Here is a 230,686-nt window from a genome sequence, read left to right as displayed (position 1 = left end):
CATGCCCGGCTGGGTGCCAGTCTTTCGTCGCGATAACGTGTTCAAAGTGAGGCAAAAGCCGGTTTATCACAGGGACAATTACATCACCTTCTGGCACAGCCAATGCCCCACCCGGCGCAAAATCATTTTGCACATCAACTAAAATCAGCGTCTTGCTCATCATGTGTCCTTATTTGATAAAGATGTACGTTATTTCTGTTTCACCACCGGATAGTCGCTGGCCAAGAGCTCCTGCACAAACGCAGAGCCATTACCACTGTGCGTTATCCATACTTTCTCTTTCGCACGAGTCATCGCGACGTAAAACAGGCGACGCTCTTCTGCATAAGGGAAGCTATCATCAGACTGGGTCAGTGCGCCGTCGAGATGTAAACTTTTCACTCTGGCCGGGAACTGTCCCTCATCAACCGCCAACACAATCACATAGTCAGCCTCTTTGCCTTTACTGGCGTGGCAAGTCATAAACTCAATGCGCAGCGACAGGTAATGGTTTTGCCAGTCACGTAATAATTCTGGTTTGTGGTAGTGATTGCGGCCAAGCAGCAGGACCGTTTTCATGCAGCTCGCTTGGCGGTTAAGTTGATCGAGCACTTTTTCGACGTGATTGCTTGGCGCCACATACACCGCTTTCTGTTTTTGGGTTTTGAAACTGTTGAGCTCTTTCGGCAGTTGACTGGGGTTTTCCTGCACAAACCGGTTGGCAACGCTGCCAATTTGGTCATTAAATCGATAAGTGGTATCGAGATGATGGATCGTCGAATGTGGGAAACGCGCAGAAAACCCCGTCGTCAGATTGACATCAGAACCGGCAAACTGATAAATCGACTGCCAGTCATCACCAACGGCGAACAAGTTGGTAGCATCCGGTTTCTGCTCACAAAGAGACTGAATCAGTTCTAAACGCTGCGGCGAAATATCCTGATACTCATCAATCATGATGAACTTCCACGGACTATTGAACTTGCCTTTTCGGACGTAATCCGTTGCGCGGCTGATCATGATATTGAAATCGATCTGATTGCTTTCTTTAAGCATTTGCTGCCAGGCCTGATAACAAGGCCAGGTCAGCGACAGTTCGCTGTTCAGCCGTGCGTAATCGGGATGCTCAACCAACCGTTGCAATATCTCTTTCTTACCGATACTGAGCTGCGCCAACTGATCCAACTGTTTTTCCAGCCACGCAATCAGTTTCGGGTTCTCGACATGGCTGCCCAGTTCATCGTCGCCAGCCAGATAAGCAATCGGCCATTTCGCCAGATGCTTCTGCCAGCGTTTGAAGTTGGTTGGCGTCATCCAGTGGCGTTTGAGCCAATCGATGCACCACGCCTTTTTGAGCTTATCGTCCAGTGCAATCGGTGAAATCACCACGCTTTGCTCTTCCACCTGATTAAGAATATACAATCCCAATTGATGGAAAGTGTTAACACGTGCCTTTTCAGCCGCCAAGCCAATCTTATCGCTCAGGCGCTGCTCCATTTCTTTTGCAGCATCGCGGCCAAACGCCACCAATAAAATGTCTTCCGCATTGGCCAGATGGCTTTGCAGCAAATACGCAACCCTTGCCGTCAAGACACTGGTTTTTCCTGAGCCGGCACCAGCCAACACCAAGTTGTGATCGTCATTGAGCAATACAGCTTGTTGCTGCGACACATTGAGCGGTGACGATTCCAGTTTTGAGAACAGCACTTCCCAGTTCAGCCGTTCGTTTTCAATCCAGCGGTGGTTACGCTCTAACAGCGATTCACTGGTATCAAGCAGCCAGGGCGAGAGATGTTCAATATGCTCCGGCAGGCGTTTGTGCGCCTCTTCGAGAGTCATGCCCATGGTTGCAAGATCGTCAAAAACAGACGTCACCCAATTGTCGACCAAAGAATGGGGGAGAAATGACGGTAAACGTTGCAAATGAATCAGTTCATTTTGCCATTTCGGTAAGTAGTGACTGAGCTGCTCGCATTGACGGTTATGCCATTGCTGATAAATAGCAACCAGCTTATGCGCAAACTGGCGACATTCCGGCCAAGGTAATCCCTGTACCAACCAAGAGCGTTGCACACCGAGCTCTTCGTGGGCGTAGAATTGAAGCGCGCCCCAAACGAGCCCGCGATGAATTTTAATCTGCCCATTCCAGACGTTAAACGGAATACGTTCTTCACTGAGGTGCGACGAGAGCACAACCAGCTCATCTTCAAGCTCAACTTGATGATATTCGTTAGATATAAAAAATTGTGCAGTCTTTTTCGCACTTAGCTGCATTGATTATCACTCGCCGATTTCGTTGCGGACAATAATAACCTAAACGACCATTGCTATGAAAAATTAATGTCAATTGTTTGATTAGACAACAACCACAACCTGCGATTAAACAAGATGTTAAACCTGATTTTCTGAAGGAATCAGGATAGAAAAAAGCCCACCAATGGGTGGGCTTTGTCTATCAGTTATTATCTTGCTTGATAATATCGTGCAGCAGATTCGTTATCTGTGTACCTGAAGAGCTATCACTGATGCCAAATTCGGTCGCTCCATTATTCAACACAATCGATTGAGTATAGTTATTACCTTCAATTTTAAGCTCAAGCTCAGTTCCGTCGACTTTTACCTCAATGTGTGACAACAGATCTTCCATCGAACTGTAAGGCGTCTCGTCCAGCATCTGTGACAAGTCAATTTTATCGCCAGAATGGAAGTCAGTAATCACGTCCATATGGGTCTTAAATTGATCTTCAGCTTTGGCAGCACCTTCACCACCGAAGACAAACAGATCATCACCATCACCACCCGTCAGAATGTCGTTGCCATATCCGCCGATGAGAATGTCATTCCCCGCACCACCGTTTAGTGTGTCATCACCACCTTGGCCATAGAGGATATCGTTACCATCGCCGCCATTTAGGATATCGTCACCACCACGACTATCACCGGCGACGTTAAACAGTTCATGGTTGTCTTTGATGAACTCATAGATATCAATCTGAGACGGTGTAGAACCATCACGCAACTCAAGGAATGTCACCAGAGCGTCATAACCCGCACCATCGGCTAAGTCGGAAGGTTTATCTGGGTTACCATCTTGCCCCCATGGTAACTCGTCAGTATTAATTGAGTCGCCAAACAGGATATCGTTACCTTCGTTACCGTTGACCGTATCGTTGCCCATCTCCGCAATATCAGTGATGGTTTTACCACCTTGCAGAGCAGCCTGAAGATCCTCGGCTGAATTTACAATTTGGACTTCGCCAGCTTGAGCATAATATGGGCTGTAGGTATCTATTGCCCCTATTTCTACCCATGCTTTACTGCTGCCCCAATTACCATAGGTATCGCCATCACCTTCAAAGTTGAATTCGAAGTAGTAAGTTCCAGCGTTGGATACATTAATACTGATAGTTTCAGAATTGCCAGTCGACCCACTCGCTGCGAGCGTTCCATCAGAATTGTATAATTCCCAGAAAAAATCACCTTTAGATATACGAACATCAAACTTAATTGTTGAATTATCATCAACTATTGAGGTCATCTCAGAAACGTACTTGGTCGCTGATCTGTCGTAGACCCATTTAGCGTCGGGGTCGGTCATCACCAATTTATCGTCTGCATAGTACACGCTGCCGGAACCATCAGTCTGCACTACTTGAGCGTGAGTTCCATCAGCAAAATGCAACACTTCGTTGACCACATAAACTCCGTTAACTACTTGCATTGAAGTTTCTGACGTATTATCAAAGAACTTCAAAGTATCTTGCGAAATATTATCACCAATGCCGATAGCCATGACTGTCGACTTGCTACTCAACTCTGCGAATTCATCCAAAGCGCTTTGTAGGGTACTGCTATTAGGCTCACCATCGGTCAGGAAGAAAGTCAGATTCTGGCCGTCATTGCTTAAGCTATCGAACCAATCATTCGCAGCTTTCATCGCAACATAATAATCCGTACCGCCATCCGCATTAAGTTGAGTCGTAATCTGATCGATGAGGTCAGTGTAACCCTGTGTGTTCGGTTGCAAGTCACTGACTTCAAATGACACATCAATATAGTAATCAAAACCAATAAGCTTAAGGTTGATTGTTCCATCGTGTTGACTGATCTGTTCAACCAGATTCACCAACGCTTCTTTAACGACATCAACACGTGATTTACTGTAATACCCACCATCGATCGAGTCATCCATACTGCCCGATGTATCGATGACCAGCGCTATGTTGTAATCCACACCAGGCTGAACACTGACAACATAACCGCCAATATCGCCCATCAGGACATCGTCGCCTTTGCCACCATTTACAGTGTTATCACCGTTAGGTGAGCTATCCGGCAGGCCAACGGTACCAATGTCTGTTGAAGCATATTTAGGCAGATCCGCAGCTTGGCCGTTGCTATCGACTTCCTGAGCACCAACCGTAACTGAAAGATCTGGAGAAGTACCCGCAGGAGCCTCTACGACTAGCGTGACTTTACCATCAGAATCCAATGCGTTTGCCGGAATACTCCAGCGACCGTTACCAAGGTCCTCACCAATAGACAACGTCACGCCATCAGGCACACCGGATACAATAACCTCCGTGAACACTTCGCTGCCATCAGCATCGTTAAGATCAACATCGATGTTCAATTCAAGAAAATCAGTAACTTTAGTCAGAGTACCATCATGAATTTCGTACTTGCCATCGTTGAGGTACAGAGTTTCGATGCTGTAAAAATCGTGATACGCATCGTTACCTTTATACTTAAAGGTAAAATCTGCCTGTGGTGCTAGCGGGTTGTCGCCTTGGGCAATAAAGACAAGATCCGACAATGAAGCATTCAAATAAGCCGTATCGTTTCCTTCACCGCCATAGTATGTTGTTGTGGCTTCTATCGAAGTAGAAATCAACACATCATCACCACTGCCACGCTCATCACCGTACATCACTAAGTTAGTAACGTTGCCACCAATCAAAATATCCGAACCTTCATGACCGAAAATCTGTTGGGTTGAGTCGTCTCCAATCAGGATATCGTTGCTTGATGTACCAGTCGTTCCCGCATCTGGGTTATTCGCGATAATGCTTTCAATGTAATCCGACACGTAATGGTCACTATTGCTGAGCGACGCTGTAACCGATAGGCCATCAGAAATAGGCGCAACGTGCACAGTTACGGTAGCAGTATCCGTCAACCCATCACTATCCTTAACGGTATAAGTAAACGTGGCGTCGCCATCGAAACCTGGCGCAGGCTTAAAGCTAATAGAGCCATCATCATTCAATGTCACAGTGCCCGTCGATGGAGAATCGACCGACGTGATTTCCAATGTGTCACCGTCAGGGTCAGAATCGTTTGCCAACAAGACTGAAGGATCGATAGTCAGACTTCCGTCTTGGATCATACATAACTCATCACCCAATACTGGTGCATCAAGCAGTGAAGAGAAGTCACCGACCAAAGCGCCATCTTCATACTGTCCAATCGCAACATCCAGAGCAGCATTGCCACCTTGATCCCAGTACACAATTTCAACGTTATGGTAACCATCAGAACTCAATGTAAAAGTGTCATGAACACGCTCAGTCGTAGACTGAATGCCGTCGTACTGAGCAACCACTTGACCATCGACTTTAATAAAGTAACCGTCGTCCGCATTCACTTTCAGTGAATAAGTCCCTGCAGCCAAGTAAACCGCACCAGTCAGCAACATCACGCCATCGGTGGTGTTGCTCGGTACGGCCCCCTTCATCGAGCTCGCGTCAGAACCTAAGAAATCTTGCAGCTGCGAATTGGACGTTAACCCACCATTCTGATTCCCGTTGCTTAACTGGTAATCAATGTTAGACACATCAAACGTCACGTCCGGTTGATTTTTAGCGATAAGAGCCAGAGCATCTGCAACCGAATCCATGTTACCCAAACCACCAGTCCGCTCGTCGTACGCATAATATTTACCCGAGAAGCAGTGGTTACTGGTTGATGTATCGTCTTGGGCTATAGGGGACGCATCGTTATCCACGATGGTCGCTGTGCCTTCTACACCGCCAACCGTCAACGTGAACGTTTCATTCGCTTCGTCGATCGTGTCATCGATGGTCGCAACCGTCGCCGTGAACTCCGTCACGCCCGCTGGTACCGTGATCAGGCCTGTATCCGCATCGTAAGTCACGCCATTGCTGAACGTCACGTTCGATAGGTCTGTGTCGTAGTCGTCGCTGCCCGCTGTGCCGTTCGACAAGCTGAAGCTGTAAGTTTGCGCCGACGTACTTTCGTTGCTTAGGCTCACGGTGAACACCGCGCCTTCGCCTTCATCTACCGCCTCGCCTGACGCGTCGACCGCCGTGCTCACACTGCTGATCGTCGGTGCCGCATCGTTATCCACGATGGTCGCTGTGCCTTCTACACCGCCAACCGTCAACGTGAACGTTTCATTCGCTTCGTCGATCGTGTCATCGATGGTCGCAACCGTCGCCGTGAACTCCGTCACGCCCGCTGGTACCGTGATCAGGCCTGTATCCGCATCGTAAGTCACGCCATTGCTGAACGTCACGTTCGATAGGTCTGTGTCGTAGTCGTCGCTGCCCGCTGTGCCGTTCGACAAGCTGAAGCTGTAAGTTTGCGCCGACGTACTTTCGTTGCTTAGGCTCACGGTGAACACCGCGCCTTCGCCTTCATCTACCGCCTCGCCTGACGCGTCGACCGCCGTGCTCACACTGCTGATCGTCGGTGCCGCATCGTTATCCACGATGGTCGCTGTGCCTTCTACACCGCCAACCGTCAACGTGAACGTTTCATTCGCTTCGTCGATCGTGTCATCGATGGTCGCAACCGTCGCCGTGAACTCCGTCACGCCCGCTGGTACCGTGATCAGGCCTGTATCCGCATCGTAAGTCACGCCATTGCTGAACGTCACGTTCGATAGGTCTGTGTCGTAGTCGTCGCTGCCCGCTGTGCCGTTCGACAAGCTGAAGCTGTAAGTTTGCGCCGACGTACTTTCGTTGCTTAGGCTCACGGTGAACACCGCGCCTTCGCCTTCATCTACCGCACTACTTGAAATAGAAGAAATTGTCGAGGTATCGCTAGTTTCAATCGATTCCGCCCCCGTAGACACAACCAACAAACTCGACAGCGCCAAACTTTGGGTTTGTGAAAGGCCTAGACTCTCGAATCCTGTGGTATCGAAGTCTGTCGTGGCGATGGTTTCTGAGCCGATACGCTCGATGGTTGCCGCTTCGGCGAGCGCAGAGCCTTGGGCTCCGCCGGCCGCTGGAGCTTCGGCGTCATCGACTTGAGTCGGGTCCTGGCCTTCTTCTAATGCAGCAAAAATGCGCGCTACATCATCGGTGATGTCTTGCGGAGTATTATTTGCATCAACGAGTTGTGCCTTGAGTTCTGCATCATCCGTGATGTTATCGCCTCTTTGGACAATAACGGTCCCGTGAGGCAGTTTTTCACCAATTGTCGCGGTACGAATGTTACCGTTGGTGTCGATCACGATCATTTGATTTGCAGACAGGATTCCACTAGACACAAGAAGGTTTAAACCCATAAAAAACCTCAGAAACTTTTGAAGTGAATTACCGCATGCCGTTCAAGCATTGGCGATAGTTATTATTCGAATAAAATTGGCTCGACGATAACACTAAACCTTAGTTAAACAAAGGTTAAAACGTTATACGGTTAACGTTTTTTTGACGGATTCGATGGTTTCTCAAAGTTAATACATGGAATCAAGATCACTTAATAAAAATCACGCCATTAGCTTTATTTTCCTCTCTCTAAAGCGTAAAATTCGCGCTTTATTAATAAGTTAACAATTAACTCAGACCGACACCCTTAACAAGTTGGTCAATTTGAGTCATGGTCCGTCACATTTTTGACACGCAAACCCATTCATCTCATTAATGAGATGAACTTTGCTTTAGACTCTGCGCTCATTCGTTTTCCATCCGATATGGGAGTTTGATTTTGAAAGGGTTTTCCTTAAAGACTTTAGTCTGCGCACTTGCGTTTACCAGCCCCGCATTTGCTCAAACGTTGGAGCAGGCGGTATCACTGACACTGGCCTCCAATCCTGAGTTAAAAAGTGCGTTTAACCAGTACAAAAGCCGTGTATCTGAATCGAATGCGGCTTCCGGAGCGTATCTTCCACGTATTGATTTAGATGCGGGTATTGGCTACGAAGGTATTAACCCTGCAGAATCAAGTAGCAGTTCCGACACTGATATGACGCGAAAAGACGTCACGCTGACGTTTAATCAATTGATTTGGGACGGTTCTGCGACACTTAACGATATGGATCGCACCGCAGCGGAAGCCGAAGCAGATCGCTATCAACTTCTTGCTGACGCATCGGATAAAGCACTGGAAGTTGCCAAAATCTACCTCGAAGCAACAAAAGCATACGAAGTGCTGGTTTTGTCAGAAAACAATCTGGCGACCCATAAAGAAATCTACCGCGACATTAAAAAGCGCGCAGAATCCGGCATCGGTTCAACCGCGGACGTCACACAAGTTGAAGCTCGTATAGCAAAAGCGCACGGCAACCTTCTGGCAGCACAGAATAATTTGTTTGATGCTTACGTTCAGTTTCGTCGCCTTGTCGGTCAAGAGCCATTGGGTCTTATTTTCCCTCGCGCTGACAGTACTGCCCTTCCATTAACCGTCGAGCAAGCTCTTGAACAGGCTCAGAAGTCACATCCCGTGATTAAAGTCGCGCAAACCGATGTGGATGCAGCAAGGTTCCAATACAAACAATCCAAAGCTCCGAACTATCCCACCATTTCGTTTGAAGCTTCTCAAACTTGGCTGAATGATGCAGGGGGTTACGAAGGCAGCAGCGATGAGACCACAGCCATGATCCGTCTTCGTTACAATCTATACAACGGCGGCGCAGACAGCGACAAAACTGAAGGCGCAGCTTACCAGCTTAACCGCGCAAAAGATCTTCGAGAGAATACCTTCCGCACGGTCGAAGAAGGATTGCGTTTATCCTGGAATGCACTGGATCTCACGCTGCAACAAAAAGAGTTTTTGTCTGATCACGTAGATTCAGCCTCTAAAACTGTGATTGCTTATCGTAAACAATATTTGATCGGTCAGCGAACGCTTCTGGATCTGTTGAACACAGAAAACGAGTTGTTTGAAGCCCGTAAAGATTATCTCGATGCGAAATATTCAGAGCAATACGCCAAATACCGTTTAATGAACGCGACAGGCAACCTCCTTAGCGCCTTGCGCGTTGATGTACCAGAAGAGTGGATGACGAAGGTAGAGTACTAAATATGAAGATTCGCACTTTATTGCTGGCTGTAGTAGCCGTGGCGTTGTCCCGCCCGCTATTTGCAAATGAAGAGCCTAGTGCAGACGTTTACGACTACATCACCACACCCGTCGCAAACCAAGTGGACGATTTGTTGGATGATGACAACGATGGTGTCATCAATGCACGAGATAAGTGCCCAGACACACCTTCCGCGTCCAAAATTGATAACGATGGCTGCGGTGAGTCGATCAAATCCTCACATTTGCAACAACTGCATATTTTGTTTGCCAATGATTCAAGTGATATTCCACCTGTTTTTCTGAATCAAATTCGTCAGATGGCCGACTTTTTAAGGCTCTACTCAGAGACTTCAATTGAATTACAAGGTTACGCCAGTAAAGTAGGTAAACCAGAGTACAATCTGGCGTTATCTAAACAACGTTCTGAAGCGGTGCGTTTGCAATTGGTTCGGTTTGGTGTCACGCCTAAGCGAATCCGCATTGTCGGCTTTGGTGACACCGTACTTGCAGTGGAAGGCGAAGATCAAGTGAGTCATGCCCGCAACCGTCGCGTCACAGCCAGTGTCGTTGGATTTAAAGGTGAAGTGGTTAAAGAATGGACCGTATTCACGACTCTGCCGAAATAACGCTTGAGTAAGACGAAAGATTGCTTCTTTATGAAAGTCCCGATTTGTCGGGACTTTGCTGTTTTCGAAACGGCATTCTTCATTTAAGTCATGAACTATCTGCGCAATGTATTAAAAATACCTATATAAGATAGTCAGTTATAAAATTAATCGACATAATTGCACCATTATCAGTCCAATTGTGTATAAGTTTCACTTTCCATACCTTATGGATTTCACCGCAGGATCGCACCATGAGTCAACGCAGTTATCACCAGCTCTCGCCCGGCGAACTTGAATTTGTCGACGACCAGACCGCCGCGCTGCTGCTCAACACCCCGAGCAGTGCCCGCATTATGTTGTGGGTGATGGTGCTGTTTTTTATCCTGGCGGGCGCGTGGGCTTCGTGGGCTCAAATCGACAAAGTGACCGTCGGTCAGGGCAAAGTGGTGCCCTCGTCGCAGATTCAGGTGGTGCAGAACCTCGAAGGCGGGTTGGTGAAACAGATTCTGGTGCGCGAGGGGGAGCAGGTGAAAAAAGGTCAACAACTGCTGCTGATTGACGACACCCGCTTTCGCTCTGATTACCGCGAGCGTGAACAGCAGGTGGCCAACCTGACCGCCAGCGTGTTGCAGCTCTCAGCCTCGATTGCCAGTGTGGTGGTCAATGAAGAGTTCACTGAAGCCGAGTGGGAAAAGAGCGTGCGCATCGATTACACCAAGCTGGCGTTTCCGCCAGCGCTGGTTGAGTCGCAGCCAGACCTGGTGGAGCGTCAGCGCGCGCAGTACCGTCAGGATTTGGATAACCTGCGCAACCAGCTGTCGGTGATTTCCCAACAGGTGAAGCAGAAGCAGCAGGATTTGGTGGAGATTCAGGCCCGGGTGGTGAACCTGCGCCAGAGCTACAGCTACGCCAACAAGGAGCTGGAAATCACCAAGCCGCTGGCGGATGAAGGCGTGGTGCCGCGCATTGAGCTGCTCAAACTGCAGCGTCAGGTCAACGACACCCGCCGCGACCTCACTTCCAGTGAGCTCAAAGTGCCGGTGCTGAAATCCGCGCTGCGCGAATCGATGCTGAGCCGCATTGATGCGGCGCTCAAGTTCCGCTCCCAGCAGCAGGATGCGCTCAATCAGACTCAGGACAAGCTCTCTGCGATGACCGAATCCACCGTGGGACTGGAAGACCGGGTCAACCGCACCGTGGTGGTCTCCCCGGTGACCGGCACCATCAAAACCCTGTACGTCAACACCGTCGGCGGCGTGATTCAGCCGGGGATGGACATCGTGGAAATCGTGCCGACCGAAGATACCTTGTTGGTGGAAGCGCAAATCGCGCCGCAGGACATCGCCTTTCTGCGTCCTGACCTGCCGGCGATTGTCAAATTCAGCGCGTACGATTTCACCAAATACGGCGGGCTGGAAGGCACGCTGGAGCACATCAGCGCCGACACCTCACAAGATGAGGACGGCAACAGTTTTTATCTGGTGCGGGTGCGCACCAAAGAGACGTCCCTCGGTCATGATGCCAGCCTGCCGATTATTCCCGGCATGACCGCTTCGGTGGACATCATCACCGGCAAACGGACCGTGCTGGACTACTTACTTAAGCCCATCCTCAGCGCCAAAGACAACGCGCTGCGGGAATGATGGAGAAGCGGCAAGCTCATGAGACGGATGACCGGACGTGACCCGACATAGCGTAAAGCGCGGGCTGATACTGCTGGCCGTGCTGACGGTGTCGTCGCTCGCCGGAGCCCTCAATACCCAGGAGCAGCAGTGGGTGGATGCAGTGAGCGCCACCTACGGACCGCGTGCGGGCAAACGGGTCGCCACCTGGCGCAGCGAGATGGCGCGTTATCGCTCGCTGCCGGAGCGTGAGCAGCTCACCGAGGTCAACCGCTTCTTCAACCAGCTCTATTTCGTCAACGACGATGTGCTGTGGGGCAAAACCGATTACTGGGCGACGCCGCTGGAGTTTCTCGGCAGCAACGCCGGCGACTGTGAAGACTTCACCATCGCCAAATATTTTTCACTGCTGGAGCTTGGGGTCTCGGACAAGAAGCTGCGTCTGGTGTACGTCAAAGCCATTGAGCTGAATCAGTTTCACATGGTGCTGGCCTACTACGACACCCCGAGCGCCCAGCCGTTAATCCTGGACAACATCAACCCGCAAATCAAACCGGCGTCGCAGCGTCGGGACCTGCTGCCTATCTACAGCTTTAACGGTCAGCATCTGTGGTTGATGAAATCCAAAAACGGTGAGCTCGCGGGGAACGCTTCACGGCTCAGCCTGTGGAATGACTTACGTTCACGCGAGCGCTCGCTGAACCTGAATAAACCGTTGGTCAATTACGATGAGTAGGTAAGATGACACTATACAAACAACTGGTCGCCGGCATGGTCACGGTACTGATTCTGTTGATGATTTGCGTATTCATCATCGAATTTAAGACCACCCGCAACAACTTAGAGCAGCAACAGCGCTCAGAGGTGAGCAACACCATCAACACGGTGGGGCTGGCGCTGGCGCCGTATCTGGAGAACAAGGACACCGTGGCGGCCGAGTCGGTCATCAACGCGCTGTTTGACGGCAGCACCTATTCGGTGGTGCGCCTGCGGTTTCTGGACGACGACGCGGAGATTGTGCGCGCCTACCCCATCAAGCCGAGTCAGGTGCCGCAGTGGTTCACCAACCTCAACCTGTTTGAGCCCATCCATGACCGCCGCGTGGTGACCAGCGGCTGGCTGCAACTGGCGGAAGTGGAAATCGTCAGCCACCCGGGTGAGGCGTACGCGCAGCTGTGGCAGGCGCTCATCCGTCTGTGTCTGGCGTTCGGCTCGATTACGCTGGTAGGCCTGATGGCGATTGCGCTTATCGTGCGCCACGCGCTCAAGCCGCTGCAGATGATAGTGCAGAAGATGGCACAGATTGCCCGTAACCAGTTCGGCGACCCGTTGCCGCTGCCCGACACGCGCGATTTGACCGCGGTGGTCGAGGGCATCAACAGCATGTCGGCGCAGGTGGAGAAATACTTCAAAGCGCAGGCTCAGGAAGCGCAGATGCTGCGTGAGCGCGCCTACATCGACCCGGTGTCGCAACTGGGCAACCGCGCGTACTACATGAACCAGCTCAATGGCTGGCTGAGCGAGAACGCCGTGGGCGGCGTGGCCATTTTGCAGGCGCAGTTCATCAAAGAGCTCTACGAAGAGAAAGGCTACGAAGCGGGCGACGGCATGGTGCGCGATTTGGCCGCGCAGCTCAAAGCCACCGTCACCACGCCAAACGCCACCATTGCGCGCATCTCCACCGATGAATTCGGTTTGATTTTGCCCAATCTGGATGAGAGCGAGCTGCGTCTGGTGGCCGATGGCCTCATCAACGCCATTCAGGTGGTCAACCCTGACCCGACCGGCATGGCCGCGGCGGATGCGTCGCTGGGTGTGGTGCACAACAAAGAGAGCAAAACCTCAACCGAGATGCTCTCACTGCTGGATAACGCGGTGGCCACGTCCAAAGCCAATCCGGAGCTGAAGTACGGCTTTGTCACCAGTGCCACCCATCAGGTGGTGATGGGCAAACAGCAATGGAAAGCGCTGGTTGAAGAAGCGATTCATCACGACTGGGTCACCTTCCGCTTCCAGGCCGCCAACCACAGCGACGGCCAGACGTTCCACCGTGAAGTGTTCTCGGCGATTGAAAAAGACAACGTGCGCTACAGCGCCAACCAATACCTGTTTGCCTTAGAGCAGCTGCACGCCAGCCACCTGTTTGACCAGTACGTGTTGCAGGCGATGGTGGAGAAACTCGACGCCGGCGAGCTGACCGACACCCTCGCCATCAATATCGCGCAAAGCAGCATCGAGCAGCCGAGCTTCATTCGCTGGGTCACTCAGCTGCTCGCGCGCCACAAAACCGTGTGCGACAAACTGCATTTTGAAATTCCCGAGAGCTGCTTTGTCAACGCGCCCCATCACACCGCCCTGTTCTGTCATGCGGTGCGCAGCGCGGGCGCCGGCTTTGGGGTCGACAACTACGGCCGTAACTTCCAGTCGCTCGATTACATCAACGAGTTCCGTCCGGATTACGTCAAACTCGACTACCTCTTCACTCATCACCTGGATGACGAGAAACAGAAATTTACCCTCACCTCCATTTCGCGCACCGCGCACGATTTGGGCGTCACCACCATTGCGTCACGGGTCGAGACCCAAGTGCAGCTCGATTTTCTGTCGGAGCATTTTATCGATGTGTTCCAAGGTTTTATTGTGGATAGATAAGGATGCGCGGAATGCAAGACACGCTGCTCAATGCCCTGATATACGTCAGCCGTTATTACGGCCTCGCCAATTCGCCGGAGGCGCTGGTCAACGGCCTGCCGCTCTCCGACGGTAAGCTGACGCCCTTCTTATTCCCGCGCGCTGCCGAGCGGGCGGGTCTGGTCGCCAAAGAGAACCGCTCAGCGCTCCAGGCCATTCCGCATCTGGTGTTTCCGGTGGTGCTGCTGCTCAAAAGCGGCGAAGCGTGCGTGCTGAGCAGCATCAACGAAGAGAAGCAGGAAGCGGAAATCGTCACCGCCGAATCGGGCATGGTACCGGTCGCCTACCCGCTGGCAGAGCTCACCGAGCGCTACATCGGCCGCTACTTCATGGTCAAAAAGCAGTTTCGCTTTGATGAACGCTCACCGGAAGTGCTCAAGACCCGCCACGGTCACTGGTTCTGGGGCACCATCTGGCAGTCAAAACGCATCTACCGCGACGTTCTGGTGGCCTCAGTTCTGATTAACCTGTTTGCCATCGCCGCGCCGATGTTCACCCGTCTGGTGTACGACAAAGTGGTACCCAACCTCGCGTTTGAGACCCTGTGGGTGCTGGCCAGCGGCGTGTTCATCATCTTCTTGTTTGATTTGACCCTCAAGCTGCTGCGCAACTACTTCATCGACGTGGCGGGGAAAAAGTCCGACATTCTGATTTCCTCTAAACTGTTTGCCAAAGTGATGGGCATTCGTATGGAGTCGCGCCCGCCGTCGGTCGGCGCCTTTGCGCGTCACCTGCAGGAGTTTGAGTCAATTCGCGAGTTCTTTACCTCAGCGACCATCGCCTCTCTGATTGACCTGCCGTTTGCGCTGCTGTTTCTGACCCTGATTTGGCTGATGGCTGGCAATCTGGTGCTGGTGCCGGTCGCCGGCGTGGTGATTCTGATTGTCTACTCGCTGCTGATTCAGGCACCGCTGCGCCGCGCGATTGAAGAAGGCTCGCGCCTCGCCTCGCAAAAGTACGCCAACCTGATTGAGAGCCTGGCGGGGCTTGAAACCCTCAAACTGTTCGGCGCGCAGAGCCAGTTTCAGTACCGCTGGGAAGAAGCGGTGGCGCACATGGCCAACTGGAACATCAAAAGCCGCCGCATCACCGACGGGATTCAGAACACCGCCGGCTTTGTCCAGCAATCGTCGAACGTCGGCATGATTATTCTCGGTGTCTACCTGATTGCCGAAGGCGACCTCACCATGGGCGGGCTGATTGCTGCCACCATGCTGAGCGGGCGCGCGATTGGGCCGCTGGTGCAGCTGTCACTGCTCTCCACCCGCTACAATCAGGCCAAATCGTCGCTGACCATCATTGAGCAGGTGATGGTGATGCCGGACGAACAGGAAGAAGGCAAACGCTACATTCACCGCCCGATGATTCAGGGCAAGATTGAGCTCGATAAAGTGACCTTCCACTACCCGAACTCGCCGGTGGCCTCGATTCGCGACCTCAGCCTGACCATCAATCCGGGCGAGAAAGTCGCCATCATTGGTCGCATCGGCTCGGGCAAAACCACCTTAGAGCGCCTCATCATGGGCCTCTATCAGCCCACCGAAGGTCACGTGCGCATTGACGATACCGACATTCAGCAGCTGCACCACATTGATGTGCGGCGCAACATCGGCTGCGTGCCGCAAGAAAGCGTGCTGTTTTACGGCACCATTCGCGACAACATCACCCTCGGGCGCCCGCTGGCTGACGACCGCGACGTGATGGACGCCGCCAACCGCGCCGGCGTGACCGTGTTTACCCAACAAGATCCGGCAGGACTGGAGCGTCAGGTCGGCGAAGGCGGCCTGCTGCTCTCCGGCGGCCAGCGTCAGGCGGTCGCCATTGCCCGCGCCCTGCTCGGCCGCCCGCCCGTGCTGCTGATGGATGAACCCACCAGCGCGATGGACAACCGCTCTGAGCTGCAAATCAAACATCAGCTCAGTCAGCTCACCCCGAGTGAGACACTGGTGCTCATCACCCACAAAACCACCATGCTGGATGTGGTCGACCGGGTGATTGTGATGGAGAAGGGCTGCATCATCGCCGACGGCCCGAAAGAGATGGTGCTCAATGACCTGCGTCACGGCAAAGTGAGAGTGGTGCAGTAAACATTTCACCTCTTAATGAAAGCGACAGGGTCAAAACTGTCGCTTTCTTTTTGCCATGTGAAAACGTCTTACTATATGGAAAATAAAATATTTTTATTCTCGATCAGATTCTGACACCCAGCTTCTGCTAAAATCACATTTTTCCGTCTGGCGTAAACGAACCACTGTGCAGCTACCCAATCAAATTCGGCTCTACTGGGCCAATAAAACCATTAATTATTGTGTACTGATCCTGATTACCTTGCTTGGTGTGGTGATCCCAGCCTGGCATTACAATCTCAACACCTGGGTCACACCGCTTATTCTGGGGGTGATCGCTGCCGCCCTCGCCGAGCGAGACGACAGCTTTACTGGTCGTCTTAAGGCGATCACACTGACGTTTATCTGTTTTGCGGTCGCCGCCTTTTCGATTGAAATTCTGTTCCGCACCCCACTGCTGTTCGCGATTGGTCTGTTTATCTCGACCTTTGGTTTTATCATGCTCGGTGCGATGGGTTCGCGCTACGCCAGTATTGCTTTTGGCTCCTTGCTGATCGCCATTTACACGATGTTGGGTGCCCACCAAAGCACCAACATCTGGTTCCAACCGCTGCTGCTGCTGACGGGCAGTGCTTGGTATTATCTGGTTTCGATGATCTGGCATGCGTTCTGGCCAATGCAGCCAGTACAACAAGATCTCGCTAATGTCTTCGTACAATTAGCCAACTACTTTGATGCAAAATCCAAGCTGTTTCACCCGGTATCTAACTTGGTTCCGCAGCCGCATCGTATTACCGAAGCCAACCTGAATGCGGCCACCGTTAATGCATTAAACCAAGCCAAAGCGACGTTTCTCACCCGTTCGAAACGCGGTCATGTCGACAGTGCCAGTGACCGCTTTCTGAAAATCTATTTTCTGGCTCAGGATATTCATGAGCGAGCCAGTTCCACGCACTATCGCTATCAGGATCTGGCCGACAATTTTGGTCGCACCGATGTCCTGTTCCGTTTTAAGCATCTCTTGGAAACTCAGGCCAAAGCGTGCCGCGAAATCGCTCATTCGATACGTATTGGCCGCAGCTACCAACATGGCAGCGAATCGGTATTGGCGCTGGATGAACTGCAACTTTCTCTGACTCATTTACAGGAACAAAAACGGCCGGAATGGAAGATGTTGCTCGCCCAGCTCGGCTATCTGTTCAATAACCTCGCCACTGTGGAAAAGCAGCTCAGCAACGTTTCCAACCCGGATGTTTCCAAACCGGAAGAAGATGTGCTGGATGATACCGAAGCCCACACGCTCAAAACCATGTGGCTGCGCATTAAAGCCAACCTGAACAGAGATTCCTTGCTGTTCCGCCATGCGGTACGCATGTCGATTGCACTGACGCTGGGTTACGGCATTTTGCAGGGACTTGGACTGGAACGTGGCTACTGGATTCTGCTCACCACCCTGTTTGTTTGTCAGCCCAACTATGCGGCGACGCGTCAAAAGCTCACATCCCGGATTATCGGCACGTTGGCTGGTTTGCTGATTGGTGTGCCACTGCTGACATTCTTCCCTTCTCAGGAAAGCCAGTTGGTGTTGATCGTCTTTTCCGGCGTGATGTTCTTTGCCTTCCGACTCAACAACTACGGCTACGCGACTGGCTTTATCACGCTGCTGGTACTGTTCTGCTTCAACCAATTGGGTGAAGGGTTTGCAGTAGTCTTGCCGCGCCTGGCCGATACTCTGATTGGCTGCGCATTAGCGGTTGGCGCGGTTATCTTTATCCTGCCGGACTGGCAATCTAAACGACTGCACAAAGTGATGGCCGATGCGATTGACGCCAATAAACAGTATCTGGGGCAGATCATCGGCCAGTATCGGATTGGTAAAAAAGATAACCTGACTTACCGTATCGCCCGTCGTAACGCGCACAATCAGGATGCCGCGTTGGCTGCGGCGGTTAGTAACATGCTGGCAGAGCCGGGAAAATATCGCACCGCAACAGATGAGAGTTTCCGTTTTCTGACGCTGAACCACGCGCTGCTGAGCTACATTTCTGCATTGGGTGCCCATCGAACTCGCATTGATGATGAAATCGTCCATCAACTCGTGCTCGATTCTCACCGCGTTATCCACCAGCATCTGGACGTTTTGTATCAACAGCTCTTTACTCACTGCGGTGATTGCGATACCAGCACCATTGATGATTCCGGACTGGAAAAGAGGCTGGCAGAGTGGCGGGAAGAAGATGACAGCTCCGCCCGTATGGTGCTCCAACAACTGCATCTTATCTATCGAATGCTGCCGGAATTGCATTCGCTGGCCAGCAAGTTTGCGGTTAGAGTTGGTTAAATATGCAACAAGTTTAAAGGGAGCCAAATTGGCTCTCTTTAACGTTTTGTTGGATAAACCCTGACAATGTTCGGACAAAAAAACATCGTTCAAATACTATTTTTGTACTCAGAAAAATCTTACAGAGTAAGACGGCCATGGGATATGAATACGAAGGATTGTTTCCGAAGAGTCGCAGTAGTCAGAGCGTGAGTATGAATACCATCCAGTTTGAACAGTTGAAATCACAGTTAAAGTTAATGACGCCGCAACAGCTGAAATCGTTGCAGGGCGAAATTCGTCATTCGTTGGAACAAGAACAAACCAGCTTGTTGACCGACGAAGAGATGGATGTCATTGCGAGCTTGTTTTCCTGAGCAACTTGCACTTTCGAATATCCGAACTTAAGCTTTTAATAGTCTAGAGGAAAGCCAATGCCTGTTTCAGCCGTACAACCGGGATATTCGATCATCCAACAGTCATCCAAAATGGCTGAGGATGCTGCGCGCGAAATTCAGCAAAACAAAGCTTACAATCCTGTCGACATCACCGATAAAGCCATGGAGTTCAATAAAGTTGAGCTCGATAAACCCCGCCGTAACGATCCCGTTGATCCGCTCATCAAACTGAATCAGTCCCAGCAATACGGCCGTATTGGCACCAACGTTTTGCAGCGCGATCAGGATATGATCGGCAGTCTGCTTGATATCAGCGTCTGACTCCCACAGTCTCCCATTTTCTCTCTCCCGTTTTGTGCAAATTGTCAGTGTGTGTGTCGAAACATTGAGTTTGCGCCGCTCATCGGTACAATGCACCCAAATTTTTGAATCAGTATCGCTATGCCAAAACTAAATCTGCAGCGTCGTGAAGGTGCCAGTGCTCTACAGCAAGCATTAACGACCGAACAGTTCACTTCTGCACTAGAACCCAAGCACACGCTTCCCACGACCAAACTGACCTCTAGCCCCGCGCTCACCGAGAAGCATGTTCAGCAACGTTGGGAGAAGCTGGCATTAAGCAGTGCGCAAGACGCGTTGTTTGATCCGGTCACTGAACAGCAGATGATGGCATACGAAAAAAATATCGAGTATTTCATCGGTACCGTGAAAGTACCGGTTGGCGTAGCCGGGCCACTTCGTATCAATGGGCTGCATGCCAATGGTGATTACCTTATTCCATTGGCGACCACCGAAGCAGCACTGGTGGCCTCTTATCATCGTGGAAGCCGCCTGATCACCGCCGCTGGCGGAGCCAGTGCAATGCTGCTCAATGAAGGCGTGAGCCGAACTCCGGTATTTGCCTTTTATAATCTGGCGCAAGCCGGACAATTTGTCGCTTGGGTGACCACGCAATACGATATTTTTAAGTCGATCGCCCAATCCACCACGGCACACGGCAAATTGCATGACATCAACGTGACTCTGGAAGGCAATCATGTCTATCTGGTGTTTGAGTATCTGACCGGAGATGCGTCAGGGCAAAACATGGTGACGATTGCCACCAACGCCGTGTTTGAATTCATCATGCAGCATTCGCCGATTGAACCAGAGTACGCATTTCTGGACGGAAACCTGTCCGGTGACAAAAAGGCCAACAGCCACGTACTGCGCAGTGTGCGCGGAAAAAAAGTCACCGCTGAAATCCATCTGACCGCAGCGCTGGTGAAAAAGTATCTGCACACCACTCCGGAAAAGATGGTCCAGTTTGGGCACATGACCACACTCGGGGGCGCGTTGAGCGGTAGCATCGGTGTCAATGCGCATTACGCCAATGCGCTGGCAGCACTCTACGTCGCTTGTGGTCAGGATGCGGCTTGTGTGGCGGAATCCGCCGTGGGTATTACCCGCATGGAAGTGAACAAGCACGGCGGCCTTTATGCGAGCGTCACCCTGCCGAATCTGATGGTCGGTACGGTAGGCGGCGGTACGGGTTTACCGAGCCAAAAAGCCTGTCTCGATATTCTTGGTTTAGCTGGCAATGGCCATGCCCGAGCCTTGGCGGAAGTTGCGGCCGGACTATGTCTGGCTGGTGAACTGTCCATCGTTGGCGCATTCAGCGCAGGTCATTTCTCGCGTGCGCACCACAAACTGGCTCGTGGCTAACCAAATCACTTCCTAATAAAAAAGCCTTCTGTATCAGAAGGCTTTTTTGTCATACATGACTTAATGCGACATCGCGCTGGGATACGCTCACCCCTTTGATCTGCGCGTAAACCGCCATACCCGGTTGTAGTGCGAGATCCTGCAACGCCCATTCGGTGATAGTCGCCCACAAGAAGCAATCCGGAGCCAGTTCCAGCTTCAGAGCAATACTTTTCTTGTGTTCACCTTGTTGATGGTGCTCAATATTCGCAATACGCGCAGCAAGAATATTCCGAATGGAGGTCTTGCCGGGTTTATCGAGTGTCACTGAGACATCGTTGGCTCGAATCTGCAAGCGAATCGGCGCATTCAGCTCTCCATCCACCTGCTGCACCCAAAGACCCACTTGCGGAGCCAGCATAATCTGGGTTAAGCCAAATTGGGGATGATGCTGGGCAATGTTGCCGGAGAAGAGCGTGCTCTGATCGCTGAACGATTGCCACGGACGCATGCTGTGCGATGACCAGACTTGTTCAATCGGCCCCGAAGCCACCACACTGCCCTGCTCTAGCACCACCAGATGTTCGGCCAGACGCAGAATCTCATTCATACTGTGCGTAACATACAGGATCGGAATTTCCACTTGCTGCGCCAACTGCTCAAGAAACGGCATCACTTCACGTTTACGCGGCATATCCAGTGAAGCCAGCGGTTCATCCATAAGCAGCAAATCGGGTTTAGACAGTAGCGCCCGTCCAATCGCCACGCGCTGTTTCTCGCCGCCTGACAACGCGCTTGGATAACGATCTAACAAAGGGTCCAGTGCCAGTAGGGAAACAACCGAAGCAAAATAGTTGGCATCTTTCTCGCGCACGCCGTAATTCAGATTACCGCGCACCGTGTAGTGTGGAAATAATCTGGCTTCCTGAAACACATAGCCAATCCGGCGCTTTTCTATCGGCAGATTGATGCCTCGTTCGCGGCTGAACAACACACGTTCCTGAATCGTTATCTCGCCGCTGTCTGGCGAAATTAACCCGCTGATAACGTTAATCAACGAGGTTTTGCCTGCGCCAGAACGGCCAAAGATGGCGGTAATCCCCTTGCCTGGTAGCGTCAGCGACACATCGAGCTTGGTTGAGCCTAAGGTTTTCGTAAACTGCACTCGCAACGCGCTCATCGGCTGACCCCCAGTTTACGTTTCATTCTTCGGCTGACCCACTCAGAGATAAAGAGTGAAAGCAGTGCAATCACAATGGAAATAATGCACAGCCTGGCAGCTTCCATCTCTGCACCCGGCGTTTCCAGAAAGTTATACATCGCCAACGGAATAGTTTGCGTCTCACCGGGGATATTCGAGACAAAACTGATGGTCGCACCAAACTCACCAAGGCTGCGGGCAAATGAAAGCATTACCCCCGTAATTATGCCCGGCAACGTCAGCGGTAACGTAATGGTCGCAAACACTTTAAGCGGCGATGCGCCTAGCGTGCGGGCCGCCTGCTCAAGCTTAGGATCCACGCTTTCCAGGCTGAGCCGGATGGAACGAACCATCAACGGTAAAGCAATCACCACACACGCTAGTACGGCACCACGCCAGCTAAAGCTGAACGAGATACCAAACCAGGCATCCAGCCACTGGCCAATAACGCCCTGCTTGCCCATGGAAATCAGCAGCAGATAACCCACTACCACCGGCGGCAGCACCAATGGCAGGTGTACCAAGCTATCAAGCGCACTTTTGCCCACGAACTCTTTGCGTGCCAGCAACCAACCAATACCCAAGCCGATTGGCAGCAACCACAATACGGCATATCCAGCCACTTTGAGGCTGAGCAGGAGTGCCGTTAATTCGTAGTCGGTTAGCAGCGTGATATTACTCAGCAAATTTCTCAGTTCCCATATCCGTGCGGAAGCCGTAATGCTCCATCACCGCTTTAGCTTTATCAGACTCCAGAAATTCGACAAACGCACGGCTGGCGTCTTTGTCAGTAATTTGCACCAGCGGATAGTGAATCGCGCTGTGCAGCGCGGGATCAAACGTCGACACGATTGCCACGTTGTCGGTCAGAATCGCATCGGTTTTATACACCATCCCCAGCGGTGCTTCACCTCGCTCAACCAAGGCCAAAGCCAGACGTACGTTGTTGGTCTGCGCCAGTTTCGGTTGTACGGTTTCCCACACGCCCAAGTTGGTCAGCGCTTCTTTGGAGTACATACCAACAGGCACAGCATCAGTATTACCGACTGCCATGCGAGAGTCTTTCAACACGCTTTGCCACTCTTGCTTGTTGGCAACATCAAACGGTTTTTGTTCTGACTTCGCCGGTTTGATCAGCACCAGCTGGTTTCCTGCCAAAAGAGTGACATTGTCACGCTTAACAATTTTCTTTTCGATCAGATGTGAAACCCATTTTTCATTCGCGGACAGGAAAACATCGGCCGGTGCACCACGTTCAATCTGACGTGCCAATGAAGAAGAGCCGCCGTAAACAGGTACCACGTCGACATCGTGATCCGCGTCATACGCAGAAATAAGGTCATTGACCGCGTTGGTCATAGAAGACGCTGCGTAGATGTTAACGGTATCTTTTGCCCAAACAGGTGTGCTGGCCAATACAGCACTGAGCAAAAACGCGATTTTTTTTATTTGAGTGTTCATGATAAGAGTCCATTGAGTTCTGGCCATAATAAAGCAAGATTCAGATGCTGCTCGATAGCATCAGCAATACGATCGATCGCCTGCTCTTTTGCTGCAACATGATCATGCACTTGAATTGCGTCTGCGCCGGCCCACTGACAAATCAATTCGGCAGCAGAAAAGGTATCAAATATACCGTGTAAATAGGTGCCAAGTATTTGATTGCAGTCACTGACTAGGCCATCTTGCTCACCATGGGTAAGTTCAATCACCCGTGTGCAGTTTGACGCTGGCGAAGACACACTGCGGCCGACGTGAATTTCGTAGCCGGAGACGGGTGTAGACTTACCGTTAAGATGTAAAGTTCCTTTGACGTTGGTGAGCTGCTTCTCGCCCGTCAGTGTCGTTTCCATGGCGAGCAAACCCAGACCTTCGCTGCTGCCGGGCTGACCTTCGACACCTTCGGGATCATGTACCCATTCGCCCAACATCTGATAGCCACCACAAATTCCCATCACTTTGCCACCTAAACGCAAATGACGCTGAATATCTTTGTCCCAGCCTTGCCGCTTCAGATACTCCAGATCAGCGCGAGTCGATTTGCTGCCAGGCAGAATGATGAGGTCGGCACGGTCTAAACGTTCACCCTTACCCACATAACGCAGGTTAATATCTGGATTGAGTCGCAACGCATCAAAATCGGTATGGTTGCTGATGCGGGTAAACACTGGCACCACAACATTGAGTTTGACCTGCTGGCCGACAACCTGATTGGCCGTGATTGCGTCTTCCGCTTCCAGATCAAAGCCGTGCAGATACGGCAGGACACCAATCACCGGCTTGCCCGTTTTTTCTTCCAGCCAGTCGAGACCGGATTGCAACAAACGAATGTCGCCACGAAAGCGGTTGATCACAAAACCTTTGACCCGGTTTTGCTCAGATTCAGACAATAGTGCCAACGTGCCAAACAGATGCGCAAACACGCCACCACGGTCAATGTCGGCCACAATAATAACGGGCACATCCGCTTCTTCGGCAAACCCCATATTGGCAATGTCATTTTCGCGCAGATTGATTTCTGCCGGGCTGCCTGCCCCTTCAATCATGATGCTTTCGTATTCACTTTGCAGACGAGAGAAGGAATCTAACACCGTATGCATCGCCACTTTTTTGTAATCATGGTAGCCGTTGGCCTCCATGTTGCTCAGTGCGCGCCCCTGTAGGATCACCTGCGCTCCGGTATCCGAGTTCGGTTTCAGCAACACCGGATTCATGTGCACGCTCGGCTCAATTCCACAAGCAAGGGCCTGAACTGCCTGTGCGCGGCCAATTTCACCACCGTCCGGCGTCACCGCGCTGTTGAGCGCCATATTTTGCGGCTTGAAGGGGGCAACACGAATCCCTTTTCGGGCCAACACCCGGCAGAGACCTGCCACCAGAACACTTTTTCCGGCATCGGACGTGGTGCCCTGCACCATCAGAGCGTTTAATGACGATTTCATAATTCTACTTATTGTGAAGTTTGTCTCATTGTATACCTGATCTGCTTAAAAAACAGAAGCCTGTAAAATGAACCGAAGATTAATAAGCAACTCAGTCAATATTCAAGCTAAGCATGATGAAATAGCCTCACTGAACAAAAACACCCAAATAAAAAAGGAAATCATCATGAAAACATCAACGGCTTTTATTGCAGTTTCAACGCTGATCCTTGCTCCGACTCTGGCCTTTGCCGGCGAAAAGCACCATGAGCGTAACCAAATTCAGTTTAACGGCCCGGTTGAGGTTTCTTCGGTCCAGTCACTGCTGGATGACAGCACCCTGTTCGGCGATAAAGATGTGGTGGTTGAAGGCCATCTGCTGCGTCAGGTTCGCAAAGATACCTTTGTGTTCTCGGACGGAAAAACCGAGATTCAGGTTGAATTAGACGATGACATTCAGCTCAATGCTCCACTGGATCCGCAAACCAAAGTCCGTCTGTACGGTGAGTTTGAAAACGGTCGCACACCCGAAATCGAAGTCGACCATATTCAACTGCTTTAGTTGTCAGTGGTAAAAAGTATGTCCTAATGCCCACTTTCACGATTCAAGTGAGTGTGTGATGCGCTATTAGATTGAATTATTTAGTGAAATGGCCTGTAATTTGCAGGCCATTATTCTATATTCGAATTCTATTTTAATTAGGACGAACACCAATGCTTAAAAAAACTTGTCTGGCAGGCCTTGTGGCGATTGCCAGTGTCCTTCCGGCGACAGCGTCAGCAAACAATTTTAATTACAACTTTTTAGAGGTGAGAACCGCGCTGAGTCCTGAATCGTTCGGCGGAGAATTCAGCACGTTTTTTACTGAGAACTCACACTTCGTCGGCCGTGCCGATTCGCGCTTTGAAGGTGACTGGGATTTAGCGGGCGGTATCGGCTTTAATGGCCCTATCAACCAGTTTGCCGATATCTATGGCCAGATGTTGCTTCACAGCATTCGTGGTAACAGCGATGAAGACCATAAAACCGAAACCAATATGGAAATCAACATCGGCACACGTATCTGGCTGACCAGCCAAATTGAGGGTCACGCTCGTATCGGCCGCAACGATGACAACTCCGTATTCATTGCCGGCCTTCGTTTCCACTCCACACAACAAATGGTACTCAATGCAGAAGTGCGCAACGCTGGCGTTTGGGGACCACAAATCAGTATGGGTGTTCGCTTCCAATATTAAGTAAACGATGACAATGGGTGTCGCCTTTTCCTACATTCTGAATAATGAGAAAGGCGCCCCATGTAATATAATCTACAAGTTAACGCGATTCTTTGGCAGCGGCTGATCACCGAGTAGATTAAGACAGACCCCATATGGCAGCATCGAACTCTAAAGACCCATCCGATTTAATCAAATACCTCAAGCCCGGGATGAAAATCTCGGCGACGATCCAATTCGGCCCTGATGATAACTACGCATTCTCGACCTCCTTGGTTGGTTTCAAGGCGGAACAGTGTCTGATTCTCGATATGCCTATCAAGGCCCAAGAAGCGTTAGTGATGCGTAAACTGGTCAATGTTCAGATTGTGGTACGTGGAATGAGCGATACCGAACTCGGTCATGTGATTGCGTTCAACACTTCTGTCATTCAGGTGATCTCTTCACCATGTGCGCTGATTTTCATTCGGCCACCGAAGCATTTTTTCACCAAAACCATTCGCGAACATGAACGCTACAAGATTTCGATTCCGGTGGCGCTGACTGAGAAATCTGAGCAGCTTGAGCGCAGTTTCAACGGCACTCTGGTCGATTTTTCTATTTCAGGATGCGGAGTCTTTGTCTCTGGAGAGAATGAGCTGACGGTAAACAACACGATTCGAATCAGCAGTGAGCTTGATGCCCTGTTACCAGACGATCTCGCCTGCCACATCGCCAATATTCGCCGCCAGAGCAAAGGCCATATGATTGGAGTTCAGTTTAACAATCCACTGACGATGTCGGACGAACTGAAGATGGTTCTCTTCGACCAAACCTTCAAATCCGGCATACTTTAGAACGCTTACACAGACCACTCGGTATGGTCTTGTTTAAAGTTCACCAATGCTTTGTGCAGCGTATCTTCTTTGATCGGCTTGACGATCACGTATTCTGCACCGGCAGACATAAACGCTTGCTGAGTTTCCACCACGCCATCTGCGGTACAGGCGTAAACTGGTATTTCTAAGCCCATTTCTTGTTTGATGATGCGCGTGGCATCCACACCGTCGAGATACGGGAGTTGGTTGTCCATCAGAATCAGATCGTAACGCTGCTCTTTGACCTTTTCTATCGCCTGCAATCCATCCGTGACCCAGTCGACGACCATGCCATATTTTTTGCAGAAGGCTTGTGCGATAAACGCGTTGGTATGGTTGTCTTCAACCAGCAGAACATGAATGCTGCCATCGAACAGCTCGTAACGTGATGCGGCTTCTTTACGCTCAATCGACTGTTTTTCAGAGGTAACACGTTCCATCGGCAATTCGATATTAAAACGCGTGCCTACACCAAACGTCGAGCTGACCTGCACCGTGCCGCCAAGCATTTCAATCAGGCTGTGCACAATGGCCAGCCCCAATCCACTGCCGCCATATTCGCGGGTATTGGTCGATTCTGCCTGAACAAACGGCTCAAAGATGATATTCAAATCGGCATCACGAATGCCAATACCTGTGTCCATGACCGAAATGGACAGGTGAGTGTCGCCCGCCTCTTGCAACAGATTCAGCTGAATGCTGATGGCGCCCTGATGGGTAAACTTCACGGCGTTATTGAGCAGATTAAACAGAATCTGATTCAGCCGAACCTGATCCGCATTTACAATCATTGTTTGGTCGATATTGCTGTCAATCGAGAGATCCAAGCCTTTCTCACGACACAATGGACGATAAATTCGTTCAATGGCCGACACCACATCGACCAACGGGAAATGGGTCTTCTGAATCCGGAATTTACCCTGCTCTATCTTTGAGAAATCCAGAATGTCATTCAGCACTGCCAGCAGATGTTCACCACTGCTGCACAAAACATTAACCTGCTCGGCCTGCTCTTTTTCCTTCACTGTACGCTTAAGGAGTTGAGACACACCCAGAATCCCATTCAGTGGCGTTCTCAGCTCATGGCTCATTTTCGCGAGGAAATCCGCTCTGACGCGTGCCGACTCTTCCGCTTCTCTGCGTGCAATACGGCTCTGCTTTTCCGCTTCCGCAATCGAAGTGACATCCTGGCCCTGAGTAATAATCGATTCGATACGGTTCTCCACCACAATCGGCGACAGGTTCCACAGGAACACTTTGTCGTCAACTTCGGTGTTCACTTCTTTGAGAATCTCGCCTTTTGCCGCCAGTTTGATCTGCGGGATCAACTGACGTTTCAGCACAGAGAACAGCGAGTGATATTCCGCATTATTGCGCAGAAAATGCTTCTGAGCCGACGGGTTCATACGAATCAGCTCACCGTCTGCCGTCCAGAGAATGGTTGGCGACAAAGCGAAGTTAAACAGATCCTCAAATTGCTTTTCCTGCGCAGACAGGCGTTGGAATGTGTGTTCCAGCGTGCGGCCGAAGTGATCAAATTCGTAAATTTTTGAGCCTGGGAAGAAGTCATCCAGTCCACGCTCCGCCACTTTATGGGTGTAGGTCATCAACCCTTCAATTTCCGACTCAATACGTCGCTGCAACCACCAACGCGTCAGTATGGAGACACCCACCATCGCCACCAGCGCAAAAACCATCCAGAAATAGTAATTGTCACGTAGGCTCAACGCATTCTCGTTACTCTGCACTGAGTAAACACTGAGATACGTCGGCACCCCTTCCACTTCCAGAACCGTTTTCGCCACCATATTTTTGTCGTACAGCATGTCGCTCATACCGTCCTGCAACACATCGAACGCTGTATAGGATTCGTCTCCATTCAGAGTCGACGCCAAAACTTCTGAACCAACGGTCAAAATCAGGTTCTGCGAGTTACTGCTGTCACGAATGGTCTCGATTAACGCAAAGTTGTTGTTGAGTACAATACTGACGTAGAGAAAACCGATGACTTCGCCGGTTGCGGTATCCACAATCGGTGAGCGGCGAACAAGCAGGTAGGCCGTGCCTAACTCTGAAGGCGTTTGGATTAGGTGCCAGTTACTGCTGATTGACACTTTTCGGATGATGGCATTGAGCTCTTTCGACTGAACCCCATAAAACTGAGAGTTGCCGTCTTCCCATACCATCTCTTTGAGGTCGGTAATGAAACGAATATCCGGCGTATTGTTGAGTTCAAGCTGGTCAACACTGAGAAAGTACTGATCCAGTGCGTCATTAGTATCGCCGTGCAGAGCCTGAATCAAACTGGCATTTTTTGCGCTACTGTCCTGATGAATCTGCAGCGTGGCCAATCGGTAATTGAACAGGTTCTGAATCAGGCTGGAGGTTTGAGTTGAAGTGCGGGCCACTTCCTGTGAGATCAAACGACTGCTGATTTGATAGCTTTGAAACAGTACCGTCAACGTCAGCGCACCAAGCACCGTCACAATCGCTCGGCTGATGAACGTTGCGATTTTTCTTTTCTGTTTGACTGTGCTTGATCTGATGCCCACTCAGTGTTCCTTTGCTACCGATTAACGATCGGAATAACGAAATGCCCGTTGCTTAAATACATCGATTTTCTGCGAACTATCTTCTTTGGTGACAATCTCAAAGTCGCCGGAATAGACCACTGGCACCGCCTCGCCTTCAAGGTCGCGTTTGATGGCTTCTGCCATTGCAATGCCCGTATCGTCGTTGATGCGCATCACGGTCACATCCAGATGCCCTTCATTCAGCGCTTCAAGTTCTGCCGAACCACCGCCCCAGCCGTTCACCTGAATGTCTTCACGATTCTGCTCTTGCAACGCTTGCGCAGCACCCAGTGCCACGTCCGTTGAACAGGCATAAATAAATTTGATGTCCGGATCGTTTTTCAGAATGTTAAGCGTTGCTTCGTAACCACTCTCCTGAGTAGCTTTGGTGTAGTAAGAAGAGGCCAGCTGATAATCACCAGTGCCTTCCATCTGCTGAATAAAAGTGTCGCCACGTGCGTCGCTGACGTAGCCTTCAGAGAAATACAGCACGGAATATTTGCTGCCTTTAGGCACGTGTTCGCGGTAATACTGCGCCAGTTGCTGCGCGCCGGTTTCGTGGTCAAAGCCCACATACATCATCGGCTGACGGCTATCCCAGTCTCTGACCGGAGTAGTGATATTCTGAAGAATCAATTTGGTTGGCGAGGAACTGAGAACATGCTCGATAAACTTGCGGGGACGGGTGGTATCGAGAGTAAAGATCAGATAATCGGTGTTGTTCTTCAGCGCTTCCATCAAAGAAAGGCTTTGCTGACGCATATCCAGATTAGGCCGCGTAAAAACCTGATTGATTTGGTACTCAATCCCCAGCTCTTCCAGACGCATCTCAAACGCCTTAATGTTGCGAATCCAGTAATCTGAAATCTGCTGCCCCGGATAGACGACCGAAATGGTCACAGGCTTGCTTTGTTTGACATTCAGCCTTGCCGGCGATTGTCTGACCGCATTAGAAAGCGACTCCGTCAACGTCTTTTGTTGCGGATTTGCATTCAGAAACTCTTGATAATGCCAGTAACCATTCAGTACTTGAGACGAATACGCAAAGGCTAAAGGAGCAAAACAGAGGCAAACTATAAGTAGTAGTGTTTTTTTCATTTGAGTACCAAACGCAACGTTTGTGATTAGGATACGACTTTCTGGCCCGATGCTCTGCCCTATCAACTGAAAGTTTTCCTTATTCATCAAAGAATAAGGAAAACTAAGCAGCTACGATTATTAAGCATACGGCGTACAAATAAAAGCGCAGACATGCAAAAATCTGTCAACATGTCTGCAACTGCTGAAATAAACCGCAACCCGCCGGCGTTAGAAAGTGAAAGCCAGGTTGGCAGAAAGCCCATATTGATAGTTACCCGCATAATTGGCGGCCAGGTCCACACTGACTAAATCGCCGGGGCTGATCCCCAGCCCGGCCGTGATCGAGTTATCTAACGTGCTTTCCAAATCAATCTCATAACCCGCTCGCAGTTGCGCCCATCCCCACGCGTTGCCTTCCACACCAAATCGCAGGAACTGCGTATCATCATCCACGCCTTTAAAGCGTTTTTGTTTAGTCAAATCCCAGTCGATCGCCAGTGCAAGGAAGTCAGTAACATACCCGCCAGAGACTGTCACCTGCGGATCAAGCGTATAACTGCTCTGGTCATCGTAAGTTTTAATTTCCTGAGAAATCAGGTCTTTTGCTGCAATACCAGCCCTGAAGTTATCTTTTAACCACACGGCACCAATATCGAGGTTGAAGGCATTCTTGGAAGTTTTGCTCTGATCGTAGTCGCTCAGGTCAAAGTCTTTTACCGTCACCACCTCTTTGTATGTTCGCAGTTCCTGAATTTTGGGCGTAATCCCAATCGCTATCTGTTGACCTTGTAGCGTAAACAGCTTCGCGACGGCCACACCATATTCCGAATAGCCAAAGGCCAGCATGTTAACGTACGAATTCTGATAACGGGTTTCGACATCGGATGCCGTATTGCCGGTGTTGGCGGCAATACTGGAATCCGCCAGAATTTCCGCATAGCCACGGGCAAAAAAGTTCAGCGACACCGCATTCATGGGCAGCGCGACAGCAATGCCTGCTCCACCGGAAACCGCAAAAGGTTTGTCATCCGCTAAATCATCAAGATAGCCGTTAAGCTGATCAATATTCTCCTGTGTCGCCGCGCCGACGCCTGCCGCTTCAAATTGATCAATGGAGCTTTGCAGATCATCAATGGTCGAAAGCGACTCATCCGAATCACGGATGTTCGCTCCCAGTGCAGGAACCAGCAGCCCGACCGAGTCCCGGTCACGATACACCGCTGTCAGCGCCGGATTGTAGAAAGGCGCCAGTAAATAGTCTGAAGTTGTTACGCCGGTATTGCCCATCGCGTTACCACGAGCATCCGCAACGCCATTGGCAGCGTAAGCAGACAAAGGACAGATACCAAACATGATCACTGCTGAAAGATATTTATAATGATGCATTTCCTTATTCACCTCTATGAGTCAGGCTCATAAACAAGGTTAATACAGAAATTCAGATTTCACCGATTAATGGCAGGCATTCGCGGTCGTAAACGATGCCTGATTCACAATCGTTAGATAAGAGAGGTTTGTCCGCACACCAGACGCTCTTTGTCGGCTTTGGACAGTTGTTTGATGCGGTATTCCAGTTTGAGGGCGTCGCCTTTGCTCGGGCCGATTTCCTGTTGCCACGCCAGAGAAAGAGGGCCTTTTCCGCGCAAGGCTTTAGCACCCTGACCTTTCTGGTGCTGGGTAAAGCGCCGTTCAACATCGGTAGTGATGCCACAATACAGCGCGTTACCTGACGTCCGAACCAGATAAACCCACCAGTTCGGACTGACAATTTCCGAGTTCATTCGAACCCGATTACAGCTTTTGTTCGATAAGAGCGCGCAGTTCTGCGACCTCTTCACGCAGCGCCGCCACTTCCTGCTCTAACGCTTCAAGCTGAGAGTTTGAAGGTTCGTGCTCAGAGAAGCTCGCCAAGCTGTCAAAATCAACGTCGCCAGAAAACAGATGCTGATAACGCGATTCACGTTTGCTCGGTTCACGCGGCAGTTTCACCACCAGAGAGCGGTTCGCCAGATCTTCCAGTACCGCTTCGGTTTCTTTAACATCGCTAAAGTTACACAGGCGGTTGGTACGAGTTCTCAACTCGCCCGGCGTTTGCGCGCCGCGCAGCAGCAGGCAGCATACAATGCCAAGCTCTTTGTCGTTCAGTTTAAGATCACCGAATTCAGTGTTACAGAAGCGATGCTGATATTTCGATGCACGGCTATTAAAACCACTTTCATCACTCACCAAACGGCGGGCAATCAGGCCTTCTACGGCATCCTGCACATCCGCTTCAGATAGCGACAGCACCGGTTCACGGTTACTTTTCTGGTTACAAGCGGTCGTCAGGCTGTTGAGCGTCAGCGGATAGTGATCCGGAGTGGTAACTTCTTTTTCAATCAGGCAGCCAATAACGCGGGCCTCTAGCGGAGAAAGTTCGTAATTCATTGTCGTTTCCTTCTTTTATCGAGGCTGGCCTCGTGCTCCCATTCTTAATGTTCTGAAGTCAGTGAAAAGCGCACAATCCTGCCGTTTTCATCAATCATGACAACTTTAGAACGGTTTAATTCAATTTCTAGTAATTCAAGGCTTTGCCGTTCGCTGATGTAAGCTTGTCGAAGCTTGGGGCGAAGATCGGGCTCGGCTGGCAATGCTTCTTTCTTAGGAACAATAATTTCTGAGGGTTGCATGGTCGAATCATTGTTTCGTCATTAATTGGCCTCATGATATAGCGCAATTTCAGGCAAGTACAATCTCTGCGAATACCGAGTGACTATTTATTGGTCAAGGTGTTGTTAGGTTTGATCTAAAGGCTGTTATGAGCCTTGATGTTGTGTTTTAATCATTGACAGTTGCATTCATTCTAGGAAAAGGGACCTATGAACAGCGTATTTGAAATCGTGAGTCTGGCTCGCCGTAAAAACAAACTAAAACGTGAACTTTTAGACAACGAGAAAAAAGTTCGTGATAACCGTAAGCGTGTTGATCTGCTGGAAAACCTGGTGGATTACATCAAACCTGATATGACTCAGGAAGAAATCATCGCTATCGTGAAAAACATGAAAGCGGACTACGAAGATCGTGTTGATGACCACATCATCAAGAGCGCAGAAATTTCAAAAGAGCGCCGTGAAATCAGCCGCCGCATTCGCGAACTGACTGAACAAGACAAACTGATGCACCAAGGCAAAAAATAAGCCTGACGCTTGAGTTTAAAACCCGCCCAATGGCGGGTTTTTTATTCCCGCCATACCTAGCAAAGTCTAGTATTTTCAAGGCCTCCAGACATACTCAATCACGCTTATATGTATCGATGTATAGTCTATGTGGTCAATTTGTGGATCATTTTCCGGCCACTTTAAAGGCTGTTTAAGGGGTTGAATCTGACTGCGTCTTGCAGGTAATCCGGCGCGAAATGCGCGTAGGTCATCGTTTGCTGAATCGTCGCGTGGCCGAGTATTTTTTGCAGCGTGAGGATGTTGCCGCCATTCATCATAAAGTGGCTGGCGAACGTGTGGCGAAGGACGTGGGCGGCCTGCCCTTTGGGCAAATCGAAATTGCACTGTTTGAGCTGCACATAGAACTCGGCATAACAATCTTTGAACAATCGGCCAGACTTGCCCGTGACGATTTCATCTTGCAGTTCCTGGCTGATCGGCACCGTGCGGTCTTTCCCGTTCTTGGTATCGAGAAAGGTCACTTTGCAATGGCTGACCGTGCTGCCCTTTAGCTCTTCTGCTTCACCCCATCGTGCACCTGTGGCCAAACAGAGCTTGGCAACCTTGTAGCTATCCCCAGAAAGCACGCTGAGTAAGTGATTCATTTCATCAACCGAGAGAAACGCCATTTCGCGTGTTTTGGGGACTTTCAGTTTAAAGCCAGAAACCGGATGCGGGTTGTGGAACTCCTTCACCGCGATGAGCGCGGTAAACACATTGCTCAAACAGTTCATCTTGCGGTTAAAGGTAGTCATCGCCCTGCCCTTGTTGAGCTGAGCCATTCGGTAATCTGCGAGCAGTTTGTGGGTGATCTGGTGCGCTTTAGGAAAGCCGAGTTCCTTGTCGACCAATTTCACTTCCTTAAGGTAGGCTTCGGCGGTTTTCTTCGATTGCCCTTCGTACTTCCACCACAGTTCAATCAACTCACTCAGAGAGCGGCGATCGGCGGGCTTTTCTAGCCACTCTTTATCATGGGCCGTCGCCAGCACATGCTTTTCATATTGGGTAGCTTCGAACTTGGTATCGAACTGGCGGCGATAGCGCTTACCGTTCCGGCCTTGCGGCCGCAGGTCAACCAACCACTTTTTACCCTCTTTCTTAATGCTCATAATCTGCTCACTCAACAACATGAGCAGAAATGATAAATCACAACTGTACATAAACACAGTATTTGATTCACACAGAAATGCACATTGATGCGTAATTGTGGTGATAAAACCCAAACCGATCACACCAAAAGACACAGTCGTTTGATACTGTGGATGCGTTTCATTTGTCAGTTGTGAGTACATAAAGCCACCAAAGCATATGTCCCCTTTGGGATGGTGTTTTAGATAGATTCTGTCTGTACTTTATTCTGAACTTATACCTATTAGGTCTAGTTAAAAGGGACTGTTAAACGTTTTGAAGGAGTTATGGTGGTTGTAAGTAAGAGTGAACATACATTAGAGTTAGTTCAAGACCTGTTGGATGACTTAGAGCTTGGGCGTTCTTCCGTCGAAAAAATTATCCTAAAAGCGTCTCGGTTAGCAAGAATCGTTGGCGCTGAAGAAGTTAAAGAATGGTTGCGCTTTGAGCTGGGTGGCTTCTATTCAGATAATTCCATCTCACTTAAATACATGACATTAACTGGGCGTTGGACAAATCGTGATGAAAATAAGGGATATTGGATGCCCCTTGCTCAGATTGAAGCTCGCATTGAAGCCGATAAAGCTAAGTTATCAGTCATGAGAACACCGGACTCTTCAGGTGACCACAATTACGCTGTTCACCATGCAACTAGAGCAATGAATGAGACAACAAATAATATTTCAAAGTTCAGTGGAATTCGCAGCAAAGTCATAGCATTACTACACAAATTTATAACCGACGTATACTACGAGAAAGTATTTGATAATTTATCTGAATCAATCTTTGAGGGCTACAAACGAGAGGTTGACCACTTAATTTCAGAAAACTGTGGTGATGTACTTGAACAGATTCCAACTGTTATGGAAAGACTTAGTTCCGGTAATGCCGAGGCGATTAGTCATGCACTTACCACTTGTCGACGCGTAATCGAATCTTTCGCTGATTCAATTTTTCCGGCTTCTGATGAAACTATGAACATTGGTGGCAATGAGTTAAAACTAGACGCAAGTAAGCATCAAAATAGAATCAATGCTTACATTCACCAAAGGTGTGAAAGTAAATCGCGTAAACAACGTTTTCGCCAAAACTTAGCTAATTTGTTCGATAGAGTCTCAACGGGGGTTCACAAGGATGTTACCCCAGAAGAAGCAAAAGCACTTTTCCTTAATACTTACCTGTTTCTGGGAGAGGTGCTGCACCTCGAGGAGAACAAAAACGTTTAACAAACTGTTTAAGAGTGATTCGCAACGTGTGGCATTTTCACTATGCGTTGCGACTAGTGTTTAAGGTGGTATGTGGCAGCTTTTGTATTGCGTTGCTCACACCTTAACAGGGCGTTATAAATACGTGATTATTGGTGTATACCTTGGAACTAATAGAATTTTTATGAGTAAAGAAAATATAGAGAGACACAATCAAATTTGTTTGATGTCAGAGGTTTTAATTGATTTTAATCATAAGAAAGTATGTAACCTTTATCAATTCTTAAGCCCTATGGTTGGTTACAGAGCAACAATATTGCTACTCTGCTTGGAACAAAAGAGAGCCGTTACCACAGAAGAAGTAAAGTTTATCGGTGAAATTCTTAGTTCATTAAGTAATAAAAGATCATTTAATGTGCCGCTTTTAGTCGAGCATCCTCTTAGTTTTACTCTCGTATCACAACTAAATTCATACGAAACTAGACTAGGGAATACATACTTTATTAGTGCAACCCCGCAAAGTAAGTGGAACAAGAATTTACTAGGCGATACACGTAAGTCATATGAAATAGACCTTCTACTAGAACTATACTTTATGTCTGGGGACAGTAAGAACATCATAGCGAAAGCTGCTTTAGAATATGATGGTCCTTATCATCTGCAGGAAACAAATGTGCGTAAGGATAAGTTCAGGGATTCCCAGATACAGGCTGATGATATTCCAGTATTTAGGTTGCCGAGCCAGAATACGCATTTCACACCCCAGCAAGGCCGAGATGAATTTAGGGCGCGTCTGGATATTTATAAGGAAAATGTAAATGACTTTATTCAGAAGCGTATTTTTGACTATGAATCTCATATACTAAATGACAGAAATTATTCTGTGACTAACGAGAAAAATACTATATCTCTAGGGTCAGGAACGAATCACAAGTATTTATAACAAAGCATTTAAGAGTGATTCGCAACGCTTGGCAGTTTCGCTTCGCTCAAGTATGCCGCTCACACCTTAATGCTGCGTTAGAAATTATCGGATAACTATGGACGAATATCTAAAAATTGGGGCAACTATCATTGCTGCTCTTGGCGGAAGTGGTGCCATTATTCTTGGGTTGGCAAACTACTTAGGTAAAATTTGGGCAAACCGGCTAATGGTAAAGGAAAAAGCCGAACATGATCGAGAGCTGGAGAAGCTGAGAACTGGGTTACATCAGGAAAGCCAGCAAAATTTAGCTAAACTCAATAGTGAGATTGAAGTCTATAAGCAAACCCAACTCAGAGAGCACAATGATAAATTGTTGATCTATAGAGCTACAATTGACTTGGTGGCTACAATGCTGGCTAAAGTGGAAATGATCGTTCTTAGAAACAAGCAGCAGCTAACAGCACAAGAAAGAGAGCAATTCGAGGCAGAGCGCCTCAAGATTTATGGGTATCTAGCAATGATAGCGCCGCAAGAGGTGATGGATGCAAATGATGTGTTCATAGATCAGTTATTAGCCGTTGTATTTGATGGTAAATATGTGAGTTGGGAAGTTATTAGATCTAAGGCTCTCAATTTAACCAACGCAATGCGCAAAGACATTGGTATCGACAAGTCTGAAGTGTCATATAACGGTGAAAGATAATTCTAACAATCTGTCCAAGAGTGATTCGCAACGCGTGGAATTTTTACTATGCGTTGCGTTTAGTGTTTAAGGTGGTATGCCGCAGCATCGGTATTACGTGCCTCACACCCTAATTGAGCGTTATATTGGCAATTGAGTTTGGAGCTTTAAATGAGTGATGTATTAGGTTCAATCGGTCAGGCTATCAATCTGGCAAAACGTTTACGTGAAATCAGTAAAAATATCGAAGATGCAGAATTTAAGAATTTGTTGGCAGATTTGAACTTGGAGCTGGCAGATACAAAATTAGCACTTGCAGATGTCATGGAACAAAACTCGACGCTAAAACTTGAAGTTAACGAACTTAAAAACTCCCAGGGTAATAATTTAAGTCAGTTAGAGTTCAGAGATTTTGCGTACTATGGTGCAAATAACGATGGTCCTTTCTGTTCGGCTTGTTACGAAACTAAAAATAAACAAGTCACGTTAAGCAAAGTATCAGGGACATTCAGTACTTTTGGTCATCATAAATGTCCATCCTGTAAACAGTATTATGGTGGCTAAACCAATATAACAAACAGTCAAACCCACCCCATCAAAAAAGCCACCTATCAAGGTGGCTTCTTTTTTAAAAAATCTTCTTAAACACTGGCGCGATGGCTTTGCCGATAATCTTAAAGTTGCGCCCGTTCTTGTGGTTGATCTCGAATGACTCGTAGGTCGGGTTGTCTGAAATCACCTGGTAAATCCCTTTCGGAATGTTCCACTTCAAACGTTTTACGTAAACCGCATCGTCGATGCGAATCACGTATACCCCATCCGTGACCGGGTGTTGTAGTTCGCGGGTATCAACCAGCAGCCTGTCTTTGTGGCTGAGGGTGGGTTCCATTGAGTTGCCGTCAACGTAGATGATGGCTGCGCAGTTCGGCGCAAGGCCAAACTCAGCCAGCAGGCTTTTGGGAATGATGAGCTTGTCTATCTGGTACTCGCTGTGCACCAGTGAGCCCGCCCCTGCTGCTGCGTGAACGTCAAACACGGGCAATTCGCACCAGTCTCTGACTTCCGCCAGTGGCACGATTTTAGAAACATTACTTGGTTCTGGAGCATCCTCTTTTGTAGGTGCTTCCAGTGCCATCAGCGCTTTTGCTTCGTCTGGGTCCGTGATGTATCTCTCAATTAACTGCTTTTTTACGTCAGCATGGAAATTAGAGATATGGTATTCAAACGCCCGTCCCTGCCCTGACGCCTTTCTTCTTAACCATTTGTTTCTTTTAGATTTTTGGCTAATACCCTCTAGGGTATTAGGCGTACCGTCGAGCTCAACTAGCTCATTACTGGTATACCATTCGCGCATAAGTACCTTATTTAGCCCTTGATCTATACCTTAATTGATCATTTAATTGAGCAAAATTAACCAAACACAAGTAAGCACAACTGCACACGATGAAGTTTTGAAGGCATCTACGTGAGCATTTATGCACAGTTATGTATGGAAGATACCATGACCCCGCTGATTAAACTAGATATGCCGTACCTGCCAATCGAAGAGTATGCGCGACGTCAACATATTGATTTGGTTGAGTCGGAGCAACTGATTGAGGCTGGAAAGCTGCCCATGAAGGCCGCGACACGCTGCGAGAAGAAGCGCTTCGTCAATATGGTCACCCTTTCACGCATGCGTTTGTGTAAAGAGTTTAAAGACCAACCTGACCTATTGGAGAAGCTAAATATGCACGTTTCAATTCAACCCGATTCCCCGATCCTCCCTACCTGTGAACTGGCCCGCCGTTGGGGTGTGTCTGAAAACTCGATTCGCAACATGATTCGCGAGGGAAAGCTGCCTGTGATTGAGCGCGATGGCGCCAAGGGCAAGCACTACGTCAACATGGGCGCGCTGTGGCAACACGCCATTGAAGATTCTGAAAAGCCTGAAAACGACCACTTTTATCATTCGTTTTAAGTGAGCAGCCATTGCGGCTGTGAGCTCATTTCACTTGCGACAAGGTGAGTATCAAATATGGACATGAACACTTCAATGTACGTTTTCCTTGAGGGCAAACAAAAGGCATTTGATGAAGCGTGCTGCGCGTTCCGGGCGGCCAACAAGGTGTCGGCTATTGCTGCCGCCGTTGGCTTAGATGCATCGGTGCTGCGCAATAAGCTCAACCCAGAGCAGCCACATGTTCTGACGTGCGCCGAGCTGGTTGCTATCACCAAAGCCAGTGGCGACTACACCATCATCAATTCTCTTTTGCTTGGCCTTGGTGTGGTGACCGCACAACTGCCACAAGAAGAGAAAGCCGAAACCTTCCTCAAGCGGGTGCTGGAACATTCGATGCTGTCGGGCGACCTGTCGCGCATGGCGTTAGACCACGGCGGCGACACCCGCCTACCCCGCACAACCCGACACAAAATTATCTCTAAGGCACAGGCCAGCATCGGCAACCTGATGCTTTTAATTTCTGATCTTGAAAACCGCACCTCTGGGGCGACGCCGTTCTTTGCGATGAGCGTGGATTTTATCACCCAAGGCGCGCCAATTCCGGGCCTGTCCTAAGGAGCCAAGATGAATCAGCTAGCCAGAAACGCACACACCCAACACACGCCGCCAGCGCAAGAGAGCATCGCCGCGTGCAAATCGCTGTTTAACGGCGCCGCCACCCGCTGCCAGTTGAAGAAGATGTTCAACGAACTGCCAGAGAAAAGCCGTGGCTTGGTGCTGATCGCCGGCGGCCTGCCCGCGCGCGATTACAACCGAGAATTCGAATCGTTCGATGACCTGGAACTGCAAAAAATCCGCACCGGAATGCAGTACCTGAAAAACCTGACGGTCACGTTCGACAGCAAGGTCGGCGATGTTCGCCGCCTCAAGCACTACCAGTTCAGCAACACCCATTAACCTAGCCAACCTTTGCCCCCGTGGTATTCCTCTCGGAATGGGGGCCTTTTTCGTCTCAGCGTAGGAGCAAAGATGATGAATGACCCAGTTACCAAAGCCGCGTTTGAACGCGCGATTCTCGCCACTATCACCAGCCTGTATGAGCTGGCCATCGACAGCGCCGATGTGATGAGCGTGCGTATCGAATATTCCTCAAGCATGAAGATGCTGAACGTGGTGATCTTCTCCGCCACCACAACCGACCACGCCCACAGCATTGTGCTGCTCGATAGCAAACAAGCCCTGAAAGACCTGCTGGACATCGAAGATGACTTGATTGAGCGCATCGCTGCGCGCCGCGATGAGTTGGAGAAGGGGGAAGAAGCATGAGCACGCTGACAATTCACGAACTCAAAATTAGCGCCGAGAATTTCACGGAAGTGCTGGCCGGACGCAAAACGCATGAAGTTCGATTCAACGACAGAAATTATCAAATTGGTGACTGTTTAAACCTTCGCGAAATCGATGAGAGCGGCCATTACACCGGGCAAGAAATGAATACTCAAATCAGCCATGTACTTCACGGTGATCAGTATGGTTTGGCTGAAGGATGGTGTGTTCTCTCGCTAAAGAATACCACTCACAACAAAGCCCAAAAGTTGATTGAGTACCTGCGTGATCGCTTGGAAGAAACTTGTGACTGCATTGAAGCGGGTTATGGCATCGCACGTTCTTCCGGCCATTCCACGTCAGATGCGGCAATGACAGTAGAGGGCGGCCGAGTGTTTATTGAAGAGGCTAACCAGTTTCTGAATACCTTCGCGGAGAGTCAGCCATGCAATACGCCGCAGTAATGCTGTGTTCCGATGGCGGAGTGATCCGCCACGAACAAACTCAGGAAGTCGCCAACATTCTGATTGGCGATTTCGATTCGATGCAAGAAGCCATGAACCAAGCCTGCCGTGATCTTGATTGCAGTGTGATGCATCCACGCGAGAAGGGAATAATCAGCAAAGGACGAGGTAAAGGCGGTTATCTGTTAGTTACTACGCAAGAGTTGGAGGAAGTATGAGTGAACCAATCATCACATTGGAACGTTTGATTCAACATTTTGAAAGCATCTGTAAAAGCAAGTTTTCTAGCTTGGACACTGCTAGAGAGTTGGCTGCGGGCGAATTCCCCAACAGACCGCTGACTGAATGGCGCTATTTGGGATGTTTGAGAGCCACTGCTTTATCTAATGGCTCTCTGTCTGATGCAACTAGATTATTTCGTCTTCATCGAACGACTCAATCTCAGGCTCATAACCGTAGATTGCAACGTATGGCGAAACAGGAGGATGTCCGGCTAAAAGGTTAACGAGTCCCCACTCCTCCAGTTCTTCGTCCAGGTCATCTAATGCTTCCTGTCCGAAAACTGTAATCGAGCGGTATTGGCTCTTAGCTTTATCCGAAAGCAAAGCAACTTTTAACTCAGGCAACAGTTCATTCGATTCATAACCTTCGACAAACGAAACGATTGAATCGTCAAAATCTAGCTTTAGTTCAGGTTTAAATAGTTTTGTTTTCATAAGCCAACTCTTTGTTGATTAGTGCGAAATTGAGCTTAACACATTGGAAAACCTAAAAGTACCCGCTGAAATCGACCTTTACGAATTCCCATGGCAAGCCCCTTTAACGGAAGTTGAAGCGGGCTGCTTTGGTGATCGCCGATTCAATGAAGTGATTCAGCCAGAAAGCCTGAGTGTGCTTGAACGTAAATTGTTTGAAGCCAACCCGGACGACTTTGCCTGGGCGCAATCGCGCATCCAAGACTTGCCCGATTACCTAACCAAATACTTCGTCACGCGCTACATCAGCGTGTTTGAAAAACTCGGCCGTAAAGAGGCCAACATTTACCTGCGTGAGCGTATGGCACCCGCAACAGAACGCGCGCAAAAGGTCTTGGAAAAATACAGCAAACTGCCAACCACACAAAAAGTGGCGATGTTCTCTAAAGAATTCGAAAGCGGCGATAACGCATTCGCCTCCGTGTACTTTACAGAGCACAGCCTGCCTGAAGACTTTCAGCGTCCTCAGCTCTCTTTTGACTTCGACCAAGCCGAAAAACATACCAAGCCAGAGAAGAACCGCAGCGTTGCCGAACTCGAACCCGACGAACTCAGAGACATGGCATTCAAACTGTCGCAAATCGCCTCTGCCCGTCACCAACGCTTTGCGGCTTCTGCCATCAAAGAAGTGAAAGCAGATCTGGCGAAGCGCGAGGTCAAAGCCTCTGAATCAAAAATCGGCGAGATTGCGGTGGTGAACACCTATCACAAGCTGGCAGCTTTCGTGAATGAGTTCGGCATCAAAGCGCCCCGCAAGCGCAAGAAGCAAACCGAACTGACGGCCCTGAACGACATCTCAAGAATGCTCGATGAAAAATGGTGGCGCGGCCGACTGGTGCACATTCGCAAAATCATGCGCGAACATCTGGCGATCGCCATGGGGCAAGTGAGCTACAAAGCCTCGCCTTATGCCTCTTGGGATTGTGTCCGTGAGCATCAGGAGCAGCAGAAAGCCAACTATGAATATATTAAGCAGAGAAAACTGATCGATGAGATTACGGGCGAAGAAGCCGATTTGTGGGACATGGCGAAAAAGAGCCTGTCTAATCCGGCGATCCGCCGCCATGAGCTGATGGTGCGCTGCAGTGGCTGCGAAGACATCGGCAATGAGCTTGAGCTGCAAGGTTTGTTTCTCACGCTCACTTCGCCGTCCAAGTACCACAACAGCTACAAGAAAGGCGGCTTTATCGACCACTGGAACGGCGCCAGCCCGCGCGATACGCAAGCCTACCTTAACAATGTGTGGCAGCGTATTCGCGCCAAGCTGGGCCGTGACGAAATTCGCTGGTTCGGGGTTCGCGTTGCCGAGCCGCATCACGATGGCACGCCGCACTGGCATTTGCTGATCTGGGTGAAGCCGGAAGATGTCGCGCAAGTGCGTGACGTGTTTATTTCCTACGCCGTCGAAGAAGACAAAGAAGAGCTGTATCCGCAGTTCGACCGCAACCCGAAACGCGCCGAGAAGAAGCAGGCCTTTCACGGGCCGTTCAATTACAAACCGCGCTGCGACTTTGGTTACATCGATCCGGCCAAAGGCACGGCAACCGGCTACATCGCCAAATACATTTCCAAGAACATCGACGGCTTTGCCATGGACGATGAGATTTCCGACGAAACAGGTAAGCCCGTGAAAGACATGGCCAAGAATGTGAGTGCCTGGAAAAGCCGCTGGGCTATCCGCCAGTTTCAGTTTTTTGGTGGCGCTCCGGTCACGACTTACCGCGAGCTGCGCCGCTTTGCCAACAACGACAAAGCCAGCTTTAACCAGTACCTCACTCAACTGAACTATGAAGAGCTGCTGACCATTTATGAAGAGTTGGACATTCGCGAAGGCCGCAAGCTGATCGGCCCGCCTATTCCGGCAGAGCTGATTCGTCGCCATAAGAAGTTCGACAGCAAGTATCTGTTTGTGCTGCTCACGCAGGTTTATCAGGCCGATCTGGAACACGAAAACGGCACCGTCACGGAAGTGATGAAAGCCGCCGACCGTGGCCAGTGGCGTGATTACATCATGGGTCAGGGTGGCCCGTTCGTGAAACGCGCTGACCTGCTGATCACCAACGTTTATGAAGAGCTGCCGTTTGCTTCTCCGCACGGTGAAACCGTTCGCAAGTTGGATGGGTTTGACGCATCAGGCGTGTTCATCAAAACACGCCTCAGAGTCTGGACGATTAAACAGAAACCCAAGGTTAGCGATGATGCGGAAGCGATCGCCCAAGGGAGCGCAGCGACCGTCATTGGCGGCCCCGCCGCCTCTCGGAGTTCTGTCAATAACTGTACGGAGCCCCGCGAGGATCAGGTCAGCGATCAGCTCACCAGGTTGTTAGCACCAGAGCGAAGAAAGGCGAATAAACCGCCAAATATTGATGAAGCGGCACTGGCCGCACTCAGAAAAGGCAGTTCAATTCGCATCGATGATGAACGAAGTATCCAAATCCGCCCTGCGGAGGTAGACGAGTACGGCGAAAAACGCCCGGCTCAGCTGGTCGAAGTCAGCCGCGTGCCTGCCGATGATTTGTCGTGGATGAATTTTGAAGGTTGGGACGAAGTGTTAGCCCAACCAGAAACCGAAGAGTATCAACAACCGGACCTGTCGTTCTTCCCTGAGTTGGAAGATGACTGGCCGTTAGCGTGAGGAGATCCCATGTTAATCACCTGCCCTATTTGTGGAAGCAAAGCACGTATTGCAACGTCCAAAGCGATGAGTAACGAAACGCGCGAAGCCTATTGCCAATGTCTGAACCTAAACTGCGGCCGAGCGTTTACCACGCTGACCACGGTTAACCGCATTATTGAACCGACTGGCGCCAAGCCAGACCCGGAACTGCAGCCGGAGCTGTGTAAGGGAGATGTGGATCAGATGGACATCTTCAGTGCCTTTGAGCAAATCCAATAAACCAGAAGTCTAGACTGCATGAAAATTAATGTCATTCCATCACAGCGTCTGAACGCACTATTGGATGTTCTTCCTATGCGCGAAATTCCAGAGCAAACCAGAGCGGCATTGAGGCTGGTCTTTGAGTCTGGTTATTCATATGAGCTCGCGTCCCTTAGAACGGGCGTATCGAGCAAGCGCATTTCTCTGGCTGCTCGCAAATTAGACCAAATAGATAGGATACTTCTCAAAGCATATAGGTTGTCATGATGAATATAGATTCAATCGAATTGCACATTTGCAAAAATGCCCTAGTCGACGCGATTCAAACGAAGGAAAATCAGATATTCTTGTCTGCGTCGACAGATGAGAGCGAGAGGATTCGAGAGCGTATCATTGAGTTGGCGAGCTCGTACGGGCTGACTCTGTCTGGCAACCCGCTTATATTGCCCAATGGTACAACGCTGACGTTCTTACTCCCTAACAGCCAAACATCTGCAGGCTATTCAGGAAATGTTTATGTGTTCAACTGCTTTGATGACACTAACTTTTCCTATATAAATGAATTAGTTTCGTCATGGACAATGCTCAAGAAACATCGAGCTATATTTTTATCCATTGGCTAATCACCCAATATTTTTTACTTCTCATTTCGGGACTATCGATGGTCAATATTCAAATCTTGAGACGCGAAGCACTTAGGCTTCGTACTGCAATGGATTCCTGTGACAAAGATTCCTCTACGATATTGACTAATACCTTTCCCATCATGAACTGTAAATTCGCCTCACTGTTGCTCGCTTTTCACTACTTTCAACGTCTAAACAACATAGAAATAACCTGCGTAACTGGTTATGGCGAGAATATGGTTTCACACGTTTGGTTGGAGATAGAAGAACATGTAGTTGATATTACTGGTGATCAGTTCAACTTGATTGATCATGTTCAACTCAATGAAAAGATACTCAAGTACAGACCTTTCTCCAAAATCCACGTAACCAAAGTTACTCAGAGTTACTTACCCATAGTGTTCAAAAGAACGGAGAGAATAGGTTTAGACAAAGATTTTTCGGATTTCAAAGCGAGCTTTATCGACAAAATGAGGTCTTCTTACTCTACCCTAATCGTGTAAAGATCTTCTTTTCAAAAAAAACGATCAAAAACGCACGTTTGCGATCCCGGCACTTCTCTAAATCCCCAATCTAAAACAGCCCTGAGTTCAGTTCCCATCAGGGCTGTGGTGCAATAACCCTACCTAATTATTTTGCGTCTCTGATTGCGCAAAATTGCAGTGCTGAATTTTGGTGCGGAGGGAGGGGTGAGTCCGAATTAGGCCTGAGCGCCCTTCCCCGCCATCATTTTTCCAGCCTGCTGCCTTCTTTGATTTATTTGAGATGAAGTGAGAGCTTTCATGTGGGAACGACAGTACGAGCGCGGGCGATGGAACGGGCATCAGCTCAACATCCTGGCGACGGCCATTGATGGCGGCCAACGCCTGCACGTCAGTGAAATTCCCTACGCCGAACTGCCCAACATCCGTGTGATGGGCAGTAAATCCCGCACCATCAAACTCGATGTCGTCTTTGTCGGCGCCGACTCGCTGGCCGATGCCAACGCGTTCATTGCTAACCTTGAGTCTTCCCCTGCCGGAGAGCTGGAACACCCTTGGCTGGGCGAACTAACGCTGGTATTCGACACCTTTTCGCAAAGCATCAGCACCAAGCGTGGCGTGGTCACACTCAGCCTGAGCTTTGTCCGTGCCGGCACGCAGCCGACCATCAACACATCAGCGACCGTCCGCGTGAAGCAACAGGCCAGCGCGGTGGAAAGTGTCTCAGCGCAGTCGTTCGCCCGTGATGTGAAAAACCTCAGTGTGGCCGACATCAACCAGACACAGAACGATTTCACTCAGTCACTCAACGTCTTGGTGGACATCACCCACCGCCTGAACCTCGCCGATGACAAGCTGCAAAGCATCAACTCAGCCATCAACGAAGCGTTTGGTGCCATCAGCAGCATCAGCAGTGCGCCGGATAAGTTCGCTACGCTGCTGAGCACCGCCGTTGATCGCGTCGCCGAGGGCGTTCAGTCTGAGCCAGACTCCGACAGTGAGGCCGTCGACAATGCGCGCACCGCGCAGCAACTGATGTTGGGTCAGGTTAAAGAGGACGCCGTTACCCCTCATCACAACATTCAGATGGTGACCGGAGCCGTGAAGGTCAGCCAAGATGTTACCCGTCTGGAGAAGCTGGACCAGTTTGACATCACCGCCGTGAGCACACAGCCAGCCATCATTCAAAGCGACCTCGTGGCGCTGCTTGACGGGATTGATGCGCGCGTGCGTGAAACGACAAGCGTCTCAACGGTTGAGAGCTTAGACATCTTCAATGCATTGGAGGCGCTGAAAGGCGGCATTCAGACGCAGCATGACAAAGTCATCAAAGGCACCGCGGCGCACCGTGTGATTGAGCAGCCGCGCAGCAAACCGGCCCTGACCATCGCGCACGACCAGTACACGGCAGAACCGATCGTTACCGCGATGAATGCGTTGCAGCACCCTCTGTTTCTGCGTGGTGACATTGCAGTGAGGAACCCGCAATGAGCCAGCTTACGATGCACATCAATGGCGCGCAGACCGCGTTTTACTCAGCCGAACTCAGCTACTCTCTCGAGCAGCTCGCGCACACCTTTCGCTGCAAAGTGCCGGTGATGGCCATTAACCAGCCGCTGCCGGTGAGCTTCTACCTCGGCGGCCAGCTCATCCTGAAAGGACAAATTGACCAGGTTGAGTCCGCCACCGATTCAGGCAGCCGCTCAGTCACCATTACGGGCCGCTCCGTCAGTGCCAACATGATTGACTCGCGCATCACCATGGATGCGCTTTACGACCAGCCGATGGATAAATTACTGCGCCGTCTGGCCGCACCGTTTGGCTTGCGGGTAGAGAGTCTGGTCTCCGCGTTGAAGGCCGTACCGGAGTTTCAGATCAACGCAGAGTCGCCGGTGGAAAACATCGCGCAGCTGATTCGAGAGCAAGGCTTGGCGCTGATTGAACGCAATGGCGTGCTGACGATTGAAAACACCGCGCACAGCATCATTCAGGGCATCGGGCTTGAAGTCGGCAACAACATCGAACGCCTTGAGATTGCCCGTCAGTTCCATACCCGCTTTCACCGCACCGAAGTTCAGGGCGCGTGGGACGATGCCAGCGCGGTGGTCACCGCGGCCGACATCGATGCTTCGCGCACGCGGGTGATTATCTGCGATCAGTTACAGTCCGCCGATGCGTGTTTGTCCCGCGCCCGGTATGAGCACAACCTGGCGATCGCGCAGAGTCTGACGGCCTCAACAAGCATTGCCGGACTGTTCCCGGCGCTCGCCATCGACGGACTCAACCGGGTCATCCGGGTTATCGACCAGACGCAGCAGTTCAGTGAAATGCTGGTCATCAAAGCGTTGAGCCTGTCCGTCTCGGAAAGCGCACAAACCACCTCGATGACACTGTTCCGGCCATTCAGGGAGCAAAGCGATGTCTGACACACTGCTGGCCCGTTTGATGAGCCGGATTAAGAATCTGGTTGGCACCGGCACGGTCACGGGAGCGGAGACGCAGTGGCTGCAGATTAAGACCGCCACGGGGCGCACGAACGATCGCATTCGCCGCGTGCACAACTACGGCTTTATGAGCCGTCCGTTGGTGGGCGCCAAAACCTACAACCTGTTTATTGGAGGCGTCACCGCGCGCGGTATCACAGTGAATGTGGAAGACGAACGTTACCAGATGGCACTGCAGCCGGGTGAGGTCGCCATGCTCGATGACAAAGGCAATCTAGTTCACTTCACCGCAGACGGTATCAAGGTGAACACTAAGGCAAAACTGGATATCACGGCCGCAGGCGATGTCAGCGTTACAGCGCCCAAAGTGGATGTCACCGCGCCCCAAGTTTCGTTCTCCGGCAATGTGGACATCGGTGGCAACCTCAACGTCGCGGGCAACGTTGGCGGCAGCTCCGGCAAGTTTGCGGGCGTCACGGTGGAAACCCACACTCACGACTACGTGGACGACAACAACCAACGCACTTCTGACGGGCCAAACCAATCATGAACTATTTCCGTTTAAACGCAGTCACGGCGCCGATGCACTCCGAGGAAGGCATGACACACGCCGTCTGGCAGAGCATTTACAACCACAGCGAGTCGACACAGAACGACCGCGCGCGAATGGCCGAAGACGAACGCGGCGGCAACTGGAGCGACGAACTGCTGACCATCGTAGGCTCACGCGACTGGACGCTGCGCCGGGACAAACTCACCCCGCAGACGCTCGTCATGGCCAAACGCTTTTATGAAGAAGCGTTAGCCTGGCTCATCACCGAGGGCCACGCCAAAGCCGTGACGGTTTCCGTATGGGAAGCGAAACCCAATCAGATGGGGCGTGATGTGATCATTACCCTCACCGATGACACCACGTTTAAGGTCACACTATGAGTACACAACGCAGCCTGCAGACACTTATCGATCGCGCCAAATCGACACTGATGGCGAAAACCGGGCAGAACACACCAGCGATCGATGCCATCGCGTGCGCGATTGCGGGCGTGAGTTACGGTCAGTACGGCTATCAGGATTTGCTGTTTCGCCAGCTTCACCCGGAAACCTGCTCCGAAGCCTGGCTTTATCTGCATGCCAATCGTCATGACACGCCGCGCCTGCTGCCCACGTTTGCATCAGGCACCGTCCGGTTTACTCAGCTCGGTGGCGTGGTGGTCATCCCCAAAGCAACTTTGCTGACCGATGCCGCCGGCAATGAATACGAAACCACCAAAGAGCAATACAGTGACGTGCCGGTCAGCGTGATTGCCCGCGTGTCGGGCAGTGCCAGCAATCTGCCAGCCGGAAACATTCTGACCCTGTCCGAAGGCTTAGGTGGTATCGACCCGACTCAGGTTCAGAGCCTTGGCATTGAAGGCGGCGCCGACATTGAAACACTGGAACACTGGCGCGCCCGAGTGATTGTGGCCTACGAGAAAAACGACCTGATCGGCAAAGCGGAGGATTATGAAGCCTGGGCAACATCTGCGCATGCCGATGTCGACTTTGCCTGGGCGCTGGATAACACCCCGGAGCGCGGCATGGTGGAAGTGTATATCGGTCGCCGCACCGCTGACCCGACACTGAGCAGCGAAGTGATCAGTCTGGTTCAGCAAACCTTCGAAGCGCATCGTCTGGCAGGTTGTCATCCCATCGCCTTACTGCCTGAGCATGTTCTGCTGAACATTGAGATTCAGGGCATCCAAGATCCATCAATTCGTGATGATGTCGTCACTGCGCTGCAGAGCCTGGTGCAAAGCAAAATGGGCAAAATCAACGCCGCGATGGGCAATCCGGAATCCGTCACGCCGACGGAAATTGTGCTAACGGTGTCGAGTGTCACCACCAACTTCATTGTGAAATCGCCAACCGATGAAGTGATGATTCAGAGCCATCAGATTCATGTATTAGGAGACGTGACATGGACACCTCCAGCGTAATTATCGATTACAGTGCGGAAGACTTTGCGCAGGCCATCCGCGCCCTGTTGCCCAAAGGGCAATACTGGCAGGAAGCCGACAACCCGGAGCTGACCAGCCTCATTGAGGCGATGGCCACCGACTTCAAAGCCACGCACGATGACATTGAATTGTCTCTGCTGACTGACTTTCAGGAAGCGCTGTTCGGCTGGAAAATCAGCGACTATCAGGCGCTGCTGTACACCCAGGCAGGTGATGATGCCGGAACCGTCTCTGATGACCGGACCACGCCGAATCTGATTTATGTCGCGCTGCAGGAAGACGCCCGAATCTCATGCGCGCAGGCCTGGGCCGCGTTTGAGGAAAAGCGCCTGCCGCACACTGAAATTACCTGGATGTATCACTCCCGGCTTGATGTCCATCATCAGCTTGCTAACTGCCGGCATATCCGCAATCAACACACTTACGAGATCACCCAATGAGCTTACTCATCACCCATGCCGGGATTGCCGCCGCGATTCGTGCCGGTGATCTGGGCATTGAATACAAAATCACTCACATCAGCATCGGCTCGGCCGGCTATGTTCCGAATCCGGAGCAAACCGCACTCGTTGCTGAAATCCAGAAAAAGGCGCTGACGCGCGGTGCGTTGGTAGCACAAGGCCAACTGCATTTTGAAACGGTCTGGGATGGCGAAGAAGAGTTTGAAGGCAAAGAGCTGGGTTACTGGCTGGAAGACGGGACGCTGTTTGCGGTCGACAGTCGCGATGGTGAGGTCATCACCTACAAACGCAAAAACACCGTCGTCACTGAAGCCTGTGAACTGAATCTGGCAGCGTCCACGATTGAGAACATCACGGTGGAAATGCTCGGCTCACCTTACGCCACGGAACAAGTGGCCGGTATTGCCAAAATCGTGAGTAATGGCCAGGTGGACAGTGAAAATGATGACAACGCCATTCTCACTGTGACAAAAGCGCTTCGTCTGATGGCACGCCGTATTTCGAGCGCGACCACAGGTACAAGAACTGATGTTGCCGCTAGTGAAAAGGTGGTTGGGGTTCTGAGTCAAGCCTTGGCAGACATTATGGATGATACCCGATGGACCAATGCTCGTGATTGGACGGCAGAAACTGTCTCTCAGGCAGAAGCTGAAGAAGGTACATCAAGCACGCCGAGAAAGTGGACATCAGAGAGAGTGCATCAAGCATTTAACCAGTATGGTGTCGGTGGTGGCGCACCATCAATATCAGATGCAAATCAGCAGCTTGTGGGTAGAGTGAATACCTTGGTTAGTCCTTGGAGTAACTCTCCCGTTCAAGGCAATGCAGCTCTGATGTGTTTTGGTGAAAGCGCCGGAGTTAACCTGCAAATTCATGCATTGCATGGAAGTGGGATCATGCATTGTCGGTTCAGGACCGGTTCCGCGGGGACAACACCATGGTTTATGGTCTGGGATGACAGAAAAAAAGCATCAATCAGTGACGCCAGAAATGGAACAAAAAACTTATACCCGGATACCTCCGTCTTAAATTCCTTTCTGAAAGAGACCACCATCGGGTCCAGCGATCAGTCATGGGGTGATTATACCAGTAGCCGGCTTTCGGGTGTTACGTACACAAACAACACAACCAGGCCCATCATGGTCAGCATTACATCAAATGAAGACGCCGCGACAAGTGGAATGATAAAGGTTGACGGATTGGCGATCGCTGTATTCGGTGACAGCGCAGGTGATGTGGCCACAACGTCTTTCATTGTTCCTTCGGGCTCAACTTATTCAGTGGTTTTCAATGCTAATGCAACCACAATCTGGAGCGAACTAAGATGATTTACTTTACCGACAATACGAAGGACGTTTACGCTTTTTATAAAGAAGACCTGGAGCATGATGAACAGGTAAAAAGTCGTATCGCTGAATTAGAAGCCGAGAAACTTAACCCGCCGGAACAAGATGAGGCTGGCAATTCGCAAGATTATGATGCACTCATAAATCAGCTTCGTTCTACCATTCGCATTGGTGGCGAATTAACGCCGATTTCAGAACAAGAGGCTCAACAACTAGTGGCGCCCAGTCCTGAAGAAATGGACGACCAAAAAACTAAAGCGGAGCATACTTGGGTTCAGTCAGAGCTGGAATCTGTCCAGATTGAACTCATGTATCACTGGACAGATGACGAACGAGCCAGTTTTACCCTGGAAGTCTGGAAGCAATACACTCGTGACTTACGCAACTACACCACAACCGACGATAGTGGCATCATTTCAGTTGTGGGTGATACACGTCCGTCAAGGCCGCATTAGGTCTCTTTCTTATCCAAACGTCATTATACCAAACCCGGCCTCAGCGCCGGGTTTTCTACATCCCCCATCTAGAAACCGCTTCAATATCAGTCAGTAATTCCGGGCGATACACTGGCCTTTGTTCATTCAACGAAGGTTAAACCATGAAAGCACTGGCAACCCAACTCATCAAAAAACACGAAGGGCTGCGGCTGAAACCCTATCGCTGCAGCAATCAAAAACTCACCATCGGCTACGGCCGCAACCTGCAGGATAACGGCATCAGCCAACAAGAAGCGGAAGCCCTGCTTCAACATGACCTCGATGCTGCGGTGAAAGACGCAGAAACGCTGCCGTATTTCGCGTCGCTTAACGAAACGCGTCAGGCGGTCATCGTCGACATGATTTTCAATCTTGGCCTGCCCCGTTTTGGCATGTTCAAGAAAATGATCGCTGCCATCGAGCAGCAACTCTGGCATGTGGCCGCCAACGAAATGCTGAATAGCCGCTGGGCGCGTCAGGTTGGCAAACGGGCGAAGACACTCAGCGAAATGATGCGCACCGGCGCGCCACTGCAATAAGGAGAACACCATGAACTTTTTAACCAGTATCCTCGGCAAAACACTATGGGAAGTTCTGAAAGGTCTGTTTTTTCAGGTTGCCTGGAAAGTCATTCTGGAACGCTTTGCGAGCCGCCTGGTAATTTGGGGATTAGAGAAAATCAAAAGCCTGTCCACCAATGATGTCACGCAGGAAACCGTGAACGACATCATCCTGTCGCTGAAAGGCAAAAAACTCAAAGAGGTCGAGCAATGGGAATGACGTTGGACCCGAGCTGGGTGAATGCCGTACTCGCCTTTGGCACATTCGTGACGCTGATCCTGAGTTTACTGATTGGTTACCTGTTCCGATTGTCCAAAGAGCTGGGCGAATACAAAACCCATGTTGCTGAAACCTACGCAACGAAGGACGATGTCAAAGAACTCGGAGATCGGATTGAACGCAGCATGGTGAAAGAGTTCGACCGGATTCATTCCCTATTGCAAGGGAGAGAGGTCGCATAGTCCGCGGGAGCCACAAGGTTCCCGTTCCGCACTATTGAATAGATAGCTTATCTAAAAAGTAACTAACCTTTCATTGTGAACCTGAGAATCGGTAATCTAAGCATTAGGTGTTCAGATAAACTGACTAAGAACAATGGAGAAATTCATTTAATATTGGCGTCTTTACGTCGGTTCTCTATCTCTTTCTCAACTCTCATTTTTTGGATATTAAACAAACTATTAGGGAGGGTAAACGAGTAAGAAAAAGCCACAAAAGAAAGAAACAAAATAACCTGTTCAACAAAAGATTTAATCTTACCCAAATAAGGCAAGAGCATTGTTCCATATGGCAAATCCTTTATTATTTCTATTGTCTGAGGCACAGAGAAAAGTTTATATGAGAAGATAGCAAATAAAGTGACAAGATATACGTGTAACAAGTTTTTTGTACTACTTAGTTTTCGAAATGTATTTTTTGTTGCACTTTCAGCAACACGCCATGAGCCATTAGGCAAAGAGCTAGGGTCGCCAATTAAGGCAATGACCCCTACCAGAAAACCAGCCAAAATAGAATATATATTAACTAAAACATCTAGAGCTTTATCTGTCAGTATTGGCTGAAAAAGAACAGCAAAAAAACCACTACTAACGATAGTCAGCAGTAAGTAGATTGTTTTTCTCCTGTACTTTTCCAAATTACTCATTGTTCTAGAATACCTTCACGTTCATAGTTTTCCAGTGCTTCAACTAATCTAAGCCACATTTGCTCTCTATCTACGGACTTTCCATGTCGCTTAACTTTTACTGTATGTTTTAAAACAGTGTCTTCATTAGTGAGTTTAGTTCCACTCTTCGTTGTGATCACGTAACCACCAACATCTGTAGAAGCAAGTAGCTTTGCCGTGTCCTTAGCGTGTCCGTGACCGATGTCAGCAGCGTCACCTGTCGTTCGACCATCATGCGAAATCACAACTCGAACATTAAGTCCCTCTTTTTCTAAAATTTCAGTCTCCGTATCATCATCTCGCAAAACATCAAAAACGCCTTTAACCATACGCGTAATTTTTTGCAGTTTCCCAGAGACCTTTTCCTTGGGATTAACGCGCTTAATGTACTCCAAAGTCGACAGATATGACACAGCATTAACCACGATATTACTAACACCTTCGTCTTCTATTGTTTTAATAGTGTCAATATCAGCCACTTGTTGTATTTCCATTACGTCGGCCTCATGATTAAACCCGCCTTTCGTCAGCAGCAACGCGAGGAAAGTATTGATAGATGTAGCCCTAAACGTTGTCGCTGGACTCATAATCAAATGATTGCCAAAAAGGCAAACAAATCCTTCTCCATCGAGAAATTCTTGGTCAACTGGCGCATCATAAGTACTAGCTTCAAGTTCGGCACTAGTAATTGAAGGTCTGTCAATCGTATTAGCCGCAGCGCCTTCCTCATACAGTCCAACCGAGAAAAGTGTACAATCTTTATCCCCGTGGCTTAGTTTTGCTCTACGGCTAGATAGCTTCATGCCAACTACTGAACGATCATCTCCTAGGTAGAACGTACGTGCTTGTGTCGAATTCAGTTTTGCCCAAGCAGAGTTTGCCATAAGCTCAAGAGAATTCTTCACACTGATCCCATCAACTTTTTCAAATTCACAGCGAAAATAATAAACGGTTCTATTTTTTGGCTTTTCTTTTTTAACAACCATATCAGCTCACTTAATAAAGTACATGTATATGCAATTCCGGTAGCTCGTACCGACTATTTCATAGAGAAGTACACTTTTCCGTCGCAATTTGTAGCGCCTTTAACCAAACACCTCTACATCAGCTCAGCTGACGGTATTGGAGTAACTTAAACTCATAAAAACCTGACGCATATCAGGCCATCTTTATAATCAAGCATTCGCTAAAATATATCAACAAATGGCGAAAGAAACGCATCTAGTTATGTATGGTTACGCACATTTGTGTGTGTTAAAGCATTGACACCCTACCCTCGCCGCCCTTACCCTATCGCTGTACTGGCAAAATCCAGTACCGGGATTAGGACCCCGCTTAGAACCATCGGCACATAAGTGCCAGCGTATGCTGGTTTTTTTATGTGTGGCTTCGGCACACCTGTACATGGTGAATTTGTTGTGATTATGCGCAAATACACCTCATCAATGGTGGGCTGGGCGGGGCAGCCTTCGGGCTGGCCGTGTCGATGGTGCGGTAGTCCTAACCCTGTTCAGTCCATCACCCGAAGATTAGGACCTTTGAGTGGTGGTAAACAAAGTTAACCATCGGAGGTCGCTATGACCCATCTATCTATTCTTTCCAAAGATATCCGCATTTTAGACGGCTTGTATTCTCTGAATGACCTGCATAAAGCAAGCGGAAACAAAGCCAAACACGCCCCTTTTCGATTCATGCGTAATGAACAAACCGTTGAACTAATCGCTGAAATAGAGCGATCACCAGATCTGGTGATCGGTTGCAAAGTGTTACGAGGTGGGAAACTCCAAGGAACTTGGGTATGCAAAGAACTGGTCTACGCCTACGCGATGTGGATTAGCGCCAGGTTTCACCTGCAAGTCATCCGCGCGTTCGACGCACTCACAAGCCAACCGCAAATTACACCATCCGGTGTCACTCTTACCGCCAAACAAGCCCGATTCTTACAATGTGCCTTTTCGCAGTTTGACGAACTCAAAGCGCGCCACGGGGAAAGCCACCGCCAGTATCAAACCATGCAGCAGCAAATCAACATGATGCGTTCGTTTTGCGATCACATGGAAAGCGAGCTTAAAGCGTTTCGCTCGCAGGTAGACGCAGAAATTGATGCGATTAACCACATCAACTTATACAAAGGAATGGTGTTGGAATATCAAGGCGCCGACGAACTAAAGCGCTTCATTGAACAAAAACATTGATGAAAACTGGTTTGAGCCTAGGCAGCATGAGGTTGCTCTAGGCTCTGGTGGGCATGAATAAACTCACATTTGGACATATCCGAGTTAGGGCGTCGGCATTATCAGGAGAATTTCGGATAAAGATTTCTATGGGGTAACGCCTGCCTAACAGGCGTAAAATGCTTGGCTATAATTAGCGACGAAGGAGCGTAAGCCAAGCTTTTTACGTCCTTTGTTGAGGCGCTTGTTAGGCCTTATTGATAATCCCAAAACTTATAGTTTAATGATTTTTCAAGTAACTCTATTTTATTTTTTATCTGAGCTGCACCAGAGTCGGTAATCACACCTTTTTTATGCATTTTCGATACATTTTCTTTAACTTTTCTTCGTTCGCTAAATCGTTGCCGGTTTAGCTCTATGCCTTGTGTAAAGCTCTTAGCTATGAACTTTAAGACCCCTTCATATTCTATACAGAACTCTACATAAGGCTTAACGGAATCTGTTACGTCTAGCCACTGACTATTTTGATCGGCGATTTTATCGAAATCACATGGCTTTATAATAGTATTATTTGGAATCCCAGTATTTTTAATTTTGCTATCAAGATAAACTTTACGTGCTAATTCGGAACAGTATGAGAATTTCTTTGCCGGTTTCTTTTTTGGCAAAATTATATATGGTTGCTCAATATAATAAGCGCATGTCTTGCTGAGCAACTCACTGTCTTTCTCTTGTAGTCCTTTAAATCTAATAATCCGCCAACCTTCTTGAACATCATTCAAAACTTCAGGTATTAATTTAAGAGAAACACCGATATTGGGCATTGCATCTATACATATAAAGTCGGCTAGAACGATTACAACATGACTAGATCGAGCTTTTGAGTAAACTGTTTTTTGTAATTTCGCCAATACCTTTGAGGAGTTTGAAGTACCAGTTACAAGAATAATATCTCCTGTTTTCAGTTCATCCTTAAAATTCTGAAGCTTTTCAGTAAAATCATTTTCTTCGCCTCGAGTTAACTTGCGATATATTGGTAAGTGCTCTTTCTTGATACCTGCATTTGTTCCCAGCATATCTAGTAGTTCATCAGGCATGCTTTTAAATTGTTCGATAACTTTGGCACCAGAACCTTCCGTGCCCATAGTTTGAAACACATTGGCAGTAGCTTGCATTCTTATTTGATGCTTTAATTCTTCCACTTAAATTTTCCTTGTCCGCCTATGCTAGAGTAAACGAGGCCTAACGCCGCGTTAAGTGGTGAGCAACGCTACCACCCAACCTAAACCATTGTGCCGTAAACACTAAAACTGAAGCAAACTAAAAATGCCAAGCGTTGGGAATCCGTCTTAAACGCTTTGTTAGGCAGCTTTGTATGCAGACTTCAACACTTCTTTTTGTTCTGGTGTCAACCTATCTTTAATTACACTTGATTTACCTGCTATTTCTTTCTTTAAGTAACGTTTTACTGTTTCGAGCAAGCCAAAAAGCTGCATATAGTCAAATGTTGACCAGAGTTCTGTCCAACTATGAGCAGTAGTATTTAGGTTAATTTCCTCTGAATCCTCAGTTAACATGAATCTCAAAGTATGCTTACTTAGTTCATACTCTGAGTGTGCATAGTGTTTATTTCGGAGATCGATTACATACTTATGAAAATCTAATTGCTCTTTATTAGTAAATATTTTTGTAGCATCTAGATTTGTTCGTCTCTGTGACGCATTAAAAGCTTTAGCATACGTAACAATTGCACCTGATAAAAGCAGCTCTAAGCTCATAACTAGCTTACTGTTAACTAACATCAATGTAGAGTATGTTCCAAGTTCTCTCTTAATATCCCAGAGTGAATCTCTCATGACTTGAAAGGGATCTCTTGACGTATTGTACTCCTCGATAAGAGGAGCAAACGAGTTTTCAATGTCCTTTAGTTCTTCCAACTGCTCATTAGAAAACTCTAGGTTAGGAAGTGACTTCTGTTCATAACTAGAATCATATAAGCCCAAAAGAGCCTGCGAAATAGACCTCATTTCATGATTAATTTCTATATAGCATTCTAAGACCTTTATCATTTTTTTTAACGACATATCTGAGTCAAATGCTGCTTCTTCAGTAGGTATTATCTTCACTATAATCCTCGTAAAAGTATCTGATGCCTAACATTTTATTATTGCGCATGCGCGTTTATCTCATTAGACCAGTAAAAACGCGCACAGTTAACTACTTGTATGTAATGAACTTATCAGCAATTTGCTAAATTCACCATCTGGAAAAACGCGCATGCGCGTTTCCCCAAACCTATTATCTAACCCATAGGTTTTATAATTGCATGATTTTAAGAATATTCATGCATATCGGAATGTGAAAACGCGCACGAAGTTGAGATAAAAATCATCATAATTTCTATATAACTGTATGCCTGCCCAGCTTTTAGGCATTGCAAAGAGAATGGCAACATTTGAGTTAAATGGATGAAAATTTGTAGGCGAGAAAGTATGCGTTTGACTGCGCCACAAACAACGCGTTAACTCTTTTGGGGCAAAGATGAATTACGTCGTTTATCTGCGAGCCAACGCAGAATACATTGGCCCAGAGATTAGCCGAAGGCTTCAGCTATCTTGCCCCAAACTCACATACTCATTCAGTTTCAACACTTCACTCCCCACAAACCCGTTCAATTCGGCCAGTGAATCAATCAGCGGCAACAACTCATTTTTGTGGAATAGCCAGTCCACTTTGTTGAGATCGAGTGAGGTAATACTCTCGCGGCGGATGCTCATCAGCTCAATCGGCACGCGGTGCAGGGCCAACACATCGTTCATGGTCTGGTTCTTCACGTCTTTGAACGAGTCTTTCGCTTCCACCTGGCCGATGGGTTTGAGTTCCGGCGCTTTGGTGTCTTTCCCCTTGGCATTTACAAACAGGTTTTTGAACGCCATCCCTTCTTTGGCCTGCAGCTTGTTGCGAATGTCGTTTTCCGTCTCTTTGGTCATGCCCGGCTCGTTCATATACAGCAGGTAACCTGCGTGCGAACCGTTGCGGTAATACTGGCGGCGGAACAGCGTGGCATCGTCGTTGAGCCAGATAGAGGTCAGCCCGCTGACGTGTTGCGGCAGGCCGTACAGCTCCTGCGCCACATCGTATTCAGCCAGGTGAAAAATCTGCCCGTCGCGGTAATCAATCCGCCCTTCATTGCTGTAGGCGCGGGGCTTGTAGGTGTAACCCAAATCACCGCGGCGGCGCATGTAGAGCGCCGGAAGGTGTCTGATGTGAACCACCTGCCCGAACAGGTTGCGTACCACCTGAAAGTAGCCATTGCCAAAGGTGAGGTAGTCCTGAATAAACCGCTTAAGGTCGCGGCGCGGCAGCACATCGCTCACCGTAACGGCGTAGGTAAGCGTATTGCGTTTAAACTCAATCGCGCTCGAGTGCATCGGGTTAACGCGCAGCGCTTTGGCCAGCGTATCGAGTGCGATCGGCGGCTCGTACAAATCATCAATCAGTGCCACTTCAAGGTAGCTGAGAATATCGCTATTCATCACACTGACCGGGTTAGAAAATTCAATCTCAATCACGTTCTGTCTCCTAGAAGAACGACACCGTGGTGTCATCCTCGCTGTGAATATCAATCGGCTCCCAGTGCATCACATGCATCGAAGCCCAGGCCAGGTCAGCGTGCGAGCCCACCTTGCTGCGGGTAGAAATAAAGGTCACCTGATTGCTGGCTTTGGTGGTCTGCTGTCGGATCATCAGAAAGGAATGCACCAGGTCATCCCATTCCCCGTCGAACTGCAGACGCCCGTCGTTGATGATTTCGCGCGCCTTGTACACCATCATCCGTTTCACTTCCGGCGAATAGTCCAGCTCAATCAGGCTCGGGTAGAACTTGCGCACCAGCTCGGCCACGGCCGACCCGACGCCGCTGACATCAATCGCCAGATGCACCACGTTATATTTCTCGGTCATGGCTTTAATCGCGAGCGCCTGCTGCTCGTAGCTGGAGCCTTTCAGGCGCGCCCGTTCAATCAGCCGGAACACGCCGCCTTTGCGTTTGGGTTTAAGTGCAACCACCAATCCGGCATCGTCGGAGCCTTCGCCCTGACCGCCGCCGCGCGGGTCATAGCCCACCAACACTTCGGCGTTGCCCGCTGGCCTAGCCTTGTTGTGGTCCACGTCCTTCCACAGCGATGAATCGGTTTTACACGCCAGCAGCGCTTTGAGCGCAAAGATGGACGCCGAATCATCCAGAAACACGCAGCGCAGCAGGTTGTCGAATACGGTTTTGTCCGGGTACTTACGGCGCAGTTTCTCCATGTTGAAGAACGTGGCGCCTTTCTCAATCGCGTCATCAATGGTGATGATCTGACGGAAAATGCCATCGACGCCCAGTGAACCGTTTTTGAGCGCCGCATGGCTGATGTCAATGCCTTGCTCTTTCTTGCCCTGCCACTTCGGATACGCTTCATGCGCCACGGTCGACGGCGTCGACAGATACGTGGTGCGGTACTTGTCGTGAATCGACATCCCGCCCGCGTAATCGTCCAGCTCTCCGAATTTGGGGATCCAGAACACTTCATCGAAATAGACATGGCCGTTAAAGCCCTGCGATGTGCGGGCGTTGGTGGAGAGGAAGTAAAACGTCGCGCCATTGGAAAGTTGCAGCTCATCTTTGCCTTTGAGCTCCACATCGCCAATTTCCAGCGCGAAACGGCGGATGTAGTTTTTGAAGATTTCGGACTGCTTGCGCGAGGCCGACAAAAACACCTGGTTGTCACCGTTCAGTACCGCATCCTCAAACGCTTCATAGGCGAAGTAATACGTCAGGCCAATCTGGCGCGATTTGAGGTAGAAGCGGAACTCGTTCAGCTCCGGATTGCACTTGTGGGCGTGAATGTCTTTCTGGTACTCGAAAAACGTCTTTTCACGAAACTCATTCAGCACCGTTTGAGTGATGTGCGAAACATCGTTCTTCACTTTGTTCGGCTTGCGGCCACGCTTATTGCCTTCGCTGTGACTGCTTGCAGGCCGATGCGGCCGGCTTTCGGCTTCATCGCGTTTGCGCTTCTGGGCCAGCAGCATTTCCAGCTCTTTGAGCTGCTCATCGTGCTTTTGGTCAAGCCACAACAGATAGGCGATCCGCTGGCGCAGCATCAGCTCTACGGGCGCATCGTCCCGCATCGCTTTCCAGTCAAATTTCGAAATCCATTGCTGGACGGTTCGCACCGCAACGCCCACCGCCTGCGCAACTTCGGCAGGTTTGTACTGACGCAGATACAGCCCAAGCGCTTTGGTTTGGTCTGCGGTGTACATCGGTGAGGATTGCTCAATAGCCAGATTCGTTTTCATGCTGGCAGTGTGCAACAGAGCCCGCCGCGACTCAGCAGAGAGACTTTCTATATCGGGTATCTAGAATCGCCGTGAATACAAAAAGTTAAGGCCATTGGTTAGATTGGAATCATCGAATTCAGGAGCATTCAGGCATGTTTCAGTCACAACCCATTTGTATTTTGCAGGCAGGCACGACCGTCGACGGACGTGTGATTGGGCAGAACATCATTGATGAAATCGCAGAGAGCTATAACCCCGAGGTCTATACCGCGCGGATCAATGAAGAACACTTCGTCCTTGGCAAAAAATTCGGTTCGGTGCAGTCGGTGGAAAAGCGTGGCGACAAACTGTTTGCGGTGCTGAAACCCAACTCACTCTTATTGAGTGCGGTAGAACAGGGGCAACTGCTGCATACCTCGTGCGAACTGATTGAAAAATTTGCTGACACTGATAAGGCCTATCTGACGGGTCTGGCACTGACCGACAAACCTGCGTCACTCGGCACCACGCAAATCCATTTGTCCAGTCAGTCCGATGGCAAGAAGTACGTGCAGACGCATTTCCCCATCAAACCAGAACACTTTTCACATCAGAGCACCGACGACGAACTCTCGATGTTTCAAAAATTCAAAAGCTGGCTCAAAGGCGAAAACGCGCCCGAGCAGCTCTCTCACACTGAGGAAGAAGACGACATGAACAAAGAAACCGAAGAGCTGCTGCAGCAACAAATTGAACAGAACACCAAGCTGAGCGATCAGCTCGGCCAACTGGTGCAGACACTCAGCGCCAAAGAGCAGCCCGCAGAGCCGGAAGTTAAAGACGAGCCGCAGAAAAGCGAGCTGGAAGAGAAAGTCGAAATGCTCTCCTCCCAGCTTGGTGAACTGACCACCAAACTGAGCAGCATCACGGATGAGCAGGCGCGCACACTGGCGGGTCAGGATGCGGAACCCGAGCCGTATCTGTAAGCGCCGGCTTTAGTCTCTCACCCCATTTGTATAGGTAAACACATGCAAGAGCATACCAAAAAGAAACTGAGCGCCTACGTTCAGGCGGTCGCGCAGCAAAACGGCGTCGAGAACGCCACCGAGATGTTCAACGTCTCGCCGAACGGAACTCAGCGCATCATCGCGGCCATTCGTGAAAGTAACTGGTTCCTGAGCCGAATCAACATCATCACCGTGAAAAACCAGATTGGTGAAGCCATTGGTCTGGGTGTGAGCGGCATGATTGCCAGCCGCACCGACACCTCCGGCGACGGCGAGCGCAAACCGAAAGACTACCACGGCATGAGAGCCATGCCTTACGCCTGTGTACAGACCAACTTCGACACGGCGATCCGTTATGCCAAGCTTGATGCCTGGGCGCACATGAAGAGCTTCAACCAGATTGTGTCCAAACACACCCGCGAGCAGATCGATGCCAACAAAATCACCGTCGGCTGGTTTGGTAAAACCGCGGCCGCGAATACGGATGCCGCCGCCAACCCGAACGGCGAAGACGTCAACAAAGGCTGGTTCCAGGCAATGCGTGAGCACAACGCCGAACGTTTAATCACCGAAGGCGTAGAAGGCTCCGGCGTTATCCAAATTGGTGAAGGCGGCGACTTTGCCAACCTCGATCTGGCGGTGCTGAACCTGAAAAACCTGCTGCACCCGGCATGCGAAAACGACTCTGACCTGATTGCCATCATCGGCTCTGATCTGCTGGCCTATGAAAAGGCCAAGTTCTACGACGCGCACGGCAATACGCCGACAGAAAAGAGCAAGATTCAGGAACGTCAGGTCATCGGCACCTATGGCGGCCTGCCTGCGGTGTCGGTTCCGGGCTTCCCGTCAACGGGCATCATGGTGACCAGCTACGACAACCTGTCTATCTACATTCAGGAAGACTCGGTTCGCCGCACGGTTGGTAAGAAAAACGACGCCAAAGACCAGATGGAAAACTTTGAGTCGATGAACATGGCCTACGTCATCGAGCAGCTTGAAAAAGTGGCGGCGGTCGAGTTCGGCAACGTCAAACTCAAGATTAACGGGGCGTGGGTATAACCGCGCCAGACTGACCCCCTCCAATGCAGGCTCTGTCACGTTATCAATCTGGCTCCTACACAGATTGTTATTCGTGCACTGCTGCCTGCATTCCCTCAAAGGTGATGTATGGAATTTATCGGCAATAAAAGCGACGTGTATGCCTCCGAGCTGCCCGCCACGGATAACTTTCCTGCGCTCAAAATTTCAGAGTTTCAGTCTCTGTTTCATTTCCTCAGCAATGAGACAGAGGCAGGCATTCTGCAACAGGCGAAGGTCTCGCGCATTAAGGTGCACCGCGAGCTGGTCAATACCATCGCGCAGTACGAGAGCCTTGCCGCGCTCTCAAAGGACAAGTTCGGCGATGAGGAATCCGGTACCACGCTCTACACCCAGGCGGTGTTTGCGCTGACGGCCAGCGAACTGATTGGCATCCGCCTCAGCTCCGATGCCACCGCCGAAGCGGCAGAGCGTCAGGAAGCGCTGAGCAGCAAGAAATACCATTGTGAGGTGCAATACCGCCAGGCGGTGGATCTGCTGCTTCACGGGCGGGAAACCTACTGTTTTGAGGTGGTGTGATGAAAGCGCTGCAAAGTTTAACGGACCTGTTCAGAGAGCACGTGGCGGATGCCAATAACTTCACCGTCTGGGCCGAAGACGGCGCGCTGTTCTGTACTCAGGGCGACAGCGTCGACGGGTTTGAACTCGAGTACACCGCCATCGTGTTTATGCAGGATGTCAGAGTGCAGCCGCACATTCTGATGATGCACTTAGTCTCCTGGATGAATACGCACGACCCGTACCGGATGGAAAAAGGATTGCCGTTTCCGACCTTCGCCACCGAGCTGCTGGATAACGGCCGCTGCGACATCAAAATCAAAATTGACCTGCGGGAAGCCTTCTCACTGCAAGCCCACCCGCAAGGAAACTGGCAACAGCACGGCGAGCGTTTTGAATGCGTGGGCGATTTTGCTGCCCGTGTCGACGAAGACGACCTGAACGAACTGGTGCTGTTTGTCGGCCATCTGGATGATTTGCCATGAACGAGCTCACGCTGAAAACACCGGAGCAGCTTACTCAGGTGGTTGAGCGTCTGGTGCTGACCGCCACTGACAAACTGGATTTGAACCGGCGCATGGCCAACCGCGCGCGCCAGTTCTTCCGGGCTCAAATCCGGGCGCAGCGGGACATTGAGAATAACCCGTACCAGAGCCGCACAGGGCGCAAAAAAGTGAGCCTGCGGGACGGGACATCGTTACGCCATACCGTCAACAACAAGAACATGTTGATGGGCCTGTCGAAATCCCTGCGCACGCAGGCCGATGAACACCATTTTGAAGTGGGTCTGGCGGGCGTCGCCGGACGCATCGGCCAGGAACACAATCAGGGCAGCCAGCTCTCGTTTACCACCCGCGTGAATGGCTTCTTCGACAGCAAGACCGGACGCTGGCAAGGCGGGCGGCGGGTCAAACAGAACTATCAGATGCCCCGGCGTACCTTCATCGGCTGGACGCCAGAGATCGAGCGCGAGCTGCTCGCCATGGCGGCCGAGCACTTTACAACTGACGTGGAAAGTTAAATGCAAACCATCAAAGTCAAACCACAAAAAGGGTTACTGGTTCGTGACCCGGAAACCCGCGAGCCGTTAAAGGCCGCAGGCGAAGAGAAGCCGCGTAACCCTTACTGGCTGCGTCGCATTAAAGACCAATCCGTCGTGCTCGTCACCACGAAAACGGCAACGAATAAGGAGAACGGCCAATGAGCATCAGCTTCTCAGAAGTTCCGGCCAGCGCTTATGTGCCCGGCATGTATGTCGAAATCGACAACAGCCTGGCCAACAGCGCGGAAGACCAGCAATTGTGCCTGGTGATCGGCAATGCGGTTGCGGGCGCACCGGTGGCGCCCAACACCGTTGTGCTGTGTATGGACGAAACCAAGGCGCAGGCGCAGTTCGGCGCCTCCGACATCGTCGACATGGTGACCTATTTTCGCAAGCAGGATGAAAGCATGCCCGTCTACGCCATCAGCGTGGACGCGGCCGATACTATGTCAGCACTGGCAGCCCTCGGCGATGTGCAGTACCACCACATCCTGTGCTCGCTCAATGATGACACCACCATCCGCGATTTGGGCGAGTTTCTGGAAAAGCGTTATCAGGCACTACAACAGATCCCCGGCGTGGCTTACATCCCGAAAAAAGGCACCCATGCGGAGCTGATTACCTTTGCCAATAAAAGCAACTGCCCGCTGATCAGCTTTATGCCGGTGAACGCGCTCGGTAACTCCGCCGATGAAGCCCTGACGGATGCGGCGGCGATCGGTGCCTGGGCGGGACAAATTGCGCCGTCACTGGCAAACGACCCGTGCCGCCCGCTGCAAACGCTCAAGATGAGCGGCGTCTACTCCATTGCGGACACCGAGTTTGACTGGGCCGAGCGTAACCTGCTGCTCCACGAAGGAATGGGCACGTACGTCGTCACCTCCACCAAAGAAGTGCAGGTGGAGCGTGCGGTCACCGCTTACACCGAAAACGCGTCGGGGATTGCCGATAACAGCTACCTCGACATCATGACGCCAGCCACGGCGATGTATTTTCGTCAGAAACAACGCTCACGCATCTTAAGCAAATACGCCCGTTTCAAAGTGGCCAAAGACGGCACCCGCTTTGCGCCGGGACAGGCAATTGTCACGCCCAGCATGTTCAAAACCGAGCTGCTGGCGCTGTACAAAGAGCTGGAATACAACGGCATCGTGCAGGACTTCGACGGCTACAAGAAGTCGCTCATTGTTGAGCTCGATGACACCAACAAGCAGCGGATCAACTATCAGGACTCACCGCAGTTCGTGAACGGATTGATCATCGTTGCCGGCAAAATTCAATTCAGGAAGTAAGCCATGGGAACCACAATCACCAGCCGCGCCGTACTGAACGCCGGCTCTCTGGGTCGCCTGCCCATTAAAGAAGGCGCAGAAATCGGGTTTGGTAACCTCAAGCGTGAAGCGGTCATGGGCGATGACGGCGTGCTGGGACACAGTGAAGTGTACGACGGCGCGCCCTACATCAAAGCCACCATCGTGCACGCCAAAGCCACCGATGAAGACGCCATCAAGGCGTTCGTGGATGAGAACATCACCCTTGAGCTCAACAGCGGCAAAGTCTACACCCTCACGGATGCCTGGGCGGTGGATCCGCTCACGCTGAACGTCAAAGACGGCCAGCTGGAAGTGCTGTTCAACGGCTATGAGCTCATCTCACAATAAGGAGCGTGACATGCTATCGATTTTGTTAAAACGTCAGGCTCAGCAACAAAAGGCGGCTCAGGCCAAGCCGATGCCAGCCGCGCCGACGGGAAAAACCGCCCGCCCGACGCTGGCCGACAAACCGTGGGAAGAAACGCAGGCCATGCTCAAACAAGATTTGGCGTTCCTGCGCACTCTGGCCGGCTCTCAGGAAAAAGACCCGTACAAAGCTGAACTGGTGAAGAAATACCAGCCGCTGGTTGAAAAGCTTCTCGCCACTCACACCGACCTCGGCAATCTCGATGTGGTGTGGTGGTTCTATCAGTGGCAGGTCGATTTAGGCCAACTGACGACGGTACACGACAGCTTCCGGGCGGCCATCGACATGGGGCTGGAAACGCCGGACAGCTGGAAGTCAAACGGCCAGACCGCGTTCTGCGACATCGTGTTTCAGTACTCGCACAGTGCCTCGAAAGAGAAGCTGGCGTTTAACCGCGACTACCTGCTTCAGGCTGTTACCGATTTACAGGCCGGAAACCTCGCCACCAACGCGCCGCTCAAGGTGAAGATGTTCCGCCTGGCAGGCGACTGGTATGACGCAGATGGCGACACCGAGAAAGCGTACGCGCTGTTTGATGCGGTGATGAAACTCGATCCGAACAAAGGCGGTCGCAAGACCCGACTCAACGAACTGAAGGAAGAACTCGGTTATGGCAACTCCGATTAACAATCAGGCTGAAGTGAAAACGGCCACGCTGGCCACCCCTATCGTGAAAGATGGCGTGGAAATCAACACGGTGGAGATCCGTAAACCGCATTCGGGCAACCTGCGCGGACTCAGCCTGATTGATGTGTGTGAGATGAAATTTGATGCCGGTGAAATCCTGCTGCCGCGCATTTCGTCTCTGACTGAGCGCGATTTGCTGAACTTGCCACCGGAGAACTGGGCGCCACTTTTGACCACCATCGCCTCTTTTTTCGTGAATACGGAACTCTGATAAACCGGGTTGAGGACTACTACGCCGACATCGCCATGGTATTTCACTGGCCGCCGAGCGAAATAGACGCCCTCAGCTACGACGATTTATTACTGTTCCGCGAGCTGGCACGGCAACGAACCGAAACACAAGAGAGCGACTAGCTCTCTTTTTTGTATGAAGGACATCCGAATGAAGATGAACCTCTCCGTGGTGATGGGACTGAAAGACAAAGTGTCCGCGCCACTCAAAGGCATGGCGAGTGATTCCGACCACTACGCCAACGCCATCAAAAAGATTCAGAAAGCGCAGGCGGATGATACCGCCGCGATCGGCATGATTGGCTCATTTAAAAACACCAAAAAAGCGATGAGCCAGAATACGCTTGCGATGGCAGCGGCCAGTGAGAAACTTCGGGAGCTGCAAGCCAGCGCAGCCGCGGCGGGTAAACCGACCGCTGCCCTCACCGAGAAAATTGCCAAACAGCAGCAGCGAGTCGATAAGCTCACTCAGCAGCAGGACCAGTACAAAACACACCTGGTCAAACTGGGTGGCGAGCTGAAAAAGACAGGCGTCAAAGTGCATGACCTCAATGGCGAGAACAAGCGCCTTGAGAAAAGCTACAAAAAGCACGGCGCGGAAATCATCAAACTGAGTAAGAAATACGCCATCCTGCGCGGCGCGATGGCTCCACTGCAAAAGCTCAATGGCGCCATTCGCCTGCCGAATGTGGCCGGAGCGGCACTCGGCAAAGGTGCCGCCCTGCTCGGAGGTTTCAGCCTGGCCGGACTGGCAGCCGAGGTAAACAGCAGCGCGGCAGAGATGGACAAACTTGCCAAGAAATCCGCCAACCTCAATCTGCCGATCAGCGAACTGCAGGCCATGCAATCGCAGGCCGAACACGCGGGCGTGAGCGCCGATGCGCTGTCGGCGTCGATGACCCGCTTTACCCGTCGTCTGGGTGTTCTTCAAACCACCGGAGCGGGCGCACTGGGCAGTTACCTGAAAAAGAGTAAGAACGCCGCGTTCCGCGATTTGCAGGGCGCGAAAGATACCCAGGAAGCCTACCAGATGCTGCTAGAGTCTTTCTCCAAACTGAAAACCGCGCAGGAGCAGATGGCGTTTGCGGATGCCGCCTTTGGTGACAGCGGGCGGGAAATGCTCATCATGCTGCGCGAAGGCACGCAGGGGCTGACTGCTGCGCGTCAGGAGTTCAACGATTTGGGTGGCGGCGCTACTGCAGAAGATGCCGCGAAAGCCGAAGCGTACAACGACGCAGTGCAGCGCATCTCTGAAAGCCTGCGCTCGATTAAGTTTGCCGCGTTGGCACCGATTATGGAAAAAGCCACCAGGCTGTTTACCGAGTTCTCAGAAAAATTCAAAAACACCCAATGGCGCACCGAGTTTATGGACAAAGTGATTCAGACCGTCAACGGGCTGTATCAGGCGCTGGAGTTCTTAGGTAAAGGGCTGATTTTTGTTGCGCAGAACTTCAAAGGCATTATCACCATTTTGGCGATCGCCAAAGTGGCGCTGATTGGCCTCAATGCGGTGATCATGGCCAACCCGATTGGCATGATGGTCACGGCGATTGGCGCCGCGATTATTGCCATTACCTACCTGGTGGATAAGTTTATCGGTTTAGACAAAGTGATTAACTGGGTGAAAGAGCAATTCATCGGACTGTGGGACGGAGTTAAGAAACTCATCAACATGCTGCCGGACTCTCTCATTCCTGACGGCTGGAAAACAGGTTTGGACGCTGCCGGCACAGAAGTCGATAACCTGGCGAACAAACTCGACAGCATCAAAGACAAAAACGCCACTCTGGGAATTGTTACCAACGAAACCCGCAACCAAACAGAGCGCACCAAAGCCTATGCTGACTATCAAAGCGGCGGCTTGCCTGCTCACAAACCTTATAACCCCTATCAGCCAATCAAGAGCCAGACGTTGAACAGCCGATCGGAAGTCGCACTGACAATTAAGTCAGACAAACCGGTGACGGTGGACAAGGCAAAGAGCGACAAAGGAACCGATCTGAATCTGGATGTCGGAAACTTAGGCTGGAGCTATTAGAACCACACCCGAGGACAAAATGTGGTCATTGATTTTATACAAGCATTATAAATCAATTAGTTAAGTAACATACCAGCCCGCCCAATGGCGGGTTTTTTATTCCCGCCATACCTAGCAAACCCAGATTTCACAGCATTTAATCTTAGTTCTCAAGCTGGCGGCAAGACGCTTCCGTTTCTGCCCTCTTTCTTGATGCTCATAATCAGCTCACTTAACGACATGAGCAGGAATAATAAAACATAACTGTGCATAAACACAGTATTCAACTCACACAGAAATGCACATTGATGCATAATTATGGTGATAAAACCCAAACCGATCACACCAAAAGACACGGTTGTTTGATACTGTTGATGCGTTTCATTTGTCAGTTGTGAACACCTGTTTGCCATGGTGTATTAGATAGACTTTGTCTGTATTTTATTGTGGACTTATACAGACAAAGTCTAGTTAAAAGAGACTGTTAACTGTTTTATTTTATTTAGGAGTCAATGGTTTGTTTGAAACCCAAGATATTATTGTTTTAAAACAAAACACTACAGAGTTTGTGCAAGAGCATTCACTTACGATGCATTATGAAGCAGGAAATCAAGGTTGGTATGTATCAGCAGGACGACCAGGTTACCCGAATGATGGCTCTGAACTAGGTACAAACGAGGCTTTCACTTGCCTTTTTGGTGATCTATTTGAGGTCAGATTACTTGACGCAAATTATACAAGTGCTCGCATATTACTGACAAAATTGCCAGTATTGAAAGAAGCTGAAAGCATTTTTAATCAGTCACATATTTTTAAAGGCACTAACCCTAATTTTACTGAACAAGAAGTAACGATACTCAAGGATCAAATGGATCTCATGAAAAGTCGTATAGAAGACCTTGTAAAGTTGACGGAAATACAACAAGCATATTTAGAAAAGTCATTTGAGATGTTAAATGAAAAACTGGAACAAGGTAGTAAAGAAGGGTGGCGTCAAGCAGCTTACGGTGTAGTTACTAGTGTAGCGTGTACCTTTGCACCGGATATTGAGTCAGCGAAGAACTTATTCGATGTGTTTGGAACTTACATTACATCTGCGTCAAATTTCCTGCTATCAAACAGTTAACAAGCAATTTAATAGGGAGTTATACGAGCAGGAGGCGAAATGGAACGCGGTATAATAATTACTCCAAATTATTCAATTTTGAATAATGGGCATGGATTACAAATGAATGGCTCTGTCGAGCCGATAAATCTCAGAAACTACCTTCTTTTTTGGGACAAGATAGATTATCCAACAAACAATATGATTCATATTGGTGGTGGCCATGATGTTGACTTCCTCATTCAGGAAGGGATTGCTAAATCTACAGCGGTACAATTTCGTGAGTTACGAGGTGTTCAAAATGGATTTTTACCACTAGCAACTCAAATGGCAGCTTACGAAGAAAACAACGAAGTTGAAAATGAAGAGTGGAGTATTGCCCAGCCAACGGCTCAATTAATTGTTCCTCAGCAATATGCAAAAACACAGGGGTGTTTAGAATTTGAATTGTATAATGCTATCCAAATTCCAACAGGTGATGTCCCTCTTCCAGAAGTTATTGATTTTAAGAATAAAAGGTTACCAGAGCTTTTAGCGTTACGTGATGCCATGGATTCAATTGTAGATACTGTAGTTGCAAGCCAAGACATACCTAAACGAAAGAACAAAGCAATTAATAAACTTCATCGCGATTTAAATGATTTCAATCGCGTTATGAAAGAAACTGGCTTTAAAAGAGTTAAGCGTTCCTTAACGGCAATAGCTACTGACCCATGGTTTGGAGTAAGTAATGCAATGATGTTAGGTAATGGTTATTTGCCAGAAAATTATCAACCATACATGCAAGGGCTTAATGTGGCAGCTCTAGGGGCATGTGCACTGAAATTTAGCTATCGCGAATTGGGCGTTGGACGTAACATACCCGTTGAGTACAAACATTTTGCATATCTTTCAAGCATCCAGAAAGAGCTCGTATAACAAACATTTAAACCAATCCCCCACCCCATAAGAAAAGCCACCTATCAGGTGGCTTCATTTTAAAAAATCTTCTTAAACACTGGCGCGATGGCTTTGCCGATAATCTTAAAGTTGCGCCCGTTCTTGTGGTTGATCTCGAATGATACGTAGGTCGGGTTGTCTGAAATCACTTGGCCAATTCCTTTCGGAGTGTCCACTGCAAACGTTCTACGGACACACATCGTCAGTGTTGCCTGCTTCATCTCCCTACCCGATTGCCTACTATTTGCGCCAACAGAATTAGGTAATGACAAAAGTGTGATTAACATTAAACGTTTGCGTAATCGCTAACCTTCACCGAACTCGTTTTTGAGGGTTTTATCACAATAACCCTGTTGTTATAGTGACCACAGATAAAACAACCGAACCATTCGAGGCATGGAGCATCCTCACTTATCTCACGACGAGAAGATTGGTACCGACACTGACACTGTTCGGCAAAATTTAAAGAGGGTCAAAAAATGGACATGAACATGGTTGAAATCATGGGTTATGCGGCATCAATCGGCGTAGCGATTTCGCTAACAATGAAAGACATCGTGAAACTCCGCGTTCTAAACTTTATCGGCTGTGCACTGTTTGTTGTGTACGGTTTGATGATTAACGCATGGCCAGTGGTTGCCACAAACGCGTTCATCGCCTGCGTTAACGTATACTTCCTGTTCAAGATGCAGCAGGAAAAGAAGGCTGATAAAGCCGAAGGTGTGCAAAGCGCCGCCTGAAAAGAATAAAAAAGACGTGTAAAAAAAGCCCGGGTTGTCACCCGGGCTTTTGCTTTTCCCCGATAACCGCTGCTCCCCTACGAAGAAACGGTTACATGCATGATTACTCTTCGTTATGCAGCTCTGCCCATGCCTGAGCACATTTCACTGCACGCTTCCAACCTTTGTAACGACGTTGACGTTTCTCTTCGTCGTGGTGAGGTTCAAAGCTGCGGTCGATTTCTGCTTTGTCTTTCAGCTCTTCCAGGTCGTCCCAGAAACCCACTGCCAGACCAGCCAGGTAGGCTGCGCCCAGTGCTGTGACTTCAGTAACTTTCGGACGGTGAACTTCGGTGTCCAGAACATCAGACTGGAACTGCATCAGGAAGTTGTTGGCAACCGCGCCGCCATCCACGCGCAGAGCCGACAGGCGAATGCCTGAGTCTGCCTGCATCGCATCCAGTACGTCACGAGTCTGGTAAGCGATACTTTCCAGCGTTGCACGGATGATGTGGTTAGAGTTCACGCCACGAGTCAGGCCAACGATGGTGCCACGAGCGTAAGCATCCCAGTATGGCGCGCCAAGGCCAGTAAACGCCGGAACCACGTACACACCGTTTGAGGTATCCACTTTAGTTGCGAAGTATTCTGAGTCGTGCGCGTCAGAGATCAGTTTCAGCTCATCACGCAGCCACTGAATAGAAGCGCCGCCCATGAATACTGCACCTTCCAGTGCGTACGCAGGTTCGCCTTTCGGACCACAAGCCAGAGTCGTCAGCAGACCATTTCTTGAGGTCACTTTTTCCTGACCGGTGTTCATCAGCAGGAAGCAGCCTGTGCCGTACGTGTTTTTCGCCTGACCAGCTTTAACACACATTTGGCCGTACAGCGCCGCTTGTTGGTCACCCGCAATACCTGCGATTGGAATACGCGTACCGCCTTTACCACCAATGTTGGTTTGGCCGTACACTTCTGAAGAGCGTTTCACTTCTGGCATCATTGCCAGAGGAATGTTGAACTCTTTCAGGATCTTTTCATCCCATTGCAGGGTATTGATGTTAAACAGCATGGTACGTGATGCGTTGGTGTAGTCGGTCACGTGTACGCGACCTTGAGTCATTTTCCACACCAGCCATGTATCAACGGTACCGAACAGCAGTTTGCCCGATTCGGCCGCTTCACGTGCGCCTTCTACATTATCCAGAATCCATTTGATTTTGGTGCCTGAGAAGTATGGGTCCAGAACCAGACCGGTATTTTCGCGAATGTACGCTTCCAATCCGTCACGAGATTTCAGCTCTTCACAGATTTCAGCCGTACGGCGACATTGCCATACGATGGCGTTGTAAACCGGTTTGCCTGTTTCTTTATCCCAAACGATGGTGGTTTCACGTTGGTTGGTAATACCAATCGCCGCCACTTCATCGCTGCGGATGCCCGCTTTGCCCAGTGCTTCAACCAGCGTTGAACTCTGAGTTGCATAGATTTCCATTGGATCATGCTCAACCCAACCCGCTTCTGGGTAGATTTGAGTGAATTCACGCTGAGAAACGCTCACAATATTTGCATCGTGGTCCAGTACAACAGCTCGCGAGCTGGTGGTGCCCTGATCTAATGCAACCACATATTTCTGCTCAGTCATGGTTTATTCCTTATAGTTTCACATTCTTGCTAGCTTCGAATTACTTTAATTTTAGACGTGTGCCTGTTCACTTTCTTCCACGTCATCACATTGGTTCGGGATGGTACATCCGGTGCCGACTGTTGGTAGGTAAACAGCGATAAATTTCGGATATGCCCACGCACCAAAACAAGCACCAGCAATTGGGCCAATGATTGGTACGATAAAATATGGAATGTCTTTAGCGCCAGTCAGCGCGTAGTCCCAACCAGCCAGGTAAGCGAACAGCTTAGGACCGAAGTCACGTGCCGGGTTCATGGCAAAACCTGTTAGTGGACCAAGCGAGCCGCCGATCACTGCGATCAGAATACCGATCAGTAGCGGGTTCATGGCATTACGGTGTGCGCCGTTGTTTTCGTCGCCCAGCGCCAGAATGGCAAACATCAGCACAGCAGTAATGGTAAATTCTACCGCCACAGCACCACCAAACGACAATGATGCATTCGGATAAGTAGAGAAAATACCCGCTGTTGCCAACGCTTCTTGGCTGCTACGTACAAAATTGTGCGCGATTTCGTAATCGGTAAAAAGGTTACTGTACAAGCTGTAAACCAAAGCTGCCGAGCAGAATGCACCTAGCATTTGCGCCACAATATAAGGAACCACTTTCGCTTTATCAAAACCATGGAAAGCGGCCAGTGCGATCGTTACCGCGGGGTTGATGTGTGCGCCAGAGACACCAGCAGTACAGTAGATGGCGATGGCAACGCCCATGCCCCACATGATACTGATTTCCCATTGACCAAATTGTGCGCCTGTCAGCACAAGTGCTGCCACACAACCCACACCGAAGAAAATCAGCAGTCCGGTGCCGATAAACTCCGCGATACACTCTCCTAAAAGAGTATGTTGTTTTGTTCGAGTCATAAGTAAGAGTCCTGTTTATTGTTATGTACACAATGTTTGTGTAGGGCGAATCTGGCACAGAAAACTGCTCTCGAAAATCGAATATGGAAATTTATGAGCGTTCGAGCACAAAATTGTTAACGTCAAACTCGTTTTTTGTTAATTGGCGCATCATTTTGATCATTTCATCAGTAGGTTCACTTTTCACCTTACCTTTATCTAATTGAGCAAACACTAAATAAACAGAGAGTTACTGATTAAATAAGGCGTTGTACGTTTTTTATTACCGAACTTACCCATTCAACAACGAACACATCTGACCAGCTCGTTAGCTCATTTATCCTTATTTTCATCCACTTATATGTAACATTTCTGTGCATCAAGCTGTTAAAAACCCGCAACATTGTTGGTTAATTTCTCCACAACCCTACTAAACAACCACCAAATATATCAATTTAGCGCTCGTTCGCGCTTTTGTGAGCAACATACCGAACACAAATGATAAAAAATGACACACTAAGTGTAAGTTTATTCAAGTTGCATAAGGTAAAGGTCATGACGGCTTATCAACGAATGGAAACCGACGTCGTAATCATTGGCGGCGGTGCTACCGGAACCGGGATTATGCGGGATTGCGCATTGCGAGGCATCGCCTGCATCCTGTTGGAAAAAGATGACATTGCCTCTGGCACCACAGGTCGAAATCACGGCCTTCTGCATTCTGGCGCGCGCTATGCGGTGACCGACGCTGAGTCGGCGAAAGAGTGCATTCAGGAAAACCAAACGCTCAAACGTATTGCCCGCCATTGTGTGGAGGCAACTGACGGTCTGTTCATTACCCTCCCTGAAGACGAACTCAGCTTTCAAGACACTTTTATTCAGGCATGTGGCCATGCAGGCATCGAAACCACCCGTTTAACACCTAAAGAGGCGCTGGCTCTGGAGCCGAACGTTAACCCTGCGCTGATTGGCGCGGTCAAAGTGCCAGACGGCACGCTGGACCCATTTCGCTTGTGTGCCTCTAACGTGCTGGATGCAAAAGAACATGGCGCGCGCATGTTTAACCGTACCATCGTCACCAGTTTGATTCGTCAGGGCGATACCGTGCTGGGCGTGCGCTGCCTGCAATTGGGCACCAACCAACAGTTTGAAATCTTTGCTAAAGAGGTGATCAACGCAGCGGGCATCTGGGGACAACATATCTGCGAATATGCCGATCTCAACATCAAGATGTTCCCAGCCAAAGGTTCACTGCTGATCCTCGATTACCGCATCAATAATCTGGTGATTAACCGCTGCCGTAAACCATCGGATGCGGACATTCTGGTTCCGGGCGACACCATTTCGCTCATCGGCACCACCTCCGAGCACATCGACTACGACCAGATCGATAATCTGCATGTGACCGAGCGCGAAGTGGATGTACTGTTGGCCGAAGGCGCGAAACTCGCTCCAATCATGGCCAATACCCGCGTGCTGCGCGCCTATGCGGGCGTACGTCCTCTTGTGGCGGTGGACGACGACGGCAGCGGCCGCAATATCAGCCGTGGCATCGTGTTACTGGATCACCAACAGCGTGACGGCCTGAAAGGCCTTACCACCATTACTGGCGGCAAACTGATGACCTATCGTCTGATGGCCGAATGGGCGACCAATTTGGTGGCCGAGAAACTGGGTAATACCGCCGCGTGTGAAACACATACCCGCCCGCTGCCGGGCTCAAACGAAACACCAAAAACGGTTAAGAAAACGGCCAGCATTGCCAAGCCAGTTTATGAATCGGCGATCTACCGTCATGGCGAACGCGCAAAACAGTTCTTGTCCGATGATGCCAAGAGCCAAGCGATTATTTGTGAATGCGAAATGGTCACCGCTGGCGAAATCGAATACGCCATTAAGCAGCTCGACGTCAATAATCTGGTCGATTTACGCCGCCGCACTCGCTTAGGTATGGGCCCTTGTCAGGGCGAACTGTGCAGCTACCGCGCGGCCAGCCTGTTTTCCGAATATGGTCAGGTCGACGGCTGTCAATCAAGCGGCTTGCTGGTCGATTTTCTGGAAGAGCGCTGGAAAGGCATTAAACCGATCTTCTGGGGTGATGCACTGCGCGAAGCGGAATTCAGTTATTGGATCTACGAAGGTCTGCTCGGTGCCAGCGACCTTCCCCATCACTCTCAGCCAGAACAACAAGAACAACAGGAGGCGGGTTTATGATGCACTATGATGTGGCGGTTATCGGTGGCGGAATTGCTGGCTACACCGCCGCCATTCGCAGCCTACAAGCCGGTAAAAAGACCGTGTTAATCAGTCAGGGCCAAAGCGCGCTGCATTTCTCATCCGGCTCCATTGATGTACTGGCTAAATTACCAGACGGCAGCCCGGTAACGCATCCGTTTGATGCGCTCGAAGCATTAAAACAGCAAGCGCCGTTGCACCCTTACAATGCGGTGGGCCGCACCACGTTGCAAAAAAGTCTGGATTGGTTTCGTCATACTTTAGCGGCCGCCAATGTGCCGCTGCAGCATCAGGATGATTTAGCGAACCACGGACGTATTACCCCGCTGGGCACACTGAAAGCAACCTGGCTTTCGCAACCGTTCGTTTATCAACACCGTAGCGAGGTGCCATTTGAGCGCATCGTGGTGGTTTCAATAGACGGCTATCGCGATTTCCAACCGCAAATGCTGAAAGATAACCTCAGCCAACACCCTGATTTTCATGCTGTGCCGATTCATACGGTGACGTTGTCGATTCCGGGTTTTGAAGGCTATCGCCGCAACCCGAACGAGCTGCGCTCTATCGATATTGCGCGCCTGCTCAAACAGAAAGCCGCGTGGACCACGCTGTGTGACGGGCTAATGCGTGTCGCCAATCGTGATGACTTGGTGATCATGCCCGCGATTATGGGCAACGGTGACGGTGACGGCCTGACGCTGCTCACCAAGCTGCGCGCTACGACGCAACTTCGCTTTCATGAAGTGCCGACTATGCCGCCTTCTCTGCTCGGAATCCGTATCGAAGAAGCGTTGAGCCGCACCTTTATTCAGTTGGGTGGTATTCACCTCAAAGGCGACAAAGTGGTTAATGGCCATTTTGAACGCGGCCGTCTGGTGAGCCTGCAAACACAAAACCTGCGCGATATGCCCATCAGCGCTGAACACTACATCATGGCAACCGGCAGTTATTTCAGTCAGGGGTTGCATGCTGAGCAACACACCATCACCGAACCTGTGTTTGGGCTGCAAGTGACACACAAACCCGCGCGGGCGGATTGGCGTAATCCCGCCTTTTTCGCTGACCGTTCACACCCATTTATGGCTTTCGGTGTGGAAACCAACGCTCAGCTCAATCCCACACGCAACGGGGAAGCAGTGCGAAATCTCTACTGCTGTGGTTCGATGTTGGCAGGCTACGATCCGGTTTTTGAAGGCTGCGGCGGTGGCGTTGCGATTGGTACGGCCTATCACGCCATCATGCAATGTATGAATCCGCAAGTGCCCGTTTCTCACCCTAAACCATCTGATCAGGAGGTGCTCGCATGAACGCGCCATTTTCAAAAGCTGCTCCTCTGAACACCAGCTTTGACCAATGTATTAAGTGCACGGTGTGTACCGTCTACTGCCCGGTCGCCAAAGCCAACCCGGATTACCCGGGGCCGAAACAGTGCGGCCCGGACGGTGAGCGTTTACGCATCAAAAGCCCGGAATACTACGATGAAGCACTGAAATACTGCACCAACTGCAAACGCTGTGAGACGGCCTGTCCTTCTGGGGTGAAAATCGGCGATATTATCGCGGTGGCACGAGGTAAACACGGCAAGAAACCGCTCAATCCGAAACTAATGCGCGACTACGTACTCAGCCACACCGATCTGTTCGGTTCGCTGGCGACACCCTTTGCGCCAGTGGTGAACTTCGCAACATCGATGCCGATCGTGAAAAAGATCATGCACAAAACCATCGGCGTGCATGACCACAAAGCCCTGCCAAAATATTCGCACGGCACGTTTCGCCGCTGGTTCAAACAAAACTGCACCAGCCAGCCATTGTATCAGCGTCAGGTCACGTATTTTCATGGCTGCTACGTGAACTACAACCACCCGCAATTGGGCAAAGACTTAGTCAAAGTTCTGAATGCGATGAACATTGGCGTGCGCCTGCTGGACAACGAAAAATGCTGCGGCGTACCGCTGATTGCCAACGGTTTTCACGATAAGGCGCGCAAAAATGCGCTATTGAATGTGAAGAACATGGAAGCTGCGGTGAACGATTACCACACCAAGGTGATTTCCACCTCGTCCACCTGCTCGTTTACTTTGCAGCAAGAGTACCCACATGTGCTGGGTGTCGATAACAGCAAAGTCTCTAACGAGATTGAATACGTGACCCGATTCCTGCTCAAAGAGTTCATGAACGGTAACGCGCCCAAAATGAAACCCGTCAATCTGAAGGTGGTTTACCACACTCCTTGCCACTTGGAACGCAGCGGTAACGTAATGTTTACCATTGAACTGCTGCGCATGATCCCTGGGCTGGAACTGATTGTACTCGACAGTGAATGTTGTGGATTAGCCGGTACTTATGGCTTCAAAGCAGAGAACTACGACGTTTCAATGAAAATCGGCTCGCACCTGTTTGATTCGATTAAAGCCTCCGACGCAGATTTTGCCATTACCGACTGCGAAACCTGTAAATGGCAGATTGAAGAAAACACCGCGCTGGAGACCATTCACCCTATCAGCTTGCTGGCTCAGGCATTGGTCTAAAACAGAAAAGCGGGCTGAGCCCGCTTTTTCCTTACTGCTTATCGCACCGTTAAATCCGATAACCGATACCAACCAGATTGTTGTTTGCCGCTATTTGCCAGATTCAGTTGCGCTTTGCCATAGCGATCCACCAACGCCAGCTCCACAAAGTAATGGCCAGCAGGTAATCGCTTCGGCAGGGTAAAACTGCTCATGGTCGAATGCTCACCCGGCAGCCATTGCAGCACATCGTTATCCGAAATCGCCAAAAACGCCGATTCGTCAGCATCGTTGATCAAACGATACGCCAGATAGTAGTGATGGTATGGCGGCGCGTTACCCTCATTGACGAATAACGTTTGAATCGTCAGAGTTGAACCGGCTGAGAGCTGCGCCTGATGCTCAAGTGTATCCACTCGCAGGCGATAGCCAATTTTACTCAGCGCATCATCCAGAAGATCCCGATATTGGTTCGGCACGGGTTGAGATTTTAGGTTTAACGTTGAGGCATGCTGGGCTACCGCCCAATCCAGACTGGCTTTGACCTGCTCGCGGGTATAGTTTTGCGTACTCAGCCATTCAGCCATATTGCCGCAGGTTTCCAGACTGACTGGCGCGGACTGCCATGCCTGATTAAAGAGCGCATAAGTTTGCTGAGCCATTTTGAGGCGATAAGGATAATCATCGACCATGTGACTCCAACTGTCGGAGAAATGGTGCCAGTCACCCCAGCAATCGGCGCGCCATCCTGCCCCTTTCTCCACTGCATAAGCCAGACTGTTTTCGCCGCTGATCAGCATCACTTTCGGCGTTTGTGCAAACGCAGCAAAATGCAAATCGACCAGTTTGTTCAGTTCGTCATCGCTGTAGCGCTGATGCAACGGTTCCAGCGTAGCAAAATTGCTGTTGTGCCACTCGCCCCAAGAGCCCACCATCCCAATATCGATATGGCTCAGACTCGGATTGCCATCGTAGCGCTGCCCGAGTGCATTGAGCAGTTTTTCAACATAATAGAGGTACAGATTGTCGTCCAGATCCGGCACAAAGGTTTTGCCATCTTGCGTCCAGACTCCACGGATGCCTTTATTGATCAACCAAGTGGGAATTTTACTGCCACTCCACGGCTCATCGGCCGTCATAAAGCGTAGTGCGACCATTTTAGCTGGCTGCTGCGCCTGATTAAGAGCCAGAAGACGGTCGATGGTATCAAACGCGTACTCGCCTTCTTTCGGTTCCAGATCGCTCCAGTAAAAACGGTAGTAATCCACACCTGACGCCGGATATTGATCGCTGGTCAGCGAAACGCCCCAACTGTTGTGAAAGGTTTCGACACCGACACCGGGATTCGAAATCGGCCCACTGAGCGCGGCAGGATGCACAGTGACCATCAGCTCATTGCGTGAATCCGATGTGGACGAAGAGGGCGTTTTCTTTTCCGCCTGACAGGCAGAGAGTGGCAACATCAGCAGCAAAATCCATCCGATGTGACACAGTAAGCCGCGGGAAGAACGCTTCGTGAGTGAGCTCATTGCATCAGCCCTTTAAACCAATCCCAGATACCGAGTGAGTAGTTGGGGAAAATATCGATACCCATCGCGGACTTAAGCAGATACAGCGCCAGAAATGACAAGCCCAACAGCGCGAGCAGACCCACTAATATCGCTGAGGTGACAATAAAGTTGGCCAGCTTCGATTCAGACGCCCGCAATTGAGTTCGGCGATCGCGTCCCATGAGTAAAACCAGATAGTAACGCTTACCAAACCAAGGCAGGCTTTTGCGTACATCAACCGGATGACGATTACCCAACCCAACGCTTTTTATCGCATGCTCAATGGCCTGCTTCTGTTTGTCGGTTAACTCCTGCGCGACTTCCTGATCGAGCGCGTAGTAAAACTGAGTCACCGCCTTATGTTCATTTGCCGCTGTCACACTGTCCGTCCTACAACTTTTTGGTAAACCTGCATGGTTTGCTGGGCGATTTTCTGCCAGTCATACTTTGCCAAGTATTCAGAATAGTCAACGTGCGTTTCTTCAGGCAGCGCCGCCAGCTTGTGACTGAGTGCCGAGACGTCACCCACCGGGAAATAGCAATTGGCATCCAGAGCCACTTCGCTGTTGGCGGGAATATCACTGACAATAGCTGGCAACGAGAACGACATTGCTTCGAGCAGCGCGATCGGCAGTCCTTCATGATAGGAAGGCATGACAAATAATCTGGCTTGCGAGAACACGGCTTTGAGCTCATCGCCTTTCAAAAAGCCTGTCAGGATAACGCCTGGTGTGGTGCGCGCTTTCTCTTTGAGCGCCGCGCTGTATGGCGTTTCATGGTCCGTATCGCCCACCAATACCAGCGGCATGCTCAACTCAGAATCGCGGTATGCATCAATCAGATCGTGAAAACCTTTCTCTTCCACAAAACGTCCCACCGCAACCATGTAGTTCTGTGGCGTCAACTGATACTGGCTCAAGGTTGATCTGATGATATCTGCGCTTAAAGGCACAGGCGCCAGAACACCGTTGTAAATCAAATTGGCATCAAAACGCTGATATTTTTGCTGCAGAATGCGGTTGATCACCTCTGAAATGACAATCACTTCATTGGCCCACTTCGCGGCAAATTTCTCGCCCAACATCAGCACTTTTTTAGCAAAACCGCCCCATTTCTGACGATCGTAGTCCGGCCCGTGGTGGGTAAACACCACTTTCTTACCCAGCAGACGCAGCAGCGGCACGACCAACCCCGGGCCAATCGCATGCACGTGAACCACATCGGAACCATCAAACAGGGTCGAGAAAGCGGCCAGAGTTGAATGCACTATAGCCTCAAGTGACTTTTTCTTCGGCGCCCAAATGGCTTTGGTCTGCACGCCTTCATAAGAAGAGCGTTGGTAAGGCACGTAAGGCGAACGCGCAATCACACACACCTCGGCGCCGAACTGTTTAACCAGTTGCGGATAAAGATGCTGACAATGGGTTTCAACGCCCCCCAGCACATCGGGAATGCCCCGCGTGCCCAATACGGTAATTTTCATGTTAAGCCACCTCACTGACGAGTTGCTGATACAAATCTAATAAACGTTGTTCGTGAGTGGTCAGCGAGTATTTATTCAGCAGTCGTTGACGTGCATGAAGTCCCATCTCAACAGCCGCCTCTTTTTGTGTGGCGAACTCGTCCATTACACTCGCCAGAGAATCCGGGTTACCTGCCTCAAACAAGCGGCCTTCCACGCCGTCCCGCACCTGTTCCGGAATGCCGCCGATATTGGCCCCGATGACAGGTTTACCATACGCCATTGCCTCCAGTACCGACATCGAGCAGTTTTCATAACACTCCGAGGGCACAATGACCGCGCTGGCCTGCTTGATCAGTGCGTGCAGGGCATCTCCGCTTTGAAAACCCAGGAAATCAATGTCGCTGTGTTCCGCTTTTAATGGCTCATACAACGGGCCGTCCCCTACCACTTTCAGTGGCATTCGTTTCTGCGACCGTTGATAAGCAGAGGCGAGTGTCGCCACACCTTTTTCCTGACTCAAACGACCAAGATAGAGAAAATAGCCATCATCGCGGCAACCCGTCGCATCGACGTGTTCATCAATCCCATTGACGATCACATCAATGCGGTTGTTCGGCAGTTTCTGACGAATGATATTGGCCAGAAATTCACTCGGCGACACAATCACATCCAGCGCTTGGTAGTTACCGGCCAGTGACTGATACACCGCCTCCAGCGACAATAACGCGCTCTTAAACAGTGAACCTTGCTGACAGCGGTAGCGACACGCATTCCACACCGAGCCATGCAGACACGCTTCGCAGGTATGACCGTCGCGGTACATGGTGTAACTCGGGCAGGCAATTTTGGTATCGTGCGCGGTGAGCACCGTTTTGCAGCCAAGAGACTTGGCGACTTTGATGATCGATGGCGTCAGCTGATGATAAATGTTGTGGAAATGCACCACATCCGGCCGCTCCTGTTCAATCAGGATGCGGATTTTCCGGCATGCTTCGCGATTGTGAATGAAATCCAGAGCCGTGCGTACGCTGCTCATCAAACCTTGACCGTCGTAATAATCAACGTTCGATACGAAAAAATCCTGATACGCTGAGGCGAAATTCTTCTCATGCTGCATTGAGAAATCGACGATCACCGCTCCGGATTTCATCAGCATTTCGCGTTCCTGAAAAAAGACCGTTTCCGCGCCGCCTTTCATGAAGAAGAATTTATTGACCAACAACACTTTCATCACTCTTCTCCTCGAATGACGCGATTCTCCGGCGCTGTCGCCGGATCTTTTAACGCCGTGCCCAAACCACGAATCAGGCCAGCAGAAAATACGCTCAGGTTAATCACACTTTGCGCCGCGTCGCGCAGCGAGCGGTTTTTTACCACTTTCAGCGTAAAGAAGGCAGCCAGTGGCAGTAGTGCTAGGCCAAACCAACTCCACGGTAAAAACAGCAGCGCAAACGCCACGCCGAGCAGATAGAGCGCAAAGATCAGTTCGTTTTTCACGGTGCTGACGGCTTGAGCAAAATGCGGTTTACCCCACGATGTTTTGAGCAATTCGCCGGAAGCACACAGGTAGCGGCTCCGCCAGCGATGACGCAACAAGGCAAACGTCGACATCACATACGAGGTGTGATGGAAATACGGCACATCAAGCCTGCGCAGTTTGAAACCCGCTTGGTGCAGGCGCATCCCCAGTTCCGCTTCTTCATAAGCGTGCAGGTTGCGATTGGTCAGATAACCGATGTGGTCAATCGCCGACTTGCGGTACAAACCACCGCCCGCCAGATGATGACAATCACCCAACGGATAAATCTGATGCAGACGTTGTTTACGTGACTTAAATTCGTAGCTCACCGCGTCGTCCATCTCCACCATTCCGGCCACGCCAGCGTAGTCTTGATGGGTATGTAAAAACTCAATCCCTTTCTCAATAAAGCCAGGCGCCAGCTGCATGTCACCATCCAACAGCAGCAAAAACTCCCCCTGCGCGTGCAGATAACCAAGCTGGTGCCCGACTCCACAACAGCGCTCCTCTCCATGGACCAACGACACCACCACCGCCCCAAGTTCTAGGGCTATTTTCTGGGTGTTGTCACTCGACAGGCTGTCGGCGACCAAAATTTCATGCGGATAGGCATGGAGGTTGTCACGAATACTATGAATGGTCTTCGCAATTCCCTCTTCTTCATTGTAAGTCTTGATAATGACGGAGACGGTAGGCATTTCACTCATAAGAACGCTCTCCCAGTGTGAGTACAGATTTGCGGATCACCAGCGCTGCACCCAGAGAAAAGAAAAACATAAACTGCATCATCGGCACCAACATCAGAATCTGGCTGTAAGGAATGCTCATCAGCCCCGCCAGACCAAACGCGATATACGCAGGCTGGTAGGCCACCAGTCGAATGTCAGCCACATCCATGTCGGATGCGTGCAGGCGAGGTTGGGGAATCGCTACCCAAATCACCATACACACCACCAACAGATACAAGAACGTGCCGATCAGGCCAATTTCCCACAACAACATGCTCATAGAGGTCGAATCCAGCAGCACATTAAACACATCGTTGAGGAAACCGGGGGCGACCGAACTGCCATGGTTGGTGGCATTCAGGCCATAACCAAATAACATGCTGGGCAGCCCGTACAAGCCGCTGTTTTTCAGCCAGAAAAATACGGTGGTCATGCGGCCAAGTTCGCCATTTTCCATGATGAAGTTGGGGTCAAAAATGTATTCCATCGATTCGATGAAAATTTCAAACGCGCCTTTGTTGGGATCAGTACCGAACGCAGACGAATAGGATGAAGCCAGCGCAAAGACGGCGAGCAGCAGCAAAGCCACCGAACCGCCAATCATGATCAGAATAATCTTGGCGTTGTAACGTTTCATCCCGTGCATAAAGCTCGGCACAAACCAGACAAACGCCAGCAAAATGGGCGCGATCAGGATAACGAATTTCACCTCGCCCAGAATGCACATGATGAAAGCAGCAATCACATGAAACGCGGTATTGGTTTTGCTCGCCACGCCGTGACGATACTCCGACACTTTCAGCAGCATAATGAGCAAGCAGAACAGACCCAGCGCTGCGGTATTACCACCGCCCATCGGGTCACCACCAAACGTGCCGACCACCGAGTCCCACATCTCAAACTCGCCTTTTATCGCCACGCGTTTGGGAACCACAACCAGCAGTTGATACAGCATCACGGGAAATTGAGCGTAGAAGATCCAGTACATAGCGCGAGTCAAACGATAGATCTGCGACTCACGGCAGAAGCCGAGCAACAGACAAAACAGCACCAGCGCAATCGCCAGTTCGTTTTTCAAACCGACAATGGTGACCACCACACCGTTTTGCAGCAGCGTTGAGACTGTCGCCATCGCAAAGAAGGCGACAAAGACCACGGCAATCACCCGTTCGCGGTTATCGAGTCCGAATGGCGCGTAGCGGGTTTGCAGCAGCATCAGGAGCAACATTGCACACGCCAGGACAAACGGTAGCCAGAGCACGGCGCCCACCCCGGTGAAATACTGCACCATGCCGCAGACAACCAACGTCATCCACAAATAAACCTGCATGTAGAGACCGTTATTGAGCATGGGTCTCCCCCACTGATTCGCGCATCAGGCGAGCTCGCTGATTCACTTTGAGGTAGATAAAGCCGTAACGCAGCGCCGACAATACCGCAAAGGCCAGCACTGACATGCCGTAGTCTGGGTAGAAATAAGGCAGCACAACAAACGCCAGTATCACGGCTGCCAACTGCTCGATCTGAATGCGCAAAAAGTAGCGCGGTGAACCAAACACCAGCTCAATCACCGTCAGCGGACACACCGCTAACGCCGGAAACAAATATGGCAGCATGTAGCGTGACGTGGGAACCGACTCAACCCATTCGCGGCTGACCCAGTGCTGGGCATAGGCAAATTCCATCACCAGCGGATAGAAGATGAACACGCCCGCAGTTGCGACTAGGCCAAGCACAAACAGCAATTTACGGACTTTGACAAATTCCGGGTAGTTAAAGCGCTGATGGCGAAAATCAATCGACCACTTTGAGAAAATCGAATTGCGAACCGCATTGCCGACAATCACGACAGGAGCCAGACAAAAGCGGCTGACGACCGCAAAGTAGCCCGCCGTAACGGACGAAAACCAAAAGTTGATCAGCACCATCGGCAGGTTGTTGTTGGCCATCGCCAACACTTCAGCGCTGCCCACTTTGGAAATATGGTGATGGTTGGCGCGATAAAAATGGCGGAGATTTGTCCATGAAACATGACTCCAGCGCAATTGTTTGAGCGGGGTCGAATAACACAGCCAAAGGATGATTAACCCAAATGCAGTCGTCGCCCACGCCCAGTAGAACCACAGCGCGGAGTGAGACAGCGCAATCATGGAAATCACCACCACCGACATCGAAATGCGTTGCAAAGCCAGCAGCGCCATTTTCTCATCGCGCATCAGCAAGTTTTCCGACACCAACACCCAAGCGTGCACCACCGTCAGCAGATAAAACAGGCCAAACGGCTTATCGAACAGCACCACAACGGCCGCCGTAAAAGGTAACGCCACAATCAGGCTTTGCAGCAGGCAAAACACGATGTTCTGCACCAGCCAATCATCCGCCTGTTTCGGTAACAACAGTTGAGAGGCGAACGTGCACACCTGCGCTCCAATCAGAACAATACTGTAGGTAAGCGCGTAAACACCGACCTCGCCCATGCCGTAGCGATGAGAGATCAGCCACAGCGATACGGCGCCAATCACCTGCGACAGGACTGACGAACCGGCAATGGTTGAGATGCTTCTGAGCAGGCTCATGGGCTTACTCCACCGCAGCGAACGTCGTGAAACTTCCTTGCGTGATAAAGCGTTTGCTCTCCTCGCTTTGCAGATTTTCCGCATTCACCTGGTTCAGCACGCCGCCCACCACGTGAATGTTGTCACCATGCAGCTTACGCAAATCGTTCACCATCTCCGGTGCCTGACGTTGCTCAGCACACACCACCACCAGCACCGTATCCAGAGCTTGCGCAGCCAACTGGCTGTCTTTGCTGTCGCTCAGCGAAGGCAGATTGACGATCACGCAATCGTAGCGTTCTTTCAAAATGTGCATCAGTTCGGCATAACGTTCATTGGCAAACAGCACCAGTGGTGACGGCTGCCATACGCCGCGCGGCAAAAAGTCGCATTGAGTGGTCAGAGGCTGAATCAGAGTATCCAGTGACTGCTCCGTTTCGATCCACTGCGCCACACCGTTAGGTTCAGGTTGTGGGTGGTCAATCACGCTGAATGACAGCGCACCGCTACCACGATAATCAAGATCCACCAGCAACGTGCGTTCGTTCTGACTCCAGGCTTTAGCCAGCAGTTGTGCCAGCAATGAGGCTCCTTCCTGCACTGTGGTTGCCATTACACCCACCACACGCGCCTGTGGCGCCGCCAGCCGCACCGCCGTTTTCAGCCCGAGAATGGTTTCCATCGCATAAGGATTGGATTCGATCAGGCTGACTAACTGCTCGCGCGGCTCTTCGCCTTCAAAGCGTGGAATATCCGCCAGTGGCTTCAGCCCCAGTTTGGATTGCATCTGGCTCAACATGTAAATTTTACGATCCAATGCGGCGCGAATGATCAGATAGAGAATGCACAGCGCGGGCGTCAGAATCGCCACCATTGCCAGCAGCAAGGCTTTGTTTGGTTTTTGCGGGCGCTCAGCTGCCGCAGCCGGGTCATACAACACCGCATCGGCTTCACGATATTGCGACGTCAGGCTTTGCTCTTTGCTGCGCAGGAATAGCTGACGATACAAATCTTCTGTTTTATCCAGATCAGTTTTCAGACTTTCGTAGTGGTCACGTTTCGCCACCAACGTTTTGAAATCGTCTTTTTGAACTTTCGCCAGGGCTTTGTAACGGTTCTCTTTCGCGAGATCTGTCTGGTACTGCTTGAGCAGACCTTCTTTCAGCTCCTGCAGTAATGATCGGGTTTGCGCTTCAATCGCATGAATCTGCGCTTTGGCTTCCAATACCTTGTTGTGTTTTGGCCCGTAACGCAGTTCGAGATCCGCCAGATTGCGTTTGGCCTGAATCAGCGCAATACGCAGATCCTGCATTTGTGGATGTGCAGACACTTCCGGCATCGACGCAATATCTTCAATCGGCGCGTTCAGGTTGCGGGCAACGATTTCGTACTGCGCCTGCGACGCTAAACGGCGCTCTTTGGCATCCGCCAGTTTGTTGGTAACAATGCCCAGCTCTTCAGTTTCATAGCCATCAATCCCACGGAATGTCAGCAGTCCCTCTTTATCCAGAAACTGCTCCATTTCCTGCTTCTTCGCCGCAATCTGTTGACGCAGATCTTTCATCTGCTCTTCGTTCCAACGCTGTGCAGCTTCGGTTTTCTCGACTTTCTTATCTACGGTGTAGTCGATGAAAGCTTGCGAGACGCCATTCGCCACTCTTGCCGCTTCCTGAGGATCTTTGGATTCAAAAGAGACATACACCAACTGAGTCTGACGCACTTCGGTAAACGTGATGTTCTGACGCAGCATCTTGAGTGCTTTTTCCATGCGCTCCTGTTCAGACAGCGTCCACTCCGGATGGGATTCGCTCAGCGGCTTATCGCCGTTATAACGCGCATCTTCATCCAGTTTGAGAGTTTTGATCGCACGCTCAAGGATCACACGCGACTGCATGAGGTTGTATTGAGTGTCGTAGTAGCGACCGCGCGTTGAATCATAGCCGTCAACCTGTTGAATCGGGGTCGCATTGTCTTCTTGCGCTTTGATCAGCACCGCAGCCGTTGAGACGTATTTCGAACTGATCGACATGACCAGCGGCACACAAGCTCCGGTGACCAGAACCGTCGCCAGAACCACTTTCCATCCATGTTTTTTAAGCGATTTCACCAGCGGCGCAAAATCAATGCTGCTTTCCATTTTCGTGCCGCTTTCTACCATTCTTACTGACATATTAGAAAAAACTCTGTTCGACGATGATGGTGTCACCGGGTTGGATAAGATGCGTTAATTCAACTTTTTTGAGCAGTTCATTGGTTGCTGAAACGCGAATATTGATGTCTTTACGATCGGCGCGATCAGTAAAGCCGCCCGCGAGCGCCACCGCTTGCTCAACCGTTAAATGAGGCTGATATTCGTAACCATTCGGTTGCTGAACTTCACCCGTGACGTAAATTTTGCGAAATTCCGCCAGATTTACGGTCACCATCGGGTTAAGCAGGTAGTCGCCGCGCAAACGGGTTTCGATTTCCGTTTCGACTTCGGTCGGTGTTCTGCCAGCCAACTTGACTTCACCGATATAAGGGAAGTTCACTACACCCGCTTTGGCGATTTTCAGCTTCATCGACATATCCGGTTCGCCGTGAACGATGATGTCGATCATGTCACCGGTTCCCAGGTGATAATCTTCCACCTGCTGCGACTGAGTGTCACCGCCTGGCGCAGTGGGTTGTGGCGAATCAGCCGCCGATACCGGCATCGCCACCAGCCAAATAAAGCTCAACCATGCAATAATTAACGCGCGCATCTAAATCTGTACCTTTAATAACAACTGAATCAAGGATTGTTCGTAACCCAAATAGCGAGTGAACGTCTCCCCTGGTTGGTTTCCATACCGAATGACATCATCGGTGTTGGATGTCATGTCGCTCCACTGATAATTCAACTCAACGCGAATTGAAGGGCGGAAATCGTAACCGAAGGCAACCTTGGCCACCTGCGTTTTGTCATAGCGATCATTGTTTGGGATACGGTAATCATCGGTTTGATAGCCGTAATCCAGCGTGGTAGAGAAACGATCCACCCACCAATAATGTGTCCACGCGAGGCCATATTTACCTTCCAGGACATAGCCCCCTTCTTGTTCGGGATCCTTCACTTTTTGCCAGGTGTAGAGTGTAAACTCGGAATGCTTGACTGGCTTCCAGTTTGCTTCGAGATCCCAGTTAAAGCCCTTAAAATCCTCGGCATTCTCATCATTGGGAAACTCTTTGTACAACAAAGCGACATTCCCCTCGACGGTCGTTTTTCCCGTACGCTCACTTTTTAAACCGAACAGCAAATAATATTCATTGCTACGCTTATTTTCCGCTTCATCGTAGTAACGACGGTTGGTAATGAAACTATAGCGAAAACGGCTCTTGCTGCTGTACTGGTCAAATAAATCAACCACTAAACTGTCTTCCCGCCACTCTTGCTCCAGCAGGTATTCATAAAACGACGCCGATGCTTGTTCGAACGCATCAGTATCACGAAAGCGCAAAGTTTTGCTCTGTAGCATCACTTCCAACTTGCCGCGACCTTCCGGCGCGCCGTAGCTGTAGCGCAAACTGGTATCAAGCAACGAGTTCTTCAAGCCACCTTCGCTAAAGCCAAACTGCTTGAATTCGGCGTCATCAAAGCCTTCCGACATATCCTGACCACGTTTTTCCTGACCAAAGGTTTGCGAAAGGTTAAAAGTCAGGCCATGCATGCGTCCAAACCGCCACGCGGTATCCAGCATCATAAAATGGCGGTCGTAGTCGTCAGCGGACGAATCTTCGTAGCGTCGATATTCGCCGCTGTACATCAGCACATAACGGTCTTCGCCCCGCTCCCCGATGGCCTTCAGTGTCGGAGTCAGCGTCCAGAAATTGGAATCGATGGCCGCGTCTGAGTCACGTTGATAGGTCACGTTGTCATCGTGACCGTAGTCCACGCCGAGCTGGCTTTGAAAATCGATTCCCGCGATACCAATATGCGACTTCGGGGTTAATTCTGCGTGTGCCGCCGGAGCCAGCACCGCGATGATTAATGCACTAGTAAGCTGTCTCACTCACAAAGCCTTTGAAAACGGTCAGAAAAATAATTTTGATATCGAGCCACAAACTCCAATTCTGCATGTACTGGATGTCGTAACGAATGCGTTTGTCCATTTTGTCGACGGTCTCCGTTTCACCGCGATAACCGTTGATCTGCGCCCATCCGGTAATTCCAGGTTTAATTTTATGGCGAATCATGTAGTTATCGACAAGTTTACGGTATTGCTCGTTATGTGCGACGGCATGCGGACGTGGGCCAACAATGGACATTGAACCTTGCAATACATTGATAAACTGCGGCAGTTCATCCAGCGACGTACGGCGAATAAAGGCGCCGAACTTGGTCACGCGCGGATCATTTTTCGTCGCCTGCGTGACTACCGCGTCGTTTTCCATCACTTTCATCGAACGAAACTTCCACACTTTGATTTTTTTGCCGCCCAAACCATAACGGTCTTGCTTAAACAGCACCGGGCCTGGCGAGCTCAATTTGACCCCGATGGCCACCGCCAGCAGCACGGGTGAGATCAACAGCGCAATCATAGAGCCGATAATGATGTCTTCGACGCGTTTAACGAACTTGCCCACGCCATCAAACGGCGAACTGAAAATACTGAAGGTTTGCACACCGCCCACTTCTTTCAACTGGGAAACGCTGAGGTTGTAGGTGTAGAGATCAGGGACCAGAAAGGTATCGACCGTGCTGTCTGACAATTCATCCAGATAGTGGCGAATACGATCGCGCGCCACCATTGGCAAGGCGATATAGACTTCATCAATGCCATCCTCTTTCGCCAGTTGGATTAACGGCTCCACTTTGCCTTTCATTGGTGAGCGGATCGGATAAGGGAAGCGGTTTTCATCGCGATCATCGTAAAACGCGATGTCGAGATCTTGCGGACGGTGCGCACGCATCAGCGCTTGCTCAATCGTGAGGCCACCGGGCGTTAAGCCGATGATCGCCACCCTGCGTTTTTTGTTCATCGCTTTACGCACGCCACGCACTGCCGCAATGGTTGCGCAGCGCACACTGAACATCAGAGCTAACAAAATCACATACCATTGCAAAAACACCGCATTGTTCAAATTGGTGATGGTATAACCTTCTAAGTTTTTGAAGGTAAATTTCACCAGTTGCATCGCTAACGCCGCAACGACCAGCGTGTACAACAGGCGAATGAAGGAGCGGCGAATACGGCTAAAAGTGGCATGCGAATAGAGACGCAGGTATTCACCTGCCAAAAGAAACAGAACCGAAAACAGAAAAGCGGCCGTGGCGTCGATCGCGGTCTCTTTGGCGCCAATCCAACGAATAAGCACGGTCAAACTGAGATTGATGATCAGGAAATCGACGATTTTAAGTAATGTGGCGTAACCGTCGTCCGCCAATTGCAACGCTTTTCTAGAAGTCATGGATGGATCGCCTAGTCAGAGAAAATACTGCAAGCACAATCAGTAAGTTGCAGTTAAGCATAACTATAGTTGATATGTGACTGTCGTGCTCCTGCAACAAATCCTGGCGTCCATCCTCAAATCACGTTGAATAGGTTAGAAGATTCTTTGAAAGAGAAATGTCAATTTTTCGTCAGGAAACGTGTCAAAAACACTACTACTGATAACCTCAATAGTAGTGTTTTGATCTCGCGCAATTTAGTCTTCGTCAATGTCCACTAAACGCGTACTGCCGCCATGAATTTTTTCTCGCTGGCGTTGCACCAGCGCGTAAAATCCGGGAATTAAGAAGGTGCCTGCGAGTAACACACACAGCAAACCGCCCACCAGCGAAATCCCCAGCGAGTTTTGACTCACATGCCCTGCCCCCGAGGCAAAAATCAGCGGGAAGATACCCAGAATGAATGACCATGACGTCATGTTCACCGCACGAAAACGCAGCTTACCACCATCGATCGCCGCCTGATCAATCGGCAGGTTCTTCTCCTCGCGCTCCATCTTGGCAAACTCCACAATCAGAATCGCGTTCTTCGCCGCCAGCGCGATGAGCAGCACCAGACCAATCTGTGCGTACAGGTTGAGTGCCGTTCCGGTGATGGTCAGCGCCATATAGGAACCGAGTGTGGCGACCGGCACCACCAGAATGATCGCCAGCGGAATACTCCAGCTCTCATATTGCGCCACCATGAACAGGTAGATAAAGATCAGCGCCAGCGCAAAGGCGTAAATGGCCTGATTACCAGCCAGAATTTCCTGATACGCCATTCCCGTCCATTCATATTGGTAGCCTTGCGGTAAGACCTGAGCGGCGACCCGTTCCATCGCAGCCAACGCATCACCACTGGAATAACCCGGAGCAGGCTGACCTTGAATGATGGCACTGCGGTACATGTTGTAGCGCCACGCCACATCCGGCTCAAACACTTCGCTGTAGCTGACCAGGGTGCTGAGCGGAATCATATCTCCGCTCACCGAGCGCACATGAAAATGCTTCAGGTCTGCCATCGAATTACGATGTTCGCTGTCGGCTTGCATGGTCACTCGAAAGTTTTTGCCAAACATAGTGAAGTCATTGACGTACATCGAACCCAGGTTGCCTTGCAGCGTCTGGAAGATATCAGACAGTGAAATTCCCAGTTGCTTGGCTTTCTCGCGATCGATATCCACGTAATAGTGCGGCACGTTGGCGCGGAAGGTACTGAACGCATAGGCAATCTCAGGTTGCTGCATCGCAGTGCGGATGACGTCATCCATCACCATCGCCAAATCAGTGCGGCTGCGGCCGAGTGCGTCTTCCAGCACAAATTCAAAACCTGAAGCGGCACCCATACCCGGTACGGCCGGCGGACCCATCGCAAACACGATCGCCTGCGGCAGCGTTTGTGCAGCGCGGCCATTGATGCGCATTGCAATCGCATTGGCAGAGTGATCGCCCGCCAGTGCACGTCGCGTTTCCCAATCATGCAGTTTAATAAACAATGAAGCGCCGTTTGAAGCCGCCGCCCCCGTCATAAACGAGTAACCATTGGCAACCGTGACACCATCAACGCCCGGCTCTTTCTCCACCATCGCCACCAGTTGCGCGGTGGTTTCTTCAGTACGCGACAGCGACGCCGAGTCCGGTAGCTGAACGTTCACCAGCAGAATGCCTTTGTCTTCCTGCGGCACAAAGGCCGTCGACGTGTTGTTCGCCATCCAACTGACGGCACTGACTGCCAACACAAAGAACATCACCAGCATCAGACTTTTCTTAACCAGAATTCCGGCAATCTGACCGTAGCGATGGGTGACTTTTTCCAGTCCACGGTTAAAGGCTTTAAACCAACGAGCCGTATTGTCACCGCCCTGTTTCAACACCAGTGAACACAGCGCCGGCGAAAGCGTTAAGGCATTGACAGACGAGATCACCACTGAAATACAAATGGTCAGCGCGAACTGTCGATACATGATGCCGGTGATGCCCGGCAACATCGCGACAGGCAGGAATACCGCCAACAGCACCAGCGTTGAGGTAATGATGGGCCCCGTGACTTCTTTCATCGCCATCAACGTTGCTTTACGCGGGCTGAGCGTCGGATCCTTCGCCATGGTGGTATCGACGTTCTCGATCACCAGAATCGCGTCATCCACCACGATACCAATCGCCAGAATCAGGCCAAACAGCGTCACCGTGTTGATGGTAAAACCGGTCATCAGCATCACGGCAAACGTACCAATCAGCGACACCGGAATCGCCACCACAGGAATCAGCGTCGAGCGGAAACTGCCCAGGAACAGATACGTCACAGCAATCACCAGCAGAATCGCTTCCACCAGCGTTTTCACCACACCTTTGATCGATTCGGCAACAAACAGTGTCGTGTCATAGCTGGTCTCGTAAACCATACCCTGCGGGAAGTTGGTGCTGAGATTGTCCAGCATATCCATCACCGCCTGACCGCTCTCGAGCGCATTCGCATCCGATTGCAGCGACAGAGCCACAATTGAGGCGTCGCGGCCACGGAATTTGCCGTTCCCATCGTAGAACTTTTTACCCAGCTCCAGACGTGCCACGTCTTTCAGGTAGACACTGGAACCGTCGTTATTGGCACGCAGTACCACGTTCTCAAATTCTTGAACGGATTCGAGCCGGCCTTTGGTCACCAGGTTAAACTGTACGTCCTGAGCCGCGTGGTATGGCGCAGCACCAATACGGCCAGCCGCCACCTGCACGTTCTGTTCAGCCAGCGCGGCATATATATCCGTGGTGGTCAGTTTCAGGCTGGCCATCTTCTTCGGATCCAGCCACACACGCATCGCATATTCACCGCCACCAATCACGTTCACTTCACTGATGCCTTTAACGCGCGCCAGCTGATCTTTGACGTTTAGGTTGATGTAGTTGGTCAGGAACTGATCGTCATAGCGCCCGTCCGGCGAATAGAAATTGAGCACCATCAGAATATCCGGCGAACGCTTTTTCACCGTCACCCCAACCATGCGAACTTCTTGCGGCAGCTTGGATTCAATCTGCGCCACGCGGTTTTGTACGTTGACCTGTGCCATATCCGGATCGGTGCCGACATCAAATGTCACCGTCAGGTTGTAAGAACCGTCATTGGCACTTTTCGACGACATGTAGATCATGTTTTCAACGCCGTTGACCGAAGTTTCTATCGGATCCGCAACCGCTTGTTCGACAACCTCAGCGCTTGCGCCGGTATAAAAGGCGGTCACACTCACCGAAGGCGGGCTGATTTTGGGATATTCCGCCACCGGCAGGACAGACAACGCGATGGCGCCCGCCAGTGTCAGAATGATGGAGATCACCAGCGCGAATTTGGGGCGCTGAATAAAGAAACGACTGAGCATAACGTCCCCTTACTCTTGTGTGGCGGCTTGCGGGCGCACGGTCAGACCATTGCGCACGCGTTGCAGACCTTGCGTAATGATCACATCCTCGGTACTCAGCCCTTCCAGAATGACCACTCCCTGCGGCAGTTGCGTGCCCAGTTCGACATTACGGCGTTCGGCAATATCACCGTCGGTCAGCACCATCACATAGTGACCTTCCAGATCCATCTGCACCGCTTTACGTGGCACGACCACCACATCGCTTGCTTGTTTACTGCGTAGCATCACTTTGACATGCTGACCGGGTAACAGACGATGCTCCGGGTTCGGCACCAGTGCGCGCATCGCAATTGTCCCGGTGTTGACGTCAATGCGGTTACTGAGAAAATCGAGCTTGCCCAGTTGCGGGTACGCCTCGCCATTTTCGAGAATAATTTGTACTTCAACCCCGTTCGCTTCGCTGCTGCCATCACCTTTGACTTTGTCGATATCAAACGTCAGGCGTTCACGTTCGCTGACGCTGAAACGGGTATGAATTGGATCGAGGCTGACCAGCGTTGTCAGCACGCCGGTCGACGGTGACAACAAATCCCCCTGACTGACCTTACTGCTGCTGATACGGCCGGTAAATGGCGCGCGAATTTCGGTATAGGAGAGACTGACCTGAGCCAGATTCAGCTGTGCCTTTGCGGCTTCCACCGCCGCTTCTGCGCCAAGCAGATTGGCGTTCAACGTATCAAATTCGGATTGAGAAATGCTGCCACGCGGCAACAGCGTTTGTGCACGTTTGAAATCCATATCGGCCTTTTTTAACCCGGCCTGAGCCTGCGCCAAGGAGGCTTTGGCACTGGCGACCTGAGCCAAAAATGAAGAGGGTTCGATGCTGTACAGCAACTGACCTTGTTGGACAATCTGGCCTTCTGCAAAGTGGCGCGCTTGCAAATAACCGGTTACCTGAGCGGTGATGGCAGTATCTTCCATCGCTTCAGCGCGGCCTATGTAGGTGGTACTCGGCTGATAGGCCAATACTTCCACAGGCTTGGTCACCACCAATGGCGAATTCGCCTGAGCAGCTTTGGGGTTCGAATCCTGACAACCGGCCAAAAGGATAACCGCCGTCATGGCAGTAAAGAGTGTGCGTTTTTTCATGACAAACCATTTCATCGATCTTGATGGGTGCAATCTATGGAATCGCTTGTGAAGAAATGTCCGAGAATTATCAGGGAAGTCAGGGCAATTGTATCAGTCTGTAAGTTCTGCAAACGGTGTGTAAAAGACAATAAAAAGGAGCGATGTACGCTCCTTTTTTAATAACCTGCTTGTATTATTCCGCTGCGTTGTGACGTTTGCAGTGCTCAATTGCATTTTCAAGCAGTTGCAATGCGGTGTGGTTACTGGCTGGCAAGGCAGCGTCGCTGGTCGCCATAGGTGTGACACGCTCACCCCACTTGATGTGGCCTGCACCCCAGGTTAAACCCGCGCCGAACGCCGCCAGCAGCAAGTTGTCGCCCGGTTTCACTTTGCCTTGTTCCAACGCTTCACACAGCGCGATAGGCACTGTCGCAGCAGAGGTATTGCCGTAATTCTGAATATTCACAAACGCTTTGCTTTGATCGATACCTGACAGGTCGCACAGCGTTTGAATAATGCGAATGTTGGCCTGATGCGGGATCACCACATCAATGTCATCTTTGCTCAGGCCACTACGCGCCAGTACCTGCTGCGCTGCTGCGCCCATGCCTTTCACTGCGCGTTTAAAGATCTCTTTGCCGACAAAATCAAACGACCAGTAACCGTTCTCTTCATCAAAACGATCCATCGCGGTACCAAATTTCGGCACCGCCAGAATATCGCGTCCAGCCGCATCACAGCCGATTTGCGCATCCTGCAGCCCCACCTGAGCTTCCGTGCGGCTCAATACTGCGGCACCTGCGCCATCACCGAACAGCACAGCGGTATCGCGTTTCGTCCAGTCAAGGTAGAACGAAAGGCGCTCAGCACCGATTACCAGCGCGTGGCGGTAGTTGCTTGCCTGAATCAGGCGGGTCGCGGTTTCCAGACCGTAAACAAAGCCGGTACAGGCGGCATTGAGGTCAAACGCCGCAGCCGCCGTAATCCCTAAGTTCTGCTGAACTTTAGAGGCAATGTTTGGAATCAGGGAATCGGGTGAACAGGTGGCCACAATGATGAGGTCGATGTCATTGGCGTCAAGGCCAGCACAAGCCAGCGCATGTTTTGCAGCCACGGTAGCAAGATCAGAGGTGTTGACGTGACTGATACGGCGATTTTCAATCCCGGTACGGGTGCGAATCCACTCGTCATTGGTGTCAAGAAACGTACCCAGATCGTCATTGGAGAGCGTCGCTGGTGGCAGGCATTTGCCCCAACCAGTAATTTCGGCATAAAACTTGGTCATTGTAATCCTGTTTTTTTGTTGTCGTTATCTATTGTAATCGCGCAACCTGCCCCCACATTTCACTGTAGAGAGAGCGATAATAAGCAGGCGAACTGCGACCTTTACAGCATCACGCGGTGCGGAAACCGACAGTTCAACGAACGTTTATATTACGCAATGGCCGAAATTATACGCTGATTTGTCCCTTAACGTTAAGGGGTATGCCCCACAACTTGCCTATGCACATCCGCACAGCGTAAGAAAGTGAGCCTAACCCAGCGCCAGATTGAGAGAAAGTGATGACCACATTTAATACCCGCTGCCCGTCATGCCACGGGCTAAACCGTGTACCGACCGAACGAATCTCCGAAAGTCCGAACTGCGGTAAATGCCAGACATCTCTTTTAGACGGAGCACCGATAGAAGGAACGGACGCGAACTTTGAGGCATTGTTGCAAAGCACTCAACCGGTAGTGGTCGATTTCTGGGCCCCGTGGTGTAACCCTTGCGTCGGCTTTGCGCCTATTTTCAGTGATGTGGCTGAAGAGCGTAAAGGCCAGGTTCGCTTCGTGAAAATCGATACCGAAAGTCAGCAGAATCTGGCAGCAAAATTTCAGATTCGCAGCATTCCAACCATTATGGTGTTCAAAAACGGTCAAAGAGTGGATGTGATCAATGGCGCGCTGCCAAAATCCCAGTTCGATCAATGGCTCAACCAAGCGTTAAATAAGTAAGCCTGTCATAAAAACAGACAATAAAGTTGGCATTATTTGCTGAATTATGCCAACTTAACCCCTCATTTCACTGCTTAGCCGATTGATAAATTTTGTTAATCGTCAAGACCATAATTTTTCGTTTTACCTTTCCATTCTTTAGTTCCATATTCGCGGCGAATTTCCCCCTGTTCTGCATCTAATTTCGAGGCTACGCCGTGAGTACGTCCGCTGTTCCTGCGCAACGCATTTCAGTGCCAGTTATTGCTTTGGCGCTGTACGCGATCGCGTCTGGCTATCTGATGAGCCTGATCCCGCTCATGCTTTCTCATTATGGACTAGAAGAATCGTTGGCCAGTTGGCTGGCGAGTGTGTTCTATGCAGGTTTACTGCTGGGCGCGATGATCATGGAACCGTTCGTTAACCGTCTGGGTCACCGGATGGCATTTATTTGGTGTTTAGCCATTCTGCTACTGTCGATTATTGCGCTGCCATCATTGCCTTACGCCTCGGCGTGGCTGATCACGCGCTTTATTGCGGGTGTTGCTGTTGCGGGCGTTTTTGTGGTGGTGGAATCTTGGCTGCTGCATGGCGATGAAACCGGCCGGGCGAAACGTCTGGGCATTTACATGGCGTCACTGTACGGCGGCACTGCTGTCGGTCAACTGGGCATTGGCGTGCTCGGTGTTTCAGGTGGCGTACCATTTATTGCCATCACTACCCTACTGCTACTGGCTTCTATTGTGCTGATTTACGGCGAATCGGATCAGCCGCCATCGCAACACTCTGAAAGTTTGTCGTGGAAGCAGATGGCCAAACTGAGCCATGCGGCCATTATCGGTTGCTTGGTATCTGGCCTGACGCTGGGCGCGATTTACGGCCTGATGCCAGTAGAACTTTCGACTCGCGGTATCAGCAATACCCATATCGGCACCTTGATGGCGTTGGTTATTCTGGGCGCGATGGCGGTACAACCTATGGTGCCTTGGCTGTCTAAATTTATGGGGCGTAAGCTGCTGATGGCGATGTTCTGCTTGATTGGCGCAGGCGCAACCGCGATGCCGCTGATTTACTCCGGCATTAACATGCTGGCAGCGGGCCTGTTTGTGCTTGGCATGGCGACATTCGCCATTTACCCTATTGCGATTAACCTTGGCTGCGACAAACTGGACGCAAGTTACATTGTGTCTGCCACGCAAGTCATGCTGTTCAGTTACAGCATCGGTTCCGTCGCAGGCCCGGTTCTGGCTGACTGGTTTATGCAAGGCACGCAAGGCCTGTTGGGCTACCTGTTTGTGACGCTGCTGGCGACGTGTATCTACATGTTGCTGTCGAGCGTAAAAACCAAACGCGAATGGGTGGCGGGCGAATAACGCCAACGCATCGAATACGGAAAAGGCAAGCTTCGGCTTGCCTTTATTCATTTCAGCTGTTGACGCTGATGACGATTGGACTGGTTCGCCGGAGGCTTGGCCGGAATCGGGCGGCGTTCATGCAGCAAGTGACGAATCGCCAGAATCGGATGATGCAGTAACATCCGCGGGCCAGCATAACGCATCACCAGACGCATCTGCTCTTTGGGCTCGGGTTTATAGCAATGAATCGGACAGCGGTTGCAGGTTGGCTTGTGCTGACCATAGGGGCAGCGATCCAGGCGCACTTCAGCGTAATTTTGTAGCGCGCGACACGCTTCGCAGAGTCCATCCTCGCCTTTGATGTCACTTGGATGATGCGCTTTGCAGTATATCTGCAGCATGCCGTGCACCGTTTTAAACTCTGTCAGCAATGCGTTGGTTAGTAGCGATGACAATGCCATTTACCCACCTTTTAAACCGATAGAAAACCTCGCGCGCAGCTGTTGAGCTTAAGGCTGAAAACAAGTAAGCTCCGCACCTCGCAACCTTGACTCCCAGAGCCAGAGATGAACCGTAAAAAGAGAATCAACCAAATTTTAAAAACGAAGCTGAAAAAGCAAAACGCTAAGCTGCACAACAGCAACAAGCCTCGTTATATTTCCAAAGCTGAACGCGCCAAGATGGAAGCGGAACAAGCGGCCGCAGAAGCAAGCACAGATGAGAGTGTCACTCCGTCAGAGGAGTAACGCTCCTTCAATCGTGACGTAGCGATTGGCGGCGTCAACCAAACTTTTCGCCGTCAATCCAGGCACACCATACACTTCAACCTGCTTGCCGTATTTATCCTGAATGCGCTTGGCCAGAATATCGAAATCCCCGTCACCAGACACCAGCACCACCGTATCCACTTCCGGCGCCAGCTCGATGGCATCTAAAGTAATGCCCACATCCCAGTCGCCTTTAGCACTGCCATCGGAACGTTGAATGTAGGGTTTCAGCATCACTTCAAAGCCGATACCACGCAAAATGTGGTGGAACTGACGCTGACGGCTGTCGTTGGACGCAATCGCATACGCATTGGCTTTAACGACCCGGCGATCTTTGGTCACCTGCTGCCAGAAATGGTTATAGTTAAAATGTTGCTGATAGCGTTCTTTGCAGGTGTAGTACACGTTCTGAACGTCCACCAAAATGGCGATAGTTTCCATAATCTTCGTCTGTGTTGCTCGGGATTGTGAACTCTGGCTCCAATGGAATCGTAAGAGTAACAATGCCTCGATGTCTTTAGGGCTTGGAGTGTGCGACCTTACCACACTATGAGCCTCAAAAGCGAAAGACGGCGCAAAATCAAAAACGATGACAACGTCATGGCCAAGGAATCTGAGCACAGAGCCACAGGAGGGCGTATGAGAAGGATTTTACTGGCACTCTGCCTAAGCTGCCTGCCGCTGATTGCGTCAGCGTATCCGCTCTATGCCCACTCTTGGTCACATCGCAGCGTGCTCTACTTTGCCCCGACTCAGGATGAGTATGTGCGTCAGTTTTTATTGGAAACCCTGATGCATGAGTGCGAGCTGGATGAGCGTGACGTTGTCACCATTATCATTACCGAAGATGGCTACAGTTACCCTGCCTGGCTCAAAGATGAATTCGATCTGCGTGACGTATTGATGGCCTATGGCGTGCCTGCGGGCAGCCACACTGCGGTGCTGGTCGGCAAAGATGGTGAAGAAAAGCTGCGGTGGGGTAAAACCACCGACTGGATAAAAGTGAAAGACACCATCGATGCCATGCCGATGCGCCAGCATGAGATGCAGCGGCAAATCAGCCGCTGCCAAATCTGATCACGCGTTAAACCATTTGAGCTTGTTGTGCAGGCTGGTCACACTACCTACCACAATCAGCGCCGGGCTCTCTGCCTGCTGTGCCAGTTGAGGCAGCGTAGCCAGTTCTCCAGTCAGGACACGTTGCTGGGTTGTAGTGCCACGTTCAATGATGGCACAAGCCGTTTCACCGCTTAGCCCTGCGTTAAGCAGCTTTTCAGTAATGTGCGGGCTCTGTTTCAAACCCATGTAAAACACCAAGGTTTGGTTGCTTTGCGCCAGACATTGCCAATTGATGGGTTGACCATCTTTCTGCAAATGACCGGTAATGAACTGCACACTTTGCGCGTGATCGCGATGCGTCAGCGGAATACCTGCGTAGGCCGTCGCCCCTGCCGCCGCGGTAATACCCGGTACCACTTCATACGCAATCTTGTTTTCAGCCAATACTTCGAGCTCTTCGCCGCCACGGCCAAAGATAAATGAATCGCCGCCTTTCAGACGCACCACATGCTTTCCTTCGCGCGCTTTGTCGACCAGAATCTGGTTGATTTGATCCTGCGGCACGCAGTGAAAATCGAGCTGCTTGCCCACATAAATGCGTTCTGCGTTTGGCGGGGCTAAATCCAGAATCGCTTGTGAAACCAAACGGTCATACACCAGCACTTGCGCCTGCTGAATCACGCGCAAACCTTTTACCGTCAGCAGATCCGGATCGCCCGGTCCGGCGCCGACCAAAGAAACAAAGCTAGAGTGTTGAGAAGTGGGATAAGTAGTCATAGCAACGCCAATCCATTCAAATTTGAGTATAAAAAGTCACCCTTTACGCCATCGGCCGCTGAATGATGACTTGTTATCGTCAAACCTAATTTGTTCTTTGCTCGCTGCGGGTTTACAGCAAGTGAGAAAAAGGCTCCGCTTTTGCGCGGAGCCTCAGCTCGATTATTTTGTGTTCAACGCAGGCTGTACGTCAACGCGTTGCTCAGCATCCAGTGCAGGTGCTGTTTTTGCGTGAGTCAGGTATAGCGGAAGTGCAGTAAACACCAGACCGCCAACGATGTTACCCAGAATGGTTGGGATCAGGTTGAAGTTCAACCAAGTCGCGATACCAAAATCAGCGCCCAGCATCATGCCCAGAGGGAACAGGAACATATTCACCACCGCGTGTTCAAACACCAACGCGAAGAAGATGAAGATTGGCAGCCACATCGCGGCAATTTTTCCTGCGACACTGCGTGCGGTCATGTTACCAATAACACCCAGACACACCATCAGGTTACACAGAATACCGCGTACAAAACAGGTGATCCAACCGTCTGCGCCCAGATTTTCAAACCCGACCGTACGAGCAGTGGCCACTTTAATGAAAGTTTGACCGACGGCGTTAGGTTCTACACTGAAGTTCATGGTCAGAGAGAGCGCAATCAAAGCCGCTACAATCAGCGAACCGATCAGGTTACCCAACCCCACCAGACCCCAGCAGCGCAGCACGCGTCCCCAAGTTACGCCCGGACGGTTGTCCAGTTTCGCCAGCGGCGCCAGGCCAAATACGCCGGTCACCAAGTCATAACCCATCAGGCTCAGAATACAAAAGCCCACCGGGAAGACCAGCGCGCCCACCAGGCCAATGCCCGTTTGCGTGATGGCAGTAATCGCTACCACAACCGCCAATGAGAGAATGATCCCTGCCATCGTACCGCGCAAAATCAAGTCGCGAGTTGACGTTTTGATTTTCGCTTCGCCAACGTCAACCATGGTTTGAACAAATTCGACTGGTTTTAATGCAGACATAAGTGTGTCCCTATCTAAAAGTGAAATTTAAAAGTGAAGATTGAATAGAGAAAGGCATCGAAAACATCACTATGAACGGGGATTGATGCGTTAAGAAACCTTTGTCTATTGAATCTGCATCCCTCCTCCGCAGAGGAGGGATTGCCTGATTACGCGGCGATTTCAACGTTACCGTTCACCACTTGGGCGCGGTACGCTTTTACACTAAAACGCTCATCTTCCAGACACAGGCCCGTGCTCAGATTAAAGCGCTGCTTCTTCAGCGGGCTTGCCACCCACAGCTCGCCTTGATGTTCACAAATCAAGCCGCGAGACAGCACATTGGACTGAAAGTACGGGTCGGTATTGCTGATCGCCAGCACCTCTTCGGCATTAGTCGGACGAAAGACCGCAACCTGCTCGCCATTCACCAGCGCACAAACGCCGGTGCCTGGAATGATGTCGTTGATGTGACAGATTTTTTCAAAAGACATAATCCACCTTCCCTTATGCTTCAGTCGCCGCGACGTGCAGAATGTCGCCTTTGGCTTGCGGATGTTTTTCAGTAAATGTCGCCGGACGATGCTGCGCACGCTCTGGTACAAACACCACGTTGTCATCACGCAGGTCTGAGTTGATAAAGTGCGCGAAGCGGGTCAATTGCGATTCATCATTGATCGTCGCAGTCCACTCACATTCATACTCGGCGACCAGTTTGGCAACGTCGGCTTCAAGCTGGTCGTTGATGCCCAGTTTGTCGTCTACAATCACTTCGCGCAGGTAGTCTACGCCACCGTCCAGATTGTCCATCCAGACTGAGGTGCGTTGCAGCGGCGCCGCTGTGCGAATGTAGAACATCATGAAACGGTCGATATATTTGATCAGTGTTTCACGGTCAAGATCACTTGCCAGCAAATCTGCGTGACGTGGTTTCATGCCGCCGTTACCACACACGTACATGTTCCAGCCAGCGTCAGTGGCGATGATGCCCAGATCTTTGCCCTGCGCTTCCGCACACTCACGCGTACAACCCGACACACCAAACTTCATCTTGTGCGGTGTACGAATGCCTTTGTAACGATTTTCAATAAATGAACCTAAACCGACAGAGTCTTGCACGCCGTAACGACACCAAGTCGAACCGACACAAGTTTTCGCCATGCGCAGTGCTTTGGCATAGGCTTGCCCGGTTTCAAATCCGGCTTCAATCAGTTTGCGCCAGATGGCTGGCAGGTCATCTTTCTGCGCACCGAACAGGCCGATACGCTGCGCGCCGGTCACTTTGGTGTACAGGTTATACTCTTCCGCCACAGCCGCGAGTGCGCCCAAGGCTTGCGGCGTCACTTCCCCCCCGCCATACGAGGGATGACCGAGTAAGTGCCGTCTTTTTGAATGTTGCCAAGGAAGTTGTCGTTGGTGTCGTGCAGCTTCACCAGTTGTGGTTTCAGAATGTGCTCGCCCCAGCAAGAGGCCAGAATTGAACCCACCAGCGGTTTACACACTTCACAGCCGTAACCTTGGCCGTGCTTTTCCAGCAGCTCATCGAAGGTTTTGATCTCTTCGATGCGAATCAGGTGGAACAGCTCTTGGCGCGAATAAGCAAAGTGGCCACACACATCGTTTTTCACTTCAATGCCTGATTTCGCCAGTTCCGCATTCAGTACCGACGTCACCAGTGGAATACAGCCACCACAACCGGTGCCAGCACCTGTCGCCGCTTTAACTTCCGCCAGGGTATGACACCCATTGGCCACCGCTTGCGCGATTTTGCCTTTGGTGACATCGAAACAAGAGCAGATCACCGCACTTTCCGGCAGCGCGTCGGCGCCCAGAGCCGGTTTCTCTGCGCCGGCATGCGCGGGCAGAATCAGTGTATCCGGATGTTTTGGCAGCTCAATTTCGTTGAGCATCAGTTGCAGCAAGTCACCGTAGTCAGAGGTGTCGCCCACCAACACAGCACCCAGCAGCTTTTTGCCGTCCTCAGACACGATGATGCGCTTGTACACTTCCTCTTCTTCGTTCTGGTAAACGTAGCTTTTACAATTTGGTGTGCGCCCGTTGGCATCGCCGATTGAGCCCACTTTCACGCCTAACAATTTCAGTTTGGCACTCATGTCTGCGCCTTCAAAACGGCTGTCGTTGCCGACGATGTGATCCACCGCGACGGTCGCCATTTTGTAACCCGGTGCGACAAGACCGAAGAATTTCTCGTTCCACGACGCACATTCGCCGATGGCGTAGATATCCGGATCCGAGGTTTGGCAATGATCGTTGATGGCGATACCACCGCGCGGCGCGATGTCCAGCCCCATTTGACGCGCCAACTTGTCTTGCGGACGAATACCGGTTGAGAACACGATGAAATCTACTTCCAGCTCAGAGCCGTCGGCAAACTTCATGGTGTTGCGCGCCGTGGTGCCTTGCGCCACGATTTCTTGCGTGTTTTTGCTGGTGTGAACCTGCACGCCCATGCGCTCAATTTTGTTACGCAGTTGCAGGCCGCCTTGCAGGTCCAGCTGCTCAGCCATCAACACAGGCGCAAATTCAATCACGTGGGTTTGCACGCCGAGCGCTTTCAGAGCGCCAGCCGCTTCAAGGCCAAGCAGACCACCGCCGACCACCACGCCGCTCTTGCTCTTCTTCGCACACGCTTCGATTTCTTTGAGATCTTCAATGGTACGGTAAACGAAACAGTCTTTGCCTTCGTTACCTTTGATTGGTGGTACGAACGGATAAGAACCTGTCGCCAGAATCAGTTTGTCGTATTGGACTTCACGACCCGCACTGGAGTAGACCGTGCGCTGCTCGCGGTTGATGTTGATCGCACGTTCACCAATGTGGACTTTGATGCCATGCTTTTCGTAGAAACCCGTTTTAACCAGCGACAGTTCTTCCGCGGTATGGTGGGAAAAATAGGAGGAAAGGTGCACACGGTCATAAGCGACGCGCGGCTCCTCACAGAAAACGGTGACGTCGAGTTCAGACGCATCCATCTTCTCCACGAGATCTTCGATATAGCGATGGCCGACCATGCCGTTACCGATGATCACTAGCTTCAACTTGCTCATACGGATTCCTAGATAATTGTCATATTTCGTTAAGCAAGATTGTTAATTATGAAAGAAAATGAATTCATGATGTAAATCAATTACAAAATCAAACTACCCTAAAGGGGTAGAAACACCATTAACAACCGATTAACAGCCTACCCATGGCGTGGAATGTAGGAAACCTCCGACAAATTGGCGGGTTCGACCTTAAATATTTACCAAAGTGAAAGTATCAGACAAAAAAATAGGCTACCCGAAGGTAGCCCATCACTCCCTGAACCCGGAGTGGCCAATCATGGCTTAGTTTTGTTTCCAACCGGAATCATGATGTGAGCATATGGGGTATCTTTCCACATCACGTAAGGGCCGCCGTTATAAGGGTCAGTACTGATCCCCTCCAGCAGTGCCCGAGGCACCACAATCATAATGTGCGGACCTTCTTCGACCCAGACTCCGCCGTCGTTAGGGTCGGTTGCTGCCGGGCTCTCATTGCTGACCAGCGCATCGCCTTGCAGCATGTATGAGAAGCCTACTTTATCGGTTTCAAACGGTTTGCCTTCCGCGGCTGCCTGAAGTAATGCCGTCCAAACCGGGTCATTACACATGGGATGCGCATCACCTTCCATCACAGGAATGCCGGGCATACAATGCCAGTGGCTACTGCCTTTGCGCAGCACCGTGCCGTCTGTGTCCATAATCGTTGCCGTTGAACTCAGATCGGTGTGCGCCGCGCTTTCCGCACGCATCACTTTTTCTTCTTCCATAGAAGCGGTGGCGAATGTCGCAACCACTGCCAGAGCACAAGCCGATAAACAAATTAGTCTCATCGGATTTCCCCCTCACTCGCTTTACATCTGTAAACATAAGCACTATTGATAAATCTATTGGTGAGAATTTGATGAGATTTCGATGGGATGCGAATGACGTTTTGCGCCGGAGGATCGGCGAATGGCGTATGAGCGAACAAAAAGCCGCGAGCCGGAACTTAATGTGTTGCACTCATTATTGAGTTCGCAACATCCTGACGTGGTTTGCCTGCACGGATTAATGGGCGTGGGCAAAAGCGCTCTTCTGGAAGACTTTGCCCGCCTCAACGACAAACGCTGCTGCAAAATTGATTGTCGTACTGACGGCAATGCCCATCGCGACAAATTCCGCAAAAGTCTGAAAAAGAGGATTCAAACTGCGGCGGCTGACACCGTGCTGCTGCTTGATCATCTGGACTGTCAGCCAGAGCTTGAAGCCTGGCTACGGTGTGAATTCCTCCCCCGAACACCACACAACACTAAGATAGTGTTTGCCCGTCGTCAGCCCCCTCATTTAAGCTGGATGACCAACAAATCGCCGCACCTGCGTTTTCGCGCGATTAAACTTGCCACACTGTCCGCTGACCACGCCTTGGCTTACTTATCATTCCTCGGTGTAGAAGAGTGTGCTGCAAGAACCATCAACAGTTTCGCTCTGGGCCATCCGACGTTGCTCAATATTCTCAGCGCCGATACCCGCGTCTTGAATGTCGAGCGCTATCCGTCCACTGAGTTGATCCATACGCTGATGCGTTATTTTTTTGCCTCCCCCGAACCGCCCGGCCTGTTAGGTGCATTGGAATGTTTGTCTTTCTTGTCACGCGCTAACGAACCCGCTTTGGCTTATCTGGCGCAACAGGACGATTGCAGCCAACTCTATCAAACCCTTTGCCACCACTGGAGTACGGAAACTCATCACGATGGCATCAGCTTAATTCCGGTACTGGGCAATATCATCAACCGCCAGCTGCAAGCGCGCGATCCGGAACGGTTTCAAACCTTATTGCATCTGAGTCAGCAATGGCAGCAACTGGATTGCCACTGGTTTGACAGCGGCGCGCGGCAGTTGAAAGTCAATCAGCACCCCATCGACCTCACCCCGTTAGAATTTGGCGTATTGAGCATTTTGTTTCACCACCAAGGCGCAGCCGTCAGCCGAAAACTGCTGCTGGAGCACGTATGGGGTATCCATTTTGAAGGCTCCAGCAATGTGGTTGACACTATTATTGTCTCCCTGCGTCGCAAACTTTGTGGTTATGCGCACTGCATCGAGACCGTTCGCGGCGTCGGTTATCGCCTTTCTGTTTAGTGCCCGCCAGACACTTTGCGAAAAGTGTTCACCATCTTCCAACCCCACACTACCCGTGCTTTTCAGCAAACAAATTTATTTTCTATTTGAGATCAATAAATTAATGCTGATTAACTCTGCCTGCATTTTTTCACTTAATCCGTGAAACGCGAAAAAGTGTAACACCTGTCACACTTTCCTCTTTTCTGACACAGTCACTGAGTTGCGTAACACTATCAACCTAACATGTTGTTTTATATTGTATTTATATGTTTCACGAAAGTCATAGCTGAGATTCAATGTGTTACACCACTTGTAACGGTGAACACATGCCGAAGTCGCAATGTGTCTATTTTTTAATGAGTTAGCGACAGGAGCACTTCTTGCTGTATTTCCCGCATCCGACTTATCGGCAGGAGTGTTTCAAAAGCAATCAGCAGTCAGGCATTTGAATCGGATCAGACGTTATATCACCTGTCTCTAAGCCGTGTAACAAAAAGCGCGACTTGCTCAACGTCGCTGACTCTTTAGGAGATAAAGTCATGAAAAGTATGAATATTAAAGCTCTTTTTCTTGCAGCAGCGCTGGCTGTTTCAAGCATAGGTGTTAGCTTTGCAGCCACTTCAAATAATGCAAACCAAACACCAGCCGGAGCCAATACCATTATCACTATGCCGTCTACCTCTTACAGACCATGTGATGATCCTGATACCTGCCGTGATCTTGGATAATGGTTTGCGAATATTCTGTGGCTGTATTCCCCACGAATTTGCAAATATCATTAATTAGCGATCACTAATTAACAGCTTCAGCTGTTCCAATCCTGTGTGCTATGTTGGTCAACACCTTCATGACACGCAGGATTATTTTTTTCCTCCACGTTTTTTCTCGAAAAATATTTTTATCATCTCTCCATTCAACTTATTTCAACGCCGATTTTTCGGACTTTTAAAATCGCACTCCATTAAATCAGCTGACATTCATTATGCATGTGTTCACCTGTAAACCAGCTGAACAGGATGATTAACACTTTTTAAATCAATGAAAAATATAAATAAATTTCCAAACACAATACAAAGTGTTTAATTCAGTGTTCAATATTTTTCCATCAAAACCGTAAACTCAATAAATATCAATCGCTTGCAGTTCGGTTTATTTCTTGCTTTATGCCACACCAAGCAAACGAGAGTACTAAAACTCCCATTGTGATTTGATTCAGCAAATCCTGATTATCTTCGATAACAGGTAAAGGTCCGGATCTTTAACTTTAAAAAGGAGTGATTAAGATGGACTTTAGTAAATTTAAACTCGCGATACGCACGCTGTGTTTGGGGGTGATTCTTGGCTTCTTCACTACGCCTGTATTCGCGGTTCACGACGAAGATGTTTTCGAATTGGATGGTAACGCTGTAGATGCAGCGGGCACCGCCGGCGATGACTGGAGCAACATCTACAACGATACCGATTCAGCCAATGTGACAACCGGTATTATTGCCGACCCTTCTCCAAAATCGATATTTACCGGTGGTCGAAAAGACATTCAAGATGTGCCCCAATGGAGCCACAAAGACGGTTCTGTACCGGATAAAGATGATCTGACCAATGCATACGCCGCTGCCTATGGTGTCGATAATGGCGCGGGTGGCGAAGATCTCATCATCTACTTTGGTGCTGACCGTTTTTCCAATGTCGGTGATGCCTTCATGGGCTTCTGGTTCTTCCAGGATGAAGTGGTTGCACAAAGTGACGGTTCCTTCTCAGGTGTCCACACTATTGGCGACGTACTGATTCTGGTTGATTACCCTCAAGGTGCGAATGAAGTGCCATACATCGCCGTTGTGCTGTGGGATCCAAGCTGTTCAAAAGCGGATAGCAATGACCCAATGCCTGGCGATTGTGCAGCATCAAACTTACGTCTGAAACTTGAATCTGACGGTGCTCATCCTGCTGAATGTGGCGCGCAAGCTGGTGACTTAGCGTGTGCAACTACCAACAGTGGTGATGAAACCTCTCCTTGGTCATACACACCAAAAGCAGGTTCACCAAATGTATTTCCATATGAAAGCTTTTATGAAGGTGGTATTAACATCACTCAACTGCTAAACGGTACTGACACCTGTTTCAGTAGCTTTATGGCAGAAACCCGCTCTTCAAGTTCATTTACCGCATCACTGAAAGACTTTGTGTTGGGTAAATTCTCGTTGTGCGGCATGGAAATGGTGAAAACCTGTCCAACAGGCGCACTGTCTCCATCTGGTGACTCCATCATCTACGACTATGAAATCAAAGTAACCAATACAGGTTTCGGTTCTTTGTATGACATTAACGTAGAAGACGTGACTGCCGGTGATACTTTCTATACACCTTCTTTGGCGGCTGGCGCGACTGAAACCTACACGGGCTCCTTTGTGTCACTCATCAACGGGGTTGAAAACGTCGCAACGGCAACTGCGGCGCTGAAAACAGGCGGCGATCCAATACTGTCGAAATCTGATTCCGATGACTGTCCACCTCTGAACCCTCCGGGCTCATTAAGCATTACCAAAAACTGTACAACTTATGTTGAACAGAATGGTTCTGGCGCGTATGGCCTACGAGTCAAATTCGCAGGTGAAGTATGTAATGACAGCGCTGTGAAAATGAATGGCGTTGCGATCACAGAAACACATGATGGTACGGATCAAGTCATTAGTATCGGTACGCTGGCACCATATGCGTGTATGCCATACTCTGACGACTATGTCCCAGTCCCTGGAACCGATGTCGCGGGTGGCCCGGTATTGGCACATGATGTACGTACCTTCAAAGATACGGTTATCGCAGAAGGTGTGAACGCGATTACTGGTCAAACTGTCGATACCGGTTTACCAGTAGAAGCAAGCTGTCCATTGTGTCCAGCGGATTAACACTCTCCGCGTGATGATGCGCAATAAAACAAAAATCCACCTCTAAGAGGTGGATTTTTTCGTTACTTGTTTTTGCCTTTGCCCGGCGAACCGCCAGTACCAGAAGACGAAGACTGTAGAGTCACGTTTACCGTCGCCGTTGAAGTACCATTGCCATCGCTGATGGTGTAGGTAAAGCTGTCACTGCTTTTGAAGCGCTTACCCGGTGTGTACTGAATTGAACCATCAGACAACACTTTTGCCGTCCCTTTGCTTGGTGCCGTTACAGAAATCGTCACACTTGCGCCCGCATCAACCACATCGTTCCCCAGAACATTGATATCCACGGTCGTCAGTGAACTCATCGTTACCGCATCATCAACCGCGGTGATATCCGAAATCGTAGAACTGTCAGTGATCACCGTGTAAGACGACTGAGTTGCCGCGCTGTACGAGGTGTCCTGGGTATCTGTTGCAGCAAACGAGATAGTGTAGTCACCGGCTTGCGCTTGTTGAGATGACGTCACCGCCACCACCACTTGGCCTGTTTCACCAGCGCCCAGAGAAACCGTTTGTTGATCCGCGGTCCAGCCTGAAGCCACTTGAGCCGTCACCGCAAAATCCAGCGTGCCACACTCTGCACTCGCATTATTGGTCACTGACAACTGGTAGTTAACGGTAGAACCTGCGTTTGCAGAGCTGTCACCCACTGCCGTCGCCGTTACCGTCGGCGCTGCCATTTCACAGACCGCTGGCGATACATTACCAGAATCCGAACCTGACATTGACACATAGATATCTGCCACACCGTTCGCGGCGCTGGTCAGGTTGATTGAGATACCAGAGCTTGGGTCGGTGAATGTCGCACCAACAGGAAGCGCTGTGTCTTTCCAGTCTTTGCGGCCATAAACCTGGCTGTAATCCGAATCCGGCTTCATATGCAGCATATAGCTATAGTCACCGTTTTCCTGAGCAAGACGCACAATCACACCATCGGTGACATCACCGCGGTAAAGCAGATAAGAACGACTGGCAAGGAACTCGTCGTAACCTTGTGCCTGACGGTATTCAATGTAGAACCACTCATTCAAGCCCGTTTGTGGGTTGACGCCACGAGGGATCTTCAGCGCAATGTTTTGCTGACTATCTTGAGATTCGTAAGCCGCAATCTCGTACAGACCATCTTTTGAGGCGGTCAGCACTTTAGGCGAAGCGGAATCGTTGATCCAGCCCATACGTTCTTTATAGAAGGTATTGATGTAACCCAGATCCGGGTCGCCCATCACGTCGTAAGAATCGCCATATTCAATGGTGCTGCAGCTTGAAGAAAGGCTTGTGTCGCCACAGTCCATCGCTCGCGCGTGCATCAAACCTAAGTTGTGTCCGAATTCATGCGCGATGATCTTGGCAGACAATGTACCGTCGATATAAGCGCGGCTAGGGAAGGTTTTACCCGTAGTTGCGGAACCGCCGCCGCCACAGCCAGACTGAGTCATGATATAAATCACGCGCTGATAATCAGCAATCGTGATGCCTTGTGCTTCCGCCATTTTATCGGCTTCCGCCTGAACTGTCGGGTAGTCACACACCTGATTTGAAACCGGCAGGGTGTACCAACCGACCACCTGACCTGCCAGCCAGGTTTTTCCGTAAGAGTTTTCCTTGTAAAAATCGTTCACTTCACCAAAGACCAGATCTGTCGCTTCACTCACCGAAATCGGCTGATCATTCGGGTCTTCCTGGAAGTTCAACAACATCACCAGAGTGTCTTGCTGGCCTGTTGTACTACCTGCTGCATACGCGAATGAAGTGTGTTGCACAGATACCAAAAGAAACATCATTAAATAGAAGGCTTTACCTAAGCCAAACTTACTTAAATTAATCTTTGATGCCATTTTTTTACCCAATAAAGTACAGAAATTTTTCACAAAAAAGCCCGTTCCCGCAGCGAGAATCTGCAGAACCTAGAACAATAAAGTTTTATCTATGGTTAAATAATAATGTTTAAATTCTATTTATATTCAACCATGGTCACATCAATCAATCACTATTAAATTAAATTTAGCGATAAATCGGTGACGAGATAATTAATCAGAGCCAACAATCGAGCGAGAATACTAGCAAATACACTGATTAAATTTCAACCAACAAAAACTAATAAATTTAACTTTTTTGAAAACAACATATAAATCATCAAGATAAAAATGATAATAATTTGTTGGTTGAAACTTTATAATCCGAATGAAAAATTAGACTAACAGCTCGAAGAAAGACAACATTCCTTTGTCATTAATATCATATTCATCATAAAGTTAATCACAAAATGACATAAGTTTGACACTTTTATAAAAACGTCAAATAACCATCACTAGAAACATTAATTTAACATCTCAACCCAGAAAAATGATGACTAACCTATGGCAAAAAATAAATAAAAAAATAGAACACACATTATATTCCAAGTTTAATTATATATTTGAAAGAAAATATTATCGTTAATTTATAAAATATATAATAAATACAATGACAGATTAAAAAATAAATAGTGTCGGGATAATTTAATATATGAATTATGATAATTTATCATACTGTTTTTAGTGCCAATTTACCCGTAGCACTATTTTATTCCATCGTTTTAGAGTCATAGATAACTCACCTAATCTACGAAGTCGATTAGGCGTTACCCATAACAAGAGTGAACAAAAAATAGCCAATCATTTCGATTTTGTTGACGAATAATGCCCTTATGTCGGATGGGTAATTAGCGACTCAAATCGGACAAAACCCTGACAAACATTTCCCCCAATAGACTGTGACGAAGATCAAACGATTTACTGCGGCAACGAACCCGTCAAGAAAAGAGGCAGTGTATCTCCCTACCGAATACCATTCCTTAAAGAGAAATGTTCTGAGGCCAGAGGTTTCCGAAGAAACCCACACATCATAATATTTCGTACACAACACTTTCCTGCTTTTCTGATGACATCAATCACAATCAAGAAAACGAGATTAAACGCCTTAATTTGACTTGTGCGTTCGTTTTTCGTTACCATTCCCATCACAAAATTTCATTCGTACACAAATCAATTTTGATTTTGGCGAACTAGAACCGTACGGATTAAGTCAACCACTTAACGAGTACACAAAACATTTTGAGCGATTTTATGGAAGATGCTTTAAAGAAATACAGTATAGAAACGACTGACTATCAGGTCGGTCAGGACAACATTCAGAAATGGGGCTTTGACGTCCACAACCCAGTGTTCGGGATCAGCGCGGGATTAATCATTCTGTTTCTGGCATCATTACTGGTCGTCGATCCAGTGACGGCCAAAGATGCCCTAAATACTCTCAAGAACGGTATCATCGAAGACTTTGATGTGTTCTTTATGTGGGCCACCAACTTTTTCTTACTCTTCACTTTTGCGTTGATGGTTTCCCCTTTCGGTAAAATCCGCATCGGTGGTAAAGATGCCGTTCCGGATCACTCACGCGTATCATGGCTGTCTATGCTTTTTGCCGCGGGTATGGGTATTGGTCTACTGTTCTGGAGTGTGGCAGAGCCTACCGCCTACTACACCGACTGGTGGGGAACACCACTTAATGTCGAGGCGTATACGCCAGAAGCGAAGTCATTGGCGATGGGGGCGACCATGTTCCACTGGGGAATTCATGGCTGGGCCATCTACGCTATTGTGGCGCTCGCGTTGGCATTCTTTGCTTTCAATAAAGGCCTGCCGCTGTCGATCCGCAGCGTGTTCTACCCGGTTTTCGGCGATCGTGCCTGGGGCTGGCTTGGTCACGCTATTGATATTATGGCGGTACTGGCGACGCTGTTTGGCCTTGCAACCTCACTGGGACTCGGTGCACAGCAGGCTACCAGCGGCATCAATTACATTTTCGGTACCGATGGTGGTATCGGAATGCAACTCGCCGTGATTGTGTTTGTCACTTTAATCGCAATCATTTCGGTCATTCGTGGTATTGATGGCGGCGTAAAAGTGCTGAGTAACATCAACATGGCCTTTGCTTTCGCACTGCTCATCTTCATTATCGCGGTTACCTTTGACACTGCCATCAGCTCAATTCCGGATACCTTTATGGCGTACGCGCAAAACATCATTGGTTTGAGCAACCCACACGGCCGAGAAGATGAAGTGTGGATGCATGGCTGGACTGTGTTCTACTGGGCATGGTGGATTTCATGGTCACCATTTGTCGGTATGTTTATCGCTCGTGTTTCACGTGGCCGCACTGTGCGAGAGTTTCTGTGCGCGGTCGTGTTTATTCCGACACTGCTGACACTGATTTGGATGGCGGTATTTGGTGGCATTGCTCTGGATCAAGTGGCGAATAAAGTCGGCGAACTGGGCGCTCATGGTCTGACCGATATCTCGCTCACCCTGTTTCATGTCTACGACCAGTTGCCGTTTGGCAGTGCAATTTCGATGATCTCGATTGTCCTGATTCTGATCTTCTTTATTACCTCATCCGATTCCGGTTCGCTGGTCATAGACAGCATTACGGCGGGCGGTAAGGTCGATGCACCGATTCCTCAGCGCATTTTCTGGGCCAGTGTTGAAGGTGCTATCGCGGCAGTTATGCTTTGGATTGGTGGTAAAGAAGCGCTGCAGGCTTTGCAGTCTGGAGTGGTTGCCACGGCATTGCCGTTCAGCTTTGTACTATTGTTGATGTGTGTCAGTTTGATCAAAGGTCTGCGAACCGAACAAGCGCTCTATCAGCAGTAGGAAAATAAAAAGGTCAGCTTGGGCTGGCCTTTTTTGTGCCCACATCACTGAGATCTTGGTCGGCACGCGATCACACTGGTGTAGCAACCATCGAACAATAGAACAAGTTCCCCCTCACCCATTGTGTCGTGACGCTCTTACTTGCCCATTTTGGGTTCCACGATAAATGGGGTGAACATACCCATTTCATAGTGCCCAGGTATGTTACACAGCAGCAAGTACTTACCTGGTTTCAGGTTGACCGTCAGTGAACCAGACTGACCCGGTTCGAGTTCAGACACTTCGCCAAAGTCCTGTACTTTATCTTCAATCACGCGCGCTTCATTCGTTTGATAAGGCAAGCTTTCATGAAAATTGTTGACCTTAACCACCAACATTTCATGCACCATGGTCTTAGAACTGTTAATCACTTCAAAAGACACTGAACCTTCAACAACGCTGGGCACATCTAATTTAATCCCCATGACGCCCATTTGATCCCACAGATCAGCATGAACAACCTGAGCAGACATACTGGCAGCCGGAACTTGAGCCGCCATGACAACCGTGGCAAATGCGGCCATTCTTAGTAAATTTTTCACAATAATCTCTCCTGTTTATTGATCTAAAAAACCACCACGTGCTTATTCCAGAAAGAGTTAACCCGACAATTCGGATTAATTTGTTACAACTTGTTACATTATAGTTCTCGCGCTGCAAGATGACGGAACATCGAGCGCAATTCCTTTCTGCATAGACGCATAAGTAAGCTGGAGAACAACCCATCGTTAGAAATGAAGACAACAAAGCGCAGAGCGTCATCGCATTGAAGTAATGCACATATCAAAGAGAGATAAGAAAATCGTGAGAGGCAAAAACAAAAAAACCAGCAAAGTGCTGGTTAGAAAGAATGGAGGCGCGTCCCGGAGTCGAACCGAGGTTCACGGATTTGCAATCCGCTGCATGGCCACTCTGCCAACGCGCCTCAATGGATGGTTTTTGTTGATGGTGCCCCGGGCCGGACTTGAACCGGCACGACTCGAAAGTCGAGGGATTTTAAATCCCTTGTGTCTACCAATTTCACCACCAGGGCAACGCAATCATGCGATGGTAACACCATCCGTTCCGGCGACATCATCGCGGGAACGGGGCGTACTTTAACGGATTGAGTTTTCAGGTCAACAAAATAATTCATATTTATCAACTGAATGAGCAACAAACGCTCCACGCGGTATGTTTTGCGCCCAATCCGGATAATGATTGGGCGCAACTATCGGTGTGACGGGACTTGTTAGAACTTCACTTGGTAGTTGAGTGTGTAGGTACGACCGCGGCCTTTGTAGTCATACGCGGCGGCGTCATCTTCCAAACCGTCGTCGCCTTTGACTTCAGAAATAACATAGTGACCCGACGCGCCCAGCTGAATGTTTTCGTGTACCCAATAGGACGCGAGGGCTTCCAAACCATAAACGCGTTTTTTATCTTCAATTTCTTCAATCAGCATGGTGGTTTTGTTGTAGGTCACCGATTTATCCGATTGAGAAAAAAACATCTTTTCCACGCATTCGTTTGCGCGATTTAAAAATATCTATGCAATGAACAACCTAACCATTTAGGGTTAGAAGTGCCGTTAAAGAATAAATAAACGAAGGACGAAATGAATTGAAATTAACACTAATTCTACATAGTCAGAATTATGGCTGCGTCAAAATGGCGTGTTCGAAATCTGTATTAAATTATTGACATAATTTATTTTAATTTTAATCCAATATCCTTATCGAAAATTTAGTCAATAAGTGTTAACTTGCGCGCCTTGCGGTAAAAATACGGATCAAAATTACATATACGGATATGGTTTACTTTGTAGTAAAAATAAAAAATCAAGGTATATCAACATATGTTTATCAAGAATCTTTCCATTGCGAAAAAGATTTCTTTTTCCTTTCTGATCATAGCATTAATTAATATCGCCTTTGGCGTATTTTTGTCTTCTGAGCTCAAGAACATTAAAGCAGAGCTCCTCAACTACACCGATGACACCCTGCCAGCAGTAGAACGTGTAGATTCTATTCGCGATGATCTTTCTCGCTGGAGACGTTCACAGTTTGTCGCTTATACATTAGATAATGCTGATAAAATAAATAATCAAATTACAAGTAATATTCGTAAACGAAATGAAATCGCTCGCGAATTAGAAGCTTATGGAAAAACCGTATGGCCGGGAGAAGAAGAGCAAACGTTTAAACGAATCATGCGTAACTGGGAAATTTATCTCGGTACGATGGATCAATATAACGCCGCTATGTTAGCCAACGATAAAATCAAAGCACAACCTATTCTTTCTTCATCTTTATCTGCTTTCGAAGACGTTGACTCTGAGCTGGGCGAACTGATCCTGGTTCTTAAGAAGGCCATGGAAGACAATAAGCGTCATATTCTTACCTCGGTAAATGACTTAAGTACTTCTTCTATTGGCAGCAACGTCATCATTCTGCTCATCATGGTAGCCATGACTTATGTCTTGACGCGTCTGATCTGCGGCCCATTGAAGTTGGTGGTGGCGCAAGCGAACGCCATTGCAACTGGTGATCTGTCCAGTGATCTTGACCGTCAGGCCATCGGTAACGATGAACTGGGTGAACTGGCCAATGCCACCAGCAAGATGCAAGATGATTTGCGTCAGGTGATCGACAACGTCATCGCGGCTGTCACACAACTGAGCAGCGCAGTGGAAGAGATGACGCAAATCTCTGATCTGTCGGCTTCTGGCATGAAAGATCAGCAGCTACAAATCACCCATATCGCCACAGCGATGACCGAGATGAAAGCGGCGGTCGCGGATGTTGCACGCAACACCGAAGAGTCGGCCAGCCAGGCCAGTGAAGCCAATGAGCGCACACAACACGGCGTGCGTGAAACGCAGCACATGGTCGATACCATTGAAGACGTGGCGAACGTGATCGGCAATGCCGGTGACACCGTGACCGAGCTGGAACTGCAATCAAGCAAGATCAACGTGATTGTGGACGTGATTCGCGACATCGCAGACCAAACCAACCTGTTGGCGTTGAACGCCGCAATTGAAGCCGCGCGTGCGGGTGAATCAGGCCGTGGTTTTGCTGTGGTGGCCGATGAAGTTCGTACACTGGCGGGACGCACTCAGCAATCGACCAGCGAAATCACCACCATTATCGAGCAGCTGCAATCTCTGGCAAAAGATGCCAAGTCAGCGACCGAATTGTCACGCACCAGCATTACTGGTTGCGCGCAACAAGGCCTGCAATCGAAACAACTGATGGGCGAGATCGAACGTTCTATCGCCGATATCTCTGACATGGGTAGCCAAATCGCGACCGCCTGTAACCAACAAGATTCGGTTGCTGAAGAACTGAGCCGCAGTATCGAGAACATTCACTTTGCTTCACAGGAAGTCGCGCAAGGTTCACAGCAAACGGCGCAAGCATGTCGTGAGCTGAGCCAACTTTCTGTGTCACTTCAGGATGTAATGGGACGCTTTAAACTGCATTAATCTGTCTGGCACTCCTCACGGAGTGCCGACCCCAACGCTTTCTGAATCTTATCTCTACCCTCCTCCAACAATAACTGTATAAGGAGACGTTATGCGTCTAAAGAAAACGTTACTGGCTTTCTCCATCGCCGCTGCCACTTTCGCTACCGCTACACCAGCGTTAAGCGCGCCTTTAAATCTTTTCAGCGGTGACACTCAGCAACAAGACATTCAAGCGGCCAACGCCTGGCTTGAGATCAACCTAACGCAGTTCCGCGACAACATCGAACAGTTCAAATCGAAAATGAACAGCCACACAAAGATCTGTGCGGTCATGAAAGCCAACGCCTATGGCAACGGTATTCAGGGTTTGATGCCAACCATTCTTGAGCAGCAGATCCCTTGTGTCGCGATTGCCAGCAATGCGGAAGCGCAAGCAGTGCGCGACAGCGGCTTTAAAGGTGAATTGATGCGTGTTCGTTCAGCCAGCCTTGGCGAAATCAAAGACGCGATGCACCTTAACGTGGAAGAGCTGATCGGTAGCGCAGAACAAGCCAAAGCGCTCTCTGCTTTGGCAAAAAAAGCCGGACACGACATCAAAGTGCATCTGGCACTGAACGACGGTGGCATGGGCCGTAACGGCATTGATATGACTACCGACGCCGGCAAGAAAGAATCACTACAAATCGCGGCCGCCAAAGGCGTGCGTATTGTCGGTATCATGACGCACTTCCCGAGCTACGACGCGGACGAAGTGCGCCAAAAACTGGCGTCTTTCAACACCCATTCGGCATGGTTGATCAAAGAAGCGAAACTCAACCGCGAAGACATTCTGCTGCACGTGGCGAACTCGTTCACAGCGCTGAATGTGCCAGAAGCGCAACTGGATATGGTGCGTCCTGGCGGAGTACTGTACGGCGATCAGCCGACCAATCCGGAGTACCCGTCAATCGTGTCATTCAAGACGCGCGTGGCATCACTGCATCACCTGCCGAAAAACAGCACCGTAGGTTACGACAGCACCTTCACCACGCAGCAAGACAGCCTGATGGCGAACGTTCCGGTCGGTTACTCAGACGGTTATCCACGTAAAATGGGCAACAAAGCGCAGGTGATCATTAACGGTCAACGTGCCAACGTGGTAGGCGTGGCGTCGATGAACACCACCATGGTGGATGTGACCCACATCAAAGGCGTGAAAGCGGGCAGCGAAGTGGTGTTGTTTGGTCAATCACAAGGCGAGACCATTTCCGCCTCGGAAATGGAAAACAACGCGGAAGTGATTTTCCCTGAACTTTACACCCTTTGGGGCAGCGCTAACCCACGTGTTTACGTGAAATAAGTATCCGTTCTAAAGTCAAAAGCGAGCTCTTCAGCTCGCTTTTTTAGTTCATATCGACATAGTCGAGCCAGAATGGCCGTTCGCCGAGGTGGTTCATCAGCAAACTGACAAAGTCATCGACCAACAGGCTGCGCTGGCGATTAGGATAGATGGCGTAGATTCCGGTACTCATGGTGGAAATTACATAACCGGGCAGCAGTTGCACCAACCCCGCCTCTTCTAATGACTCTTCCAAACCAAACATGTCTATCAATCCATAACCGACGCCTTTTTTTATCGACTCCACCACCAGCTTCACATCGTTGACTTTGAAGTTGCCTTTCATGGTCAGATTAAGCATCTCTTGGCTGCCCGGCTCAAAGCTTATCGTCAGTTTATCTAACGTTACATCGCCATTGGCATAAATCACCGCAGGCAGGCTAATCAGAGCTTCGGGAGTCTCCGGCAGACCATGTTTTGCCACAAAGTCTTTTGAGGCTATCAGGACAAAATTGGTGTTGGTGATCTTCTTGGCGATCAAGTTGGAATCGGCCAATTTGCCAATTCGAATCGCGATATCGAACTTATCCGCAATGATGTCGGCGCGTTTATCATCCAGCACTAGCGTCAGTTCCACCTCCGGATATTTGCTGATAAACGCATCGAGAACCGGCTGCAAATAGCGCTGACCGAAATAGTTGGGAGCGGCAATTTTAATGCTGCCACTGGGCTTTGACTGGTAGGTTTCCGCAATACGTTGGATATTGATGAGCGTATCTTCCAGCACCTGCGCCTGCTGGTAGATTTCATCGCCAACGGGTGTGAGCGAAATGGTACGGGTTGAGCGGTTCAACAACTGAACACCCAGACTCTGTTCCAGCTTTTTGATCTGCTTTGACAGCGCCGAGTTATCCATATCATGCAATAACGCCGCTTTAGAAAATGAGCCCTGACGAACCACATCGACAAACAGAGACAGTTGGTGACTAATCGACATAACGCTTCCAGACAACAAGTTATCGAAGAATACTAACACACGAACAACAAAGATAACTAAGCCCCGAGAAATGCAAAAAGCGCCACGAAGGCGCTTTTGCATAACAAACCGAGAGACGGATTACAGTACCGTCACCACCTGATCCAGCGGCAAACGCGCTTTAGGCAGACCATGGTTGTAGTCTTCCAGCTCTAGGTGGTAACCCATTGCGACCGCCACATCACACACATACCCATCCAGCTCTTCGCTGAACACGTCACCGATCAGCTCTTGGTCTACGCCTTCCATAGGGGTGGAATCGATACCCAGACGAGCCAACACATGTAGCAGGTTACCCAATGCGATGTAAGTTTGCGCTTTCGTCCAGTGGCCGTTAAAGCCGTTGTCGTCAGTATTCGCTTCCGCAAACGTGAATGCACCATTTAAGAAACCGTCATAGCGATCCGCTGGCAGATGACCCGATGACACTTCAACGTCGGCCACTTTACGATAATCGTCTTTGGTGAATTTAGGGTTGTACGCCAGCAACACAGTGTGCGACGCCGCTTTCGCATGCGGTTGGTTGAATTGGTGTTTTCGTTCAAACGTATCATGGAAACGTTGCTTCGCCGCATCGCTCTCAATCACGATAAATTTCCAAGGCTGTGCGTTGATAGATGAAGCAGAAAGACGCAGCGCCTCTTTGATGATCGCCATATCGTCTGATGAGATTTTCTTGTTCGCATCGTAACGCTTGGCTGTATAACGTTTAGTCAGGTCTGCAATAATTTGGTTCGACATGGTGGTTTCCCGCAAGTAGTGTAACTGGTTAAGTCGCTGAATGAGTCGATTGAGCAACTGTGTTTTTCAAAGTGATTGCATTATGCGATTCATTCTGCGGGAATTCGATTGCCAATCATGCCAAACATTATGGAATCCAAAGTCCATAATAAATTAAATGATTGCGGCCACTTTAACCGCAATGAAATATTGGACTAACCGACAATCGCGTTGCGTAACGAAGCAATCACGGTGTTAAGATCCAAAAATCGCGCATCGGCGATGGCAAATTTGTCTTGTTGGCTCTCAGGCGAGACCAGATATGTCGTCATACCAGCACGTTTGGCCGCAGTTAAGCCGGTGAAGCTGTCTTCAATCACCAAGCAATCCGACACCGCAACATTGAGTTTGCGCGCGGCGGTCAGGTACACATCCGGTTGCGGTTTGCCGTGCTTTTCATCTTCCGCACTGCAAATCACGCTGAATTTGTCCCAAAGCGATAAACGGTCAAACACTGCTTTGATCACCACGTGGTTTGAAGAGGTCGCGAGCGCAATGCGCATGCCCTGTTCGACAAAAAATCGTAAGGCGTCGTACACGCCTGCCATCGCTTCGCCCGTTGCCGAAATGCGCTGACACAGCTTGGTCAGAATCAGGGTTTCTAACACTTCTGAGTCAACCGCCAACGAATACGTTTGACACCAGGTGCGCGCAATCTCATCAATGCGCTTACCCATGGTCAGTTGTTCACAATCCAGACGCGTGATCGCCACACCGAACCCGGCCAGAGATTCAATCTGCGCTTCCTGCCACAACGGCTCGGAGTCAATGATCACGCCATCCATATCAAAAATTACTGCTTTTTTGTTCATACTTACCTCAAAAATAAAAAAGGTATGGCAACCAAAGCCATTGCCATACCCTAAACCGTGTTAAGCAACGGTGACTTTACCTGAATCAACAAATTCGGTTTCAAATCCAGGTTGGTTCACCTTGATGCGATAGGTGAAGAAAAACGCCAGCACGTACAAGGCAGTATAGGTAATCACTACCCCGATGGTGCTGAAGTACGGCAACACGATCACCGCAATCGCTGGCGCCAAAAAGTTCGATAAACCGGCCGACAAGTTATAGACCGAAATCGCCGCGCCTTTGTGCTTGGGTTCCAGCGCAGGAAAGACGGCCGCCATGGGTACAAATGCGGCAACAAAAATACCCAGCGCAATCGCCGGGATCAGCGCCATGGCGAAGTTATTGCCAAAGTGCTGGGGAATGTAATAGAACGCAAGGCTAGACAACGCCATGCCCACACAGCCAAACCAGCGCACCACCTTCAACCAGCCCAGTTTCTCGCCCATGATGCCCCAGAAGACATTGGAAAAGATGGTGGTGAAGAAGAAAACCGCCCACACCTGAAGCCATTCGGATGTCGTAAAGCCCAAATCGTCGACAAACATCATCGGCATGATGACCGCAAAACCAAACAGCGACAGCGTATTGATGATGCGAACAAAGCTGGAATAGAGCACATTTTTGTTGGTGTAAAGCAGCGTCACGGCGCGGCTGAGCTCGGTCAGTTTCTGTTTGGTGGTGAGATTGTGCATGTGCGTTGGCGTTTTCACCTTACGCAGCGCAATCATGGCAATCAAACCGCCAGCGGCACAAAACGCCAATGACAGCCACAAAGTACCCAGCTCGCCAATCCAAGGAATGGTGAAACTTGGAATGTAGCTTCCGGCCACGCCGATACCGATCGAATACACCGTCCAGAACCAACCTAGCGCGGAACTGACGCCATCACTGCGCACATTGTGCACGATCACCACAATGAAGGAATAAAGGAACAGCGGATAGGCAAAGCCGCGAATGCCGTAAAACAGCAAAATGAGCGCGTAGTTTGACTGCCCCAACCCGAAGGTTAAGAACAGGACGTGGAAAGTACACCACAGCAAGAAGCCGATTTTCATCGTTTTCTGCGGTGTGATGATCTCTGCAACCACACCGGATACCCAAGCTGCCAGCGCAGCAGCCAAACCATACAGCGTAAAGGCAAAAGAGGACTGCGCTGGCGTAAAGCCCAACTCAGTGATGTAGTGCGACAGGAATGCCAGCTCAAAGCCATCGCCGGTCATAAAGATGGCAATCGCGATGTATCCCCAGATCAGATTGAGCGGCAATCCAAGCCACTGTTTGCTTACGTTTTCCATATATTCCTCGTTTCGTAGGGTAAAGGAATCCCACGCCCCTTTGCAGGGGCGTAGTCCATGAGGTTTGTGATGATTCTTCTAAAAATTCTTTTTAAATAGGCTCTTAATGGCCGAGGTTATGACCGTAAGGCCAAATCGTTTCGATAGAGGGCACGGAACCGAGCATAGCGCTCGCTCAACACGGGTTTGCGATCCGCGCAAGGTTGGTAAATACGGTGAATGTCTGGCTTTTTACACACCTGTGCCACGGATTTACCGGACGCTAAACATGCCAGACGCGCAGCGCCCAGTGCGCCGCCGGTTTCACCGCCTTTGTGCGTCACAATCGGCAGGCCGAGGGTGTCTGCCAGCAGCTGCGCCCAGAATGGGCTGCGAGCGCCGCCGCCGACCAACGAACACTGGTCAACCTGGGTGCCGCTGTCTTGCAACACGCGCAGACCATCGGCAATCCCAAAGCTCACGCCTTCAATCACGGCATAACCCAACAACGCACGATTGGTTGAATGGCTCATGCTGTGGAACATGCCCATGGCTTGCGGGTCGTTGTGCGGCGTGCGTTCCCCTGAGAGATACGGTAAGAACAGCGGCGCTTTGGCTTTTTCTTCCTCACTCAACTGCTCAATGTCCGCCAGCAGTTCCACCTCGGTCGCTCCGATAATACGGCAGAACCATTGCAAACAACTGGCGGCACTGAGCATGACGCTCATCTGATGCCAACGCTGTGGCAGCACATGACAAAACGCATGCACCGCCGATTGGGGCGCGGGGCGATATTGTTCGTTCACCACAAACAGCACCCCGGATGTGCCCAAGGAGATAAATGCATCGCCCGGATTCACCGCGCCAACACCAATCGCACTCACGGCGTTGTCACCGCCGCCACCAGCAACAATCACCGATGGACTCAAGCCCCATTTGTGCGCCATCTCTGCCGAGAGTGACGCCGACACATCGCACCCTTCCACTAATTCAGGCATCTGAGCGCGCGTCAGTTGGCATGTATCCAGCAGCGCATCGGACCAATCGCGCTTGGCGACATCCAGCCACAAGGTGCCAGCCGAATCCGACATATCAGAGACTTTGCGTCCGGTCATTTTGAGGCGCAGGTAATCTTTCGGCAGCAGCACGGTATGAATGCGCGCAAAGTTTTCCGGTTCATATTTGCGCACCCAAATCAGCTTCGGCGCAGTAAATCCCGGCATGGCCAAGTTGCCCGCAATGTCATGCAAATCCGGCGCTGCCGCTTCCAGTTCCGCGCACTCTTCGTGGCAACGCGTGTCGTTCCACAAAATCGCCGGGCGAATCACCGCGTCGTGATCATCCAGCAGCACGGCCCCATGCATCTGCCCCGACAGGCCAATCGCTTTGATCGCGCCCCAATGTTCGGTGCACTTTTCTCGCAACGCGCCAATCAGATAGTTGGTGGCTTCCCACCACTCTTGCGGCGCTTGCTCAGACCAATGCGGATGCGGGCGTTGAATCGTCAGCGGCGCACTGTGTGTGGCGACGGTTTCACCGTGCTCATCAATCACCAGCGCTTTCACTTCCGACGTGCCAAGGTCAATTCCTAAATACATACCTGCTCCTTACTGAATCATGGGGTAAACGGCGGCGATTTTCTCGCGCAGCAGCGCTTCAAATTCAGCGCGCTCAGCCAGTTCACCAAACAATGCTTTGTCACGTGCGTAGAGTGCAATCGGGTCTGCCGACTCAAACATCGCATGCACTGCCGCCGCATCCAGAATGCCGTCTTGATACTCATAAGGCAGCGCACCTTGGTGCCATTGCTGCATAAACACGAAGAACAACGCAGGCAACATTGCGGTTGCTTGCGGTGCGACGCCACGTTGGTAACATTCGATCATCGTTGGAGTGATCATCGCCGGCATTTTCGAGAAACCGTCTGCCGCCACACGCTGGTTGGTGTCTTTGATGTATGGGTTGGTAAAACGCTCTAGCACCACATCACGATACGTGGGCAGGTCGATACCGTTGTCACCCAAGCAAGGGATCACATCCTGCGTCACGTAATCATGCGCAATTTTGTAGATGCTCTCGGTCAGCGTGCTGTCGTGAATAAACGACTGCCCCAGCAAGGTGCCCGCCCACGCAATGCAACTGTGCGACGAGTTGAGAATGCGGATTTTCGCTTCTTCATACGGGATCACTGAATCCACCATTTCAACGCCCACCGTTTCCAGCGCTGGTCGAGCGTCTTTAAAGTTGTCTTCAATCACCCATTGAATAAAGGTTTCGCCCATCACGGGTGCTTGATCATCAATGCCCGTTTGCTGTTTGATGCGAGCCGGCAGATCGGCCGCTGGGCGCGGCGTGATGCGATCGACCATGGTATTCGGACAGGTGGTGTTCTCTTTCACCCATTGCAACACATCGGTTTTGCCAGTCAGCGTCAGAAACTCCATCAACCCATCGCGAAAACGCTCGCCGTTGTGACGCACGTTGTCACAGTTAAGCAGCGTCACCGGGCCTGCCTCGTCTGCCATGCGGCGCTCAAGAATTTTCGTCACGGTGCCGTAAATGGTTTGATGACCGCCATTGAGATCAGCGCTTAAAACCGCACTGTCGACATCCAGCGTTTGGTCAGTTTTGAGGTAGTAGCCGCCTTCGGTCACGGTAAAAGCGATGACTTTCGTCTGCGCCTTGGCCCCTTCATCAATCAGCGGTGCAAGATCGGCTTGCCAAGGCAGCAGCGTTTGAATCGACTTGATGACTTCGTAGTGACGCTCACCCGCCGGACTCACGGTTTCCAGCACATATTCGCCGTTTTGCGCTCGCAACGCGTCGACGGTGGCTTCGGCATCATTGCGGATGTTGCCCGCAGCGATATGCCAGCATTGATCGCCCGATTCCAACAATTTGTGGAGATACCACGCTTGGTGCGCGCGGTGAAATGAACCCAGACCGATGTGAAGCCACGTGTATTGGTTTTTCATGATGATTCCTCGTTCTTATTGAATGACGCCACTCTAATCGATCAAATTATCAAATAAAGAGCCATAGATCACAAATGAACAAAAGACCATTTAAAGGTCTTTTGTTCATTTGTGGGTAATTGATAACTATTGCACTCCGAAGACGTTCGAGAGAAGATACGAGGTATTCGCGCGCCCAAGACGAAAAATCAAAGCTTTAGAACAGGCTCAAGACATTGAATAGTAAGGATGAAATGTGGCAAGAGACGACAGTTTTAAAACCGACCAAATGGTGCGTGCCGCCTGGATGTATTACATCTCCGGCCGCAATCAGAGCGATATTGCGTCTGAACTCGGTTTATCCCGTCCGGTGGTGCAACGTTTGATTGCGGCAGCCAAAGAGGAAGGCATTGTTTCGGTTGGCCTGCACCACCCGATTTCAACTTGTTTAGATTACGCAGAACTGCTGAAAGCGAAGTATCAACTGGTGGAGTGCAACATCGTCCCCACCACCAGCGGCGAGGAAACCTTAGATAACGTGTCGTTTGGCTGCTTTCAGTTGATGTCGAAATACGTCAAAGACCAGCAGAATCAAATTATCGGCATCGGCTCGGGGCTGACGCTGAAAAAAGCGATCAACCGGATTGATTTCGAATCGCCCAACAGCCAATGCGTGGCGCTGATCAGCGCGATGGGTGTGAATGGTCAATGTAACTACTACGATGATGTGCCGCTGATTCTGGCGCGGAAAATTCGCGCCAACTATTACCAGTTACCTGCGCCGCGTTACGCCCTGTCAGCCGATGAACTGAAAGTCTGGACCGGCATGCGCGTGTTTGAGGAAGTCGCCGCCGTAGCCAGCAATGCCAACGTGGTGTTTATCGGTATCGGCTCATTGAGTAAAGCAAGCCCAATCATCCAAGATGGCTTTATCTCCGCCGATAAGGCCGACGAGCTAAATCAACAAGGCGCCGTGGGAGAAATTCTCGGCCGCTTCATCAACGCCCAAGGTGATGTGATTGATTGCGCCATCAACACCTTCATCACCAGCCATGACATTCGCAGCAATGACTGCCCACGCATTGGCGCTGCCTGTGGTGAAGACAAACGCCCCGCCATCCTCGCTGCGCTGCGCGGTCGCTGGATCAATGGGTTGGTCACCGACGAAACTACCGCCCGCTGGCTGTTGACGCAATAGATAGAAAAAAAGGAACGCTCAGCGTTCCTTTTTTAATCACATTTAATTGGTGTAAAAGGCACGTTTGAGCGCCAATTCAACCCCGCGGATCTCCGCCAGTCCTTTTAAGCGTCCAATGCACGAGTAGCCCGGATTGGTTTGCTTTTTCAGATCGTCAATCATCTGATGCCCATGATCAGGACGCATTGGAATGCGGCGCACGTTGCCCTGTTGTTCGCGGCGGTGCTCTTCTTTCAGCAGCGCATTGATGACGTTATACATGTCGACATCACCGTCTAAGTGCGCCGCTTCATGGAAACTCATCGGGTTGCCTTCTTCACGCAGGGTCGAACGTAAATGCGTGAAGTAAATACGATCGCCATACGTTTCAATCATGCGCACCAGATCGTTATCGCCACGCACACCATAAGAACCGGTGCACATGGTAATACCGTTCATCATGCTTGGTACTGCCGTTGTCAGTGCTTCAATATCTTCAATCGTCGAGACAATACGCGGCAAGCCCAGAATCGGACGCGGTGGATCATCCGGATGTACCGCCAGCTTGAGACCATACTGCTCACAGGTTGGCATCAACTCTTGCAGGAACAGCACCATATGCTCGCGCAATTTGTCTTTATCGATACCCTGATAAGTATCCAGACGAGCCTGAAACTCTTCCAGTGTGTAACCTTCTTCTGCGCCAGGTAATCCCGCAATAATGTTTGAGGTGAGTTTTTCGATTTGTGCCGAAGACATACCTTCATAACAGGCTTTCGCTTGCAGTTGTTCCTGCTCAGTGTATTCGGCTTCAGCGCCCGGACGCTTGAGGATAAACAGTTCAAATGCAGCAAACTCAATCTGGTCAAAACGCAGCGCTTTCGAGCCATCTGCCAACTGGTATTCCAGATCAGTACGCGTCCAGTCCAACACCGGCATGAAGTTGTAGCACACCGTATCGATGCCGCACTCTGCCAGATTGATCAGCGATTGCTTGTAGTTTTCAATCCAACGCGCGTATTGGCCTGTGCGAGTCTTAATTTCTTCGTGTACAGGAACACTTTCTACCACCGACCAGTTGAAACCTTTCGCTTCAAGAATAGCTTTACGCTTGAGGATTTCCTCTTTGCTCCACACTTCCCCGTTCGGAATATGATGCAAAGCGGTTACAATTCCCGTCGCGCCTGCCTGTTTAATATCATCCAAAGACACAGGATCGCTTGGGCCATACCAACGCCAAGTTTGTTCCATAATAGTTTCCTAGTTATATATTGTTGAGCAACGTCGTATGACTGCTACAGCGATATATCCAAAGAATTAGCGAAACAGATAGCCATCAAAAGAAGGGTCATCCACATCGGATAATTTGAACAACGTCTGCTTAACATTTTCGATGTGCTGCCACATCGCCTTTCTTGCCCCTTCCGGGTCACGCTTTTGCAACGCCAAGAGGATTTTTTCGTGATCCTCTAACCATTGGTAACGGTAGGTGTTGCTGGTAATGCGTGAATGCAATTGTTGCCACATTGGACTCTCTTCTCGTCGATTCCATAGGTCTTGGAGAATGTCACTCAGAACGCTATTTTGAGAGGCTTCAGCGATCGTTAAGTGGAACATACGATCGCATTCGTAATCTTCTTTATCACTCTCGAGATTAATTCTCTCTTGGTCTAAATAAGAACGAAGACGAGAAATATCATTTTTAGTGACATTAGAAGCAGAGAAACTAGCGATCTGACTTTCTAAAACCTGACGAGCTTGTAACAGTTCAAACGGACCAACATCGCTATTGCGATTTAACTCAGGATCCTGATCTTCGTTTAAAGAGCTCGGAAGTTTAATGACGTAAACTCCCGACCCTTTCCGTACTTCAACAAACCCTTGAAGTTCCAGCATGATAATGGCTTCGCGAACGACAGAACGACTCACATCCAACTCTTCGGCGATTTCACGCTCGGGAGGTAATCGATCCCCGAGACCAAATTCACCAGATGCGATACGTTTCTGCAGCCCGAGGCCAATTTCCTGATAAAGACGTTTTGGATTAATCATGCCAACACTAACACTCAAGTTTGTCTGAATACCCATATGATCTCACTTAATTCACTACCGGTATTGTTTTGTACAGGTGCAACTATAATCGAACCCTAAATAATTGGTCAACCAATCTAAGGTCAACCTTTGATTTGGCTAACTAATTTGATGCCAATGCATCAATTTCCTTCACGTAATGCGCAATCGCTTCATTGTTCAGCGCTTCATCGTGCATCGGTTTTACGGCATCGATAAACGGCTGCTTCTCGACAGGTACAAATGCAACGCCCATGGCGGATTTTGCTTGCTCCTGCGCTTCAGCAATCATCTTGGTCCACAAATCTTTGTGATACAGCATCGATTCTTTTGCCGCTTTACGCACTGCCGTTTGTTGATCAGGAGTGAGTTTGTTCCACGATTTTTCGCTGATGACTAATACATCAGGAATCATGGTGTGTTCATCCATACTGAAATATTTCGCCACCTCGCCATGACGTGAGTTGGTCAACGCGGTTTCATTGTTCTCTGCGCCATCCACCACACCTTGTTGCAGCGCGGTATACAGTTCACCGTAAGCCAAAGGTGTTGGTGCGCCGCCCATTAGCTTAATCATATTGACCGCAGTCGGGCTCGGCTGAACCCGGATTTTCATCCCTTTAAGATCCGCCGGCGACTTAATCGGCTTTTGAGCGTAGAAGCTGCGCGCACCACCGTCGTAATACGTTAAGCCAATAAAACCTTTACCCTTTGATGCATCGAGAATTTCATCACCCACTTTACCGGTTAAGGCGCGGTAAAAGTGGTCGCGGTCATGGAAGATATAAGGAATGTTGAACGCGCCGTAAGCCGGTTCAAACGACTCAAGCTCGCTGGCGTTGGATTTAGCAATATCCAGAGCACCATTTTGCAACAGTTCCATTGATTCGCGTTGCGTGCCCAGTTGTCCATTCGGGTAGATGCGAATTTTCACCTCTCCATGGGTGTACTCTTTGACTTTGTCGGCCATGTATTGCATCGACTTGTGCACCGGGTGGTTGCGATCCTGGTTATGACTCAGTTTTAGAATAGTGGTAGCAGAGACAGAAAAAGAAATTGAAGCAGCAGCCACACATGCCATAGCGGCAGACAGTGTTTTTTTACTAAACCGCATAATGTTCTCCATTTAGAATTATGTTGTTTTCATGCGTTATCTTTCAGATCACTGGATGAGTACTGCATGTATTCCTATCTCATCTGCAGTAATTCCCTATTAACTTATCTGTCAAAGCAAACCAATTTCAACCAAAAACTTCAAATTGGTTGACCAATATCATAAAAACCACACCCAACTGTTCAGACCAAATATTAATGAGAGTTTGATCACAGGCCATTTTGTCTTCACATGCTCTAATCTCAACCGATTTTAAGGAAAACAACCTATCCCTACACACCTATAACAAAAATTGGTTTACCAGGAGTCATTATGGACAAGTTAATAGGCATCATTAATCGGGGGCTGTCGACGTTCTGCATCGTGTTATCCAGCTTTCTCGTTGCCTGCGTCGTCTGGCAAGTTTTTTCTCGGTACGTGCTCAATGCACCAAGCACCACCACCGATGAACTTGCCCGCTTCCTTTTTATATGGGTCGGCCTGATGGGCGCTGCCTATACCCTGGGGCAAAAACGCCACTTAGCGATTGAATTACTTGAACAAATGTTAGAGAACAAGCCTACAAAGCTTGGTGTTCTTCGCCTCGTCATCAACATCGTAAGCGTCATTTTCGCCAGCGTGATCATGATTTACGGCGGTGGGAAACTGATGCTGCAAATCCTCGCCAGTGGCCAGGTCTCTCCTGCTCTGAATCTGCAAATGGGGTACGTTTACTCCGCCATTCCTTTAAGTGGCGTGTTCATGCTGATCTACTTATCAGCCGATTTTTTGACCAACCTGAGAACACTGAAGTGCGGAAAGCAGCGCAAAGTGGATTCTGTGGCTAACCAATTTAAATAGGAATTTGACTCATGGATTGGCAAATTATTATCGTTCTGTTTGGTACCTTCTTTGTTTTCCTGGGATTAGGGGTGCCGATTTCATTTGGTATCGCTATTTCTTCGCTGTTGACCGTGATGCTGTCGTTACCGTTTGACGCAGCCATTGCCGTGATTTCTCAAAAACTCGCATCTGGCCTTGATAGCTTCTCGCTGCTGGCAATTCCGTTTTTCATCCTCGCGGGCAATATCATGAATCAGGGTGGCATCGCGCTGCGATTGATCGAATTTGCGAAAGTGATTGGCGGCCAATTACCGGGATCACTGGCTCACGTTAACGTGCTGGCGAATATGATGTTCGGCGCAATTTCAGGGTCAGCAGTCGCCTCTGCAGCCGCAGTCGGCGGCACCATGTCTCCGCTGCAAAAGAAAGAAGGGTACGATCCGGCGTATTCCGCGGCGGTCAACATTACCTCTTGCCCGACAGGTTTACTTATCCCGCCCAGCAATACTTTTATTGTCTATTCACTGATTTCTGGCGGCACGTCAATTGGTGCGCTGTTTCTGGCCGGTTACATCCCGGGGTTGATCATGGGTTTGGGACTCATGATTGTCGCGGCGCTGATTGCCAAAAAACGTAACTACCCGGTTTCCGAAAAGCCAAGCCGTCAAATTGTGTTGCAAAAAACATTGGATGCGCTGCCAAGCCTTGGCCTGATTATCATCATCATGGGCGGTATTATCGGTGGTATTTTTACCGCAACAGAAGCGTCTGCCATTGCGGTCATCTATACCCTGCTTCTCGCGGTGGTGTTCTATCGTGAAGTGACCCTCAAGCAACTGCCTTCCATCATTCTGGAATCGGTGGTTACCACGTCGATTGTTCTGCTGCTGATCGGTGCCTCAATGGGCATGTCCTGGGCCATGGCGAATGCCGATATTCCTTACATGATCAGCGATGCGTTGATGAACGTGTCCGAAAATCCCATGGTCGTCATTCTGATCATCAACCTGATTCTGCTCATTGTGGGCGTCTTTATGGATATGACACCGGCCCTGCTGATCTTTACCCCTATCTTTTTGCCTATCGCGATGGATTTAGGGATGGATCCGGTTCACTTCGGCATCATGATGACCTTCAACCTGTGTATCGGTATCTGTACGCCGCCAGTAGGAAGCGCCCTGTTCATCGGCTGCTCTGTCGGCAAGGTGAAAATCGATAAAGTCATTAAACCTCTGCTGCCTTTCTACGCAGTATTGGTGCTGGCGCTGATGCTCGTCACTTATGTCCCGGAGATCAGCCTGGCGCTGCCTCACGCCTTCCTTGGTTATTAATCTCGCTTGCATTCTCGGAGCGCACAGCTTGTGCGCTCCAATTTAAGGACTAAATAATGAAAACGCTCAAACATTGGGAATGGGATTCAGCTCAAGATAACGAAGTGATTCTTCGATGCGATTCGAAACACACGCTGCACATCTTCGTTCTCGAAAAAGACATCTTTCGTGTGCTGGTAAAGAAAAATCAGCAGTTACGCCTTGATAGAACCTGGACCGTTTCGCCTTCAGCCGACGATATCGCATGGAACGGCCGAGAAAGAACCTCCACACAAGGCTATTCACTGCCTGACTATCAACTTACACGTTCAGATGATGAGATCGAAATTGCCACCGATCGTCTCAAACTGACCATCACTCAACCGTTGCAACTGCACTGGAGCCATTTCTCTGAGGGCGATTGGCAGCCGCTGGCTCACGATCGTAAAACGGGGGCTATTCAGTTAGCAACCGGTTCACAAGGCATCGCGCACTTCATGCATCGCGGTGATGACGAATGTTACTTCGGTCTGGGTGAAAAAACAGGCAACCTGAACCGCGAAGGGCGCCGTTTTGAAATGCGTAACCTGGATGCAATGGGCTACAACGCCAGCTCAACCGACCCGCTGTATAAACACATTCCGTTCTACATCACACGCACGCCAAAAAACGTCAGCTATGGTCTGTTTTACGATAACCTGGCCAGTTGCTGGTTCGATTTGGGTAATGAGCTCGACAACTATCACATCAAATACCGCAGCTACCGCGCGGAGGATGGCGATCTTGATTTCTATTTCATTCTTGGCCCGAGCGTGCTTGATGTGACCCGCGCATTTACCAAGTTAACTGGCGGCACCCTCTTCGGACCGAAATGGAGCCTGGGTTACAGTGGTTCAACCATGCGCTATACCGATGAACCCAATTCTCAGGAATTGCTGGAGAGTTTCGTCGATCAATGTCAGGAGCATCAAATTCCCTGCGACTCTTTCCAACTGTCGTCCGGCTATACCTCCATCGGTGACAAGCGCTACGTGTTTAACTGGAACAGCGACAAAGTACCAAACCCGCAAGGCATGTCAGCGCATTTCCACCAGCACGGCCTAAAACTGGCGGCTAACATCAAACCGTGTTTACTTCACGATCATCCGATGTATCAGGACGTCAAACAGCAAGGTCTGTTTATTCAGGATTCCGAAAGCGACACTCCTGAAATCTCGGTGTTCTGGGATGCAGACGGCTCGCACCTCGATTTCACCAATCCGAAAACCGTTGATTGGTGGAAGCATAATGTCACCACGCAGCTGCTTGAAAAGGGCATCGATGCAACCTGGAACGACAACAACGAATATGAGATCTGGGATCAAGACGCGCGCTGTTTCGGCTTCGGCAATCCGATTCCGGTGGGTTTGATCAGACCACTGCAGCCGCTGCTGATGATGAAAGCCTCCTACCATGCGCAACGTGAATTCGCGCCACACCTGCGCCCGTATCTGATTTCCCGCTCCGGTTGTCCGGGCATGAACCGATACGTACAAACCTGGAGTGGCGATAACCGTACCAACTGGACCAGCCTCAAATACAACATAAAAATGGGTCTGGGCATGAGTCTGTCCGGTCTTTATAACCTGGGTCATGACGTCGGTGGATTCTCTGGCGACAAGCCGGATCCTGAACTGTTCGTGCGCTGGGTTCAAAATGGCGTGATGCACCCACGCTTTACGATTCATTCGTGGAATGATGACGGCACCGTCAACGAACCATGGATGTATCCGGAAGTGAGGCCGATTATTCGAAAGTCGATGGCCTTACGCTACCAGTTGATGCCTTATCTGTACGATGCGCTTTGGCAGGCACACCGCCATCACCAGCCGATGCTGCGTCCGACGTTTCTTGATCATGAACACGACGCCAATACCTGGTCAGAAAATGACGACTTTATGCTGGGCCAATCCCTGTTAGTGGCCTCTGTCGTTGAACCGGGTCAGCGCGAGCGCGAGGTCTATCTGCCGGATAACACCGCTGGCTGGTATGACTTTTACACTCATCAATGGTTTAGCGCGGGTCAAACCATCACGTTGCCGGCTGAACTGGAAACCCTTCCTCTGTTGGTCAAAGCCGGATGCGCGTTGCCACTCAATCGCGACGTCGGTGTGCAGAACACTCAGGACGATCACCAGCGTACTATTTTGCTCTTCCCTGCTCAGGGCGCGCACAGCTTTACTCAGACCATTTTCGATGACGATGGTGAAAGCTATGCCTATCAGGATGGTCAGTATCTGGAACTAGCGCTGTCAGTGACCAGCGATGCAAAGAACATTCATGTATCGCTGACTCAACGTGGTGACTTCAAACCCGATTATTCAAATATCGAGATTCGACTGCCACAAACAGAAACACGGCAACTGGTTATCAACGGTGAACTGGCCGGCCACACTTCTCGTTTTTCCATCTGAGAGCCTGACAAGATGAAGAATATTGCAAATACACCACTCAACTCTGGCATCTCGCTGCCAGAGTATGACCGAAGCCGTTTGGTGACCCGAATCGTGCATTTGGGTTTTGGCGCCTTTCACCGCGCCCACCAAGGACTATTCACCCACGAGATGTTGGCGAAAACCGACAGCGATTGGGGCATTTGCGAAGTGAACCTGTTTGGCGGAGAGTCGCTGATCCAGTCGCTGTGTAAACAGGATCATCTCTATTCTGTTGCCGAAAAAGGCGCAGAAAGTACCGAAGTTAAAGTGATTGGTTCGGTTACCGAGGCGATGCACCCGGCTAAAAATGGCATCCAAGCCATTCTGGAAAAAATGGCCGAACCTCAGGTCGCGATTGTTTCAATGACCATCACGGAAAAAGGCTATTGCACGGACCCGGCAACGGGCAAGCTGGATAAGAACAATCCGTTGGTTCAACAGGATTTGCTGACTCCACAACACCCCAAATCGGCGCTGGGTTATATCGTGCAGGCGCTGAAATTACGCCGCGAACGAGGCCTGCCACCGTTTACCGTCATGTCTTGCGACAACGTGCAGGAAAATGGCCATGTAGCCAAAGCGGCAATCCTTGAATTTGCGCAGTCACTTGATGCTGAGTTTCGTGACTGGATTGAAACGCACGTGACGTTTCCCTGCACGATGGTGGATCGTATCGTGCCTGCCGCAACGCCGGAAACACTGAATGACATTGCCTCCTTACTCGGCTGTGACGACCCATGCGCGATTGCCTGTGAGCCGTTTCGTCAGTGGGTGATCGAAGACAATTTTGTCGCAGGTCGTCCTGAGTGGAATGTCGCTGGCGCAGAGTTTGTCGCGGACGTTGTGCCCTACGAAGAGATGAAACTGAGAATGCTCAATGGCAGCCATTCATTCCTTGCGTATCTGGGCTATCTTGGTGGCTACGACCACATCTCAGACACCATGACTGATGCTGGCTATCGCAAAGCGGCATTCGACATGATGATGAAAGCGCAGGCACCGTCTCTCACTATGCCAGCAGGCACAGACCTGAAAGCCTACGCCACGCTGCTGATTGAACGTTTTACCAATCCGAGCCTGAAACACCGTACGTGGCAAATCGCCATGGACGGCAGCCAGAAGATCCCGCAGCGTATGGGTGGCAGCCTGAAATACCATTTAGCCAATGGCACCGATTTCTCTTGGATTGCCACCGCGATCGCGGGCTGGATGCGCTACGTTTCGGGGATTGATGAAGCAGGCAACGAGATTGATGTGCGTGATCCGATGGCAGAACAACTGCGCCACATTTGTGATCAGCATGGTTTTCATGTCTCCGTCGTACCGGCATTACTCGGCATCGAAGCCATCTTTCCACGCGAACTGGGTCAAAACCCGCAGGTTATTGACGCGGTGAGCCGCGCCTATCAGTCACTATTGGATAACGGTGCCCGCGCGACAGTCGCGGCGCTATAAGGAGAGATACGATGAAAACCTTTATGTGCGAAGATTTTTTACTTTCCACGGAAACGGCTCGTCGCCTCTACCACGAGCACGCCAGCAAGCAGCCGATCTATGACTATCACTGTCATCTCAATCCGGCGGAAGTCGCAAGCGATCGCCGCTTCGAAAACCTGACGCAAATCTGGCTGGCTGGCGATCACTACAAGTGGCGCGGTATGCGCTCTGCCGGTGTGTCAGAATCCTTGATCACGGGTGATGCCAGCGACTATGACAAGTATCTTGCCTGGGCAAAGACCGTACCGCAAACGCTGGGTAACCCGCTGTATCACTGGACTCATCTGGAACTTCGTCGCCCCTTTGGCATTACTGGTACGCTGCTCAGTCCGCAGACCGCCGAAACCATTTGGCACCAGTGCAACGAACTGTTGGCCACTCCTGAGTTCTCGGCTCGCGGCATCATGCAACAAATGAACGTCGTGATGGCAGGTACGACCGACGATCCTACCGACACCCTTGAACATCACCACGCCCTTGCGCAGGACGACAGTTTCGACATCGCCGTGTTGCCAAGCTGGCGCCCGGATCGAGCGTTTAAGATTGAACTCGATGGCTTTGCCGATTACCTGCAAAAACTGGGGCAATCAGCGGATATTGAGATTATCCGCTTTGGCGATTTGCTCAACGCACTCGATAAACGTCTGGCGCACTTCGACGCGCACGGCTGCCGCGCTGCCGACCATGGGATTGAGATTGTGCGTTTTGCTCCTATTCCGACGGAACAGGAACTGGATGCCCTGCTCGCGCGCCGTCTTAGCGGTCAGACACCCAGCGAATTAGAATGCGCCCAGTTTTCAACCGCGGTGCAAGTCTGGCTTGGCCAGCGTTATGCTCAGCTAGGCTGGGTGATGCAGATGCACATTGGTGCCCAGCGCAACAATAACAGCCGCATGTTTGCGCTGCTTGGCGCCGACGCAGGGTTTGATTCCATCGGTGACCGCCCGTTTGCGTTTGAACTGGCGCACCTGTTGGATGAGATGGATAAATCGAACCAGTTGCCACGCACCATTTTGTACTGCCTCAACCCCAGAGATAACGAAATGATGGCGACCATGATCGGCAACTTCCAGGGTGGCGGCATTGCGGGCAAGGTGCAGTTTGGTTCGGGATGGTGGTTTAACGATCAGAAAGACGGCATGCAGCGCCAGATTGAGCAACTGTCTCAGCTTGGCCTGCTTAGCCAGTTTGTTGGCATGCTGACCGACTCACGCAGTTTTCTTTCCTACACGCGCCACGAATACTTTCGTCGCATTCTGTGCGACGTCCTTGGCCGTTGGGCAGAAAATGGCGAAGTGCCTAACGATTTGTCGCTACTCGGCCCGATGGTCGAAAACATCTGTTTCGGCAACGCCCAGCGTTATTTTGAAGTGAGGGGCTGAGCGATGAAACACATCGCCATCATCGGCGAATGCATGATTGAGCTGAACGGGAAACCGTTCGGCCCTATGCAGCAAACATTCGGCGGCGATACCCTCAACGCCGCGATTTACCTCTGCCGCGGCCGCGAAGCCAACGGGGCAACTCAGGATATTCGCGTCTCCTACGTTACCGCTTTGGGCAGCGACCCGCTCAGTCAGGGCATGATCCAGCGTTGGCAGAATGAAGGTATCGAGACGCAGTGGGTGCTGCGGGATGAACAACGAACACCGGGGTTGTACTTAATCCAACTCGATGAGCAGGGAGAGCGCACCTTTTTATACTGGCGCAATCAATCTGCCGCGCGCTATCTGATGCAACATGCCGATTTCGCGGCGATCAAGTGCGCTTTGTCGAAGGTGGACATGGTGTTTTTAAGCGGCATCACCCTCGCCATATTGCCAGAAAAGGATCGGATTGAACTGCTGCATCTGCTGGCACAGCTGCGTCAGCAAGGGGTGGAAATCGCCTTCGACAGCAATTTTCGCCCGGCTCTGTGGCCAAACGACCAACACGCGACCGTCAGATTCATCTACGAAGCCATGTATCAGATCACCGATCTCGCGCTGGTCACCTTTGATGACGAACAACTGTTATGGGGTGATGTCACGCCTTCACAAACGCTCAGTCGCCTGACCCAGCTCGGCGTAAACCACTGTGTGGTCAAAAACGGAGCGCAAGGGTGTTCGGTTCAGGAGCGCAGCTCAGTCACTCACAGTGTCGCGACAACGCCAGTCGCCAACGTGGTTGACACCACCTCCGCTGGCGATTCGTTCAATGGCGGCTTTCTCTCCGCTTATTTGGCGGGTCACTCACTGGTTGACGCGTGCCAGCGTGGTAACCAACTTGCTAGCGTTGTCATTCAGCATCGCGGCGCGATTATCGACAAAGTACATACTCAGGCCGCTTTGCTGGCCCAATAAGGAACAACCATGTCTGACATTAAACAACAAATTAAAGCTCTTAAAATTATTCCTGTGATTGCCATCGACAACGCGGAGGACATCATTCCTCTGGGTAAAGTGCTGGTCGAAAACGGCCTGCCGGTGGCTGAAATTACGTTTCGCTCCGATGCAGCCGAAGAAGCTATTCGTCTGCTGCGTGAATCTCAACCGGAGATGCTGATTGGCGCGGGAACAGTGCTTAACCGCGCGCAAGTGATTGCCGCCAAAGAAGCCGGCGCCACGTTCATCGTTTCGCCCGGCTTTAACCCGAATACCGTGCGCGCCTGTCAGGAGCTGGGCATTGAGATCATCCCCGGCGTCAACAACCCAAGTGCCGTTGAAGCAGCGTTGGAAATGGGCCTGACCACCATGAAGTTTTTCCCGGCCGAGCCTTCTGGCGGCATCAGCATGGTGAAATCTCTGCTTGCGCCTTATACCGATCTGGAACTGATGCCAACCGGCGGCATCAAACCGTCCAACGTGAATGACTATCTGGCGATCCCGCGCGTCATTGCTTGCGGCGGTACCTGGATGGTCGAAAAGTCGCTGATCGAAAACGGGGAATGGGAAGAGCTGGCGCGCCTGACCCGAGAAGCCGTTGCGCTGACGCGCTAATCCATCAATCCAGCTCTTCAAGCCAAAAGAGCGTTCTCCGCACTCACGCAAAAAGGGCTTCAGTCATCTGAAGCCCTTTTTATTGGCGGGATGGTGTTAGTGATACGCCTCGCCCACCTGCACTTTGCCACGGAAGACGTAGTAACCCCAAGCGGTGTACGCCAGAATCGCGGGCAGGATAAACAGCACGCCTATCAACGCAAACAGTTGGCTGGAAAGCGGTGACGCCGCCTGCCAGAAGTCAACCGATGGCGGAATGATGGTCGGCCAGATGCTGATCATCAGGCTCACATAGCCGAGTGCAATCAAAAACAGCGTGGCAACAAACGGTTTGTAAGAGTGGCGTTTGCGCAGATTACGCAGAATCAGTGCCACGGCAATCACCGCCAACACTTCCACTGACGCCGTAAAGACCCAGTGATGACCACTCAGCCACAAGTCAGCCACTTGCGGGTTTAACCACGCGGTCCACACCGCCACCATCGTAATCATCACGATCAACGCGTAAGTCAGCGGGCGACTGTAGTGGCGCATTTTGCTCTCCAGCATGCCGTCGGTTTTCATCAGCAACCAGGTACTGCCCAGCAGCGCGTAGGTCAGCGTCAAACCCAACCCACACAGCAGTGGAAACGGCGCCAACCAGTCAAAATCACCCCCGGCAAACTGACGGTTCACCACCGGAATGCCCGCCACGTAAGTGCCCAGCGCGACGCCTTGGAAAAACGCCGCCATGATCGAGCCACCGATGAACGCTTTATCCCACCAGTGACGAGATTTGGCTGACGCTTTAAAGCGAAACTCAAATGCGACGCCACGGAAAATCAGCCCCGCTAATACCAGCACCAGCGGCAGATACAGCGCTTCCAGAATGACGGAATACGCCAGCGGGAATGCGGCGTACAACGTCGCACCGCCAAACACCAGCCAGGTTTCGTTGCCATCCCACACCGGCGCAACCGTGTTCATCATCACATCGCGCTCTTTCGGGTCGGAGATGAACGGAAAAAGAATGCCTAAGCCTAAGTCAAAGCCATCGAGAATCACGTACAGCAGCAAGCCAAACGCGATGATCACGGCCCAAATCACGGATAAATCGATACCTTGAATGGTCATGTTGTCCTCCTTTATTTCGCCAGACTGAGCGGGTCATCACTCACGCGTTCTTGCTCAACCGCTGTCGGGCCTTTGCCCACCAGGCGCATCATGTAAGTGATCCCGACGGTAAACACCGAGAAGTAAATGATGACAAACAGCGCCAGCGTGATACTCATCTGCAATACATCATGGTTCGACGCCGCATCGCGGGTGCGCATCATGCCGTACACCACCCATGGCTGACGGCCGATCTCCGTCGTGAACCAACCTGCTAGCAGCGCAATCAGTCCCGATGGCCCCATCAGCAGGACAAAACGATGAAACAGTTTGGTGTCGTAAAGTTTGCCTTTGCGACGCAGCCACAACGCGGTCAACGCAGACAGAATCATCAACATGCCAAGGCCAGCCATCACGCGGAAACTCCAGAACACGATGGTTGAATTCGGTCGGTCTTCTTTCGCAAAGCTTTTCAGCGCCGGGACCTGTTTCTCCAGACTGTGGGTCAAAATTAAGCTGCCCAGATACGGCACTTCAAGGCTGAAGCGGGTTTTCTCCGCGTCCATATCCGGAATCCCGAACAGGATCAACGGCGTCGCTTCGCCCGGTTTGTTTTCCCAGTGCCCTTCAATCGCCGCAATTTTCGCGGGTTGATGCTCAAGCGTATTTAAACCGTGTGCATCGCCCACCACCGCTTGCAGTGGTGCCACCAGCAGAATCATCCACATAGCCATTGAGAACATTTTTTTCACTTCAGCACTCTTGCGACCGCGCAGTAAATGCCAGGCCGCTGAAGCGGCAACAAAGAATGCCGTCGACAGGAAGGCAGCCAATGCCATGTGCGCCAGTCGGTACGGGAATGACGGGTTGAACACGATTTTAAACCAGTCGACAGGCACCACGCGGCCATCCACAATTTCAATACCTTGCGGGGTCTGCATCCAACTGTTGGACGACAGGATCCAGAACGTTGAAATCAGCGTCCCGATCGCCACCATCACCGTGGCAAAGAAGTGCATGCGGCGGCTGACTTTGTGCCAGCCAAACAGCATGACACCCAAAAATCCGGCTTCGAGGAAAAAAGCCGTCAGCACTTCGTAGGTCAGAAGTGGTCCGGTGACACTGCCGGCGAAATCAGAAAAGCGTGCCCAGTTGGTGCCAAATTCGTACGACATCACCAAGCCGGACACCACGCCCATGCCAAAGTTAACGGCGAAAATTTTGCACCAGAAGTGATACAGATTTTTGTACACCGGATTGCCGGTTTTCATCCAGCGCCATTCCAGCACCGCGAGAAAACTGGCCAGCCCAATGGTGATCGCTGGGAAAATAATGTGAAACGACACCGTGAACGCAAACTGAATGCGCGCCAGGTCGAGAGCCTCTAAATGAAACATACCAGAATCCTTAATCTTTCAGAGGTCGCTGACCCTGCCGCACAACACCAAGCAGGGCCAATGAGATAAACAGAGGTAAACCGAATTACAGTGCAGTGGTTGGAATCACACTGCTTGGTTTGGCTTTTTCCAGTTTGATGGCCACAAACTTGGAGGTCGGCGTAAAGGTGCGATCGCCGTAGCTGTCGAGCGGTACCAGCGGATTGGTTTCCGGGTAATACGCCGCGGCCTGCCCGGTTGGCATGTCATACGCCACCAGTTCAAAACCGGTGACACGGCGCTCCAGCCCGTCGTCCCACAAGGTCACCAAGTCCACTTTATCGCCCGGTTCATAGCCCAGACGACGAATGTCCTCTGCGTTGACGAACACCACATCGCGCATGCCAAACACGCCGCGATAACGGTCATCCAGCCCATACAACGTGGTGTTGTACTGATCGTGAGAACGCAGGGTTTGCAGGATCAGATCCGGCGCATCGCCGCGTTGAATGACGTTTTCGTTCACCAGTTGATCCGGTAGTGCTGGCGCAGCAAACTGCGCTTTCCCGCTGGCGGTATTCCATTCACGACGGGCCGCCGTATTGCCCAAGTAAAAACCGCCCGGATGTTGCAAACGCTGGTTGAAGTTTTCAAACCCGGGAATGGTGTCAGCAATCAAATCACGAATGTGACTGTAATCAGCAATCGCCCAGTCCCAGTCGATTGGGAAATTACCCAGTGTCGCTTTGGCAATCCCCGCCAGAATCGCAGGCTCAGAACGCAGAGATGGCGAGCGCGCTTTGAGCTGACCATAGGAGAGGTGCACCATGCTGAAGGTATCTTCAACCGTTACGCCCTGCGGGCCGTTGGCCTGAATATCGATTTCAGTACGGCCAAGGCATGGCAGGATCAACGCATCGCGACCAGTCACCAGATGTGAACGGTTCAGTTTGGTGGCGATGTGCACGGTCAGCTCACAATTGCGCAGCGCATCATGAGTACGTGGTGTATCCGGCGTCGCTTGCGCAAAGTTACCACCAAGGCCGATAAACACTTTGGCGCGCTTCTCTTCCATCGCCTTGATGGCAAGCACAGCGTTATGACCATGTTCGCGAGGCACTTTGAATTGGAAGCGTTTTTCCAGCGCATCCAACAGAAATTCCGGCGGTTGTTCATCAATCCCCATGGTGCGGTCACCCTGCACGTTACTGTGACCACGCACCGGCGACAGCCCTGCCCCCGGCTTGCCAACGTTCCCGCGCAGCAGTTGTAAATTCACCACTTCCTGAATGGTCGGCACAGAGTGGCGGTGCTGAGTCAGCCCCATCGCCCAGCACATCACCACGCGTTCAGCACGGCGATACATGCGCGCCAACACTTCGATTTCATCAAGTCCCAACCCCGATTGCTGAGTGATGTGTTTCCACGAGGTGCGATCGACAACGTTTAAGTAAGCATCCACGCCCGTCGTATGCTCGCGAATAAAATCGTGGTCGAAAACCGGCGCTTCACCCAATGCTTGCGCTTCGCGCTCCCATTGCAGCAGAAACTTCGCCATACCGCGGAACACGGCCATATCCCCGCCCAAAGCGGGGCGAAAATAAGCACTGCTGGTCGGCTCCGAGCCGTTGCTCAACATTTCGATCGGGTGTTGTGGGTGTTGGAAGCGTTCCAAACCGCGTTCTTTGAGCGGGTTCAGACAGATCACCTGCGCGCCGCGTTTGACTGCTTCACGCAAAGGTTCAAGCATACGCGGATGGTTGGTTCCCGGGTTCTGGCCGATGACAAAAATCGCATCCGCCAATTCCAAATCTTTAAATACCACTGTCCCTTTGCCGACACCAATGGTGTCGGACATGCCAATCCCACTGGCTTCGTGGCACATGTTTGAACAGTCAGGAAAGTTATTGGTGCCAAACGCTCGCACAAACAGTTGATAAATGTACGCTGCCTCATTGCTGGCACGACCGGAGGTGTAAAATTCCGCTTCGTCCGGAGACGCCAGCGCGTTGAGGTGGCGTCCGACCATCGCAAACGCATCATCCCAGGAGATTTCGACGTAGTGATCGGTTTCAGAATCATAACGCATCGGATGACTCAGGCGGCCCTGATATTCCAGCCAGTAATCGGTTTGTTTCGCCAGTTCCGAAACGCTGTATTTGGCAAAGAAATCCGGATCCACAAGACGGCTGGTGGATTCCCAGTTGACGGCTTTTGCGCCGTTTTCGCAGAAATTCACCATCCCGTTTTCAGGCGATTCACCCCACGCACATCCCGGACAGTCGAAGCCGCCGTTCTGGTTGGTTTTCAACATCGCTCTCAGGTTACGAAACGCATTCTCACTGCCTAACCAGCTTTTGGTGACCGCTTTGAGCGCGCCCCAGCCTGCTGCAGGTCCGGGATACTCTTTAATGTGTTCCTTTTGGTTCATGACGACACTCCTCTCTAGGAATTTCAATGAACGATGCGTTATTTACCGGTGAGCGATGGCAAATATGATTTCGACCACTTGTGCTTATATTGATGCACAAAGATGCACGAAATAAATAAGGTTCATTGAGTTGTAATTAAACACAACCAACGATATTTTTGGTCGTGCCTTTTATTTCCCTAGAGCGTAAATCTTATTTTTACGACCGTCCAATTGAACTTATTGAATTAATCATCGACGAAATCTATCACTCAGACAAAGCAGAAATAACCACACAAAAAGTAATTTATTGATTCATTCTTAAATGAAGGCAGACGTTATTTTTAATCTCGACTCACGCTCCAGACGCATACATTCCGAATAAGCACACCGATGCATTAATTCGAGTAACCCACTCTAAATTCGGCACTTATTTTTACTTCAAACACTGAACCGCCCATGGGCTGCGCGTGATAGAAACGCTCTATCACGCGATAAAAACAACTGATTTGACCCGGGGTGTTTTCGATCTTATTCTTGATTCAGATCAAGAAACATGCAGATTTTAATCACAACCGAGTCCGTTTTTGTATCCGTTTTTGTCAATGTGCTGAATCAGACCTGTCGAAAAAATAGCGTTTTTAAAAAGCATGTCAGATGCCATTAAATCGGCATCATCAATAGGATTAAAATAGAATATTATCGCCATTGAACACTTCAATAATAATATTCTACTTAAAGTAACGTTAAAACTATTACTCATGGAAAAATCATGATCGTTCATCCTAAACCTAATTTAACGAATATTTTATTTTCATTAAAAGGTTCCATTGCAAAACGTATTGCTAAACGCAGTTTTATGATCACCGCTCTGGCGTCATTAATTGTGTTAGTGGAAGGGATGTTGCCGACATTTTTTACCCATGTGAATGCCACGCCGTTTACTTTGTTGGGTATTTCGCTGTCCATCTTTATGAGTTTTCGTAACAATGCCTGTTACTCACGTTGGTGGGAAGGTCGTCAGGCGTGGGGACACGTGATTACCGAAGTGCGCTCATTTACTCGCGCCAGTGAAGTGATTGACGATGAAGCGTTGCGTACGTCGCTGTTAAAAGAGCTGTGCGGTTTTACCCACGCGTTGGCGGCTCGGCTACGCAACGAAGACGAGTATCTGGCTGCGAAAGACTGGCTCAGTCAAGGGGCAGAGACATACGGACACAACGTCAGCGACGGAATTTTGCGCCATATCAGTCGCGGCTATTCCAAGCTCGCCAAAGCAGGCAGCATCAGTGAGTGGCGCTATGTGATGCTGGAAGAGCGGTTGCAACGCCTGTCGGAGGCACAAGCGACATGTGAACGCATTAAAAGCACGCCACTGCCCTTTCCGTACACCTTGCTCTTTCACCGTACCAACTACATTTTCTGTTTGTTGTTGCCGTTTGCGATGGCAGAACCGCTGGGCTGGATTGCGCCGATTTTTACCACCATCGTCAGCTACACCTTTTTTGGTTTAGATGCGATTGGGGACGAACTGGAAGATCCCTTTGGTCGTGATGAAAACGATCTGCCAATGGATGCGCTGGTCAGAATTATTGAACGTGACGTTTTGGACGCGCTCAACGTGGCGGAGCTGCCACCGATTTTGCAACCGGTTGATTATGTGCTCAACTAGTCGCAACGTATGACCCCCCCAACGGCTTTGGCGCAGCGGACACCGCTGCCACTTCAAGTCAGGCGGGTATAAGATAATAAGTACTGAGCACACTCAGTCTGTCAGTCTCAACACAAGTGGCCAAATAACAATACGAGCACGACAACGTGCCGCCCAAGTAAAAAAACACCGGCCGCTTAAGGAAGCATTATGGACATTAAGCAATTGAAATATCTCATTGCGCTCGACGAAACCCAACACTTTGGGCAAGCCGCTGCAATGTGTCACATCACGCAGCCCACCTTGTCGATGCGCATTCGCAATCTGGAAGATGAGCTGCAACTGACCCTGATTAACCGCGGTCAGCGTTTTGAAGGGTTTACTGAAGCGGGCGACCGCATTCTGGCCTGGGCGCGCAGCGTGCTCGCTGCCCACGATGGATTACAGGCAGAAGCAGCCAATTGCCGCGGCCAGTTGGTGGGCAGCCTGCGTTTTGGCATGGTGCCGCTGGCGAGCCTGAACCCCATGGCGCTGCTCGAACCGCTGTCAAAACGCTACCCTGAACTGCGGTATCAGTTGTGCTCGGTGACGTCCGAACAGGTGATTGACGGCCTCAACCGCAATCAGTTGGATTTGGGCTTGTGCTATCTCGATCAGGTCGATACCACCCATTTTGAAGTGATTGAACTGGCGGCTACCAGCATGGGGCTGCTGCACGATACCCGTCATTTCGGATTTGCTGACACGCAAATGGATTGGGAAAGCCTCGGCCATATTCCGCTGGGTTTGCTGACCAAAGGGATGCATTACCGCCAGTCGATTGACATGAGCTTTAGCAGCAAGGGGATTGAGCCACATATTCAGGTGGAGAGTGATTCCACCTTTCAATTACTGCAAGCGGTCCATGCCGGGTTGTGCTGCGCCATCATGCCACTGAACAGCGGTATGGAGACCATGAACGAGCACCTGCGCATGATTCCGATTGCACAGGCCGAAGTGCATTCACGCATCGGCTTACTGATGCGCAAAACCGAGCCGCGCTCCGCGTTGGCTGAGCGTTGTTTTGCCAAAGCACAGAAAATTTTTGCTGCCGACCACAACGTGTCGGATTAAACCGGGAGATCACCATGACGTGCACTGTGACTCAACTGACCGAACTGGCTGAAGCGAATTTCGCGCCGCCCGCCCCTGATCAATATGGCTATGTCGAAATGAATGCCGAACACACCCAAGGCGTAAATGCGCTGGCCAGTGAAACGGCGTTGTCGATCAGCTACAACGGCATCAGCCACGCAGTGATGATGGTGACGCCCGGCAACCTTGAAGATTTCGTCAAAGGATTCAGCATCAGCAGCGGCATCGTCGAGGCTGCCAGCGAAATCCATGACGTGCAATTGAGCATGGGGGCAGAGTCTCATCATGCCGCCGTCGACATCGCCAATCGCGCCTTCTGGTCGCTAAAAACCCAGCGTCGCCAACTGGCCGGCACCAGCGGTTGTGGCATTTGTGGTGTGGAAGCGCTGGATCAAGCGCTGCCATCATTAACGCCGCTGTCTCCTGTTGCACCGCCGAACCCGGTTCTGTTCAACGGATTGCGCGATCGTATTCAACAAGCACAGGTTCTGGCCCGTCATAGTGGCGCGTTGCACGCGGCTTTGTATGCCAACGAACGAGGCGACATTACACTATGCCGCGAAGATATTGGCCGCCACAACGCATTGGATAAATTGATTGGTGCGATGGTCAATGACAAAGTGAATCCACAACACGGTTTTGTGGTGATGACCAGTCGCTGCAGCCTGGAACTGATTCACAAAGCGGTGCGCGCCAAAATTGCCACCTTAGTGACTTTGTCGGCGCCGACGGCGCTGACCGTGCAATGGGCACGTCGCCATCATCTGAACCTGATTCACCTGCCAAAAGGCAGCGCACCGCGCTTATACAGCCCGGCCCTGGTCAGCAGCAATATTGTCGATCTGCACCGTTAATTTCTACTGCGGAGACAACGTGCTCCGCGATTATTTTCACTTTCTCGATAATTGATACCCCAATCACCTTGGGTCACAAGGGTATTTTTACGTTGTTCCTCTTCGCAACGACTTGAGATAAATCATTCCTTTTCCGACGGAATGATTTATCTCTTTTTTTACCCTGACGACCGATAATAAAAAAGCGAACAACGTCATCGTCATTCGCCTTATTTCTTCTCGCACAATTGAAACATTAAGATCTCGTTTGCCAACGATTCAGTGGCTACTCATCCCAGCAGCAGACATCAGGGCACGAAAGCCTATGGCGACAACGCCCAGCGTCAGCACACTGCCCGTCCAGATGGCGCCCATCCACAGCAGGTCCATCGCCGTTGAACGCGGTTTCTCTTTCAAATGATGATTCATGATCGACTCCCAATAATAGATTCACCAACGGAAAGTTATTTCCGTCAGCCGAATCAATACAGACTTAATTCATCCATATTAATCCTCGCGTCACTTGGGTCAAATCGGTTTAATAAATAGACTCATCGATAACATCAATCACTAAAAATAATACGTTGAACCCTCAATGAATTTAATTTGCACCTTTCATTATTATGTATCCTCAAACTAATTGGAGTTGCAGGTAGGCGGCGAGCGATTTAATCCCCATGAGCATAGATCAACTATGTGATTGGGGTTAAGTCGTGAAGCCAACACCGCTGCAACTTCAATTAGGCAGAGGATATGTTTAATCGAATTGGCCTCGCTGCGCGAGCTCCACCAGCTGATCAATCACAAAGCGGACTTTAGGCAATAAATGGCGGTTCTTCGGCCATACTGCGTGAATCGGCGATGAACCTGCACAATGGCCCGGCAACACCTCCTGCAATCGGCCCGCTTGCAAATCATCACGAATCAGCCACAGCGGCAACTGCGAAATTCCGCAACCTGCGATCACGGCTTCACGTATCGCGTCGCCGTCACTGAATTCATGGGTCGCTGGCGGCTTAAAACGCACAGTTTCGCCGTCGCAGTTTTTCACTACCCACGAGAGCGGCTGATTCTGCTTTAAACTCACCACGCAATCATGATTTTTCAGATCATCAAAACTGGATGGTACGCCGCGGCGCGCCACATAATCCGGCGCAGCACACATCACCATTTTTTGTACCGTCAGATGACGCGCCACCAGCCCGCTGCTTTCCTGCAACTCACCAATGCGCACCACCACATCCAGCCCTTCTTCGACGATATCAACAAAGCGCTCGTTGAACGTCACTGCCAGCGACAGTTCCGGATACTGCGCGCTCATAGTCAATAGCAAAGGCAGCACCTTTTTGCGCCCGAATGCAGCAGGGAGATCAATTCGTAGCTTGCCCGATGGCTTGTCGACTTTGGCTTGCAACAGCGCTTCAGCGCACTCAAGCTGACCCAGAATATCGAGGCAGCTTTTGAGGTACGCTTCCCCTTCCGGCGTCAGTGTTAGTTGGCGCGTGGAACGATGCAGCAGCTTGACGCCAAGGCGCTCTTCCAAGCGCGATACGCTTTTCGCCACCGCGGATTTAGTCAGGTTGAGCCGCTCGGCAGCGGCGGTAAACGTTTTGTGCTGAGCGGTGCAGACAAACGCTGTGATGCCGCTGAAATGATCGTCTTTACGCATAATTGTAGAACTGAATTCAACATAGAATCGATTTGAAGGCAGTTTATCTTAGTTAAAGAAACAGGCATAGTCTCACCATTACTGATAACAAGAATGAGTCGTCATGCCTTTACCTCCGTTTTCGATTCTGGATTTGGCTCCGGTTTCAGAAGGTTCTGATTTCCATCAGACATTTAAACAGTCCGTTTCGTTGGCTCAACACGCCGAAAAGCTTGGCTATCAACGTTTCTGGATGGCCGAACACCACAACATGCCAGACATCGCCAGCGCCGCGACTGCTGTGCTGCTCAGCCACATTGGCGCGCAAACCGACACCATTCGCCTGGGCTCCGGTGGCATTATGTTGCCCAACCATGCACCGCTGATTATTTCCGAACAATTCGGCACGCTGGACGCCTTGTATCCGGGCCGGATTGATTTGGGACTTGGCCGCGCGCCGGGCACCGATTATCCGACGATGCATGCACTGCGCCGCGATCCTGAGCGAATGGATCCTGATTTTGATGAACTGCTGGAAGAGCTGCAGTTTTTTATGGGGCCGATTTCTGATAACCAGCCGGTCCGTTCGTTCCCGGGAAACAATGCCAAGGTGCCTTTGTGGCTATTAGGGTCAAGCACTTACAGCGCGCGCCTTGCCGGTATTAAGGGACTGCCTTTTGCTTTTGCGGCTCACTTTGCACCGGATGCGATGCTGCGTGCGCTGGAGATTTACCGCGAGCACTTCCGCCCGTCGGAGCAACTCGATAAACCTTACGCCATGATTGGGGTGAACATCATTGTGGCGGAAACCGACCGTCAGGCGCAGTATCTGGGCACGACGGAGAAACAGAAGTTTCTCAAGATGATTCGTGGTGGGCGCGACAAGCTGCCGCCACCGGTGATGAGCATGGATCCACTGTGGTTGCCGCATGAGCAGCGTCAGGTGGAAAGTCAACTTCGTGAATCGATTCACGGCAGTCCGGACACGGTGCGTCGCCGCATTGAAGAGCTGGTTGAACGCACGGGCGCCGATGAGATCATGGTCAATGCGATGATTTATGATCATCAGAAGAAGCTGCGTTCTTACGAACTGCTGGCGGAATTGCGCTAAACGCTTCTGGCACACCCCGTGTGAGGGGCGTCCGCATTCAACGTCAAAAGCCGTGTGAACACACGGCTTTTGGTTTGTTGCGAGCAAAACTATTTAGCAAACAGCTGACTCATATCTTTGAACGCTTTGAATTCCAACGCGTTGCCGCACGGGTCGAAGAAAAACATCGTGGCCTGCTCACCAACCTGCCCCTGAAAGCGAATATACGGCTCAATCACGAACTCGACCTGATGCGATTTCAACCGCTCTGCCAGTGCTTCCCAATCGTTCCACGCCAAAACCACACCAAAGTGTGGCACTGGCACATCATGGCCATCGACGGGGTTGGTCACTGCCCGCTCCTGATCGGCCGTTTTCGGGTGGTAGTGAATCACTAACTGATGACCGAAGAAATTGAAATCGACCCAGCTCTCAGCCGAGCGCCCCTCTTCCAGACCAAACACCTGATTGTAAAACTGACGTGCAAGCGAAACATCGTAAACCGGAATGGCCAAATGAAACGGCTGTAAACTCATGCAAACTTCCTTGGTTATGAATAGCATTATGGGGATGCGGTGACTTGCGCTATCTCATTGAAAAAGCGCAAATCACCACACTTAAAGATAGGCGATTTGCGCCAAGTTGCACGGCAGAACATCTCGTTATGACTCGTGGTCTTTTTTGTCCGGCTGATTAAGTTTCTGAAACAAGCCTTCCATCAATGTCGTTGGCATGGGAAACAGAATGGTCGAGCTTTTCTCACCCGCGATTTCCGTCAGCGTTTGCAGGTAGCGCAGCAATATCGCGTTCGGCTCTGCCGCCAGGCGATTCGCCGCTTCCACAAGTTTTTCAGACGCTTCCATTTCCCCCGAAGCGTGAATCACTTTCGCACGACGTGTCCGTTCCGCTTCGGCCTGACGGGCAATGGCGCGAATCATCGACTCGTTCAAATCAACGTGTTTGATTTCTACATTCGACACCTTAATGCCCCACCCTTCCGTGCGCGCATCCAGAATCGCCTGAATGTCCGCATTGAGCATTTCGCGGTTGGCCAGCATTTCATCCAGTTCATGTTGACCAAGTACGGATCGCAAGGTGGTTTGCGCTATCTGCGATGTTGCCTGGAGATAGTTTTCTACGTTGATGATCGCCTTTTGCGAGTCGACGACGCGAAAATAAATCACCGCATTGACGCGCACCGAGACGTTGTCACGGCTGATGACATCCTGACTCGGCACATCCATCACAACGGTGCGCAGATCCACCCGCACCATTTGTTGAATGACCGGAATGACGATAATCAGCCCCGGACCTTTGACCTTCTGGAAACGGCCAAGAAAGAAAATCACGCCACGCTCATACTCGCGTAAAATTCGAAACAGCCGCACAGCAATCAGCACGATCAACACCAGAAGCAGAATTGGTGTCAGCAGCTCAGTGTTTACTGGAATACCCGGCATAGCCGCCTCCTTATTTTTTGGTCACTTGTAAGGTCAATCCGTCTACGGCAATCACCCGAATCAGGTCACCTTTGCGCAGCGGGACATCGCTCAACGCTTCCCAACGCTCCCCATCGACATGGACAAAACCTTGGCCTTCAAAGCTATCGAGCGCCATGCCTTCCATACCCAACATCGCTTCCTGGCCGCTGACCACCTGTTTTCGTCTCAGCTCCATCACCCGGCTTAAAACGAAGATGATCAGTGCCGCCGAGACGGCCGCGATGCTGTAAATCAGCCCCAGAGACACTTGCAGTTCTGGCAAATCGCTGTCGATCAAAAACACCGAGCCGAGTACAAATGCCACGATCCCACCAATGCCCAGTAAACCGAAACTCGGCAGAAACGATTCGGCAATAAACAGTGCAATCCCGAGCAGCATGAGTCCCATGCCGACGTAGTTCACCGGCAGCAGTTGGAAGGCATAGAGCGCAATCAACAATGAAATCGCCCCGGTGATGCCGGCAATGCCGAAGCTTGGGGTGTAAAACTCAAGCAGCAGACCGTACACGCCAATCATCATCAGGATATAAGCCACATTCGGGTCGGTGATGGTGGCAAGAAACTGATTGCGCAGATCCGGTTCGCGAATCTCGAGTTGTGCCTTGTCGACATTGAGACTGACAGCGCGGTGATTCACATCCAGCGTTTGCCCGTTCACGGCATTAAGCAAATCCTGCGGAGATTCGGCCATCACATTGATGACATTCATCTCCAACGCTTCAATCGCAGACAACGTAGCCGCATCGCGCACCGCTTTTTCAGCCCATTCCACATTGCGCCCACGCAGCTGTGCCAGCGAACGAATATAGGCAATCGAATCATTGAGTACCTTTTTCTCCATCGCGGTCGGTTCGCTCGGCTTATCCTGCTGCTCACCGCCACCCGGCGACGGGCCGCCAATCTGAACCGGGGTTGCAGCGCCGAGCGTGGTCGCTGGCGCCATCGCAGCGATATGGCAGGCATAGAGAATATAGGTACCGGCACTGGCGGCACGTGCGCCCGGCGGATAAACCAGACACAACACCGGAATGTCAGAGGCGAGAATATGTTGGTTAATGTCACGAAGGGTCGAGCTGAGGCCGCCCGGGGTGTCGAGCGTCACAATCACGGCAGGAGCATGCACTTGCTGATTGGCGCGCTGAAGCTCTTTGATGACGTAATCCCCCACAGCAGGGCCGATGGCACCACTGATGGCGATCACTGGAACGGTTTGAGAAGGCGCCGCTGGCGCATTCGTTGTATCAGCCGTCGCCAGTGTTGAAAAACTCAGAAGGCTGGTGAGCAGCACTTCCATCACCCGACGATACATACGCAGTTCCGATACAAAACTCTACTTTGAGTGTAGTCGAACTGCACGTATTCGCCGGGCAATGTTGAGTCAGATACGAAGGCAATGCCGCTATGACGAAAAGTTAAGAATCTTCCGCCACCACCAAATTATTGGTCTGGTTCTCTTGCAGTATTTTTTCAAGCATCTGGTTATCCATAATAAACAGCCACTTGCCTCGAAACGGTGTCATATAGACGGCATATTCTGCCAATGGGTCGGTTTTCTTACGTTGAATCCACACCGTATAACCCGGCTCCGTACTCAGAAATGCATCCCGCTGCTCTTTTGACCCGGGGATCAGAATCAGCGGCGCTTCCAGTCTGCCAGCATAACCAAAGGTGTTGTGGTATTTACCGACAAACGACACGCTGGCACCTCTGGCTTGCAACTGATGAATATGACGACCAATGTCAGTCACGTCGTAAAGATTGTTCAAGATTGGGGACAGGCTGGCCAACAGCGCAGATAAGCTCAGCATCAGTGCGCCAAGGTTCAGCGCCAAACGTTCAAACGGCAGAGGCCTTTTCCACAGCAACAATGCCATGAAAGCGACAGGCAACAACGCCCAGCTTTGGTATACCTCGGTGATTTGCGCGCTGCGAAAGACTTTCTCGACCCACAATGGCGAGCTCAGAATCGCAATCGCGACAAAAACCAGCATGGCAATGACCGCAGGCTCCGTCGTGAATTTTTCAGGACTGAGGCGGTTCGCCACCCAGATAGCAGCGAAAGGAAATACCGGAAACAGATAGTGAATCTGCTTACCGCTGAAGCAACTGAATATGGCGACCACAATGACGAACAGCGCCAAACAGAAGGTATCGCTGCGTTCTCCCCCCAGCCAAGGGCGGCTGCGCCAGAAGCCCGTCAGGAAGAACCAAGGAAACAACAGCGCTGGCAATAGCATGACATACCAATAAATTGGCCTCGCATGGGCAAACGAATCCTGAATGCGCCCCGCAGACTGCCCCCAGAAGATGGCTTTGGCGTACTCCGCGCCACCGGCAATCGCAGCGGGAATCGCCCAGGCCAGAATGACCGCAATCGCAATGAATACGCTCTGCACAATCGCTTTGAAAAAGGCTTTATTGATTCTTGACGGCGATGGATGCCATAAACGAACCAGAGTAATAAAGGGGATGAAATACACAAACACCACCGGCCCTTTGGTCAGCATGCCCAGTCCCAGAAACACGCCGCTCAAACGCGCCCAAAAAATGCGATCGGTTTGTGCGAATTTCCACACGCTGATAACAGCGAGTTGGATAAAGACTGTGAGCATCAGATCAAACATGATCATGCCCGAATACAGAAACCAGCCGAGAAAGCTAATCAGGATCAACGGGGATAACCATTTCGCTTGCGGTGAATCCGGATACACTTTTTGCGCAAGCTTGCTTACCAGATACAGGTTAATCAGTGAAAAACCCGGTACAACCATGCGGGTGACGGTTTCAGAGGTACCAAACAGCGCCCAGATGCTGCTGAATAGCCAGAACATGAATGGTGGTTTATGGTCGTAAGTCGCACCGTTGATGTGGGGCACCAACCAGTTGTTATCCAGCCACATCTCCCAGGCAACGGACACATAGCGTGTTTCATCAATTGGGAAGATGGGTCTGAATAAAACGTTCACTGAAATAAAAAACAGCGCAACCATCAGTGCCAAAACTGCATATTGAATGTTTGGTGCTATCGAGAACACCTGCTTCCTAGCCGACATTGAATCCCTTATTCACCCAGTGAATCCTAGGCAATTGATTGAATTTTATTATTAGTTCACCAAGGTGAACCTTTGATTAACTATAAATGAGTTTTATCTAATAAAAGGAATTCAATGTCGACTCTGCTGTTTACCGCACATCATGCATGTTTAATCATGCAACTTTGCTCCCTTAAACACTTTATCCACTTGTTTCTTATCACCAAACATCCCCAGCCCGACCAACGGTAATTGCTCGCTCGTGTATTGGCTGACCGTTTGGCGGTTTGCTTCGTCATGACCGGAGGCGAACATGTCTTCGACAAAAATCGCCATCTCTGCTTGCTGGCGATTCGCGCGCTGAACAAAAGTGGAGACCTTTTCTCGACTCGCTTTGAGCACGATGATCGGCTGCACGCACAAAGGCAGGTATGCATTGCCTGAGGCATCGCGATAACATTCCCCGGTTTTCACTTGCGGGCTACCGGTTACGCCGCCGGAAAGAAAGCTAACCACATTGAGTTTCTGCCAGGTTGGCAAATCGTCTGCCACCACAATGGCAAATTTGGTATCAAACTGCATGGTATTTCCCTTTGAATTATCTCTATTAATCATAATGTTACAAAAAAGCACTCAGCCCCATACTCACCGCCACAAACATCAGAAACAGCGCCATGAGTTTATTGATTAGCGTGAGGTAACTCGCCTGACGAATGTTGTTGCCCAGCAATCGGCCGAAAATGAAATAAGACCAAGGCGCGCCAAAGGCAAACACTGCGAGCCCCACACACCAAGCAAACAGGCTCACACCCGCAATCCCCGCCGCAGGAAATTGCACCGTCGCCACAGGCAGCGCAACCGTGATGCCTTTGGGATTGAGCAGTTGCATCATCAATCCATCGCGAAATGTCAGCGCGCGCACCTCGCTATTTTTATCTTCACCACTGTTGTCTTTACTCACTTGAGAGCGGAATATTTTGATGGCCAGCCAGAAGATATACAGCCCGCCCAGCACCGATGCACCTTGCAGCAGCGATTCGTTCATGATCCGCTCGCCAATCATGGCAACGCTGAAAAACAGGATGAACATCGCGACCGCAACACCGGAGAAGAAGCCGAAAATACGTTGTTGTTTTTGAATGCCATTATTGAGGCCAATAGCATTCACCGGCCCAGGCGTGTACATCACGCCAAAGGCATAAAGAATTATGTCTGTCATGGATTGCTCTGAGAGTGGTTAAGATTGACGAATCAGACGATCCGTTGTCGTTGATATTCAGCTGTTGCTGGTATGCAGTTGTCGCTGATATTGATGCGGCGTGATGCCAAAAACCCGTTTGAATTTACGATTGAGATGGCTGACATCAGCAAAGCCTAAGTCGATCGCCACATCCGACGCTTTGTCGCCCACTTCCAGCGCTTGCTTGGCGCGGTTCACCCGACAGTTAAGCACGTACTGATGCGGCGTCATGCCGAACTGTTCGTTGAACAGGCGAATAAAATGGAACTTCGACATATTGGCGGCTTGGCAAATGTCATCCACGCTCAGCTTTTGATCGAGGTTGCTAAGAATGTACTCTTTGGCGCGCAGCAAGAGTGTGTCTTTGCGGCCATGATAATGTCCGGCTTTGAGCGAACCGCCACCTAAACGAATTATCGATTGGGCAATCGCCAGCAGCGCTGCTTCTTCCTCTAACGCAGACAACGTCGGCTGACGCATCATCTGGCTTAGATTCAGCACTTGATGGCGCAGCTGTTCATCATGAAACAGCGATTGCTTGAGACGCGCCTGATCGGGCGTAATTTGCCCCAAAGATTGCATCATCTCCATCAGCGTATGCTGCGGAATGTAAAGCATCTCGTATTCCAGCGCCGAGCGTTCCCCGGCACAGCCGTCATGCACCTGCTCAGGATTGAAGATCATCACATTGCCCACATTGCTTTTGTGATACGTCCCGCCGCTGAAAAAATCCTGACGACCTTTGCGAGTCACACCAATGCTGTATTCTTCATGCGCATGCTTATCGTAGCTGAACTCCTTCATTCGGGCAGAAAAGGCGCTCAGACCATCGGTATGCTGGCTGGGAAGATACTGAAACTGCTCTTGCATGAGGTTCATTCACTCGCGTTAATCAATAAAGCCAGTATAGGAACGCACGCCGTGGTTGAATAGAACAAAATTGCGAACTTTCGCAGCGAGGACGCCAGAGACAAAAAAAGGCGAGAAATTCTCTCGCCTTTTGGATTTAACAAGCCACTCGACAATCAAGCACCTGGGCACACTTTTGGCTGGCGTTTAATCAAATGAAGACGTGGCAGCAACAAGCCTGCGATCACTACCGCAATCCCGACCAGTTGTAACTGAGTGACCGCTTGACCAAGCATAAAAGAGGTCAGCACAGAGAAAATAGGCACAAAGTTGAAGAACAGCGCGGCATTGGCTGAACCAAGGTGACGCACACCGTTCAACCACAACAGATACCCCGCCACCGTACCAAACACACCGATGTACACCACTTCCGAAACCCCCAGCGTGCTGCTGTTCCACAGCTCGGCAAACGGGTGTACTTCTGGCGATGCCAGGCACATCGCACCAATGACGGCCGCACCACTTAACATGCCGACAAAGGTATAAGGAATCACTGGCATCCAGCGGCTGATGCCTTGGCTGAAGTAAGTGTAAAGACTCCAGGCCAGCATACCGCAGAAAATCAGTTTATCGCCGTGATTGATCTCCATCGAAAACAGCGTTTCCAAGTGACCGTTGGTGATCACCATCAGCACGCCGGTTAAACTCACCAGCAGGCTAAAACACTGGGCAAACGAAGGCAGGGTGCGCAGCGCAATACAGGCAATGAGCGACGTCATCAGTGGGCTGAGCGCCATGATCAATGAGCCGTTGGTCGCATTGGTGTACGCAAGACCAGTAAACAACCCGAGGTTCAACCCGCCAACCCCAACGGCACTGACCGCAATCACCCACAACCACTGACGCGAACTCAGCTGAGGCTTGGGCATCCGCGCCGCTTTGATATAGAGACCTAAGCAGGCAGCCGCAATCACAAAGCGCCAGAACACCAGTGTCAGCGCATGCACCTCGTCCAGCGCGTGTTTACCAATGGGAAAGCAACTGCCCCAAAAGAAGGTACAGATAATGAGCAGAACAATCGCTTTCATCGTTGAATCAGATTTCATCGTCACTCCGAATGACTTGTCAAAACAGTTTCACTAGTGTATTGATTTCAATAACTGGATAAACAAGCAAAATTAAGACAGTAAATGCCAATAATGAAACCTAGCTATTCGTTAGACGATTTGCGCTGTTTTTGTGCTGTAGCACGCTCCGGCAGCTTCAAAGATGCCGCCCAATCATTGGGCATGCCACTCTCAACATTAAGTCGTCGTATCCGCCAGTTGGAAGCCGATTTGCAGCTTCGTCTGCTCAATCGCGATGCGCATCGTGTGGTGTTAACCAGCACGGGTGAGCAATATTTCCAACGTTCGGTGGCGCTGTTTGATGAACTTGATGATATCGATGAAGATCTGCACCGGGATAAACATCAGCCACAAGGAAAAATTCGCATCTCTGCACCGATCAATGCCGGTTCCCAGTTCTTGCGCACCATTTTTTATGATTTTCTGTTGCAGTACCCGGATATTCAGTTAGACCTGAGTTTTTCCAACTCTTTGATTGATATTGAAGCAGAAGGCATGGACGTGGTGTTTCGCGTAGGAAGCCCGGTGGTCGATAACTGGATCGCGCGGCCACTGAAACACATCCATTTCATTTTGTGCGCGCATCCCGATTACGATATTTCCACCATTACCACACCAGAGAAGCTGTGCGGGCATCCGACCATCATTTGTCGTCCGATGATTCCGTGGCAATTGGTGAATAAAGCGAGTGGCGAGGAATTTGATTATCACCCGCAGAAAGGTGTTCGTCTCGAAGTGGATGAAGTATTAATGCTTACCCATGCCGTGAAGACCGGGATTGGCATCGGCTATGTACCGGATTACTTCGCATTACCCATGATCGCCCAAGGGGAGATGACGCATGTCCTGCCCGACTGGAGCAGCAAAGTCAGAACACTGTTTATGCTCTATCGCGATCGTGACCACCTGCCGCTGCGGGTACGTTTGTTCGTTGAGTTCGTCATGCAGCGCTTTGCAGTGAACTAGCCTCACCAACTCACTGCTTTTCATCGCTACACTGGCTATTGCTGAGCGGTTTTATAGCCCAACATGTAGCTCAGTTTACTGTTCTGTTTGCTGAGCTTTTTAAACTTCTTCGCATCAAAATGATCAAACTGTCCCATGGCTTTCGCCGACAGGCCAGAGCCGCCAATATCGTTACTCTGTTCAGCCAGGATCAGCTTAGACGCCGCCTCGATGGCATTTAAGTAACCTTGCTCGGTGTTGAGATCGAATGGCGCCAGCGGTAACTGCGGCTTAAGTTGTTTCGCCCAGTAAAATTCAAGAAACGGCACGGGCTGAGCTGGCTTGTCCCAACTGACATCGCGCGCAAAGTACATCAGTGAACGATACGGATCGTCGGCAAAGTTTTCCATACCTAGCGTCGTTGGCAGCAACTGAGAAGAAATTGGCTGATCGCTGACATCAAACAGCCAGGTGTTTTTGTCCAGATCTAATTGTTTCCAGAACGCATCCATGGTTTTCAACCCACGATAATCTTTGTCCACCAGCACATTGACCGGAAACTCACTGCCACCACCTTCCATATGCCAGAAGGTATTAAAGGTATGATGACCGTCGGTGAGATAGAGTTGACTGTTCGGCGCAATGACCACCGTTTTCATATCCTTGCGCTCGGCACCTACTGGTTCCTTGCACTCAAAACTGGTTGCAATGGCGGGTTGGGATTGCGCATCAAAATGGCTTACTCCCTTCTGTCCGTTGGCTTCACAAATTTCATCAAATTGCTTTTCCGCATCCTGCTGATAGCGTCCTAACTTGTAATAAATCTGGTCATAACCCACGGAAGGTTGGGTAGGTTTTAGTTCCGTCAGCGTCACAGGAAGTACATCGCCCTGATGAACCTTGGTCAGATCAATCGCCCAAGCGGATGTGTTTAACGTCGCAAACAACGTGAAAAGTAGTGCTGAATATTTCATTCTCTCAAATCCTTTAAGAAGCGCGATGAGCAAGCTTAGTTCTGAGTTGTTACGGTTAGTTTACACAGAGACTTCAGTTGCTTAATCCATTTCGATACTTCAGTATTTACTTAAGTAATGGATTACCGCGTCACAATTGATAGTGATAACAACTAAATGCATTGAGCAATATGAAAATTAATTGTTCAATTTTATCAGTAGGCATTCACTTTTTTTTCACACTTTTGTGGCTAAACTAACGCAGTTCATACAAAAAGGATTTTTATTTCAATATGCAGCCTCAATTGTCAGTTGTTCTTCCCGCAAAAAATGAAGCCGGCAATATCGGCCCCCTGATTGAAGAAATACATCACGCGCTCAATACCCATATCGAATTCGAAGTCGTCCTCACGGATGATGGCAGTGATGATGCTACCGTACAGGAAGCGATCGACACCGCAACCAGACTGGACTGCGCGCTGACGGTCATGCGCCATCCCAAGAGTTGCGGTCAGAGTACTGCGGTGCATACCGCAATCCGTAACGCAAAAGGCAAGTTAATCGCGACTCTCGATGCGGATGGCCAAAACGACCCGGCCGATATCATTCCGATGCTGGACAAAGCCAACCAACTGACTGAGCCTCACTTCTGTATCGCCGGCTATCGCAACAAACGCAAAGACACCGCGTGGGTGAATTTCCAATCCAAAGTGGCGAATCAAATTCGTCAGGCGTTTCTTGCCGACGGAGTACCGGACTCAGGTTGTGGCCTGAAGCTCTTCCCTAAAGAAACATTTTTGTTACTGCCCTACTTTGATCACATGCACCGTTTCCTGCCAGCGTTGATCCGTCGTATGAACGGTACGATTGTGGTCCACCCGGTTCATCATCGTCAGCGTTCTGCCGGGGTTTCCAAATACAATGTCTGGAATCGTTTGTGGGTAGGTATCGTCGACTTGTTTGGCGTGATGTGGCTGCGTCGCCGCACTAAATGGCCCGAAGTCGAACTGGCCTACACAAAAGCAGATTATGAAAATCGTTAAAATCGCGCTGTTAATCGCGATCGCTTTTCTGATCTATCGCGAATCCAACAGCGAGCTTTGGCAACATATCGCCGATGAAAACTGGGTGCGAAGTTACCTGATCAATCATGGCACCTCCGGCACCATGGCCTTATTATTGTTTGGTGCCGTGTTTACCGGTTGTGGCGGCCCGCGTCAGTTGATCGCCTTTACCTTCGGCTTTGCGTTCGGCAGTGTTTGGGGCACCGCGCTGTGTGTACTGAGTACGCTCGGTGGCGCGCTGTGCAGCTATTCGGTGGCACACTTTACTCTCAAGCCGACACTGACGCGAAAATTTGGTCGCCGAGTAGAGCAGTTCCAACAATTTGTCGGCTCAGCACCGTTTTCGAAAATCCTCATTATTCGCCTGTTTCCCGTTGGCAACAACCTGATTACCAATTTGCTCTCCGGCATTGCCAGTGTGCCGCTCAAGGCGTTCATCGCGGCGTCACTGATTGGGTATCTGCCGCAAACTCTGATTTTTTCCTTGGCGGGATCCGGTGTCGGCTCCGCCAATGAATGGCAGCTGATTATTAGTATTGCGCTTGGCATCATCAGCATGGTGCTGACCGGGCATCTCTACCAGAAATACCGTAAATCACACACCAGGACGACCATTTAACAGGACTCTACCTTTTATGATCAAACAGATTTCTGAACGTTTTCATAGCGATGACTACTACAAAGTGCTCTCTTTGTTGATGGTTTTCGCTTTCATCATTATTTTTGCCGGTATTGGATTGCGCTCGCCCTGGCCTGCAGATGAACCACGCTTTGCTGAAGTAGCTCGTGAAATGGTGGTATCCGGAAACTGGTTCTTCCCAATGCGCGGTGGTGAGCTGTATCCGGACAAACCACCAGTGTTCATGTGGGCGATCGCTCTGGTTTACTCATGGATCGGCAATATGGACTGGGCGTTCATGATCCCGAACGCCTTAGCAGGCATGATTACTTTGCTGTGTGTTTACGACCTGGCAGCCAAGCTGTGGAACGTGCGCGTCGCACGCAATGCTTTCCTGCTGATGCTGATCGTGCCGCAGTTTGTATTGCAAGCCAAAACCGCTCAGATTGATGCGATGGTCGCCTGCTGGGTGACTCTGGCGATGTATGGTTTTGTTTATCACTTTTACATCAAGAAGAACTGGATTTGGTACTTTACCAGCTGGGCCTTTATGGGGCTGGGCATCATCACCAAAGGGGTTGGCTTTCTGCCAGTCTTCTTCCTGATTCCCGTCATCATTCAGGCAATCCGCCATAAAACACCTTTCTCGTTGGCCAATGCTGTCAAATATGCACTGGGGCCGCTAGCGATGCTGGCTGTGATTGCCATGTGGCTACTGCCGATGCTGCATTACGCCGATATCAGCGGCAATCCGGACTTTACTGCTTACAAAAACAATATTCTGTTTAAACAAACTGGTGAGCGTTACGCCAACTCCTGGGGCCACATCAAGCCATGGCACTACTACATCACTGGTGTGATCCCGCTGTTCTGGTTCCCGGTTCCGTTCATGCTGATGAGCAAGAGTTACTGGAAAAACTACCGCGCAACACCAGTGATTCAATCGTTGCTGATTTGGGTAGTACTGGTGATCATTTTCTTCAGTATCAGTCCGGGTAAACGCGGCGTTTATGTGCTGCCTGCCATTCCGATGCTGGTTCTCGCGGTATCACCATGGATGACCAATTTCAAACCGCATCGTGTTCTCAGCGGCTTTATTAAAAGCTTCCTGTGGCTGGTGTGTATTATTTTGTTGGTCGGTGCGGGGTTGGCGCTGTTTGATAGCCATATTATTACCAAGCACCTCGAAGATGAGATAGATACCACATCCCTGACTCTGTTTCTCGCCAGCGCTGGGGTGATTTGGACACTGTTGCTGGTGTTTCTGCGTCGAAAATCAGTGTATTGCATTCTTGGTAGCGTATTGGCGTGTACTTGGCTGCTCTACAGCACCTGGGGATACACTTTGCTCAACCCGCTCCGAACGCCCGCTAAAGAGATCATGGCCGATGCCGCGCAGCAAATTGGTCAAGATGGCGAACTGGGTCTGGTGAAATTTAAGGAGCAGTTCCTGCTGTTCTCTCCGATTCCGTTGACACAATTCAGTTATCTCGCAGAACCTGACCAGCAGTTCCACAATGCTTGGTTGTGGATGAAAGAGAAGCCGAATCGTTTCATCATGATGGCACAACGTGATGACGTAGAATGTTTTGACAACAGCAAAGCCAAGTTGCTGGGCTACGGCCACCGCCAAAGCTGGATGCTGTTTGGTCAAGATAGCCTGACGCCGACCTGTACACCGCCGGATCGCATTCAGCGCTATTCAATGCCCATGCCTCGCTGAGGCAATTGTGTCAGATAAAGACAAAACCGGGTCATTGGCCCGGTTTTTTATTGTCTGCCATGCGCAAGCGCTTTTCCGCGCGCTACACTCTGTGTACCGGAGGTGAATCATGCGCGAGTTTTCTCCCTTAACCCTGTCCAACCCGATTACGCAGCTTAGCAACGAGCCTGGCACACCCGCTTTCTGGCTATTCAGTCAGTATCTCGTGAATGAGTTTCAACTTGCTCAGCTATACGAGCCGGGAGTTTTGCGTGATCAGGAGAGTGAATATCTTCATCAGTATCGGGTCAGCCTGCGCCGCTGCCGCTCGCTACTCTCAATCATGGCCGGGTTGTATCAAAGCAAACCCGTCAGCCTGCTGTTGCAACAGTTCAAAACCTTGATGGAACCGACCGGGAAAGTACGTGATCTGGATGTATTTATTAACCCTCAATCGCATGACGCCGCGATCTTCGCGAAGCTGACGCCGCTGCTACCTTTTGTTCAGACTGAACGAGTCCAGGCTTTTGAACTGCTCACCTTGTGGCTGAAAGGCAAAGAGTACCGAGAGTTGAAACAAGCCACCTACGCCAGTTTGCTTGACTGCGCCCAACATCCTAGTGATATGGGCCTCGGTGATATCGCCGAGTTCGCACAAACACAGTGGAATGAGCATCATAAACGGCTTCTTAAACGCATCGACAAAGTCGATGCCCACAGCTCCGACGAAGCCATCCACAACGTGCGAATCGCGGGTAAGAAAGTACGCTATCTGGCCGATTTTGGTCTGGCTTTCAAACTTAATACCCGTTCTGGTTTGTCACTCAAGAAACTCAAACAGCTGCAAACTGAGTTGGGAGAATTCAACGACACCGCCAGTCAAATCGTCTTCTGTCGTGACCATCTGGCTCCTTTGCAATACGAAGTTCAAACCTCAGGAGCGATCGCGGAATTTATTGAGCATACGTTAGAACGTCATAAGCAGAACAAACAACGTATTCTCCACTCATTACACAAGCTTCATCGGCGAAAATAAGACATTAAAAAGCCGCAGTGATGACACTGCGGCTGACGTTACTTCGTTGTCTTTGCGTTAAGTTAGCCGTGTTTTTCCGCCACCATGTCAGAAATACAGCCCATCACGTGGTTACTCGCTTTCTCGGCATCACTGATCGTAGCAATCAAAGAGTGCAGCACGCTGTCGTCATTGAGCCAGTCTTGTTTCACCAAGTCCATCGCCACATGCATTTTGCTGTGCACCTCTTTGTGATGGCTCGCTAGGCGGCGATAGGCAGGCAAGTCTTTGAATGACTCATAGCCTTCACCTTCGTAGTACCATTTACCCAAGCGACAATGATGGTGATCAACACTCACGGCATGCGCCTCATTGCCTTCACCGTTGCTCTCCAGACCGATGTAGCCATTTTGCATGTAGATGATGTGATCCAGTTTGACCAGAGTTGCAAACGCGATGTCTTTAGTTTGGTTGATCAGCGCAATGGTCTCCTGCGACGAATTCGCCACCTGATCAAAGTTGGTGTGGAAGTGATTCACTTCATCGCCCACCTTAGCGGTTTGCTCACCTACTGCCATGGTTTGCGACACCATATCTTGAATCTGCTCAGTCAGCGACGTTACCACATTGCTGATTTCTGCTGTCGAGGAACGGGTGCGATCCGCCAGCATACGCACTTCATCGGCCACCACTGCAAAACCACGTCCCACTTCTCCCGCACGCGCGGCTTCAATAGCCGCGTTGAGCGCCAGCAAGTTGGTTTGCTCGGCAATATCAGTGATGATCTTAATCGTGTCTGAAATTCGCACACTATTGCTGCCAAGGCGTTGTGCCGTCTCTTCCATACTGGTCATGCGCAGGTTCATGTCTTCGAGCGCGTATTTCAGCTCTTTCACCGTTTCACGGCTGCCCTCCGCACCATCGCGGTTTTGCGTCGCAATCGACAGCACATCGTCCATCCTTTGCGACAGCGACACCAGTTCCTGCTGGTTGTTTTTCAGATTGATCAACAGGTTCGACGTGTTGATATGGTGCAACTCACTTTTCAAACGATTCTGAGTCGAAAAGATATGAGCATCGTGCATCGACCGAATTGCAATGTTGATGTTGTCCATCGTCGCGGCAAATTCGCCCGGCATACCATCGGATAAACCATTACGATGAAATTGCTTTTGCGAAGTACGCTGAAAGCTGTTCGACAGCTCTTTGAAGTTGGTTTCGACAATGTCGAGAAAATCGTTCAGTGCCCATGCCACCTGACCGACTTCACCCAAGCCTTTGGTTTGGGTGATACGTACGTGAATATTGCCTTGCTTGGCTTCTTCGAGCGCATCACAAATACGCCCCAGCACCATAATCGGGCGAATCTGATCGCGATAGGCATAAAACGCAAACCCGACAGTGAACACTGGCACCACTAAGTTGAGCCAATTAAATCCATACAAAAAGATATTGGCGATCGACAACCCAATGATCACCGCCACAAAGACGCAGCACAGCACCAGAAATTTTTGTCTGAGCAGCAGGATATTTTTACTGATATGACTGTTATTCATCACGCTGTCCTTTTTTATCGATACCGTTTGTACAAATCGAGAACATATTGCTCGTAGCTCATGCCTTGCTCTCGCTCAACGGTGTTCACCATCCAGTTCCAGGAAAGCTCCGGAGCCTGCTTTCTGTCTGCGTGACGTTCCTTCTCAGACATCTGCTGATAGATTTTTTTGATGACCTCAATCGACTCTTTAGGCGGTGTGCGGCGCACGGAATAGTAACCTACCGTTTTGCCATTAATGACGTCCGGGGTGATATTGGCGAAAACCCAATAGTAGTTTCCATCGGCGGTTGTATTTTTGACGAAACCAAAAAACTCCTGACCGGATTTGAGTGTTTTCCATAAACCATGAAAAACACCCCGGGGCATCGAAGGATGACGAATGATGTTGTGATTCTGCCCCAACAGCTGGATTTCAGAGAAATTAGCGACGCGCATGAAAGTGCGATTCGCGTAGGTTAAACGGCCTTGAAGATCAGTTTTACTTATAATCATCTCGTCGCGGCCAAACGAGACTTCCTTTTCTGTGCTCACGATTACTCACCACTAGTGATAAAACCCACATAAACTATAGCGACAAATATATGGATTCATTTAACACTCGCAAGCAGATATGCAACAAAATCTGCAAACTACCACTTTAGGGGGTATTAAATTAAGGCAATCGATTGCAAAAGATTATCTTTTACCTCCCCTTTTTCATGTGATTTGGCGAAAAACCGAACAGCTTACGAAACGCAGTAATAAAGTTGGCTGAATGCGCATAACCTGCTATTTCTGCCGCTTCCTGAATGGTGACACTGCGTTCTTCCAGTTTTACCTTAACTTGTTGCAGCTTACGCTCACGCAGGTATCGTTGCAGGCTCATGCCAAGCTCTTTTCTTGCCGCACGTTGCAGGGTTGAAACGCTCATTCCCAGCTCCTGGGCAATGGTTGTCAGCGGCATGTCGTCAACTTTTTCCTCCATCAGAAACATTTTCAGCCGGTTTGACTGGGCGTCATGGCGCAAAGACGACACAAACGACCGTTGCCTGATGTTCGTCATCAGGTTATCCCAGACCGCCAATGCAAATGCCTCACGCATCAGAGATTCCGCCGCACTTTGGCTGCTGGTCAGATTGAGCGCTTCCGCCATCTGGCCGATATGCGGTGGTAACGACCAGTCAAAACGACTCAAATGACGGCTGAGCACCTGCTGAAAGTGCTCTCGGGTTTTGTCATTCATCGTCGTATCAAGCCAATGGGTTGAAAATGAAAGCACAATACTGCGGCTGCGCACATAGGCTTTGGCCGCGCCGCGCACTAATCCGGGTTCGAGGTAATTAATGGCCGTCGCGACGATCGGATCGGACTTATGGAAACGACACCCTTTGAGCTGATGAGTTTCTCCGTAGGTCATTAACGCCTTGCTCTCCAGCGGAATGGCAATGATCAACTGCGGCGGAATCTCGCGCTGAGTAGAAAAATCGGCCTTATGTACGATGTCCTTATTGTGGAACAGAACTCCGTCCTGCACTTTCAGGTTTTCAACCCTGCCGGTAAACAAACCGCGCTGACGAACGTTGAACTCTCCGACCACTGAATTACTCATCACTACTTTGACCATTTTGAAAAACTAAATGAACAGAACGCAAAATATTGTCCCGATAATGAGTGATATATTAACGCCCACAAAATCAAATGAAAATAATTATCATATAGATTTAAGGAGTTAATCGCTTTATGGTGGTCTTTCAAAACAAAGCATTGAATCCAGTGGCGCTGGCTATTTCAGTTGCCCTTGGTTTCGCATCCCTTCAACCAGCGATGGCTGAAGAATCTCAGGACAAAGCTGACGAAACGGTTGTGGTTTATGGTAACCCGCTGTACGGCATGGCGCCGTCAGAAGAAACGGGCGGCTACAGCGTTGATTCTGCTACGGTAGGCACCAAAACACCCGCGGCATTGAAAGACATTCCTCAGTCGATCACTGTCCTGACCAACGATTACATTGAAGAACGTAATTTTGTCGCCGTGGACGATCTCGCTAAATACACCCCGGGCTTGCGCACTATGGTCAACGACAGTGGCCGCTCTTCCATTTTCTCCCGCGGCTACGAATACGATGAAGTGAACCTGAACGGTTTGCCATCCCCGATGCAGAGCAAATACGGTAACCTGCCTTCTCTGGCGGCGGTCGACCGCGTCGAAATCATGCGTGGTCCATCCGGCCTGTTCAACAGCACCAGTGAACTCGGCGGCGTGATCAACATGGTTTTGAAACGCCCAACGGAAGAATTCAGCGGTTCGGTGACGGCGCGTTACGGCAGCTGGGATCGCCATTACCTTGAAGCAGATATGGGAGGTTCACTGAATGAAGATGGCACCGTGCGTGGCCGCTTTGTTGTCGCGAACGCCGATATCAAAAACCAGGTGGATTACAACGACAACGATAATGGCACCTATTACGGCACCATGGAATTCGACTTGTCTGATACCACCTTGCTGTCCGTATACGTCCTGCATCAAACCAAGGACATTGTGCCAACCAATGGGTTGCCAGCCTACAGCGACGGCTCAATGCTCAACGTCAGCCGTAGCACCTATTTGGGGTCTGCGGACGACAATTTTAACGCCAAGACCACTGATGTCGGCGCGTCCTTGCAACACGCTTTCCCGAATGGCGGTGTCGGTCAGATCTCAGCGCGTTATATGGACCACGACATGTCGCTGGAGCAGACTTACACCAATGGTGCGGTGGATGCCGATGGCAATACCGGTCTGATGTTCAGTGCGCAGGCAAACCAACAGAAAAACGCAGCGTTTGATGCAAACTACAGCCAGATGTTCGGCCTGCTTGGCCATCAAAGCGAGTTTGTCGTCGGTACGGATTACAAACGCTACGAATCAGACACACAGAGCTACACCAACCGCAAGTTCGCGTCGATTAACGTGTTTGATTACGATCCAACCAGCGTTTCCACACCAACGTACAGCTACACCAGCAATGTCCATGAAGTGCAATCGGAACTCGGCCTGTACGGTAAAGTGACGTGGCGTTTGCTGGAACCTCTGGCCGTCATCACCGGAGCTCGTGTTTCCTGGTACGATTTGGAAAGCACCACCACGACACTCTCTACTGGCGCAGAAAGCAGCGAAACCGATAGCTTTAATGGCAAGATCACCCCTTATGCCGGCGTAGTGTATGACCTGACTGATGAGCACGCGTTGTATGCGAGCTATTCAAAAGTGTTTAAACCGCAAACCAGCCAGGATGAAAACGGCGACATGCTCAAACCACGTGAAGGCAACCAGTGGGAAACGGGCGTAAAATCGTCACTGCTTGATGGCCGTCTGAACACACGCGCCAGCGTATTCCTGATGAAAGACAACAATATCGCTGCGCAAGCATACGATGACAGCGGCGTCGCTATCACCAACACCTACTGGGCGACCGGTAAAGTGGAAACCAAAGGGGTGGAACTGGAAGCCACTGGCTACCTGACTCAAAACTGGATGACGATGACAGGTTATACCTTCACTGATATCGACGAAAAATCCGGCGACCACAACTCCAAATTTGATGCCATTCCTCGCCACTCACTGTCATTGTGGACTGATTACCATCTGGCAGACTGGGTGCAAGGCCTGCACATCGGCGGCGGTATGACCGCAGTGAGCGATTACTCCTTCACTAAGAATGGAGTGACCACGCATCAGGGCGGTTACGCACTATTCGATGCCGCGATTCGCTACGACATCACCGACAATATGCAGGCGACGTTTAACGTCTACAACTTGTTTGACCGCGAATATTTCTACCGTGTCGGCACAACCACCACATTCAACATGTACGGTGAACCGGCGAACGTCATGGCAGGCTTCACTTATAAATTCAAATAACGCCTGTCTGCAGGGCGATAGCCCTGCTCTTCTTGATTGCAAAACCCAATCGGTGTTGACTCCGATTGGGTTTTCGCACTGATTTACACTGGAACCCATCTGTTTATGAAGAAAATCATCACGACGTTCGCCGCCTTGCTGAGCTTGTCATCTGCCCAATCAGCTCCGCTCAACTACGCTCAGCTATACACTCATCACTCGTCGCTGCTCAACGAAGACCGCCAATACAGCGTCTATTTACCACAAGAGTATGCTCGCTATCCCAATCAGCATTTTCCGGTACTGTATCTGCTCGATGGCGATCAGCGCCTGTTGCAGGTTGCGGGGATCGTCCATTCATTTCGTTCCGGCCTGACGCCTGCGATACCGGCGATGATCATCGTCGCCATACACAATACGGATCGTATGCGTGATTACACCCCCAGCCATACCACTCAACTCCCCAATGGCGAATCAGCAGGTCCGAGCTATGCGCATACCGGAGGCGGACCTAAATTCCTGCAATATCTGACTCAGGAACTGCGCCCAGACATTGAACGCCAATTTCGTACCACTGCACCCAACCTGTTAGTGGGGCACTCTTTAGGCGGGCTGCTCGCACTCGACTCTGTGGCGCGCGACAAAGGCGCTTTTCAGGGCTATATCTCCATTGATGCCAGCCTATGGTTTGACTACCCAAGCAACTATCAGCGCATTGAACATGCGTTGATTACGCCGCTCAAACACCGCTCTTCGCTGTACATCGCCGTCGCCAATAACCCCTACACGCCAGGTTTTGGCCGCTCAGCCTTTCACCGCGATCATCTCAAAGCCTTCGCTGAGAGCGTCAACGCTCACCCGGCAGCCAATCTGGATGTCACTTTCCACTACTACGAAAACGACGATCACCACTCGGTCTATCATCCGGCGGTTTATCAAGGGTTGCAGTGGCTGTTTCGCGGCTATCAGTTGGATCTCTCACCGGGCAAATTGAACCGTGACCAAGTCGTTGCCAATTATCAGGCACTCAACTCTAGGCTCGGTAGCCAACTGGCGCCAGATAGCGACTACCTCAACATGGTGATCAATAAAGCCAAACGTTGGCCGCAAATGCAAATTGATGCGAACCAGGCGCAAGCAGTGAAAGATTACTTTGATAGTGAGTCGCAGGCAGAGAAGTAAAGACAATACGGCGATTCGACCTTTAGCGGGTCGTCGTATTCAAACAAGAATCCGTGAAGCGCCGAATTTCAGGCATAAAAAAACCAGCATTAAGCTGGCTAGGAATTGATATTCAAGGAGAGAATGGAGGCGCGTCCCGGAGTCGAACCGAGGTTCACGGATTTGCAATCCGCTGCATGGCCACTCTGCCAACGCGCCTTACCTTGAACATCATTCGGGGCGTTCCCCGTTGCGTTCGCTGCACACTTTACGGATTGAGCGACGAGAGTCAAACAAAAAAATACTTTTTTAGTTTGCCTGCTGAGATTTACACCAGATTGACCAGTTCTTCAGCGCTCAAGCCGCCTGAAACGCGTTATCTCACCACTTGCGCATTAAGCGCCCGACCAGATTAGGATGATAGTGCCAGCAGTGATCAAACATACTCATCAGCTCAGGGTTGCCATATTTGGACAAACTGATGGCATGAAAGCGGTTCTTTTTCTGCTTCAGAAGCTGTACTTTGGCCAGAATTTCTTCGTCCTGTTTTGGCGCGATGAAATCGGAAATCACCACCATATCGGCGTTTTTGTAGCGGCCCCCCTCCATCAACTCAATGGATTTGAGCATCACAGGTTCAAGATCGGTGCCGCCGTGAAACGCGTAACTGAGAAAATCGCTCGCTTCACGCAGACCGTCCTGTCGGGTCAGTTCATAGGTAATGTGTTCAGTCGAAAACAGCATCACAAAGCAGTCGCGATCTTCGGCCAGCGCAATCTGCATCAGGGCATAAGCCATCGCTTTGGCGCATTGCTCAGGAAACCCGTTCATCGAACCGGAAGCATCAACACACACAATGAACGGACCTTTCTCAATATCGGCCTGCTTGTTATCCGGCCGGTGAGCACGCACTTTGCGCAGCGTGCGTGATTTACCCTGCATGCGATAGTTCATCAAACGTTTGTCGACCAAATGTTTGTAGAACACCACTTCCAGCTCAGGATAAGCCAGAAACATGGTTTCGTTGGGCAGCAGCTTGTTTAAATCGTCACTTTCATGAATGCCGACGATGTCATCGGTCGCCTCATCAGATTTCTCTTCCACCATTTGCAGCTCTTCGGCTGGCGCACGATTAAGATCCGGATCATCAATATCGCTGGCCATACGACCTAACTGTTCAGCAATTTCCTGCAATCCCTGATTCTTTTTGAGAAACTCCGCGTGACGTTTCATCACCGAGATATCACCGCGACTCAGCTTGGCAGCCGCCATATCCCACAAGCGCCCGACACTGGCCTCGTCACCCGATTCGGTCACCTTGTCCATATTACGGATGGTTTCCATGCGCTGGTAGAGATCGGCCAGCAGCTTTTCTTTGTTGGCTTCCAGCTCGAGAATCTGCGCCTGACGAATGGCATCAGACAGCGACTTGTACCACTGATCGCAAAAGAAATGAGCAAACATAGGGTTGTGAATGCCTTTGTTTTTTTCCAGCAGACGGCGGGCGGGCAAATAGAACGCCGAATGCCATTCCAGCTTTTTCACCACGTCAGGGATGCGTTCAAAGAAGGTCTCTTCATCCCAGTGAATCACTTCCTGATAGAGTCCTAATTCTTGCTGAAAACGCTCGGTTTCGCACACGCGGGTTATGCGTTTTTTCACGCTACCGCGCCATTTGAGCAGATGGCTTTTCACCGACGATTTTACGCCACGGCTTTCTGCCATCATCATGACCTGAGAACGACCCATTAAATCGCTGACCGCTGTATCAATGATCCCGGAGTCAGCAATCATCAGCGCGAGGTTCAGTCCGTCTACACCGAGCATTCAGGCCACCTACGAGAAGAATTGGTCAAGATTGCGAAAACGCTGCACGCTTTTCTCGCACTCGGTCTGAGTGCCATCGAGCTGCTGCTGAAGCTGCTGCAATGTCGCTTCCATTGCGGTCGGCAGTTCCGGATCGATAAAGTTGTGTGGCAGCGCGCCGTGGAATTTAGAACGAACTTTACGCAAGTGGTGCTCAGCATGCTGCAGTTGCGTCACTGCCTGCTCGGCCTTGACCAACCAATCCTGATACAAAGAAGCGTCCAGACCTTGCGCTGTGACCAGTGACACCAGCACCGAACGGTTGGCAATGTCTTTGATCACCAGATTGTTGCTTGCATCCACATCAAAACGCAGACGGCACAGGTTGGTGTTCTGATTGACGTAACCATACACATCGCCACGGCCTTCTTTGATCACGCGCTCCAGTTCGTTCTTCGGCACGTATACCCAGCGACTGTCACCTTTCTCCGACTCTGAAACCGACATGTTGCTTTGCAGCAAGACCAGTTTCACCAAGTCATACGCCGAACCGACTTTGTAGCTTTTAGCGTTGCTGATGTCATATTGGTGGAATTGCTTTTTGATAAGACCGGTTGAGGTTTCCATCGACAACATCATGCCGAATTCAGATTCCAGCTCATCCTGAATCGCGGTGAGCTCTTCGCGGCACAGTTCGATTTGCTGCTCGACCTCAAGTTGGTCAAATGCATAGCGCAGCGCAAACTCGCGAATCACTTCGCGCACCACTTCACGCGATTCCGGGCTGTTCCACAGACAGTCTTGTAACAGCAGCAAATCGAGCGGATTGATCGCATCGCGACCATTAAAGAACGCGCTGGCTTTGAGCAGCTTCACTGCTTTTTTCCAACGGCGGTCAGACACATACACATCGGCTTGTGGCAGATGGCTATCCTCAACCGCCTTCTCCAGCATATTTTTCAGCTGATACAGCTTCTCAAACACATCATCACTCAGCTCCAGCTTATCCAGTTGAGACTGCCATTGATGATACTCTTCGTCAGTGATCGCCAGCCCGTCAGGAATACGCGCTTCCTGCGGCGTACCGACGGTCAGCATGGATTTAAAGTTCTGCTTGTTTTGAATGCGGTTAACGAACACACGTACCAGCATGCGGTCATACAAGGCTTCAAGGCCACTGTCTTCATCCGGCAATTCGTTGGATGCAGAAACCAAAAGGCGCATCGGCACGCGTTCGATATCGCTACCGTTTTTGAACGTTTTTTCGTTAACGACGGTCAATAGCGTATTGAGGATTGCCGGGCCGGCTTTCCAGATTTCATCCAGAAACACCACTTGCGCGGTAGGCAAGTAACCTTGCGTCAGACGCACGTAACGACCGTTGTCTTTAAGCTCTTGGATACTGAGTGGACCAAACACCTCTTCCGGCGTGGAAAAGCGAGTCATCAGATATTCGAAATAGCTGCTGTTATCGAACGCTTGGATCAGTCGTTTGGCGATTAAACTTTTGGCAATGCCCGGAGGACCGAGCAGAAATACACTCTCACCGGACAAAGCGGCAAGAAGACACAATTTGATGGTACTTTCACGTTCGTACACGCCATCAGACAGGGCTTTGGCTAATTTATTGATACGTTCTGAGAGAAGCGCCTTTTGTGCGTGAGAGGCAGAAGACGGATTGATCATAGAATCGCTCCACGGCAGGCTTGGACATTAGAATAATAGTAGAAAGACTTATACATTTGTTATCACTTTGTTACAAGTGTATTTTTATCTGAACGCATCCTTATATCAGATCTCCTTTCCCTGAAATATCACGGAATCAATGTTTGCAGATTTGAGAGTTAGCTCACTAATTAACCCTAATACAAACAAGGACTAAGTGCCACTTTAACCTCACTGCTTCACATCGGACGCAGAACGACCAATCACCGCACGTATAACACAATCCCATCAGATAGTGTTTGGGTTATGAAAACAAATTGAGTTAAGGTGGAAACAGACAGATTCCTACACTGATTCATGACAGTCGCGAATAGCAACTCTTTGATATTAATAAACAATGCTATTAATAACCAAACGCGGCTCTCACCCAACCTGAAGATTATTTGCATGAGCAAAACCATACACACCTGGAAAACCATTTCTCTGATTGAAGAAGAGGTGCAACTGCCGAACGGGCGAACCGTAACGCACACCACGATTGAACACCCGGGCGCTGCGGTGATCCTGCCTGTCACAACAGACAACAAAGTGGTCGTGATCCGTCAGTTCCGTCCCTCTTTGAAAAAATGGTTACTGGAACTGCCAGCCGGTACCATCGAGAAAGGTGAGCAGCCACTGGCCTGCGCTCAACGCGAACTGGAAGAAGAGACGGGCTACAGCGCCAGCCAATTTATCGAACTTGGCCAAGTCACACCACTGGCCGGGTTCTGCGACGAAATTCAGTACCTTTATGTCGCGAAACAGCTCAGCAAAACCGCCCGTTTTGAATGCGACGACGATGAAGTAATCGAAGTACTGGAATTGTCGATTCACGAGCTGGAACAAAAGATCATTGAAGGTGAAATCAGCGATTCCAAAACCATCGCGTGTTTAAGTAAAGCCAAGCTTTGTGGCTATCTGTAAAAAATCGAGACAAGGAGTAGAGATGGATTTTCGTTCTGATACTGTGACCCGACCAACTCAGGCGATGCGGGATGCCATGGCCAACGCGGAAGTGGGAGATGATGTCTATGGGGATGACCCGACGGTTAATGAGCTCGAATGCTGGGCCGCTGAGCGTCATGGTTTTGAAGCGGCGCTGTTTACCACATCCGGTACGCAGGCCAACCTGCTTGGTTTGATGTCTCACTGTGAACGCGGCGACGAGTATCTGTGCGGCCAGCAAGCCCACAACTACAAATATGAAGCCGGCGGCGCGGCCGTCCTGGGTTCTATTCAGCCGCAACCGATTGAAAACAATCCGGACGGCACTCTGGATTTTGCCAAGCTCAAAGCCGCCATCAAACCGGATGATTTCCACTTTGCCCGTACTCGCCTGCTGAGCCTGGAAAACACCATTAACGGAAAAGTGCTGCCATTGGAATATCTGAAACAAGCGCGCGAATTTGTCGATCAGCACAACCTTAAGCTGCATCTTGACGGGGCACGCGTCTACAATGCAGCCGTGGCGCTGGATGTCGATATTCGCGAAATCTCGCAGCACTTTGATTCAATGACGATCTGTTTGTCTAAAGGACTTGGCGCGCCGATTGGCTCGTTGTTGCTTGGTAATGCCGAATTCATTCAAAAAGCACGTCGCATTCGCAAAATGTTGGGCGGAGGTATGCGTCAGGCGGGGATTCTTGCAGCGGCTGGCAAACTGGCACTCACCGAGCAGGTTGCTCAGCTCGCGACCGACCATGAAAACGCGCAACATCTGGCACAAGGTTTGGCTGCTTTACCGGGCTTTCACGTTAATCCAGAGCACGTACAAACCAACATCGTCTTTGCCAAACTCGACAGTCAGGTCGATATCAGCGCCATTTGCCAACAGCTAAAACACAAAGGCATTCTGGTGTCTGCCGGCAATCCGGTGCGCTTCGTCACGCATAAAGACGTGACGCGTAGCGACATCGACCAATTGCTCGCAGAGTTAGCCGCTCTGCTCTAGAACCTCTTGCGCTTCCCCTAAGGGGAAGCTTTACAATAGGCGCAGTTTTTCATGGAGATTCCATTATGCGCCTATGGCTACTTTTCCCAGTCCTCTTTGTGTCACTCAACGCTCAGGCCGTTGAAGGCGATCCCGTTCTTGGCCAGCAAAAGGCGCCAAGTTGAATATTTTGTCATGGCTCTGATGGAAAAGCCGTTAACTCAAGCTACCCTAATCTCAAAGGCCAGAGCGAAAACTACCTGTTTTCGTCGATGAAGGCTTACCAAAATGGTGAACGTTCCGGGCCATTAGCGCAGATGATGCAAGCGCAGTTGCAAAAGCTCAATGATGAAGACTTGCGTGACATTGCTGCATTTTATGCTTCACAGGGCGATTAAATGAGCAAACAGTCGCTATCACTGTGCTTTTTTCCGTGAAACTCCGGATCAGATCTGGTAAAACAACGGCCGACAAGGTGGACTAAAAGAAGCAATGACAGAAAAGAGACAAGGGCGCCGCAGCGCTCAAGATGCACAGAAAACCCGATATCACATTTTAAAAGTGGCAGCAGAAATGTTCTGCGAGCTCGGCTATGCCCGGGTTTCTCTGCGTCATATCAGTGAAAAGGCCGGCGTATCGCACAGTCTCATTCGTCATCACTTTGGCAGCAAAGAGAAGATTTGGCACAGCATCAGTGATGGTCTGCACCTTTACATGCAACATTACATTCGCAAGGTGCTGGACAACATTCCCGACACCACTCCGGTGAACGTCAAACTGTATACCTTTATCATGCGCCTGCTCGCTCATGGTCTGATCGTCAAACAACCTATCCAACTGATCGCCGATGCCGTGCGTCAGGAAGATGCCTTGTTCGACTACTTCATTGATACAGCCGGTGAGCTGGAGTGTCTGATTGAAGACTTATCCAACCAATACAACACTGAATACCCGGATTCCCCAATTAAAATCTGGGAGCTGAAGTGGCAGATGATTATGTACACCCATGGTGCTGCAAGCCTTACGCCGTTTTTGCGAGAGACCTTTATCGAAGAAACCGACGATCTAGATGTCTGTCTGCTGCGCCACTGGCAACTGTTTAACGACATTATGGTGCACAAATTTAATGTACCTTCAGAGAGTGTATTACAACCAAAGGCGGTAACGGATCTGGTTTACAATCTGGACTACAACTGGGAAAAACAGTGCGCGCAAATGTGTGAGATAGCGGAAGAATAGAAAAAAGGCTGCCCGAGGGCAGCCTTTTTTAATCGTGTGACATCGAGTAAATCACCACTCAATAGCGGTTACTGCTTTTTGCCACGGTTGGCATGAATCTTCAGTTTGGCTTTCATTTTACGCTTTTCCGACGAGCGGCTGTTACGGCGAGGCGTATTGCTCTCATCACTCATCACTACCGGTGACGGCTCATACCCTTTCAGCCACTCTTGCGGCAGACGCTTATCCAGCAGACGCTCGATCGCTTCCAACAGAGGCTGTTCATCGTGGCTCATCAAGGATACCGCAAAGCCGGATTTGCCAGCTCGGCCCGTTCGGCCAATACGATGAACGTAATCTTCGGCCTTAAACGGCATATCGAAATTCACCACTTGTTCCAGCTCGGCGATATCAATCCCGCGCGCGGCGACATCAGTCGCGATCAACGCGCGAACTTTACCTGCTTTGAAATCATCCAATGCTTTCTGGCGTGCGCCCTGACTTTTATCACCGTTGATCGATGCGGCCTTGATGCCATCCAGTTTCAGCTCTTGTGCCAGAGCATCACTGCCTTGCTTGGTGCGCGTAAACACCAGCACCTGCTGCCAGTTACGTGAACCAATCAGATACGCCAGCAGTTCACGTTTGCGCTTCTTATCCACCGGGTACACCATTTGCTCAACCGTATCAGCTGTAGAGTTACTCGGCGCCACCTGCACTTCAACGGGTGTTTGCATCATGCGATGAGCAAACGCTTTGATTTTGCTATCAAACGTCGCGGAAAAGAATAGGGTTTGGCGATCATGCTGCATTTTACGCAGTACGCGCTGAATGTCCGGCATAAAGCCCATGTCGAGCATGCGGTCGGCTTCATCCAGCACTAAAGCTTCTGCGTTGCCGAGATAGAGCGTTTTCACGTGGGCATGGTCAAGCAACCGGCCTGGGGTTGCGATCAGAATGTCCGCCCCGCCACGCAAATTTTGCTTTTGAACGTTCATACTGGTGCCACCATAGGCAGTAACGATTTTCAGCTCGCTGCCCTGAGCATACGCTTGCAGGTTATCGAACACTTGCTGCGCCAATTCACGGGTCGGAACCAGAACCAGCGCGCGAATATCCTTACTGTTGGCTTCACGAGGCGCCGGGTTATCGAGAAAGCGCTGAATCAGTGGCAGACCAAACGCGGCGGTTTTCCCAGTGCCAGTCTGCGCGCCCGCTAACACATCTTTCCCTTCCAGCACATGCGGAATTGCTTGAGCCTGAATATCCGTTGGCGTTTGGATTCTAAGCTGCTGCAGACGCTCAACCAGCGCCGGAGCAATGCCTAATGAAAGAAAAGTTGAAGATTCTGCGGACATGTTACTTACTCGAAAAACAATGGGCCGCGGATTGTATCAGACCTCTGCGCGTTTGGCTTTCTCTAATACGTCCGGATAGAGAGAGGAAAACAGTTGGCGCAAAGGTTGGTAGTGCTTGTTCATACTGTCAAAACAGTAAGCCAGAGTCGCCATACGTGCACTGCGCTGCGACATGCGTTGCAGCGCAAACTCGATGTTATCGAAGTCAGCATAAGACTCCAGCCAACGTCCCTGCCACATATGTTCAGAAACGCGGGTAAAGCGCTCGGGTAACTGCGCTGGATACGCCTGCTGAACCTGTCGCTGCGCGCCGTTTACGAACGCTCTTAGTGAAAGATCATGGTACAGGCGCCACTCTTTTGCCAGGCAGTGATCCCAGAACATATCCAGCGCAATCGGCGCAAAACGGCGGGTTTGCGAGGAAAAGCAAGCTTTGGCTTGCTGCATAACCGGATGACTGTCTGTGTATGCATCAACCAAACGATGCAAACGAATACCACGCGCAATCTCGGGAGAAAATTGTGCGCTGGGGTCACCTTTGACAAAATCACCTAACAGGTTGCCGAGCAGACTACTCTGACAATGATCCGCGATGTGGAGATGGGCTAGATAGTTCATAAGCGGAAAGCCAACACCAAGGGTTGGCTTATCTGACGGGATTATTGAAGACAGAAATCGTCGTTGATTTCTTCACGAGCTGACTCGTATTCAGACAGATCAAAACCAATTTCAAGCGCATCAAGCAGCTCAAGACTGTCTTCTTGGTATGTTGTTTGGTCACTCATTGTCGACCTCCTTAATAAAACGCGGGATTCACCATCCCGTTTCCTTTCTATATTGCTTATATGACACTCTTGTGAAAACCGAAAGTCATCTTGCAACAAAGTATGATGTTTATCATAGGTTGTGCCGCTTTTGCTACCCCATCAATCAGCACAGCCCAAGATGTATACTTTTAATTACAGTTATGGATTTTTATTTTTACAAACACGTTGACCAAAACCCCTTGGTGCTACAAAATAGCTCAAAACCAGCGATTATGACGTTATTAACTGGTTATTATTCGCACAATGCACTTATGCAACCACAACAATCGTACATATAAGTTTACATTATGATGCAATCAAAGCTTTTAGGCAGTACTTTGATTATCGCTGGCACCACCATTGGTGCTGGTATGCTGGCTCTGCCGCTAGCCTCAGCCGGAATCGGCTTCTCCACTTCCCTGATGATTATGCTCGCACTGTGGGCACTCATGGCGTTTACCGCGCTGCTGATGGTGGAAATTCACCAATACGCAGACAAAGACGCAACGCTACACACGCTTGCTAAACAGATCCTTGGCAATAAAGGTAAATGGATCGCGACCTTTGCTATGCTGTTCCTTTTCTACGCACTTTGCGCAGCATACATTGCCGGTGGCGGCGCGCAGTTTACCAACCGCATCAGCGAATTTACCGGCCTTGAAGTGAGCGGGCCGACTGGCACACTGATTTTCACCCTGATTGTCGCGGCGGTCGTTACCATCGGTACGGGTACTGTGGATCGCGTCAACCGCCTGCTGTTTGCGGGTAAGATGGTGGCCATGGTGATGGTGTTAACCTTCCTTGCACCAAATGTCAGTCAGTCTTACCTGCTGAGTATGCCGCTGGGCCAAGGCCTTATCGTCGCCTCTATTCCGGTCATTTTCACCTCCTTTGGTTTCCACGGCAGTATTCCGGCGATCGTCAACTACCTGGACGGTCACACGCCTTCTCTGCGTAAAGCGATCGTCGTCGGCTCTGCGATACCGCTGGTCATCTACGTATTCTGGCAAGTGGTGACACTGGGTGTCGTAAGCCAACCGGATCTGGTTAATAACGCGGGTTTGAGTGCGCTTATCGGCACACTATCGCAAACCGTTCATCAGTCGAACTTAGGCCATGTGATTGGTATCTTTGCCGATTTGGCACTGCTGACCTCATTTTTGGGTGTCAGCCTCGGCTTGTTTGAATTCATGGGTGACACCATCCGTAAGAAAGATGGCAACATGAACCGCATCGTCGCGTCGCTGGTCACTTTCACTCCACCGTTGATGTTTGCGCTGTTCTACCCACAAGGTTTTATCATGGCACTGGGCTACGCCGCTATCGCACTGGCTGTGCTGGCTATCTTCCTGCCGTTGGTGATGGTTGCCCGCGTACGTCGTCAGGCGAATAACAACGACTACTACCAAGTAATGGGTGGCACTCCGGCTCTCGCGATCACCGGTGTCGTAGGCATCCTAATCGTCGGCGCGCAGCTGCTCATTACCGTCGGGGTTCTGCCATCTTTGGGCTAATCTTACTTTCGGTAAAGTAAACGCAACAGGGTGAATATCACGGTATTCACCCTTTTTATTATTCGCACACCTAATTTGACAAACATCTCACTTTCATTAATTAACCCAACATATATTTCATAAATTTATGCAGGGTTAAACACATTCAGCGGTACGATATACCCGTCTATTCCAATCTATTTCTGTTGCACCGGAGTAACCATGAAAGAAGTTCAATTCAGGACGATTGACCGCGTGTTCATTAAGATGTCGATCAACGACAAAATGTGGGTGATTTTTGCCCTCTTTCTGACCGCGTTAACTGCCATTGCTGGCGCTCGCTACTTCGACACGCTGACGCGTTTTGAAGATCAGTCAAAACTGGCCGTAGAATACAAATTACAAGGGATGTTAAGTCATGGTGACGTGACGACCATTCCGGGGCTACAAACTCGCTCAAGCATTGCCGATACCACTTATAACAACGGCCGCGTGACCGCAACATCAAGCGCGAGCGACGGTAAAGTCTATGCACTGAGCGAAGATTTCACTCGTCAGGCACAGCAAACTCGCTCAGATGCCCTGACCTCTTTCTTTATGGCCTACTTGTGGGCGATTCCGTTTGCCATTTTCGTTTACTGGGTAGCCACCTTCATCGGCGGCGCATTGTGGGTGCTCTACACCACCACATTGAAAATTGCGGAAGGCGATTTGACGTCACGTCTTGGTTTTCACCCGGGCCGCGATGAGTTTGGTACTATCGGCTGCGCACTGGACAACGCCATGGATACGCTGACTGACTTAGTGGTATCGGTGAAAGACAACTCATCGACTCTGAGTGACAGCTCAAACTCGTTTGCCAAAGAGATGAAAGAGAGCGAAACCCAGATTCAAAACCAGTATGCGTCACTGGATTCTGTTGCCACTGCGATGGAAGAGATGACCGCCTCTGCTCAGGAAGTGTCGAGCATTTCTCAGCAAGCGACTCATCAGGCCGAGCAGGATTCAAAGCAGGTCGATAGCAGCCGTCGCCGCGTACAACAAGCGATCAATGAGATTGAGCAGCTATCGCGATTCATTGCGCAAACCTCTTCTTCGGTCTCGACCCTGAACGAGAACGCGATTCAGATTAACGAAGTGATCACCACCATCAACGCAATTTCCGAACAGACTAACCTGCTGGCACTGAACGCCGCGATCGAAGCCGCTCGCGCTGGTGAACAGGGACGCGGTTTTGCTGTGGTTGCGGATGAAGTGCGTACCCTGGCCAGCCGCACGCAGGCAGCGACCGTTGAGATTCAGTCAATGATTGAAAAACTGCAAACCGAAAGCCAGAACATCGCTAAGATGACCCAGCAGACGGTGACACAAGCTCAGAGCAGCAGTTCGCTGGTGTCTGAAATCGGCCAGGACATCAACCAGATCGCCGACTCTGCGCAAATGATTAACGACATGAGCGTGCAGATCTCTACCTCTGCGGAAGAGCAGAGCTCAGTGGCAAATGATATTGCGACAGAACTGAGTGATATTCGCGCGCAGTCCAACACCATCCGCACAGTAGCGCAGCAATCCTCGGCAGGTATTGCCAACATTGCGCAAGCCACGCGCAACCTTGGTCAGATTCTGGAACGTTACCGCACCAACTAAGCTTAACTGTTCGCAGACAAACAAAAAGCCAGTCATCAGACTGGCTTTTTTATCTTTGCCACTAGGCTTGCGGATAACCTTGCGGGTTATTGGATTGCCAGCGCCAGGTGTCCTGAGTCATCTCTTCCAGCGTGCGCGTCGCTTTCCAACCCAGTTCTTGCTGCGCTTTCGCCGGGTCAGCCCAGCACTCTGCGATGTCGCCCGGACGGCGTTCCACCAGCTGGTAAGGCACGGCTTTATCTGAAGCCGCTTCAAACGCTTTCACCATCTCCAGTACACTGTAGCCATTGCCTGTCCCCAGGTTATAGACGTGCAGACCCGCTTTCTCGCCCACTTTTTGCAGTGCTGCAATATGACCATCCGCCAGATCCATCACATGAATGTAATCGCGCACACCAGTGCCATCTTTGGTCGGATAATCGCTGCCGAATACCGACAAGAATTCACGGCGGCCGACAGCCACTTGTGAGATAAACGGCATCAGATTATTAGGAATACCTTGTGGGTCTTCACCCAGTTCGCCCGATGGATGTGAACCAACCGGATTGAAGTAACGCAACAAGGTAATGCTCCAGTCCGGGTTCGCTTTTTGAAAATCGGTCAGACACTCTTCGACCATCAGTTTGCTGCGGCCATAAGGGTTCGTTGCACTGGTCGGAAAATCTTCAGTGATTGGCACGGATGCCGGATCGCCATACACTGTCGCCGATGAGCTGAATACCAACGACTTCACGCCCGCTTCACGCATCGCATCCACCAGCACCAGAGTGCCATTAACGTTATTGTCGTAGTATTCCAGTGGCTTCTGTACCGATTCGCCCACGGCTTTCAAGCCAGCAAAATGGATCACCGATTGGATCTGATGACGTTGCATCACGTCGATCAGCAGTGCTTTGTCACGAATATCGCCTTCGATAAATTGAGGGCGCACACCTGACACTTTTTCAATGCGCGCTAATACGGTGGATTTGCTGTTGTACAGGTTGTCCAGAATGACAGGCGTCATTCCCGCTGCAATCATTTGAATGCAGGTATGGCTGCCAATGTAGCCCATGCCACCTGTTACTAAAACGTTCATGCCTAGCCTCCTTAGAATTTGCGGTCATTGTAGCGGCATTAGCCCCTGAAATCACTCAGGAATCGGCTTGATCTCGCTGTGCCTTATCAATGAGAACAAAACGCCCTTTTCCGGAACACTTGGCCTGATACATGGCACTGTCCGCTGATTTCATGATGGTATCGATGTCTTCATCGACAGAGTCGACAAAATAGATCCCCAGACTCGCGCCGACGTTCAGCAACAGGCCGCGATAGACAATATCCTGCGCTATTAAAGTGAGCAGCCGATTTGCCAACGACGCGACACTGTCACGCTCACTGGGATGAATCACCAACACAAACTCATCGCCAGAGAGACGCACCACCAGATCGTGGCTGCGCACCTGAGAAAGCAAACGTTCTGACACCTGCCTGAGCACTTCATCACCCGCATCGTGACCATACGAGTCGTTGACTTGTTTAAAGCCATCCAGATCCAGATAGATCAGCGCAAACGGCACCAGTTTGTTACGATTGGTGGCCAGAATATCTTCCAGTACACGGTAAAGTTCACTGCGATTGGCCAGCCCGGTGAGCGAATCATGATGAGCCAGATACTCCAACCGCTCCATCTCTTTGATGTTCGACAAATCGGAAATCATAAACACCATGTCGTAATCGTGTGGCGCTTCCGGCAAAGAGATTCGATTCACCTTGATCAGCAATGGCACCAGATGACCGTCCTGATGTTGCTCCCACACTTCGCCCTGCCAACGGCCCTGCACGGCCACCGCTTCCGAAATGGCGGGTAACAGATCAGAAAGCTGCTGCCACGCCACGCTGTTCTGGGGTTGTCTATCCAACATTAAGTCGCGGCTATAACCGAGTAACCGGGTTACCGCCGGATTAATTAATGTAATTTCACCCTGAGCGTTGAGCACCATCAAGCCATCCTGACTGTTCTCAAACACCCCGGCCGCCAGACGTTGACGGCGCATAGCAATTTCAACCTCAGTGACATCCTGAATGGCGAACAGCGTCTGCCCCGGACGAGACAATGCCCGGCTTCCCACCCGCAACAACAGCTGATGGCTGAACACATCAGTAGCAACCAATAGCTGCTCATCGAGCTGAATTTCATTGCGCAGTGCCGATTCAATCAGATCGATATCCTCGGTTTTCAGCACATGAAACAGATTCGCCCCGCGCAGATAGGCACTGGTGCATTTGAACACATGATTGGCAGCATCATTGGAGTGAATGATCATCCCCATCGCATCGACAACCACCAGTGCGTGCTGCACGGTGTCGACCACTTCGTTCGCGAACGATTTTTCCTGCTCCAGCTTGTCGAGAGTAAACAACACCTGACGTTCACGCTGTTCTAACTTATCCAGCATGGTATTAAATGCATTGACCAGATGGCCGATCTCATCGTCCGAACGGCTCACCAGTGTTTGGCTGCGCTCACGCTTTTCGATGAACGCTTGCATCGCCTGATTGAGTGCCAGCACGGGAGAAAGAATCATGCGCTGCGCCATCCAGTAAAGAATGAGACCGCCAACCAATAGCAGCGAGAAAAAGAAGCTGGCGTTATACAGCGCCGATTCGTAGAGCTGGTCGATCGATTGCTTGGAAATAATGACCCGCAAAGACGCCATGTGATCGGTGTCGATTGCAACGGGCACGCGCAGGTAAATATAATCATCGCCAATCGAATACTGATGCAGGCGAATCTGCTCTCGCTGCGCTTCGTTTGGTATCGGCGCGCTGCTGTCTGGCCGCTCATACATCGCAAACAGCTGCTCATATTCGTTGTACAGCTTGACCCGTACCACATCGCTGTCGGCGGAAAATGCCGACAACACTTCTTGCGCCGCCAGTTGATCATCAAACAGCACCGCCGCCTGAAGGTTGTATGCCACGCCTTTCGACAACACATTGACCCGCTCGATGAGGTTGGTCTGGCGTAATTCTGTGGCGGTATACAGCCCGAACCCCTGCGCGATGAAGAAAATCAGCGTCATCAGCAGAAAAATAGGAAACAGCAGTTTGGTGCGCAATGACAGATCAGCCATACCGCCGACCTTGTAATGTCAAATATCGCAGATTCATTATGGCCAATGTGGGCCTGTTGTTAGGTATCATTTGTCTCGATTTCTGCCACTGCCTTCGATAAAGATAGGCGCAAATTATTGATTTTGAGTAATTGCGAATTCTAAACGGCTATGTCTGCGACACGTCCTCCGCGTTGTACCCGCTCAGTTTTTCACCTATTTTACCGCAAAAATCCCGCACTCACTCGCACGAACTGGGAGCATCTTGGCTCAGGATAAGACCGAGCGAATTTCCTGAATCTTTTCTGGTTCACTATTCTTTTCAAGGGACGCGTAAAAATCTGGACAAACCGCTGAGAAACCGGAGACTGCAATACAGGAACAATGAATAGGATCACTGTTTGCAGCGCGCATTTCCTGCAACTTAACCGTGACTTACACAACAAGGATAGCGAATCCGGTGACTACACGTACAATCAAACTCAACTGCGACATGGGCGAAAGTTTTGGCGCCTGGAAAATGGGCGCCGACGATCTGGTGATGCCGTATGTGGATATGGCGAACATCGCCTGCGGCTTTCACGCCTCCGACCCTCACGTCATGAGCAAAACCATTGATATGGCGCTGCAACACGATGTCATGATTGGCGCTCACCCGGGTTACCCCGATTTACAAGGGTTTGGTCGCCGCTCCATGGCGTTCAGTGATGAGGAAATTTGCGAAATCCTGATCTATCAGATTGGCGCTTTGAAAGCGCTGTGTGAAAGCAAAAATGCCGAGTTGAGTTACGTCAAACCACACGGAGCGCTCTATAACGACATGATGCGCGATAAAGAGATCTTCCGAGCCGTGGTCGATGCCGTGTCAGTGTTCAACGTTCCGCTGATGATTTTAGCTTCATCCAACAATCAGGATTATCTGGATATCGCCGACAGCTATGACGTCCCGCTGCTGTTTGAAGCGTTTGCTGATCGCACCTATCTGGCGAACGGTAGCCTGACACCACGCTCCATGCCCAACGCGGTGCTCAAAACCGAAGATGCGATTCTGAGCCAAGTGCAACAAATTGCAAAATATGGCAAGGTAACCAGTGCCGATGGTTTCGTGATTCCCATCGAGGCCGACACATTGTGTGTACACGGCGACAACGACGAAGCCATTGCCTTAATCGCCAAAATTCGCGACCAACTGGACATATGAAAAGGATTTTAATTGCGCCTCAATTACTCTATCGAGCAGGTTGCAGAAAGTAGCCTGCTGATTCGTTTTGATCATCAAGCCCATGCTTCACTGTCTCTCATCATCGGAGAGATAGCCAAACGAATCCGCCTCACTCTGGGAGACTACGTGATGAACGTGACTCCATCTTACACCACCATTCTGATTGACTACTTACCGTATCGCATTGCACCTCAGACCTTCGCAAAACGCGTCATACAGTGTGTTGAGAAAGCCACCGAGAAGGACGCTCAACCTGCGGCGGCCGTTGAATTGCCAGTTTATTACCACCCAGATGTCGGGCCGGATTTAAGACTGTATCAGCAACAGGGTCTCTCTCTGGATGACGTGATTGCACTGCATAGCAAGCAAACCTACACTGTGTGCGCCATCGGATTCGCACCAGGGTTTGCGTTTATGACGGAAGTGGCCGAGCCACTGCGCCGGCCGCGACATGCCACGCCGAGACTCTCTCTTCCAGCAGGCAGCGTTGCGGTTGCCGAGCAGCAAACCGCGGTCTATCCAAACGCCTCGCCTGGTGGGTGGAATATCATCGGGAACTGCCCTCTGCCACTCTTTACGCCAGATACATCGCCGATGATACCTTGGGGGATTGGCAGCCAAGTGACGTTTCGTGCCATCAGCCGGGATGAATTCCTTGAGCTAGGCGGAATAATCGCACCTGAGCAATTTCAATGGGAAAGCGCACGATGAAAACTTGCATGACAGTAATCAAGCCAGGTCAACTCAGTCTGATTCAGGATTTCGGCCGCTTTGGACTTAGCCATGTCGGCATTACCCAATCGGGCCCGGTGGATGATTATGCTTACAGTTGGGCTAACCACCTGCTGGGTAACTTGGTCAATGCTGCCACTCTGGAAATTACCTTAGGCCAGGCCGAATTTGAGCTTCAGCATCCTTGTCAGATGGCCATCACGGGCGGCGACCTCAATGCCACACTTGATGGCAAACCACTGACTAACTGGTGTACGTTCAGCGCGCAAAAGGGACAACGGCTTAAGTTTTCCCTGCCGCGCAACGGACTTCGCTCTTATCTCGCGGTACGCGGCGGTTTTGTGGTTAACGCCCACTTAGGTAGCGTCTCTACCGTAAAAAAAGAAGGTCTGGGCGGATTGCATCAGAATGGCAAACCACTACAAAAAGGTGACGTGCTGCAATTCCTGCCCCACTCGCTAGACGCAAAACCGCTACAAATGACGTTTCGACTCAAGCCAGATTACAACCTGCCACTGCGACTGCGGGTGATTGAGAGTTACCAGAACGCCAGCTTTGACAAAGAGAGTCTGCACACCTTCTTTAACCGTACCTACACCGTCAGCCAGCATGCCGACCGCATGGGCTATCGCCTGACCGGGCCAGAGGTCACGCCTCCCTCAGAGCCCATTCTGTCGGAAGGGATCGCTCTCGGCGCTATTCAGATTCCACCGGATGGGCAACCGATTGTGCTGCTCAATGATCGCCAGACAATCGGCGGCTACCCAAAAATAGGTTGCGTGGCGAAGATCGACTTACCACGTTTAGCACAAGCCAAACCCGGCCAGAGCGTTCGTTTTGTCAGAGGCGATTTGGAAGGCTTGCAAGATGTGTGGTGCCAGTGGGCACGATTTTTCGGCTACTAAAAGTCCGCGGAGCCACATTTGTCATTTTTACCGCAAATACGCACAAAAAAAGCCCTGATACATCAGGGCTTTTTTATTTCTATGCTCATGGCTTAAGCCATTCCTACCACTTTCGCCAGCGCTTGTGGATAACCACGTTCGTCAGCCAATTGCAGTGCTTTCCGCTCTACCTGCTCTGCAGAAAGGCTCATGCTGACCGGATGCTGAGCCTCTATCGAGTCTGCAGCCTGTTCGTCCGCCAATTGCCATTCAGCGACAATCTTACGCGCAGCTTCCAGCGCTGAAGAGCCTTTAACCACTTCAATCCGCGCATAATGACGCGCTTCAAAAGTCACATCCGCAGCACGCAGCGTAGCGTCTTCTCCGGGGATCTGCTGCGCGCCAAACAATGGTTTACCGCCGACTTCAGCGCGAGCAAAGTCAGGCACAAACTGGCTCATATGCTCAATCGCCCGCTCGGTACGCTCACGAGTTGCGTCAGCCTGCCAGCCTTGCGTGATCTTGTTGGCAAGATAACCCGGTAATTGCGGCTGCGAAGAGATGCCGTTGGACGCAACTAACCCATCTTCAAACAGGGTAATGCCTTGAGTCATGCCGTGCAGTTGGAACACCCCATCAGCGTACGGCGTCAGTTGCGCCATTCCTTGCGGTGTGCCACGAGGCCCGTGGAAAATCACTTCTGGCCACTGCTGCTGGCACTGCGGCCAATGCGTAACATAAGCGGCTTTGAATTCCACCAGGCGCTGGCGCGAAAAGCGCGTCATGTCATCGACTTTACCGGTTTCGAAGCCACAGGCATTGACCAGATAATCGCTCACCAGTTGATGTTGGTGCCCGTTTTTATCCTGATATGTCAGTTGCCACTGGTTATCCACGAACGCCGAAGCAACTAAGGTCGCGTTAGTCAGCACTTGGCAGTTGTCCAAAGACGCCAGCACCAGTTCGGCACTGGCTGCCAAACGAAAGACACTCCAGCCATATTCCTGAACCGCAACCACCGGATATTTCAAGGTGGACAAATCCGTGTGCTGAGCAAACGGAATCAGCCACTCCTCGATCGTGGTCGGTTCCTGAGGCTGAGTTTTTGCCGCCAGAGCTTCAAGTTGCGCACGATCAAACGTCTGATAATACGCTTGCGGTGCGCCGAGAATTTGATTGCGGGGATCTTCATCCACCAGCGATTGATACGCGTCCTGAATGACTGACAAACGCGGCAAAATCTCTTCCGGCTGCCCCGGGTCGGTATGCGGAACCGCAATCACCGTCGGACGCTTATTCAGCGTGTGAGGATAAAGGCGCACCGTCTCAATCGACTGTCTGAGTAACTCAACGCACTGTTGCTGCGAGATTTCCCGGTACAAGTTACCGCCCGCATGCAGGTGACAAATAGGTGGGCCATTGACTAACCCCGGTCCTTTTTCCAACAGCAACACGTTGAGCCCTAATTCACTCATATGAACTGCTGCAGTCGCCCCCGCAACACCACCACCAATGATAGCGACGCTGGGTGACACGGTATTTGGCGTTGTTTGTAACATTTCGCTGCCGATAGTCATTTATTCACTGCTTATTCTAATGCTTGTAAAACGCTATGAAAATCACATTTTTTACGCGGTCTTATCTCAATAACGACACATTTATGTCGTCAATTTTTCTCTTACTACTCATCAGAGGAGCTAGATCACTCTATGAACAAATCAAGACAAAAAAATGAAAAAAAATGCTTGACTCATTATTGCCAAAACCGCGTTTTCGACCCCTTGTGCATAACGAATTGGCTGGATCCTTCGGCGGCACGGGGCTGGCGCGAAACGGTGAGTTATTAACAGGCTGAGTTATCCCAAACTTTATCCACTGTTTTTGTGGATAACTAAACTAATTACTCAAGTAACTTCTAATTAAACGCTTTATTTATAGGGACTAATAACCGCTTAATCAGACTGCTCACAACGACAGCAAGTGTGCAAAACGTCACCACCGGCAACGTCAGCCACATCAGGAAATGCGCCGATGGTGTCAGTTCAAAACCAAATTTCATCACACTCGCTACGACGGTATCCGCACTGATACTGGCGACCAGACCCGCAATCAGCGCCATCAAACCGTATTCAGCCCATATCGTGCGGGTCACTCGGCGTCGACTCGCCCCGAGAGTACGATAGAGCTGAATTTCTTGTTGACGTTGGCTCAAGCTCAAACGCAGCAGCGTGAAGATCAACAAGATGCCTGCCACGACTCCCAGAGCCGCCAGAACGGTGATCGACCAAACGATCTGCGTCAGTAGCGTCTGGATCTTCGCTCCCATCGAGCGGATATCCAACAAGCTCACCGTCGGATGATTGCGCGACAGTTGGTTGAGCAGCGCATCATTCTGGGATTCAACCCGGAAACTCACCAGCCAGCTGCCCGTAATGTCTTTCATGACATCCGGCGTGAAGATGAAATAGAAATTCGGCTTCATTTCGCGCCACTCTACGTGGCGAATGGTGTTAACGACCGCTTCAATCTTTTGGCTGTTGATGACAAAAGTCAGTTTGTCACCGATTTTCAACCCCAAATCGCGCGCGACATCTTCCTCGACCGAGACACCATCGTGTGTGGTCCATTTGCCTTCCAACACCTCGTTGTAGCTCGGTAGCGACTCTCCCCAGGTAAAATTGAGCTCACGGCGCAGCGCGTCCGTTCCCTCTTCCCCCTGAGTCAATGTTTTGGCATCAACACCGTTAATGTCCGCCAAACGGCCCCGAATGATTGGAAACGCCTGAGAGCGTTCGATCCCGGCTTCGTCGAGTGTTTTGAGGTAAGCCTCTTTCTCATACGGAGCGATATTGAGTGCAAAGGCGTTCGCGGCATCCGGTGGCAGTGTGCGCTGCCAGTCCGAAAGCAGGTCGGTACGCACCAACCACATCACCGCAAGCAACATCAGCGACAGTGACAGCGCGCCAAACTGAATCCCCGTCGCCACGCTGGAACGATTGATTCGGCTGAGTGCCAATTTCATTGACGTACTGAGCGGAAGACGACCGAGCAGGCGCGTGACGGCAACGCTCAGTACCGCTAACACCACAAACAGAACCGCAATGCCAGCCAACACAATCCACACCAAGCGGTTTTGCCAGTACACCGCCAACATCGGGATCAGCGGCACTAAAATCAGCGCCACATTCCAGTGGTGGCGATTTTGTTTTTGCGCCGCTTGCAGCACGCTCACGGCATTCACATTCAGCAGATGTCCAAGCGGAATACCGAGCGCAGGCACAGCAATCAACACGCTGGAGGCCAACGCTACGATGGCAGGCTTATAGCCGTAACCCGGCAGCGGATTGGGCAGCAGATCCACCAGCGGCACGCGCAACAAGTACTCCAGCCCGACACCAATCACGATGCCGGCAATTGCTGCAAATCCGAGTAACATCAGTACCTGCACCGCTAACCAGCGGCCAATCCAACGTTTGCTGGCGCCCAAACTTTTGAGCATGGCAATGGTGCGCTGACGTGTTGAGACGTAGTGCTGACAAGTCAACACCAGCGTCGTCGCCGCCATAATGATCACAATAGCAACGGTCAGAGAGAGGTATTGCTGCGTGCGTTCAAACACTTCATTGGTACGGCTGGCGCTGTTCTGATCGCGCCAGCGATCGCTTGGGGTCAGTTCAATCGCCTTTTTCAGCGCCTCGATTTGCGCAGGCTCACCGTTAATAAACAAGCTGTAACTGACTCGACTACCAATTTGCAAGGCGCCAGTTTTCGCCACATCCTGCTGGTGAATAAATACCGACGGCATTTGTTGAAACGGGTTAAAACTCAAACCAGGCTCTTCGACGATGCGACCACTGACGGTAAAATCCGCATCCCCAATTGTCACATTGTCACCAATCGCCACGTTGAGCTGGGAAAAAATACGTTCATCCAGCCACAGTTGACCAGGCTGAAGATGATTGACGATGCTTTTGCCGTCGGAAAGCTGCATTTCGCCGCGAATGGGGTACTGACTATCCACCGCTTTGACTGTCACCAACTGCATGCCGTTGTCACTGAACGCCATGGTCGCAAAGCGGGTCATGTTCGAGGTTGTCATCGATTGCTGCTGAGTGAGCGATTGCAGCGCGGGCGGAATCGGGTTGGCGGACACAAACACGCTGTCAGCAGTCAGGGCATCTTTGCCCTGCTTCACCACCACTTGTTCCATGCGTCCGGCCAGCGCCGTGAGAGCAAATACGCAAGCGATGATCAAGGTCAGCGCCACAGAAATGGGCCACAACTGACCGTGACGAATCTCGCTCAGGCTCCAGCGAATTAAGCGCTGGTTGAGCGCGGGGGCAGAGGTCTGACTCATGTACGCTCCTCCAGCATGCCTGCTTGCATGTGGAAACGGCGGTCACAGCGTGCCGCCAGTTTCGGATCGTGCGTCACCAGCACCAGCGTGGTGCCATGTTTTGAATTGAGTTCAAACAGCAAATCAATCACTTTGGCGGCCGTTTCCTGATCCAGGTTGCCCGTCGGTTCATCGGCAAACAGCACCTGCGGGCCAATCATAAAGGCGCGCGCCAACGCGACCCGTTGCTGCTCACCACCAGAAAGCTGTCCCGGTGAGTGATGAATGCGATGTTCCAATCCGACAGACGCCAGCAGCGCGGTCGCGCGGTCGCGATCTTCGGCCTCGCCTTTCAGCAAACATGGCAGGGTGACGTTTTCCAGTGCCGAAAGGCTGGGAATCAACAGAAAGCTCTGGAACACAAAGCCGACCGATTCACTGCGGATCGCCGCACGCGCTTCGTCATCAAGTTCAGACAGTGCCTGCCCGAGTAAGTGAACTTCTCCGTGGCTTGGCGTATCTAACCCGGCAAGCAGTGTCATTAAGGTCGACTTGCCCGCGCCAGAAGTACCGACGATGGCAACGCTTTCGCCCTGATGAATCTGCAGATTCACCTCTTTAAGGATTGTTAATTGCTCCTGATTGGTGGAGACTACTTTGGACAACGATTGAGCTGAAATAACAGGTGTTTGCATGATTCGACGACTTTCCTTGATTCTTGTTCTTTTCTTTTCCGCTAGCGCTAGTAGTAACACACTCTTAATACTTGGCGATAGTTTAAGCGCTGGCTACCAGATGCCTATTGAGCAAGCTTGGCCCAGTTTACTGAGCCGCGCCTTGAAGGGAAAAGGCAAAAATGTTTCTGTTGTTAACGGCAGCATCTCCGGTGATACCACGGGTAACGGCCTGGACCGCCTGCCTTCATTGCTGAAACAGCATCAACCGGATGCGGTTCTGATCGAACTCGGCGCTAATGATGGCTTACGCGGTTTTCCACCGAATGTGGTCGAGAACAACCTGCGCAGCATGATTGACCAGATTCAGGCCACCCAGAGTAAAGTCATTCTGATGCAAATTCGTATTCCGCCCAATTACGGCAAGCGATACAGTGATGCCATTGCCAAGCTCTACCCGACACTGTCGGACGAAAAAGCCGTTCCATTGATTCCGTTTTTTCTTGAGCAAGTCATCGTCAAACCAGAATGGATGATGAAGGATGGCTTGCATCCGAAATCGGAAGCTCAACCTTGGATTGCCGATTACATGGCAAAACAACTCGCACCGCTACTCTGAGTGCTGCTTACCTTTTCTTTCCAGATTCCGCCCCACTAATGCGGTGGAATCTGCCTTCCTTGTTTAAAATCCCAGTTTTTAATGGTCTAGCTCAATAAAATTTACGCAGCTTTACGATATTGTTAACGCTCCCCCTACTGTAATGAAACAAAGGTGATCATCAATGCGCATTGAGCCCGTTATTCAGGGTGTAGTGGCCCGCACCGCTCATCCACTTGGCTGTGAACAAGCTGTTTTACAACAAATTGAGTACGTTAAATCGGCAAAACCGATCACACAGGGGCCCAAACGCGTTCTGATCCTCGGGGCGTCATCCGGATTCGGTCTGGCGGCACGCATTGCACTCACATTCGGCGGAGCCAAAGCCGATACCATCGGCGTATCCTTTGAGCGCGGCCCGTCGGACAAAGGTGTCGGCAGCGCTGGCTACTTCAATAATCTGGCGTTCAAGAAGCTGGCCGACCGAGAAGGCCGTATCGCCATCAACATCAATGGCGACGTATTTTCTAAACAAGTCCGTGAACAAGTCATCGAAGCGATTGAAACCTATTTTGAAGGCGAAGTGGATCTGGTGATTTACAGTATCGCCAGTGGCATGCGCCGCAAACCCGGCAGCGAGGATTTCTGGCGCTCAGCAATCAAACCCATCGGTGAGCCCGTATCTGGCGCTGCCATTCTGCTGGAAAATGATAAGTGGGTCGATGCTACTTTAGAGCCTGCCAACGAAGAAGAGATCGATAGCACGCTGCGTGTTATGGGCGGTGAAGACTGGGAGGATTGGATCGATACGTTAATCAACACCGAATCTGTTGCTCAAGGCTGTAAAACCATCGCGTTTTCTTATGTGGGCCCTGAGATTACCCACCCTATCTACCTGGACGGTACGCTCGGCCGGGCGAAAATCGATCTGCACCAAACCAGCCATTCGCTCAATCTTAAACTGGCGAATTTTGACGGCGGAGCCTACGCGACCGTGTGTAAAGCCCTCGTGACCAAAGCCAGCGTATTTATTCCGGGTCTCAGCCCGTACCTGCTCGCTTTGTATCGAGTCATGAAAGAGAAAGGTACGCACGAAGGCTGTATCGAGCAGATGCATCGTTTGTTCAGTGACAAGCTGTATGGCAAAAATCCCGTTCCCGTTGATGGTGAACGCTTGGTTCGTATGGACGATTGGGAACTCAATCCTGATACGCAAGAGCGAGTGCGCCAGTTGCTGTCGGATATGAACGGTGACAACTTTAAACAGGTTGGCGATTACGCCGGGTTCAAAGCGGAGTTTCTGCGTCTCAACGGGTTTGATTTTGACAATGTCGACTACGATGCAGACATCGACTTAGAACGCTATAAGTAATTTCGCGAGTCGTTCGTGACAATTTCTGTCAATTTGTGAAGGTCCCGAGTATTTGTCGGGACTTTTTTTGTCGAACAATAAAGCTGTTCATATACTGATAAAGACGTGCTGCAACCCTAAGCAGCGCGCATGCTGAGCAAGGATTGTTCAGATTCCTCTGCCGACTTTCAAAGGATTGACTGTATGTCGAGAATCAATACGCATGCATTAACTGTCCCCCAAGATATGCTGAGTGGCTGGCAAACCATCGTTAACCTGCTTGCCGATATCCTCCATGTTCCTGCCGCGCTGATCATGCGCATCCACGATGAAGAAATAGAAGTATTCTGCGCCAACAACAACGTTCGTCAGCCCTATCACAGCGGAGATACGGAGGCATTAGGCCACGGTCTGTACTGTGAAACGGTGGTGCACAGCCGCAAAGAGCTTGTGGTGCCAAACGCGCTCAACGACCTGAAATGGAGGAAGAATCCGGATATCGCACTGGGTATGGTCGCCTACTGCGGCATCCCCATTCTGTGGCCCAACGGAGACGTTTTCGGCACGATTTGCGTGCTCGACAACAAAGAGAATTTTTTCACCCCGACTTATCGGCAGCTACTCCATTGTTTTCGCACCGCGGTTGAGTCTCAGCTCACCGTGATTTATCAGCATCACAAACTGAAATTGCTGAACGATGATTTACAGGCCAGAATTCAAATTCGCACTCAGGACCTGGCCGATCTGAATTACTCACTGAATCAGGAAATTGATAAACGTAAAGCCGCCGAACAACTGGTCGCTTTTCAACTGCATCACGACAGCGGTACGGCCTTCTTAAACCGCACAGGATTAGAATCCGAGCTGGAACAAGCGTTGCAAAGCAAGCAACCGCTTGCATTGATATACATTGGTTTTGCCAATGCTCGTCATGTGCAGTCACGTCTCGGCTATCAGCGCTGGGAGCAGGTACTTAAACGCTATCGTGAACGCGTGGGTCATTTTGAAGGTGTAGAGATAGTCACTGCCAGACCGAGCGTCACCGATCTCATCTTGTTGGTGAAATCGGCATCGCTCGACAGAACCTTAGAACTGCTGTGCCATCGCTTAACCGGGATCCATCAGGCTGAATTTCAGCTTGACCGCGAACGGTTCCATCTCAACGCGTATATTGGCATTGCAACCAGTGCAGACAGCGACAACAGCAGTGAATTAATTCAGTACGCCACAGAGGCGATGCAAGCTTGTAAAGACTCCGGCTACTCGTTTTACTATCACTCGCAATCGGCGTTCGATAATGTCTCGTCGGCCAATGCGTTTGAAAGCTACCTGCTTCAGGCGCTGCAGAACGATGATTTATTGCTCTCTTTCCTGCCCAAAGTTGCGCCGGATTCTCGTCGCTGGCTTGGAGCGCAAACGTTATTGCGCTGGAGCCATCCTCTGCTCGGAGACGTCTCCCACGAAGCGTTAATGACGATGGCGGAACAAAATGGACTGATGTTTGAACTTGGCCATTTCATTTTGCGCCACACCATTGAAACAGCGAGTCGCTGGCGTACCGCCTATCCAGATCTGAAACTCACTGCCAGCATTTCGGCGGTCCAACTGCAAAATGGCCAATTGGCACAGCAAATAGAGGCGCTGCTGAACGCGCACGATGTGCTGCCATCTCAACTCGACTTGGAGGTCAACGAAAGCGCTTTGCTGTCTGACGAAGTGGTGGCACGTAATTCTCTGCAAGCCTTGCATGATTTGGGCGTGCATTTGACATTAAGCGAATTTGGCTCCGGCTTTGCTTCATTCCATCATCTGAAGAAATACCCGTTTGATGCGATCAAAATCGATAAGACGTTCATTCAGCAGCTTGTCAGCAACAGCGAAGATCAGGAAATCCTGCGCTCGGTGATTCATGTTGCTCAGAAACTTCATCTTGAAGTCGGCGTTGAAGGGGTTGATAGCCCAGAGCTGGACGCGTTTCTTGTCGAGGAAGGATGCGATTCTGCGCAAGGTTATTTGTACAGTCGCCCGATTGCCACAGAAGAATTTGAATTGGCCATGCTGAACCAAAGTTACTCGTTTGCCCCTTTGGGAAACGGAACCAGTCAGGCGGCAAAGTAAACCAGCTTATAGCGCCAACAAACGCCAATCGCTCTATCGCAGGGAATCAATTAAAGGTTTCCCCTCTGGTTTGAATTGCTTATCATCCCTTTACTCATAGGTGGGCGCTCCCTATAATCGCCCCCTTTTCTCTTTCTCAATGAGCGATAAACGAGATGGATTTATTAACATCTATACTGAAAAAACTCGAAAAACAGAATTACCGAGCGTATCAGCAAATTAAAGGCCAATATGATTTTGGTGACTATACCCTGTATATCGACTACGTTCAGTCGGATCCTTACGCATCCGCATCTCGTCTGCGCGCCACCCGCGCCTGGTCTTTGACCGGCTTGGATTGGCTACGCGAAAAATCGCCGTCTTATCAACGCGCTGCACGTGACTTTATTGCGCGTTCATTTGCAGAATTTGCCAAGCAGGAAAACTCCATTTCTATTTCGCTGACGGGTCAAACCGTGCTCGACAGCACCTCTGTGGTGTTTAACGATCACGGTATTGAGCTGCGTTTTCGCATGAGTCTGCCAGCAGAAGGCCGTGATATTCTGGCGAAAAAGGCCCTAAATATCCTGACCTTCCACATGCCGAAGTTTATTCGCCGCGCCACTATCGAACGTGAACTGGACAAAGAGGCGCTGATTCAGCACTGCGAAATCATCGAAGATCAGGATGCATTGCGTGCCCAACTGGCAGACAAAGGCTTGGTAGCGTTTGTCGCCAACGGTAGCGTACTGCCACGTCTGGCTGGTAACTGCGACCTGCCGATGAAAGAAGCTGTTCCTTTTACTGCTCCAAAAGAGTTGGAAGTGACACTGAGCACGCCAAACCAAGGTGACATTAGCGGCCTGGGTATTCGCAAAGGTATCACTCTGATTGTCGGCGGTGGCTTCCACGGTAAATCGACCCTGCTGACAGCGCTGGAGCGCTCAATTTACAACCACATTCCGGGTGATGGCCGTGAACGTATCGTGACCGATGGCAATGCGATGAAGATTCGCGCCGAAGACGGCCGCTGCGTACACAACCTGAATCTGTCGAATTACATTAACCATCTGCCGATGGCTAAGAATACCAGCGATTTCAGCACGCAAGATGCGTCTGGATCGACGTCTCAGGCCGCCTGGTTACAGGAATCGATTGAAGCAGGTGCAACGACGCTGCTGATTGACGAAGATACATCAGCAACCAACTTTATGATTCGTGATGAACGTATGCAGGCGCTGGTCAGTAAAGGCGATGAACCTATCACGCCGCTGGTTGACCGTATCGGTCAACTGCGTGATGAACTCGGCATTTCAACGCTGGTTGTTATGGGCGGTTCTGGCGACTATCTGGATGTGGCAGACACCGTGATTCAGATGCACGATTACCAAGCGGTGGATGTGACAGAAAAAGCACAGCAAGTGATTGCCCAGCACCCAACCCAGCGTCGCAACGAGTGTGAAACGCCACTGGCAACTTTCCCGCCGCGTTCATTCAATCGTGCAGCTCTGCAAAAAATTCTGGTTGATGGCAAATTCCGTGTGTCAGCGAAAGGGGTTGACTCACTGCGTTTCGGTAAGGAGTTTGCCGATATCTCTGCGCTGGAGCAGTTGGAATCTGCATCTGAAGTGAATGCAATCGGCTGGCTGTGGTTCCAGCTGGCACAATTACCGGGTTGGTCGAAAAATCCGGCCAAAGAGATGGCAGAGATGCTGACTGAGCAGTGGCACACCGCGATGCCAAATCACGGCGATCTGGCGAAACCACGCATTCTGGATGTGATGGCTGCATTAAACCGCATGCGCAAATCGCAGTTTAAAGCGTAAGTCTCATAAACCGTAAGCCATAAAAAACGCCCGCTGATAGTATCGCGGGCGTTTTTATTGGTATTCCAAACAGATTCAGTATTCTTGCCTTAGCACGTTCCAAGCTGCGCACAACACACGAAAACGTTCTGCGTCACCATTATCGCGATCAGGGTGCCAACGCAGCGCCAATTTACGCCACGTTTTACGAATCTCAAACGACGTTGCATCGCCGGGCAGTTCAAACAGGCGCAGCGCTTCACTACGGTTGATATTGCTGACATCTTCTCCGCCGACAAATCGACGATAACGAGTCCAAAATTCATTGAGCAGCCGCTTCACTTCCCCTTCACTGGCTTCATAATGCTCCCAATGCGTGTAGTAATCACGCAATGGCTCGTCCGGGTCTATGACATGATTGGCGTTACGAAACATCGGCATCAGCACAATATCCATTGCTTCGACCTGAAGCCATTTTTGCGGATAGAGAATTTCCTGCAACTGATACAGCGCATTCATGATCAGAAAGTTGCGTTTAAACAGATCTTTCTCTGGCGCACTGTCTAACACCGGAACCAGTTCTAACTCGCCCAGATGAGCGGCCAAGGTGTGGACTTTCCAGCCGGAGGGCTGTCGCTTCAGCACTTCCAGAATTGGCCATAGCAGCGGATTTTCCATGTACGTTTGGAAAGTTGCGCTCAGCGGTTGTGTTTCAGACATACGATGCTCGTTTTTCAATCCCTTGCATAAATTCAAATCCAAACTCAGCCATTTGTCGAGTTGCACTTTTCTTTACTATGCAAGTTTTTGAACTAGCGTCTGTTTCTGATGCAACGCTGACACAATAAAAAGCCAGCATCACGCTGGCTTTTTTACCATTAAGTAGGTAATGCTCAGATTACGCCCAGCTCACGCAAGCGTTCCATCAGGTAGCTGTGCGCTGTGTAACGCTCAGACAGTACAACTTCTGGTTTCGGATGCAGGAACAGAGGCAGAGAAATACGCGACTGAGTCTGACGCTCACCCGTTGGGTTGATGACACGGTGCGTTGTGGATGGGAAGTAACCACCCGACGCTTCCTGTAGCATGTCACCAATGTTGATGATCAGGTTGCCAAAGTCACACGGTACATCGATCCATTCACCATCACTGCCCATCACCTGCAAACCAGGTTCGTTTGACGCAGGGAGAACCGTCAGCAGGTTAATATCCTCATGCGCCGCCGCACGAATCGCCCCCGGCTCTTCTTCACCACTCATTGGCGGGTAATGCAGCACACGCAGCAGCGTTTTTTCACTGCCGTTGATCATCTCAGACAACGCAATGGAAAAGCGTTGCTGAACTTCAGCAGGTGCATGAGCTTCAACCCAGCTCAATAACTCAGAAGCAAATGCGTTCGCACGGTCATAATAATCCAGAATCTGCTCTTTCAGCTCTTGCGGGATCTGGCCCCAAGGGTAAACATGAAAGTACTCTTTGATGTCTTTCACTGTATGGCCCTTCGCCACTTCAGATACGCTTGGCGGGAAATAACCGTCCTGAGTTTCTACGTTAAATTGGAACTCGTTTTTACGCTCAGACATAAAAAATTGGTACCAGTTTTCGTAGATGGACTCGACCAGCTCTTTTGGAATCGGGTGGTTTTTCAGAACACCAAATCCGGTTTCACGCAGTGACTTTACAAATTGCTCTGCGGCATCCGGAGCAAGATAATCGACAGTTTCCAGTTTCATGACTTTACTTTTTTGTTATGGGATTTGAACGCGGGATTTTAAAAGTCACCATGGGGTAAATCAAACTTTAATGAAATGATCATGTTTGAATGCGCTGAATCTGAGCGACTAACTACACTTTCAACAGTAAACGTTTACGTAACACTGACTCGAACGCGTGAAAACACAATTGAACGGCGTTCATAATAATGGCAACATAGGTACGTTACTTCACAAGGGAATGATAACCACATGAATTTTCCGAAAAGTTTGATTGGTTTTACGTTGGCGTATGCCTTGGTGTTCGTGTTCTCCGCTATTGCTCCGTCCTCTCGTGCCGTGTGGATTGCTGAAATTCTGCCAGCGATGCTGATCCTCGCCGGGATCTGGTGGGTTTCCAGCCATCAGCGATTAAGCAAAACGGCTTACTTCCTGATGTTTATCTGGCTGACTCTGCATACGATCGGGGCTAAATATACCTTCGCAGAAGTGCCGTTTGACTGGTTCAACCAACTGATTGGGTCAGAGCGCAATAACTTTGACCGAGTTGCGCATTTTGCTATCGGTTTATACGCCTACTCGATTGCGGAATATCTAATACGCCGCCAGTTGGCCAACCGTTGGATTGCCGGCGCCTTTGCTCTGTTCTGCATCATGAGTATCGCAGCGGGCTATGAAATTATTGAGTGGTGGTACGCTGACTTGGCAGGCGGTGAAGAAGGCATCGCGTTCCTGGGTTCACAAGGTGATATTTGGGATGCGCAAAAAGACATGCTATGCGATACCCTTGGTGCAATAACGGCACTGTTTATCATGAGTTGGCAGTGCCGCGTGCAACCCAAGCGCTTTGCTGTCGTCTCTTGAACCGCTTTTTAGAAATCCGATTAAGGAGCCAAACGGCTCCTTTTTTTATCTCTTAACTTTATCTCTTAACGAGGTGTGTTTTGTTCTATCCAGGCGAGGTAAGGATTAAAACCGTCCACAATCGGCACTTGCACAATCTGAGGCACCTCGTAACAGTGTAGCTGTTCGATTTCCTGCTCCAGCTCGGCATAGCAGGCTTTACGCGTTTTAATGATCAGCAGAATTTCTGAGTCACAGCACACTTCGCCATTCCACAGGTAGTGACTTTGAATTGGCATACTTTGCACACAGGCGGCTAACTGTTTTGACAACAAACTGTGAGTGATTTGCTGAGCGTTCTCCTGGCGGTTTGTGGTGGTCAATACAATACAGAAATCATGGTTGTCCATCTAAGCCTCCTCGCTTTGCAGCGTATTGATGCGTTTCACTCGCTAACCAGAAACAGCATATACCGAAATATCGTATTTCGTCAGTGCATCGACCTAAAGCTGAGAGCCCGGCATTGACCAGTAAAACCATTTGTAGCCAAATGGCTAACTCACTGTTAATGCAACCGGTAGCATTGTTAATTATGAAATCACTCTCAAAATCAGCACAAACCTTGTCACTGTAACAGTACGTGGCCAGGAATCGGATTATTCTAAAACCATAATTAAATACATTTGATTCTTTTATCGCTGCCGAGTATTTCTCTATGACTAAAAACTACGACGACATTTCATCCACCGATGGTTGCCCTCTTTGCCAACACGACGAATATTTTGTTTCACAAGACGGGGAAAAGTTTATCTGCGGACAATGCGGATTTAAAACTGACCACCTGAAAAGCATCCAGATGCAACTGAGTTTGTTGCAAAGTGCTTCAGCGCTACGTTGCCCATCGACACACAGAAAAACCATGCATTAAAAGTGCGTTAGCAAACATACTCTGTGAGATGTTCTAGTTTTGACAGGATCACGACTTCATCGTAAGTCGTTCGGTTTGAGGGGTTTACTGGTTGCACCTGAAACGTTGTGACGCCAGCCAAGACCCCGGCTTCCACTCCTTTTGCCGTATCATCAACGTAAATGCACTCATCTAAGAGAAATCCCATATTCATCGCGCAATAGCGAATCAAGTCCGGCTCAGGCTTCCAGCTGTTGGCTTCAAACGCGGAAAACACTTTGCCGGTGAAATACGGCATTAAGCCAGCTAATTGAAGAATGGATTCGATTTTTTTCCGGGGAGCATTGGAGGCGACGCAAAACTCAATATCATGGTTGCTCAGCGTATCCAATAAAGTAATCACGCCGTCCATCGGTTTCAGTTCAGCAGCAAAGAGAGTTTCCAACTCTTCGCGATAGCGGGTTTCCAGCACGTCAATATCCGCGCTCATACCAGCCAATTCCAAGGTAGTATTGAGAATGTCGGCGATCTTGCCGCCTTCAAAATTCTGCGCGATGTCTGAAATAGATAATTCAGCACCAAGATCGTTGAAAATACGGACTAATGCCTCGCAGCACAGGCGCTCGCTGTCAACTAAGGTACCTTCACAGTCAAAAATAACGCAGTTCGTTTTTTTGTCAGCCATATACGCTCCTCTTTACAAGCAGTGTATACGGCAGAGGGACAGGCGAAACAACGCATTAAAGGAAATGAAACCGCTCTCACACAGTGAACATCAATTTATCAACCGACATCACTTTTCTGGCTTTACACACCAAGCGTTGTCTTAACAGTGTCACATCATTGGGGATCAAAGCTCGATGAATACATCACCGCTAAATGCATGATTCTGAAGCCATTTCGCTACCACAGCATTGGCGAACTCACGTTCATCGCCGAATGCGCTCACGGAACGTACTACAACATCCGACAACAAGACGGCATCAGCTTGCGCGGTAAGAATCGCAGCCGCCACAGGCTCTGACTCGGAGAAACCCAGATAAAGGGCACAAGGTTCGGAATAGATGATTTGAGTAAAGAATTCGACCAGCAGGTTTTGTTCCTCTTCGCTGGCCATCTGTGAGGCTTGCAGCAGAGCAAACATAATGGTCAGTCGATGGAAATCAACTAAATAGATGTCATCCAGCTGGCCTTGAACAGGTTGGTCAAGCAGAGGCTGAGTTTGTCGCTGCTCGCTCAACGTTTGGTATAGCGCGCGCCCTTTAATGCTTTCCGGCGTTGGATACTCTACGTCAACTTGACTCCAGAGCCACTGGTTTTTGATTTCAACAATCGCGTGAGATGACGGCGTCATAAGGCGTACTTCTTTATCGTTAACAAAAGTTCAAGTGCTGGCCATCCATCAAACATCGAGTGAAACAGTTGGCAAAGCGTCGCAAACCCGGAGTCTAGCACAATTCTTGTCTGTTTTTATCGAAACATACTGCTATCATAAATCCAACACGAACAGTTGGAATTATAAAATGATCAAGAAATTAGCCGTGGTTTCCCTTTGCACCCTCGCTCTTGCCGCTTGTGACAGCTCAGAAGTCGGCGATGTGAGTCTGGGCGTGTTTACGACCCAAGATATTAAGCTCAACAACCTGACTGACCCTGATGTCCCTGGCGTGACTTGCCACATTGCCAGCATTGAAGCCGATCTGAGTCTGGCTGATCCTTCCGATTCTTCAATTTCTTGCCGTCAAACGGGCGAAATCACACCAGAAATGATCGCGAAAATCGACAAGTCGAAAGCGGGCGATGTCGTGTTTAAAAAATCGAAAAGTATTTTCTTCAAAACCATGAAGATCCGTCGAATTTTCGATGCACAAACACAAACGCTGATGTACGTCTCTTATTCAACCAAAGAGACATCAGGCAGCTTCAAACACAGCCTGTCGACCGTTCCATTGTGGGGAACCAAAGCTTACAACGCGTTCCCAGCCCCTACCGACAAGTAATTATTGTATTAAAAGAGAGCGACTTGATCTGAGTCGCTCTTTTATGTCGTAAAAGTGAAACTTCAAATAAATTTTTGTGATATTATTCACGAAAATTTTTCACCATTGCCCACTTAACACATGAAGTTTCCTGGACAGCGCAAATCTAAGCATTATTTTCCCACGCACGCTCGTGATCCGTTGGTTAATCAAATCCAACAATCTACTCATCTCCATCGCCCTACTGTCGTCGGTGTCGGCCAGACTATCGTTGATATTGAAGCGCGTGTGGATAATGAATTCTTAGAAAAATATGACCTGAGTAAAGGACACTCTCTGGTACTGGAAGAGAGTAAAGCCGATGCGCTTTACGACGAACTGGTAGAACGCGGACTGATCACGCACCAATACCCGGGCGATACCATCGGTAACACCCTGCACAACTACTCTGTACTGGCAGACAGTAAATCTGTGCTGTTGGGGGTGATGTCCAAAAATATCGAGGTCGGGTCTTATGCGTATCGCTATTTGTGCCGCACTTCCTCACGCATGAACCTGAACCACCTGCAGACTGTGGACGGCCCGATCGGACGTTGCTACACGTTGATCTCAGAAGACGGTGAACGCACTTTCGCCATCAACGAAGGTCACATGAACCAACTGCATCCAGAAAGCATTCCGGAAGAGGTGTTTGATAAAGCATCAGCGCTGGTTGTTTCCTCTTATCTGATGCGTGGCAAGCCTGAAGATCCAATGCCAAAAGCCGTGCAACGTGCCATTGACATTGCCAAAGCGAAATCTGTACCTGTGGTGCTGACTCTCGGCACTAAGTACGTGATCGAAGGTAATGAAAAATGGTGGCAGGACTACCTGAAAGAGCATGTCACGGTTCTGGCGATGAACGAAGAAGAAGGTGAAGCGCTGACAGGCAAGAAAGATCCGCTTCTCGCTGCTGACAAAGCACTGGAATGGGTGGATTTGGTGCTATGCACCGCCGGTCCGGTTGGCCTTTACATGGCAGGTTATGTTGACCAAGCGGTGAAACGCGAAACCGAACTGCCGCTTCTGCCGGGTAATATTCCTGAGTTCAATAAATACGAATTCAGCCGCGCGATGCGCCAGCAAGATTGCGACCATCCACTGCGTGTTTATTCACACATCGGCCCTTATCTGGGCGGCCCGCTGGAAATCAAAAATACCAATGGTGCCGGCGATGGCGCATTGTCCGCCTTGTTGCACGACATGGCAGCAAACAGCTACCACCTTCGCAACGTGCCGAATTCAGCCAAACATGACCGTGAATACCTGACTTACTCTTCGCTGTCGCAGGTGTGTAAGTACGCTAACCGCGTCAGCTATGAAGTGTTGACGCAGCACTCACCGCGTCTGTCGCGTGCTCTACCTGAACGTGAAGACAGTCTGGAAGAGACTTACTGGGATCGTTGATACCCTGCTCATTACCTGCATTGGTTATAAAAAGCGGCTTTATGCCGCTTTTTTTGTGGTTTAAATTTGCTAACACAAATCATTATCAAATCAAACTCTGTTGCGTCAAAATCATGCGCATACGCACGCTTATTATTTACATAAAATTTCATAATTGAGACATTCTTTCGTAAAGTATATAGTTGACGCTTAAAAGAAATATATTAATAAATTTGTTATCAACACCTTCTATTTCCCTATTTAGTTGCTTTAACATTGATTGCTCAGAATCCAAATGATTCAGTAGAGCCAGGTGCATTGATATGTCATTGACGCAGGAGAAAACCCCGCACTTAGTCAATATGTTTTCGGACGCTCACCAAAAGCGTTTGGTCCATATTTTTGACGTCTTTAGTGAAGGGATTTTTCACATGGATGAACAGGGTTGTATGACGTTTTACAACCCTGGCTTTTATCAACAATTTGGTTTTAACGCCTCCACCATCACACTCAGCGAATGGTATTCTGTCGTGCACCCGCAAGATAGAATTCAGCTCGAAGAACGAGTCAACGACCATGTGATCCACGAAGGTCGCGTTACCACCCAATATCGCGCACGTAAGACGAATGGACAGTATGTCTGGATTCTTGGTACCGCGGTGACCAAGGAGCACGACGGCGAAACATTTATGGTCGGCAGTCATCGCGATATTTCCGACCAGAAACTGATGGAGTCATACCTAAATCAGGCCGCCTTTTATGACAATGTTTCGGGCTTGGCGAACGCAACCAAACTCCTTAAAGACATTGACCAGATAAAGCTTAACGACGCTCAGTCCGGCACACTGGTTTACATTCAGATTGACGACATCAAATCGTACCTAAACCAATACGGTACCGAAGTCGTTCAGCACATTCTGCACCATTTGATATCCGCGCTGAATACCATAACCAGCCACGATACTGAATTCTATCGGGTTCGTTCTGATGATTTTGCCATCCTGCTTAACCACCCGGTCAGTAGTGAAAACCTGACGGCACTGTGCCAAGACATTCTTGAGCGCTACTCAAAATCAGCGCAGGAGCACGGTCATCTGTTCGGAGACAGTATGAGCATCGGGGTGTATCCGGAGTTTTCTTCCGAGTACAGCGCCGAACAAATCATCAATATCGCCTCTCGTACATGTCAGTACGCGGGTGAGAAAAATCGCTCACGCATCGAGATCTACAACGGTAAAACTCAGCGCGCGGTTGATCGCTTCTTCTACATTGAACGAGGTTTGAAAGAGGCACTGCAGTCCCGCTCTTTATCCGTCAAGTTCCAACCGATTCTCAACGCACAAAGCGGCCAGGTGTCGAGCTTTGAAGCATTGGTTCGCTGGCGTTCGAAAGAGTTTGGCGAAATATTTCCGGATGAGTTTATCCCGGTTGCGGAAAAGAAGGGCTTGATCACCGAACTGGGTTATCAAGTGTTTGAAAAAGCATGCGAATTCATCAGCCGTTACAACCAGGTCAATGGTGTGAACATTCGCGTGAATATCAACGTCTCCGTTTTGCAGCTCCTCAACAGCACATTTCCATCTAACATCAAAATGATGGCGGATGAAGCCGGCATTGCCCCTAAGTCGATTGTGCTCGAGCTGACGGAAACGGTTATTCTCGATGGCAACAAAAATGCGTTACACCAACTCGATACACTGAGTAAAATGGGGTTTCAGCTCTCTCTGGATGATTTTGGCGCAGGATTGAGTTCGATCCACAGTTTCTTTGATCTGCCACTCAATCAGATCAAGATTGACCGCTCGATGGCGACCAAAACACTGACCAATCGTGCATCAGAACAATACCTGAACTTCATTATTCAGCTTTGCCGCAGTAAAGGGGTCGATATCGTCATTGAAGGTATCGAAAACAGCGGCATGTACCAGAAGTTTCGAGAAATGGGCGCTTCTTACCTGCAAGGCTACTGGTTCTCCAAGCCGCTATCGCTGGCCAGTGCGAGCCGTTATACACTTTCAAGTAACCTGACCTCTGGTTAAACCACAGGGTGTGAAGTAGCTCCGATAACCTTTCATGGTCATAAATCCTTCATCTAAGTGACTGGATTTTAGTGAGATTGCTCCATAATATCGCCGAAACATACGGAAGTGTTTCAGGCGCATGATCCTCAATCAAACCCCAATATCCACATCGTCGTCCTTTCATCTGGAGGTCAGGTGCCTTCTGTTTACACTCGTCATCGTATTTCTTATCAATACTCCGATGCGTTATGTGAAATCTGACAAAGAATCCGATTTCGCCGTCCAGCTTAAAACACTGGAGGAAACATTGATCCTCAAACGCAATCTGGCCGCCAGCTTTCTTGCTATTGGTGACTCGCAAGTCGCCGAACAATATTTTGATTCTAAGTCCGCATTCCTTGACCTATCAAAGCAACTCCTCTCAGCGCAATCGCTGATTAAATCGATGGAAATCGTCTCAAAGAACCCGCCTTCCGGTTATCGCTATTCAAAATGGATCAATGCTTATAACAACTACTACTCAAGCAGCCTCAACCGCCAACAAACCCAACTGCTTATCGCGCCTCAATGGGGTGTATTTACTGAATTTAAAGCTATCTACCGCGACCAACGTCATATCGGTTACCTGGTGCTTGAGATCCATCTGAAAGAGTTTTCTGATATTGGCAGAGACAACATGCTACTGGTTAACGATGTGGGTACGGTCTACTCCAGTTCTCGTGTCGGCATCGAGAGTATGAGCAATCTGGGCGATACTTTTCCTAAAGTGTGGCAGGATTTACAGCGCAGTAGCCGCTTTGCCGGGTTATTGGAGTATGACGACTTCAGCTTTATTTACCGTAAGTTAGATCTGATCGATAACAGCAAAACTTATCTGGTGAAAGTTGTCGATAATCACGAACTGGTTCCGCCCTATTTCTACCTGATTCTTATGTTTGGCAGTATTACAGCCGGTGTCAGCCTCTACCTCTATCGCATTCGCAAAGACAAGCTGGAGCTGAGCAAAATCACTTTCACCGATGAACTTTCCGGGCTGCATAATCGGCACTATCTGAAAAAAGTCAGTCGTCAATTGACGCCAGACGGCCGCTATTACTTGTGCATTCTCGATATCGACCATTTTAAATCGGTGAACGATAAGTATGGTCATGATATCGGCGACCAAGTCATTAAGCGTGTGGCCTCCGTCATTAAAAGCCGCATCCGTTTAACCGATTATGCGTTCCGCTTTGGCGGTGAAGAGTTTGTGGTGGTGATCAAAACCGATTCAACAGAACAGGCCGTACGTATCTTCGATCGAATTCGCGAAGATGTTGCGCGCTTTGTTCAGGCTCCTAAAGTGACGATTTCCGGTGGCGTCTGGCCGGTTATAGAGTCTGTCGACGATGCCATTAAGCAAGCCGACCGCTTACTCTACATGGCCAAAGAAGGCGGGCGTAATACCATTTTGAGCGAAGCCGCTTAACTCGATGCCAAAAGAAACAGGCAGACGCGATTGCTGCCTGTTTATCTACCCGATACAAAGCGCTTAGTGTTCTGAAGAGATGCGTTTGCGCGTTCGCCATAAGCCAAGTGCCAGCAGCGATGCAAACCCAGCCAGCCCCAGAGAACCGCCTCCACCACTGTCCGACGACGTCGAACTCAGACCGAGATAAGCCAAGCGTTTCGCATCAGTCGCCGTAAAGGCAGGTGTTTCCGTTCCGGCCAGCACGCTGTTAATCCAACTGGTGTAATCGTACACTTCGGTAAACACGGCATCCGCATCAGAGTTAGTCCAGCCACTGCCGCAGGTCGTTGGACCAAAGCTGACAATACCAACTTGGGTTAACGAACCACTGACATTTCGATATATCGGGCCGCCAGAATCACCCTGACACGTACCATTGTCGAGCCCTGTTGAAACGCTATAGTCACCTTTAAAGCAAATCTGTTTACTGGTTAAAGAAGGCAAATCCAATTGACATGTTGTGTTCGAAACATAGGTCATATCCGTGACTAACAGATCATTGGTGTTGTCTACCCCGGTGCTTGTATTACCGTGACCAACAGCCTCAAAGACATTGTCGTTGGTATCATCATCTGTGCCATCTGTTCCTAAGCGATAGGAGTCATCACTGGGGATATCGGTATAGTCAACCACATTGAGGCTCGATTCCAGTTTGATAATAGCGATGTCGTTTGGCCATAAATTGGTGGATGAGTCTTCGTAATCAGGATGGTAATAGAACTCCGAAGCCCGCACAGTCTCAATGCTGCCATTTGGAAAAGCAGATTCATCATCCGTTTGACCGACCACGGTAAACAGCATGTAATCTTCGTCCAGATTGCCCAAACCATCAAAGATGCAGTGCGCGGCCGTGAGCACGTGCGTCGCGTCAAGCATGGTGCCGCCGCAGTAACTGCCGACGCCATACACGCCGTCGAATTCAATACGATCGTAAAACAGGCTGACAAAAGATCCGTATGTACTGACACTGGTCGACGTACCATTAACAATATAAGTCGTGACATCGGTGGTGGCCGCGAATGAGGGAATTGCAGAAAGGGAATACGTGAGCGCCGCCAAAGCCTTCCATTTCTTCATGTCTATATCCTTTAAGTAAAAGTTCTCAGATAGTACTTGATACGTAATATTCAGCAAAACTCTCTTTACGCGTCTTTACATTGCTAAACCAAAGTATGAATGATAAATAAAAAAACAGCCCCTCAAGAGGGGCTGTTTTTTCAGTATCTCGGATTAACCGCGGTAGTAGCGTTGCGGTACAAACGGCATTTTTTCAACCAACATTGGCAGCATTTTACCGCGTACTTCAGCAAACACTTCCGTGCCAATTGCAGACAGATCCGCGCGCACGTAAGCCATAGAGACTGGGATACCCGCAGTTGGACCGGCAGTGCCGCTGGTCACGATACCAATTTTTGCGCCTTCAGCATCAAACAATTCAGTGCCTTCACGCACTGGTGCTTTGGTTTGACCAACCAGACCCACACGCTTACGTGACACATCTTTCGTTGCGATTTGAGACAGAATGATATCCGCACCTGGGAAACCGCCTTCACGCGCGCCGCCCGTGCGACGAACTGGCTGAATTGCCCACAGCAGGCTGGCTTCAACTGGCGTGGTGGTTTCATCAAGATCGTGACCATACAGGCACAGACCGCACTCCAGACGTAGCGAGTCACGCGCGCCCAGACCAATCCACTCTACCTCTTCAAACGCTGTCAGCGTACGAGCCAGTGCTTCTGCTTTGTCAGCCGGCACAGAAATTTCGTAACCATCTTCGCCCGTGTAACCACTGCGGCTTACGATGCAGTCGATGCCGTCGATTTGCACTTGTTGGATATCCATAAACAGCATATCAGCGACCGCTGGTTGCAGGCGAGCCAGCACTTCAGCCGCTTTTGGGCCTTGCAGAGCCAACAGAGCGCGGTCGTCAATGATTTCCAGCTCAACACCTGATGGCAGATGTGCTTGCAGGTGATTGATGTCTTGTTCTTTACACGCTGCGTTCACGACTACAAACAGATGATCACCCAGATTAGCCACCATCAGGTCATCCAGAATACCGCCCTGCTCATTAGTAAAGAATGCGTAACGCTGCTTACCTTCGGCAAGATCGACCACATCGACTGGAACCAAAGTTTCCAGCGCCGCCGCCGCACCTTCACCGTGCAGACGAAGCTGACCCATGTGTGAAACGTCAAACAGACCTGCTGCTTCACGAGTGTGCAAGTGCTCTTTCTTTACGCCCAGAGCGTACTGCACCGGCATATCGTAACCCGCAAAAGGCACCATCTTCGCGCCAACTTCCAAATGAAGCGCGTGCAATGGTGTGATCAGGAGTTCTTGTGTCGCATGTTCTTGAGTCATTTTCTTCTCCATTAAGCCAGACTCAGTCTTTCGAGTGTAGCCGCTAGTGTTTAGCAAAAACTGTAGCAAAAGTTCCTATCAGGAAACCATGTTTCCAATAGTAAACAAGGATGCGCCTGTTTTAGCGCATTAACAAGTTCAAAACAGTGCGAATTGTCATAATTAACAACTCAATCACATTTAAGACTGCAAAAGAAAAACGCCGCAACGACGATATTCTCATCACTGCGGCGCATTTTTCTTCAATTCACAACAAAAAGCAAACGGTTGCCTTCACTATAGGAAATTTTTCAGTTTTTCACTTTATTTGGCCGTGACCCACAAGATCAGCGCATCTTCATCGCTCACCGAGACCAACATATGCCCCATATTGGCGTCGTAATACACACTGTCACCTTCTGCCAGCAGAACCGGTTCATAGAACTCACTGTAAAACATCACCTCACCTTCGAGGATCAGCAGGAACTCTTCACCGTCATGGCGAACCCAGTCACCATACTCTTCAAATGCACGTGCCCGAACCCGGCTTTTGAACGGCATCATCTTTTTATTCGACAGCTGCGTAGCCAGCAATTCATGCTCATAAGTTTGGGTCGGATGCGGTTTACCCAACCCTTTCTTGGTCACATCGCGACGGCCGCTTGCCATGATTTTCTTAGGTGGCTCAAAGAGTTGCGGCATGTCAATTTGTAAACCATGCGCCAGTTTCTGCATCGCCTGAAACGTTGGAGAGATCTGTTCGTTTTCGATTTTGCTGAGTGTTGAACGTGCCAATCCAGTACGCTGACTGGCTTCTTCCAGCGTGATGCCGAGCTTGGCGCGAATGTCTTTAATACGCTGACCGAGCTTAAGCGGTTCAATATTTTGGTCGCCGGATTCCTTGGCGAGAGTCAATGATGGGTACTCATCATAAATGTCTTCTGACATGCTTTCCCTCGAATATTTATTCTTCCTGTAGTGAAAAAACATTGTTGCACGAAGCTACAGATTGATTAAAGACCACAATGGGAAATAAAGCGTGCTTTAGGTAACAAAAACAGAAACCATGTTTCCTATAGGAAATTTTTGATTGATTGTTCTTTTTACAGGGAGTATGTTACGTCCTTGTTAGATGAAGAGATGCAAGTTACCGCGTTCAAGTGGCAAGGATTTAACATTTGGCTGCGGGTTTGGACCCTGTTTTTGGGGTCAGTTATCAGTGCAAACACCACGAGCAGCCTTGGGGCTCACTCGCGATTGAACCGATAACAGTGATTACGGAACAACCAACACATGCAGGATTTTGCTCAGGCAGAATCGAATAAGAAGGACCGACGAGCAGCAAGACGCTCAATCGCTCGTCAGATTATGGGAAGGTCATCTACCATGAACGCAAACGTGAACAAAGCTTACCAAAATCACAGCTTGGAGAGTTTCTTCTCCACGAACCTAGCAGCTACGGACGATGCGGTATTTGCCGGCATTCAGGCCGAATACACCCGTCAAAACGAACAAATCGAACTGATTGCTTCTGAGAACATCGTGTCTAAAGCAGTCATGCAAGCACAAGGCACCTGCCTGACTAACAAATACGCTGAAGGCTATCCGGGTCGTCGTTACTATGGCGGTTGTGAGCACGTCGACAGCGTTGAGGCGATTGCTATCGAACGCGCGAAGTCGCTTTTTAACTGCGAGTACGCAAACGTTCAACCTCACTCTGGTGCACAAGCTAACGGTGCTGTGATGCTGGCTCTGCTGCAACCGGGCGATACCATTATGGGTATGTCGCTGGACGCTGGCGGCCACTTAACGCACGGCGCGCGCCCAGCCCTGTCTGGCAAATGGTTTAACGCCGTTCAGTACGGTGTAGACCGCGCAACCTTAGAAATCAATTACGAAGACGTACGCAGACTGGCGCAGGAAAGCCAACCGAAGCTGATTATTGCCGGTGGCTCAGCCATTCCACGCATCATTGATTTCAAAAAGTTCCGCGACATCGCTGACGAAGTCGGCGCGCTGTTGATGGTTGATATGGCGCACATCGCCGGCCTGGTTGCCACAGGCGCTCATCCAAGCCCGCTGCCACACGCACATGTCGTGACCACCACCACACACAAAACCCTGCGCGGCCCGCGCGGCGGCATGATTCTGACCAACCACGAAGAGATCATTAAGAAGATCAACTCGGCAGTATTCCCTGGCCTGCAAGGTGGCCCACTGATGCACGTGATCGCAGCAAAAGCGGTTGCATTTGGTGAAGCTCTGGGGCCTGAATTCTCAAGTTATATTGATTCGGTGATCGATAACGCAAAAGTTCTGGCCGAAGTATTGCAAACTCGCGGCTGTGACATTGTGACTGGCGGAACCGATACGCACCTGATGCTGGTTGACCTGCGTCCTAAAGGATTGAAAGGCAACGTGGTTGAGCAGGCACTGGAGCGTGCAGGAATCACATGTAACAAAAATGGCATCCCTTTTGATGAAGAGAAGCCTATGATTACTTCGGGCATTCGTTTAGGTACGCCTGCTGGAACCAGTCGTGGTTTCGGTCGTGAAGAATTTAAACTCATTGGTGAGTGGATTGGCGACGTGCTGGATGGCTTAGTTGAAAGCCCTGAAGGTAACCCGGAAGTGGAACAACAAGTTCGCAAACAGGTTAAGGCGCTATGCCAGCGCTTCCCGCTTTACCAATAAACAGTTAATGATGCCTAAGGCGCATGGACGTCAAACCCGATTCATACGTTTATGCTCACCTTAGGCAGCAAATTCGATACATTTTGGAGATTATGCAATGGACAAAACACTGAAGTTTACAGACAGCCATGAATGGGTGCGCGACAACGGTGACGGTACAGTAACAATCGGTATCTCTGAGCACGCTCAGGAAATGCTGGGCGATGTTGTGTTTGTTGAACTACCAGAAGTAGACAGCGAATGCGATGCTGGCGAAAGCTTCTCACTGGTTGAATCTGTAAAAGCAGCTTCTGACATCTACGCGCCAGTATCTGGTGTGATTGTGGAAGTGAACGAAGACCTTCAGGATAGCCCAGAGCTAATCAACGAACAGCCATACGAAGGCGGCTGGATTGTTAAAGTGAAAATGTCTGACGCGGCCGAACTGGACGATCTGAAAGACGCCGAAGAGTATCTGAGCTCTATCGAAGAAGACTAATGTCTCAGAATAAAGCTGCCCCTGCGGGCGGCTTTTTTTCAAGGTAAAGGAAAATGACTGAATTACTTCACAGCCTAAGCACTCAAAATGAGTTTGTTGCTCGCCACAACGGACCAAACACCGCTGACCAAGCGAAAATGCTCAAAGCGATCAACGCGGCCTCTCTGGAAGCTCTGATCGCAGAAACCGTTCCAGCGAACATTCGTCTGGAAAAGCCAATGAGCCTTGCGCCAGCGAAAAGCGAAGCCGACATGCTGACTGCCATGAAAGCGTTCGCACAACAAAACCAAATCAAACGTACTTTCATCGGTCAGGGTTACTACAACACCTTCACGCCAAACGTCATTCTGCGTAACGTGATGGAAAACCCGGGCTGGTACACCGCTTACACGCCATACCAACCAGAAATTTCTCAGGGTCGTCTTGAATCGCTGCTGAACTATCAGCAAATGGTGATGGATCTGACGGGGATGGAAATCGCGAACGCCTCTCTGCTGGACGAAGCGACCGCAGCTGCGGAAGCGATGGCACTGTGTCACCGCGCGGGTAAGAGCAAGAGCAATATCTTCTACGTGGCAGACGACGTTCACCCGCAAACCATCGAAGTGGTGAAGACTCGTGCGGCTTTCCTGGGTTTTGAAGTTCAGGTTGGCGCAATCGATTGCCTTGCAGAACAAGACGTGTTCGGTGCTCTGCTGCAATACCCAAGCACCACGGGTGAAGTTCGCGATCTGACGGACATCATCGAAAAAGCGCATGCGAACAAGACATTGGTGACGGTCGCGACTGACCTGCTGGCCAGCACGCTGCTGAAACCTGCCGGCGAGATGGGCGCAGACGTGGTGATCGGTTCTGCGCAACGTTTTGGCGTGCCGATGGGTTACGGCGGTCCGCATGCCGCCTTCATGGCAACGCGTGATGCGTACAAACGTACCATGCCAGGCCGCGTCATCGGTGTATCTATCGATGCAAAAGGCAACCAGGCACTGCGTATGGCGATGCAAACTCGTGAGCAGCATATTCGCCGCGAGAAAGCGACCTCCAACATCTGTACCGCTCAGGCGCTGCTGGCAAACATGGCGTCATTCTACGCCGTATTCCACGGTGCTGAAGGTCTGCGTACTATCGCTCGCCGCACTCACCACCTGACTGCGATTCTGGCCGCTGGACTGACCAAAGCTGGCTTCGAACTGGCTCACAACAGCTTCTTCGACACCATCACCATCAACTCCGGTGCCAACACCGACGCGCTGTACCAGAAAGCACAGCAGGCCGATATCAACCTGCGTAAATTGCCTGTTCAACTGGGTATCAGCCTGGATGAAACCACCAGCATCGCCGATATCGAAGCGTTGTTTGGCGTGTTCGGCGTCAGCGAAAGCGTTCAGGCTCTGTCTGCCTCTATTGAAGCGAACGAGTTTGCTGCGATTCCAGAAAACTGCCGTCGTACGTCTGAATACCTGACTCACCCGGTATTCAACACGCACCACAGCGAAACGCAAATGATGCGTTACCTGAAAAAACTGGAAAACAAAGACTTCTCTCTGACGCACGGCATGATCCCACTGGGCAGCTGTACCATGAAGCTGAATGCAGCCGCAGAGATGATTCCGGTGACTTGGCCAGAATTTGGCTGCATTCACCCATTCGCACCAAAAGTTCAAGCGGCGGGCTATGCGGCTCTGGCCAGCGATCTGAAAGAGAAACTGTGTGAAATCACAGGCTACGATGCGTTCTCACTGCAACCAAACTCAGGTGCATCAGGCGAATACGCAGGCCTTATTGCGATTCAGCGTTACCACGAAAGCCGTGGCGAAGGTCATCGTAACGTCTGTCTGATCCCAAGCTCTGCGCACGGTACTAACCCGGCGACTGCATCGATGGTATCGATGAAAGTCGTGGTGGTGAAATGTGATGACAACGGTAACGTGGATATCGCTGACCTTGCAGAGAAAATCGAAAAACACCAAGACAACCTGTCTGCCATCATGATCACTTACCCTTCTACACACGGTGTGTACGAAGAACAGGTTCGTCAGGTATGCGAAATGGTTCATGCTGCCGGCGGTCAGGTTTACCTGGACGGCGCGAACATGAACGCTCAGGTTGGTTTGACGTCGCCAGGCTTTATCGGCTCTGATGTTTCGCACCTGAACCTGCACAAAACGTTCTGTATTCCTCACGGCGGCGGCGGCCCGGGCATGGGTCCTATCGGTGTGAAATCGCATCTGGCACCATTCCTGCCAGGTCACATTGAAGGCGGCCTGGAAGGCACAGATTTCGCTGTTTCTGCCGCGGATCTGGGTAGCGCCTCGATTCTGCCAATCTCTTGGGCTTACATCGCGATGATGGGCGCAGAAGGCCTGACCAACGCGACTGAAGTGGCGATTCTGAATGCGAACTACGTGATGGAGCGTCTGCGTCCTCACTATCCTGTTCTGTACCGTGGCGCGAATGGCCGCGTTGCGCACGAATGTATTATCGACATTCGTCCTCTAAAAGAAGAAACCGGCATTAGCGAAGAAGACATCGCAAAACGTCTGATGGACTACGGTTTCCACGCGCCAACCATGTCATTCCCGGTTGCGGGCACGCTGATGGTTGAACCAACAGAATCGGAAGATCTCGCGGAGCTGGATCGCTTCTGTGATGCGATGATCGCGATTCGCGAAGAGATCAGCCAAGTTCATTCTGGTGTATGGCCACTGGCAGACAACCCACTGGTAAACGCGCCACATACTCAAGTTGACCTTTCAAGCGACGAATGGGTTCACCCATACTCGCGCGAGATCGCCTGCTTCCCTTCAGCGCAAGCGAAAGCCTCGAAGTACTGGCCAACTGTCAACCGAGTCGACAACGTCTACGGCGACCGTAACCTGATTTGCTCTTGCCCTAGCATTGAGAATTACGAAGAGTAATTACGTTTTTAACGTACACGCAAAAGGCGAACCTTAAGGTTCGCCTTTTTTATTGGCCGAAGATGAATACACACCAACAGCACAATCAGGCTTGACTCTAAACTTAACTTTAACCTTAGGATGTCTCATCACCACTCCTGATTGAAGATAAGTTAACGATGCAAACAATATTAGGCGCCAATGGACAAATTGGCCGAGAACTGGCACTGAGCCTCAAACGAGACTTCACCAGCGACATTCGCTTGGTCAGCCGTCGCCCGCAGAAAGTGAATGACACCGACCAGTTATTTCAGGCCGATCTGCTCGATCCGGAACAAACATTGCGCGCAGTGGAAGGTTCAGAGACTGTTTACCTGACCGCTGGACTACCAATGAATACACAGCTATGGGTGGCGCAATGGCCGACATTGATGCGCAATGTGATTGCGGCATGTGAAGCACATGGGGCAAAACTGGTTTATTTCGACAATACCTACATGTATCCGCAAACCAACACGCCACAGCATGAAGACACGCCGTTTCAGCCAAACGGTGGCAAAGGAAATGTTCGCGCCCTGATTACGCGCATGCTGCTCGAAGCGATGGAGCAAGGAAGAATGAACGCTATGATTTGTCGGGCTCCGGAGTTTTACGGTCCGGGAAAAACGCAGAGTATTACCAATTCCACCATCATCAACAGCTTACTGGGCGGAAAAACGGCCAAAGTGTTTCTGCGTGATGATGTCACACGCAGCCTGATTTACACTCCGGATGCCAGTCGTGCGATGGCTTTGTTGGGCAACACACCCGATGCTTACGGCCAAACATGGCACTTACCGTGCGATGATAACCGTCTGACTTACCGTGAATTTGTCACTCTGGCTGCCACAACTTTCGGCGTACAGCCCAAATATCGCGTGTTAAAACAGTGGCAACTCTGGTTAGCCGGCAAAGTCAGTCCAACCATTCGCGACGTGGCAGAACTATTACCGCGCTACAAAGCCGACAATATTTTTGTTTCAGACAAGTTTAAGCAGCGCTTTCCCACTTTTCAGATCACAACCTTTGAGCAGGGATTGCACAACATCTGGCTTGAACGCCAGGCAAGATAAGCAAAGACGCTTAGTCGCGATCCCACGGGTACACAGTTTCGTTGCTGTGTTGCTGGAAAAAGCGATAGTTGTGCTGCATGTAATCGTCTTTTTTCAGCGCTTTGAGATCCCACAAGTTCAGATCAAGGTTGAAGTGAAAATCCTCGTTGGTCAATTGCAGTTGAGTAAACTTCGGTTTGGCAAGACGATAGACCGCGCTATCCGGCGTTTTGCAGTCAAACGTGACGGTTTCACTCGGCTCATTATTGACCGTAAGTTGAGCCTGATAAGGCGTTGCAGGATCGCACGGCGCATCTTTAGCAAAGGTAAACAAGAAATGGCCGTTGTTGGTGGTGTTCAGGAAAATCGCCAGTTGATGTTCAACATCGACTTGACGATAAATCAGCTGCTCAGAATGATGCTCCCGTGCGCTTTGCATGGCGGAATCATCCAAGCTGATGAACTGACTGTCCACCCAAAACCACCGTAAACCATGGTCCATGAACGTGAGCGCACGATACGAATGAAATCCTAAGTAGCCGAACACCACGATAAAACCCGTGCTCAGCAACACCAACCATTTAAACAACTTAGACATGAGTACATCTCGAACAATCTGCGACGGCTTTCCCGGTGATGGGTGCACTTTCCGCTTAAGATAATCCGGCATGATGCAAGGCCAACCGCCATGCTGTCAATCATGACATTATCAATAGGTAATGTTTCCTATTCAGACTTAATGGATGGATTCAAAGCTGATCAACCATCACAGTTATCGTTTTTAGCGTCCGAATAACAATACTCTTACGTCCTGCTTTCAAAGCCCATTTATAATACAGAGGCTTACCCTAATTGAATGCTAAGGAAGTGACATGGACGCAACCATGAAGACGGCACTGCTAGCCACAACGCTGCTTATGTCGCCTTTACTGAAGGCGCAAGATCTCAGTGAGTACGACCAGTGCTTGCTGACCACCACCAAATCACACAGCGGCGAAATGACCATTGATCAGGTACGTGAACGCTGCCAGTCGATGAGTGAACAGCCCGCCCCGGCGGAACAGGAAGATTTGCTGAGTCAGCGGCGTGAATCGGAAAAAAGCACCGAGTTCCGTCCATTTGTGATGACGGCGCACCGCATGAACTACATTCTGCCCATCGTCTACACCGACAGCATTAACCGCAAAGCGTACGAAGACACGGGCTGGGCCGACGGATTACGCAAAGCAGAGTCGGAGTTTCAAATCAGTTTTAAAGTACCGCTCAACTACACCGATTTGCTGTTTGAAGATGATGCGCTGTTCTTTGGATTTACCCTGCGCTCGTACTGGCAGGTCTATTCTGAATCGATTTCGCGCCCTTTCCGTGAAACCGATTATCAGCCCGAGCTGTTTTATTTCACGCCGACCCGTTGGCAACCGTTTGGTGGCAATACCTGGCTTGGGTTCGGTATTGAGCACCAATCGAATGGCCAAAGGCAGGATCTCTCACGCAGTTGGAACCGCATTTATGCGTCACTGACCTACGAGAAGAATCGCTTGGCTCTCAACTTGCGCCCGTGGTGGCGTATTCCGGAAAAAGACAAAACCAGCGCGGACGATCCGAATGGCGATGACAACCCGGATATCCTCGATTACATGGGCCACTTTGAGCTGACTGGTGCCTACAAATGGGATGATCTGGCAATTAACTTCACCGGGCGGGAAAACTTCGCCACTAACAAAGGTTATGCCGAACTCGGTCTCACGTTCCCGATTTGGGGCAAAGTCCGTGGCTACGCGAAATATTCCACCGGCTACGGCGAAAACCTGATTGATTACAACCACAATCAGCAGCGCTTTGGCTTAGGGATTGCCATCACTGACCTGTTATAAGTTTGCTTAGTCCGCGGTGAACCATAAAAAAGCCCGGACATTGACTGTCCGGGCTTTTTTCTTTCACAACACCGTGATTACCACATCAGGTCATCTGGCACGACGAAATCTGCGTATGGATCATCTTCATCCACCGCATCACTGGACGCCACCTGCTGTTCAATGATGGTTTGTTCATCACGCTGGGCAATTTTGTTCGCCACACTGCTAGGAATGACCACATAAGTGTCTTCGTAGCGGGCAATCGCCACGATGCCTTTAATCAGTTGTTCACGAAGCAGAGAGGTGACGTAAAGGGATTTCACCAGTGTACCGTCGGTGAAGTTGTATTTGATGTCGCCATCTTTGGTGTTGAGCTTGTTGAGTTCAATCAACTGTTTCACCTGCGACTGAATTTCTTTACTCAAACGTGCTTCGTTCTTTTGCGTATTCAGTTCTTTATCGCGCTCTTGTTGCTGGCGTTTTTGCTCTTCAATCGCAGCTTTGACTTCGCGCGACTGAACGCGTGATTTCTTTGCGCCTTTGGTGACTTTCTTGAATTTCTTCTCGTTCACCAAACCTGCTTTTAACATTTGCTCCTGGAGCGTAAGTTTTGCCATGAGATGTCTACTTTTCTTTGCGTTTTGCGCATTCTATCGGCTCAGCCCCTGCAAATAAAGCGACCTGATGAACACCTTCCAAACTCATCAACAATTTCTACTTGCCATATCCACTGCCGATGGCGCTAAACGGCATTTTCAGCCCTAACTCTGGTACTTGACGCCCGACCCAAGCCGGGAATGTATTACTGTTCGGCCCGGGAAACAGCGTATATTCATTCGCCCAGGGATAAACCGCCACCACATCCTGAACTTTCGGGATCAGTTGTGCGGCTTTCTCACCCTGAATGGAGAGCACTTTTTCTGGTCGCGCGCCATACCAATAGCGGTCGGGCGTGGCGGTTTGATACTGATACAAAGCAGGCTGACCGCGATCGACTCGCCACCCCACGACCTCATACACGGTGTATTCCTCGGCGTTTTGTGGTTTGACAGCCATCCAGGTATGCACGGCAAACCAGCCACGCCAGCTAAACGCGTCTGCGGCGTAAAACTCTATCACTGCCTGGCGGTTATTCTGTGGGTCTGGCGCGATCCCAGCAGGTTCACGGCTTGCTGTACGCCAGTCACTTTGCGTACAGGCACTCAGCAGCGCACCCGTTGCCAACACCAGCCATTTCGCCGACTGTTTAAGCGGCTTCTCAGCAACGCGATAGATTCGTTTCATGTTCACACTCCCTGTTGTCCCTGTCTTACGCTCGAAAGTCACTCTATCAGACCCTTTTCGGATGAGGAAACCCTTCACCACATGGTATATACGAAGCTGACGACACCGAGAATCATTACCCGGCTTGACCTGACGGATTGCAGGCGTAAGCTGACCGGATAGGAAGGAGCACAACCATGAGCCTATTGGTCGACAGAATAGCAGAGCAGCGTATTCAGGCAGCCTTGGATGAGGGTCAACTCAGTGACCTAACCGGCAAGGGCGAGCCGTTGAGCTTGGACGATGACAGCATGGTGCCGCCAGAGCTGAGAATGGGTTATCGGATTTTGAAAAATGCCGGCTATATTCCGCCCGAGTTGGCAGAGCGCAATCAGGCGCTGCAACTGTGTGATTTGGTGGCCCAGTGTCAGTCTGGTAGTGACGAGCATGTTGACGCGCTCTCAAAACTTCGTCAGATAGAACTGCGCATGCGGCTTAAAGGGCTCGATACCCGCTTTCTTTATCGCTATCTCAACAACAGAACATCGAACCAAACTTAGTTCAGCGGCGCTGACAGGATGTGCAGCCCCGACACGCGGAGCGTGTATGCGGATCCAATCGGCCACGCTGAATTTTGCAATACGCGTTTTTCAGCGCCCGCCGAGCCGCAAACCAATCCTGCGGCTTTTCCAGCAGTAAATAGCCATTAAAACGTTTGACGAGCGGCTCACGATACTCTTCGATAAATCGGCTATCAAAGTCGATGTCAAAATAGGTCAGCGCCTGCTCAATCGACGTAAAACTGGCAATGATCTGCTGAATGTTCTTGTCGCTCACTGAATAAACCTCCGTAACAGAAAGTTCAGTCTACAAACCAAAAACGCCCGCTGCATTGATTTCGCGCGGGCGTTTTTGAAATGGGTTTCGCAAAAGCGAATTACAGAATCAGATGCGTCAGCCGGCTGATCACTTCGTGTCCGGGTTGGGAAAGGGTCCAGATAAATCCGGCGATATTGATGAAAATGGTCAGCCACAGGATGGTTTTAAATGGCTGCTTTTTCGATTTATGCCGAAGCTGACTTTGTGCCAGCAACGCTCCGGGCCAGCCGCCCGCCAGCGCCATAGCGTGCAACTGACTTTCTGGAGTGCGCCAGTTGCCATGTTCGGCAGCCCGCTTGTCACTTGCATAAGCCTTGTAGGTCAGGATGCTCATTACCAAGTAAAGCGGAATAAACAGCACTGATCCCCCCAGCAACAACGTAGCGCCGGAGACAAAGACCAAAAATGTGCCACCGAACAAAGTGGTCAGGGATAAGGCTTTCAGCCCCGTCAGCTCCACATTCACCGCATTCAACCGACCTTTACTGTCCTGTTCAATATCGAACAGCACGGTATCGTTTTTCGCCAATCGTTTGGATCTGCTTTTCATGGCTGAAACATGAACAAAGATTTTACTCTTGCCGTCCGGAGCAGTAATAAATCCATACCCCTTGTCATCATGCCAACGTGTTATTTTGCCTTTCACTTATTGTTATATCTCAGCCAATATTTGTTGTTAGTAAGCTTAAACCACTTCAGCCTGAACGCTAGCAATGACATTGCCGCCACTATTGCTGCATGCGACGAATGTTCAACCAGAATGACTGCTGACACGTATTAATAAAATGCTTGCGCTTGGGCGTGATGTTTATTGTCTCAGGTTCATGCACGACGTGATAACTGATCCAGCACTCCGCACACACCATCTCATTCAATGAATGCTCGAACGTTTGCTCAACCGACTGGTGAACGACAACCCCGTTGGAAAACGTTACTGTCTGTTCACGAGTACAGAGCCGTTCTCCGTTGTCATCCAACGTGATTTCTTCGGTGATTTCACGCTTGGCAATAGTCACAAGCGCATTGTGACCCACAATAGCAGCCACATAAAAATGAAGGTCGTTCATAAGTTCGGGAGAATGAAATTGAGGCTGATATTGTGCCACGCTTGCCCCGTTTCGGCATCCTTAGGAAGGTTAAATCTTTGACAAAACAAAGGCGAACGCTACGTTCGCCTCAGGAAGAGAGAATTAGTTCTGCTCAGTACGTTTTACTTTTCTGATCTTTGTCTTTCTTCATCATTTTGTCTTGATCCATTTTTCGGTCAAGTTTTGCTTCACACTCTTTCGCGCTGCGGCCATCTTTCTCACAGGCTTTGAGTTTCATCATGTACTCTTCACGCTCTTGTGCCGTCATCGCTTTGGAACTGGCTTTATCCATCGATTTGTTGGCTTTGTCTTTGCTCTTTTCTTTGGCTTCTTTGTGCATTGAGCCCGACTTACCATCCTGTTTCATCTGACGGTCCATTTTCGCTTCACACTCTTTTGCACTGCGGCCATCTTTTTCACACGCTTTGAGTTTACTCATGTACTCTTCGCGCTCTTCATCCGACATACCCATCTTTTCATGCATGGCATCCATGTCTTCGTCGTCCATCATCATGCTTTGACCTTGCATCATGCCTTGGCCTTGCTGAGCATTGTCCGACATCATCGAATTACTTTTCTCGTTGGCATGAGCAAATGCAAATACCGAGAAACTGCAGGTTAAACCAATCAGCCATGCCGTTGTCCATTTGTTCATCGTCATTCTCGCTTGTTCCGGTTGAATACCTCCTACAGTGTAGTTCAACCTTCGACAGCGTGGAGTGTGCAGATCCAATTCCTTTTGGCTCTGCATACTCCAAATATTACGCTTTTGCTTTGACTGCGTCAGAAACGGGTGCAGCAGTACTTTCAGCCTGCGCGGCCATCAGTGCTTTGACCTCTATTTCCTTGATTTTCTTACCCATCGCCGCCTGAAAAACCTTAAACATCAGACCGCTGAAAAAGCTGCTCAGCGTGATGGTAAAAAATGCCGACACAATTAGATCTACCAGCCAATATGAGCTTTGGACCACCACGGGCTGGTATATCGCAACGCCTGCAATCACCACCCAATGGCTCATGCAGTAAAAGCAGCGAAACAGGTAACCTGTCATGTGCCCCAAACGTTCAGTGAACGCACGCAGCGGTGCAAACAGCTCAGTTTGAGTAATGGTGATGGAAATGCTGGCGGCCCCGATGGCCAGTACCAAACAAACCCAAATACTGTGCAGTAATTCTTGGTCAATTAGTGTATTCATAAGCACGCCTCCTAACGTAACTCAAAAAGTTACAATACAAGGTAAGAGAGATCAACACCAAAATTCACAAGGTTATTTTTTAAGCAAGATGGTTTGAGGGAAATTACTCAAGTTGAGCAATGAACTCCTGACTCAGGTCAGCCAGAGTGATTTGCGAAAAACGCTTAAGCAACAGCGCTTCAGCCTCTTGCAACACTTCTCGCAGTGAAGCGTTCACTGCTTTTTCAACCACGCAGTTGGGGTTAGCGTTATCAAAGCCAATCGAAAAAATCTTTGGCTCCCCGACCGCCTGATAAATATCCAGCAGCGTCACACGCTGTAAATCGCAAGAGAGTGTCCAACCACCGCCCTGCCCTTTGGCCGAAGTGACATAACCCGCTTCACGCAGGCCCGCCATGGTGCGACGAATCACCACCGCATTGGTGCCGAGCATGGTGGCAAACTGCTCTGACGTCATCGGCTGTTTAACCAGATGCAACAGAATATGCAGAACTCGTGAAAGGCGGCTGTCTAGTCTCATCGTATGGAATTGTAGTTGAAAGGATCAGGCCGCCATCTTAACAAGCAGAAGCGTGAAGACCAACGGCCAATTTATAAGGAAGACGAGTCAAATCAGGAACGTGAACTCAGCAGCACACCGCCACCCATGGTGATGAACAAGCTGCCGCTCACTTTAGCCATGACCTGTTCAAAGCGGCCACGACTGACTTTCTGCCCCAGTTGAATCACTAACCACACATAGGCCAGATGTACCGACGTTACCGTCACCGCGATGGTCAAAAACATCACGGCAAACTGCTCGCTATGCGGGTGAGTTACATCGAGAAACTGCGGTAAAAAAGCTGACAGAAAGATCATGGTTTTCGGATTGCTGGCGGACACCAGAAAAGATTGGCGAAACAGTTGGCGATT

At 50.2% G+C, this 230,686-nt stretch carries 210 protein-coding genes, 3 tRNA genes and 4 pseudogenes (2 of these 217 cut by a window edge); 111 read left to right on the top strand and 106 right to left on the bottom strand.

What is annotated here, in order from left to right; genetic code table 11:
• From pncA to DYA43_RS20630, 3 genes are all read right to left on the bottom strand, one after another.
• Positions 1-160, bottom strand: the start of a protein-coding gene (gene pncA / locus DYA43_RS20640; RefSeq protein ID WP_047462149.1) for a bifunctional nicotinamidase/pyrazinamidase. Its footprint begins 464 nt before the window's first position; 160 of the gene's 624 nt are visible here — the first part of the coding sequence; its start codon is at positions 158-160; its stop codon lies off the left edge, out of view.
• A gap of 29 nt (positions 161-189) precedes the next feature.
• Positions 190-2,253, bottom strand: coding sequence for a DNA helicase IV (helD, locus tag DYA43_RS20635; RefSeq protein ID WP_061055551.1), 2,064 nt, complete (start codon positions 2,251-2,253; stop codon positions 190-192).
• 181 nt (positions 2,254-2,434) lie between these two features.
• Entirely contained in the window at positions 2,435-7,468 is a 5,034-nt protein-coding gene (locus DYA43_RS20630) for an Ig-like domain-containing protein (RefSeq protein ID WP_061055550.1), read from the bottom strand.
• Between the two features lie 467 nt (positions 7,469-7,935).
• On the opposite strand from DYA43_RS20630, the gene DYA43_RS20625 reads away from it, so the two are divergent.
• From DYA43_RS20625 to DYA43_RS20585, 10 genes and pseudogenes are all read left to right on the top strand, one after another.
• Positions 7,936-9,249: a TolC family outer membrane protein gene (locus DYA43_RS20625; RefSeq protein WP_020433160.1), complete on the top strand. Its 1,314-nt coding sequence runs from the start codon at positions 7,936-7,938 to the stop codon at positions 9,247-9,249.
• A gap of 2 nt (positions 9,250-9,251) precedes the next feature.
• Positions 9,252-9,878, top strand: a complete 627-nt coding sequence (locus DYA43_RS20620) for an OmpA family protein (RefSeq protein ID WP_061055549.1) — start codon at positions 9,252-9,254, stop codon at positions 9,876-9,878.
• Between the two features lie 233 nt (positions 9,879-10,111).
• A complete protein-coding gene (locus DYA43_RS20615; RefSeq protein WP_020433912.1) occupies positions 10,112-11,503 on the top strand; it encodes an HlyD family type I secretion periplasmic adaptor subunit in 1,392 nt (463 codons plus the stop codon).
• Positions 11,504-11,567: 64 nt separating this feature from the next.
• Positions 11,568-12,218: a transglutaminase-like cysteine peptidase gene (locus DYA43_RS20610; protein WP_202649984.1), complete on the top strand. Its 651-nt coding sequence runs from the start codon at positions 11,568-11,570 to the stop codon at positions 12,216-12,218.
• Between the two features lie 5 nt (positions 12,219-12,223).
• On the top strand, positions 12,224-14,134 hold the full coding sequence (locus DYA43_RS20605) for a bifunctional diguanylate cyclase/phosphodiesterase (RefSeq protein ID WP_061055548.1): 1,911 nt from the start codon (positions 12,224-12,226) through the stop codon (positions 14,132-14,134).
• Positions 14,135-14,145: 11 nt separating this feature from the next.
• Positions 14,146-16,260 carry a type I secretion system permease/ATPase gene (locus DYA43_RS20600; protein WP_061055547.1) on the top strand — a complete coding sequence of 705 codons (2,115 nt, stop codon included), beginning with the start codon at positions 14,146-14,148 and terminating at the stop codon, positions 16,258-16,260.
• A gap of 166 nt (positions 16,261-16,426) precedes the next feature.
• Entirely contained in the window at positions 16,427-18,580 is a 2,154-nt protein-coding gene (gene yccS, locus DYA43_RS20595; protein WP_024375576.1) for a YccS family putative transporter, read from the top strand.
• A gap of 194 nt (positions 18,581-18,774) precedes the next feature.
• Positions 18,775-18,936 (top strand): hypothetical protein, encoded by a 162-nt coding sequence (locus tag DYA43_RS22990; RefSeq protein ID WP_020433698.1) that lies wholly within the window; start codon positions 18,775-18,777, stop codon positions 18,934-18,936.
• Between the two features lie 57 nt (positions 18,937-18,993).
• A complete protein-coding gene (locus DYA43_RS20590; protein ID WP_020329302.1) occupies positions 18,994-19,278 on the top strand; it encodes a hypothetical protein in 285 nt (94 codons plus the stop codon).
• Positions 19,279-19,506: 228 nt separating this feature from the next.
• Positions 19,507-20,661 (top strand): annotated as a pseudogene (locus DYA43_RS20585) (hydroxymethylglutaryl-CoA reductase); the annotation flags it as partial.
• A 49-nt stretch (positions 20,662-20,710) separates the two neighbouring features.
• Here DYA43_RS20585 and modC read toward each other — a convergent pair.
• Genes modC through DYA43_RS20565 form a run of 4 tightly spaced genes read right to left on the bottom strand, consistent with a single transcriptional unit; the run spans position 20,711 to position 24,783 of the window.
• Positions 20,711-21,820, bottom strand: coding sequence for a molybdenum ABC transporter ATP-binding protein ModC (gene modC, locus DYA43_RS20580; protein ID WP_061055545.1), 1,110 nt, complete (start codon positions 21,818-21,820; stop codon positions 20,711-20,713).
• Positions 21,817-22,509, bottom strand: a complete 693-nt coding sequence (modB, locus tag DYA43_RS20575; protein WP_061056068.1) for a molybdate ABC transporter permease subunit — start codon at positions 22,507-22,509, stop codon at positions 21,817-21,819. Before modB ends, modC begins: the two co-directional genes overlap by 4 nt.
• Before the next feature lie 7 nt (positions 22,510-22,516).
• On the bottom strand, positions 22,517-23,302 hold the full coding sequence (gene modA / locus DYA43_RS20570; RefSeq protein WP_061055544.1) for a molybdate ABC transporter substrate-binding protein: 786 nt from the start codon (positions 23,300-23,302) through the stop codon (positions 22,517-22,519).
• Positions 23,299-24,783 carry a cobyric acid synthase gene (locus tag DYA43_RS20565; RefSeq protein WP_061055543.1) on the bottom strand — a complete coding sequence of 495 codons (1,485 nt, stop codon included), beginning with the start codon at positions 24,781-24,783 and terminating at the stop codon, positions 23,299-23,301. The genes modA and DYA43_RS20565 overlap by 4 nt, the downstream gene beginning before the upstream one ends.
• 166 nt (positions 24,784-24,949) lie before the next feature.
• Here DYA43_RS20565 and DYA43_RS20560 point away from each other — a divergent pair, with 166 nt between their 5' ends.
• The 3 genes from DYA43_RS20560 (at position 24,950) to DYA43_RS20550 (ending at position 26,816) form a co-directional block, all read left to right on the top strand.
• A complete protein-coding gene (locus tag DYA43_RS20560; protein ID WP_020433707.1) occupies positions 24,950-25,324 on the top strand; it encodes a YgiW/YdeI family stress tolerance OB fold protein in 375 nt (124 codons plus the stop codon).
• Positions 25,325-25,476: 152 nt separating this feature from the next.
• The gene (locus tag DYA43_RS20555; protein ID WP_020329295.1) at positions 25,477-26,001 is read left to right on the top strand and encodes a hypothetical protein; all 525 of its coding nucleotides are present in this window, start codon (positions 25,477-25,479) and stop codon (positions 25,999-26,001) included.
• 134 nt (positions 26,002-26,135) lie between these two features.
• The gene (locus DYA43_RS20550) at positions 26,136-26,816 is read left to right on the top strand and encodes a flagellar brake protein (protein ID WP_020433710.1); all 681 of its coding nucleotides are present in this window, start codon (positions 26,136-26,138) and stop codon (positions 26,814-26,816) included.
• A 5-nt stretch (positions 26,817-26,821) separates the two neighbouring features.
• On the opposite strand, the gene luxQ is transcribed toward DYA43_RS20550, so the two are convergent.
• The 6 genes from luxQ to DYA43_RS20520 form a co-directional block, all read right to left on the bottom strand.
• Complete coding sequence (gene luxQ, locus DYA43_RS20545; protein WP_061055542.1) at positions 26,822-29,389, bottom strand: quorum-sensing autoinducer 2 sensor kinase/phosphatase LuxQ; 2,568 nt, start codon at positions 29,387-29,389, stop codon at positions 26,822-26,824.
• A gap of 21 nt (positions 29,390-29,410) precedes the next feature.
• A complete protein-coding gene (locus tag DYA43_RS20540) occupies positions 29,411-30,508 on the bottom strand; it encodes an autoinducer 2-binding periplasmic protein LuxP (RefSeq protein ID WP_062789265.1) in 1,098 nt (365 codons plus the stop codon).
• 210 nt (positions 30,509-30,718) lie between these two features.
• A complete protein-coding gene (locus tag DYA43_RS20535; RefSeq protein WP_061055541.1) occupies positions 30,719-31,876 on the bottom strand; it encodes a conjugal transfer protein TraF in 1,158 nt (385 codons plus the stop codon).
• 113 nt (positions 31,877-31,989) lie between these two features.
• On the bottom strand, positions 31,990-32,271 hold the full coding sequence (locus tag DYA43_RS20530; protein ID WP_047457986.1) for a GIY-YIG nuclease family protein: 282 nt from the start codon (positions 32,269-32,271) through the stop codon (positions 31,990-31,992).
• Positions 32,272-32,281: 10 nt separating this feature from the next.
• Entirely contained in the window at positions 32,282-32,917 is a 636-nt protein-coding gene (locus DYA43_RS20525) for a YceH family protein (RefSeq protein ID WP_061055540.1), read from the bottom strand.
• A gap of 44 nt (positions 32,918-32,961) precedes the next feature.
• Positions 32,962-33,159 (bottom strand): hypothetical protein, encoded by a 198-nt coding sequence (locus tag DYA43_RS20520; protein WP_020329288.1) that lies wholly within the window; start codon positions 33,157-33,159, stop codon positions 32,962-32,964.
• 189 nt (positions 33,160-33,348) lie between these two features.
• On the opposite strand from DYA43_RS20520, the gene DYA43_RS20515 reads away from it, so the two are divergent.
• Positions 33,349-33,666: a DUF496 family protein gene (locus DYA43_RS20515; RefSeq protein WP_020329287.1), complete on the top strand. Its 318-nt coding sequence runs from the start codon at positions 33,349-33,351 to the stop codon at positions 33,664-33,666.
• Between the two features lie 161 nt (positions 33,667-33,827).
• Here DYA43_RS20515 and DYA43_RS20510 read toward each other — a convergent pair whose 3' ends face one another.
• Entirely contained in the window at positions 33,828-34,796 is a 969-nt protein-coding gene (locus DYA43_RS20510; protein WP_061056067.1) for a phage integrase, read from the bottom strand.
• Between the two features lie 306 nt (positions 34,797-35,102).
• On the opposite strand from DYA43_RS20510, the gene DYA43_RS20505 reads away from it, so the two are divergent.
• From DYA43_RS20505 to DYA43_RS20480, 4 genes are all read left to right on the top strand, one after another.
• Positions 35,103-36,041: an AbiTii domain-containing protein gene (locus DYA43_RS20505; protein ID WP_061055539.1), complete on the top strand. Its 939-nt coding sequence runs from the start codon at positions 35,103-35,105 to the stop codon at positions 36,039-36,041.
• Positions 36,042-36,204: 163 nt separating this feature from the next.
• Positions 36,205-36,963, top strand: coding sequence for a hypothetical protein (locus DYA43_RS20495; protein WP_061055538.1), 759 nt, complete (start codon positions 36,205-36,207; stop codon positions 36,961-36,963).
• 97 nt (positions 36,964-37,060) lie between these two features.
• Positions 37,061-37,648, top strand: coding sequence for a hypothetical protein (locus DYA43_RS20490; RefSeq protein WP_061055537.1), 588 nt, complete (start codon positions 37,061-37,063; stop codon positions 37,646-37,648).
• Positions 37,649-37,798: 150 nt separating this feature from the next.
• Positions 37,799-38,191: a hypothetical protein gene (locus DYA43_RS20480; protein WP_061055536.1), complete on the top strand. Its 393-nt coding sequence runs from the start codon at positions 37,799-37,801 to the stop codon at positions 38,189-38,191.
• A gap of 64 nt (positions 38,192-38,255) precedes the next feature.
• Here DYA43_RS20480 and DYA43_RS20475 read toward each other — a convergent pair whose 3' ends face one another.
• Complete coding sequence (locus tag DYA43_RS20475; protein ID WP_047462994.1) at positions 38,256-38,981, bottom strand: phage repressor protein; 726 nt, start codon at positions 38,979-38,981, stop codon at positions 38,256-38,258.
• A gap of 147 nt (positions 38,982-39,128) precedes the next feature.
• On the opposite strand from DYA43_RS20475, the gene DYA43_RS20470 reads away from it, so the two are divergent.
• The 6 genes from DYA43_RS20470 (at position 39,129) to DYA43_RS20445 (ending at position 41,577) form a co-directional block, all read left to right on the top strand.
• A complete protein-coding gene (locus DYA43_RS20470; protein ID WP_004726785.1) occupies positions 39,129-39,587 on the top strand; it encodes a helix-turn-helix domain-containing protein in 459 nt (152 codons plus the stop codon).
• A gap of 57 nt (positions 39,588-39,644) precedes the next feature.
• The gene (locus DYA43_RS20465) at positions 39,645-40,184 is read left to right on the top strand and encodes a phage regulatory CII family protein (RefSeq protein ID WP_061055535.1); all 540 of its coding nucleotides are present in this window, start codon (positions 39,645-39,647) and stop codon (positions 40,182-40,184) included.
• A 9-nt stretch (positions 40,185-40,193) separates the two neighbouring features.
• A complete protein-coding gene (locus DYA43_RS20460) occupies positions 40,194-40,526 on the top strand; it encodes a hypothetical protein (protein WP_004726788.1) in 333 nt (110 codons plus the stop codon).
• Between the two features lie 72 nt (positions 40,527-40,598).
• Positions 40,599-40,895 carry a hypothetical protein gene (locus DYA43_RS20455; protein WP_044362472.1) on the top strand — a complete coding sequence of 99 codons (297 nt, stop codon included), beginning with the start codon at positions 40,599-40,601 and terminating at the stop codon, positions 40,893-40,895.
• Positions 40,892-41,359: a DUF3850 domain-containing protein gene (locus DYA43_RS20450; RefSeq protein ID WP_061055534.1), complete on the top strand. Its 468-nt coding sequence runs from the start codon at positions 40,892-40,894 to the stop codon at positions 41,357-41,359. Before DYA43_RS20455 ends, DYA43_RS20450 begins: the two co-directional genes overlap by 4 nt.
• Positions 41,341-41,577, top strand: a complete 237-nt coding sequence (locus DYA43_RS20445) for a motility associated factor glycosyltransferase family protein (protein ID WP_061055533.1) — start codon at positions 41,341-41,343, stop codon at positions 41,575-41,577. Before DYA43_RS20450 ends, DYA43_RS20445 begins: the two co-directional genes overlap by 19 nt.
• Positions 41,578-41,766: 189 nt before the next feature.
• Here DYA43_RS20445 and DYA43_RS20440 read toward each other — a convergent pair whose 3' ends face one another.
• Positions 41,767-42,075 carry a hypothetical protein gene (locus DYA43_RS20440; RefSeq protein WP_061055532.1) on the bottom strand — a complete coding sequence of 103 codons (309 nt, stop codon included), beginning with the start codon at positions 42,073-42,075 and terminating at the stop codon, positions 41,767-41,769.
• Between the two features lie 43 nt (positions 42,076-42,118).
• On the opposite strand from DYA43_RS20440, the gene DYA43_RS20435 reads away from it, so the two are divergent.
• From DYA43_RS20435 to DYA43_RS20360, 14 genes are all read left to right on the top strand, one after another.
• Entirely contained in the window at positions 42,119-44,749 is a 2,631-nt protein-coding gene (locus DYA43_RS20435; protein ID WP_061055531.1) for a replication endonuclease, read from the top strand.
• Between the two features lie 9 nt (positions 44,750-44,758).
• Positions 44,759-45,010 carry an Ogr/Delta-like zinc finger protein gene (locus tag DYA43_RS20430; RefSeq protein WP_004726797.1) on the top strand — a complete coding sequence of 84 codons (252 nt, stop codon included), beginning with the start codon at positions 44,759-44,761 and terminating at the stop codon, positions 45,008-45,010.
• A 245-nt stretch (positions 45,011-45,255) separates the two neighbouring features.
• Positions 45,256-45,615, top strand: a complete 360-nt coding sequence (locus DYA43_RS23290; RefSeq protein WP_038151570.1) for a terminase large subunit domain-containing protein — start codon at positions 45,256-45,258, stop codon at positions 45,613-45,615.
• Between the two features lie 785 nt (positions 45,616-46,400).
• The gene (locus tag DYA43_RS20410) at positions 46,401-47,591 is read left to right on the top strand and encodes a DNA circularization N-terminal domain-containing protein (protein WP_061055529.1); all 1,191 of its coding nucleotides are present in this window, start codon (positions 46,401-46,403) and stop codon (positions 47,589-47,591) included.
• Positions 47,588-48,526: a hypothetical protein gene (locus DYA43_RS20405; RefSeq protein ID WP_061055528.1), complete on the top strand. Its 939-nt coding sequence runs from the start codon at positions 47,588-47,590 to the stop codon at positions 48,524-48,526. The genes DYA43_RS20410 and DYA43_RS20405 overlap by 4 nt, the downstream gene beginning before the upstream one ends.
• Positions 48,519-49,094: a phage baseplate assembly protein V gene (locus DYA43_RS20400; protein ID WP_061055527.1), complete on the top strand. Its 576-nt coding sequence runs from the start codon at positions 48,519-48,521 to the stop codon at positions 49,092-49,094. The genes DYA43_RS20405 and DYA43_RS20400 overlap by 8 nt, the downstream gene beginning before the upstream one ends.
• A complete protein-coding gene (locus DYA43_RS20395; RefSeq protein WP_061055526.1) occupies positions 49,091-49,477 on the top strand; it encodes a phage GP46 family protein in 387 nt (128 codons plus the stop codon). Before DYA43_RS20400 ends, DYA43_RS20395 begins: the two co-directional genes overlap by 4 nt.
• The gene (locus DYA43_RS20390; RefSeq protein WP_061055525.1) at positions 49,474-50,520 is read left to right on the top strand and encodes a baseplate J/gp47 family protein; all 1,047 of its coding nucleotides are present in this window, start codon (positions 49,474-49,476) and stop codon (positions 50,518-50,520) included. Before DYA43_RS20395 ends, DYA43_RS20390 begins: the two co-directional genes overlap by 4 nt.
• Entirely contained in the window at positions 50,502-50,981 is a 480-nt protein-coding gene (locus DYA43_RS20385; RefSeq protein WP_061055524.1) for a hypothetical protein, read from the top strand. The genes DYA43_RS20390 and DYA43_RS20385 overlap by 19 nt, the downstream gene beginning before the upstream one ends.
• Positions 50,978-52,330, top strand: a complete 1,353-nt coding sequence (locus DYA43_RS23180) for a hypothetical protein (RefSeq protein ID WP_225869402.1) — start codon at positions 50,978-50,980, stop codon at positions 52,328-52,330. Before DYA43_RS20385 ends, DYA43_RS23180 begins: the two co-directional genes overlap by 4 nt.
• Complete coding sequence (locus tag DYA43_RS20375) at positions 52,327-52,803, top strand: hypothetical protein (protein ID WP_061055523.1); 477 nt, start codon at positions 52,327-52,329, stop codon at positions 52,801-52,803. The genes DYA43_RS23180 and DYA43_RS20375 overlap by 4 nt, the downstream gene beginning before the upstream one ends.
• A 143-nt stretch (positions 52,804-52,946) precedes the next feature.
• A complete protein-coding gene (locus DYA43_RS20370) occupies positions 52,947-53,363 on the top strand; it encodes a glycoside hydrolase family protein (protein ID WP_061055522.1) in 417 nt (138 codons plus the stop codon).
• A 10-nt stretch (positions 53,364-53,373) separates the two neighbouring features.
• The gene (locus tag DYA43_RS20365; RefSeq protein WP_020329260.1) at positions 53,374-53,604 is read left to right on the top strand and encodes a hypothetical protein; all 231 of its coding nucleotides are present in this window, start codon (positions 53,374-53,376) and stop codon (positions 53,602-53,604) included.
• Positions 53,595-53,846 (top strand): hypothetical protein, encoded by a 252-nt coding sequence (locus tag DYA43_RS20360; protein WP_004726819.1) that lies wholly within the window; start codon positions 53,595-53,597, stop codon positions 53,844-53,846. The genes DYA43_RS20365 and DYA43_RS20360 overlap by 10 nt, the downstream gene beginning before the upstream one ends.
• Before the next feature lie 143 nt (positions 53,847-53,989).
• On the opposite strand, the gene DYA43_RS20355 is transcribed toward DYA43_RS20360, so the two are convergent.
• Both DYA43_RS20355 and DYA43_RS20350 read right to left on the bottom strand, forming a co-directional pair.
• Positions 53,990-54,529 (bottom strand): hypothetical protein, encoded by a 540-nt coding sequence (locus tag DYA43_RS20355; protein WP_061055521.1) that lies wholly within the window; start codon positions 54,527-54,529, stop codon positions 53,990-53,992.
• On the bottom strand, positions 54,526-55,536 hold the full coding sequence (locus tag DYA43_RS20350; protein WP_061055520.1) for a hypothetical protein: 1,011 nt from the start codon (positions 55,534-55,536) through the stop codon (positions 54,526-54,528). Before DYA43_RS20350 ends, DYA43_RS20355 begins: the two co-directional genes overlap by 4 nt.
• 591 nt (positions 55,537-56,127) lie before the next feature.
• On the opposite strand from DYA43_RS20350, the gene DYA43_RS20345 reads away from it, so the two are divergent.
• Entirely contained in the window at positions 56,128-56,745 is a 618-nt protein-coding gene (locus DYA43_RS20345) for a KilA-N domain-containing protein (RefSeq protein WP_061055519.1), read from the top strand.
• 233 nt (positions 56,746-56,978) lie between these two features.
• Here the strand turns inward: DYA43_RS20345 and DYA43_RS20340 are convergent, their stop codons facing one another.
• From DYA43_RS20340 to DYA43_RS20325, 4 genes are all read right to left on the bottom strand, one after another.
• Positions 56,979-57,926, bottom strand: a complete 948-nt coding sequence (locus DYA43_RS20340; protein ID WP_081094692.1) for a hypothetical protein — start codon at positions 57,924-57,926, stop codon at positions 56,979-56,981.
• Positions 57,927-58,085: 159 nt separating this feature from the next.
• A complete protein-coding gene (locus DYA43_RS20335; protein ID WP_061055518.1) occupies positions 58,086-58,850 on the bottom strand; it encodes a hypothetical protein in 765 nt (254 codons plus the stop codon).
• 480 nt (positions 58,851-59,330) lie between these two features.
• Positions 59,331-60,296 carry a phage portal protein gene (locus DYA43_RS20330; RefSeq protein ID WP_061055517.1) on the bottom strand — a complete coding sequence of 322 codons (966 nt, stop codon included), beginning with the start codon at positions 60,294-60,296 and terminating at the stop codon, positions 59,331-59,333.
• A 10-nt stretch (positions 60,297-60,306) separates the two neighbouring features.
• Positions 60,307-62,031 (bottom strand): terminase large subunit domain-containing protein, encoded by a 1,725-nt coding sequence (locus tag DYA43_RS20325; protein WP_061056065.1) that lies wholly within the window; start codon positions 62,029-62,031, stop codon positions 60,307-60,309.
• Between the two features lie 170 nt (positions 62,032-62,201).
• Between DYA43_RS20325 and DYA43_RS20320 the strand changes: the two genes are divergently transcribed.
• The 14 genes from DYA43_RS20320 (at position 62,202) to DYA43_RS20255 (ending at position 72,371) form a co-directional block, all read left to right on the top strand.
• Entirely contained in the window at positions 62,202-63,014 is an 813-nt protein-coding gene (locus tag DYA43_RS20320; RefSeq protein ID WP_061055516.1) for a GPO family capsid scaffolding protein, read from the top strand.
• 42 nt (positions 63,015-63,056) lie between these two features.
• Positions 63,057-64,094, top strand: coding sequence for a phage major capsid protein, P2 family (locus DYA43_RS20315; protein WP_061055515.1), 1,038 nt, complete (start codon positions 63,057-63,059; stop codon positions 64,092-64,094).
• 108 nt (positions 64,095-64,202) lie between these two features.
• Positions 64,203-64,652 carry a head completion/stabilization protein gene (locus DYA43_RS20310; RefSeq protein WP_055452435.1) on the top strand — a complete coding sequence of 150 codons (450 nt, stop codon included), beginning with the start codon at positions 64,203-64,205 and terminating at the stop codon, positions 64,650-64,652.
• Positions 64,652-65,116 carry a phage tail protein gene (locus DYA43_RS20305; RefSeq protein WP_061055514.1) on the top strand — a complete coding sequence of 155 codons (465 nt, stop codon included), beginning with the start codon at positions 64,652-64,654 and terminating at the stop codon, positions 65,114-65,116. The genes DYA43_RS20310 and DYA43_RS20305 overlap by 1 nt, the downstream gene beginning before the upstream one ends.
• Entirely contained in the window at positions 65,113-65,652 is a 540-nt protein-coding gene (locus DYA43_RS20300; RefSeq protein ID WP_061055513.1) for a phage virion morphogenesis family protein, read from the top strand. The genes DYA43_RS20305 and DYA43_RS20300 overlap by 4 nt, the downstream gene beginning before the upstream one ends.
• On the top strand, positions 65,653-65,835 hold the full coding sequence (locus DYA43_RS20295; RefSeq protein WP_020432118.1) for a DUF2635 domain-containing protein: 183 nt from the start codon (positions 65,653-65,655) through the stop codon (positions 65,833-65,835).
• Entirely contained in the window at positions 65,832-66,965 is a 1,134-nt protein-coding gene (locus DYA43_RS20290) for a phage tail sheath subtilisin-like domain-containing protein (RefSeq protein ID WP_061055512.1), read from the top strand. The genes DYA43_RS20295 and DYA43_RS20290 overlap by 4 nt, the downstream gene beginning before the upstream one ends.
• A gap of 3 nt (positions 66,966-66,968) precedes the next feature.
• Positions 66,969-67,334: a phage tail tube protein gene (locus DYA43_RS20285; RefSeq protein WP_061055511.1), complete on the top strand. Its 366-nt coding sequence runs from the start codon at positions 66,969-66,971 to the stop codon at positions 67,332-67,334.
• A gap of 10 nt (positions 67,335-67,344) precedes the next feature.
• Positions 67,345-68,040 (top strand): phage terminase small subunit, encoded by a 696-nt coding sequence (gpM, locus tag DYA43_RS20280; protein ID WP_061055510.1) that lies wholly within the window; start codon positions 67,345-67,347, stop codon positions 68,038-68,040.
• Positions 68,024-68,311, top strand: a complete 288-nt coding sequence (locus DYA43_RS20275) for a phage tail assembly protein (RefSeq protein ID WP_061055509.1) — start codon at positions 68,024-68,026, stop codon at positions 68,309-68,311. The genes gpM and DYA43_RS20275 overlap by 17 nt, the downstream gene beginning before the upstream one ends.
• A 35-nt stretch (positions 68,312-68,346) precedes the next feature.
• Entirely contained in the window at positions 68,347-68,454 is a 108-nt protein-coding gene (locus DYA43_RS20270) for a GpE family phage tail protein (protein ID WP_075990070.1), read from the top strand.
• Positions 68,455-68,482: 28 nt separating this feature from the next.
• Positions 68,483-70,369: a hypothetical protein gene (locus tag DYA43_RS20265; RefSeq protein ID WP_061055508.1), complete on the top strand. Its 1,887-nt coding sequence runs from the start codon at positions 68,483-68,485 to the stop codon at positions 70,367-70,369.
• A 496-nt stretch (positions 70,370-70,865) separates the two neighbouring features.
• A complete protein-coding gene (locus DYA43_RS20260) occupies positions 70,866-71,474 on the top strand; it encodes a hypothetical protein (protein ID WP_038157453.1) in 609 nt (202 codons plus the stop codon).
• Between the two features lie 39 nt (positions 71,475-71,513).
• Positions 71,514-72,371 (top strand): DUF6236 family protein, encoded by an 858-nt coding sequence (locus DYA43_RS20255; protein WP_061055507.1) that lies wholly within the window; start codon positions 71,514-71,516, stop codon positions 72,369-72,371.
• 59 nt (positions 72,372-72,430) lie between these two features.
• Here DYA43_RS20255 and DYA43_RS23175 read toward each other — a convergent pair whose 3' ends face one another.
• Entirely contained in the window at positions 72,431-72,613 is a 183-nt protein-coding gene (locus tag DYA43_RS23175; protein WP_225869401.1) for a phage repressor protein, read from the bottom strand.
• A gap of 258 nt (positions 72,614-72,871) precedes the next feature.
• Between DYA43_RS23175 and DYA43_RS20245 the strand changes: the two genes are divergently transcribed.
• A complete protein-coding gene (locus tag DYA43_RS20245; RefSeq protein WP_020329238.1) occupies positions 72,872-73,132 on the top strand; it encodes a PQ-loop repeat-containing protein in 261 nt (86 codons plus the stop codon).
• A 103-nt stretch (positions 73,133-73,235) separates the two neighbouring features.
• On the opposite strand, the gene glpK is transcribed toward DYA43_RS20245, so the two are convergent.
• Both glpK and DYA43_RS20235 read right to left on the bottom strand, forming a co-directional pair.
• A complete protein-coding gene (gene glpK / locus DYA43_RS20240) occupies positions 73,236-74,753 on the bottom strand; it encodes a glycerol kinase GlpK (protein WP_020329237.1) in 1,518 nt (505 codons plus the stop codon).
• Positions 74,754-74,804: 51 nt separating this feature from the next.
• Complete coding sequence (locus DYA43_RS20235; RefSeq protein WP_024375304.1) at positions 74,805-75,659, bottom strand: MIP/aquaporin family protein; 855 nt, start codon at positions 75,657-75,659, stop codon at positions 74,805-74,807.
• 534 nt (positions 75,660-76,193) lie between these two features.
• Between DYA43_RS20235 and glpA the strand changes: the two genes are divergently transcribed.
• The 3 genes from glpA to glpC are packed head-to-tail and all read left to right on the top strand — an operon-like array spanning position 76,194 to position 80,403.
• On the top strand, positions 76,194-77,852 hold the full coding sequence (glpA, locus tag DYA43_RS20230; protein ID WP_061055506.1) for an anaerobic glycerol-3-phosphate dehydrogenase subunit A: 1,659 nt from the start codon (positions 76,194-76,196) through the stop codon (positions 77,850-77,852).
• Positions 77,849-79,180: a glycerol-3-phosphate dehydrogenase subunit GlpB gene (gene glpB, locus DYA43_RS20225; RefSeq protein WP_061055505.1), complete on the top strand. Its 1,332-nt coding sequence runs from the start codon at positions 77,849-77,851 to the stop codon at positions 79,178-79,180. The genes glpA and glpB overlap by 4 nt, the downstream gene beginning before the upstream one ends.
• Positions 79,177-80,403 (top strand): anaerobic glycerol-3-phosphate dehydrogenase subunit GlpC, encoded by a 1,227-nt coding sequence (glpC, locus tag DYA43_RS20220; RefSeq protein ID WP_024375308.1) that lies wholly within the window; start codon positions 79,177-79,179, stop codon positions 80,401-80,403. Before glpB ends, glpC begins: the two co-directional genes overlap by 4 nt.
• 38 nt (positions 80,404-80,441) lie before the next feature.
• Here glpC and DYA43_RS20215 read toward each other — a convergent pair whose 3' ends face one another.
• From DYA43_RS20215 to DYA43_RS20150, 14 genes are all read right to left on the bottom strand, one after another.
• On the bottom strand, positions 80,442-81,911 hold the full coding sequence (locus DYA43_RS20215; protein ID WP_061055504.1) for a DUF4832 domain-containing protein: 1,470 nt from the start codon (positions 81,909-81,911) through the stop codon (positions 80,442-80,444).
• Entirely contained in the window at positions 81,908-82,312 is a 405-nt protein-coding gene (locus tag DYA43_RS20210) for a hypothetical protein (protein WP_024375310.1), read from the bottom strand. Before DYA43_RS20210 ends, DYA43_RS20215 begins: the two co-directional genes overlap by 4 nt.
• Positions 82,309-83,415: a glycosyltransferase family 4 protein gene (locus DYA43_RS20205; RefSeq protein WP_061055503.1), complete on the bottom strand. Its 1,107-nt coding sequence runs from the start codon at positions 83,413-83,415 to the stop codon at positions 82,309-82,311. Before DYA43_RS20205 ends, DYA43_RS20210 begins: the two co-directional genes overlap by 4 nt.
• Before the next feature lies 1 nt (position 83,416).
• Positions 83,417-84,628, bottom strand: coding sequence for a glycosyltransferase family 4 protein (locus DYA43_RS20200; protein WP_061055502.1), 1,212 nt, complete (start codon positions 84,626-84,628; stop codon positions 83,417-83,419).
• Positions 84,628-85,623: a glycosyltransferase family 2 protein gene (locus DYA43_RS20195; protein WP_061055501.1), complete on the bottom strand. Its 996-nt coding sequence runs from the start codon at positions 85,621-85,623 to the stop codon at positions 84,628-84,630. The genes DYA43_RS20200 and DYA43_RS20195 overlap by 1 nt, the downstream gene beginning before the upstream one ends.
• The gene (locus DYA43_RS20190; protein ID WP_061055500.1) at positions 85,616-86,995 is read right to left on the bottom strand and encodes a hypothetical protein; all 1,380 of its coding nucleotides are present in this window, start codon (positions 86,993-86,995) and stop codon (positions 85,616-85,618) included. Before DYA43_RS20190 ends, DYA43_RS20195 begins: the two co-directional genes overlap by 8 nt.
• The gene (locus tag DYA43_RS20185) at positions 86,985-88,220 is read right to left on the bottom strand and encodes a lipopolysaccharide biosynthesis protein (protein ID WP_061055499.1); all 1,236 of its coding nucleotides are present in this window, start codon (positions 88,218-88,220) and stop codon (positions 86,985-86,987) included. The genes DYA43_RS20190 and DYA43_RS20185 overlap by 11 nt, the downstream gene beginning before the upstream one ends.
• A 4-nt stretch (positions 88,221-88,224) precedes the next feature.
• Positions 88,225-90,369: a GumC family protein gene (locus tag DYA43_RS20180; protein ID WP_061055498.1), complete on the bottom strand. Its 2,145-nt coding sequence runs from the start codon at positions 90,367-90,369 to the stop codon at positions 88,225-88,227.
• 1 nt (position 90,370) lies between these two features.
• Entirely contained in the window at positions 90,371-90,943 is a 573-nt protein-coding gene (locus tag DYA43_RS20175; protein ID WP_020432160.1) for a polysaccharide biosynthesis/export family protein, read from the bottom strand.
• Entirely contained in the window at positions 90,944-92,230 is a 1,287-nt protein-coding gene (locus DYA43_RS20170; protein ID WP_061055497.1) for an outer membrane beta-barrel protein, read from the bottom strand.
• The gene (locus DYA43_RS20165) at positions 92,214-93,629 is read right to left on the bottom strand and encodes an undecaprenyl-phosphate glucose phosphotransferase (RefSeq protein WP_061055496.1); all 1,416 of its coding nucleotides are present in this window, start codon (positions 93,627-93,629) and stop codon (positions 92,214-92,216) included. Before DYA43_RS20165 ends, DYA43_RS20170 begins: the two co-directional genes overlap by 17 nt.
• Positions 93,630-93,866: 237 nt before the next feature.
• Positions 93,867-97,019, bottom strand: a complete 3,153-nt coding sequence (locus tag DYA43_RS20160; RefSeq protein WP_061055495.1) for an efflux RND transporter permease subunit — start codon at positions 97,017-97,019, stop codon at positions 93,867-93,869.
• A 9-nt stretch (positions 97,020-97,028) separates the two neighbouring features.
• Positions 97,029-98,150: an efflux RND transporter periplasmic adaptor subunit gene (locus DYA43_RS20155; protein WP_061056064.1), complete on the bottom strand. Its 1,122-nt coding sequence runs from the start codon at positions 98,148-98,150 to the stop codon at positions 97,029-97,031.
• Positions 98,151-98,325: 175 nt separating this feature from the next.
• A complete protein-coding gene (locus DYA43_RS20150) occupies positions 98,326-99,417 on the bottom strand; it encodes a ketoacyl-ACP synthase III (RefSeq protein ID WP_061055494.1) in 1,092 nt (363 codons plus the stop codon).
• A gap of 278 nt (positions 99,418-99,695) precedes the next feature.
• Between DYA43_RS20150 and trxC the strand changes: the two genes are divergently transcribed.
• Both trxC and DYA43_RS20140 read left to right on the top strand, forming a co-directional pair.
• Positions 99,696-100,130, top strand: a complete 435-nt coding sequence (gene trxC / locus DYA43_RS20145; protein ID WP_032082485.1) for a thioredoxin TrxC — start codon at positions 99,696-99,698, stop codon at positions 100,128-100,130.
• A 197-nt stretch (positions 100,131-100,327) separates the two neighbouring features.
• Complete coding sequence (locus DYA43_RS20140) at positions 100,328-101,482, top strand: MFS transporter (protein ID WP_061055493.1); 1,155 nt, start codon at positions 100,328-100,330, stop codon at positions 101,480-101,482.
• A 47-nt stretch (positions 101,483-101,529) separates the two neighbouring features.
• Here DYA43_RS20140 and DYA43_RS20135 read toward each other — a convergent pair whose 3' ends face one another.
• Positions 101,530-101,925, bottom strand: coding sequence for a nitrous oxide-stimulated promoter family protein (locus DYA43_RS20135; protein WP_055452969.1), 396 nt, complete (start codon positions 101,923-101,925; stop codon positions 101,530-101,532).
• A 105-nt stretch (positions 101,926-102,030) separates the two neighbouring features.
• Here DYA43_RS20135 and DYA43_RS20130 point away from each other — a divergent pair, with 105 nt between their 5' ends.
• A complete protein-coding gene (locus DYA43_RS20130) occupies positions 102,031-102,210 on the top strand; it encodes a DUF2986 domain-containing protein (protein ID WP_025715383.1) in 180 nt (59 codons plus the stop codon).
• On the opposite strand, the gene DYA43_RS20125 is transcribed toward DYA43_RS20130, so the two are convergent.
• Entirely contained in the window at positions 102,199-102,672 is a 474-nt protein-coding gene (locus tag DYA43_RS20125) for a LabA-like NYN domain-containing protein (RefSeq protein WP_020329212.1), read from the bottom strand. The two genes, DYA43_RS20130 and DYA43_RS20125, sit on opposite strands and share 12 nt — an antisense overlap.
• A 198-nt stretch (positions 102,673-102,870) precedes the next feature.
• Between DYA43_RS20125 and DYA43_RS20120 the strand changes: the two genes are divergently transcribed.
• Positions 102,871-103,308 (top strand): DUF4174 domain-containing protein, encoded by a 438-nt coding sequence (locus DYA43_RS20120; RefSeq protein ID WP_024374671.1) that lies wholly within the window; start codon positions 102,871-102,873, stop codon positions 103,306-103,308.
• Here the strand turns inward: DYA43_RS20120 and cobA are convergent, their stop codons facing one another.
• From cobA to DYA43_RS20095, 5 genes and pseudogenes are all read right to left on the bottom strand, one after another.
• Entirely contained in the window at positions 103,309-104,067 is a 759-nt protein-coding gene (gene cobA / locus DYA43_RS20115; protein WP_061055492.1) for a uroporphyrinogen-III C-methyltransferase, read from the bottom strand.
• Positions 104,068-104,229: 162 nt separating this feature from the next.
• The gene (locus tag DYA43_RS20110; RefSeq protein ID WP_061055491.1) at positions 104,230-105,078 is read right to left on the bottom strand and encodes a formate/nitrite transporter family protein; all 849 of its coding nucleotides are present in this window, start codon (positions 105,076-105,078) and stop codon (positions 104,230-104,232) included.
• A gap of 149 nt (positions 105,079-105,227) precedes the next feature.
• On the bottom strand, positions 105,228-105,551 hold the full coding sequence (nirD, locus tag DYA43_RS20105; protein WP_024374673.1) for a nitrite reductase small subunit NirD: 324 nt from the start codon (positions 105,549-105,551) through the stop codon (positions 105,228-105,230).
• 13 nt (positions 105,552-105,564) lie between these two features.
• A pseudogene (gene nirB / locus DYA43_RS20100) lies at positions 105,565-108,125 on the bottom strand (nitrite reductase large subunit NirB).
• Positions 108,126-108,400: 275 nt separating this feature from the next.
• Entirely contained in the window at positions 108,401-108,934 is a 534-nt protein-coding gene (locus DYA43_RS20095; protein WP_020432181.1) for a hypothetical protein, read from the bottom strand.
• A gap of 121 nt (positions 108,935-109,055) precedes the next feature.
• Here DYA43_RS20095 and DYA43_RS20090 point away from each other — a divergent pair, with 121 nt between their 5' ends.
• The 3 genes from DYA43_RS20090 to DYA43_RS20085 all read left to right on the top strand — a co-directional run bounded on the left by DYA43_RS20090 (position 109,056) and on the right by DYA43_RS20085 (position 113,107).
• On the top strand, positions 109,056-110,222 hold the full coding sequence (locus DYA43_RS20090) for a winged helix-turn-helix domain-containing protein (protein ID WP_061055490.1): 1,167 nt from the start codon (positions 109,056-109,058) through the stop codon (positions 110,220-110,222).
• A gap of 521 nt (positions 110,223-110,743) precedes the next feature.
• The gene (locus DYA43_RS22930) at positions 110,744-110,932 is read left to right on the top strand and encodes a hypothetical protein (protein WP_123946145.1); all 189 of its coding nucleotides are present in this window, start codon (positions 110,744-110,746) and stop codon (positions 110,930-110,932) included.
• 555 nt (positions 110,933-111,487) lie between these two features.
• On the top strand, positions 111,488-113,107 hold the full coding sequence (locus tag DYA43_RS20085; protein WP_061055489.1) for a hypothetical protein: 1,620 nt from the start codon (positions 111,488-111,490) through the stop codon (positions 113,105-113,107).
• A 62-nt stretch (positions 113,108-113,169) separates the two neighbouring features.
• Here the strand turns inward: DYA43_RS20085 and DYA43_RS20080 are convergent, their stop codons facing one another.
• Positions 113,170-114,981 carry an Ig-like domain-containing protein gene (locus DYA43_RS20080; RefSeq protein WP_061055488.1) on the bottom strand — a complete coding sequence of 604 codons (1,812 nt, stop codon included), beginning with the start codon at positions 114,979-114,981 and terminating at the stop codon, positions 113,170-113,172.
• Between the two features lie 1,269 nt (positions 114,982-116,250).
• Here DYA43_RS20080 and DYA43_RS20070 point away from each other — a divergent pair.
• On the top strand, positions 116,251-117,834 hold the full coding sequence (locus tag DYA43_RS20070) for a BCCT family transporter (RefSeq protein WP_061055486.1): 1,584 nt from the start codon (positions 116,251-116,253) through the stop codon (positions 117,832-117,834).
• Between the two features lie 137 nt (positions 117,835-117,971).
• On the opposite strand, the gene DYA43_RS20065 is transcribed toward DYA43_RS20070, so the two are convergent.
• The 4 genes and pseudogenes from DYA43_RS20065 to DYA43_RS20050 form a co-directional block, all read right to left on the bottom strand.
• On the bottom strand, positions 117,972-118,415 hold the full coding sequence (locus tag DYA43_RS20065) for a sulfocyanin-like copper-binding protein (RefSeq protein WP_199252483.1): 444 nt from the start codon (positions 118,413-118,415) through the stop codon (positions 117,972-117,974).
• A gap of 309 nt (positions 118,416-118,724) precedes the next feature.
• Positions 118,725-118,798 (bottom strand) — tRNA-Cys (locus DYA43_RS20060).
• A 21-nt stretch (positions 118,799-118,819) separates the two neighbouring features.
• A tRNA-Leu gene (locus tag DYA43_RS20055) sits at positions 118,820-118,906 on the bottom strand.
• Positions 118,907-119,104: 198 nt separating this feature from the next.
• Positions 119,105-119,362 (bottom strand): annotated as a pseudogene (locus tag DYA43_RS20050) (hypothetical protein); the annotation flags it as partial.
• A gap of 348 nt (positions 119,363-119,710) precedes the next feature.
• Between DYA43_RS20050 and DYA43_RS20045 the strand changes: the two are divergent.
• Positions 119,711-121,342 carry a methyl-accepting chemotaxis protein gene (locus DYA43_RS20045; RefSeq protein WP_061055483.1) on the top strand — a complete coding sequence of 544 codons (1,632 nt, stop codon included), beginning with the start codon at positions 119,711-119,713 and terminating at the stop codon, positions 121,340-121,342.
• Between the two features lie 91 nt (positions 121,343-121,433).
• A complete protein-coding gene (gene alr / locus DYA43_RS20040) occupies positions 121,434-122,663 on the top strand; it encodes an alanine racemase (protein WP_024374304.1) in 1,230 nt (409 codons plus the stop codon).
• A gap of 43 nt (positions 122,664-122,706) precedes the next feature.
• Here the strand turns inward: alr and DYA43_RS20035 are convergent, their stop codons facing one another.
• The 6 genes from DYA43_RS20035 to dalD form a co-directional block, all read right to left on the bottom strand.
• Positions 122,707-123,639 (bottom strand): LysR family transcriptional regulator, encoded by a 933-nt coding sequence (locus tag DYA43_RS20035; RefSeq protein ID WP_020329195.1) that lies wholly within the window; start codon positions 123,637-123,639, stop codon positions 122,707-122,709.
• A 120-nt stretch (positions 123,640-123,759) separates the two neighbouring features.
• Positions 123,760-124,419: an NAD(P)H-dependent oxidoreductase gene (locus tag DYA43_RS20030; protein ID WP_020329194.1), complete on the bottom strand. Its 660-nt coding sequence runs from the start codon at positions 124,417-124,419 to the stop codon at positions 123,760-123,762.
• A 194-nt stretch (positions 124,420-124,613) separates the two neighbouring features.
• Entirely contained in the window at positions 124,614-125,270 is a 657-nt protein-coding gene (gene hxpB / locus DYA43_RS20025; RefSeq protein ID WP_061055482.1) for a hexitol phosphatase HxpB, read from the bottom strand.
• Positions 125,271-125,330: 60 nt separating this feature from the next.
• Positions 125,331-126,605, bottom strand: coding sequence for an MFS transporter (locus DYA43_RS20020; protein WP_020329192.1), 1,275 nt, complete (start codon positions 126,603-126,605; stop codon positions 125,331-125,333).
• A gap of 116 nt (positions 126,606-126,721) precedes the next feature.
• The gene (xylB, locus tag DYA43_RS20015) at positions 126,722-128,182 is read right to left on the bottom strand and encodes a xylulokinase (protein WP_061055481.1); all 1,461 of its coding nucleotides are present in this window, start codon (positions 128,180-128,182) and stop codon (positions 126,722-126,724) included.
• Between the two features lie 9 nt (positions 128,183-128,191).
• Positions 128,192-129,559 carry a D-arabinitol 4-dehydrogenase gene (gene dalD, locus DYA43_RS20010; protein ID WP_061055480.1) on the bottom strand — a complete coding sequence of 456 codons (1,368 nt, stop codon included), beginning with the start codon at positions 129,557-129,559 and terminating at the stop codon, positions 128,192-128,194.
• A gap of 235 nt (positions 129,560-129,794) precedes the next feature.
• Here dalD and DYA43_RS20005 point away from each other — a divergent pair, with 235 nt between their 5' ends.
• On the top strand, positions 129,795-130,736 hold the full coding sequence (locus DYA43_RS20005; RefSeq protein WP_004726908.1) for a sugar-binding transcriptional regulator: 942 nt from the start codon (positions 129,795-129,797) through the stop codon (positions 130,734-130,736).
• 42 nt (positions 130,737-130,778) lie between these two features.
• On the opposite strand, the gene uxuA is transcribed toward DYA43_RS20005, so the two are convergent.
• The 3 genes from uxuA to DYA43_RS19990 all read right to left on the bottom strand — a co-directional run bounded on the left by uxuA (position 130,779) and on the right by DYA43_RS19990 (position 133,899).
• Positions 130,779-131,966: a mannonate dehydratase gene (gene uxuA / locus DYA43_RS20000; RefSeq protein ID WP_032081168.1), complete on the bottom strand. Its 1,188-nt coding sequence runs from the start codon at positions 131,964-131,966 to the stop codon at positions 130,779-130,781.
• Positions 131,967-132,032: 66 nt separating this feature from the next.
• Positions 132,033-132,803, bottom strand: coding sequence for an FCD domain-containing protein (locus DYA43_RS19995; protein WP_020329187.1), 771 nt, complete (start codon positions 132,801-132,803; stop codon positions 132,033-132,035).
• A 106-nt stretch (positions 132,804-132,909) separates the two neighbouring features.
• Positions 132,910-133,899: a TRAP transporter substrate-binding protein gene (locus DYA43_RS19990; protein WP_020329186.1), complete on the bottom strand. Its 990-nt coding sequence runs from the start codon at positions 133,897-133,899 to the stop codon at positions 132,910-132,912.
• A gap of 312 nt (positions 133,900-134,211) precedes the next feature.
• Here DYA43_RS19990 and DYA43_RS19985 point away from each other — a divergent pair, with 312 nt between their 5' ends.
• Genes DYA43_RS19985 through DYA43_RS19955 form a run of 7 tightly spaced genes read left to right on the top strand, consistent with a single transcriptional unit; the run spans position 134,212 to position 142,980 of the window.
• Positions 134,212-134,739, top strand: coding sequence for a TRAP transporter small permease (locus DYA43_RS19985; protein WP_024374297.1), 528 nt, complete (start codon positions 134,212-134,214; stop codon positions 134,737-134,739).
• Positions 134,740-134,750: 11 nt separating this feature from the next.
• Positions 134,751-136,052, top strand: a complete 1,302-nt coding sequence (locus DYA43_RS19980) for a TRAP transporter large permease (RefSeq protein WP_020329184.1) — start codon at positions 134,751-134,753, stop codon at positions 136,050-136,052.
• Between the two features lie 56 nt (positions 136,053-136,108).
• The gene (locus tag DYA43_RS19975; RefSeq protein ID WP_061055479.1) at positions 136,109-138,484 is read left to right on the top strand and encodes a glycoside hydrolase family 31 protein; all 2,376 of its coding nucleotides are present in this window, start codon (positions 136,109-136,111) and stop codon (positions 138,482-138,484) included.
• A gap of 12 nt (positions 138,485-138,496) precedes the next feature.
• Positions 138,497-139,960 (top strand): fructuronate reductase, encoded by a 1,464-nt coding sequence (locus DYA43_RS19970; RefSeq protein ID WP_061055478.1) that lies wholly within the window; start codon positions 138,497-138,499, stop codon positions 139,958-139,960.
• Between the two features lie 11 nt (positions 139,961-139,971).
• The gene (uxaC, locus tag DYA43_RS19965) at positions 139,972-141,384 is read left to right on the top strand and encodes a glucuronate isomerase (protein ID WP_061055477.1); all 1,413 of its coding nucleotides are present in this window, start codon (positions 139,972-139,974) and stop codon (positions 141,382-141,384) included.
• 3 nt (positions 141,385-141,387) lie between these two features.
• Positions 141,388-142,344: a sugar kinase gene (locus DYA43_RS19960; protein WP_061055476.1), complete on the top strand. Its 957-nt coding sequence runs from the start codon at positions 141,388-141,390 to the stop codon at positions 142,342-142,344.
• 9 nt (positions 142,345-142,353) lie between these two features.
• Entirely contained in the window at positions 142,354-142,980 is a 627-nt protein-coding gene (locus tag DYA43_RS19955; RefSeq protein ID WP_020329179.1) for a bifunctional 4-hydroxy-2-oxoglutarate aldolase/2-dehydro-3-deoxy-phosphogluconate aldolase, read from the top strand.
• Positions 142,981-143,076: 96 nt separating this feature from the next.
• On the opposite strand, the gene cydB is transcribed toward DYA43_RS19955, so the two are convergent.
• The 3 genes from cydB to DYA43_RS19940 form a co-directional block, all read right to left on the bottom strand.
• Positions 143,077-144,093: a cytochrome d ubiquinol oxidase subunit II gene (gene cydB, locus DYA43_RS19950; RefSeq protein ID WP_061055475.1), complete on the bottom strand. Its 1,017-nt coding sequence runs from the start codon at positions 144,091-144,093 to the stop codon at positions 143,077-143,079.
• 11 nt (positions 144,094-144,104) lie between these two features.
• Positions 144,105-145,469, bottom strand: coding sequence for a cytochrome ubiquinol oxidase subunit I (locus DYA43_RS19945; protein WP_061055474.1), 1,365 nt, complete (start codon positions 145,467-145,469; stop codon positions 144,105-144,107).
• 85 nt (positions 145,470-145,554) lie between these two features.
• Entirely contained in the window at positions 145,555-147,879 is a 2,325-nt protein-coding gene (locus tag DYA43_RS19940) for an FdhF/YdeP family oxidoreductase (protein ID WP_061055473.1), read from the bottom strand.
• A 751-nt stretch (positions 147,880-148,630) separates the two neighbouring features.
• Here DYA43_RS19940 and DYA43_RS19935 point away from each other — a divergent pair.
• The 3 genes from DYA43_RS19935 to fdhD all read left to right on the top strand — a co-directional run bounded on the left by DYA43_RS19935 (position 148,631) and on the right by fdhD (position 151,497).
• Complete coding sequence (locus tag DYA43_RS19935) at positions 148,631-149,530, top strand: bestrophin family protein (protein WP_061055472.1); 900 nt, start codon at positions 148,631-148,633, stop codon at positions 149,528-149,530.
• Positions 149,531-149,719: 189 nt separating this feature from the next.
• Entirely contained in the window at positions 149,720-150,622 is a 903-nt protein-coding gene (locus DYA43_RS19930; protein ID WP_044363684.1) for a LysR family transcriptional regulator, read from the top strand.
• Positions 150,623-150,636: 14 nt separating this feature from the next.
• The gene (fdhD, locus tag DYA43_RS19925; RefSeq protein WP_061055471.1) at positions 150,637-151,497 is read left to right on the top strand and encodes a formate dehydrogenase accessory sulfurtransferase FdhD; all 861 of its coding nucleotides are present in this window, start codon (positions 150,637-150,639) and stop codon (positions 151,495-151,497) included.
• 258 nt (positions 151,498-151,755) lie between these two features.
• On the opposite strand, the gene DYA43_RS19920 is transcribed toward fdhD, so the two are convergent.
• Both DYA43_RS19920 and DYA43_RS19915 read right to left on the bottom strand, forming a co-directional pair.
• Positions 151,756-151,905 carry a DUF2474 domain-containing protein gene (locus DYA43_RS19920; RefSeq protein ID WP_081094690.1) on the bottom strand — a complete coding sequence of 50 codons (150 nt, stop codon included), beginning with the start codon at positions 151,903-151,905 and terminating at the stop codon, positions 151,756-151,758.
• 328 nt (positions 151,906-152,233) lie between these two features.
• Complete coding sequence (locus DYA43_RS19915; RefSeq protein WP_020329170.1) at positions 152,234-153,145, bottom strand: LysR family transcriptional regulator; 912 nt, start codon at positions 153,143-153,145, stop codon at positions 152,234-152,236.
• 103 nt (positions 153,146-153,248) lie between these two features.
• On the opposite strand from DYA43_RS19915, the gene DYA43_RS19910 reads away from it, so the two are divergent.
• Positions 153,249-154,235, top strand: coding sequence for an LLM class flavin-dependent oxidoreductase (locus DYA43_RS19910; RefSeq protein ID WP_061055470.1), 987 nt, complete (start codon positions 153,249-153,251; stop codon positions 154,233-154,235).
• An 89-nt stretch (positions 154,236-154,324) separates the two neighbouring features.
• Here the strand turns inward: DYA43_RS19910 and DYA43_RS19905 are convergent, their stop codons facing one another.
• The 8 genes from DYA43_RS19905 to DYA43_RS19870 all read right to left on the bottom strand — a co-directional run bounded on the left by DYA43_RS19905 (position 154,325) and on the right by DYA43_RS19870 (position 161,943).
• On the bottom strand, positions 154,325-154,750 hold the full coding sequence (locus tag DYA43_RS19905; RefSeq protein ID WP_020329168.1) for a VOC family protein: 426 nt from the start codon (positions 154,748-154,750) through the stop codon (positions 154,325-154,327).
• Between the two features lie 126 nt (positions 154,751-154,876).
• Positions 154,877-155,674, bottom strand: a complete 798-nt coding sequence (locus DYA43_RS19900) for a slipin family protein (protein WP_020430279.1) — start codon at positions 155,672-155,674, stop codon at positions 154,877-154,879.
• Positions 155,675-155,684: 10 nt separating this feature from the next.
• On the bottom strand, positions 155,685-157,025 hold the full coding sequence (locus DYA43_RS19895) for an NfeD family protein (RefSeq protein WP_047460498.1): 1,341 nt from the start codon (positions 157,023-157,025) through the stop codon (positions 155,685-155,687).
• A gap of 103 nt (positions 157,026-157,128) precedes the next feature.
• Complete coding sequence (locus tag DYA43_RS19890) at positions 157,129-158,769, bottom strand: ArnT family glycosyltransferase (RefSeq protein ID WP_061055469.1); 1,641 nt, start codon at positions 158,767-158,769, stop codon at positions 157,129-157,131.
• Between the two features lie 150 nt (positions 158,770-158,919).
• Positions 158,920-159,330 carry a DUF2000 family protein gene (locus DYA43_RS19885; protein ID WP_061055468.1) on the bottom strand — a complete coding sequence of 137 codons (411 nt, stop codon included), beginning with the start codon at positions 159,328-159,330 and terminating at the stop codon, positions 158,920-158,922.
• A 37-nt stretch (positions 159,331-159,367) separates the two neighbouring features.
• Complete coding sequence (locus tag DYA43_RS19880) at positions 159,368-159,967, bottom strand: LysE family translocator (RefSeq protein WP_061055467.1); 600 nt, start codon at positions 159,965-159,967, stop codon at positions 159,368-159,370.
• A gap of 57 nt (positions 159,968-160,024) precedes the next feature.
• A complete protein-coding gene (locus tag DYA43_RS19875; RefSeq protein ID WP_061055466.1) occupies positions 160,025-160,858 on the bottom strand; it encodes an AraC family transcriptional regulator in 834 nt (277 codons plus the stop codon).
• A 155-nt stretch (positions 160,859-161,013) separates the two neighbouring features.
• Positions 161,014-161,943, bottom strand: a complete 930-nt coding sequence (locus DYA43_RS19870) for a DMT family transporter (RefSeq protein ID WP_061055465.1) — start codon at positions 161,941-161,943, stop codon at positions 161,014-161,016.
• A 93-nt stretch (positions 161,944-162,036) separates the two neighbouring features.
• Between DYA43_RS19870 and DYA43_RS19865 the strand changes: the two genes are divergently transcribed.
• Complete coding sequence (locus DYA43_RS19865) at positions 162,037-162,930, top strand: LysR family transcriptional regulator (RefSeq protein ID WP_020329160.1); 894 nt, start codon at positions 162,037-162,039, stop codon at positions 162,928-162,930.
• A 35-nt stretch (positions 162,931-162,965) separates the two neighbouring features.
• On the opposite strand, the gene DYA43_RS19860 is transcribed toward DYA43_RS19865, so the two are convergent.
• Positions 162,966-163,883, bottom strand: a complete 918-nt coding sequence (locus DYA43_RS19860) for a ParB/Srx family N-terminal domain-containing protein (RefSeq protein ID WP_061055464.1) — start codon at positions 163,881-163,883, stop codon at positions 162,966-162,968.
• Between the two features lie 272 nt (positions 163,884-164,155).
• On the opposite strand from DYA43_RS19860, the gene DYA43_RS19855 reads away from it, so the two are divergent.
• The 4 genes from DYA43_RS19855 to DYA43_RS19840 all read left to right on the top strand — a co-directional run bounded on the left by DYA43_RS19855 (position 164,156) and on the right by DYA43_RS19840 (position 168,283).
• Complete coding sequence (locus tag DYA43_RS19855; RefSeq protein ID WP_061055463.1) at positions 164,156-164,905, top strand: glycosyltransferase family 2 protein; 750 nt, start codon at positions 164,156-164,158, stop codon at positions 164,903-164,905.
• Positions 164,892-165,545, top strand: coding sequence for a TVP38/TMEM64 family protein (locus tag DYA43_RS19850; RefSeq protein ID WP_061055462.1), 654 nt, complete (start codon positions 164,892-164,894; stop codon positions 165,543-165,545). Before DYA43_RS19855 ends, DYA43_RS19850 begins: the two co-directional genes overlap by 14 nt.
• Positions 165,546-165,561: 16 nt before the next feature.
• Positions 165,562-167,268 (top strand): ArnT family glycosyltransferase, encoded by a 1,707-nt coding sequence (locus tag DYA43_RS19845; RefSeq protein WP_061055461.1) that lies wholly within the window; start codon positions 165,562-165,564, stop codon positions 167,266-167,268.
• A 109-nt stretch (positions 167,269-167,377) separates the two neighbouring features.
• A complete protein-coding gene (locus DYA43_RS19840; protein WP_061055460.1) occupies positions 167,378-168,283 on the top strand; it encodes a CHAD domain-containing protein in 906 nt (301 codons plus the stop codon).
• A 62-nt stretch (positions 168,284-168,345) separates the two neighbouring features.
• On the opposite strand, the gene DYA43_RS19835 is transcribed toward DYA43_RS19840, so the two are convergent.
• The 3 genes from DYA43_RS19835 to DYA43_RS19825 form a co-directional block, all read right to left on the bottom strand.
• On the bottom strand, positions 168,346-169,818 hold the full coding sequence (locus DYA43_RS19835) for a methyl-accepting chemotaxis protein (protein ID WP_061055459.1): 1,473 nt from the start codon (positions 169,816-169,818) through the stop codon (positions 168,346-168,348).
• A 14-nt stretch (positions 169,819-169,832) separates the two neighbouring features.
• Entirely contained in the window at positions 169,833-170,351 is a 519-nt protein-coding gene (locus DYA43_RS19830; protein ID WP_020430301.1) for a PAS domain-containing protein, read from the bottom strand.
• 151 nt (positions 170,352-170,502) lie between these two features.
• Entirely contained in the window at positions 170,503-171,408 is a 906-nt protein-coding gene (locus tag DYA43_RS19825) for a helix-turn-helix transcriptional regulator (protein WP_225869400.1), read from the bottom strand.
• Positions 171,409-171,539: 131 nt separating this feature from the next.
• Here DYA43_RS19825 and DYA43_RS19820 point away from each other — a divergent pair, with 131 nt between their 5' ends.
• Positions 171,540-173,699, top strand: a complete 2,160-nt coding sequence (locus tag DYA43_RS19820; protein WP_061055457.1) for a TonB-dependent siderophore receptor — start codon at positions 171,540-171,542, stop codon at positions 173,697-173,699.
• Between the two features lie 105 nt (positions 173,700-173,804).
• Positions 173,805-174,860 carry an alpha/beta hydrolase gene (locus DYA43_RS19815; RefSeq protein ID WP_061055456.1) on the top strand — a complete coding sequence of 352 codons (1,056 nt, stop codon included), beginning with the start codon at positions 173,805-173,807 and terminating at the stop codon, positions 174,858-174,860.
• A gap of 124 nt (positions 174,861-174,984) precedes the next feature.
• Here DYA43_RS19815 and DYA43_RS19810 read toward each other — a convergent pair.
• From DYA43_RS19810 to DYA43_RS19800, 3 genes are all read right to left on the bottom strand, one after another.
• Positions 174,985-175,058, bottom strand: a tRNA-Cys gene (locus DYA43_RS19810).
• Between the two features lie 162 nt (positions 175,059-175,220).
• The gene (gene viaA / locus DYA43_RS19805; protein WP_020329146.1) at positions 175,221-176,666 is read right to left on the bottom strand and encodes an ATPase RavA stimulator ViaA; all 1,446 of its coding nucleotides are present in this window, start codon (positions 176,664-176,666) and stop codon (positions 175,221-175,223) included.
• Positions 176,667-176,675: 9 nt separating this feature from the next.
• Entirely contained in the window at positions 176,676-178,331 is a 1,656-nt protein-coding gene (locus tag DYA43_RS19800) for an ATPase RavA domain-containing protein (RefSeq protein ID WP_061055455.1), read from the bottom strand.
• Between the two features lie 426 nt (positions 178,332-178,757).
• Between DYA43_RS19800 and DYA43_RS19790 the strand changes: the two genes are divergently transcribed.
• From DYA43_RS19790 to DYA43_RS19775, 4 genes and pseudogenes are all read left to right on the top strand, one after another.
• Positions 178,758-179,273, top strand: coding sequence for an NUDIX hydrolase (locus DYA43_RS19790; protein ID WP_020329143.1), 516 nt, complete (start codon positions 178,758-178,760; stop codon positions 179,271-179,273).
• Between the two features lie 22 nt (positions 179,274-179,295).
• Positions 179,296-180,300 carry a low-specificity L-threonine aldolase gene (ltaE, locus tag DYA43_RS19785; protein ID WP_024374974.1) on the top strand — a complete coding sequence of 335 codons (1,005 nt, stop codon included), beginning with the start codon at positions 179,296-179,298 and terminating at the stop codon, positions 180,298-180,300.
• Positions 180,301-180,365: 65 nt separating this feature from the next.
• Positions 180,366-180,677, top strand: a pseudogene (locus tag DYA43_RS19780) (c-type cytochrome).
• 94 nt (positions 180,678-180,771) lie between these two features.
• Entirely contained in the window at positions 180,772-181,518 is a 747-nt protein-coding gene (locus DYA43_RS19775) for a TetR/AcrR family transcriptional regulator (RefSeq protein ID WP_020430310.1), read from the top strand.
• 68 nt (positions 181,519-181,586) lie between these two features.
• Here DYA43_RS19775 and DYA43_RS19770 read toward each other — a convergent pair whose 3' ends face one another.
• From DYA43_RS19770 to DYA43_RS23170, 3 genes are read right to left on the bottom strand one after another with little or no spacing between them, the layout of a single operon-like run.
• Positions 181,587-182,855 (bottom strand): DEAD/DEAH box helicase, encoded by a 1,269-nt coding sequence (locus DYA43_RS19770; protein ID WP_061055452.1) that lies wholly within the window; start codon positions 182,853-182,855, stop codon positions 181,587-181,589.
• A gap of 36 nt (positions 182,856-182,891) precedes the next feature.
• Positions 182,892-183,473, bottom strand: coding sequence for an acyl carrier protein phosphodiesterase (locus DYA43_RS19765; RefSeq protein ID WP_020329138.1), 582 nt, complete (start codon positions 183,471-183,473; stop codon positions 182,892-182,894).
• Between the two features lie 41 nt (positions 183,474-183,514).
• Entirely contained in the window at positions 183,515-183,640 is a 126-nt protein-coding gene (locus DYA43_RS23170; RefSeq protein ID WP_020329137.1) for a hypothetical protein, read from the bottom strand.
• Between the two features lie 329 nt (positions 183,641-183,969).
• Here DYA43_RS23170 and DYA43_RS19760 point away from each other — a divergent pair, with 329 nt between their 5' ends.
• Together DYA43_RS19760 and DYA43_RS19755 are read left to right on the top strand one after the other, a co-directional pair.
• On the top strand, positions 183,970-185,175 hold the full coding sequence (locus tag DYA43_RS19760; RefSeq protein WP_047460452.1) for an aromatic amino acid transport family protein: 1,206 nt from the start codon (positions 183,970-183,972) through the stop codon (positions 185,173-185,175).
• 201 nt (positions 185,176-185,376) lie between these two features.
• Positions 185,377-186,801, top strand: a complete 1,425-nt coding sequence (locus tag DYA43_RS19755) for a methyl-accepting chemotaxis protein (protein WP_061055451.1) — start codon at positions 185,377-185,379, stop codon at positions 186,799-186,801.
• A gap of 61 nt (positions 186,802-186,862) precedes the next feature.
• On the opposite strand, the gene galE is transcribed toward DYA43_RS19755, so the two are convergent.
• Entirely contained in the window at positions 186,863-187,879 is a 1,017-nt protein-coding gene (gene galE, locus DYA43_RS19750) for a UDP-glucose 4-epimerase GalE (protein ID WP_020430313.1), read from the bottom strand.
• 55 nt (positions 187,880-187,934) lie between these two features.
• Complete coding sequence (locus tag DYA43_RS19745) at positions 187,935-189,917, bottom strand: diguanylate cyclase (protein WP_061055450.1); 1,983 nt, start codon at positions 189,915-189,917, stop codon at positions 187,935-187,937.
• A 439-nt stretch (positions 189,918-190,356) separates the two neighbouring features.
• On the opposite strand from DYA43_RS19745, the gene DYA43_RS19740 reads away from it, so the two are divergent.
• The 3 genes from DYA43_RS19740 to DYA43_RS19730 are packed head-to-tail and all read left to right on the top strand — an operon-like array spanning position 190,357 to position 192,755.
• Positions 190,357-191,097, top strand: coding sequence for a 5-oxoprolinase subunit PxpA (locus tag DYA43_RS19740; protein WP_020430315.1), 741 nt, complete (start codon positions 190,357-190,359; stop codon positions 191,095-191,097).
• A 12-nt stretch (positions 191,098-191,109) separates the two neighbouring features.
• Positions 191,110-191,829, top strand: a complete 720-nt coding sequence (locus DYA43_RS19735) for a 5-oxoprolinase subunit B family protein (RefSeq protein ID WP_061055449.1) — start codon at positions 191,110-191,112, stop codon at positions 191,827-191,829.
• Positions 191,826-192,755, top strand: coding sequence for a 5-oxoprolinase subunit C family protein (locus tag DYA43_RS19730; RefSeq protein ID WP_081094688.1), 930 nt, complete (start codon positions 191,826-191,828; stop codon positions 192,753-192,755). The genes DYA43_RS19735 and DYA43_RS19730 overlap by 4 nt, the downstream gene beginning before the upstream one ends.
• A 92-nt stretch (positions 192,756-192,847) precedes the next feature.
• On the opposite strand, the gene DYA43_RS19725 is transcribed toward DYA43_RS19730, so the two are convergent.
• From DYA43_RS19725 to DYA43_RS19715, 3 genes are all read right to left on the bottom strand, one after another.
• Entirely contained in the window at positions 192,848-194,311 is a 1,464-nt protein-coding gene (locus tag DYA43_RS19725) for an FAD-dependent oxidoreductase (protein WP_061055447.1), read from the bottom strand.
• 338 nt (positions 194,312-194,649) lie between these two features.
• Positions 194,650-197,091: an ABC transporter permease gene (locus tag DYA43_RS19720; protein ID WP_061055446.1), complete on the bottom strand. Its 2,442-nt coding sequence runs from the start codon at positions 197,089-197,091 to the stop codon at positions 194,650-194,652.
• Positions 197,088-197,765 (bottom strand): ABC transporter ATP-binding protein, encoded by a 678-nt coding sequence (locus DYA43_RS19715; protein WP_020329125.1) that lies wholly within the window; start codon positions 197,763-197,765, stop codon positions 197,088-197,090. Before DYA43_RS19715 ends, DYA43_RS19720 begins: the two co-directional genes overlap by 4 nt.
• On the opposite strand from DYA43_RS19715, the gene tesA reads away from it, so the two are divergent.
• The 4 genes from tesA to DYA43_RS19695 all read left to right on the top strand — a co-directional run bounded on the left by tesA (position 197,764) and on the right by DYA43_RS19695 (position 203,616).
• Positions 197,764-198,363: a multifunctional acyl-CoA thioesterase I/protease I/lysophospholipase L1 gene (gene tesA / locus DYA43_RS19710; RefSeq protein WP_038127732.1), complete on the top strand. Its 600-nt coding sequence runs from the start codon at positions 197,764-197,766 to the stop codon at positions 198,361-198,363. The two genes, DYA43_RS19715 and tesA, sit on opposite strands and share 2 nt — an antisense overlap.
• Before the next feature lie 163 nt (positions 198,364-198,526).
• A complete protein-coding gene (fabV, locus tag DYA43_RS19705) occupies positions 198,527-199,714 on the top strand; it encodes an enoyl-ACP reductase FabV (RefSeq protein ID WP_061055445.1) in 1,188 nt (395 codons plus the stop codon).
• A 183-nt stretch (positions 199,715-199,897) separates the two neighbouring features.
• Positions 199,898-201,811 carry a sensor domain-containing diguanylate cyclase gene (locus tag DYA43_RS19700; RefSeq protein WP_061055444.1) on the top strand — a complete coding sequence of 638 codons (1,914 nt, stop codon included), beginning with the start codon at positions 199,898-199,900 and terminating at the stop codon, positions 201,809-201,811.
• Positions 201,812-201,966: 155 nt separating this feature from the next.
• The gene (locus DYA43_RS19695; RefSeq protein ID WP_061055443.1) at positions 201,967-203,616 is read left to right on the top strand and encodes an ABC-ATPase domain-containing protein; all 1,650 of its coding nucleotides are present in this window, start codon (positions 201,967-201,969) and stop codon (positions 203,614-203,616) included.
• A gap of 75 nt (positions 203,617-203,691) precedes the next feature.
• Here the strand turns inward: DYA43_RS19695 and DYA43_RS19690 are convergent, their stop codons facing one another.
• Positions 203,692-204,315, bottom strand: a complete 624-nt coding sequence (locus DYA43_RS19690; RefSeq protein WP_024374991.1) for a DNA-J related domain-containing protein — start codon at positions 204,313-204,315, stop codon at positions 203,692-203,694.
• Positions 204,316-204,488: 173 nt separating this feature from the next.
• Positions 204,489-205,328 (bottom strand): isopenicillin N synthase family dioxygenase, encoded by an 840-nt coding sequence (locus DYA43_RS19685; RefSeq protein WP_020329119.1) that lies wholly within the window; start codon positions 205,326-205,328, stop codon positions 204,489-204,491.
• A 231-nt stretch (positions 205,329-205,559) separates the two neighbouring features.
• Between DYA43_RS19685 and DYA43_RS19680 the strand changes: the two genes are divergently transcribed.
• Positions 205,560-206,171: a DUF2238 domain-containing protein gene (locus tag DYA43_RS19680; RefSeq protein WP_020329117.1), complete on the top strand. Its 612-nt coding sequence runs from the start codon at positions 205,560-205,562 to the stop codon at positions 206,169-206,171.
• A gap of 65 nt (positions 206,172-206,236) precedes the next feature.
• On the opposite strand, the gene cutA is transcribed toward DYA43_RS19680, so the two are convergent.
• A complete protein-coding gene (cutA, locus tag DYA43_RS19675) occupies positions 206,237-206,560 on the bottom strand; it encodes a divalent-cation tolerance protein CutA (protein ID WP_020329116.1) in 324 nt (107 codons plus the stop codon).
• Between the two features lie 305 nt (positions 206,561-206,865).
• Between cutA and DYA43_RS23165 the strand changes: the two genes are divergently transcribed.
• Positions 206,866-207,078: a hypothetical protein gene (locus DYA43_RS23165; RefSeq protein ID WP_075990157.1), complete on the top strand. Its 213-nt coding sequence runs from the start codon at positions 206,866-206,868 to the stop codon at positions 207,076-207,078.
• A 7-nt stretch (positions 207,079-207,085) separates the two neighbouring features.
• On the opposite strand, the gene DYA43_RS19665 is transcribed toward DYA43_RS23165, so the two are convergent.
• Both DYA43_RS19665 and DYA43_RS19660 read right to left on the bottom strand, forming a co-directional pair.
• Positions 207,086-207,742: an HAD-IA family hydrolase gene (locus DYA43_RS19665; RefSeq protein WP_020329113.1), complete on the bottom strand. Its 657-nt coding sequence runs from the start codon at positions 207,740-207,742 to the stop codon at positions 207,086-207,088.
• A 165-nt stretch (positions 207,743-207,907) separates the two neighbouring features.
• On the bottom strand, positions 207,908-208,411 hold the full coding sequence (locus tag DYA43_RS19660) for a hypothetical protein (RefSeq protein ID WP_061055442.1): 504 nt from the start codon (positions 208,409-208,411) through the stop codon (positions 207,908-207,910).
• A gap of 169 nt (positions 208,412-208,580) precedes the next feature.
• Here DYA43_RS19660 and DYA43_RS19655 point away from each other — a divergent pair, with 169 nt between their 5' ends.
• From DYA43_RS19655 to DYA43_RS19640, 4 genes are all read left to right on the top strand, one after another.
• Positions 208,581-209,057, top strand: coding sequence for a CreA family protein (locus DYA43_RS19655; RefSeq protein WP_020329110.1), 477 nt, complete (start codon positions 208,581-208,583; stop codon positions 209,055-209,057).
• A 120-nt stretch (positions 209,058-209,177) separates the two neighbouring features.
• Positions 209,178-210,482 carry an inosine/guanosine kinase gene (locus DYA43_RS19650; RefSeq protein ID WP_061055441.1) on the top strand — a complete coding sequence of 435 codons (1,305 nt, stop codon included), beginning with the start codon at positions 209,178-209,180 and terminating at the stop codon, positions 210,480-210,482.
• A 302-nt stretch (positions 210,483-210,784) separates the two neighbouring features.
• Entirely contained in the window at positions 210,785-212,500 is a 1,716-nt protein-coding gene (locus DYA43_RS19645; RefSeq protein WP_024374993.1) for a sensor domain-containing protein, read from the top strand.
• Between the two features lie 223 nt (positions 212,501-212,723).
• Entirely contained in the window at positions 212,724-213,947 is a 1,224-nt protein-coding gene (locus DYA43_RS19640) for a sensor domain-containing diguanylate cyclase (protein WP_061055440.1), read from the top strand.
• 63 nt (positions 213,948-214,010) lie between these two features.
• Here DYA43_RS19640 and DYA43_RS19635 read toward each other — a convergent pair whose 3' ends face one another.
• From DYA43_RS19635 to DYA43_RS19625, 3 genes are all read right to left on the bottom strand, one after another.
• Positions 214,011-215,066: a S1 family peptidase gene (locus DYA43_RS19635; RefSeq protein ID WP_061055439.1), complete on the bottom strand. Its 1,056-nt coding sequence runs from the start codon at positions 215,064-215,066 to the stop codon at positions 214,011-214,013.
• A 153-nt stretch (positions 215,067-215,219) separates the two neighbouring features.
• Positions 215,220-216,353 carry a glycine cleavage system aminomethyltransferase GcvT gene (gene gcvT / locus DYA43_RS19630; protein ID WP_047460407.1) on the bottom strand — a complete coding sequence of 378 codons (1,134 nt, stop codon included), beginning with the start codon at positions 216,351-216,353 and terminating at the stop codon, positions 215,220-215,222.
• Positions 216,354-216,656: 303 nt separating this feature from the next.
• Positions 216,657-217,280, bottom strand: a complete 624-nt coding sequence (locus tag DYA43_RS19625; RefSeq protein ID WP_020329103.1) for a helix-turn-helix domain-containing protein — start codon at positions 217,278-217,280, stop codon at positions 216,657-216,659.
• A 438-nt stretch (positions 217,281-217,718) separates the two neighbouring features.
• Between DYA43_RS19625 and DYA43_RS19620 the strand changes: the two genes are divergently transcribed.
• The 4 genes from DYA43_RS19620 to DYA43_RS19605 all read left to right on the top strand — a co-directional run bounded on the left by DYA43_RS19620 (position 217,719) and on the right by DYA43_RS19605 (position 223,513).
• Positions 217,719-219,026: a serine hydroxymethyltransferase gene (locus DYA43_RS19620; RefSeq protein ID WP_024375291.1), complete on the top strand. Its 1,308-nt coding sequence runs from the start codon at positions 217,719-217,721 to the stop codon at positions 219,024-219,026.
• A 97-nt stretch (positions 219,027-219,123) separates the two neighbouring features.
• Positions 219,124-219,504, top strand: a complete 381-nt coding sequence (gene gcvH, locus DYA43_RS19615) for a glycine cleavage system protein GcvH (RefSeq protein WP_020329101.1) — start codon at positions 219,124-219,126, stop codon at positions 219,502-219,504.
• Between the two features lie 53 nt (positions 219,505-219,557).
• A complete protein-coding gene (gene gcvP, locus DYA43_RS19610) occupies positions 219,558-222,422 on the top strand; it encodes an aminomethyl-transferring glycine dehydrogenase (protein ID WP_061055438.1) in 2,865 nt (954 codons plus the stop codon).
• A 158-nt stretch (positions 222,423-222,580) separates the two neighbouring features.
• A complete protein-coding gene (locus DYA43_RS19605; RefSeq protein WP_061055437.1) occupies positions 222,581-223,513 on the top strand; it encodes an SDR family oxidoreductase in 933 nt (310 codons plus the stop codon).
• A gap of 10 nt (positions 223,514-223,523) precedes the next feature.
• On the opposite strand, the gene DYA43_RS19600 is transcribed toward DYA43_RS19605, so the two are convergent.
• On the bottom strand, positions 223,524-224,090 hold the full coding sequence (locus tag DYA43_RS19600) for a hypothetical protein (protein WP_225869399.1): 567 nt from the start codon (positions 224,088-224,090) through the stop codon (positions 223,524-223,526).
• A 274-nt stretch (positions 224,091-224,364) separates the two neighbouring features.
• On the opposite strand from DYA43_RS19600, the gene DYA43_RS19595 reads away from it, so the two are divergent.
• Positions 224,365-225,366 (top strand): phospholipase A, encoded by a 1,002-nt coding sequence (locus DYA43_RS19595; RefSeq protein WP_047460400.1) that lies wholly within the window; start codon positions 224,365-224,367, stop codon positions 225,364-225,366.
• Positions 225,367-225,443: 77 nt separating this feature from the next.
• Here DYA43_RS19595 and DYA43_RS19590 read toward each other — a convergent pair whose 3' ends face one another.
• On the bottom strand, positions 225,444-225,965 hold the full coding sequence (locus tag DYA43_RS19590) for a DUF2058 domain-containing protein (RefSeq protein ID WP_061055436.1): 522 nt from the start codon (positions 225,963-225,965) through the stop codon (positions 225,444-225,446).
• A gap of 97 nt (positions 225,966-226,062) precedes the next feature.
• Positions 226,063-226,632: a DUF3750 domain-containing protein gene (locus tag DYA43_RS19585; protein WP_020430331.1), complete on the bottom strand. Its 570-nt coding sequence runs from the start codon at positions 226,630-226,632 to the stop codon at positions 226,063-226,065.
• Positions 226,633-226,808: 176 nt separating this feature from the next.
• On the opposite strand from DYA43_RS19585, the gene DYA43_RS19580 reads away from it, so the two are divergent.
• Entirely contained in the window at positions 226,809-227,171 is a 363-nt protein-coding gene (locus tag DYA43_RS19580; RefSeq protein ID WP_061055435.1) for a DnaJ family domain-containing protein, read from the top strand.
• 1 nt (position 227,172) lies between these two features.
• On the opposite strand, the gene nifW is transcribed toward DYA43_RS19580, so the two are convergent.
• The 7 genes from nifW to DYA43_RS19545 form a co-directional block, all read right to left on the bottom strand.
• A complete protein-coding gene (nifW, locus tag DYA43_RS19575) occupies positions 227,173-227,448 on the bottom strand; it encodes a nitrogenase-stabilizing/protective NifW family protein (protein WP_024375284.1) in 276 nt (91 codons plus the stop codon).
• A gap of 100 nt (positions 227,449-227,548) precedes the next feature.
• Positions 227,549-228,136, bottom strand: a complete 588-nt coding sequence (locus DYA43_RS19570; RefSeq protein WP_020329090.1) for a DUF1294 domain-containing protein — start codon at positions 228,134-228,136, stop codon at positions 227,549-227,551.
• 82 nt (positions 228,137-228,218) lie between these two features.
• Positions 228,219-228,557 carry a hypothetical protein gene (locus DYA43_RS19565; protein ID WP_061056062.1) on the bottom strand — a complete coding sequence of 113 codons (339 nt, stop codon included), beginning with the start codon at positions 228,555-228,557 and terminating at the stop codon, positions 228,219-228,221.
• A 133-nt stretch (positions 228,558-228,690) separates the two neighbouring features.
• Entirely contained in the window at positions 228,691-229,233 is a 543-nt protein-coding gene (locus tag DYA43_RS19560) for a hypothetical protein (protein ID WP_024375282.1), read from the bottom strand.
• Between the two features lie 106 nt (positions 229,234-229,339).
• A complete protein-coding gene (locus DYA43_RS19555; RefSeq protein ID WP_020329087.1) occupies positions 229,340-229,774 on the bottom strand; it encodes a hypothetical protein in 435 nt (144 codons plus the stop codon).
• Between the two features lie 103 nt (positions 229,775-229,877).
• The gene (locus DYA43_RS19550) at positions 229,878-230,294 is read right to left on the bottom strand and encodes an Rrf2 family transcriptional regulator (RefSeq protein WP_081035179.1); all 417 of its coding nucleotides are present in this window, start codon (positions 230,292-230,294) and stop codon (positions 229,878-229,880) included.
• A 92-nt stretch (positions 230,295-230,386) separates the two neighbouring features.
• On the bottom strand, positions 230,387-230,686 hold the final stretch of the coding sequence (locus DYA43_RS19545) for a LysE family translocator (RefSeq protein WP_061055434.1). The gene runs 333 nt beyond the window's last position; the window shows 300 of its 633 coding nt (coding positions 334-633); the start codon falls outside the window, past its right edge; it ends in the stop codon at positions 230,387-230,389.

The sequence above is a fragment of the Vibrio fluvialis genome (assembly GCF_900460245.1).
Classification (GTDB): Bacteria; Pseudomonadota; Gammaproteobacteria; order Enterobacterales; family Vibrionaceae; genus Vibrio; species Vibrio fluvialis.
Note: the sequence above shows the minus strand (reverse complement) of the source record. Positions and strands in the feature narration are given on the sequence as shown.

Coding starts and splice junctions, on each gene's coding strand:
- DYA43_RS20175 (WP_020432160.1), bottom strand. CDS start 90,943: ATGCGCGCGTTAATTATTGCATGGTTGAGCTTTATTTGGCTGGTGGCG.
- DYA43_RS20135 (WP_055452969.1), bottom strand. CDS start 101,925: ATGGCATTGTCATCGCTACTAACCAACGCATTGCTGACAGAGTTTAAA.
- helD (WP_061055551.1), bottom strand. CDS start 2,253: ATGCAGCTAAGTGCGAAAAAGACTGCACAATTTTTTATATCTAACGAA.
- DYA43_RS19590 (WP_061055436.1), bottom strand. CDS start 225,965: ATGGCAAAACTTACGCTCCAGGAGCAAATGTTAAAAGCAGGTTTGGTG.
- DYA43_RS19960 (WP_061055476.1), top strand. CDS start 141,388: ATGAAACACATCGCCATCATCGGCGAATGCATGATTGAGCTGAACGGG.
- DYA43_RS19640 (WP_061055440.1), top strand. CDS start 212,724: ATGCGTTATGTGAAATCTGACAAAGAATCCGATTTCGCCGTCCAGCTT.
- DYA43_RS19560 (WP_024375282.1), bottom strand. CDS start 229,233: ATGAACAAATGGACAACGGCATGGCTGATTGGTTTAACCTGCAGTTTC.
- DYA43_RS20605 (WP_061055548.1), top strand. CDS start 12,224: ATGACACTATACAAACAACTGGTCGCCGGCATGGTCACGGTACTGATT.
- DYA43_RS20290 (WP_061055512.1), top strand. CDS start 65,832: ATGAGCATCAGCTTCTCAGAAGTTCCGGCCAGCGCTTATGTGCCCGGC.
- DYA43_RS20275 (WP_061055509.1), top strand. CDS start 68,024: ATGGCAACTCCGATTAACAATCAGGCTGAAGTGAAAACGGCCACGCTG.
- DYA43_RS19985 (WP_024374297.1), top strand. CDS start 134,212: ATGGACAAGTTAATAGGCATCATTAATCGGGGGCTGTCGACGTTCTGC.
- DYA43_RS20460 (WP_004726788.1), top strand. CDS start 40,194: ATGAATCAGCTAGCCAGAAACGCACACACCCAACACACGCCGCCAGCG.
- DYA43_RS19720 (WP_061055446.1), bottom strand. CDS start 197,091: ATGAGTCAGACCTCTGCCCCCGCGCTCAACCAGCGCTTAATTCGCTGG.
- DYA43_RS20455 (WP_044362472.1), top strand. CDS start 40,599: ATGATGAATGACCCAGTTACCAAAGCCGCGTTTGAACGCGCGATTCTC.
- uxaC (WP_061055477.1), top strand. CDS start 139,972: ATGAAAACCTTTATGTGCGAAGATTTTTTACTTTCCACGGAAACGGCT.
- DYA43_RS23290 (WP_038151570.1), top strand. CDS start 45,256: ATGATGAATATAGATTCAATCGAATTGCACATTTGCAAAAATGCCCTA.
- DYA43_RS19655 (WP_020329110.1), top strand. CDS start 208,581: ATGATCAAGAAATTAGCCGTGGTTTCCCTTTGCACCCTCGCTCTTGCC.
- DYA43_RS20255 (WP_061055507.1), top strand. CDS start 71,514: ATGGAACGCGGTATAATAATTACTCCAAATTATTCAATTTTGAATAAT.
- xylB (WP_061055481.1), bottom strand. CDS start 128,182: ATGTATTTAGGAATTGACCTTGGCACGTCGGAAGTGAAAGCGCTGGTG.
- DYA43_RS19650 (WP_061055441.1), top strand. CDS start 209,178: ATGAAGTTTCCTGGACAGCGCAAATCTAAGCATTATTTTCCCACGCAC.
- DYA43_RS20165 (WP_061055496.1), bottom strand. CDS start 93,629: ATGACTTCTAGAAAAGCGTTGCAATTGGCGGACGACGGTTACGCCACA.
- DYA43_RS19970 (WP_061055478.1), top strand. CDS start 138,497: ATGAAGAATATTGCAAATACACCACTCAACTCTGGCATCTCGCTGCCA.
- DYA43_RS20110 (WP_061055491.1), bottom strand. CDS start 105,078: ATGTCTGCATTAAAACCAGTCGAATTTGTTCAAACCATGGTTGACGTT.
- DYA43_RS20590 (WP_020329302.1), top strand. CDS start 18,994: ATGCCTGTTTCAGCCGTACAACCGGGATATTCGATCATCCAACAGTCA.
- DYA43_RS19900 (WP_020430279.1), bottom strand. CDS start 155,674: ATGCCGGGTATTCCAGTAAACACTGAGCTGCTGACACCAATTCTGCTT.
- DYA43_RS23175 (WP_225869401.1), bottom strand. CDS start 72,613: ATGAAGCAGGCAACACTGACGATGTGTGTCCGTAGAACGTTTGCAGTG.
- DYA43_RS20325 (WP_061056065.1), bottom strand. CDS start 62,031: ATGTACACCGCAGACCAAACCAAAGCGCTTGGGCTGTATCTGCGTCAG.
- modA (WP_061055544.1), bottom strand. CDS start 23,302: ATGAACACTCAAATAAAAAAAATCGCGTTTTTGCTCAGTGCTGTATTG.
- DYA43_RS20620 (WP_061055549.1), top strand. CDS start 9,252: ATGAAGATTCGCACTTTATTGCTGGCTGTAGTAGCCGTGGCGTTGTCC.
- DYA43_RS20535 (WP_061055541.1), bottom strand. CDS start 31,876: ATGCATCATTATAAATATCTTTCAGCAGTGATCATGTTTGGTATCTGT.
- DYA43_RS20155 (WP_061056064.1), bottom strand. CDS start 98,150: ATGAAAAAACGCACACTCTTTACTGCCATGACGGCGGTTATCCTTTTG.
- DYA43_RS20510 (WP_061056067.1), bottom strand. CDS start 34,796: ATGAGCATTAAGAAAGAGGGTAAAAAGTGGTTGGTTGACCTGCGGCCG.
- DYA43_RS19775 (WP_020430310.1), top strand. CDS start 180,772: ATGACAGAAAAGAGACAAGGGCGCCGCAGCGCTCAAGATGCACAGAAA.
- ltaE (WP_024374974.1), top strand. CDS start 179,296: ATGGATTTTCGTTCTGATACTGTGACCCGACCAACTCAGGCGATGCGG.
- DYA43_RS19845 (WP_061055461.1), top strand. CDS start 165,562: ATGATCAAACAGATTTCTGAACGTTTTCATAGCGATGACTACTACAAA.
- DYA43_RS20085 (WP_061055489.1), top strand. CDS start 111,488: ATGGACTTTAGTAAATTTAAACTCGCGATACGCACGCTGTGTTTGGGG.
- uxuA (WP_032081168.1), bottom strand. CDS start 131,966: ATGGAACAAACTTGGCGTTGGTATGGCCCAAGCGATCCTGTGTCTTTG.
- DYA43_RS20615 (WP_020433912.1), top strand. CDS start 10,112: ATGAGTCAACGCAGTTATCACCAGCTCTCGCCCGGCGAACTTGAATTT.
- dalD (WP_061055480.1), bottom strand. CDS start 129,559: ATGAAAAACCAATACACGTGGCTTCACATCGGTCTGGGTTCATTTCAC.
- DYA43_RS19835 (WP_061055459.1), bottom strand. CDS start 169,818: ATGAATAACAGTCATATCAGTAAAAATATCCTGCTGCTCAGACAAAAA.
- DYA43_RS19860 (WP_061055464.1), bottom strand. CDS start 163,883: ATGAAATATTCAGCACTACTTTTCACGTTGTTTGCGACGTTAAACACA.
- DYA43_RS20385 (WP_061055524.1), top strand. CDS start 50,502: ATGGACACCTCCAGCGTAATTATCGATTACAGTGCGGAAGACTTTGCG.
- DYA43_RS19905 (WP_020329168.1), bottom strand. CDS start 154,750: ATGAGTTTACAGCCGTTTCATTTGGCCATTCCGGTTTACGATGTTTCG.
- DYA43_RS20200 (WP_061055502.1), bottom strand. CDS start 84,628: ATGAAAGTGTTGTTGGTCAATAAATTCTTCTTCATGAAAGGCGGCGCG.
- DYA43_RS20180 (WP_061055498.1), bottom strand. CDS start 90,369: ATGTCAGTAAGAATGGTAGAAAGCGGCACGAAAATGGAAAGCAGCATT.
- DYA43_RS19840 (WP_061055460.1), top strand. CDS start 167,378: ATGCGCGAGTTTTCTCCCTTAACCCTGTCCAACCCGATTACGCAGCTT.
- DYA43_RS19935 (WP_061055472.1), top strand. CDS start 148,631: ATGATCGTTCATCCTAAACCTAATTTAACGAATATTTTATTTTCATTA.
- DYA43_RS20235 (WP_024375304.1), bottom strand. CDS start 75,659: ATGACTCGAACAAAACAACATACTCTTTTAGGAGAGTGTATCGCGGAG.
- DYA43_RS20530 (WP_047457986.1), bottom strand. CDS start 32,271: ATGAACTCGGAAATTGTCAGTCCGAACTGGTGGGTTTATCTGGTTCGG.
- DYA43_RS19995 (WP_020329187.1), bottom strand. CDS start 132,803: ATGGGTATTCAGACAAACTTGAGTGTTAGTGTTGGCATGATTAATCCA.
- glpK (WP_020329237.1), bottom strand. CDS start 74,753: ATGACTGAGCAGAAATATGTGGTTGCATTAGATCAGGGCACCACCAGC.
- DYA43_RS20070 (WP_061055486.1), top strand. CDS start 116,251: ATGGAAGATGCTTTAAAGAAATACAGTATAGAAACGACTGACTATCAG.
- gcvT (WP_047460407.1), bottom strand. CDS start 216,353: ATGACTCAAGAACATGCGACACAAGAACTCCTGATCACACCATTGCAC.
- DYA43_RS19745 (WP_061055450.1), bottom strand. CDS start 189,917: ATGGCTGATCTGTCATTGCGCACCAAACTGCTGTTTCCTATTTTTCTG.
- DYA43_RS20090 (WP_061055490.1), top strand. CDS start 109,056: ATGGCGTATGAGCGAACAAAAAGCCGCGAGCCGGAACTTAATGTGTTG.
- DYA43_RS20320 (WP_061055516.1), top strand. CDS start 62,202: ATGTTTCAGTCACAACCCATTTGTATTTTGCAGGCAGGCACGACCGTC.
- DYA43_RS20350 (WP_061055520.1), bottom strand. CDS start 55,536: ATGGTTGTTAAAAAAGAAAAGCCAAAAAATAGAACCGTTTATTATTTT.
- DYA43_RS19550 (WP_081035179.1), bottom strand. CDS start 230,294: ATGAGACTAGACAGCCGCCTTTCACGAGTTCTGCATATTCTGTTGCAT.
- DYA43_RS19855 (WP_061055463.1), top strand. CDS start 164,156: ATGCAGCCTCAATTGTCAGTTGTTCTTCCCGCAAAAAATGAAGCCGGC.
- DYA43_RS19665 (WP_020329113.1), bottom strand. CDS start 207,742: ATGGCTGACAAAAAAACGAACTGCGTTATTTTTGACTGTGAAGGTACC.
- DYA43_RS19850 (WP_061055462.1), top strand. CDS start 164,892: ATGAAAATCGTTAAAATCGCGCTGTTAATCGCGATCGCTTTTCTGATC.
- DYA43_RS19865 (WP_020329160.1), top strand. CDS start 162,037: ATGAAACCTAGCTATTCGTTAGACGATTTGCGCTGTTTTTGTGCTGTA.
- DYA43_RS22930 (WP_123946145.1), top strand. CDS start 110,744: ATGAAAAGTATGAATATTAAAGCTCTTTTTCTTGCAGCAGCGCTGGCT.
- DYA43_RS19695 (WP_061055443.1), top strand. CDS start 201,967: ATGGATTTATTAACATCTATACTGAAAAAACTCGAAAAACAGAATTAC.
- DYA43_RS19875 (WP_061055466.1), bottom strand. CDS start 160,858: ATGCAAGAGCAGTTTCAGTATCTTCCCAGCCAGCATACCGATGGTCTG.
- DYA43_RS19790 (WP_020329143.1), top strand. CDS start 178,758: ATGAGCAAAACCATACACACCTGGAAAACCATTTCTCTGATTGAAGAA.
- DYA43_RS19585 (WP_020430331.1), bottom strand. CDS start 226,632: ATGAAACGAATCTATCGCGTTGCTGAGAAGCCGCTTAAACAGTCGGCG.
- DYA43_RS19800 (WP_061055455.1), bottom strand. CDS start 178,331: ATGATCAATCCGTCTTCTGCCTCTCACGCACAAAAGGCGCTTCTCTCA.
- DYA43_RS20205 (WP_061055503.1), bottom strand. CDS start 83,415: ATGAAAATTACCGTATTGGGCACGCGGGGCATTCCCGATGTGCTGGGG.
- nirD (WP_024374673.1), bottom strand. CDS start 105,551: ATGTCTTTTGAAAAAATCTGTCACATCAACGACATCATTCCAGGCACC.
- gcvH (WP_020329101.1), top strand. CDS start 219,124: ATGGACAAAACACTGAAGTTTACAGACAGCCATGAATGGGTGCGCGAC.
- DYA43_RS19600 (WP_225869399.1), bottom strand. CDS start 224,090: ATGTCTAAGTTGTTTAAATGGTTGGTGTTGCTGAGCACGGGTTTTATC.
- DYA43_RS20295 (WP_020432118.1), top strand. CDS start 65,653: ATGCAAACCATCAAAGTCAAACCACAAAAAGGGTTACTGGTTCGTGAC.
- DYA43_RS20375 (WP_061055523.1), top strand. CDS start 52,327: ATGATTTACTTTACCGACAATACGAAGGACGTTTACGCTTTTTATAAA.
- trxC (WP_032082485.1), top strand. CDS start 99,696: ATGACCACATTTAATACCCGCTGCCCGTCATGCCACGGGCTAAACCGT.
- DYA43_RS20035 (WP_020329195.1), bottom strand. CDS start 123,639: ATGTCGATTAGTCACCAACTGTCTCTGTTTGTCGATGTGGTTCGTCAG.
- DYA43_RS19915 (WP_020329170.1), bottom strand. CDS start 153,145: ATGCGTAAAGACGATCATTTCAGCGGCATCACAGCGTTTGTCTGCACC.
- DYA43_RS19945 (WP_061055474.1), bottom strand. CDS start 145,469: ATGTTTCATTTAGAGGCTCTCGACCTGGCGCGCATTCAGTTTGCGTTC.
- viaA (WP_020329146.1), bottom strand. CDS start 176,666: ATGCTCGGTGTAGACGGACTGAACCTCGCGCTGATGATTGCTGACTCC.
- DYA43_RS19765 (WP_020329138.1), bottom strand. CDS start 183,473: ATGAACTATCTAGCCCATCTCCACATCGCGGATCATTGTCAGAGTAGT.
- DYA43_RS20030 (WP_020329194.1), bottom strand. CDS start 124,419: ATGTCGAACCAAATTATTGCAGACCTGACTAAACGTTATACAGCCAAG.
- DYA43_RS20470 (WP_004726785.1), top strand. CDS start 39,129: ATGACCCCGCTGATTAAACTAGATATGCCGTACCTGCCAATCGAAGAG.
- DYA43_RS20370 (WP_061055522.1), top strand. CDS start 52,947: ATGAAAGCACTGGCAACCCAACTCATCAAAAAACACGAAGGGCTGCGG.
- DYA43_RS20440 (WP_061055532.1), bottom strand. CDS start 42,075: ATGAAAACAAAACTATTTAAACCTGAACTAAAGCTAGATTTTGACGAT.
- DYA43_RS19885 (WP_061055468.1), bottom strand. CDS start 159,330: ATGCAGTTTGATACCAAATTTGCCATTGTGGTGGCAGACGATTTGCCA.
- DYA43_RS19930 (WP_044363684.1), top strand. CDS start 149,720: ATGGACATTAAGCAATTGAAATATCTCATTGCGCTCGACGAAACCCAA.
- DYA43_RS20410 (WP_061055529.1), top strand. CDS start 46,401: ATGTGGGAACGACAGTACGAGCGCGGGCGATGGAACGGGCATCAGCTC.
- DYA43_RS20120 (WP_024374671.1), top strand. CDS start 102,871: ATGAGAAGGATTTTACTGGCACTCTGCCTAAGCTGCCTGCCGCTGATT.
- DYA43_RS20215 (WP_061055504.1), bottom strand. CDS start 81,911: ATGAGCTCACTCACGAAGCGTTCTTCCCGCGGCTTACTGTGTCACATC.
- DYA43_RS20245 (WP_020329238.1), top strand. CDS start 72,872: ATGGACATGAACATGGTTGAAATCATGGGTTATGCGGCATCAATCGGC.
- DYA43_RS19645 (WP_024374993.1), top strand. CDS start 210,785: ATGTCATTGACGCAGGAGAAAACCCCGCACTTAGTCAATATGTTTTCG.
- DYA43_RS22990 (WP_020433698.1), top strand. CDS start 18,775: ATGAATACCATCCAGTTTGAACAGTTGAAATCACAGTTAAAGTTAATG.
- DYA43_RS19565 (WP_061056062.1), bottom strand. CDS start 228,557: ATGAACGACCTTCATTTTTATGTGGCTGCTATTGTGGGTCACAATGCG.
- DYA43_RS19660 (WP_061055442.1), bottom strand. CDS start 208,411: ATGACGCCGTCATCTCACGCGATTGTTGAAATCAAAAACCAGTGGCTC.
- DYA43_RS20450 (WP_061055534.1), top strand. CDS start 40,892: ATGAGCACGCTGACAATTCACGAACTCAAAATTAGCGCCGAGAATTTC.
- DYA43_RS20505 (WP_061055539.1), top strand. CDS start 35,103: ATGGTGGTTGTAAGTAAGAGTGAACATACATTAGAGTTAGTTCAAGAC.
- DYA43_RS20125 (WP_020329212.1), bottom strand. CDS start 102,672: ATGGAAACTATCGCCATTTTGGTGGACGTTCAGAACGTGTACTACACC.
- DYA43_RS19595 (WP_047460400.1), top strand. CDS start 224,365: ATGGACGCAACCATGAAGACGGCACTGCTAGCCACAACGCTGCTTATG.
- DYA43_RS19620 (WP_024375291.1), top strand. CDS start 217,719: ATGAACGCAAACGTGAACAAAGCTTACCAAAATCACAGCTTGGAGAGT.
- DYA43_RS20315 (WP_061055515.1), top strand. CDS start 63,057: ATGCAAGAGCATACCAAAAAGAAACTGAGCGCCTACGTTCAGGCGGTC.
- DYA43_RS20490 (WP_061055537.1), top strand. CDS start 37,061: ATGGACGAATATCTAAAAATTGGGGCAACTATCATTGCTGCTCTTGGC.
- DYA43_RS20525 (WP_061055540.1), bottom strand. CDS start 32,917: ATGAATTACGAACTTTCTCCGCTAGAGGCCCGCGTTATTGGCTGCCTG.
- DYA43_RS20520 (WP_020329288.1), bottom strand. CDS start 33,159: ATGCAACCCTCAGAAATTATTGTTCCTAAGAAAGAAGCATTGCCAGCC.
- cydB (WP_061055475.1), bottom strand. CDS start 144,093: ATGACCATTCAAGGTATCGATTTATCCGTGATTTGGGCCGTGATCATC.
- DYA43_RS23170 (WP_020329137.1), bottom strand. CDS start 183,640: ATGAGTGACCAAACAACATACCAAGAAGACAGTCTTGAGCTGCTTGAT.
- DYA43_RS20045 (WP_061055483.1), top strand. CDS start 119,711: ATGTTTATCAAGAATCTTTCCATTGCGAAAAAGATTTCTTTTTCCTTT.
- DYA43_RS19910 (WP_061055470.1), top strand. CDS start 153,249: ATGCCTTTACCTCCGTTTTCGATTCTGGATTTGGCTCCGGTTTCAGAA.
- DYA43_RS23180 (WP_225869402.1), top strand. CDS start 50,978: ATGAGCTTACTCATCACCCATGCCGGGATTGCCGCCGCGATTCGTGCC.
- DYA43_RS20550 (WP_020433710.1), top strand. CDS start 26,136: ATGGCAGCATCGAACTCTAAAGACCCATCCGATTTAATCAAATACCTC.
- DYA43_RS20365 (WP_020329260.1), top strand. CDS start 53,374: ATGAACTTTTTAACCAGTATCCTCGGCAAAACACTATGGGAAGTTCTG.
- cutA (WP_020329116.1), bottom strand. CDS start 206,560: ATGGACAACCATGATTTCTGTATTGTATTGACCACCACAAACCGCCAG.
- cobA (WP_061055492.1), bottom strand. CDS start 104,067: ATGACTACTTATCCCACTTCTCAACACTCTAGCTTTGTTTCTTTGGTC.
- DYA43_RS20160 (WP_061055495.1), bottom strand. CDS start 97,019: ATGCTCAGTCGTTTCTTTATTCAGCGCCCCAAATTCGCGCTGGTGATC.
- galE (WP_020430313.1), bottom strand. CDS start 187,879: ATGAACGTTTTAGTAACAGGTGGCATGGGCTACATTGGCAGCCATACC.
- DYA43_RS20395 (WP_061055526.1), top strand. CDS start 49,091: ATGAACTATTTCCGTTTAAACGCAGTCACGGCGCCGATGCACTCCGAG.
- DYA43_RS20465 (WP_061055535.1), top strand. CDS start 39,645: ATGGACATGAACACTTCAATGTACGTTTTCCTTGAGGGCAAACAAAAG.
- DYA43_RS19580 (WP_061055435.1), top strand. CDS start 226,809: ATGAGCCTATTGGTCGACAGAATAGCAGAGCAGCGTATTCAGGCAGCC.
- DYA43_RS20150 (WP_061055494.1), bottom strand. CDS start 99,417: ATGACCAAGTTTTATGCCGAAATTACTGGTTGGGGCAAATGCCTGCCA.
- DYA43_RS20310 (WP_055452435.1), top strand. CDS start 64,203: ATGGAATTTATCGGCAATAAAAGCGACGTGTATGCCTCCGAGCTGCCC.
- DYA43_RS20560 (WP_020433707.1), top strand. CDS start 24,950: ATGAAAACATCAACGGCTTTTATTGCAGTTTCAACGCTGATCCTTGCT.
- DYA43_RS19820 (WP_061055457.1), top strand. CDS start 171,540: ATGGTGGTCTTTCAAAACAAAGCATTGAATCCAGTGGCGCTGGCTATT.
- DYA43_RS19880 (WP_061055467.1), bottom strand. CDS start 159,967: ATGACAGACATAATTCTTTATGCCTTTGGCGTGATGTACACGCCTGGG.
- gpM (WP_061055510.1), top strand. CDS start 67,345: ATGCTATCGATTTTGTTAAAACGTCAGGCTCAGCAACAAAAGGCGGCT.
- DYA43_RS19975 (WP_061055479.1), top strand. CDS start 136,109: ATGAAAACGCTCAAACATTGGGAATGGGATTCAGCTCAAGATAACGAA.
- DYA43_RS19815 (WP_061055456.1), top strand. CDS start 173,805: ATGAAGAAAATCATCACGACGTTCGCCGCCTTGCTGAGCTTGTCATCT.
- DYA43_RS19990 (WP_020329186.1), bottom strand. CDS start 133,899: ATGCGGTTTAGTAAAAAAACACTGTCTGCCGCTATGGCATGTGTGGCT.
- DYA43_RS20430 (WP_004726797.1), top strand. CDS start 44,759: ATGTTAATCACCTGCCCTATTTGTGGAAGCAAAGCACGTATTGCAACG.
- DYA43_RS19825 (WP_225869400.1), bottom strand. CDS start 171,408: ATGAGTAATTCAGTGGTCGGAGAGTTCAACGTTCGTCAGCGCGGTTTG.
- DYA43_RS20345 (WP_061055519.1), top strand. CDS start 56,128: ATGACCCATCTATCTATTCTTTCCAAAGATATCCGCATTTTAGACGGC.
- DYA43_RS19725 (WP_061055447.1), bottom strand. CDS start 194,311: ATGACTATCGGCAGCGAAATGTTACAAACAACGCCAAATACCGTGTCA.
- DYA43_RS19940 (WP_061055473.1), bottom strand. CDS start 147,879: ATGAACCAAAAGGAACACATTAAAGAGTATCCCGGACCTGCAGCAGGC.
- DYA43_RS20445 (WP_061055533.1), top strand. CDS start 41,341: ATGCAATACGCCGCAGTAATGCTGTGTTCCGATGGCGGAGTGATCCGC.
- DYA43_RS19635 (WP_061055439.1), bottom strand. CDS start 215,066: ATGAAGAAATGGAAGGCTTTGGCGGCGCTCACGTATTCCCTTTCTGCA.
- DYA43_RS20020 (WP_020329192.1), bottom strand. CDS start 126,605: ATGGAAAACGTAAGCAAACAGTGGCTTGGATTGCCGCTCAATCTGATC.
- DYA43_RS19685 (WP_020329119.1), bottom strand. CDS start 205,328: ATGAAACTGGAAACTGTCGATTATCTTGCTCCGGATGCCGCAGAGCAA.
- DYA43_RS20475 (WP_047462994.1), bottom strand. CDS start 38,981: ATGCGCGAATGGTATACCAGTAATGAGCTAGTTGAGCTCGACGGTACG.
- DYA43_RS19730 (WP_081094688.1), top strand. CDS start 191,826: ATGAAAACTTGCATGACAGTAATCAAGCCAGGTCAACTCAGTCTGATT.
- DYA43_RS20285 (WP_061055511.1), top strand. CDS start 66,969: ATGGGAACCACAATCACCAGCCGCGCCGTACTGAACGCCGGCTCTCTG.
- DYA43_RS20405 (WP_061055528.1), top strand. CDS start 47,588: ATGAGCCAGCTTACGATGCACATCAATGGCGCGCAGACCGCGTTTTAC.
- DYA43_RS20185 (WP_061055499.1), bottom strand. CDS start 88,220: ATGAGCCTGCTCAGAAGCATCTCAACCATTGCCGGTTCGTCAGTCCTG.
- DYA43_RS20390 (WP_061055525.1), top strand. CDS start 49,474: ATGAGTACACAACGCAGCCTGCAGACACTTATCGATCGCGCCAAATCG.
- DYA43_RS19605 (WP_061055437.1), top strand. CDS start 222,581: ATGCAAACAATATTAGGCGCCAATGGACAAATTGGCCGAGAACTGGCA.
- DYA43_RS19870 (WP_061055465.1), bottom strand. CDS start 161,943: ATGAAATCTGATTCAACGATGAAAGCGATTGTTCTGCTCATTATCTGT.
- DYA43_RS20630 (WP_061055550.1), bottom strand. CDS start 7,468: ATGATCGTGATCGACACCAACGGTAACATTCGTACCGCGACAATTGGT.
- DYA43_RS19715 (WP_020329125.1), bottom strand. CDS start 197,765: ATGCAAACACCTGTTATTTCAGCTCAATCGTTGTCCAAAGTAGTCTCC.
- DYA43_RS20355 (WP_061055521.1), bottom strand. CDS start 54,529: ATGAGTAATTTGGAAAAGTACAGGAGAAAAACAATCTACTTACTGCTG.
- DYA43_RS20600 (WP_061055547.1), top strand. CDS start 14,146: ATGCAAGACACGCTGCTCAATGCCCTGATATACGTCAGCCGTTATTAC.
- tesA (WP_038127732.1), top strand. CDS start 197,764: ATGATTCGACGACTTTCCTTGATTCTTGTTCTTTTCTTTTCCGCTAGC.
- DYA43_RS20265 (WP_061055508.1), top strand. CDS start 68,483: ATGAAGATGAACCTCTCCGTGGTGATGGGACTGAAAGACAAAGTGTCC.
- DYA43_RS19770 (WP_061055452.1), bottom strand. CDS start 182,855: ATGTCCGCAGAATCTTCAACTTTTCTTTCATTAGGCATTGCTCCGGCG.
- glpA (WP_061055506.1), top strand. CDS start 76,194: ATGACGGCTTATCAACGAATGGAAACCGACGTCGTAATCATTGGCGGC.
- DYA43_RS20555 (WP_020329295.1), top strand. CDS start 25,477: ATGCTTAAAAAAACTTGTCTGGCAGGCCTTGTGGCGATTGCCAGTGTC.
- gcvP (WP_061055438.1), top strand. CDS start 219,558: ATGACTGAATTACTTCACAGCCTAAGCACTCAAAATGAGTTTGTTGCT.
- DYA43_RS20300 (WP_061055513.1), top strand. CDS start 65,113: ATGAACGAGCTCACGCTGAAAACACCGGAGCAGCTTACTCAGGTGGTT.
- DYA43_RS20495 (WP_061055538.1), top strand. CDS start 36,205: ATGAGTAAAGAAAATATAGAGAGACACAATCAAATTTGTTTGATGTCA.
- fdhD (WP_061055471.1), top strand. CDS start 150,637: ATGACGTGCACTGTGACTCAACTGACCGAACTGGCTGAAGCGAATTTC.
- DYA43_RS23165 (WP_075990157.1), top strand. CDS start 206,866: ATGACTAAAAACTACGACGACATTTCATCCACCGATGGTTGCCCTCTT.
- glpC (WP_024375308.1), top strand. CDS start 79,177: ATGAACGCGCCATTTTCAAAAGCTGCTCCTCTGAACACCAGCTTTGAC.
- DYA43_RS19955 (WP_020329179.1), top strand. CDS start 142,354: ATGTCTGACATTAAACAACAAATTAAAGCTCTTAAAATTATTCCTGTG.
- fabV (WP_061055445.1), top strand. CDS start 198,527: ATGCGCATTGAGCCCGTTATTCAGGGTGTAGTGGCCCGCACCGCTCAT.
- DYA43_RS20305 (WP_061055514.1), top strand. CDS start 64,652: ATGAAAGCGCTGCAAAGTTTAACGGACCTGTTCAGAGAGCACGTGGCG.
- alr (WP_024374304.1), top strand. CDS start 121,434: ATGCGTCTAAAGAAAACGTTACTGGCTTTCTCCATCGCCGCTGCCACT.
- DYA43_RS20515 (WP_020329287.1), top strand. CDS start 33,349: ATGAACAGCGTATTTGAAATCGTGAGTCTGGCTCGCCGTAAAAACAAA.
- DYA43_RS19755 (WP_061055451.1), top strand. CDS start 185,377: ATGAAAGAAGTTCAATTCAGGACGATTGACCGCGTGTTCATTAAGATG.
- modC (WP_061055545.1), bottom strand. CDS start 21,820: ATGAGCGCGTTGCGAGTGCAGTTTACGAAAACCTTAGGCTCAACCAAG.
- DYA43_RS20190 (WP_061055500.1), bottom strand. CDS start 86,995: ATGCTCAATAACGGTCTCTACATGCAGGTTTATTTGTGGATGACGTTG.
- DYA43_RS20360 (WP_004726819.1), top strand. CDS start 53,595: ATGGGAATGACGTTGGACCCGAGCTGGGTGAATGCCGTACTCGCCTTT.
- DYA43_RS19895 (WP_047460498.1), bottom strand. CDS start 157,025: ATGTATCGTCGGGTGATGGAAGTGCTGCTCACCAGCCTTCTGAGTTTT.
- DYA43_RS19920 (WP_081094690.1), bottom strand. CDS start 151,905: ATGAATCATCATTTGAAAGAGAAACCGCGTTCAACGGCGATGGACCTG.
- DYA43_RS20400 (WP_061055527.1), top strand. CDS start 48,519: ATGTCTGACACACTGCTGGCCCGTTTGATGAGCCGGATTAAGAATCTG.
- DYA43_RS20130 (WP_025715383.1), top strand. CDS start 102,031: ATGAACCGTAAAAAGAGAATCAACCAAATTTTAAAAACGAAGCTGAAA.
- DYA43_RS20540 (WP_062789265.1), bottom strand. CDS start 30,508: ATGAAAAAAACACTACTACTTATAGTTTGCCTCTGTTTTGCTCCTTTA.
- DYA43_RS19555 (WP_020329087.1), bottom strand. CDS start 229,774: ATGAATACACTAATTGACCAAGAATTACTGCACAGTATTTGGGTTTGT.
- DYA43_RS20095 (WP_020432181.1), bottom strand. CDS start 108,934: ATGAGACTAATTTGTTTATCGGCTTGTGCTCTGGCAGTGGTTGCGACA.
- DYA43_RS20195 (WP_061055501.1), bottom strand. CDS start 85,623: ATGAGTGAAATGCCTACCGTCTCCGTCATTATCAAGACTTACAATGAA.
- DYA43_RS19700 (WP_061055444.1), top strand. CDS start 199,898: ATGTCGAGAATCAATACGCATGCATTAACTGTCCCCCAAGATATGCTG.
- DYA43_RS19625 (WP_020329103.1), bottom strand. CDS start 217,280: ATGTCAGAAGACATTTATGATGAGTACCCATCATTGACTCTCGCCAAG.
- DYA43_RS19980 (WP_020329184.1), top strand. CDS start 134,751: ATGGATTGGCAAATTATTATCGTTCTGTTTGGTACCTTCTTTGTTTTC.
- DYA43_RS19890 (WP_061055469.1), bottom strand. CDS start 158,769: ATGTCGGCTAGGAAGCAGGTGTTCTCGATAGCACCAAACATTCAATAT.
- glpB (WP_061055505.1), top strand. CDS start 77,849: ATGATGCACTATGATGTGGCGGTTATCGGTGGCGGAATTGCTGGCTAC.
- DYA43_RS19680 (WP_020329117.1), top strand. CDS start 205,560: ATGAATTTTCCGAAAAGTTTGATTGGTTTTACGTTGGCGTATGCCTTG.
- hxpB (WP_061055482.1), bottom strand. CDS start 125,270: ATGAACAAAAAAGCAGTAATTTTTGATATGGATGGCGTGATCATTGAC.
- DYA43_RS20080 (WP_061055488.1), bottom strand. CDS start 114,981: ATGGCATCAAAGATTAATTTAAGTAAGTTTGGCTTAGGTAAAGCCTTC.
- DYA43_RS20480 (WP_061055536.1), top strand. CDS start 37,799: ATGAGTGATGTATTAGGTTCAATCGGTCAGGCTATCAATCTGGCAAAA.
- DYA43_RS19760 (WP_047460452.1), top strand. CDS start 183,970: ATGATGCAATCAAAGCTTTTAGGCAGTACTTTGATTATCGCTGGCACC.
- DYA43_RS19690 (WP_024374991.1), bottom strand. CDS start 204,315: ATGTCTGAAACACAACCGCTGAGCGCAACTTTCCAAACGTACATGGAA.
- DYA43_RS20565 (WP_061055543.1), bottom strand. CDS start 24,783: ATGAAATCGTCATTAAACGCTCTGATGGTGCAGGGCACCACGTCCGAT.
- DYA43_RS20270 (WP_075990070.1), top strand. CDS start 68,347: ATGGTATTTCACTGGCCGCCGAGCGAAATAGACGCCCTCAGCTACGAC.